Raw genomic sequence first — 230686 nt, forward strand, 5'->3', positions numbered from 1 at the left:
TAGCTGTAACTTGTCGAGGTAGTACCTGTGGTGTAGTTAATTGGACTGCACCTAAGTCATGGATTACAGGTAATGCCATGGTAATTAATGTTGATGGAAGTATTTCAGTAGATAAGAAATTTCTTTTTTATGTATTAGGTTCCTCTGATTTAAAATATTTAATTACTGGTTCAGGTCAGCCTCAGATTACTGGTGATATTAAAAATCATGTTGTCAATTTAGCGCCTATTAAAGAGCAAAAAACCATAGCTCATGTTTTAACGTTGGCGGATAACGAAATTGATGCTTTAAAGTATGAGATTGAATGTTTAAAGCAAGAGAAAAAAGCACTCATGCAACAACTTTTGACAGGTAAAAAACGTGTCAAGGTGGCTGCCTAATGATGCAAATGATGCCTAGCTATTACCGCATTATGGCGGGTGCGAAGTCTGTATTTGCTCAAGAGTTTCTAGAGGGCGGCTTTATTGCCGCCAACTGGAACATTGACCAAGACTTAACGCATGATTTACCTGATGATTGGCGTGAATTTAATCATCGCTTTATTCCTGTTTATCTTAATGCTTTGCCTGAGAAAACTAAAATTTCAGCAGGTTTGGCATGTGGCATGCTCCATACCCTTTCAAAAGGCATTAAACAAGGTGACATCATCCTTACACCTCGTGGGGATGGTCATTATTTAGTGGGTAAAGTCATATCAGACTATTACTACGTGCCTTCTGGTGAGCTAAGCCATCGCAGAAAAGTCGAATGGTTTGAACAGACTTTGCCTAGAGAAATGATGTCTCAAGAGCTAAAGAACTCATCGGGATCAGCGGGTGCAGTTTGTAATCTAACCAAGTATGCAGAAGAGCTTAAATCTCTCATTGATGGTAAAGAAACGATTGAGCATCTCGAGCCTGATGATGTGGTCGAAGACCCAACAGCTTTTGCTTTAGAAAAGCATTTAGAGCATTTCTTGGTAGAGAATTGGTCTAAAACTGAGTTGGGCGCAATATACGACATTTATACCGAAGAAGGTCAATTGGTCGGTCAGCAGTATCCATCTGATACAGGTCCTATCGATATCTTGGCAATCAGTAAGGATAAGAAGACATTGCTTGTTGTTGAGCTAAAACGTGGTCGAGCAAGTGACCGTGTTGTGGGGCAAATCCAACGCTATATGGGCTATGTCAAAGATGAATTAGCTGAGGCAGATCAGCAAGTGAAAGGTGTCATCATTGCACTAGAAGATGATTTAAGAATTCGTCGTGCTTTGAGTGTGGCTCAGAATATTGAGTTTTATCGTTATCAGTTGAGTTTTAAGCTCAATAAAAGCTAATGCAAAAGTGAAATTTGGCGCTGATTGATCATATTTGGCGTCACTAAATATTAAATGGATCTTTAGAAGCAAGGATGTTTTTAATACTTTATCAACAATTAAAATTTGAGGGCTGTAATGTCAATTTCCCAAATGTTTCAAGACTTTTTAAGCAATATCAAAGTTACAAATGAAGAACAAATCACGTTGCGTTATCAAGGGATAACAGGTGCATTAAACAAAAAATTTCGAGATACAGAATCGGAAACATTGTATCAACTGCAAGTTGGTTCCTATGGAAGATGGACTGCGATTAAAGGTATTTCAGATTTGGACATGCTGTATATCATGCCATCTTCAAAATGGGATGATTATAAAAATGGCGGTCAATCAAAGTTATTAAAAGATACGAAAGAGGCAATTCTTGCACGTTATCCCCGAACAACTGTGTTTGTAGATCGATTAGTCGTATGTGTCCAATATACGAACTTTCATGTCGAAGTTCAGCCTGTATTTAAGCAAGAGGATGGATCATATAAATATCCAGATACGAAGAGTGGTGGTAGTTGGAAAATTACTAAACCACAAGCTGAAATTGATGAGATGAAAAGCATGAATGAGGCAAAAAATAAAAACTTGCGTCGTTTATGTAAGATGGCTAGAGCTTGGAAAAATAAGCATGGAGTGGGAATAGGAGGCCTATTAATAGACACACTCGCCTACAATTTTATGAAATCGACTACGAATTATGATGACAAGAGTTATAGTTCATATGATTGTTTAAGTAGAGACTTTTTTAAGTATTTATCCGAACAACCCGATCAAGATCACTATCAAGCTTTAGGTAGTAATCAGGATGTCAAAGTTAAAAGTAAATTTCAAAGAAAAGCTAAAAAAGCATATGAGAATTCGCTTAAAGCTATTGAAAATGCAGGAAAGAGTTCTGCTAATGATTATTGGCGAAAAGTATATGGAAATTCTTTCCCTAAAGCAGCAACTACTATCGTTAAATCAATGACATTAGGTGAGTTACGCTATAGACATACTGAAGAGTTTATTGAGGATAAATACCCAATAGATATACGTTATCCGTTAAAAATAGAATGTGAAATTACTAAACATGGTGCATTCATAGATTTCTTAAGACATTTTAAAAGAAATCGTAAAAAATTAAATAGCGGAAGAAGTCTTAGATTCTATATCGATAAAAATGGGACGCCCTCCAGTTTGCCAGAGCAAAAATATTCTGTTTTATGGAAAGTTTTGAATCGTGGAGAGGCTGCAAAAAGTCGAGATTGTATTAGAGGGCAAATTGTTGCGGATCTAGGGCAGAATCAAAAAACTGAAACCGCTGATTTTAATGGTGAACATATAGTGGAATGTTACATCGTTCAAAGCGGTGTAGTTGTAGCTCGTGATCGCATTTATGTACCAATTGAGGAATAAATATGAAACGAGATGATTTACTTAAATGTATTGCTGATACGGGATACAACGTTGGATTCGGAGCAAAGAAGCATTTTGCTACTTATGATCTTGTTGAAAAATCACCAGGGTGGATTAGTTTTATATCAATTGCTTTCGGTATTTATTCTTTAGCATTCAAGGAGCTTTCCACAAGCTTTCTTTCAGCATCTTTCACTGTGCTTGGCGTGGTTGGTCTCTATGTCAGTATGTATGATGCAAAAAAAAGTGATTATGAAAAGGCAGGTGTTGAGCTGACTAAAATTTATAATCAGCTTAGAGCTTTATATTACTCAGTTCAAAGTAAAAGTGATTCTGATGATTTAACGAATTTGATTAGTGAATATCAGCAGTTAGAAAGTCAGTATTATTCAGTAGGTCTGAGTAAGCAAATATTGTTCAGTGATTGGTATGCACACTATAAATTCTTTTGGCAACATCAGATTGAATGGGTTGATGAGCAGAAAAATTTTAGTTTTTTTAGGGATAAAGTGCCGTTAAGTTTTTATATGTTCTTGGTGGTATTAATTGTTATGGCTATCTGCTTTATTTATAAAGCAAATCTTAGTGCATGTTTCGCAGTTTTATTTTAAATGTTTTGGTTTGATATGAACGGTCTCTCAATTAAGTTTCAAGAAGAATACAGTGCTAAGATACCCGCATTAACATTGTTAATGAGTTTGGGGTGGTCATTCTTATCCCCATCACAGGCACTCGCTGCCCGTGATGGTAAACAAGACCAAGTTGTCTTACGCCAAATTTTACGTAAAGAGCTCTCTAAGCGTACTTTTCCATTCGCAGGCAAAGAATATCCACTATCGCCAAAATCAGTTGATAACTTAATTGCCGAAATCTGTAGTCCTGCTTTGAATGAAGGGCTACTGACTGCCAACGAAAAAATGTATAACCACTTATTCTATGGCATTCCTGTCACCGAATTTGTGAATGGAAAAAAGGTTAGCCCTACGATTCCATTGATTGATTGGCATAACATTCATAACAACGACTTTTCATATACTGAAGAATTTGCTGTCACACGCTCAGGTGGTGTAGATACACGAAGACCCGATATCATTTGCTTTGTAAATGGTATTCCTTTAGGGGTAATTGAAGCAAAACGCCCTGATAGTCAGGCTAAGAAAGGTCCAACGATTAATGAAGGCATTTCTCAGACGCTTCGTAATCAGCGACCTGATGAAATTCCACATCTGTTTGCATATAGCCAACTACTACTTTCTATAAATGGACATGAAGGGCGTTACGGCACATGTAATACCCCTGCTAAGTTTTGGGCAGCGTGGCGAGAAGAAGATATTTCTGATGCAGAGATGTATGCGCTTAAAAATAATAAATTAACTGCTTCACAAAAACAGAGCCTATTTTCTTATCGTCCAGTCGATGACTTAAATTGGTATGAAAACCTAATTGCAGGTGGAGACTTAGCTGTTACAGGTCAAGATCAACTGCTGATTAGTCTATTAAAGCCTGAACGACTACTCGAAATGGTTCGCCTATATACGCTTTTCGATAAGAAAGCAGGAAAAATTGTTGCCCGTTATCAGCAAATCTTTGGTATCAAACGCCTCATTGAGCGTATTAGTACGAAGAACAGCAAAGGTGGACGCGAAGGTGGTGTCATTTGGCATACAACGGGCTCAGGTAAATCTTTTACCATGGTCTTTCTTAGTAAAGCTTTGATCTTGCATGAGGCTTTAAAACAATGCCGTATCTTGGTTGTTACTGACCGTGTTGATTTAGAAGATCAACTCAGTAAAACCTTTGTTTCTGGTGGCGAACTGACAGGGAAAAGAGACAAGCAAAATGCCATGGCGACTTCAGGTAAACGCTTGGCTGAACAAATTGGCAAAGGCACAGAGCGAATCATGTTTTCTTTGATTCAGAAATTTAACTCAGCAACCAAACTTCCTGAATGTGTTAATACAAGTTCAGACTTTATTGTCCTGATTGATGAAGGGCATCGAAGTCAAGGTGGTGAAAACCATGTGCGTATGAAACTAGCACTTCCAAATGCTGCATTCGTGGCATTCACTGGTACGCCATTGCTTAAAGATGAAAAGACCGTTAACAAGTTCGGACCAATTGTTCATGCTTATACTATGCAGAGAGCGGTAGAAGATAAGACTGTAACACCTTTGCTTTATGAAGAACGAATCCCTGATTTAGACGTAAATGAACGTGCGATTGATACGTGGTTTGAACGGATTACAGAAGGTTTAAACGATCAGCAAAAAGCAGATTTAAAACGTAAATTTGCGAGAAAAGGTGAGATTTATACTGCTGATGATCGTATTCGCCTAATTGCGTTAGATATTGCCAATCACTTTGTTAAAAATATTGATGATGGTTTAAAGGGACAGCTTGCTTGCGACACTAAGGCTTCAGCGATTAAGTACAAGAAGTACTTGGATGAAGTGGGCTTATTTGAGTCTGCTGTGGTGATGAGCCCACCTGATAGCCGTGAAGGAAATACTGATGTTGATGAATCGACTACCCCCGAAGTGACTCAATGGTGGAAGGAGAATGTCGGCAATCAGGATGAGCAAGCGTATACCAAACAAGTGATTGAGCGTTTTGAAAAAGATGATTCACTTAAATTACTGATAGTGGTAGATAAGCTCTTAACAGGTTTTGATGAACCTAAAAATGCTGTTCTTTATATTGATAAAAATTTAAAACAGCACAATCTGATTCAAGCAATTGCTCGTGTAAACCGACTTCATCCAATGAAAAAGTTTGGTTTATTGATCGATTATCGAGGTATTTTAAAAGAATTGGATGCCACAATTCTTGATTACCAAGATCTCGCTGCCCGTACCCAAGGTGGCTATGATATTAATGATCTTACAGGCTTATATACGCAAATGAGTTCTGAATACAAACGTTTGCCTCGTTTGTATAAAGCACTTTGGGCAATCTTTGCTGATGTCAAAAATAAAAATGATCCAGAGCAGTTACGCCAAGTTTTAGTCCCTCGTATTGAAGAGCGTGAGGGTGAATTAGTCGATATTCACTTAAAAGTTCGTGATGATTTTTATGAAGCACTCACAGAATTCGCAAGTTGTTTAAAAGTTGCATTGCAGTCAGCAACCTTCTTTGAAGATAAAAGCTTTTCTGATGCAGATCGTCAGCACTACAAAGAAACAGTCAAACTATTTACAAGTTTGCGTCAGATTGTGAAACGAGATGCTGGAGAGACTGTTGACTACGATCAGTATGCAGAACAAGTCAAAAAACTGATTGATAAGCATGTTGTGGGCATTGAAGTTAAAGACCCTGATGGGGTTTATGAAGTCGGTAAAATGGGGAAAATAGCTCAGCCTGAAGATTGGAGTGAAGAAAAAACACGAAATGAAACGGATATCATCAAAACTCGTGTAACCAAGATGATTGAGCAGCAATTGCGTGATGATCCTTATGCTCAGGAGGCTTTCTCTAAGCTGTTACGTCAAGTCATTGAAGAAGCAGAGAAAGAATTCGATCACCCATTGAAGCAACACATGCTTTTTAGAGAGTTTGAAGAGCAAGTAGAAGCTCGTCGTTTAGATGAAATTCCTGATGTGTTCAGTGGTAATAAGCATGCTCAAGCTTATTATGGTGTATTCAAGAAACTATTACCTGAAGCATTCTCGATAACAGATCAACAGAATCAAGATAAGTGGATTCAACTCGCTTTTGAGGTTGATAGTTCTGTGATGAGCTCTGTAGCGGAAAACTCAATTAATCCACAAAATATTGAAGCGGATATTCGTAAAAAACTATTACCTCAGATGTTCCGTGAATGTAAATCTATTGGTAGTGGTATGGATCAAGCCAAAAAAATTGTGGAAATGATCGTACAAATTACTCGGGTCGGTTTGAATGGGCTCTAGGATGAATACGCTACCGGAGAGAAAGTTAAGCATTATTTATGGTGATGAAGTTATTGATTTTGAGGTGCTTGAAAGTCCTAGTCATACTCAAAAGATACTGATTAAAGTCTATGCTGATTGTCGGGTGGTTGTATCAACACCGTTAAATGCAGATGATAAAACAATTATTGATGCGGTCAAGCAGCGTAGTCGTTGGATCTATAAGCAATTAAGAGGGTTTCGTGAACAAAGCAAATTTATCACGCCTCGCCAATATAAAAGTGGTGAAAGCCACTTTTATTTGGGTAAACAGTATCAATTGAAAGTGATTCATGATGATACCAAGCCACAAGGTGTAAAACTTCTGAGGGGTAAATTAGAAGTGAATGCCTTAGATGCCAATCTTGAAAGTATTCAATCTCATTTAAAGGAATGGTATAGATCTCGAGCAAAAGTCATATTCGAAGTACGTTTGCAACGTATTCTAGAACAAGCCTTATGGGTTGGAGACAAGCCTGAAATCCGTTTAGTGACCATGCGTACACAGTGGGGAAACTGTTCTCCATCAGGTGTGCTTACGCTCAACCCTCATCTAGTTAAAGCACCTACAATTTGCATTGATTATGTTATTTTGCATGAGTTGTGCCATTTAGCTGAGCATAATCACAGTGATCGTTTTTACCAGCTTCTCACTCAAGTGATGCCTGATTGGGAGACAATAAAAGAGCGATTAGATAATATGGCTGTGAAGTTTTTTGAATAGAATTTAATGTGATCTTAGCCCAATGATCTGACCCCAAAAATTTAGTGGGCACTATCGCGGTATTAATAAGTTAGAAAAAGAGGAGGGTACAGGATGCTTATGATTTAAGCTAATGAATTATAAATTAATTTTTAAAATTAAAGAGTGATATTGGATGAGCGGTGAAGCAACCTGGTTAGAAGAGCTAGATTGACTATCAATATAAATATCAAATTGCTATCATAAAATATATAAAAATATTGCTTTTAAATTTTAGAGGTTTGTAAAAATTCAATGACTGAAGGTGCAGTGACATTTGCATATGATTCATTAGAATCTATTCGCAAAAGATTATTAGATTTAAGTTCAAGAAATGCACTATTAAATTATAAATTTCCTAGAGGTAAGTGTCTCCAATTTATTGAAACTACTCCAAATGCAGTATTTAAAGCATTAAGTGATAAAAAAACAATAGATTTAGCATCAATTCCAAAACCAACAGATGCTGAAATTAAGGCTTATTATCAGAGTGAAGGTAAAAAAGATACTAATTTAAAGGATTTGACTCCTACAGCCGAATCCTGGGCAAAGCATTTGGGCTATCAAACTAGCTTTGATTTACAGCAAAATGACTTCTGTACTTCAATACATACCGATAGTGATTGTTTGCAGAGTTTGCTCTATCCAAAAGATTTAGAAACTAGAATTAAGCATATAAAACAGCAAGCTGAATCTTCACTTAGCGAAACTGGATCTAATGTTCTATATATAGCGATTGGCTTTTTAGAGTGGGCGGAAAGCAAAGATTCGTCAATGAGAAGGTTGGCTCCATTATTTACTTTGCCAGTCAAAATAGAGAAAAAATCAAAAACTAAGAATGGAGGTTATGATAGTTTTGAGATTTCTCTGCTAGATGATGGGCTTCTCAGTAATGTTACATTGCATGAGAAATTAAAGAATGAATTCGGATTGGAATTGCCATTATTAGATGAAGATATAGCACCGGAAGAATATTTTAACTTAATCGAACAAAATATTTTAGCCCATGAAAAAGGTTGGAAAATTCAACGTAAAGCGTGCATGTGTTTGTTGAACTTTACAAAGCAAGCGATGTATCAAGACTTAGAGCCTAGCATTTGGCCAGAAAGTCATTCCATTGAACAACATCCAGTCATTCAACAATTATTCAGCAAAGTTGCAAAAGAAAAAGAGAATCATAGTTTCGATATAGAGTATGAAATTGATGAAATTGCTGATATTAATGAAAAATTTCCAATAATTTATGATGCTGATAGTTCACAACATAGTGCACTTATTGATGCTGTAAAAGGTGAAAACTTAGTTATTGAGGGTCCTCCTGGTTCAGGTAAGTCGCAAACTATTACTAACTTAATTGCTGCCGCTATTAATAATGGAAAAAAAGTACTCTTTGTTGCTGAAAAAATGGCTGCCTTAAATGTAGTAAAAGATAGATTAGATAAAGCAGATCTAGGTGGATTTTGTTTAGAATTACATAGCCATAAATCGAATAAATTAAAAATATTAAACGACTTAAGTGACCAATATAAAAAAATTGGACAGTATACAAAGCCAAATCAATTGCAAGTAACAAAAAACAAATTAGATTTATATAAGAGTAATTTAAATCAATATGTTAAGAGTGTTAATAAGGAATGGGGTGCAACCAAACTTACAGCGCATGAAATTCTAGCTAAATCAGCAAAATTGAAAATATTGTTAGATATAAATCCTGAAGAGGTGTTAATTGATAATTTAAATATAAGTGCATTAAGTCAAGATGAAATTTATAGTTATATCGACTGTGGGCGATTATTAGAAAATGCATTTATACAAACTCGTGATCAGAGTATAGATAAAAATATTTTTAAACATTACTGGTTTGGAGTTAATAAAATAAATCTAATCGATTCAGATAAGGTTGAAATTATTAATTCACTTAAGCAATGGAATACAGAATTAAAATCAATAAAGTCCTTAATTACGGAGGTCTTTTCTATTGATGATTTTAATTTAGAGTATGTTGAAAAAATTGTTGTAAATGCGAATAAATTGCCAGAATGTGATGAAGAAATATCTTATGAATTAATACATCAATTAATTTCGAAAATAGATATTTTAGAGGAATATATTAACTTATATTCTACAATAAATAAAAACTATATTGAAATTTCCTCTACATTTGATGAGAAATTCCTAGAAAATTTGGATATTCAACAGATTAATGATATTCAAGATTTGATTAATAAGAGTAATAAATTAGATAAAATTATCTCTTTCAATGAATTAGTAGAAGCAATAGATCGTTTGGAAAATATTAGAAAATCATTAATTGATTTAAGTCCTGATATTGAATTAGTTAAAAATAATATACCTTATGAACTTAAGAGTGTTTTTGGATATTCTGAGGAAAAATTCAAGGATATGGAGTTATTAGTAACTCATTTGAAATCTTTGCCATTTGAATTGCTAAAAATTAGAAATGAAATTTTTGATGAATCTAATATTGATCAATTTATATTGGAATTTGAGCCTGTATTTAATCAACTACAAAAAAATTATCCAGATTGTAAGGAAATTTATAATATAGATAATTTACCAGACCTAAATGATTTGGAAGTAAATTATAAAAATGTATGTATAGGTGGATTCTTTAAGTATTTTACTAGACGATGGTGGAAAGCAAGAAAATTCATCACAGGTATGAGTAAAAATGAAAATACTCCATTTGGTGAGATACAGAATAACTTTTCTAAATTAATTGATTTTAGAAAAAACATCAATATAGCTGATAGTTTAAATCAAAAATATAAAATTTTAGGTCATATGTATGATGGTGTTAATACACCTTTAGATGATATAAAAACTTTACGTGAATGGTATAAAGGTATTCGTCATGATTATGGTGTTGGTTTTGATGAGAGAGTAAAGATTGGTTCTGCTATCTTAAGACTAGAAAGCAATTTGATTCAATCTATCATTGAAGAATATGATCGCAAAATTGCACCAAAAATTAAAATCTCATTAAATCTATTGGAGGAAAGAGGTGGTCCCACTTGTTTGAACAACTAAAAGCTTATTTATAAGTGATATTCTGCTCTAGTTAAGCTACCTTATTTTGTTGTGGTAGCTGGTCATAGTAAAACTCATCTGGAGTCATTTTGTCCAGACTCGAATGAGGTCGTTTCAAATTATAAAATTCAAAATATGCGTTTAATTGCTTCTTCGCATCCAAAACATTGCTGTAGGCTTTGAGATAAACCTCCTCATATTTAACGCTCCGCCATAATCGTTCAATCATCACATTATCGACCCAACGACCTTTACCGTCCATGCTGATTTGGATGTCATTTGATTTTAACACTTCAATAAACGCATCACTGGTAAATTGACTGCCTTGGTCTGTATTAAAGATTTCAGGTCGACCATATTTTTCAATAGCTTCATTTAATGTTTCTATACAAAATGCAACCTCCATACTAATCGATACGCTATGGGCAAGCACCTTACGGCTGTACCAATCAATCACAGCACATAAGTAGACAAAGCCTTTTGCCATAGGGATATATGTTATATCCGTTGCCCACACTTGATTACTCCGTTGAATATTCAATCCTTTGAGCAGATATGGATATTTACGGTGAGCTTGATTGGCCTGACTTAGATTTGGTTTACGATATAACGCATTAATGCCCATTTTTTTCATTAAAGTACGTGTATGACGTCGTCCTATATGATGTCCTTGACGGTTCAATAAATCACGCATCATACGGCTACCTGCAAAAGGGTATTGCATATGTAATTCATCAATACAGCGCATCAGCTTCAGATCTGATGCACTCACAGGTTTTGGGCGATAGTAATAACAACCACGGGAGACTTTCAGTAGCTTAGCTTGCTTAGATACTGAAATCTGAAGTGAGTCGTCGATTAACTTTTGTGGTTGAAGCGGCCCAGTTTCTTCAACACACCTTCTAAAAAATCAATTTCTAATGCCTGCTCACCGATTTTTGCATGTAGTTTTTTTAGATCAATGGGTGGTTCTGCTGGAGCTTTTGATTGATCGAAGGCTTGCGAGGAAGCCGAAATCAATTGATTTTTCCAGTCAATAATTTGGTTTTGATGAACATCAAATTCAGCACTCAATTCAGCAAGTGTTTTTTCTGCTTTAATCGCAGCAAGTGCTACCTTAGCTTTAAAGTCATTTGAATGATTTCTTCTTGGTCTACGTGTCATAAAATACTCCATATATTGATGTTTATAACATCATTTGGGGAGCAAAATATCACTTATAGGTGTTGTTCAAATTTCCTGATCCACCTCTGAATTTTCTACTTTATATAACAATAAAATTAAAGGTTTAAAAAATATTCATGAGATTGTTAATGAGACAAGTGATATTTCATCTACATTGTCCGATCTTAAAGAGTTAAAGGATAATCTTCAGGCATTAATTGTTAATAAGAATAATTCACTTTTAACTATTGAAAATAAATTAAATTTGTTTAATGAAAATCTTCATAATTTAATTAGATTTGAAGAAATAAAGAGCAGTCACCCAGAAATATGCAATGAATGGGAGTTGAAAGAATTTAAAGGTAAGGCTAATCATTATGAGATGGGTAGAGCAAATAAAGCTTTGAATTTATTGAAAGTAATTTCTGATTGTGATGATGTTATTAAACATAAATTGTTAGAGATTTTAAATTCGGAAAGTTATAAGAACTTCAAAGAAGTTAATAGTAAAATTGCATTTCATTTTAATAATGAGGCTAAATTCAAAATAAAGTTTAAAGATCATTCAGATGTAGATGAATCATGGATCGAACTACATAAAACTTCTTTTGATAATTTGATCAAAAGGAATGATCTAGCCTTGGATAATCAAGATTGGATATTTACTTGGAGTAATTACCAAACAGTTAAATCTAAAGCTGAAGCTTTAGGATTGAAAAATATTATTGGAAAGTTGGAAAATGGTTCACTAGAGAGCTATTCATTAGTCGATACCGTACAGCTTTCTGTATATTGTTCTTTAGCAAAGCATATTATCAATACTGATACGTTGATTCAGAAATTTAATGGGATGGAATTATCAACAATGGTTGATGATTTTAAGAATTATGATAATGAATTAATAGCTTTGCAGAGAAAACAGATTGCTAGCAATGCAGCAACAGTTGATGTACCTCAAGGAATTGCTTATGGTCGCGTATCAGATTTAACTGAATATTCTCTCATAGCTAAAGAATCTTTAAAAAAAATGAGACATATACCTATTAGGTCTTTGCTTGAGCGGGCACCCAATGCGATCCAGGCATTGAAACCATGTTTCATGATGAGTCCTATGTCTGTAGCTCAATACTTGAAGCCTGGTCTTTTTGATTTTGATTTAGTGATCATGGATGAAGCATCTCAAATTCTACCAGAAGATGCCATTGGTGCTTTGGCTCGTGGTAAAAGTGCGATTATTGTAGGAGATCCGAAACAATTACCTCCAACAAGTTTCTTTAGTACTTCTATAAACTTGGATGATACGGACGAAGAAGATTTAGTAGGAGTTGAAGATGCAGAAAGTATTTTAGATTCAGTTTCAATGTTTAAACAGAGACGCTTACGTTGGCATTATCGTTCGCGACATCAATCTTTAATTGCATTTTCGAATAAGCATTTTTATGACTCTGACCTTATTTTATTTCCTTCAGCAATACAAAGTTCGCCTGAATTAGGCATTCGATTCAAAAAAGTCTCAGGTACATTCAATTCAGGACGTAACTATGAGGAAGCTCAAGCTGTTGTTAATGAAGTATGTGAACTGATTCTTCAAGACAGAGAAGAGTCGTTAGGTATTGTTGCAATGAATAGCCAGCAACGAGATGAAATTGAAAACCAGCTAGAGCTTAAAGTATCTGAAAACTCTTTATTACAGAGTTTATATGATAAAAAAATGAAATCTTTTGAGCCTATATTTATCAAAAATCTTGAAAATGTTCAGGGTGATGAAAGGGATGTTATTGTTATTTCGATGACTTATGGGCCTAGTCAGATTGGTGGAAAAGTATTTCAACGATTTGGTCCTATTAATCAGAGCTCTGGGTGGAGACGTTTAAACGTGCTCTTTACTCGTTCGAAGAAGAGAATGCATATTATCTCTTCAATGAATTCTACAGATATCTTGACATCTGGTACGAGTAGTAAAGGAGTATCGGCCCTAAAAGCATTTTTGAGATATTGTGAGACAGGTTTCTTACATGAAGAAAAACAGACAGGTAAGGCTCCGGATAGTGATTTTGAAATTGCTGTAATGAAGGCATTAGCAAAACATGGATATGAATGTGAACCACAATTAGGTGTTGCAGGCTACTTCTTAGATCTGGCTGTTAAAAATCCAAATAATCCCGGAGAATATTTATTAGCAGTTGAGTGTGATGGTGCAACGTATCATTCCGCAAAATCTAGTCGTGATCGTGATCGATTACGTCAACAGATTTTAGAAAGTTTAGGGTGGAGGATACACCGTATTTGGTCAACAGATTGGTTCAAAAATTCAAAAGAGCAAATGCAAATTCTGCTCGAAAAATTGAGTAATCTAAAACCATTGATTGAGAATAATACAACTGAACCAAATATTAAATTATTGAAAACATCAGTTAAAGAAAATCAATATGCACTAGCATTTGACAATGTAGCAGAGGATTTTAATGATTTTGTCGAGGTAAATGATTTAGTGAAATATGTGGATAGTAGAAATCCTGAGAAAATTGTTAGTGTGAAAATTTCTAATAACTTTAACAATTATCAGGAGGGCATTACCCACCGTAATAGCCCTTTGGGACAAGTATTACTTGGGCTTACAGTAGGGGAAACTTCAGTATTATCTTTGCCGAGTGGGGATGTAAATATTACTGTTAAAGATATTATTAAGTCTAAAGTTGATGTTTAGTCGTTATAAATTCAGGTGTTTAACCTGCGTTAGGAATATGTATGAGTATTGATTTAGAAAAAATGATGACCCCTGATGAGATACAGGCATCAGGTATTAATAAGCTATCAGAATCTGAGCAACAGGAAATATTACGGTGGGGGCTACGAATGTATGGCTTGGGTCAACATAAAGTAGGTGACATCCATGAGATTAAATATGATGGAAGAGTGGTTGTCCTTGATGATGGGCAGAGTAAAACTTGAAGTGCGACATAAACCACCTAATTAATTTAAAGGGTTTATGGAGTATATAAAATTGTCATACCATCATCTTAACTTTGAAGATCGTACTGCATTAATGCTTGAGTCAAGAAAAGAAGGCTTTTCAGCCAGAAAATTTGCTGAACTCATTAAAAGACATCCTAGTACGATCTATCGTGAGCTTAAAAGAAATAGCATCAATGACGTTTATCAAGCTCGATATGCTTCTGATAACACCTTCGCTAGACGTAGACGTGGTCACAGAAAACTCAAAATCGATTCAATCCTCTGGAAATTTATTGTTGAAGCGATCCGTTGTTTATGGTCTCCTCAGCAAATAGCAAAGCGTTTAAAGACATTTCCTGATTTGGATCAAACAATGAATGTAAGCCATACAACGATTTATTCAACGATACGCGCATTACCAAAGGGTGAGTTGAAAAAAGACTTATTATCCTGTCTGCGTCATGAAAATAAAAAGCGAAAAGCTAACGGTGAACCTAAAAAAGATTCTATATTACAGGATATTAAAACTATTCATGAGCGCCCAGCCGAAGTTCAAGAAAGAAAAATACCGGGTCATTGGGAAGCTGATTTAATTAAAGGTAAAGACAATAAAAGTTCGATAGCAACACTTATTGAACGAAATACACGGCTCTGTATCTTGGCAACATTACCTGATGCAAAGGCAGAATCAGTGCGCAAGGCTTTAACTGAAGCTCTGAAATATTTACCTGCAGAACTGCGTAAAACGTTGACCTATGACCGTGGACGCGAGATGGCAGAACATAAAATACTTGAAGAAGATTTAGGCATAGATGTATATTTCTGTGACCCACATTCACCCTGGCAAAAAGGCACATGCGAAAATATGAATGGTTTAATTAGGCAATATTTACCTAAAGGGATTGATTTAAATCAGGCAGATCAGCATTATTTAAATCAAGTTGCCATGTCACTGAATACTCGTCCTAGAAAAGCGTTAGATTGGCTTACACCATTAGAGAAATTTGCTCAGCTTGTTGATTATCATAAGACTTTTCAAACTGTCGCACCTCATGTTTGAATTCGCCAAGCTACTAATAAAAATATCTCCATCGAAAATAAAGTATAAAAATTCAAAAACCATTTAATAAAGTAGGACTTACGCATTGACGGATTCAAAAAAGTATTAAAATACTTTATAAAGTATCTGTGATCAGACGAATTAAACATGCTTCTACAGCAACTTGTACATTACCCATTTATATGGGCTTTCTCATGACAGAACCGAACTCTATTAGCTGCACACAACTTGCCGAGACTTATAATATCTCGCATGATAGTGTAAATCGCTTTCTAGAGCGTGAAGACTACACACCTCACGACCTATATCAAGAATCAATTCAACATATTGATAATAATAAACTTATAGTCAGCATTGATGATACTGTTTTAGATAAACCATATAGTCAACATATGGACTTGGTTAGCTATTTTTGGTCAGGCAAACACCATCGATCCGTCAAGGGTATTAGTCTCATTACCTTGTATGCGACAGATCAAAATGGTCAAAATATTCCAATTAATTTCCGAATTTATGACAAATCTGAAAGTAAAACCAAGAATGATTACTTTATGGATATGTTAAGTGAAGTACTCAGTTGGGGTGCAAAGATTCAATTTATTACAGGTGATAGTTGGTATTCATCGACTGGAAATCTAAAAACCATAAGAAAATATGGTATTCGATTTATGTTTGGTATCGACTGTAACCGTAAGGTTTCCCCAGAAAAAGGACAATGGTTTCAACTGCGTTTATTGCCAGATTTCCATCAGGGTCAAGTGGTCTGGCTCAAAGATTTTGGCTTTGTACAATTATTTAAGACTCAGTTAAAAGAACAGCAGAGGTTTTATATTGTGCATCAAGATGAAGATGATTTATTGTCCTTTGAGGGTTTTCATGAATTGCATTCAAGTCATTGGAAAATAGAGCAATATCACCGGGTGATTAAACAGGTTTGTCATATTGAAAAGTTTCAAGTAAGACGATCTAAACTGATTTTGAATCATATTTTTTCAGCCTTGATGGCCTACGTTGAGATACAAAAGAACCAGTTTGAGCGGATCTTTGAAAATGTATATCGTTGGCAGAAGAAATTATTTAGACCAGTTATCAAAAACTTCATTGATGACTTTATTCTCGATAAAAATCATCTGCTACCACAGAGAATCTATAAATAATAGTGCGTAAGTCCTATAAAGTATCAATAGAGTTAAAATACATATAGCTTACTTTTAATTTTAAAGAGGAATACAAGAAATAATTTCTTGTATTCCTGTTATAAGATTGGGAGAACCAAGTTGATAATTTCACCCATTTCTTTGGATCTATTAATTTAAGTTTCGACTTTACTTATTTGAGCTTAGCCATTTGGTCGAGTCACAATCGGGAAAATTGAATCTGGACGTTTAAACATTGCAAAGAATTTTCCAATTTTCAGTGGATTACCTTTGACTTTACTGTCTTTAGAAAGCAGGACTTTTACCCCTTCTATTTGACCTGTAATCATTTTTAGATATAAGGGCTTGGTTAAGGTTAATGTAGGGCAATCCAATGCCAAATCTTTACTTTCATCATAACGCTTAAACTGCATGACTGAGTTTTCAACCCATAATGAAAAATGCTCTTTGGTATCCGACAAAACCAGATTGATACACTGGTTTTCATTTTTTAAATTTTCCACATCTAAATTTGTCGCCATAGCTTCAAGAAATCTTTCAGTTGGTGTATGAATCAATAAATCACTCGGATCAGAAGTATTTTGTAGGGGTACATTATTTTGTAGCTCTTGAGCGCCCACCAAAAAGAAATTACGCCAAGTTGAAGCCTCAGCAGCATAGCCCAATTGACGATAAGTATTCGCCAATAAGTCTTTTGCTTGTTGGTTTTGAGGGTTATTCAACACAATATGTTTTAAAATCTCGGCAGCCCATCTATAGTCAGCTTGAGCGTAGGCATCCCGCGCATTTTTCAATGCATTGTTCTCCCCACCTGCTAACTCAATATATTTTTTTGCAACAGCTTTAGGGGGTAATGGATCTAAATTGGAAGGATGGGCATCGAACCATCCCATATAATATTGGTATACTGCTTTTACATTATGTTTTAGGGTTCCATAATAGCCATGAGCATATAGTTTTTGATCAAGTGCCGCTGGAAGCTTAATTTTTTCGGCAATTTCAGCGCCATTAAAACCAGAGTTCATATATCTCACCGTCTGATCATGCGTGAACTTATAAACATCTCGCTGGGTTTTAATAAAATCTTGAATATTGTCATTGCCCCAGACAGGCCAATGATGCTGTGCAATCAATACATCGGATGCTTTGGCATGCTGCATTGCTTGGTCTAGATAGCCCACCCATTTTAAGGCATCACGGACTTTAGCACCCCGAAGGGTATAAAGATTATGCATGGTATGAGATAGAATTTCTGCGCCGTTATAAAGTTTCAATGATGGGATAGAGAACGTTAATTCTGCTGGTGCTTCTGAACCCGGCACGTTATAAAACACAAAATCCAAGCCATCAACCGTCATTTTCTGTTCTGGTTGAGTGATCAGTTGTGTAGGCTCAAGGATGCCCATTTTTCCCACAGCAACAGCCTTACCTAAACCTGTATCCACCAATCCTTCCGCATTTTTAGGTAGAAAAGTTCCATACATATAAGTCGCACGACGTATCATGGCTGAACCTGCCATCACATTTTCACTGGTCGCTTCTTCCATAAAGCCTTTTGGCGCAATAATTGGAGTTTTTCTAGCGTTAATTTCTTCGCTAGAAAGAACGCCTAATGCACCACCAAAATGATCGATATGGCTATGGGTAAAGATAATGGCTGAAATTTTTTGCTCACCTAAATGCTGTCTAGCAAATTTAAGTGCTGCTTCAGCCGTTTCTTTAGAGGTTAATGTATCCACAATAATCCAGCCAGTATCACCCTGAATGATGGTCATATTTGCCAAATCAAAACCACGAATTTGCCAAACTCGATCTGTTACTTTAAATAGCCCAACATTGTTGTTTAATTTTGCTTGTCGCCATAGAGTGGGATTAACGGTATTTGGTGCTTGATCTTGTAAAAAACTAAATGCATCAAAATCCCAGATAACATTGCCTTTCTCACTTTTAATTTGACCTGTTGGCTTGGCAATAAAGCCCTTTTGAGCCTGATTAAACTCAGTCATATCCTCTAAGTTATACTTCGCCTTATATGTATTATTTGATTCAATGACCGCTTTTTCTACTACAGTATTTGCTGCAAAAACAGAAAATGGCAGAATAAGCATCAATGAAACTGTTAAAAACTTAATTTTCATCTTCTTTCCTTTTTTTAAATAGAGGTGGTCCCACATGTTTGAACAACTAAAAGCTTATTTATAAGTGATACTCTGCTCTAGTTAAGCTACCTTATTTTGTTGTGGTAGCTGGTCATAGTAAAACTCATCTGGAGTCATTTTGTCCAGACTCGAATGAGGTCGTTTCAAATTATAAAATTCAAAATATGCGTTTAATTGCTTCTTCGCATCCAAAACATTGCTGTAGGCTTTGAGATACACCTCTTCATATTTAACGCTCCGCCATAATCGTTCAACCATCACATTATCAACCCATCGACCTTTACCATCCATGCTGATTTGGATGTCATTTGATTTCAATACATGGCAGAGTAAAACTTGAAGTGCGACATAAACCACCTAATTAATTTAAAGGGTTTATGGAGTATATAAAATTGTCATACCATCATCTTAACTTTGAAGATCGTACTGCATTAATGCTTGAGTCAAGAAAAGAAGGCTTTTCAGCCAGAAAATTTGCTGAACTCATTAAAAGACATCCTAGTACGATCTATCGTGAGCTTAAAAGAAATAGCATCAATGACGTTTATCAAGCTCGATATGCTTCTGATAACACCTTCGCTAGACGTAGACGTGGTCACAGAAAACTCAAAATCGATTCAATCCTCTGGAAATTTATTGTTGAAGCGATCCGTTGTTTATGGTCTCCTCAGCAAATAGCAAAGCGTTTAAAGACATTTCCTGATTTGGATCAAACAATGAATGTAAGCCATACAACGATTTATTCAACGATACGAGCATTACCAAAGGGTGAGTTGAAAAAAGACTTATTATCCTGTCTGCGTCATGAAAATAAAAAGCGAAAAGCTAACGGTGAACCTAAAAAAGATTCTATATTACAGGATATTAAAACTATTCATGAGCGCCCAGCCGAAGTTCAAGAAAGAAAAATACCGGGTCATTGGGAAGCTGATTTAATTAAAGGTAAAGACAATAAAAGTTCGATAGCAACACTTATTGAACGAAATACACGGCTCTGTATCTTGGCAACATTACCTGATGCAAAGGCAGAATCAGTGCGCAAGGCTTTAACTGAAGCTCTGAAATATTTACCTGCAGAACTGCGTAAAACGTTGACCTATGACCGTGGACGCGAGATGTCAGAACATAAAATACTCGAAGAAGATTTAGGCATAGATGTATATTTCTGTGACCCACATTCACCTTGGCAAAAAGGCACATGCGAAAATATGAATGGTTTAATTAGGCAATATTTACCTAAAGGGATTGATTTAAATCAGGCAGATCAGCATTATTTAAATCAAGTTGCCATGTCACTGAATACTCGTCCTAGAAAGGCGTTAGATTGGCTTACACCATTAGAGAAATTTGCTCAGCTTGTTGATTATCATATGGCTTTTGAAACTGTCGCACCTCATGTTTGAATTCGCCCTACTAGCTCTATTAAATAAATGCACTTAATTAGGTCGACTTAATACTCGGGTTGTCGCTTAAATGTGATTTTAGATGATTTCAAGTTTAAAATGTGTATGTAATAAAGCTGTTATGTTATATCAAATTAAGTAATCAGCTATATTTAAGATTTTATTTAATTTTATTTTTAAGCTGATCAAGAAGTTCACGTAATATAATAGGATCAATTGGAAAATTATTATTTAAAGAGTTTTCTAAAAATTTAATGTGTGAGTTGATGACATGATTGGAAGGGGTTGTAAGTATTTTTTCTTTTAATTTATCGATTTCAGAAAGCTCATCAAATGCTAAATTTATATATGTATCAAGAGATGTGATAGATCTGTGGCCAGTCCATTCAAGCATAATTTGTTTTAATCGATATGTATTTAATAGCATTTTTCGAAATTCATCACTATTCGTTAATTCATGTTCTAAAATTAGAGATTTAAATTTTTCTGTGATAAATCGATGGCGAAACATGTGAGCACAGACTTGGGAGGAAAGATTTGCCTCTTTGGACCAATTATTCATATAAGTAGTCAAAGTATCGGGTTGTAATGGATGGCCTGATGTGTGGGAAATAAAAATATAATCATGATTAATGCCCTTTTTTTGCAGTATCGGATTTCTATAGTAATGAACATAAAAGCGTAAATTGAGTAAAAAAGTTCTTGAAACAGGAATTTCCCGTGTCTTAGTTAAACGATTATTTTTTAAATTTATAATTTCTAGTAAAGGTGAGTCTGATTCACTCTTTAACGCTGATCTTAGGGATTTCATGGATAGAGAGCAGACTTCTGTTCTTCTACCACCTGTATTTTCAAGTGCCTGAATAAGACACAAGTTTCTAAGTCTTAAAGGCTCATTCACTGAGTAATTTATATGATTCAAAAGTTTATTATAATCATCGAGTGAAACAGGATAGCGTTTGCGTTGAGGTGAAGGTGGAGGGAACGAATAATGAAAATAACTCGGGGGAGACCTTAGTTTGTTATTTTCTCTAGAGACTTTTTTATTTTTACTACTTAAAGATATTTTATTATTTTTACCAATCCCAATAAAATTATTAAGATTATAAAGCTCTGCAATAAAAAAAAGAAAATTAATAGCTTGATAAGCAATACGTATAATTTGGTTATTGGATCGAACATCAGGGTCATCTTGTAAATAATCCATAAAATCGGAAAATAAATTATTGTCAAATTGTGAAAAATTTTCTATTTTCTTGCAATAAAAAGTAAATCTGATAAAGTGAGTTAAATGATTGGCAAATATTCTGTATGTGCCACCATTATATTTTTGAGAATAACCAAATTTTAATTTATAAATAAGATATGAATTTGCTTCATAGCATGGAACACCATTAGGGTATATTAAAAAAGGTAAGGCATCAATATTGAAAAATTTTATATCTTGTTTGGATGTGGAGAGGTAATTTGGTAATGATAAATTACTAACCATTGAATATAGTTTTTTATTTTTCATTATAAACCACCTCATTAGCATGGTTTAATAATTTTTCAAAATATTTTAATTTGTTGTTGGTTTCATCAATAACATATTGGTTGTTTGTGCCTAAAGCTAAATTGGAAATTGTTGACTTTAGATCATATATGATTTTGATGAGTATTAAGTTATTAATTTTTAGATTATTATTCTCTGACTTTAATTCTTCAATTTTATTTTTTTTACTAGCTGGAGTTATGGTGATTGAAGATAAAGCTTTTATTCTCAAATCATTAAATTGAGTATATGTCATATTTGAATATTTATTTACGTATAATTTATGTGTATTGAGTGATAGTGAAATAATTCCATATTCGCTATTGGAGTATTTCGCTATATTTTTTTGAGATGAAATAGCGGTTTTTATATCATTGTCATTGATATAATTATTTGGCTTATTTATTATAAGTTGAAGTAAATCAATTTCAGATTGAATTGATTTTTCAACTTCATAATTATCAAATTTTTTCATATTTCATCCTTAACTATCAATATTAGCTCAAATTCTTGAATGATATTATTGTTTTTATCTTTGGTAGTAAAAAATCTAGGTTGAAGGTCAATTATATGTTCATCAATAAGATAGTGTATTTTGCTTGATAGCTTATTTGTAAAGTTGAAATTTTTCATGCTAGTTATTTCTAAGTCATTAACATTAAAATGATTTAATAATACTGTGCGTAAGTCTTCAATATTTTTAACAATTGGGCCGGATATTCCTAAATAGGGCGAATTCAAACATGAGGTGCGACAGTTTGAAAAGTCTTATGATAATCAACAAGCTGAGCAAATTTCTCTAATGGTGTAAGCCAATCTAACGCTTTTCTAGGACGAGTATTCAGTGACATGGCAACTTGATTTAAATAATGCTGATCTGCCTGATTTAAATCAATCCCTTTAGGTAAATATTGCCTAATTAAACCATTCATATTTTCGCATGTGCCTTTTTGCCAGGGTGAATGTGGGTCACAGAAATATACATCTATGCCTAAATCTTCTTCAAGTATTTTATGTTCTGCCATCTCGCGTCCACGGTCATAGGTCAACGTTTTACGCAGTTCTGCAGGTAAATATTTCAGAGCTTCAGTTAAAGCCTTGCGCACTGATTCTGCCTTTGCATCAGGTAATGTTGCCAAGATACAGAGCCGTGTATTTCGTTCAATAAGTGTTGCTATCGAACTTTTATTGTCTTTACCTTTAATTAAATCAGCTTCCCAATGACCCGGTATTTTTCTTTCTTGAACTTCGGCTGGGCGCTCATGAATAGTTTTAATATCCTGTAATATAGAATCTTTTTTAGGTTCACCGTTAGCTTTTCGCTTTTTATTTTCATGACGCAGACAGGATAATAAGTCTTTTTTCAACTCACCCTTTGGTAATGCTCGTATCGTTGAATAAATCGTTGTATGGCTTACATTCATTGTTTGATCCAAATCAGGAAATGTCTTTAAACGCTTTGCTATTTGCTGAGGAGACCATAAACAACGGATCGCTTCAACAATAAATTTCCAGAGGATTGAATCGATTTTGAGTTTTCTGTGACCACGTCTACGTCTAGCGAAGGTGTTATCAGAAGCATATTGAGCTTGATAAACGTCATTGATGCTATTTCTTTTAAGCTCACGATAGATCGTACTAGGATGTCTTTTAATGAGTTCAGCAAATTTTCTGGCTGAAAAGCCTTCTTTTCTTGACTCAAGCATTAATGCAGTACGATCTTCAAAGTTAAGATGATGGTATGACAATTTTATATACTCCATAAACCCTTTAAATTAATTAGGTGGTTTATGTCGCACTTCAAGTTTTACTCTGCCTAGGCTTCAGTAATTGTGTGAGATTTTACGCCATTAAGAACGCTGCCTGTTAATGGTTCAGTAATATAATGATATAAATGTTCAATATCAGTATGACCGAGGAAGTGACGTAATGTATCTAAGCCATCAAAGCTTTTTGACCAGAAAAATATCATTGCAAAAAAACGTCTTAATTGATGTTGGCGTATATAATATCTCCTATATTCATTTGGTGAGTATTCTATTTTTTTTGTTTGAAAATAATCACAAAATAAATTTAATAAGTTGCTATAGTTTCCAGTCGATAACTTTTTCCATGTATTTCTACTATAAGAATAGTTATTTATCAAATTAATATCTGAAAGTGTAGAAAAATTATTTTCTAATATGATTTCATTAAAATTTTTAAGTTTATAAATGATTTTTGCTATGATGCTTGGTATAGGTCTTGACATCTTTTCACGATGAAAATTAATGCCACCAACACCACTTTTTCGATTATCAAATATAACTTCAAATTCTTTGAATTCTGTTATTAATGGATCAAAATTCTGAGGTAATAAACAATCTAATGGGTGTAAATCAATAATTTCTGAGTTGCGTCTAGCAGTGATCGCTCCTAATGCAACTAATATAGATGCTAATTAATGTGGTTCCGTTAATTAGACCACTCAATCTAGTTTTATAAGTGATAAATCCGCTCTAAATATTTAAATTATGCTGCCATTACTTTTAGTAAATGTTGATCATAAAATTCATTTGGTGTTGCCTTATTCAAACTTGAATGAGGACGTATCATGTTATAAAAATCCAAATATTCAGCAATTGATAGTTTCGCTTGTTTAACCGTATCGTAAGCCTTCAAATAGACTTCCTCATGCTTCACGCTGCGCCATAAACGCTCAATCATTACATTATCCATCCATCGTCCTTTCCCATCCATACTGATACGGATATTTCGCAATTTTAACTCATTCAAAAATGCCTCGCTTGTGAATTGACTGCCTTGGTCTGTATTAAACACCTCTGGACAACCATATTTCACAATTGCTTCTTGCAACGCATCTATGCAAAAGTCTGTTTCCATACTGATCGATACTCGATGAGCCAGTACTTTACGACTATGCCAATCTATAATTGCACACAGATAGACAAAGCCTTTAGCCATAGGAATGTACGTGATATCTGTACACCAGACTTGATTAGAGTGATCGATGACCATGTTTTTCAACAGATATGGGAAAATACGGTGTGCAAGATTAGGCTTACTGGTATTGGGTTTTGGATACAAGGCATGTATTCCCATCAAGCGCATTAAACGTCGGACTTTACGCCGACCTATTTGATGTCCTTGACGCTGTAGCATATCTCGTATCATTCGACTGCCCATAAATGGGTAGTCGAGATGAATTTCATCGATCAGACGCATCAAACTCAAATCAGTTGATGAAATCTCTTTGGGCTTGTAATACAACGTACTGCGATTGATTTGAATCAATTGCGATTGTTGTCGTACCGAAAGTTGATGGGTCTTATCGATCATTTTTTGCCGCTCAGCTGCCCTATTTTTCTGAGCGCACCTTCTAAAAAATCAATTTGCAATGCCTGATGTCCTATCTTGGCATGTAGAGCTTTGAGGTCAATCTCTGGTTCTTGTTGTGCTGTTGGTCGTGAAAAAATATTGACTGATTGCTCAAGCAGTTGATTTTTCCAATCAATTATTTGGTTTTGATGTAAGTCGAATTGAGTAGAAAGTTCAGCGAGTGTGTGGTCGCCTTTAATTGCTGCGAGAGCAACTTTAACTTTAAACTCTGCTGAATGATTACGACGTTTTCTTCGTGTCATGGTTGACTCCAAAAACAAGCATTTCCCATGCTTATTGGGGAGTAGATTATCACTTATAGGCGTGGTCTAAAATCCTATACCCACATCAAATAGAATATTGTAAAAATCAATAAATCCATGATTGCTACGTAAATTTATAAAATAATTTTCATCTTTAGGTATTTTTAACTCTTTAATACCTATTTTCTTTAATGTGCTTGGAAAATTTGAACTGTTATAAAAATCATTAAAATTGCCTTTTTTATTTTTGATGAATAAAGAATATTTAAAAATTGTATCAAGCAAGATATCTAAATATTTATGAATAAATTCAAAAGAATCACGTATAGCTTTAAAAGTTACATCAGCAGGCAGTGTTGCAAATCTCCCCAAATCTTTTAAAGGGGTTATTTTATTTATTCTTTTCACTCCGATAGTATTAAAGTTAGAAATATTGATTTGAGCACAATCATTTTGAGAGTGGACAAATACAATTTTTTTTAAGTTCTTTATTTGAGATTGAAGGTCTTGGTATGAATAGTATTCTTCATCACTAGTCGTGTAAGGAAGACTTAAGTATTCTGTTTTAGCTGTGTCTTCGATTAAGTTTAATTGCTGTAAAGTAAAAGGTTGTTGGTTAAATACGATGATGCGATCCTCAAGAGATTTAATGAAAAAATTTTTTTTTACTTTATTGGGATTATATGTAGAGTAACCTTCATTACAATAAAGCCAGTATTTTGATTTTCTTAGCTCTTCTAATGTTAGGTCAAGTTCATCATTATGGTTATTATTGATGAAGAAAGGATATTTCTCTTCAAATTTAATTACATCATTTATATCTATTTCTTTAATTTTTTCTTTTAAAAAATCTGTTACAAATATATTGTAATTAATTGATGCATTGATTTTTCCATTGTTTGAAATATTGACCAGATAATCGACTATGTAGTCTTCATTAATCTTATTTAAACCATATTTGCTTAATTCTAAAATATTAGAATTAATCAAAATAGAATTTATAAAGTAAATTATATTTGTTAAATTAATGCTGATGGTTTGAGTTTTTAATAAAAATCCTTCATTGTAAATAGGATGGCTTTGAATGCAAAGCCAGTATTTGAAGGTGTTTAGTATGTTTGGTCTTTCTGTTAGTAAAATATTATTATCAATTTTGATTTTATTGAAGTTGACTGTTATTATTGCTTTATTTAATTTAATCATCCATATATTTGATTCAAATTTTGTATTATCATAAAACCAAACAGGATTTCTTACATCTGATAGCTTTAAATTGTGTATGGTGGATGTTTTTTCAAAAGATTTTTCAATTAATCCATAATTATTGGGGTTGCGTATTATCTCATTCTTTAATAAAGTGAGTTCTTTCTTTGACATGGTTTCTATATTTTTATTAGGGTCAGATAAAATATCTTTTAATTTATTATTTACTATCATTTATAAATATTCCTTCGATTATATTATATTTGACTGGATTTTTTCTTGCTATTTCATACATCTCTATAATGTCTTTAGTTAAATATAAGCATTGTTGTAAATTTTTTTGAAATGCTTCAATCTGTGATATTACATAATTTGCACTTGTGTACCACCATTTTAAATGTTTTTTTATGTCTTTTTGGTTGTAAGATGTCTCTTCAAAAAAGTATTTAATTGCAAGAAAAATTTGTAGAAGAGGAACTGTTATTAAATAAATACCTATATAACTATTTTTATCTTCATTATTTTTTTTCTCAATATTTATTTCATGAAATCCTTTTTCAATATGATGAGGTATATCTTTGAATGCATGATTATTTATGAATTTATCAAGTTCTTCTTTGGTGAAATCTACAGATTCAAATAAGTAAATTGAGTCTTTCATTGATTCGTAAATAAGAGCATTTTGAAATATTCGTAACCATCTGTTCGTATAAAATTTCCATAGAGTATCTGGTAGATATGAATCAATCAATGCAGGGCAGAGTAAAACTTGAAGTGCGACATAAACCACCTAATTAATTTAAAGAGTTTATGGAGTATATAAAATTGTCATACCATCATCTTAACTTTGAAGATCGTACTGCATTAATGCTTGAGTCAAGAAAAGAAGGCTTTTCAGCCAGAAAATTTGCTGAACTCATTAAAAGACATCCTAGTACGATCTATCGTGAGCTTAAAAGAAATAGCATCAATGACGTTTATCAAGCTCGATATGCTTCTGATAACACCTTCGCTAGACGTAGACGTGGTCACAGAAAACTCAAAATCGATTCAATCCTCTGGAAATTTATTGTTGAAGCGATCCGTTGTTTATGGTCTCCTCAGCAAATAGCAAAGCGTTTAAAGACATTTCCTGATTTGGATCAAACAATGAATGTAAGCCATACAACGATTTATTCAACGATACGAGCATTACCAAAGGGTGAGTTGAAAAAAGACTTATTATCCTGTCTGCGTCATGAAAATAAAAAGCGAAAAGCTAACGGTGAACCTAAAAAAGATTCTATATTACAGGATATTAAAACTATTCATGAGCGCCCAGCCGAAGTTCAAGAAAGAAAAATACCGGGTCATTGGGAAGCTGATTTAATTAAAGGTAAAGACAATAAAAGTTCGATAGCAACACTTATTGAACGAAATACACGGCTCTGTATCTTGGCAACATTACCTGATGCAAAGGCAGAATCAGTGCGCAAGGCTTTAACTGAAGCTCTGAAATATTTACCTGCAGAACTGCGTAAAACGTTGACCTATGACCGTGGACGCGAGATGTCAGAACATAAAATACTCGAAGAAGATTTAGGCATAGATGTATATTTCTGTGACCCACATTCACCTTGGCAAAAAGGCACATGCGAAAATATGAATGGTTTAATTAGGCAATATTTACCTAAAGGGATTGATTTAAATCAGGCAGATCAGCATTATTTAAATCAAGTTGCCATGTCACTGAATACTCGTCCTAGAAAGGCGTTAGATTGGCTTACACCATTAGAGAAATTTGCTCAGCTTGTTGATTATCATATGGCTTTTGAAACTGTCGCACCTCATGTTTGAATTCGCCCAGGGTTATATTCCTTATGGCCTAGCGCTAGACTCATTTTATTTACAGACATAGTTTCATAGTAAACACGCACACCACAACTTGCTCTAAATCTTGTTAATGTTAAATTTTGAAAAATATGGCTACTTTCATTATCGTTAAGTAATATATCACCATTTTTATAACTTGTTATTTCATATGATTTTTTTAGACCATTAATGACGGTAGTACAGGTGCCATTCTCAATTTTTTTTACTCTTTGTGGTTCTGTGAATGCAGTTCTTGAAGCTAATAGCATGTATTCATAATCTTGATTATTTGCTGATTTCAAATAATTTCTTGCAATACTAGTAATTTTTATGATGTCTTCAATTATTTTTACTGATTGGGGGTTTAATTTAATTAATTGTTCAGCATAATTTACTCCTCTTCTCTTTTTAAAAGACTTGCTATACCAAGATTCTCCAATTTTAAAAAGACCTACATTGTTTTTATTATCATACAGTTTCCAATTTATTAACCAGGATTCAGTAATTGCGGGATGTTGATTAATTAATAATATGAGGAAAGGGTATAAAGTATTGTAGCTTGAATAAAAAATTTCATCTTTAATGATATTCTTTTCCTTGCTTGAACCTGATATACCTAAAAAAACAGAATAACTCTTAAGGGTTTTATGTTTAAAAGGGAATTCATAATAAGTTCGAAATGTATTGTTTTTATTTAAAATTCCTACTTGTACATTATTTTTTGAAGTGTTGTTTTGGCTAACTTTAACTATTCCTTTTTTAACGCATTCAATAAAAAAATTATATTTTTCATTTGTTTTTTTTGTGAGTAATTCTGAACAGTAAATTATATGGTCAATTTCATTAGTTATTCTAATAAAAATGAGTTCCTTAGCTTCACTATCTGTATAACTTATTGGGATTTGTGTTACTAATTTATTATGTATTAACTGTTCTTTTTCATCTTTTACCAAGTTTGTTGTAGTGTTTTTATGTGTACATTTTTTATATATTGGTCTGAGTATTTCTGTGATAGGTTCTTGCCATATTCCATAGTTAACTAATACATTGTACATATCAACTATAGAACCCCATCTCGTGTGAAAATGACCAATATTATAGTTTTTTATTTTTGCATCTATTAAGCATAAATTATAAACAATAAGCATGCTTTCAAATGCATATTCGGAAGACATTGCCCTTTGCATGTCTTTAATATTTGGATATGCTACAACTAAAACTCTAAATAAACTAATAAGATACCCAATTTTTTTTGACAAGGTGGTTGATATGATTTTTTTTCCATAAGTGATCATTATATGATGCAGTTTATTTGTGAATTCTTTTCCATATGTGTCGTAAATAATACTGATATTGAGATTTAGGATTTTATTATCATTACTGCAGATATTCCAACCTCGATAATATTCAATTTTTTCTATATTTTTTTTCATGTTTTTATATAGAAATATACAATTTTCCACATTCTCATTTATTGTATTAAGTGAAAGGAGAATTGTAGTTTTACTTGTATTTTGCAATAAGGCTAGATTATTGAATACCGATTGAACCTCATAGCTATAATGGTATTTATTGTAATTAGTTGTATCCAATTCAGTATAGATAAATCCTATAAAGCATTGTAGATGGCTCTCTAGTGATTCAGACGATTTCAAATCGAATATTGAGTGTTGAGTTGATGTCTGTTTCAAACATTCGATATACGTGCAATACAGTGCTACCAGTGATGTAAGTTTATTAAGTTTCTTTTCTTCTTGTTTTAGCCAGTCATAGCTATCTGCATCTAATGTTTTTGAGTGTTCATAATCCTTAAGATATCTAACTTTCATAGGATGATGCATCCATGACAATTGTCAAATAATTAGAGATCAAAAAATGCACTATGTCAATGAAAAATATATAAAGAAACTTTTTGATAACTTTATTCAATTAGGAAAAGGGTACGATCATCCAGTTCGACAATCGCCACTACATTATATTCACGATCAAGTACCACGAAGTCTGTGACTTTGCGATTAAATTGATTGCGCATTTTCATCTGATCGTGCGTGATCAAAGCGCTAAACGCGACTTGTGCCAGAATGTGATGATGAGGAAAGGCATCTTTCAGACGTGTAAACATCCTGCTTTCAAAAGCAGTAATGACGCGCTTCGGATAGAATTTCTTTTGACGGGTGAAGAGATGTGGGAAGAGCAGGCAAACTAATGCAAAAGTTGCCAGGCAGCCAATCACAAAAAATATAAACTGACTCAAATTAAACACAGATCACAAAAGGGGAGAATAAAAAAACCCACTTCGCAATGAGTGGGTTTCTTCAGAATCTTGGCTCTCCCACCTGGGCTCGAACCAGGGACCTGCGGATTAACAGTCCGTCGCTCTACCGACTGAGCTATGGGAGAATAGATTGGCTCTCCAACCTGGGCTCGAACCAGGGACCTGCGGATTAACAGTCCGTCGCTCTACCGACTGAGCTATTGGAGAATCTGACAGCGATTATAGAGAGATTTGAAAAGGGGTCAAGGCACTTTTAGAAAAAAGCTGAAGAAATTGAATCAAGTGTTTTAAAAATAGTCGAAAAGGTTTGTAGTTTAAACTGTTATGTTTATGTAAACCGGTCCTAACAGCAAAATCGCGATCAGCCTGAATTTTGATAAGTGATCTGGATCATAAGAAATGAGCGGTTGATCGCGCATATAAATCAATATGATCTCAATTTAAAAAATACAGCTATAAAAAAACCCACTTCGCAATGAGTGGGTTTCTTCAGAATCTTGGCTCTTCCACCTGGGCTCGAACCAGGGACCTGCGGATTAACAGTCCGTCGCTCTACCGACTGAGCTATGGAAGAATATATGGCTCTCCAACCTGGGCTCGAACCAGGGACCTGCGGATTAACAGTCCGTCGCTCTACCGACTGAGCTATTGGAGAATCTGATCGGCATTTTAGGGATGAATAACCAGGTCGTCAATCAATTAATGTAAAGAAATGAATTGTTTGCTTCATAAATATTCATTTAGAGCCTAAAAATAAAAAAATCACCCGAAGTGGGTGATTTTTTTAGCAAAGAAATAAAAAATTATTTCTCAACACCTGCAGGCTGACCTGCATATTTCGCATTTGCATAATCCCAGTTTACTAGGCTTTCTAGGAAAGTAGAGATGTACTTAGGACGAGCATTACGGAAATCGATGTAGTAAGCGTGTTCCCAAACGTCAATCGTCAACACTGCAATTTTACCGTGCGCCATTGGCGTATCAGCATTTGAAGTTTTCATGATAGAAAGCTGACCGTTTACTTCGTCAGCCACTAACCAAGCCCAACCTGAACCAAACTGAGTAGTTGCAGCAGCAGCAAATTCTTCAGCAAATTTTTCATAAGAACCGAAAGCTTCGTCAATTTTTGCAGCCAAAGTACCAGTTGCTTTACCGCCACCGTTTTTAGCCATACAGTTCCAGTAGAACGTGTGGTTCCAAACTTGAGCCGCGTTATTGAAAACACCTGCTTTAGAAGCATCACCAGCAGTTGCTGTAATAATTTCTTCTAGAGTTTTGCCTTCAAGCTCAGTACCAGCGATCAGGTTATTCAGGTTAACCACATACGTATTGTGGTGTTTGTCGTGATGGTATTCTAAAGTTTCCTTGCTGATGTGTGGAGCAAGATCTTCGTAGCCGTAAGGTAATGCTGGTAAAGTAATGGTTGTCATGTTCTCAATTCCTTGCATTTTGCTGGGTTTTAACAATAAGTGGCTTTATTGTAATAGATAATCGGGCAGAAATGGGCATCGTGTATAAATAACAATACAGAATAAAGCCTGAAAATATATGAATAAAGCCACTGATCATAACCGTCAGTCGAATTAAATCGGATTGTTTAATTCGAAATAATCATACTCAATATTAAACTGTTCTGAAATAGCCTTGCCAAGGCGTTGCACACCGTATTTTTCAGTCGCATGATGGCCACAAGCATAATAATGCACATTCAGTTCCTGAGCTTCATAAAAGGTGCGTTCGCTCACTTCACCTGAAATATAGGCATCACAATCTTGTAGTGCCGCTTTTTGAATATAATCCTGCGCACCACCGGTACAGAAACCGACTTTATGGATTTGAGTTTTTTCAGCAGGAAGATGAATCGCATCAAAGCCCAGCTTTTCTGAAACATAATTTTTAAAATCTTCCGGACTCATTGGCTGTTTTAAATAGCCAATATTGCCAATTGGACGTTTCTCACTCGGATCAAGCTGTTCGATATTTTCGAGTTCTAATAAATCCGCAATGGCGGCATTATTTCCCAGTGTTGGATGACTGTCTAAAGGCAGATGATAGCCAACCAGTGAGATATCATGTTGAATCAGGGTTTTAATGCGTTTACCACGCATTCCCGTAATCGGATAGGCTTCTCCTTTCCAGAAATAGCCATGATGAACCAGCAATAAATCTGCGCCTTGCTCAATTGCAGCTTCAATTGCACTCTGGGAGGCGGTCACGGCACAGAGGATTTTATTCACTTCGGATTTGCCTTCAATCTGCAAGCCATTCGGTGCATAGTCCTTAAATTCACGTGCTGCCAAAGTCTGGTCACACCATTGAATAATATCGTTCAAATTCGCCATAAAATTCCTGTAAGTTTAAAAACTTGCCCATATTTATCTATAGGTCTAATTGTAACTAAAGCTGCACAAATCTCTGTGGAATTTTTTGTGTTTAGTTATGTATTTAGCATTACAATAGGACACAAATTACTTAGTCATCAACGAATTAAAATATTTTAGAGGATAGCAACGTGCGCCGCACCTTTACATGGTTACCCTGGGTGTTACTGATTTTAGTCATTATCGGTTTTTTGGGGTGGCAACAACTACAAAAACCAAAGGCACCAGTTGCGCCAGATGGCGTCAAAATGCCTGCTGAAAAAGTAGAGCCGTTGATTGATACGTCGCGCTCAGGAGGCGTGGTCTCCTACAGTGCTGCTGTAAAAGTGGCAGCCCCGGCTGTCGTGAATATTTTTACTACCCAAAAAGTCAAGCAACAGGCGCATCCTTTACTGACCGATCCGGTATTTCGTGAATTCTTTGGCGATCAGTTGCCTGACCAGTATGGACAAAGCCCGAATGAAAACAGTTTAGGTTCGGGTGTAATTGTACGTCCAGACGGTTATATCCTGACCAATAACCACGTGATTGCGCAGGCCGATCAGATTGTAGTGGCTTTGCAGGATGGACGTCGTGCCGAAGCTAAAGTGGTCGGAACTGACCCGGATACCGATCTGGCCGTGATCAAGATTGAACTGACGCAATTGCCAGTTTTGCCATTTAAACTCAGTGGCAATGAAGTCGGTGATGTGGTTCTGGCCATTGGTAATCCTTTTGGTGTTGGGCAAACCGTGACGCAGGGGATTATCTCGGCAACGGGCCGTTCAGATTTGGGTATCAATACCTATGAAGACTTTGTACAGACCGATGCTGCAATTAACCCGGGTAACTCGGGCGGTGCACTTATTGATGTCGCCGGTAATTTAATTGGTGTGAATACTGCAATTTTCTCGCAGTCTGGTGGTTCGCTGGGGATTGGTTTTGCCATTCCGGCCAAAATTTGTCAGCAGGTGATGAATGCCATTTTGAAAGATGGCCGTGTGGTTCGTGGCTGGTTAGGGATCAGCTTATTACCTGCAGAGCGTGATGATGTCCTGCAACCCAAAGAAAAAGGTGTGACGGTCGCAGAAGTGCTACCGAATGGACCTGCTGCCAAGGCTGGAATCCAGCGTGGCGATAAGATTATGAAAGTAAATGAGGAAGAGATTAGTTCTGCCTCACATCTGATTAATTTTGTGGCCTTGCAAAAGCCAAACAGTACCATTCAGATTGAAATTGAGCGGGCAGGAAAAACCATGATCCTAGAGGTTGTGGTGACTGAACGTAAGGCACAAGACAGTGCTTCACAATATATTCCTCTGCCAGGCCAATAAGTTTGATTAAAAAAAATCCCTCATGATGAGGGATTTTTTTTATACTTTCTTTCAGCATGTTCTGATACAAAAGTGAAATATTAAGCGTTTTATAAATCATTTAGCTTAGTGAAATAACATTAAAAGAGAAAATAAAAATGAATTTTATGACGGCAGATCAGGCCAAAATTTTATCTAATGTTGCTAACCTGAATATTGAAATGTATAAGCCACGTCTGGCGCAACAGAGGTGGTCCCACTTGTTTGAACAACTAAAAGCTTATTTATAAGTGATATTCTGCTCTAGTTAAGCTACCTTATTTTGTTGTGGTAGCTGGTCATAGTAAAACTCATCTGGAGTCATTTTGTCCAGACTCGAATGAGGTCGTTTCAAATTATAAAATTCAAAATATGCGTTTAATTGCTTCTTCGCATCCAAAACATTGCTGTAGGCTTTGAGATAAACCTCCTCATATTTAACGCTCCGCCATAATCGTTCAATCATCACATTATCGACCCAACGACCTTTACCGTCCATGCTGATTTGGATGTCATTTGATTTTAACACTTCAATAAACGCATCACTGGTAAATTGACTGCCTTGGTCTGTATTAAAGATTTCAGGTCGACCATATTTTTCAATAGCTTCATTTAATGTTTCTATACAAAATGCAACCTCCATACTAATCGATACGCTATGGGCAAGCACCTTACGGCTGTACCAATCAATCACAGCACATAAGTAGACAAAGCCTTTTGCCATAGGGATATACGTTATATCCGTTGCCCACACTTGATTACTCCGTTGAATATTCAATCCTTTGAGCAGATATGGATATTTACGGTGAGCTTGATTGGCCTGACTTAGATTTGGTTTACGATATAACGCATTAATGCCCATTTTTTTCATTAAAGTACGTGTATGACGTCGTCCTATATGATGTCCTTGACGGTTCAATAAATCACGCATCATACGGCTACCTGCAAAAGGGTATTGCATATGTAATTCATCAATACAGCGCATCAGCTTCAGATCTGATGCACTCACAGGTTTTGGGCGATAGTAATAACAACCACGGGAGACTTTCAGTAGCTTAGCTTGCTTAGATACTGAAATCTGAAGTGAGTCGTCGATTAACTTTTGTGGTTGAAGCGGCCCAGTTTCTTCAACACACCTTCTAAAAAATCAATTTCTAATGCCTGCTCACCGATTTTTGCATGTAGTTTTTTTAGATCAATGGGTGGTTCTGCTGGAGCTTTTGATTGATCGAAGGCTTGCGAGGAAGCCGAAATCAATTGATTTTTCCAGTCAATAATTTGGTTTTGATGAACATCAAATTCAGCACTCAATTCAGCAAGTGTTTTTTCTGCTTTAATCGCAGCAAGTGCTACCTTAGCTTTAAAATCATTTGAATGATTTCTTCTTGGTCTACGTGTCATAAAATACTCCATATATTGATGTTTATAACATCATTTGGGGAGCAAAATATCACTTATAGGTGTTGTTCAAATTTCCTGATCCACCTCTCAACTGATTGAAGATAATGCCCGGCAAGGCAATACAGCGGTACTGACAGTTTTTCCCAAACATCTGCCTTTGGAAGATATCCGTGCCTTGTCTGCCGAGTTAACAGATCTGGGTTATAACGTACGTTTTGAAGTACAAGAATTTTATTACAGCTTTAATGTCTACTGGCTGTAATTTTAACAGTTGTTCAAAAAAGGTCCTGTTTAGGCATATATTTTGCTGCGTTCATCTCATATTTAAACTATGAGAAATTTATGTCTTTATTTATTCATCATGCAGCACAGGCAGATGCACCTTATGTGGTGCTTTCGTCCGGACTGGGCGGACATGCCAGTTTCTGGAATCCTCAAATTAGAGTTTTACAGCAGCATTTTCATGTGGTTACTTATGACCAGGAAGGCTGTCATTCAGATTCTGAACTCTTGCCCACGCCTTATTCGATCGACCATATGGCCGGCCAGATTCTGGATTTATTGATCAATGATGGCATTCGAGAGTTTCATTTTATCGGGCATGCGTTGGGCGGACATATCGGCATGCAACTGGCGACCTATCAGGCTGAAAGAAAGTTTAAGCTGCTCAGTTTGACCATGTTAAATGCTTGGGGAGAGCTGGATGCTCATACTCAGAAGTGTTTCGAAGCCCGGACTTCGTTATTGCTCAATAGCAAGGCAGAGGCATATGTGAGAGCACAGGCTTTATTTCTTTATCCGCCGCAGTGGATTTCAACCCATATTGATCAGTTAACCGAAGCAGAAAATAAGCAGCTCCTTGACTTTCCACCGATCAAAAATGTTCTGGCACGCCTACAAGCCGTGCAGACTTTTAAACTAAACACAGAACATCAACAGGCACTCAAAGATATTCCTATACATCTGCTTGCCAATCAGAATGATTTCCTGGTGCCTTATCAACGGTCACAGCAATTACAGCAATGCTTGCCGCATAGTCAGCTAAGTTTGCTTGCTACAGGTGCACATGCATCTACTGTGACCGAGACAGATCAGGTGAATCAACTGATCCTTTCATTCCTGATTTCCCCTTAGTTTGAAGATTTTTTTAAAGCCAGACCTCGTGTCTGGTTTTTTATTTTTTCTAATCAATCATTTTTGTAGCATCAGCATGGTTTTTACTTCGAATTGATGCATGAACTGCAAATGCAAAAATTGCTACGAGTGCACTTGAATGAAACAATATGTTCAAAATTGACTCATAGGTAAAAATGGTTATTTTACTAAAAATTCAAAAAATAAAATATTAAGTAATTGATAATTATAAATTAAATATAGTTGGCACACGCTTTGCAATGTTTATCTTGTAAATAAAATTCCCGAAGTGGAATCAGAATTTTGAATAAGTGTTAAAAATAATGAGGTGTGAAAATGAAAATAGGTGTCTTCTGTCCAATTGGAAATAACGGCTGGTTAATCTCTGAAAATGCACCACAGTACATGCCGACTTTTGAGTTAAACAAACAAATCGTACAACGTGCTGAACACTATGGTTTCGATTTCGCACTCTCCATGATCAAGCTGCGTGGCTTTGGTGGCAAGACCGAATTCTGGGAACATAACCTGGAAACTTTCACCCTGATGGCGGGTCTCGCAGCCGTGACCAGCAAAATTCAAATTTATGCAACGGCAGCCACTTTGGTCATGCCACCGGCAATTGTGGCACGTATGGCGTCTACCATTGATTCTATTTCTAATGGCCGTTTTGGTCTAAATGTGGTGACTGGCTGGCAACCACCTGAATATACCCAAATGGGTATGTGGCCAGGTAATGACTATTTTGGTAAACGCTATGAATATCTGTCTGAATATGTACAAATTCTGCGTGAACTTTGGGCGACTGGTAAGTCAGACTTTAAGGGCGAACATTTCCAGATGGAAGATTGCCGTGTCAGCCCACGTCCACAAGCGGATATGAAAATTATCTGCGCAGGTCAGTCTGATGCAGGTTTAGAGTTTTCTGCACAATATGCCGATTATAACTTCGTGTTTGGTAAAGGCTTGAATACTCCAACAGCTTATGCAGAAATTAATGACCGCCTAAAAGAAAAAACAGATGTAACTGGCCGTGATGTACAGACTTATGTGCTGTTTATGGTGATTGCTGCAGAAACTGATGAAGAAGCTCAAGCCAAATGGCAGCACTATAACGATGGTGCCGACATGGAAGCGATTAACTGGCTGATGAATCAAGGCGGTAAAGATACGACTTCTGGTACAGATACCAATATCCGTCAAATGGCTTCGAGTGTATCTCCAGTGAATATCAATATGGGTACGCTGGTGGGTTCCTATGGAAATGTGGCACGAATGTTGGATGAAATTGGCGAGATCAAGGGTACCGAAGGTGTGCTACTGACTTTTGATGATTTTATTCAAGGCGTTGAAAATTTCGGTCAGAAAATCCAGCCACTGATGAAATGTCGTGATCATATTGTCATTGAAGATGCAGCACCGGTTATGGAGAAAAGCGCATGAGTGAATCAGTCGTAACAGCCGGTTTTACTGAAAAACTCGGCACAGGAAAAACCCTTAAAGCTGAACCCGAAGCGATTTGTCTTGCACCAGAACAAACAGCTTTGATCGTCATTGATATGCAGAATGCTTATACCTCGCAAGGCGGCTATCTGGATCTGGCGGGCTTTGATGTCTCAAAGACCAAGCCAGTAGTGGAAAATATTAAAAAGGCTGTTGATGCTGCACATGCAGCTGGTATTCAGGTGATTTATTTCAAAAATGGCTGGGATGCGGAATATAAGGAAGCGGGTGGTAAGGACTCTCCAAATTTCCATAAATCCAATGCCTTAAAGACCATGCGTAAACATCCTGAATTACAGGGACAGTTATTGGCCAAAGGTAGTTGGGATTTTGAACTGATTGATGAGTTAAAGCCATTGCCACAAGACTTGGTGATCGAAAAGCCACGTTATAGCGGTTTCTTTAATACCGCGTTGGACAGCATGTTGCGTGTGCGAGGAATCCGTAATCTGGTCTTTGTCGGAATTGCCACCAACGTTTGTGTGGAATCGACGCTACGTGATGGCTTCTTCCTGGAGTATTTCGGTGTCGCACTTGCTGATGCCTGCTATCAGGCAGGTCCAGCCGAAGCTCATGAAGCCAGTCTGTATAACATCAAGACCTTCTTTGGTTGGGTGTCAGATACTGCAAATTTTGTCGAGACCTTTCAAAAAGAAAGTGAGTAACTAAAAGAAACTAAATCAGCTGTAAGCGCATAAAGAATTAAAGATCAGAATTAAGGAAAAAATAGTATGCCTAAAGAAATCATTATTCCAGCAGGAACATCGAAACCATTAGCACCTTATGTACCGGCAACCAAGGCAGACAATATTGTGTATGTATCCGGTACATTAGCTTTTGATGAAAATAATAATGTGGTGCATGTCGGTGATGCCGCAGCACAGACCCGTCATATTCTGGAAACTATCAAGCGTGTGATTGAAGAAGCCGGTGGCAGCATGGATGACGTAACGTTTAACCATGTCTTTGTCAAAGACTGGGCAGATTATGCTGCGATTAATACAGTTTATGCTGAGTATTTCCCGGGAGATAAACCGGCACGTTATTGCGTACAGACAGGTTTGGCCAAACCTGATGCGCTGGTCGAAATTGCTTCGATTGCCCATGTATAAGCCGATCCACCTGATTCAATCTCATTACTAGATGCCCCAGGTCTGAAACTGAATATTGACTTGGGGGAGGGAGAACAGCATGAATGCCAAACTATCTAAAATCATCACAGAAACAGTTGTAGAAAATAACGCATTAAATAAGGTTTTGGCGACTAACGCATCAGATGACATCTTTACCCAGGTCGATCAGCAGATTTTCCGTCAGGGCATGTCTAATCTAGGTGCTGCAGTGAATGTCATTACCACGCAAGGCGATGCAGGAATGGCTGGATTTACCGCTTCGGCCGTATGTAGCGTGACGGATACACCACCAACGTTACTGGTGTGCCTGAACCGTTCTGCGTCAGTCTATGAAACCTTTAAAAAGAATCAGGTGTTGTGTGTGAATACCCTGGCATCACATCAACAAAATCTTTCCAATCTGTTTGGTGGAAAAACACCAATGGCAGAGCGTTTCAGTCAGGGGAACTGGAAAACTTTGGTGACCCAATCGCCTGTACTTGAAGATGCCTTAGTCAGTTTTGACTGCGAGGTGGTCCAATGTTTATCCGTAGGCAGTCATGACGTGCTGTTCTGTGAGGTGAAAGCCATGTGCCAGAGTCAAGGCAATGCGCTGATGTACTTTAACCGTTCTTACTGTGAGCCACACAAAATGTGCTAAATCAATTCAGTCCTAATCAAGGAGGGGAAGCCGATGCAAGAAAAAGAAACGTGGTTTCCAAAATTTAAGCCTTACCAAGGCAATCTCGATACCACACCCGTGCAAACAGATGAATATCTGCCTGCTGGGAAAAGTATTATTCTCGGGTTACAGCATGTGTTTGCGATGTTTGGGGCAACCGTGCTGGCGCCACTTTTAATGGGGTTTGATCCCAATCTCACGATTTTTATTACCGGGATTGGCACCATTTTATTTTTCCTGATCACTGGCGGTCGATTGCCAAGTTATCTGGGGTCTAGTTTTGCCTTTATTGGCGCCGTGGTGGCGGTCACAGGCTACTCCGGAGCAGGGGCGAATCCCAATATCGGGCTGGCGCTTGGCGGTACCATTGCTTGCGGTATTGTCTATGCCTTGATTGGTCTGCTGGTCATGAAAACCGGTACCAACTGGATTGAAAAACTGATGCCGCCAGTAGTGACAGGCGTGATTGTGATGATCATTGGTTTGAACCTGGCGCCAGTCGCAATTAAGAGTGTTTCAGCGAACCAGTTTGATTCCTGGATGGCATTAATCACCATTATCTGTATCAGTGTGATTGCTGTGTTTACCCGAGGAATGGTACGCCGTCTGTTGCTGTTATTGGGCTTATTGTCTTCCTATCTGATTTACTTCCTTTTCACAAACGTCATGGGCTTCGGATCTGCGATTGATTTTACCAAAGTCAGTGAAGCAGCATGGTTTGGTTTGCCGAATTTCCAGAGTCCGGTCTTTGAAATGAATGCCATGCTGATGATTGCACCAGTGGCCATTATTCTGGTTGCAGAAAATCTTGGGCACTTTAAAGCGGTATCCGCAATGACTGGTAAAAATCTGTCGCCGTATATAGGACGCGGTTTCTTTGCAGATGGGGTTTGTACTTCATTATCCGCTTCTGTCGGCGGTACCGGGATGACCACTTATGCTGAAAATATCGGTGTGATGGCAGTGACCAAAGTGTACGCCACCACCGTATTTATTTTTGCCGGGATCTTCGCTATTTTGCTGGGACTTTCACCTAAATTTGGTGCGGTGATCAGTACCATTCCAGTAGCTTTATTGGGTGGCGCATCGATTGTGGTCTTCGGGTTGATTACTGTGGCGGGTGCCAAAATCTGGGTGGATAACCATGTTGATTTTACCAAGAACAGTACCCTGATTATTGGTGCGGTGTGTCTGATTATGGGGACAGGTAATTATAGCTTGCAGATTGGTGGTTTCGATTTGGGTGGTATCGGTACTGCGACTTTGGCTGCGATTTTGTTGAACCTGTTCCTAAATCGTGGTGAAGATAAAGAATTGCCAGCATCTGAACCAGCTGAAACCGTAACTGAGGTTGAGGCTAAGCCAGTCGCTTAATATGAGGAGCATTTTTTGAGTCATTCAATTGCATTTTTAGGACTCGGGGCAATGGGCTGGCATATGGCCTCCCATTTGCCAAAACTCGGGCATCAGGTTTGGGTCTGGAATCGAACTGAACAGAAAGCTGTAACGCATGCTGAAATTTTTGCAACTCAAGCAGTGAGTATTAAGCAGGCGGTTCAGGCAGATTTTATCTTTTCCTGTTTGCCGACCAGTCAGGATGTGGAAGCATTGATTGCAGCCCATCCACCCAAACAAGGTGCAATCTGGATTGACTGTACCAGCGGTGTACCGGAATCTGCCCAAAAACTGGCGAAGCTCTTGGAGCAACAAGGCAGTTTTTATCTGGATGCTCCAGTATCCGGTCAGACTGTTGGGGCAGAAAAAGGCACTTTAACTGTGATGGTGGGTGGCAATGAACAAGCCTTTGAACGAGCCAAACCGATCATTGATGCCTTTGCTGGCCTGATTGAATATGTGGGAGAAAGCGGTTCTGGCTTTGCGGTAAAAGCTGTGAATAATACCTTAATGGCGACTCACTTATGGGCATTGGCTGAAGGGCTGACTGTGCTGAAAGGGCAGGGTGTTGATTTAAGCAGTGCACTAAACTGTATTAATCATTCCAGTGGTAAAAGCAGCATGTCGGAAAATATCATGGCACAGCGTGTACTAAGCCGTGAATTTAATAAGACCTTTGCACTGGATCTATTACAGAAAGATATTGGCATTGCCTTGGAGTTGGTACAGCAACAGCAACTGGATTTATCAGTAATGTCTTTGGTTCAGCAAGAGTTTCAGCAGATTGCCAAACCACAGGCCAGTCAGCTGGATTTCTCCGCTGCGGTGCAAGGACTGGAACAGCGGACTCAAATTAAATTAAGAGGATAATCTTTTCAAACAATATTAAAGACAGTGTTAAAGACGTTATAGCTATAGATATATCAGTTTAAAATTTAAAAAGCCGGGAATTTTAATTCCCGGCTTTATTATTGATAAGCCAGTTAAATAGCCTAGGCAGTTCTTAATTCTGTTGATTTGTCTGATATTCCTGAATCACTTCAAGCGCTGCACGGAAGGCTTCCTGAGTAGCTGGGGCACCGCAGTAAGGCAGGCTATGCAGTAGTACTTCCTGAATTTCTTCAACTGTTGCACCATTATTCAAAGCGCCACGAACATGGCCTTTCAATTCAGTTGGGCTTTTTTGCGCGGTAAGAAAAGCAATAGTAATTAAAGAACGATATTTACGTGGTAAAACCCCTTCACGTTGCCAGGTCGAACCCCAGGCATGTTCATTAATCCAGTCCTGCAAAGGCTGAGTAAAAGGAACCGTATTGTCCTGAGCGCGCTTTACAAAGCTTGAACCCATCACTTCAGTACGGACTTTCAAGCCATTTTCATAATCTTGTTGTGACATCATTGACCCTCAATTTTATTATGAGTCTAGCTTAACGTTTTATCTCTTAAATACCATCGTGCAATAGTCGTAAAAAAGTGGCTTAATAGCCACTTGAGATATCCAAAGTGAAATCAGGAAATAACTTCACTTTGTAATCAAGGTCTGATTTAGATAAAAGTTCTATCTAAGGACTGGTTGAATGTGAAGGTGCACTTTGAACTGAAGTATCAGTACCTGTTGCATCTGCTTTCGAAATATGAGGATTTTCCAGCTCCAATACTTCCTGTAAATGCAAATCGAAGACATCAGTCAACATGCTGTCATAGCGACGCGCATTATAGTGCAGTAACTTATTGGCTTCTTCTTCATTAATAAAGCCTTGTTCATGCGCATCAGCCACATGATCAGCAAAACTGAGTCCCTTGAATTGACCTTTGTTTTCAGCTTTTTTAAAGCGATCCCAAAGCTGCTCAATTTCCAATAACATGGTGAAGGTTGATTCCATACGACCATTTACATCATCTTCCGCTGTGCTATAGAAAACATGCTTTTTCAGTACTTTCCGGAAAGCATTGTCTTCCATCATACTGTTGGCTACCTGCTGTTTTAGCTGGTCTGACGGTTTTTTCAATGGGCGGCCAAGTGGGAAACATAACAGTTTGACCATACCTGCTGCTGCACCTGATGGAAAGTTGGCAAACAGATCGAAAAAAGCTTCTTGCGCTGTATACAGAGACTTTTCTACCGCAAGCTGTGCATGTAAACGCTCATCTTCAGTCTTTTTGCTATGCTCAAAATATTTCAGAATTGAGGAAGCAATAAACAGATGTGCATGAATATCGGCCAGACGACCCGAAAGCATTTCCTTACGTTTGATATCCCCTGCGAGTAAACCTAGGCACATATCCGCAGTTAAAGCAAAGTTGGCACTCAGCCGATTAATGATCTTATAATAAGGCTGGGTGAAATCAACCGCACTTTGCGGCGCAGCACTTGAGCCACCTGTAAAGGCATAGGCAAAGGAGCGAGCAGTCCGGTTAAAGGTGTAACCCAAATGCTTAAACAGCAAGTTATCAAAAGGATTTAGAGCCGCTGCCGAGTCTTCTGCCTGTAAGAGCTGTAATTCTTCATATAGATAAGGATGGCAGCGCATTGAACCCTGTCCAAAAATCATCAAGGAACGACTGAGAATATTGGCGCCTTCGACGGTAATGGAGACTGGAATTGCCTGATAGTAAGGTGCCAGAAAGTTACGCGGCCCCATCTGAATGGCACGACCACCGACCACATCCATGCCGTGATTGACCACTTTACGCATGCCTTCAGTTGCATAGTATTTGGCAATCGCCGTCATTACGGCAGGCTTGCCACCCTGATTCAGACCACAGGTGACCAGATAACGGAAGGCTTCCAGCATATAGGTGTCACTGGCGATTTCACTATTGGCTTCCTGAACACCCTCAAACTTGCCAACTGAAATCTTGAATTGCTGACGAATACGAGAGAAAGCACCCACATTTAAATAAGTCATTTCTGAAGTAGAAGTAGACAGCGCTGGTAGGGAAATGCCACGACCGACTGCCAAACATTCCATCAGCATGCGCCATCCTTTACCGGCATTTTTTACGCCACCAATAATCCAGTCCAGTGGAATAAAGACATCTTTACCTTCCACTGTTCCATTCATGAATGGCGGTCCCGGGTTATGCCGTGGTCCCACTATTACGCCTTCATGACTGGCAGGAAGCAGGGCACAGGTAATGCCATATTCAGTCTGTTCACCCAAAAGATGATCCGGATCATACATTTTAAAGGCCAGACCCACCACTGTCGCAATTGGTGCCAAAGTAATCCAGCGTTTGGAAAAATTCATTCTCAGACCGAGTACTTCCTGACCTTCAAACTGGCCATAGCAGACTACACCGGTATCAGGAATCGCACCAGCATCGGAACCGGCCTCCGGACTGGTCAAACCGAAACAGGGAATTTCTTCGCCTCGCGCCAGACCCGGCAGATAACGGTCTTTCTGTTCTTCGGTACCATAATGCAGTAACAGCTCGCCTGGTCCGAGTGAGTTCGGTACCATACAACTCACGGCTGTGGTCAGAGATCGCGAAGCAATCTTGCTCATCACCCGACTTTGGGCAAAGGAGCTAAAGGCACGACCGCCGTATTCTTTGGGAATAATCAGGCCTAAGAAACCATGTTCCTTAATATATTGCCAGACATGATCAGGCAGCGCTTTCTGCTCATGGATTTCCCATTCATCCAGCATGCTGCACAAGGTCTCAACCTCATTGTCCAGAAAAGCTTGTTCTTCTAGCGATAATTTGGGATAGGGATAACTGTTAAAGGTTTCCCAGTTCGGTGCACCCATAAACAGTTCTTTTTCCCACCAGCTGGTTCCGGAGTCCAGTGCTTCACGTTCTGTCGGGCTGATACTCGGCATGGCATTGGCCAGTGCTTTATAGGCCGGTTTAGAAATGAACGACATACGTAAAGGGTCGATCATCACCACAAGGCTAATCAGGATCAGCGGAATGCCGAGAATAAGTGACCATGGGCTAATAAAGGCACAGACTACTGACATGACAATTAGTGCAATTGCACCCGCGCTACGGGAGAGCTGAAAATAGAAAACCGCCCATAAACTAAGTAATAGCAGTAGTACAGCAAATATAAATAGCATTGTTATAGTTCTCCAGATTTATACAACGCTGCCTGTGCCGAGATCTCATAGAATTTTTGTCACAGTTCATTCATTTTTTTTGTCGCTTGAGGATCGGACAGGTTCAGCATTGCACGTGTGAGAATGATCGTTTTCAAGTCTTGCAACGATATTTTTAAATCTTTCATCTATTTTTGAGATTGTTTGAAAAATGCTCAGTCTTCAAGTGAGAACGCGCAAAGAAATGTGAAGATAAGTAATGACTTAATCTTATCTAAAATAAAAAATGGCGTTTAACGCTGAGTAGAATTTCAATTATGGATATTAAAAAGCCCTCTACAAGAGAGGGCTTTTATTTCATTTGTTTAAACAGGACTAAGCTTCAATGGCCTGGACTGCAATTTTTTTTGCAGGATCCACTTTACGACGCACTGCTGGTACAGGTTCGCCGTAGTATTGGCGGTCGGCAAAGTAGCTTGAACGAACCATTGGTGCTGCCCAGATATTGCGGAAGCCGAGTTTTTGACCATGTTCGGTATAACGCTCGAATTCTTCAGGTGTCACAAAGCGGTCAATCGCTGCATGTTCTTTTGAAGGCTGCAAATACTGACCAATCGTCACATAATCTACGCCATGCGCATATAAATCATCAAGCAGGGCAAGCACTTCTTCTTCAGTTTCACCAATACCGACCATCAGACCACATTTGGTTGGTACGTCCGGGCAGTATTCTTTAAACATTTTCAGCAGGTTTAAAGAGTGTTGATAGTCAGAACCTGGACGCATGGCTTTATATAAACGCGGTACAGTTTCGATATTGTGGTTAAACACATCTGGTGGGCATTCAGTCATGATGCGCAGCGCGATATCCATACGACCACGGAAATCTGGCACCAGAATTTCCAGCAGGGTATTCGGGCTTAGAGCACGCGCTTCTTTAATACAATCTACAAAATGCTGTGCACCGCCATCCAGTAAATCATCACGGTCTACCGAAGTGATCACTGCATATTTCAAACCCAGATTGGCAATAGTTTCTGCCATATGACGCGGTTCATCTGCATCGAGTGCATTTGGACGGCCATGAGCCACATCACAGAACGGACAACGACGGGTACAGATATCGCCCATAATCATGAAAGTCGCAGTACCGCCACCAAAACATTCAGGCAGGTTTGGACAGGCGGCTTCTTCGCACACCGTATGTAATTTTTGCTGACGTAGTGTGGTTTTAATACGTTGAACTTCTTCAGGTGCCGCCATTTTCACCCGGATCCAGTCCGGCTTGCGTGGCGTTTCAACCGTAGGAACAACTTTTACAGGAATGCGGGCAACTTTTTCCGCACCGCGAAGTTTGACGCCCTGTTCAGGTTTACGGTTTTCAGACATATTCAACTTTTCCACTGTTTTTGAAGGGGGAGATACTCAAAGATAGCGCAGTTATTATAACGGACTTCGTTCTAAATAGGGCAAAAAGGGGTATTCATTTAAAAAATGTTCTTATCAAGCAATATATGTGAGTTAAATACACCAAATCAACAGGATTTACGTCATAATAAGAGTGTAGATTAAAGTGAATTTTTTAATTTTGAGGAGCGTTGAATGCCACGTAAAAAAGAGGTCGTTAGTGGGACTTTCGTTAAATATGATGCGGTAGTTCTAGGTTCGGGCCCTGCGGGCGAAGGCGCGGCAATGAAACTTGCCAAATCTGGTAAGCGTGTTGCAATCGTTGAGATGCGTGAACAGCTGGGTGGTAACTGTACCCATGTCGGTACGATTCCAAGTAAAGCATTGCGTCAAACAGTATCCAGTATTATCCGTTATCAACGTGATCCACTGTTTCAAAAAGTCGGGGACTGGAAGCAGTTCACCATGAAGCAAGTGTTGCGTCATGCACATAAAGTTATTCAACAACAAGTAGATACACATTCACGTTTCTACGACCGCAATAAAATTGATATTTATCATGGTCGTGCCTATATTCAGGATCAAAATACCATTTTTGTATTTAACCCAGATGGCATTAAAGAAACGCTGATGTTCAAGCAACTGGTCATTGCCAGCGGCTCGCGTCCATATCGTCCAGACATTCTTGATTTTAATCATCCACGTGTATTTGATTCAGACAAAATTCTGGATCTGGACTATTCCATCCAGAAAATCATTATTTATGGTGCAGGTGTAATCGGTTGTGAATATGCCTCGATCTTTATTGGTCTAGGACATAAAGTCGACTTGATCAACACCCAACACAAACTTTTAAGCTATCTGGATGATGAAATTTCTGATGCACTGTCTTATCACTTGCGTGAACAGGGTGTATTGATTCGTCATAATGAACAGATCGACTTTTTAGAAACATTTGACGACCATGTGGTGATGCACACGCAAAGCGGCAAGAAAATTAAAGCCGACGCGATTTTGTGGTGTAATGGCCGTTCAGGCAATACCGATGGTCTAGGCCTTGAAAATGTCGGCCTGAAACCGAACAGCCGTGGTCAATTGACTGTGAATGATCAATATCAGACTGAAGTAGAAAATATCTACGCTGCCGGTGATGTAATCGGTTGGCCTTCGCTAGCCTCTGCTGCCTATGACCAAGGTCGTTGCGCAGGTGCCAATATGAGCGGCGAGAAAGACGTTGCGCCGGTGACTGATATTCCAACCGGGATTTATACCATTCCTGAAATTTCTTCGATTGGTAAGACTGAACAGCAGCTGACTGAAGAAAAAATTCCGTATGAAGTCGGTCAGGCATCATTCCGTCATTTGGCACGTGCACAGATTACCGGTGATACTATGGGTGAATTAAAGATTCTGTTCCATCGCGAAACATTGGAAGTTTTGGGTGTACATTGCTTCGGTAATAATGCCTCTGAAATTATCCATATTGGTCAGGCAGTCATGAACAGCCCGAACAATACCATCAAGTACTTCGTAGAAACCACGTTTAACTATCCGACTATGGCGGAAGCGTATCGTGTAGCCACACTGAATGGTATGAACCGTTTATTCTAAGTGAGATATTTGACTTAGACAGAAAAACCGCAAGTCTTCACTTGCGGTTTTTTTATTGGAAGTGATTAAGTCAGTCAAGTTGATCAAATCGAATTTTTAAGCCGCCATTTTTCGGCATTCTTCAGCACAGCGGCGGCATGCTTCGGCACATTGCTGACAATGTTCATCTTCATGATGACCACATTCTTCTACACAGTAGTCACAGGCTTTCGCACAAAGTTCACATATTTCATGCATGAATGGAGATTGCTTTTGTTCCATACGGGCGCAAAGCTGACAGATATCTGCACAGTCCAGACAGCGCTGGATACACTCCCGCATTGAACCGTACCGGGTTTGTCGGAGACTTTTTTATTTAAGTTAAGCCACCTGACCTAACGGGTTAATCTTATCATAGTACATTGCTTCAAACTCAAAAGGCGACACATAACCCAGTGCACTGTGTACACGCTTTTTATTGAACCAATCTACCCAGTTTAGTGTCGCAAGTTGTACATCTGCTAAACCTTGCCAATCTGCTTTTAAATATTCAATCACCTCTGTTTTGTATAAGCCATTCACCGTTTCAGCCAAAGCATTATCGTATGAATCACCAGTTGTACCGACTGATGCTCGTAAATTTGCTGCTTCTAAACGATTGGTATAGCGAATCGAAAGATATTGCACACCCCTGTCGGAATGATGAATCACATTCTTTGGCATGCCTCGATCGTGCAATGCTTGCTCAAGTGCATCGAGCACCATATCTGTATTCATTCGTGTAGATACTTTCCATCCAACAATTGCTCGTGAGAACACATCAATAATAAAGGCGGTATAGACCCAGCCTGAATGAGTTTGAATATACGTAAAGTCACTGACCCATAATTGGTCAGGTCGATCAGCACTAAAATTACGTTTCACTAAATCATCTGCTCGTTTTTGATCATCTCGGTTGCGGGTAGTTTGTTTGTTCTTACCACGCCAAACACCTTGTATATCTAGCTTCTGCATCAATCGAGCAACTGTACAACGTGCAATAACATAGCCTTCACGTTTCAATTTTTGCCAAACTTTACGTACACCATATCGACCTGAACTTTCCTTCCAAATTCGTTTAATTTGTTCAGCATGATGCTTATCATGTAGATCTCGTTTCGCTCGATGTTCTGGATTGTCAGCGAGATCTAAAGTTCGGTAATAGGTTGAAGCTGCGATCGGTAAAATCCTACAAATCGCATCAACACCATATAAGTCTTTATTGTTATGGATAAAATCCACCATTATTTGTGTGGGCGGTCGAGCTCCGCCTGGGCGAAAAAAGCGGCTGCTTTACGTAGAATTTCATTGGCACGCTTTAATTCTTTAATTTCACGTTCCATTTGCTTCATTTTTTCTTGATCAGATATCTGTTGTACTTTAATAGGATTTTGCTGATCTAAATGCTTTTGATGCCAGGCACGAAGTGTTTCAGGAGTACAACCAATCTTAGGCGCAATTGCTGTGATTGCAGCCCAAGTAGAAGGATAATCTTTTTCAGATTCAATTAGTAATTGAACCGCTCTTTCTCTAATTTCGGGGGTATAGGTTGGTTTTTTCATCGGAATAGTCTCTCAGAATATTGAGTCTCCGACAAACCCGGTACGGTTCACATCATCTCCAGATCTTCTTCTTTAAGACAGGCACTGGCACAGTTGGCACATGCCAGGGAACAGTTCATACAGGTTTGCACACAATCTGAAAATTGAAGCTGATTCATTATCGTTTCCTCTTTCCATAGGTTTATTGCTGATTTTCTAATACGCTAAGCAGAAAAAGGAAAATACACTAGGCAGATTAGGTGAGGAAAAGTAAACAGGCGCTTTGTTTTGTTAAGGAATTTACTATCTATACTTATATTCAGAGTTAGATAGTTTTATTATTCGAGAAAATAAAAAACCATTGGGCCGGTCAAAGTCTCAATGGTAGAGGATTTACATGTGAGTCATTATTATCGAAGGTTGTAATGACCTTTCTTGTTATTCTGATTTTCTCATTTCTAAAACGGACGGCTACCCGCCAGACTGATGCGTTTTAATAAACGGCGCTGATCAGCCGGGAATGGACGGCGTGAGTGCAAAGTCACCTGATTATCCCAGAACACGATATCGCCAATTTCCCAGTGATGTTCATAAGCGAACTCAGGTTTTGAAATATGCTCACGTAATTTTGCGATCAGTTGACTGCCAGCCTGATCATCATAATTGACCAGTTCGACTTCGGTATGCGTATTCAGCCAAAGTGCTTTACGACCGGATTCAGGATGAGTGCGCACCAGTGGATGTGGATAGGCATGACTTAATATGGGCTGATCTTTAAAGCGATACAGCGGGCTATTGCCATAACCTTGATCATCAGCCTGATCTCTGGTTTTTTGACGGCGCACGAAAGGGTTATAAGTAATCAGTTGCAGCTGATCAATCTGTGCTTTGGTTTCTTTATTGAGTGCATCATAGGCTTTAATGGTATTGATCCAGCTGGTCTGTCCACCGTTCTGAGGCAGTTCAATCGCATACAATAAGGAAGCAAAAGAGGGTAAAGGTGTCCATTGATGATCGGTATGTGGAGTCAGTTCACCATGCCCGGTATAGTCTCCCTGACCGACGGCATTGGAAACCGGCACGACATCGGGTGGAACACCGCTATCGGACTGCGCAGCCAATACCGGGGTATCTGCACCTGGGCGGAAAATGGAACCGAAATAAGTTGAAAATGCCAAGTATTGTAAATCATCCAGACTTTGCTGCTTAAAGATCAAAATCAGATGCTCGGCCAGAGCCTGTTTTAACTGTAAAATGGTTTCAGATGACTGGGCTTTACGGGCATCCAGACCAAAGACCACTGCGCCTAAGGCCTGATCTGTTTGCGGTACAATCTTGATTTCAGCCGGATGTTGAAATTGATCTTGCTGATGCCAGCGTGGAGCATCATGAATGGCTTGTGAAAGTTGGGTTAAGCTGGTCATTATAAAGTCTCAGAATTTTCTTGTTGATGAGAATCTAAGAAAATTCCGGACTGAAATAAAATCAAAAGAAATGATAAGTTTATGAATAATCTGATATTTTTAATATTTAGTTGATTTTGAAACATTTAACTTATTGTGCGATGGATTGCGCATTTTCTGCTGAGGATATTTCAGCAGTTTAGTGTGCGCAAAAAGCCTGATTAAAATATTCAAATAACTGAGGTGTTTGAAACCACAGTCCAATCGACAAAGCCAGTAAAAGCAGGATTGCCACAGCAATCAAGAGTTTGAGTTTCAATAGAGAATCAGTCATGGACGATTTGCTCCTCATTGACCCAGAAATGCACCAGTACGCCAAAAATGCTGAGGACAATGGATAGCATCCACACCGCATTATAATTGCCACTCAAATCATGGTTAACTCCACCGAGCCAGCCACCAAAAAATGAGCCAACCTGATGGGTAAAGAACACGATGCCACTGAGCATGGTCAGATATTTCACCCCGAACATATTCGCCACAATGCCATTGGTCAGCGGAACGGTCGATAACCAGAGTAACCCCATAATGACACCAAAGCTATAGACTGTCCATGTGCTGAGAGGCAGCATGAGAAAGGCAATAATCGCAATTCCACGCAATGCATATAATCCCATCAGTAGATGCGGTTTGAAGTATTTGCCACCCAGCCAGCCGGCCGTATAGGTGCCTACCACATTAAACAGACCCACTAAGGCTAAGAAGATCGTACCGGTTGTGGCATTAAACCCATGATCAATCAGATAGCCAGGCAGGTGAATGCCAATAAAAACTACCTGAAAACCACAAACAAAAAAGCCCATAGCCAGAAACCAGAAGGGTTTATGATTTTTCACCACCACCAGAATCTGTTTAAAATTGAGTGAGACTTTATTGGGGGTAGCGGCCGCGTTGGGATGAACATACATCGGTGCTTTCAGCATCCAGGCCAATGGCACAATCAATGCAATTAAAATGGCACTGACCACCAGCGCCGCTGACCAGCCGACATTCTGTAATAGCAACAGGGTTGAAGGCAGCATGATAAACTGACCAAAAGATCCGGCCGCACTAGCAATTCCCATCGCCAAACTGCGCTTTTCTGGTGGGGCAGCACGTCCAACTGCAGACAATAACACCGGAAATGACGTAGCTGACAGGGCGAGACCCAGAATCAGGCCGACACTCAGATTAAGCAATAATCCGGTCGAGCTAACTGCCATCAAGAGTAGACCAATTGCATATAAGGCTCCGCCTACAGCTACCACAATCTTGCTGCCATATTTATCGGCAAATGCCCCGGTAATCGGCTGAACTGCACCCCAGATCAGGTTTTGCATGGCAATAGCCAGGCTAAAAACATTATGACCCCAACCGAATTCTTCGCTCATCGGTACCAGATACAGGCCAAAGGCATGACGTACACCCAGTGACAGTGCCAAAATGATGGCGGAGCCAATCAGCATAAAAATAAGAGCTTTGGAAAATTGACTGTCAGCCATACGTCATTCATGCCTATAAATTTGATATGTATAGTATTCGATTCAAGCAATAGAGGCGATTAAATAAATATTGATCAAAAGATAAATTTTTTTTATTAATAGATCTCTTGCGAAAGTCGTTATTGCAAGTTCATCCGGTTTACCAGTGCAGCGATTAAGTTAATGCGTAAACCGAATCTTTTCCGTCTATTTCGATAGCGTTCACTTAGTATTCTAAATCTTTTCAATTGACTGTTAATATGTTCGATTACAACTCGTATTTTTCCAATCATTTTATTGTAATTTTTCTCAGCATCAAATAAGGGTAAATTCTTCTTTTTCTTTATTGGCATCAATAATTTAAAGCCATCTTGCTCTAACCCATAGTACCCTAAATCGGTCATAACATAGTCACAATGTTTGAATTTCTTAACTGTTTTTCTTGCCAATTTAATATCATGCTGACTGCCAGACGATATATCTACTCCTATGATTTGTTTGCTCTTCGGATGATAGATCACTTGGGCTTTTAACGTATGTTTCTTCTTTTTACCACTGTAGAACTTACTCTGATTTTTTTTTCGGGCGTTCTATTAAACATTCTGTCGCATCAATAATTACCCAGTTAAATTGTTCGTCTGCTGTGGTAATGCTTCGTTTTGGCAGGGTAAAACGTCTTGATTTCATTAATGCATCTTCAACCTTTTTAATAGTTCGATTCACATTACTTTCAGCGATATGGTAATTTGCCGCCAATTCCAATTGGGTGTTGTAGCTCCGTAAGTAATTGATTGTTAATAATAATTGATCCTCTATAGCTAAAGTATGAGGACGCCCTAATTTCTTTTTAAGTGATTCTGCTTCTTTTAAAACTTCGACCATTTCACTAAAAACTGCTCGAGGTACACCAACCAAGCGCTGGAATTCAGAATCTGAAAAACGATTTAATTTCTGATATTTCATGAAATCTATATTGAGGCAGTTTTTACTTTCGCAAGAGGTCTAATATATTAAGCCTAAAAAAACGGCCGAAGCCGTTTTAATTAAAAATCGGATATTGAGCTTAGAAACGCATACCGATCCCGGCATAGGCCAGAATCGGATTGACTTCAATATCGGCTTTAGAGCGAATCAGTTCACCTAAATTTGCATCTGTCACCGTAATTGTCGTGTCATTTTTTAGATGTGCATAAGATACTGAACCGACTGCAAACCAAGTGTCATTAAAGTCATAGCTAAAGCCGACCGTGGCCACAGGCGCGAAAGCATCGGATGCTTCAAGCTTTACTTTTGGATCGGCTTCACTTAGCTTGCCTTCAAGGGAAGCACCAGCATTGCCTTGTTTAATATTGGCAATCATATGTCCTGCAGCAATCAGGTCCTGCTCGGTACGTGAGTTAATTTCCAGTTCATTGAAATAGGCATACATCACACCTAAGCCGACATAAGGCCGGAATTTATTCACTCCGGTTTTACCAAAGTGATACTGGAATTCAAAGGCAGGTGTCCAGGCGCGGGCAGAGGCAGCCGGACCATAGGCTTCCAGATCAGTAATCTCGATATCTTTCTTCAGTATAATATCGATAGGAAGTTCAATATTGCCCAGAGTAGGGGTTGCTGTTCCCGAGAACGGTGCATAGATTTTACCTTTACCTTGCAGATCAACCTTGGGTGGAATGCCGGCTTTCATTTCAAAAGAAATATTATCGGTAAAATAGTAATTGGTCATAATGCCTAAAGTGGTGACATCATCCGCTGTCAGACCGGTACCTGGATTATCCCATTCAGACAGACCATTGATTTGAGTGGTTCCACTGATATTCGCTGGTAATGTACCTCCAGTGAAGAAACCAATCCCTTCTAATAATCCTTTCACTGTTATCTGATCGACAGAAGGATCAAGATTATTGACGACCGTATCAACATTGATAGCGCCGTTTCTATAACTTTTACCGTTTTCGACAGCAGTATTCACTTTAAATGGTTGGGCCTTGCCTTGCGGCATCACATGCAATGCACCGACTGATACCGAAAAGCGCTTAAAGCCATCTCCATCTTGCAAGCTAAAATAAGGGGAATCTGCATGTGCGACCATAGGTAAAGTGGCTAGGCCTGCCATACATGCCAGCAATGTTTTCATTGATTTGGAACTCCATGTCCAGTTTGTTTATTCGTTTTTCTAGTTCATTAATTATGTGAATTACATTAAAAAATTCAGTTATAGAACAACAGGTCAAAAGTTAATCGATGGTTGATATTGGTAAATTCTATATATTTTTTGTTTATATCTCTTGAATTTTAAGAAATGTATAGCGTGTAAATATAATTACTTTTACCTTAATAGCTTAAGTATAAAAGTGAAGGAAATTTGCTCTTGATAGCATTAAAATTTCAATCCTATGAATTTTTATCGTAGAAGATATAGAGGAGAGTTTAGGTAAATTTTAGGCTGCATTGATTCAAGCATTTATCATCATGGGATGATTTTTTATTTTTCCAAAACAAGAGCATATGAATTTATCCAAGATCCTGCTACCCAGTCGACTGAGTTTTTTTGTACAATAGCTGCATATATTATTGAGTGAATCACATGAGCACCCAAACTCCTCCCAAAAAAAAGCCCCTGGTTAATTTACCTTTCCCGATCAAGCAAGCAGAGCAAAATGCTGCAGAAGAAGTTCTGGAAGATTTAAGACCAAGACCACAGCGTTATGCTGACCGTACCTGGATGCCACCACGTGGTACGCGCCGTTCAATGGGCAAGCGCTAATTGATCAGACTCAAAAAGCTATGATAAATCATGGCTTTTTTTGTGGAAATTTTTAGGGAGTTGATGAGTAATATTTGATTCATCTTTCGCGCAAAGAGAAAATGGTGCTCTAATTTATCCAAATCTCTTTCAATTTTATTCTTAATAAAGCAAACGAAATATTTAAGCTCTCTAAATGCCGACCAAAATAAAATCCACACCTGGTTGATTTCATATTCGACATTTTAGCCGCCCAGAAAAAAAAGCCAATTCAAACATTGGCTTTTTTTGAAAGATATTTTGATAGCACTAACGAATGCTTTTACGCGCTTTATTTTCCGGCTTCGGTGGCGCGATTTCTCTCTCGCCTTGCCAGACATCGATAAAATCTTTCTCGTTAATATTATAAAGTTCCAGTAGCGCTAAAATCACGCCTCCAAACAGCATGGCACCTTCTGAATGGCTTTGAAAATCGACCAGCTTGGTATTCAGATTATGCAGGATATCTTCAATTTCAAAGACACGTTCCCGTCCATTGCTGTCGGTCGGATAGATCTGGGTATTTAAAATAATTCTTGCCAGGCTTTTTTCATTTTCGCTCAAAGGCAGTTCTTCAATCAACTCATCGCTGGCCGGAGTTAAAATCACGGAATCGCGGAATATGGTATGTAAGAAATTTGCGCTTAATTTTGGCAGCGGCTTTTCGACAAAAGGACGGAAAGATTGCGGGAAAATGACATTGCGTGAGATGCCTTTAAACATCGGTGCAATTTCCTCGACCTTATAACCTGCGATCCCACAACCCAAGGAAGTAATAAAATATTTATTTTTAGGATGATTTTTGGTGTAAATCTTAAAGTCATCAATATAGTGCTGGATTTGTGAGAGCGGCATTTGTTGCAAATGCTCGTTCATGGTGGGAATGGCATAGCTCTGACCCGCCCAGCCACGACCCACGCCCATGACTGCACCAAAATGCTCAAGTGCCGTTCTGGCTGCTCCACCACCGTGTTGTCCAGCCAAGTTGCTGCCAAAAACAAAAACCGTATTTTCCGGAAGGGATTTAACAATACTTTCATCGTGATAGTGGTAAGTCATAATTGTCGATTCTAGGCCATCCTGATCTTCATGTTGCCCGTGAAATGAAAAGGGGTCAAGGCAAAATTGTGCCGGACTAGCCAAACAGATAGAGTATTTCACCCATAAGCCAAAACAGGATACCGAGTACGCCCAAATAAAGCTGCTGGCTGAAAATGATTAGTTTGTTCTGTATTTATTCCCTTTGTAACTGTATATTTTATTGATGATTTTTCAAACTAGAGAATGAGTCAAGCGCTAACAAATAATGAATACTAATATTGTTTTATTTTACCAAACAGAAACCTAAGCAGGGATTGAGTAATTCCAATTTACCCTCATAATAAATCAAATCTATATCCGCAGCGAAGTCAGCGAAAGCTATGAGTGATAAAAAACCCTTTGAATTAGTGACCAGTTATCAACCAGCAGGCGATCAGCCACAGGCCATTGAAAAACTTGTCAAAGGCATTGAACAGGGTTTTCATGATCAGCTTTTACTGGGGGTTACTGGGTCTGGTAAAACCTATACTATGGCCAATGTCATTGCACAGACACAGCGTCCGACCATTGTCATGGCACATAACAAAACTTTGGCTGCGCAGCTCTACGGCGAATTTAAAGCATTTTTCCCCAATAATGCCGTCGAATATTTTGTCAGTTATTATGATTATTATCAGCCGGAAGCCTATGTGCCATCTTCAGATACTTTTATCGAGAAAGATGCTGCAATTAATGACCATATTGACCAGATGCGCCTTTCTGCAACCCGTTCATTATTAGAACGTCGTGATACGATTATTGTCGCGTCGGTGTCTGCCATTTATGGTTTGGGTGATCCAAATGCCTATATGAGCATGTTGCTGCATGTGGTGGAAGGCGATCGCATTGGCCGTGATGATATTATTCGCCGTCTGGTCGAGATGCAGTATTCACGTAACGAACTGGAATTCCTGCGCGGTACTTATCGTATTCGTGGTGAAATTATTGATATTTTTCCGGCTGAATCCGATCAGGATGCGATCCGGATTGAACTGTTTGATGATGAAGTTGACTCTATCCGCTGGTTTGATCCCCTGACAGGGAAAATGGTTCGTAAAGTACCTCGTGTGACCATTTATCCTAAAAGCCACTATGTTACGCCGAAAGACAATTTATCCCGTGCGATTGAAACCATCCGAGACGAACTTAAAGAGCGACTGGTGTTCTTCCGTGAAAATGACAAACTGCTGGAAGCCCAGCGTATCGAGCAGCGCACACGCTATGATCTGGAAATGATGCAGCAATTGGGTTATACCAACGGCATTGAAAACTATTCTCGGCATTTGTCGGGCCGTTCTGCGGGTGAAGCGCCGCCGACCTTGTTCGATTATATTCCGGATGATGCCTTGCTGATTATTGATGAGTCGCATGTGACGGTGCCGCAGATTGGTGCCATGTATAAAGGTGACCGTTCGCGTAAGGAAAATCTGGTGAATTACGGATTCCGTTTGCCGAGCGCGCTGGATAACCGTCCAATGAAATTTGAGGAATGGGAACGTATTGTGCCGACGACTGTTTATGTCAGCGCAACGCCCGCACGTTATGAGCTGGAAAAATCCCAGCAGATTGTCGAACAGGTGGTACGTCCGACTGGTCTGATCGATCCGGAAATTGAAATTCGTCCAGTTTTGACGCAGGTCGATGATGTGCTTTCCGAAATTAATTTGCGTAAAGATATTAATGAGCGGGTACTGGTCACAACCTTGACCAAGCGCATGGCCGAAGATTTAACTTCTTATTTGAAAGAATACGGGATTAAGGTCGCTTATTTACACTCCGATATCGATACCGTCGAGCGGGTCAAAATCATTCATGAACTGCGTACCGGGGTGCATGATGTACTGGTCGGGATTAACCTGCTGCGTGAAGGGCTGGATATGCCGGAAGTGTCACTGGTTGCCATTCTGGATGCAGATAAAGAGGGATTTCTGCGTTCTGAGCGCTCTCTCATTCAGACCATTGGCCGCGCTGCGCGTAACCTGAAAGGTAAGGCGATTTTGTATGCTGATCGCATTACTGATTCGATGCAGAAAGCCATTGAGGAGACGGATCGTCGTCGTGCCAAGCAGATTCAGTTTAATGAAGAACATGGCATTACGCCGCGCAGTGCAGTGCGTCAGGTGATCAAGGAAATTGATACTGGTGAAGTATTGGATGATGATTCAATTGAATTGAAAGTCTCGGATCAGGCACGTGCGATCAGTGCCGATGAGCGGCATATCATGGCAGATCCGAAAATGTTTGCGAAACACATTAACAAGCTTGAAAAGGAAATGCTGAAAGCGTCAAAAGAGCTTCAGTTTGAGCAGGCTGCGCGTATGCGTGATGAAATTGTGCGTTTAAAAGCCCAGATGTTTGATTGATTTTTGTTGCATTAAATCTTATTTAAATGACGTAAAATCAATCACAAACCAAACATAATGTAACAAATTTAGGAATTGGATAAAGCTATTGTATGAACAGAAATTTTTAAATAAATATTTTGTGAACATGCAATAGGTATCTTTATGACAACTCAAAAATTTTCACGTACTGGATTAAAGCTGGCAAAAATTGCGGTGGGTAGTGCGGTTCTTCTTGGTTTGGGCGCCGCTACCATGGCTTATGCGAAAGACGAGCCATTACCGACCATTGAGAAAGTTGAGCTGGACCGTTATCTGGGAACATGGTACGAAGTAGCACGCAAACCTTTGTATTTTCAAAACAAGTGTGATCGCGATGTCACAGCGACCTATACTTTAAATGAAAATGGCAATATCGTGGTGGATAACCGCTGCATTAAAAAAGATGGTGGACAAACCCAGTCATTGGGCGAGGCATTTGTGCAAAATCCACCGCAGAATACCAAGTTAAAAGTCAGTTTCTTACCAGACTTTATTCGTTGGATTCCGGTCGCTCGTGGCGATTATTGGGTCTTAAAACTGGATGAAAATTATCAAACTGTTCTGGTCGGTGAGCCAAAACGTAAATATATGTGGATACTCTCACGTGATCCGCAATTGGATAAAAATGTGGTGAATGAATATTTACAATATGCACAGTCGGTGGGCTATGACCTGAGTGATGTAATTCATACCAAACAAACTCAAAGATAAAAATATCGTCTTAATGGAAACCATGCTATGGCATGGTTTTTTATTTTATGTGTCAAAAGACAATCTAAAATCGAGAGATAGCTACATTTTAAATGGATGAAGCATCAAGCTTTCTATTGTACTAATCGTTATAATGCCGGCGAATGAAATTAGAGTTTAACTATGTATAAAGGCATCGCGTTATCTGTCTTGGCCTCTGTGGTTTTTGGAGTGCTGTATGTATTTACGCCTTTTTTACAGCCTTTAGATAGTGAACAGACCTTTGCATGGCGCATGCTGGCGACCTTACCATTCCTCACAGCCTTCATGTGGTGGTCGGGTGATCTGAAACATATCAGCAGTATTTTTAAGCGGGTATTACGACAGCCTTCATTTTTGATCTGGTTGCTGATTAGTTCGCTGTTATGTACTACACAATTGTGGTTGTTTTTATGGGGCCCTATCAATGGGCGTGGCCTCGAAGTCTCACTCGGTTATTTTCTCCTGCCTCTGGTGATGGTGCTGGTCGGCTGTGTGCTTTATAAAGAAAAATTATCATCCTTCCAGATGGTTGCTGTTGCTCTGGCAATGTTGGGGGTAGGACATGAAATCTGGCGGATCGGTTCAATCGCATGGGAAACGGTCTATGTCGCTTTAGCTTATCCACTTTATTTCTTTATGCGGCGTAAATTCGCGACCGATCATCTTGGTGGATTCTGGTGGGATCTATTTCTGATTTTGCCTGTGGCATTTTATTTGGGCTTTATTTACAGTGATTCCATGCCGCTCATGTTGAATCATTCTCACTTGATCTTGGCAGTTCTTGGATTAGGCTTTTTAAGTGCGCTCGGTTTAGGTAGCTATATTTTGGCTAGCCGATATTTACCTTTTGTCATCTTTGGGCTGTTGAGTTATCTGGAGCCGGTACTGCTCGCTTTTGCCTCGATGGCACTGGGTGAGCGTGTGGAATCAGGTGAATGGCTGACCTATATTCCAATCTGGCTAGCTGTTTTACTGCTGGTTGTGGAAGGAATATTGCATTTGCTGAAGCAGCGTAAACAGCAATTAGCCCTTAAGAAAAATCTGGAAAACTATCAGGACCGGCTCAACTCTTAAAATTAAAAAGAGATTGAATGAATAAACAACATTTAACAAATTTGTGCCAGGTACTGAAAAATAGTGGTCTTTAGCATTTTCGAATGCAAAATCATTCAGCTAATTACAACTATTTTTGAAATTTATAGTGAATATACGTTAAAAACTACCCGTCTCAACGAGCTTTTGATTCAAACTTGCGGCCAATTCCATTACAATTGTCGGGTTTAGAAATTTATGCTTAGATTTACAATTAATTAGAGGACGTATCTGTGAGCAAAGACACTATTGTTGCCCTCCATGCAGAACACCAAGGTCGCTGGAAAAACCGTGAAGAACTTGCGGAACGTATGATTGCCCTTGTTGGCCAGTTATATCGTGAAAAAAATATTGTAGCTACAGTTTATGGTCGCTCTTTAATTAACCGTTCTGTGATTCAGATTTTGAAAGCACACCGCCGTACTCGCGTACTGGACGTTGAACTTTCTGTAGTTGATACTTTCCCAATTCTTGAAGCATTGGTGAAAGTAGAAAACATCGGTTCTGCTGAAGTTGATCTGGGTAAACTTGCTGTTGAATTTAAAGAAAAAGGCGGCGACATCGATGCATTTGTTGCAGACGCTGTTAAATCGATCGAAGGCAATGCTGCTGCTGTAGAACATAAAGATGTGGTTCTTTATGGTTTCGGTCGTATCGGTCGTATCCTGGCACGTTTGATGATTGGTCAATCAGGTCTGGGTCGTGGTCTTAGCCTGAAAGCAATCGTGGTTCGTAAATCATCGGATGGTGATTTGGAAAAACGTGCTTCTTTACTTCGTCGTGACTCTATTCATGGTCCATTTGCAGGCACAATTTCTGTAGATGAAGAAAACGAAGCAATCATTGCCAACGGTAACTTCATCAAAGTGATTTATGCATCGAATCCTTCTGAAGTGGATTACACTGCATACGGTATCAACAATGCACTTGTGATCGACAATACAGGTAAATGGCGTGATGCTGAAGGTCTTGCTCAACACCTTAAATGTCCGGGCGCTGCTCGTGTGATTCTAACTGCACCTGGTAAAGGTGACATGAAGAACGTGGTTTACGGTGTAAACCAGGCGGACATCCTTGATGAAGATACCATCATCTCTGCTGCAAGCTGTACGACTAACGCAATTACACCTACACTGAAAGTATTGCATGATAAATACACAGTGTTGAATGGTCATGTTGAAACAGTTCACTCGTTCACAAACGACCAGAACTTGATCGACAACTACCATAAAGCTGACCGTCGTGGCCGTGCTGCAACATTGAATATGGTCATTACTGAAACTGGTGCAGCGAAAGCAGTAGCGAAAGCGCTTCCAGCTCTTCAAGGTAAATTGACAGGTAACTCTGTACGTGTACCTACACCAAACGTATCGCTTGCAATTCTTAACCTGACTTTAGGTCAAGACGTTGATCGTGATGAAGTGAACGAATACATTCGTCAGATTTCAATCGGTTCTAGCCTGCAAGGTCAAATCGGTTATACCAACTCGACTGAAGTAGTATCTTCTGACTTTATTGGTTCACGCACTGCAGGTGTATTCGACGCGCAAGCAACGATCACTTCAGGCAACCGTTTAACTGCTTATGTTTGGTACGATAATGAAGTGGGTTATAGCTGCCAGGTATTGCGTATTGCTGAACAAATGGGCGGCGTAAGCTATCCAAAAGTTCCTGCTGAAACTAATGCATAATTAGTATTTAGCTAAAAAAAAGAGCCTCAATTGAGGCTCTTTTTTTATGATTTTTTTATTTAAAGTGAACTTTCTTAATCTAATAAGAATCAACAAATTTACTTGCTGGCGAAATATGAATTTGATAACTTACAAAGAGTAAGTATATTAAAATGAGTAAGTAATAAAAATATGGTGAGAATAGTATGACAAATTATGCAATCAGCCCGTTACTGGGGCAGGTTTTATCAACTGAATGTCCATCACGTGAGATATTGGAACACCTTGCCAATAAATGGTCGGTCTTGGTTTTGCGTTGCTTAAGTGAAGGGGTGCATCGTTTTAGTGAACTGAAACAACGCATTGAAGGGGTAAGTGAAAAAATGCTCTCCCAGACTTTAAAAATGCTGGAACAGGATGGTTTTATTTTGAGAACGGTTTATCCGGTGGTACCGCCAAAAGTGGAATATCAATTGACGATTACCGGTTCGCAAGCGGCTGAAAAAATCATGTATTTAATTGGCTGGATTGAAAAAAGTCTGCCAGATATTTTAGAACATAAACAAAATGTTATTAAATAGTTTTCATTAAATGGCAGGAATGCAGTGTTTGTGAAAATACAAAATTTGGACTTATCTTGGTTTATATAAAATACTGATTTTAAAAGGTGTCTGCATCAGAATATCTTCTTGTAAATACGGTTTTTGAAAATTTACTTCTCTATAAATTATTTTAAAATCATCAAGAAATTCACAAAAAGAATTTCCAGAATAGGGGATAGTACTAGGGCAAAAGCGCTTGATTTCCTACCACTTCTTTTCCATCTTTAAAGCATTCTTTCTCCAAATCTATGCCTTAGATAGATCAAATAGGCTCGGTGAAAAAATGACTGAGTAAGATTTATGGGATTGCTGCATAATTCTATTCGAGAAATTCTTTAAAATATGGCAGAATATGGGGTTTTAAAGTTTTTAGAGGATTGGCAATATGCGCTTTGTTGATGAAGCAGTCATTACCGTAGAGGCTGGCGACGGTGGCAATGGCGTAGCCAGTTTTCGCCGTGAAAAATTCGTGCCATTTGGTGGTCCAGATGGTGGTGATGGTGGTCGTGGCGGCAGCATTTATATTCAGGCTGACGACGACACCAGTACGCTAGTTGATTATCGTTATACACGTAAATATCGTGCAGAACGAGCAAAAAATGGCCGTGGGGCGAACTGTGCTGGTCGTGGCGGTGAAGATACCGTATTAAAAGTTCCGGTAGGAACAACAATTGTAGATGTTGAGTCTGGTGACATTATTGGCGACTTGATCGAAGACGGTCAACGCGTGAAAGTTGCAGCAGGCGGTGATGGTGGTTTAGGTAATACCCACTTTAAATCATCGACCAACCGTTCACCACGTAAGTGTACGCATGGTCAAAAAGGTGAATTCCGTGAAATCCGTCTAGAGCTTAAAGTTCTGGCAGATGTCGGCTTGCTGGGTATGCCAAATGCGGGTAAATCGACCTTCATTCGTGCTGTGTCAGCGGCAAAACCAAAAGTTGCAGATTATCCATTTACCACCATGGTGCCAAACCTGGGTGTGGTCGATGCTGACAGTCACCGTTCATTCGTGATGGCGGATATTCCAGGTCTGATCGAAGGCGCATCTGAAGGTGCAGGTCTTGGGATTCGCTTCCTGAAGCACTTGGCGCGTACCCGTATCTTGTTGCACATCGTTGACGTACAACCGATTGATGGCTCAGATCCGGCACACAATGCCAAAGCAATTATGAAAGAGTTAGAAAATTTCTCCCCAACGCTTTCAAAACTGCCGATCGTATTGGTGCTGAACAAAGTCGATCAGTTGGCTGAAGAAACACGTGAAGAATGGTGCACCCATATTCTTGAAGAATTACAGTGGGAAGGCCCAGTTTTTGAAACTTCTGGCTTAACGGCTGAAGGCACCAAAGACGTAGTTTACTACCTGATGGATCAGATCGAAGAGCAACGTGAACGCGAAGCTGAAGATCCAGAATATGCAGCAGAAATGAAAGCATTCCGTGATCAGCTTGAAGCTGAAACACGAGAACAAACCATCGCTGCAAAAGAAGCGTATCGTGAGATGCGTCGTCAGCAACGTCTTGCCGGTATTCTGGGCGATGATGAAGATGATGAAGATGGCGATGATGATAGTGATGTGGAAGTGTACTACGTACGCTAATCTCTGAGAGAAGAGTCTGAGGACAAGATGATAGAAGTGGTAGATGGGCAGCGTCAGCTCAAGGGTTGTAAACGAATCGTTGTTAAAATCGGATCATCTTTACTCACAGCAAATGGACAAGGTTTAGATTTAGATGCCATCTCGCATTGGGCGGGACAAATCGCAGATCTACACAATGCAGGACACGAGATTATTCTGGTGTCTTCCGGTGCTGTGGCTGAAGGTATGGTGCGAATGAAACTTGAGAATCGACCCACCGATCTACCCAGTCTTCAGGCTTGTGCTGCCATCGGTCAGATGGGTCTGATCCATACTTGGTCAAGCGTACTAGAGAAACACCAGATTCGAACTGCGCAAGTATTGTTAACCCATGATGATCTGGCAGATCGTCGTCGTTATCTCAATTCATGTGATGCTTTGCAGAACCTGATTGACTGGCGTGTGATTCCGGTGATCAATGAAAATGATACTGTTTCGACTGACGAAATTCGCTTTGGTGACAACGACACACTTGCTGCGATGGTTGCGGGTCAGGTGCATGCAGACCTTCTGATTATCTTAACGGATCAGGAAGGGATGTTTGACTCAGACCCGCGGTCTAATCCAGATGCCAAACTGTTCCATACCGTACGTGCGATGGATGAAAGTCTGTTTGATATGGCCGGTGGAGGCGGTAAATTTGGTCGTGGTGGCATGCTGACCAAAGTTCGTGCTGCACGTCTGGCTGCAAAGTCGGGCTGTCCGACCTTAATTGCAAGTGGTGATAGTGATGGTGTTCTATCACGTCTAATGTCTGGCGAATTGTTAGGCACCTTATTTGTCACTGACAAAGACCGGATGACAGCGCATCAGCAATGGTTGGCGGCTCACTTGCAAACCGCAGGTCGTTTGGTGATTGATGATGGTGCAGTAAAAGCCATTAAAGACAATCATCGTAGCTTGTTGCCTGTAGGCGTCAAAGCTGTTGAAGGTCACTTCGAACGTGGTGATGTGGTGGAATGTGTTGATACACAAGGTCACCGGATTGCTGTAGGGCGTGTCAATTTCAGTTCGCGTTCAGCAGATATCGTTCGTGGTCTGGCATCGGATAAAGTACATCAGGTGTTAGGTGAAGCACGTTCACTAGAAATGATTCATCGCAATCATATGGCGATTTATTGAGTTATTCAGATTCAAGTTTAGAGATTCAAAAAGTCCCGCTTTCGAGCGGGATTTTTTATGACATTTTAATTATATTTATTTAATCCAGCCCATTCGAATTAAAGGCGAAAATAACCAATAATGAATACCCAAAATAAAGTTCATGATTTGATTCTCATATTTCCACCACAATGGTAATCCAGCTAAATTTACTGTTATTGCCATCAGAAACGCACCCAGCATATCAATCGGAAAATGCACACCGACATAAACACGCGACCACGCTACCAGCCAAGCTGTCCAGATTAGAATTCTTCCCAAGTCTCGCTGCGGTGAAAAATAATAGGCGAAGGCAATCCCACTAAAAATACTCATATGGTTGCTGGGAAAAGAACCAGTCGGTGCATGTTCAATCAGGGTGCGACCAACATCCATCACAAACGGGCGTGGGGTATTGAGTACCGCAGACAATACTTCACTCATCAATAATGTAATAGCTGTAAAGATGAAGGCTTTAATAATCCCTGTTTTTACTTCGTAACTACCACGGAACCAAGCAATAGCAAAAATCAGCAAAAAGAGATAAACCAGGTCATGCGCAATCAGGGAGGCATAGTTGATCATCCAGATTGAGGCTTGGTCGGGTACATTTAAGATATGAAACAGGTAAAGATTCAGTTGGTCAAGGGACATGAGCAGAGAGGACTGGAACAAATGTCCGTTACTCTAAACCGGTCAAACCTCAATTCCTACCTGAGTTTGTATGAATTTGTAGCCTCGCTTTTTAAAGAATATTCACATGATAAAAAACCACTCAAAAGAGTGGTTCTTAAAAGTCTGAATAATATAATGAGGTCTTATTTAAACTGAATCGCTCCATTCGCGCTGACGGCCATTTGCGATTCGCCTGCTGCAACTTCCTGCTCAGGAACCGCCATATCAGCCGATGCAGATTTCATCATGGCCATACGCGGTACTGGCTGTGGTGAATAATTGTTAGTATTCAGGTTTAAGTTCACCAGTTGATAACTCGGTTTGTTCCAGGTCTGGGTGAGTGCCTGTGCGCGTTGCTGGAAGTTTTTGGTGGCTTCAATCATCAGCTCGCTTTCAACTTTTTTACGCTTTTCGTCAGATACCTTGAAATTAATCGACTGGGTCTGGAAGTGCTGTTGTAATTCAGCAATCAATTGAGATGTCGCTTTAAAATCTTTTGATTCCAGACGAATCTGGGCACGACCACGCCATTCTTTTAATTTGCGGTTGTCATTGTCATAAATAGGGTAAGTACTTTGTGCCCCAGTCTCGATTTTCACAGTTGGATATTTGCGTGCTGTGGCAATTGCTTGATTCATCAGCTGGTTAATTTGAGTGGCCAGTTCAGCTGGTTGTTTGTTGGATTTTTCAATATAAAGCACAGCATGCATTTCATCATTTGAGATTTCACGGCTGGCCTCTGCTGAAAGATTAACAACATTATAATTCAGAGATTCAGCAGGAGCTGCAAATGCGCCTGTGGCGAGGGTGCTGGCAAGGATCAAACTGGTAAGTGCTAAGAGACGCATGAAATTGTCCTGTTTTTCTTAAAATTGGCCATCTAAGCCGTTGTTAAAATATTAAATCTCAATTGTGATCTTTTTACGAAATATTTGTCGTAAGAGTGTTAAATTTTCTTTAATTTTATCTCATTATTTAATTTATATTTATTATTAATAATTAAATACTTAATGAATAATTTTGAGATTGATTACCTGAATGTCGCCTACGCTACAAAAAAGCATAAAAGAACACGCTTTTCTTTCTGCTGTCACACTGTAAGATGATGATTTAGGGGATGGATTAGCATGATGTTTTTTTTCGATAAAGATTAGGACAAAATGTGACTGAAAGTTGTTTATTTTCCTGAAAAATTCGGTATCATCCGCCTCCTAGTTATTCGAATACAAAACTGCTAGCTAGAACCTTTATAAAGCGCCGAGTCAAAGGACCAAACGTCACCAGACTTATTTCTTTCACCCATATCAGAGATGGTAATTCGATATGAGCGTTACTTCTGTAAACCCTGCCACCAATTCCACAAACGAATACTACTTGACTCGCCAAAGTCAGATGGAATCGAATGTGCGTAGTTATCCACGTAAATTACCGTTAGCGATAGCGAAAGCACAAGGTTGCTGGGTTACCGATGTTGAAGGTACTGAGTACCTTGATTGTTTAGCTGGGGCAGGGACGTTGGCATTAGGCCATAATCATCCTGCGGTCATTCAAAGTATCCAGGATACGATTGCAAGCGGTTTACCATTGCATACCCTGGATCTTACTACTCCTTTAAAAGATGCTTTTACTGAAGCACTTCTTTCTTATCTTCCAGGTGGCCAAGAAGAATACTGCTTGCAGTTCTGTGGTCCATCCGGTGCAGATGCAACCGAAGCCGCGATTAAACTGGCGAAAACCTTTACCGGTCGTAGCTCAGTGATCAGCTTCTCTGGCGGTTATCACGGTATGACTCACGGTGCATTGGCAATGACAGGTAACCTGTCTGCGAAAAATGCAGTGAACGGCTTGATGCCGGGTGTACAGTTCATGCCATACCCGCATGAATACCGTTGCCCATTGGGTCTTGGTGGTGAAGCCGGTGTTGATGCCCTGACTTACTACTTTGAAAACTTCATTGAAGATGTAGAAAGTGGTGTGACCAAACCTGCAGCTGTAATTCTTGAAGCGATTCAAGGTGAAGGCGGTGTGGTAACGGCGCCAGTAAAATGGTTGCAAAAAATCCGGGAAGTGACTGAAAAACACAACATCGTATTGATTCTTGATGAAGTTCAGGCTGGTTTTGCACGTTCAGGCAAAATGTTTGCATTCGAACACGCAGGGATTGAACCTGATGTTGTAGTGATGTCTAAAGCCGTAGGTGGTAGCTTGCCGCTTGCCGTACTGGGTATTAAACGTAAGTTTGATGCTTGGCAACCTGCTGGTCATACCGGTACTTTCCGTGGTAACCAATTGGCGATGGGTACAGGTCTTGCAACGATCAATACCATTAAAGAACAGAACCTGGCTCAAAATGCACAAGAGCGTGGTGATTTCCTGCAAGCTGAACTTAAAAAACTGGCTACTGAATTCCCGTGTATCGGTAACGTGCGTGGCCGTGGTCTGATGATCGGCGTTGAAATCGTAGATGAGCGCAAAGATGCGGATCATATGGGTTCTTTACCTGCTGATGGTCAGTTGGCTGCAGCGATCCAAACCGCTTGTTTCAACAATAAATTATTGCTTGAGAAAGGTGGTCGTAACGGTACAGTGATTCGTTTACTTTGCCCGTTGATCATTACTCAAGACGAATGTGTTGAAGTGATTGCTCGTTTCAAAAAATCGGTTGCTGAAGCACTAGTTGCAGTTCGAGGCGCATAATTCATGGTAGATTTCGCAGAACATCGTAAAGCGTTACTCTGCAATGATGCTGCATCCATTGCTGACTATCAGGCTGGCATGGACCAAGCGACCAAAGCGGTTGCGGCATGGTTGCAAAACGACAAAATGTACACTGGCGGCAGCATTAACGAGCTACGCAGTGCGATTGCATTTAATCCTTCAAAAGAAGGTTTGGGTGTAGAAAAATCTCTTGAGCGTATGGTTGAGCTATTCCTCAACAAGAGCTTAAAAGTACATCATCCACATTCACTTGCGCATCTTCACTGTCCAACAATGGTGACCAGTCAGATCGCGGAAGTGCTGATTAACGCAACCAACCAGTCAATGGACTCATGGGATCAAAGCCCGGCCGGTTCGTTGATGGAAGTTCAGCTGATTGACTGGTTACGTCAAAAAGTGGGCTATGGTGCAGGTCAGGCCGGTGTATTCACTTCTGGTGGGACACAGTCTAACTTGATGGGCGTATTGCTGGCGCGTGATGCTTGCATTGCGAAAAACTGGAAAGACGAAAACGGTAATCCGTGGTCGGTTCAGCGCGATGGTATTCCTGCGGATGCGATGCGTAATGTCAAAGTCATCTGTTCTGAAAATGCACATTTCTCTGTGCAAAAGAACATGGCGATGATGGGCATGGGCTTCCAGTCAGTGGTCACTGTTCCTGTGAATGAAAATGCACAGATGGACGTAGATGCACTGGAAAAAACCATGGCGCATCTTCAGTCTGAAGGCAAGATCGTGGCATGTGTGGTGGCAACAGCGGGTACAACGGATGCTGGTGCGATTGATCCATTGAAAGCAATTCGTGAAATCACCAATAAATATGGCGCGTGGATGCACATCGATGCGGCATGGGGTGGTGCACTGATTCTATCCAATGACTATCGTTCTATGCTGGACGGGATTGAGCTGTCGGATTCGATCACGCTTGATTTCCATAAGCATTATTTTCAAACCATTTCTTGTGGCGCGTTCCTGCTGAAAGATGAAGCGAATTACCGTTTCATGCATTATGAAGCAGAGTATCTGAACTCCGCTTATGATGAAGAGCATGGCGTTCCTAACCTGGTATCGAAGTCACTACAAACGACGCGTCGTTTTGATGCATTGAAATTGTGGATGACAGTTGAAGCACTGGGCGAAGAGCTTTATGGTTCGATGATCGATCATGGCGTGAAATTAACCCGTGATGTGGCAGACTACATTAAAGCGACTGATGGTCTGGAGCTTCTGCTTGAGCCTCAATTCGCGTCTGTCTTGTTCCGTGTGGTTCCAGCGGGATATCCGGTTGAATTACTCGATACGCTCAATCAAAACGTAGCAGACGAACTGTTTGCACGTGGTGAAGCGAACATTGGTGTGACGAAAGTTGGTCAGGTTCAGTCTCTGAAAATGACTACTTTAAGCCCGGTTGCAACGCTTGATAATGTGAAGAACCTGTTGGCGCTAGTGCTTGCAGAAGCGGATCGTATCAAGGATTCAATCGCTGATGGTACCTACACGCCACCAATTGCATAAGTGATTGTGGTGTGAAAAAAGGAGATCGAAATGATCTCCTTTTTTTGTAGGCTTAAAAAATAAAAAGGTCATTTCCCAGATCGAAATTCCCCACAAAAACACGGAAGATCTGAATCCCGTTTAGCCTGTTATTTATTTGTCATAGGCTTATGTAAAACTGGGGAGCAGGATTTATCCTGAGTTCAGTTTTATAAAAATTGTTACATGTCATTGGTCTAAAATTTTTTATTGAAGTGAATGACATAAAGAACTTAATCATTGAAATCCATAAAAATTTAATCAAGAAAAAGCCGCTAGATTAAAAATCACTAAATCGTAATAAAGCTGTAACTTATCTGTCATATTCTAAAATCAAAATGCAGGTATCGAAAGAAGTACAAAACTGAATAAAAAGTGGTGTACTCCAAATTTGCATAAATGAGAGAGATACTAGAATGCGCTTTACAAATATAGCTTTAGCATTAGCAGTAACCGGGGCAACTGCTGTAACGACTGCACACGCAGCACGTGACACCATTCAAATTGCAGGTTCTTCAACTGTACTTCCATATGCCAGTATCGTGGCAGAAGAATTCGGTAATACTTTTCCACAGTTTAAAACACCAGTTGTCGGTTCTGGCGGTTCTTCAGGTGGTTTAAAGCAGTTCTGTAATGGCGTGGGTGATAACACGATTGATATCGCAAACTCTTCTCGTCAAATCAAGAGTACAGAGCTGGCAGAATGTAAAAAGAATGGCGTTAACCAAGTCCTAGAAATCAAAATTGGTTATGACGGTATTGTGTTTGCATCGAATGCAAACAAAGCGGCTTATAAACTGCGTCCACAACATGTCTTCGCTGCACTTGCTGCACAACTTCCATCAAATGGAAAAATGGTCGCTAACCCGTACACGCGTTGGAACCAAATTGACAAAGCACTTCCGAATGAACCGATCACCCTGGTAATTCCTGCGTCGAATCATGGTACGCGCGAAGTCTTCCAGGAGAAAATGGTGGATGCAGGTTGTGAAACGTATGCTGCAATTAAGTCTCTAGACAAAGATGCTAAGAAAAAAGCTTGTACAACATTCCGTAAAGATGGCCGTGTGGTTGAGATTGCCGGTGACTATACCGAAACATTGGCACGTTTAAAAACTTCTCCAAGTGCGGTAGGTGTGTTTGGCCTAGGTTTCTATGACCAGAACCGTGACCGTCTACGTGTTGCTACGGTGAACAATGTAGCGCCTTCTGAAAAGACCATCTTGAATGGTGCTTATCCGGTATCACGTCCATTGTTCTTCTATGTGAAAGGCGAGCACTTGAAATCGATCAAAGGCTTACCGCAGTTCACAGAATACTTCCTGAACAAGAAAGTATCTGGCAAAGGCTCTAAGCTGGAAAAAGCAGGTCTGATTTCAATGTCTGATAAAGAACGTGCGGCAGTCCTGGCAAATTTCAAGGCTGGTAAAGCGGTTGTTGTGAAGTAATAAATGATTTTGAAAACGCTGGTGGTAGGGTCAACCTACCATCGGCTTTTTGCGATAAACAAGTTTTTTCAAACCATGAAAATTGAAAAAACAGTGGAGAATACATGAATCTGCTACTTATAGGTGTGTTATTGGCCATCATGGCCATAGCCTATCAAATCGGATTAAGTAAAAGCCGTAGCTTAGCAGGTAAGGGAAGCAATTCTGCAAACTTACACTCGCGTCCCGGATATTATGGTGCCCTGGTTGCACTATGGTGTGGTATCCCTGCGTTTTTAATTTTGATTGTTTGGAATATGGTGGAACCCACTTTTCTGAAGCAGGTGGTACTCAACCATTTGCCAGAAAATGTTTCGGCCAGTCTGGATCCGGCAAGTTTGAGCGTTGTGATTGATCGCGTTCAGGCACTTGCCTCAGGTTTTGGAGTGAGTGATACACCGGCAGCCTATGAAGTCGCAGCTGCGGAACAGCTGGCTAAATTCTCGACCATTGGTACCTTTGCCAAATTGGCAGTCGTGATTTCAGCTGCACTGGCTGGTCTGGTCTGGGCAAAGAAACATATTAGCCAGGAATTCCGTGCACGTAACCAAGTCGAAAAAATGATTAATATCGGCCTGGCATTGTGTTCGGGTGTGGCGATTCTGACCACTCTCGGGATTGTAATGTCGATGTTTGGCGAGGCGATGCGTTTCTTCAGTTTCGTCAGCCCACTGGATTTCTTCTTTGGTACCCAATGGAACCCAGGGTTTAGCACCTCTGGCAGTGCTGAAGGCAGTTATGGTTTATTGCCACTGCTCTGGGGCACGCTCATGGTCAGCGGGATCGCACTTTTAGTTGCAGTTCCGGTTGGTCTGATGATTGCGATCTATCTGGCAGAATATGCTTCACCGCGATTCCGCTCTTGGGCAAAACCTATGATTGAAGTGTTGGCGGGTATTCCTACGATTGTCTATGGTGTCTTTGCCTTGATGATCATCGGTCCATTCCTTAAAAGCATGGGTGCTCTGGTCGGACTCGAAATTAATGCCACCAGTGCGCTGACCGCCGGTCTGGTCATGGGCATCATGATCATTCCATTTGTATCTTCTTTGTCAGACGACATCATCACTCAGGTGCCGCGTGCCTTACGTGATGGTTCTTTGGGCTTGGGGGCGACCAAATCTGAAACGATTCGTCAGGTGGTTTTACCCGCAGCCCTACCGGGTATTATCGGTGCGTTCCTGTTGGCAGCGTCACGTGCAATTGGTGAAACCATGATCGTGGTTCTTGCAGCCGGGAACAGTCCGCAGTTGCATGCCAATCCGCTTGAAGCCGTATCTACGGTCACGATTACCATCGTGAATCAGTTAACTGGCGATACTGATTTTGCTAGTCCACAAGCACTGGTAGCCTTTGCACTAGGATTGACGCTATTCGTCATTACCTTGGGTTTGAACATTGTTGCACTGATCATCGTGCGTAAATATCGTGAGCAATACGACTAATGAGTACTTCAAATACAACGCCTGTGGATCAGCGTATTGATCCATCCATCGCCGCCGAGCTGCGTGAAAAGCGTAAGAAGACCATTCAAAGCTCTTTGGCACGACGTCATCGTAAAGAAAAAACCTTCCGTTTATTTGGTTTCTCTGCGGTACTGGCAGGTCTGTTCTTTGTGGTATTGCTGTTCGGGAGTATTTTATCCAAAGGTTTGCCTGCATTCTGGCAAAGCAGCATGAGTTTGCCGATTCATTTCGATCCAGCCATTGTGGATATTGGTCCAAAACCAAAGCCAGCTGCAGGAGAATCTCCAGCACAGTTTGAAGATCGCTTTATCGCATGGCAGACTGAAGTCGGAATGGTGGATTGGGATGCACTAATTATCAACGGCATGATCGCCAAAGACAGCAAGCTGGAAAGCCAGCGTGATGAACTGGGTTCTTTATATACCAGTTCTGAGGCGTATCGCTTGCGTGACATGGTCATGAATGACCCGAGTCTGGTCGGTCAAAGTAAGGAAGTGAAAATTCTGGCGGATGCCAATGTCGATGTCTGGTTGGCGGGAAATATTGACCGTGATCTTCCCGATGAACAGCAGCAGCTCAGTCCTGAAGTACGTCAGGTGGCGGACGAGATGAAAGCCTCTGGTGTGATTGAAAATAGTTTCAATACCAATATTTTCACCAGTCCTGACTCACGCAGCTCACCGGCAACTTCAGGCTTGGCAGGCGCCTTCATGGGCTCACTGTTCATGATGATGATCGTGATCTTTATCTCGATTCCAATCGGGGTGGCCTCTGCGATTTATCTGGAAGAGTTTGCACCGAAAAACTGGATTACCGATGTGGTCGAAGTCAATATCAACAACCTGGCAGCCGTACCATCGATTGTCTTCGGTCTATTGGGTGCAGCGATCTTCATTGGCTGGATGCATTTGCCACTGTCAGCCCCATTGGTGGGTGGTCTGGTACTGAGTCTGATGACCTTACCGACTGTGATCATCACCACACGCGCATCACTTAAAGCGGTTCCACCTTCGATTCGTCAGGCAGCTTTGGGCCTCGGTGCTTCCCGCATCCAGACAGTATTTCATCACGTCTTGCCTTTGGCTTTGCCGGGTATTTTGACGGGCGCAATCATTGGGGTCGCACAGGCTTTGGGTGAAACTGCACCATTGTTATTAATCGGGATGAGTGCTTTTGTTGCCAGCGTTCCAGCCACACCATTTGATCAGTCAACGGCTTTACCGGTGCAGATTTTCTTATGGCAAGGCAATGAATTACGTAACTTCTTTGAAGGGCGTACCGCAGCAGCAATTATTGTACTTCTGGCCATGATGATCAGCTTGAACAGTCTGGCCATCTGGTTACGTAAGAAATTTGAAGTCCGTTGGTAATAGGGGCAGAATCATGAACACAACTGTTATTCAAAATTCCTTAAAAAAGGATCAAATCGTGAATCCACAACAGACACAATTCACCTCGGATGAGGCGACTCAAAAGCCGGCAACTCCGTTTGTTTCCCAGTTCGATACGCAAAGCAGCAGCAAAAAAGATGCGAAGTCGACGAATGTGAAACTTAGTACTTCTGATGTGCATGTGTACTATGGTGAAGCGGAAGCGATTAAAGGCATTGACCTGAACATTTATGAAAATGAAGTGATTGCTTTTATTGGGCCATCAGGCTGTGGTAAATCGACCTTTCTGCGTACCTTAAACCGCATGAACGATACGATTGATAGCTGCCGTGTGACCGGTAAAGTCATGCTGGACAATCAGGATATTTATGATCCAAACCTAGATGTGGTCTTGCTACGTGCACAGGTTGGTATGGTTTTCCAGAAGCCGAACCCATTCCCGAAATCAATCTTCGATAATGTCTCCTATGGTCCAAAACTGCATGGTTTGGCGCGTGACAAGTACGATCTTGAAGAAATTGTAGAAGGCAGTTTGCGTAAAGCTGGTTTGTGGGAAGAAGTGAAAGATCGTTTAAACCAGCCGGGAACAGGTTTATCGGGTGGTCAGCAGCAACGTCTGTGTATCGCGCGTACCATTGCAGTCAGCCCGGAAGTGATCCTGATGGATGAACCATGTTCAGCACTTGATCCCATTGCAACCGCTAAAGTAGAAGAGCTGATTTCTGAGCTTTCTACGCAATATACCATCGCGATTGTAACGCACTCTATGCAACAGGCAGCGCGTGTATCTGATCGTACTGCATATTTCCATTTGGGTGATCTGATTGAAGTCAACTCGACCGAAAAAGTCTTTACCCAGCCAGATCATCAGTTGACTGAAGCCTATATTACCGGGCGTTTCGGTTAATCCGATCTCTAGAATAAGAGCCGTAAGGCTCTTTTTTTATAGGTGAAATAGATGGTGATAATCGTAATAATTCTCGAAATAAAGTTGAAAAAAACCGAAATTGACCTAATCTAAAGGAATAAATCCGAATTAAATAGAGAATAGATTTTTTATGTTATTTCATACTCCGAAACTGTCCGCTGAAATCCGTATTAGTCATCTCAATGCGCGTATCAATGAACAACGAAAAAAAATAGCGCAAACTACTGGCTCTAAACTGGAACTTTTACAGTTATCGCAACAACTGTCAAAAGAAGCGCGTGCACGTAAGAAAACCAATCAAAAAATCTATGTGCTCGATTTTAAAGGTGATATGGCTGCTTCTGCGGTAGAAGGCTTACGTGAAGAAATCACTCTGATTCTGGCCACAGCCAAAGCAGGTCGTGACCGCGTTGTAGTGCGTCTGGAAAGTCCGGGCGGCATGGTCCATGGTTATGGACTTGCAGCAGCTCAACTGGTACGTTTACGCGAGGCAGGTTTTCATCTGACCATCTGTGTCGATAAAGTAGCCGCTAGTGGCGGTTATATGATGGCGTGTATTGCCAATGAGATTATTTCTGCACCATTCGCGATTGTCGGTTCAATTGGTGTGGTTGCTCAAGTCCCCAACTTTAACCGCCTACTGAAAGACAATAAAATCGACTTTGAACTCTATACCGCTGGACAGTACAAACGTACCGTGACTATGTTTGGTGAAAATACCGAAGAGGGTAAGGCTAAGTTTGAAGAAGAACTACAGCAAACCCATGCTTTATTCAAACATTTCGTTGAGAAGTATCGCCCGCAGCTGAATATTGAAAAAGTGGCCACTGGTGAGCATTGGTATGGTCGGGATGCGCTGGATCTAAATCTGGTGGATAAACTGCAAACCTCAGATGAATACCTGCTCAACTTGTTGACCCAACATGATATCTATTCCATCCAGACCCGCAAGAAACCAACTTTGGGTGAAAAACTCGGCCTGCAAGCAGCGCAAATTGCTGATTCACTGATACCCACTGTCATGAATAACGTTATGGAAAGCTTAAGTAAAGCAAACGCAAATCTGGTGCAAATACGTGATCCAAAACTTTAATCCAATTGATCTTGAATGAATTTTAAAGCTCACTTCGGTGGGCTTTTTTATTTTTTGAAATCATATTGTTGTGATATAAGTGGAGTACTCTGATTGAGTCTAGGCTCATATGCTCACGTTTATTTTGTTGCTTGGGTTTTTTAGTATCGTATTTATTCCGATGTTATGTATGCTTTATTCTGAAGCAAAATTAACTCAGGATAATTCTAAGAAGGTTTTGTTTTGGCTGAGTTTTCTACCCGGCGTTTGTATCTTTCTGCTGTATAGCTTTCTAAAGCCCAATGATCCACCTGTTATTCCATCGAAAGAATGTGGCGTTGTGCAGTTTTATCAGATGCATAAAGTTCGAGGTGGTAACGAATTTGAACGTGTGAGTATTCGCTTTGATGGCGCTCAATATAGTCGGCATTTATTCTTCGATAAGCATCTGGATAAAATCCCTCAAGGCCAAAAGGCCTGCTTTGAATATCTAGATAAGTTCAAATATCCACATTTGTCAGAATCTAAGTTTGTTCAATGGATTGAACCGAATGAAATGTAAACCATCACTGAAACTAATCAGATAAAATAAAGCATATTTTATTGTTAGAGCAGAAACATGGCTATAGCTGAAGCATTTCTTGCGACGCAAAATTGTTATTTTAATTATGAATTTGAAGAACTTTATTTAGAGAATGATTTTCCTGAGGAGTTATCTGTGTCACTGCGTGGCATAATGTTCCTTCATGAGATTCAATATCCTGATGCAACCTATTTCATTTATTACAGTGAGATGTTGACGGGGAATGAACTGCAAAAAATGAAGGATGATTGGATGCGATATTGCCCATATTCTTAATTGAAGAATATGAACGTAATTAAATGCGTCATCCAAAACTTTAATTCAGTTGATCTTGAATGAATTTCAAAGCTCACTTCGGTGAGCTTTTTTGATTTTTCGGTATCAATTGCAGCCCGCCTGTTATCGCTGCACCAATCGTAGCAAGCAAGATGTCTTTGTGCGCATCCCAGATATCACCTTGTTGTCCATTATAGTTTTCAGCTTCCTCAGGAGATAAACCAATGGCGATCAACCATTCCAGCCACTCATAGATCATGCTGCTGGCCACCACAAACTGAATCACCAGCAGGGAAATGACCACAGGTTTTTGCTGCGGCAACCAGACCTGAAACAGCCGGTAAAAAACTGGATAAAGTAATAATCCGTAGGCCAGATGGACAAAACGGTCGAACATATTGCGTGACCAGTGCATGGTTTCATTCAGATTAAAGCCAAAAATCTGTTCGATCCACTGGTTATAGGGCACATAAGAATACAGATAGTGCGCAGCAATCACATGAACAATCAGAAAAAGAATATATAAATTAAAACTTAAAAAATTCAGGCCAATTTTATACAAGCAGATGAGCAGCATGATGATCATGAAAACTGTACCTGCCTGATGCAAGAGATAAGCTTCCAGTTCTAAAGGACGAATACTGGCAAACAAAATCGCCAGAATTAAAATGCCCAGGCTCGTGTAATGTTTGGCGGAAAGTCGATGATCAATCATGTCGTTATTATGAAATATCTTTTTAGAATAAAATACATTATAAATAAAAAGGCGAAGCCTGAGCTTCGCCTTTTCGTCTTATTGCAAATTAGATTTTTGCAATCAGCTCAGCTACCTGTTTAGCTTGATCAGCAGCATTACCTGTATATGATGCAGGTGTCATTTCCGCTAAACGCGCACGGTCAGCAGCAGGAACAGCTTCTAACTCGTTACCGTTTACGAAATCTACCATCATGTCGCGAGTCATGGCTTGACCACGAGTCAGGGCTTTCAGTTTTTCGTACGGTTTTTCAACGTTGTAACGACGCATTACAGTTTGAATAGGCTCAGCCAATACTTCTTGGGCATTATCCAAATCTTCATTGATACGCGCAGCATTCAACTCAAGTTTACCAATACCTTTAGAGCAAGCTTCAAAAGCAATTAAGCTTTGCGCAAAACCAACACCCATGTTACGAAGCACAGTAGAGTCAGTCAGGTCACGCTGCCAACGAGAAATTGGCAGTTTTTCACCAAGGTGTGCAAGTACAGCATTTGCAATACCCAAGTTGCCTTCAGAGTTTTCGAAGTCAATCGGGTTAACTTTGTGCGGCATGGTTGAAGAACCGACTTCGCCTTCTTTCAGTTTTTGCTTGAAGAAACCAAGAGAGATATAGCCCCAAACATCACGGTTAAAATCGATCAGAATAGTGTTGAAACGACGCAGCGCATCAAACAATTCAGCCATATAATCGTGTGGCTCGATTTGAGTGGTGTACGGGTTGAAGTCTAGACCCAGAGACTCTACAAATGCTCGTGAATGCGCAGGCCAGTTGATGTCTGGGTAAGCAGAGTAGTGCGCATTGTAGTTACCGACTGCACCATTGATTTTGCCCAGTAGCTCAACATTTTTAAACTGTTTGATTTGACGTGCAAGACGGTAAGCCACGTTTGCCATTTCTTTACCCAAAGTCGTCGGGCTTGCAGTTTGACCATGAGTACGAGACAACATTGGCTGGTCTGCATGCTTTTCAGAAAGCGCAACGATTGAATCAATGATTTGCTGCATAGATGCAACCAGTACATCACGACCGCTCTTCAACATGAGGGCATGTGACAGGTTGTTGATATCTTCAGATGTACATGCAAAGTGAATGAATTCACCGGCATTTTTAAGTTCTTCAATACCAGCGATTTTTTCTTTCAGGAAATACTCAACCGCTTTAACGTCGTGGTTAGTGGTGCGTTCGATCTCTTTGATGCGATTGGCGTCATCTTCAGAAAAATCGCTCACAATCGCATCAAGCGCTGCATTAGTTTCGCATGAAAACGCCGGTATTTCAGTAATTTCCGGGTGGTTTGCAAGCGCTTGTAACCAACGCACTTCAACAGTCACACGAGCATGGATTAAACCAAACTCAGAAAGAAAAGGACGTAGAGCATCACATTTGCTCGCGTAACGTCCATCTAATGGAGAAAGTGCAGTTAAAGCGTTCATATCGATTCCTTAGATTTTGGAATTAAACGTAAAACGAAACACGTGCAGCATCAGTTAAACCACCTGAAACTGTAAACGCGCTAGATTCTGAATATCTTGTAGCAACTTGCGTTTGCCAAATACCATGCCCCAAGAGCTGCCACCGAGCTGACGCCACAGGTGTGCCATTTGCAAACCGGTAAATAAAGACGCACGAATGCGGTTGGTGTGTCCGGCATCCTTAAAGGCTTCGGCATTGCCACGTACCATAATGCGCGGATTAATCTGTCCGGCAGTATCGACATAGGTTTGAGCTAGATTGGCAATGATGCTGGGGTGCAGGTAATTATTATCAAAGAAAGAAAGCTGTCTGAGAATTTTCTGTTGGGACTGTTCAATAATTTCAACAAATTTGGGATTGCTATAGACCTTCTTTTCTAACTGAAGAAGTGCCATTGCATAGCTCATGGGAAGTTTGGTGCTGGAAAGTTTTGGAATTCTGGATTTTGGAGAAGTATTGAAGGGTTGAATGATGCTGCTTTCTAATATTTTTAAACCTAAGGAAATATCAGCCAGTTGATTAAAAAAGTCGAGCGTCTGGGCATTCTGATTGCTGCCGGGACGGATATTAAGACTGGCTCTAATCAACTGTTCAAAATAAAAGTTACCACTTTCACCAATGCTTTGCTGACCCGTCAATGCTGTCATATGGGTCAGCTGGGTGGCCTGAAACACACCCGCTAATGCCAAAGCACGATTTTGACGAGTATTCAACGTTGTGGCTGGTTGAAATGGTAACTCCGTCATGCCGAATTCATCCTTTTATAAAATCAGGTTTAGGTGCATTGGTATGATGAATCACACCACCCCCTAAACAAACTTCACCTGAATAGAACACCACGCTTTGACCCGGGGTCACTGCACGTTGAGGTTCATCAAACTCAACACGAACACCATTCGGTGATTCTGAATCTTGATACACAGTACATGCTTGATCAGTCTGACGGTAACGGGTTTTGGCCGTACAGCGGAAGCCTGTTTCAGGAATATCCTGCTCACCTGCGACCCAGTCAATCGCTTCACTCCAAAGTGTAGTACTTTGCATGAGTGGGTGTTCATGGCCTTGACCGACCACCAGACGATTGCCTTCGATATCTTTATGCAATACGAACCAGGCACCTTCAGCAACGCCTTTCATACCGCCAATACCAATACCACCGCGTTGACCGAGCGTATAGTACATTAAGCCGTGATGATCACCAACCTCTTTACCATCTTCCAGCACGATTTTTCCGGGTTGAGCAGGTAAATATTGCTTTAAAAAGTCATTAAAACGACGTTCACCAATAAAACAGATCCCAGTCGAGTCTTTTTTCTTGGCCGTAACCAGATCTAATTCTTCTGCAATTTTACGGACTTGTGGCTTTTCAATTTCACCAACAGGGAACAGGGTCTTATTAATTTCACGACCATGAACCGCATGCAGGAAATAAGTCTGGTCTTTGTTATTGTCCACACCACGCAATAAAGGTGCATATTCTTCACCACGTGAGTTGGTCATGGTTTCACCACGACGGCAATAATGACCCGTCGCAATAAAATCTGCACCCAGATTTACTGCGTGATCGAGAAAGGCACGAAATTTAATTTCTTTATTACATAAAATGTCTGGGTTTGGCGTACGGCCAGCTGCATATTCCGCCAGGAAATGTTCGAATACGCGATCCCAATATTCCATGGCAAAGTTTGCGGTATGCAGTTTAATGCCGATTTTGTCGCAAACGGCTTGTGCATCGGCAAGATCCTCCATCGCCGTGCAATATTCTGTGCCGTCATCTTCTTCCCAGTTTTTCATGAAAAGACCTTCAACCTGATAACCTTGTTGAAGTAAAAGGGCAGCAGAAACAGATGAATCTACACCACCTGACATACCGACGATGACACGTTGTTGCATAGGATTAGGCATCCAAATTTGAAATTAAGGGAGAATTTTGGTGCTCGTAAATGAGCGATAAAGGGTACTTTTGACCTGAAAGCGCATCTTGTACGGCTTTAATCACCAGTGGGCTACGCGCACGAGCAGATTCAAGCAATTCATCTAGCGTCATCCAGACTGCACCGATAATGTCAGCATCTAAAGCGGCATTTGGGTCGTAGTCAATGGATTTGGCTAAAAAGCAGAAACGAAAATAAGTACGATCCGGGAACATCGGTGGGGTATAGGTATAAATACCTAGCAGTGATTCAATACTCACTGTATGTCCGGTTTCTTCCATGGTTTCGCGAATGGCAGCTTCAATAATAGTTTCGCCACATTCGATATGACCCGCAGGCTGATTAAATACCGTGTGTGTCACACCTTCTGTATGTTCTTCTACAAACAGGAATTTTCCGTCTTTTTCAACGACAGTTGCGACAGTGACATGAGCAGTCCAAGCAGTCATAAAGCAGCACCATGGAAAAGGATGCACTATTGTATAAAATTTTAGGGTGTGTGGCTATGATGAAATTTTCCGAAAACTATAGTTTTAAACTTTCCTTCAAATTCATTGTTATGATTATATAGAAAGTCAATTTGACTTTCAGGAATTGGATGTTGGCATATTTCTAGACATGTGAACCGTACCGGGTTTGTCGGAGACTCAATATTCTGAGAGACTATTCCGATGAAAAAACCAACCTATACCCCCGAAATTAGAGAAAGAGCGGTTCAATTACTAATTGAATCTGAAAAAGATTATCCTTCTACTTGGGCTGCAATCACAGCAATTGCGCCTAAGATTGGTTGTACTCCTGAAACACTTCGTGCCTGGCATCAAAAGCATTTAGATCAGCAAAATCCTATTAAAGTACAACAGATATCTGATCAAGAAAAAATGAAGCAAATGGAACGTGAAATTAAAGAATTAAAGCGTGCCAATGAAATTCTACGTAAAGCAGCCGCTTTTTTCGCCCAGGCGGAGCTCGACCGCCCACACAAATAATGGTGGATTTTATCCATAACAATAAAGACTTATATGGTGTTGATGCGATTTGTAGGATTTTACCGATCGCAGCTTCAACCTATTACCGAACTTTAGATCTCGCTGACAATCCAGAACATCGAGCGAAACGAGATCTACATGATAAGCATCATGCTGAACAAATTAAACGAATTTGGAAGGAAAGTTCAGGTCGATATGGTGTACGTAAAGTTTGGCAAAAATTGAAACGTGAAGGCTATGTTATTGCACGTTGTACAGTTGCTCGATTGATGCAGAAGCTAGATATACAAGGTGTTTGGCGTGGTAAGAACAAACAAACTACCCGCAACCGAGATGATCAAAAACGAGCAGATGATTTAGTGAAACGTAATTTTAGTGCTGATCGACCTGACCAATTATGGGTCAGTGACTTTACGTATATTCAAACTCATTCAGGCTGGGTCTATACCGCCTTTATTATTGATGTGTTCTCACGAGCAATTGTTGGATGGAAAGTATCTACACGAATGAATACAGATATGGTGCTCGATGCACTTGAGCAAGCATTGCACGATCGAGGCATGCCAAAGAATGTGATTCATCATTCCGACAGGGGTGTGCAATATCTTTCGATTCGCTATACCAATCGTTTAGAAGCAGCAAATTTACGAGCATCAGTCGGTACAACTGGTGATTCATACGATAATGCTTTGGCTGAAACGGTGAATGGCTTATACAAAACAGAGGTGATTGAATATTTAAAAGCAGATTGGCAAGGTTTAGCAGATGTACAACTTGCGACACTAAACTGGGTAGATTGGTTCAATAAAAAGCGTGTACACAGTGCACTGGGTTATGTGTCGCCTTTTGAGTTTGAAGCAATGTACTATGATAAGATTAACCCGTTAGGTCAGGTGGCTTAACTTAAATAAAAAAGTCTCCGACAAACCCGGTACGGTTCACATGAGTAATATTTGATTGTATTCTTCAGGGAAAGTTCACGTCTTTTTTGTCTAATTTCAACTTTATTTTCATCATAATGTGAAATAAGTGTTTCGAAGTTTTTTACGGGTACTTCTTGTATTTGTACATATAAGTTATTTAAATGTACTTCAAAATAATTTATATTTTCCTTGAGTATGACGGCAGCCTCTAAAGCATTTCTGAGATCATTTTTTTCGAGTTGAATGTTATATTGTACCTTCCAAGAAATAAAACCAATGATGGCAACTATAGGTGTTATTACATAAGCAGTGGTTGTAATAATTGTGTTAATTCCAGTCATACTGAAGCTACAAGATAAAGATTGTCCTTGACACACTGCTATGTACTGAAAAAATCCACATATGAATAAAATTATTATGTAGGTGAGTAGATAAAATCCCACATATTTTTCAATTTCTTTAAACATAAATATTCATATAGAGATAGATTTAATTTATTGTATCTAACGATCAAAAAATTTGGCAATTAAAACAGTTATTTATAATTCCCAGAAACTTTTACATAATTATGTGCAGAATACGGCAAGAACGCCATTTCTTTTTCAGTGAGCGGACGTGCTTTTTTTGCCGGGCTACCAACATAGAGCCAGCCACTTTCCAAAACTTTACCCGGTGGAACTAGCGTACCTGCACCAATCATCACATCATTCGGAATGATGACATCATCCAGAATAATGCTGTTAATCCCAATTAGTACACGATTACCAATCGTACAACCATGCAATGTCACATGATGGCCAATCGTGACATCTTCACCAATGATCAAAGGCGAACCATTCGGTTTATCGGCTTTTTTATGACTGACATGCAACATGGCATGATCCTGAACATTCGAATTTTTACCAATCCGGATTGAATTAACATCACCACGAATCACGGCAAAAGGCCAGACAGAAACATTTTCAGCCAAGACCACATCGCCGACCACGATTCCCATCGGATCGATATAACACGATTCATCAATTTGTGGAGTCGTGTCTAAATAAGAACGAATGTTTTGGCTCATGGTGATCTGCTCATTAAAAGTTTAAGGATCATGTGCATAGTATAAAATAAAAAGCACCCATCTGAATGAGTGCTTTGGTCTTAGTGCTAGACTAAAACAGTCTATTTAAACTTAGAACAAGTTTGAGAAGAATTGTTTAATGTGGTCGAGCATACGTGCGAAGAAACCAGCTTCTTCAACCGCGTTTAAAGCCACCAACGGTTTTTCTGAAATTACTTTACCATCCAGAGTCGCTACGTATTTACCTACGACCTGACCAGGCTGTAAAGGTGCAGTCAGTTTAGGCTGAACCACCAGCTGGGTTTTAATCGCATTAGCCTGACCTTTTGGCATGGTCACGTTAAAGTTTTCCGCAAGACCGATCTGAACTTCATCTTCCTTACCAAACCAAACTTTGGCTTTGGCAAGTACCTGTTTGGCAGGTTGAACATTTTTGGTTTCGAAGTTTGCATAACCCCAAGCCAGCAATTCACGTGTTTGTGTCGCACGTTCCTGCATGGTTGGTGCACCAAAAATCACTGAAATCAAACGTGTAGGTCCACGTTTTGAAGAGGTGGTCAAACAATAACCAGCTTCATCAGTATGGCCAGTTTTTAAACCATCTACACTCGGGTCAGTATATAGCAGGGCATTACGGTTACCTTGCTTGATGCCATTAAAGGTAAATTCTTTTTCCGCATAAATCGGATAATATTTAGAACTGTCTTTAATGATGTGTTGTGCCAGCGTTGCCATATCTTTGGCAGTTGAATAATGACCTTCAGCCGGCATACCGGTTGAGTTCACGAAGCTGGTATTGGTCATGCCAATACGTTTAGCTTCCTGGTTCATCATATGTGCAAAGGTACCCTCGTTCCCTGCAATATGTTCAGCCATGGCTTTCGATGCATCATTCCCTGATTGAATAATAATCCCGCGAAGCATTTCAAGTGCAGTTGCCGTACCATTTAAAGGTACATACATACATGATTCCGCGCTACTGCCGCGACACCATGCTGACTCGTTCATGCGCACTTGTTCATCTTCAGTGAGTTCACCGCTCAATAGTTTTTGTTCGATGATGTAACTGGTCATCATCTTGGTCATTGAAGCAGGGGCTAATTTTTCATTTTCATTTTTTGAAGCGAGAAGTTGCCCTGTCTCGTAGTCCATTAGCACGTAGGATTTATTATTCAATTCTGGTGGTGCAGATAGGACAGTTGCTGCAAAGCTAAAACTAGGAACTAATAATAATGCAGCAAGGGCAGTTTTTTGGGTCATTTCTAGTGGGTTCCTATATCTTGATGTAAGCACGAAGAGCCTAGCATTTTAGGACAAAGCTAGGCTGACTTCTATGGGAAACCCGGTCTTATTTCAAAAGTATTGTAAGTTATCGGCAGAAAAGCAGCTTAATTGTTATAGGTGGTTAATTCATTACAAATCACCTGATTTTTTTTCTTGCCGGCTTTCTTGGCATCCGATTGTGCTTCGGCCAGAATATTGCGGAAATCGTTCTGTTTTGCCATCTGGTTTAAGCTTTCAACCGGATTACGCTGGCTCGGCATATACTCAGTCACCAGCTTGGTATAACCCTGATTAAACTGTGACTTGTCTTTGACCATGCTTGGACAGATTTCTGAAAGAACATAAATGGCTGCCAGTTCCTGTTTGGTCACTTGCTGAGTTGGGGTAACATTAATGTTTTCATCGGCTGCAAATGCAGAAGTTCCCAAAAGAGTGGCGGCAGAAATTGCGCAGAATGTTAAAGCTTGGAATATTGGATTTTTCATTGAAAACTCAAAAAATGGATTTAGAACAATAATTTGCCTAGCTTAAACTTATTTTTGAAATTGAAAAGTGGGAAAATGTAGCGAAGCTGTAGAATTATGAATAAATCTGTAAGAGAAAATAAGACGATGTTTACACCGTCTTATTTGAAAATTTAGCTGGCTTAGCCTTGGTAGTTTAGCATTTCTTCACAGACAGTTTTCTGCTCGTCTGAGCTGGTTTGCTTTGCACCCTGACGTGCTTCTTCAAGTAAAGATTTATATTCACTGTCTGCCTGTAGCTTTTGATAGCTCATGCCTTTATCTGAGTAGTCTGCAAGATAAGACTGGATCAATTGTTCAACGGTGCTGTTAAATTTTGGATTTTGACCAATGATTGCCGGGCAAACTTCAGCCATAACCTGTGCTGATGCAATATCTTCTTTTACAATGGTATTGTTTTCTTCAACAGTCAGATCGTTTGCCATAACTGAAGGGGAAATAAATGCTGCCAAGCTTAAAGTGAGAGCGCTAAATAAAGAGAATTTTTTAATCATCTTGAGCCACATATTATAAAGATGGATGTCGAGCAATAAATATATATAATTCCTGCACTAATACAATGAAATGTCCTAGTCAGTCATTTTTTAGCGTAACGAGATTTTTTAGTGAATATTTTAGTTTCAAATGATGATGGGGTGTTTGCACCCGGTATTCAGGCTTTGGCGCAAGCGCTAAAGCCTTTGGGGCGAGTGGTGATTGTGGCACCGGAAAGTGAACGCAGTGGCTTTTCTAGTGCCTTAACTTTGGACCGCCCTTTACGCCCAATCCAGATTTCTCCTGATGTCTGGGCGGTTAATGGGACGCCGGCAGATTGCGTTTACTTGGCTATGAACGGGCTATTTGATTTTGAATTTGACCTGGTGATTAGCGGGATAAATAGCGGCGCAAATCTGGGAGATGATATCTTGTATTCCGGTACAGTCGGGGCGGCCTTTGAAGGTCGTTTAACTAAACATCCTGCGATTGCCGTATCACTGAGTGGGCCGAATGTACGTGGCTATCAGCAGCCTCAGGATTATCAGTTGGCCGCCGAATGGGTGCATGATTTTATTGCTCGTGGTTTGCCTGTTCTGCCTGAGCGACATATTTTTAATATCAATATTCCAGATGTAACTGAATTGCAGGGTGAAAAAGTGACATATCAAAGTCGCCGCCGTCAGTCTAAACCGGTGACGAGTCATATAGATCCGCGTGGTCGTCAGGTATTCTGGATTGGACTCTCAGGAGAAGCAGTCGCAGACCCTAAGCCAGGATTTAACGAAATTGATTCGGACTTCTCTGCGGTCGCCAATGGCTATGTCAGTATTACCCCGATTCAGATGGATGCCACCAATTATGAGAGTTTGCGGAATTTGCAAACACAATTGGCAGAAAATGCGTCCTTAGTGTTATAACTTTGTGAAAAACTCGCGATTGCAAGTATATTGCCGTAAAACTTTGCTAATCTTAACGGAATTTTGCAACCGTATAGCATTAGAGAGGAAGATAATGTTCTTGGTGTTACCGAAATGTGTCGTAGCTTCGCCTGCAACCCTGATTAAAACCCTCGTTTTATCGACCGTTGTTATTTCTACAGGAGTAATTACCGGTTGTGCCACCAAACCCCAGGTGAATAATGCAACGCGTTATGCAACAGCTCCTGATTTCTATACGGTGCGTTCAGGAGATACATTGAGTGGGATTGCAGCACGTTATGGACTGAACTATATCAGTGTCGCAGAGATGAATGATATCAGTGCGCCGTACCGGATTTATGTCGGACAATCGATCCGCCTGAAAACCCATACTACGCGCCGTAGCACCAGCACCCAAGCAGTGACTCAGGCAGCGCCAATCCAGCGTCAAACAATTGCAGTGCCTACACCGGCACCGGTGACACCAGCAACGACAGTACAAACCACACCACGCGTCAGTACATCTGCACCTGTAACGCCAGTATCTACTGCAGCAGGTCTACGTTGGGTAAAACCATCGAATGGCGCGATTCTTCAGCAATACAATTTAGCTTCTAATATCAAGGGCACCCGCTATAGTGGCAATGTCGGTGATCCGGTATTTGCAGCAGCAGACGGGCAGGTGGTGTATGCCGCTGATGGCCTGAAAGAATATGGCAATCTGGTGTTGGTAAAGCATATCAATGGCTATATCACCGCTTATGCACATAACAGTAAATTGAATGTGAAAAGTGGCCAAAATGTAACGGCTGGTCAAAAAATTGCAGAAATGGGATCAACTGGTACAAACCGTACCATGCTTGAGTTTCAGGTGCGCTTAGACGGCAAACCTATTAATCCTACTGCAGTTTTACCAAACAATTAAATAAATAATGCAAAGTGTAAATTTCGCCGTATAATACAATAAGTTGCTTTTATCAAATGATGAAGCACCTCATAAGTTTAGAGGGAAATTTATGTTAGATCAACTTCGAGCAATGGGTGTCTTTGCTTGCGTTGTGGAGAAGAACTCGTTTAGCGGTGCTGCCCGTGAATTAGGGATTACGACCAGCGCCGTCAGTCAACAAATTCGCTCGTTAGAACACGATATGGAAGTCGTACTTCTAAATCGTTCGACGAGAAAATTAAGTCTGACCGAAGCGGGACAAGCTTTTTTCCATAGCTGTCAAGAAATGTTATCTGCTGCTGAGCGCGGTAAAGTCCGGATCAATGAGTTACGTGATGATCTCGTGGGTGAGCTGCGTATCGTTTCTTTGCCAGAATTATGCGCGAATCATGTGATTCCTGCACTTTCTCATTGGATAGCTGCACATCGCGGCTTGGCAGTACATTTAGAAACAAACAATCATGAGGTTGATTTGTTGGATGGGCGGGTTGATATCGCCCTAAGATTTGAACAGAAAAATGATGAGCATAATCTTCAGGTTGTGCCATTGATGCAGATTGAGCAAATTCTGGTGGCGACACCGAGTTATATTAATCAAAGCACCATTATTTCGAAACCTGATGATCTTAAAAATCATGAGGTCTTGCCTTTAACGCATCTTAAAAACCATCAGTATTATCATTTCCAACATGTGAATACTGCAGAAAAAGCCGAGTTTGAACTGAAATCCCGTTTCAGTACCAATAACGGTTTGGTTGCAAAATCGATGTGCTTGCAGGGTAATGGGATTGCCAAGGTTTTATATCTTGATGCTAAAAAGGATTTGCTTAACGGTACTTTAGTTGAAGTTCTGCCTGAATGGAGACTGCCATCGATTACACTGTATGCGGTTATTCCGAAACGTGAACAACAACCGACAAAAATTCTTCGTTGTCTTGATACCCTGAAACAATATTTTAGCCAGATCTCTGGCGGACGTATGTTACAAAACGCATCATAGAGTACAGAATAATAAAAAAGCCGCTTTAGAGCGGCTTTTTTAATTTTTAGGCTAGGGCTTTATGCCAAATAAGCTTTGATCATTTTTACCAGACGTTCGATCAACTGGTCTGCCTGCTCCTGGGTAATATTCAGGGTAGGCAACAGACGAACGACATTGCCTGCAGTGACATTGATAATCATCTTGTATTCATTGCGTGCAATCGCAACCAGATCACCACATTCTTTTGGTAATTCAATCCCGATCATCAGACCGAAACCACGTACGATGACATTTTGATCTGCCAGTTTGTTGCGTAGCTGGTCAACGATATAAGCACCTTTTTCAGCCGCATTCGCGACGATATTTTCTTTTCGCATAATATCGAGAATGGTATAGACCACACGCGAACCCAGTGCTGTACCGCTATAGGTAGAACCGTGATTTCCAGCAGTTAATACACCGACGCCACGACCTTGGGTCATGACTGCACCAATCGGGAAGCCATTTCCTAAGCCTTTGGCTGTGGTCAGTACATCCGGAATAATATTGGTGTGCTGATAAGCAAAGTATTTACCGGTACGGCCATTACCAGTTTGCACTTCGTCCAGCATCATCAGCCAGTTATGCTGGTTGCAGATTTGGCGAATTTCTTCTAAATAGCTGAAACCTTGAGGTGCGGTATTGACACCGCCTTCACCCTGAATAGGCTCAACCAAAATCGCTACGATATCCGGGTGATTGATTGCCGCTTCTTCAATCGCTTCGATATCACCAAAAGGTACACGGACAAAACCTTCAACCAGTGGGCCAAAGCCTTCCTGCACTTTTTTATTGCCTGTAGCAGATAAGGTGGCCATGGTACGACCATGGAAAGACTGGTCGGCAACAATGATTTTAGGCGATGCAATGCCTTGCATATGACCAAATTTACGTGCAATTTTGATTGCACCTTCATTTGATTCTGCGCCACTGTTGGAGAAAAATACTTCTTCCATACCTGCAACTTCAGCCAGTTTCTGTGCGGCAGCGGTTTGCCAAGGCACTTCAAACAGGTTGCTGGTATGAATCAGGGTCGCTGCCTGTTCAGCAATCGCTTCGGCAATGACTGGATGCGCATGGCCCAAACCGCATACCGCAATTCCGGTTAATGCATCTAAATACTCTGTACCATCTTCGGTATAAAGATATGCACCTCGTCCTCGGACAAAGCTGATCGGTTGACGGCCAAAAACAGGCATCAAATGAGACGGTTGATCAGTTTGTACCGGTGCGAGGGTAATATTATTCATGACTAACTCTTAACTGTTAGGTGGAAAGAAAAACTTATATAAGCAAAAACCCGCTCAGATTTAAAGGGTAATTGTAAATAAAATTGGAATTATTGCTTTAGACATACTGTTTTGCCTGGATTTGGGTATAATGCGAGACAGATGAGTTGAGGATTTATCAATGACTGAACAAGCACGCGATACCGAAGCGTTAATTCGTGACCAAATTGCAAAACACGCAGTACTTCTTTACATGAAAGGCACACCGCAATTTCCACAATGTGGTTTTTCTGCACGTGCAGTAGAAGCACTCAGTCAAATTGGTCGTCCGTTTGCTTATGTAAACATTCTGGAAAACCAGGACATTCGCGCGATGTTACCACAAATCGCCAACTGGCCGACATTTCCACAGCTTTGGATCAATGGTGAGTTGATCGGTGGTAGTGATATCATGCTCGACATGTTCCAAAAAGGTGAATTAAAGCCTTTAGTTGAACAGTACAGCCCGGCAGCTGATGCTTAATTTTGTATTAAATTAAGTTCAGATGTGAAAAAGCGCTTCATTGAGAAGCGCTTTTTTTATCTCTATTTTATCTGGAGCAAGGTCAGAGTTAATCCTCTGTCGCTGCATCCGGCTTTTCAACTGTCGAAGCATCAGCTTCAACTTCAGTTTGTGGCTCGACGATTTGCTTCTTGTCTTTTTTTTTCTTCTTCTTTTTCTTTTTCTTCGGCACTTCGACCAGTTCGGCACCATCTTCAATCGCTTGCCAATAATCCAGCTGTGCCATTACTGCGGCATAGATTGAATTTTTGCTATAGCGACCTTTTTTATCCAAGGTGCCGACAGGACGTGCCATCAGGATTTCCAGCGCCTGATCAATGGTATCAATCGCGTGAATATGGAACTGACCTTCTTCCACAGCAATGGTGACATCTTTACGCAGCATCAGATGTTGCATATTTTGACGTGGGATAATTACACCTTGTTTTCCTGTCAGACCTTGTAACTTGCAAGCATCAAAAAAACCTTCAATTTTGGCATTCACACCACCTACCGGTTGTACTTGTCCCAGCTGGTTCATGGAACCGGTAATGGCCCAGGACTGATCAATCGGTAACTGGCTGATAGCAGATAACAGGGCAGAAAGCTCCGCGACTGTGGCACTGTCACCATCGACCTGACCATAACTTTGTTCAAAGGCCAGTGCAGCAGAGAAGTGCAAGGTCTGTTCACGGCCGAAATGTGCTTTCAGGAAAGACGACATCAGCAACACGCCCTTGGCATGTAAGGAGCCACCGAGTTCGACACTGCGTTCGATATCCAGAATATCACCGCCACCTTGGTAAACCGAAGCAGTCAGACGTGAAGGCAGACCAAACTCAACATCAGCATAGTGAATGACGGACAGGGCATTGATTTGGCCCAGACGATGGCCGCGGGTTTCGATCAGTTGAGTACCACGAGTCAGATCTTGCCAATACAGTTCACGTAAATAGCCGAGACGATATTTACGGTGATCCAATGCGGTGTTGATATGTTTTTCTGAAACCATCTTGTCACCGGCCTGGAAGGCATGATGATGTGCTTCACGGATCAGATCGCCCAGCGTAAGAGCATGTAATGACAATGAACTTTGATCTTCGGCTTGACGGCTGGAATCTGTGAGCAAGGCGGCTAAAGCAGAACGGTCAAAAGGCAATAATTTATCCGATTGCACATAGTCGGCAATCAGCTGCATATAAGCCTGCTCGTTATTGTCATTACGTTGTAATGTATCGGTAAAATCGGCACGGATTTTAAAGATGCTGCCTAGCTCTGGTTCAAGCTCTAAAATTTCATAATAGATTTCAGGCTCAGCCAGCAAGATGACCTTGATATTCAGGGGAATTGAGGCAGGTTCAATCGAAATACTGCCGGTCAGCGTGATCATATGCTCAAGTGAAGACAGTTTTAAATGCCCCGATTTAAGCGCGCGCTTCAACCCTTGCCATGCATACGGCTGTTCCAGCAATTGTTCCGCTTCCAGCATCAGGAAGCCGCCATTAGCTTTATGCAAGGTACCTGGACGAATCAAAGTAAAGTCCGTGGTAATCGTACCATTTTGAGTCAGTTGTTCCACATGACCCAAAAGGTTGTAATGCGTTGGAAAATCTTCAAAGATCACCGGTGCGCCACTGTTCGGCTTATGGGTAATAATCACATTGGCCTGATAACGTGCGGGAACGCGACTGAACAGTGCCGGAGTGAAGTCATCTTCTTCCTGTTCCAGCACAATTTCGACATTGTTGATAATGTCTTCGGCATAGTATTTCAGGTAATGTTCCAGACCTTCGACATGTTTGAATTTCGCCAGAATCTGTTCGACTCGCGGCAAGACTACCTGCTTGGCGATATCGCGGTTCAGGATCTGTACGCGATCGCGTGCATCATCTTCCAGATCACCCAGATGCAAACCCAGACGTTCCAGTTTCTTGTCCATATAACGCATGTTGGACGCTAATTCGGCACGATCTTTGTTGCTTAAGGCATTCAGATCTTCCTGAGACATTTCCTGTAATTTGTCATCAATCAGATGCACAGGGACAAAACAGTGCTCATCATGTCGTGAGATTAGCTTCAGATCCAGTTCTGCGCCTTCTTTGGTCAGTTCGATGAGCGCCTGCTGCTGCTCATCCCCAGTTTCCTGACGAATCATTTCAATGCGGTTGTGATAGGTCTCTGCAGTAAAACGGCGCTCAAGCTGCTTTAGAATCGTTTGCCAGCTTTGATTTAACATGGCTTGGAATTTTGGACCTTGACCTGAGGGCAGTTCTAGCGCAATCGGCTGACGCTGGTTCTGAAAGTTATTGACGTACACCCAGTCATTCGGGGTTTCCATAGTTTTGGCGTGCTGTTGCAGCAAACGCTTCACCATGGTGCGTTTTCCGAGTCCTGCTGTACCGACAGCAAAAATGTTATAGCCGGAATAAGGCAGGGCAATCCCGGCCTCAACTGAGGCGCGTGCGCGATCTTGGCCCAAAAAGTTATTCAGGGGCTTGATCCGTTTGGTTGACGCAGGAATTTTTTCTAAGTTTGGAATGTGCGTCAGCTGGGTGGATGTTAACCGGGTATGGTCCAGAGTATTTTTAATTTCGCTTTGTTCAAATGCAGAGATAAGTAAATCTGAGCGGATTTTTTGTGGAGTTGTGCTGGTGTTGCTGGCAATAGAAGAATTAATTTGATCGAGTCTCTGGGTCACTGTTGAAAATCCAAAACGAAATATTACGTTGATGAGAGTTAAGGTATACAGATTTACTTGAAAAATTCAAGCCAACATGTCGCTTTTGCCAGAAAATAAAAAACCGGAAATGTGATAAATATATAAATCTTGTTGAAAGATACGCTATTACAGGATTGAATAGCAGCAATTGGTTTTTCTGCGGAAAATAATAAAGCAATGACAACACAAACGACGGGTTGGAAATCCGCATTTACAGCATTTTTAGATCGACGTGCATTGATCATGCTGTTCTTGGGATTTTCGGCTGGTGTGCCGATTCTTCTGATTTTTTCCAGTCTGTCTTTATGGTTAGGTGAGGCCGGAATCAGCAAAAGTGCAGTAACTTTCTTTAGCTGGGCCGCATTGGGCTATTCGTTTAAATTCGTCTGGGCACCGCTCATTGATGAACTGCCAGTCCCATTTCTGACCAAGGCTCTGGGGCATCGTCGTGCCTGGTTGCTGATTGCGCAGATTCTGATTGTCTGTGCCATTTCAATTATGGCCTTTTCTGATCCGGCTTTGGGTGCAACACATTTACAGCAAATGGCGCTCGGTGCAGTCCTGCTTGGTTTCTCCGCAGCAACACAGGATATTGTGATTGATGCCTACCGGATTGAACTGGCGGAAACCCAGATGCAGACCGTATTGGCCGCCACCTATAATGCCGGTTACCGGATCGGGATGATCGTGGCCGGTGCTGGTGCCTTGTTTCTGGCAGCCTATTTGGGAACTGCGAAAGGCAACTATATCTATGATGCCTGGAAATGGACTTATCTGGCCATGGCTGCCGTCATGCTGGTCGGTATTATCACCACACTGTCCATTCGGGAGCCGCAGGTTAACCGGGTACGCAAACACTATGTGCGCAGTGATTATTTCCGTTTAGTTGCGGTGTTTTTTGTGGCGGTGATCAGTTTTGTTCTGAGCTATATCTATTCGGGCAATCTGGTGGCCAGCATCACCGAACAATTCGCCATTCAAGATACCTTTGCCTTGTTCTGTTTTGAAGCTTTGCGCTTTGTTGGCTCGGGTGCAGTGGCCTTTGCGATTGGTGCAGGCTTGGTAAAAATGGGTGCGGTTAACAAGCAGATGGCCTATGAAACCTGGGTCAATCCGGTTGCAGATTTCTTTAAGCGTTATGGCTTGAAACTTGCATTGGTGCTGTTATTGTTGATCGGTTTTTATCGGGTTTCCGATATTATTGCCGGCGTCATTTCCAATGTGTTCTATCAGGACCTGAATTTCAGTAAAGAACAGATTGCCGAGGCCGTTAAAGTCTATGGGGTGATTTTCTCTTTAGTCGGTGGTTTCCTTGGCGGGCTCTTGGCCCAGAAGATGAACATCATGAAACTGATGTTTGTCGGCGCCGTACTGGCCTGTTCCACCAACCTGATTTTTATCGGACTGGTCAAGTCTGGTGAAAAACTGGCAGCTGTCGAAGTTAAAGCCGGTAATCAGGTTTATCAGGCAGAGACCGATGAAGTAGGTTACTGGAAGCTGGATATCCCAAGTGCAGTGCTGGCGCAGAGCAAACAGCTGCAAGTCTCAGCCGCTTATCTCAATACAGATAATACTAATCAAGCGCCTGTGCAGGTCAATATGCCATATTTGACTGCACAACAGGGCAGCACTCAGTTACAGATCCTGCCGATCACCAGTGACAATACTCTCACCGCAGCTGAGCAGGACAAGACCATTGTGGTGCGCGGCCAGTATGTCGGTGAAGCACTGCAAGAAAATCAAAAGATTGTTTTGCAAATCAATGATCAGAATATTGAGGCAAAACTGGAAAGTGAAGGCGTATTTACTGCCGCGATTCCTGCACAGCAACTGATTCAGTCACCTGCACATATTATCAGTGCAGTCTTGATGCAAGATGATCAGGCACTTCAGCAAACCACGCATGTTTATCAGGTCAATGATCAGTTGGCTAGTACCCAGAATCTGGATGTCGATATTCAGCCCTTGGCAGTGGTGGATGGCAACAGTTCAGATACAGTCGAAGTCAGTGGTAAGGTAATTAAACCTTATAGCGACAAGTGGCTTTATTTTGCTATTATTGTCGACAATCTGGCTGCTGGGCTGGCTGGTGCTGCGTTTATTGCATTCTTGTCGAGCTTGACCAGTGTGTCTTTTACCGCTGTTCAATATGCGATTTTTAGCTCACTCATGACTTTGACCCCTAAGATTTTAGGCGGATATTCGGGTACTATAGTCACCAATATCGGTTATCCGAATTTCTTCCTGATGACTACTCTAATCGGGATTCCGATCCTGATTCTGGTGGTTTGGGTCGCAAAACTGCTCGGTGAACACCAACAACAATCTGTACAGAAGGATGATTAATATGCGCATGCTGCATACCATGTTACGTGTAGGCAATTTAGAACAATCTCTCAAGTTCTATACTGAAGTACTTGGCATGACTTTGCTTCGTAAGCGTGATTACGAAGAAGGCCGTTTTACCCTGGCTTTTGTCGGTTATGGCGATGAAGAGAATCACACCGTACTGGAATTGACCCATAACTGGGATACAGACAGCTATGAACTGGGCAATGCTTATGGTCATATCGCGATTGCAGTTGATGATGCTTACAAGGCTTGCGAAGAGATTAAAGCGCGTGGCGGTAATGTGGTGCGTGAAGCCGGTCCGATGAAAGGTGGCGTGACTGTAATTGCATTTGTAGAAGATCCAGATGGCTACAAGATCGAGCTGATCCAGCAAGACAACAATGCACGTAATAACTAAGTGTGATGTAGCGAGATATATGAAATGCATTCATGTATAGATGAAAATATTACATCAATCTGAGTGCATAGCATGGGCCCGGCATCTGTTAAGATAGCCGGGCATTTTTATATCAAACAATAAAATCTGAGGGATTATAGAGATATGCTTAAGTTCTTGGCATTGGATCGGTTTACGATACTGTTGTTTGTGATGGTTTTGCTGGCCAGTGTGTTGCCAGTTTCGGGGAAGGCGGCTGAAGTCTTTGGCTGGGTGACGACAGGAGCGATCGCCATCCTGTTTTTCCTGCACGGCGCCAAACTGTCTCGTGAAGCTGTGGTGCAAGGCATTATGCACTGGAAATTGCATACTTTAGTTTTTGCGCTAACTTTTGCCCTGTTTCCGATTCTCGGGCTTTTGGCCAAGCCGATTTTATTACCCATGCTCGGACAGGAACTATATTGGGGTTTCCTGTTTATGTGTTTCCTGCCATCCACCGTGCAGTCCTCGATCGCCTTTACTTCAGTGGCTCATGGCAATGTCGCCGGGGCGGTATGTAGTGCCTCTTTTTCCAATCTGATCGGTATGTTTATTACCCCATTATTGGTGGCATTTTTTATTCTCGGTCAATCTGATCATGGTTTTGATCCGACTTCTTCGATTATCCAGATTACACTGCTGCTCTTGGTACCGTTTATTTTAGGACAGATTCTGCGTCCATGGATCTATCCGCAAATGATGAAAATGCCAAAAATCGTCAAGGTCTTCGATCAAGGCTCGATTTTACTGGTGGTGTATGGCGCTTTTAGTAGCGCCGTAGTGGCTGGTCTGTGGAATGAAGTGAGCCTGAGTACCTTGTTGCTGCTATTGCTGGCTTGCTCGGTGTTACTCACCATTGTGATGTTATTATCACTTTATATTCCACGCTGGCTGGGCTTCAGCCGCGCTGACCAGAAAACGGCATTCTTTTGTGGTTCTAAAAAAACCCTGGCCAGTGGAGTACCGATGGCGCAAATTTTATTTATTGGCCAGCCGCTGGGCATGATTGTCCTGCCGATCATGATTTTCCATCAGATTCAGTTGATGGTCTGCGGGATTATTGCCAATCTGTGGGCCAAAGAGGCTGGATCAGAAGCTGAAGAATAATTCGCATATTGAATTCGTTTCACGTATAATGACGCCCACTTGTTGTGCTTAGCTCTGACGGTATCCGTCTCGGTGGGCCAAAAGAATGGTCTGTTGTGGTGTTGATCTGCATGAACGATGTTCCTGCTTCCTCATTTGAGAGTGATCAATAGCGATGACAGCTAAACCTTCTTGAATCTAATGGAGTAATCGACGATGCGCGCCGATATTCACCCAAAATATGAAACTTTAGTTGCTACTTGTTCATGTGGTAACGTAATCGAAACTCGTTCAGCTCTTGGTAAAGAAACTCTTTATCTAGACGTATGTTCAGCTTGCCACCCATTCTACACTGGTAAGCAAAAGAACGTTGACACTGGCGGTCGTATCGACAAGTTCAAACAACGTTTTGCTGGTATGTCACGTTCTGTTAAACGTTAATACCCAAAATGAAAAAACGGGCTTTAAGCCCGTTTTTTTTGTGCCTGCAATTTAAAAAATTATCATTCGATTTCCTAAATGCGCAGGCTTGTACAAGATCTTAGTGATCTTGTACATCAATCAAATGATCGAGTTTTTTCTGGAAATAATTCCCCTGAATAAAGCGGGCATCCACGTTCCAGGCATTCGCGAACAGTGTCATATCATTTAATTCACGAATCAGAATGTTGAGTGGCTTGATTTCATTATAGCTGGTAATTTTTTCCTGTAGTTGCTCAATCTCGGTATCTTTATTGAGCATATTGGTTAAGTTTGAATGTAAGCTGACACCATCCAGTTCAAGTTCGCGCAGTAAATTTTGACTGTACATGGATTGACCAAAATCACGCAGTGCAATCAGTGCGCCATGTTCATACAGCACGCGTAGATATTTTTGTGCATCTTGTTGATTCAGTAAAATATCTTCTTCTGAGAATTGCAAGATTAGCGGATGCTTCACTTTACTGCGAATAATCGTAATCAGCTTGGAAATAAATTCCGGGAAGGTGCGGTCTTTAAATAGTACGGCACGGTTCAAATTGACAATTAAGCTTGCATCAGGATACTGGGTAATAAAGTTGTGTAGCTGTTTACTGGCTTCAACCAGAATCCAGCGATCCAGTTTAATGGACAGTTCATCATCTTCATGAAGTTCTAAAAGGCTAGAAATATCCTGCCATTTATTCTCAAAAATAAAGCCACTGGTCACTTCATAGGTATATAAACGCGTATCTTCTTTATCATAGAGTTGTTGATATTTTAAATGGATCTCCCCACGTTCCAGACATTCACTTAAGGCTTTCAAAATAGAAGGTGTAGCGCTAGGAATAGACGTGACTGCTGGACTGACGGCTGCCAATGTTGGGCTGGCAACTGGTGTTTCAGCAACACTGAAATCTATACTTGGCATTTCTACCGCAACCGGACTGCTCAGTGACGCAGGAATATCAAGTTTAAATTCAGGTACAGCTTCTGCTTGAGGTAAAGATGTCGAGAATGCTTGTCCAATCAGCGTATTGCATTGCATTTCATCTTGCAAACCCTGTTCAAGCATGACATAGCCCAAGCGCAAATTTAGAGGGAATGACTTTGGTCCCACTGTAATGAGTTGCGGTTTGCCTAAGGCATTTAAACTGATCAGTTTGGATTCAAGAATTGCTTTAGAGTCTGCCTGAAACAGACCGACAACGACATCATATTCCAGTTTAAACAGGGGAATATGGGTCTGTTCCTTGAGGAATTCTTTGACTGCATCAAAGTACCCATTAAAAGTGGCCCAGTCAGATTGTAGAACTTCCGGGTCATATGCACTTAAAGAGAAAGTGACTAAGGCATTCACCGGTGCAGACTGCTTGTTCAGTTCACGTTTAAGTGACTGAAAAACACTTGGTTTTCCAGGAGTTTTCTCGGAAAAAACCGTTTGAGATTGAGTATCAATGCTAATTTGTACCGCATCTTCTTCAGCCGTTGAAGGCAAGAATTCCAGTTTTAATGGATTAGATGCGGACACATGCGGATTCAGAGACTGGATCTCGACCCGACCTAAATCAAATTGACCCTGAGAAATCTTTTTGAAACGCGTTTTAAAATCATTCAAATCTGAAGGCTGGAGCAGATCCAGAAGCGGTAGGCCAATAATCTCATCTTCATTTTGCAAGCCAAACAGTTTCAGGTAGTCCGCATTGGCCTGAATATGAATCCCTTCCTGAATGGTGGCAACAGCACGGTTGCTGTCGTCTACTAAAGATTGTGCCTGAATTTGTGCTGTTTCCAGCTCAGTCATTAAATGTTGCTGAGACTGTGACAAACGGCTAAATGACAATGCTCGGACCAGTCCCACATAAAAGCGTTCCAGGTAGTCAAAATTGAGAATGTCATATACCCCTTTACGGATATATTGCGCATATTGTTCAGCCTGGTAATCATCCGGTTTAAGCAAAATCATCGGCAGATTAGGTTGCTGCGAAAGGCGCACCAAACTTAAGGCCTGTTCATATTTCAGGTCGTAGGCACGTCCAAAAATAATCAGATCCCAGTTGAAATTTAATTGTTTTTCAAAAGATTGCAGATCATCCAGCAGGACAGCATCCACCTGATAATCATGACTGGTCAGCAGATCACGGATTTGGTTATATCTAATTTGATTATCATCAATAATCAGTAAACGTGTTTCAGTACGTTTTAACTTTTTAGACAATAATGGATTTCTCACTTCAATGCTTCCCATAAATCATGATTTCTGCTTTCATTCATGTGCTGATCGATAAAGTTTTCGATCATCTCTTCTTCCTGATCATTGAGTAATTCATAATCAAAACGGATGAAACTCTGCGTAATCAGTTGTGCTTTGGTCAGATAGATTTTGATTTCTTCCTGACCGAGACGTAAATGAATGGTTTGTTTTTCCCTAAACATCTGTGAACCAGAGACAATCAAGCTGGTCGAGACCTGATCCAGTTGCGTCATTTTCACCAACAGGGCAGGCTGATAGTTGACATGATGACGTTCGGTACGGGTATAAGCTGCACAAGGAAAGAGCTCTTGTGCCAAAATTTCCAGCCCGATTTCCAGGCTCTTATCCGTTGACTGCTTGATCCAGCGAATCACACCGCCACGCCACTGACTCTGGGTTTTTTCCTGAACCAGAATGAATTCACCGGTTTTCAGGTTAGCCGGGGTAATACCAGTCCATTTAATCCGGTAACCATTGACACTGATATCCAGAACTTCAGCGCTATGGATCTGTTTGGTTTCTCGATCGAGCGCCTTGATGCTGCTAAAACTACTTGGAATGGCGTTTTCCATCGAGCTGACAAAACTGCTTTCGCTCTGGAAATTATAATTGGCCTCGAGTTCCAGAGTTTCGTTGAAGTTTTTACCTTTAGACAGGTAAAAATGCGCCACGCTTAAGCCAAAGCAGATATTGATCTGTGCTGAATATTCATAACGTTCATGACGACGCTCGACATTGTTCGAGAGCAGATTGTAGATATGAAAATGCAGTGCAGGGGTCAGGAACAGTTTTTCATTCCGCGACAGATACTGGGCATTTTTACTTTGAGTACCCGTTAAATGATCCATCAGATTCTGTGTGGAAATATAGAAGCTCGGCTGAAACTGTGGCTCTTGATGGGAATTAAAGATCGGCGGATGATCTTTGCTGGCATCGACCACATAACGGGACAGCGTGGTTTCCTTCGGCAGGATCTGTACCAGTTTGGCCCAGTCAAAACTGCATAGATACAGGCCCTGAATTTCTGCAGGCCGGATCTGATGAGTATTGAAGATATCCAGTAAAATCAGCTGTGCATAGGCATGTGCAATGTTCTGGATCTCATGCTGGGTACCTAATACCTGATTGATATTGCTTTGATAGAAATTATTGTCTATTGCACATTCAAGCAGTTGATGGGCAGCCAGCCATTGTCCCAGACCTGGCGTGCTATACAGCATATGCTGTTGATATAAAAGAAGTGTGAGTTGTTGCAGGGCATAATAAATCGATACCATCCGGGCAGTTTGAATGCTCTTCTTTTTGCCTAGAGAAAATAGCGAAAACTTCTGATGGGTCAGCTGATGATTACAGCGTTTGACGATATCGATATAAATTTTGGCAAAATGACTGCGCAGCAGCATAGCCAGCTCAATAATCTGGTCATTCCGGTCGGAAGTGATCAGGCCCTGATTGACGAAATGCTTTTCCAGACTGGTCAGGACATTTTCAAGGGTGGGATGCAAGACCTGAATCAGGTCAAAGCGCAGGGTTTCTGTACATTTCAGCTCAGAAACTTCCAATAAGGCATTAAACAGGGATTTGGATGAATTCCCTAGTTGTAGAATCGAAATCCCCGCAACCCATTCCTGCAAAGCCTTGGCAGTGGTTGGACAAAAGCTCAACTGCTCTCGTTTAAGTTCCGTCGGTGTCTGAAAAATGTCTGAAGTATGCGTGCTCATCTTTATTATTTAACTCAAAAATGTTGAAACCCCAAAAAGCGGTGTCTTATTCTTCTCGCCCGCTATTTCTCGAACCAGTTTAGGAACCAAATACCCCGGCAGGTTCGCTAAAACTTCTGTATAAATCTCATTAATATGGTCAGGCGCTAAATCAAAATGATGCGCACCTTTTACTTTATCAAGTACATGTAAATAATAAGGCATGACCCCGGCATCAAACAAGCGATAGCTTAAATCTACTAAAACCTGAGCAGAATCATTCACCCCGTTTAATAAAACCGCCTGATTCAGAACGGTGATCTGCTGTTGAACCAGTTGGTTTAAACGCTTGCAAGTGAAGTCATCCAGCTCCGATGCATGGTTTGAGTGTACCACCAGAATAATACGTAGCCTACTGTTTTTTAACATGCTAAGTAGCTCTTCGTCGACTCGGTTGGGGATCACAATAGGAACTCGTGAATGTATTCTTAAGAATTTGAGATGTGGTACTGATTCTAATCGTTCAATCCAGGTTTTTAATTTCCGGTTCGATAAGGTTAGTGGATCACCGCCACTCAGAATCACTTCATTAATATCAGGCTGGCTTTCCAGATATTGCTTGATATTTATCCAGTCTTCATTTTTAGGCAGATTTTCCTGATAGGGGAAATGCCGGCGGAAACAATAACGGCAATGTACAGCACAGGCACCAGTCAGTGTCAGCAAGAAACGGGATTTATATTTGTGCAGTACGCCGGGTTGCTGATTGGCCTGTTCTTCGCCCAAGGGGTCGGTAACAAATCCTGGATGTTCTTCCAGTTCCAAGTGATGGGGTAGCACTTGTAAAAGCAATGGGTCTAAAGGGTTTCCGACCTGCATTTTGCCGACAAAAGCACGCGGCACACGCAACTTAAACTGTTCAGAAGCTAAAATGGCACCTGAGAGCAGTTGCTCTGGTGCAAGTTGCAGTACTTCAAGCAGTTCGCGGGGATCAGTGAGCAGGTCGCTGAGCTGTGATTGCCAGTTTTGTTCTTGATATAAATAGTTCGTCATGCCGGAAGATTAACAATAATAAGTGAGAGGACAAAGCCTGATGGGCGCAGTTTAACAGTTTGTGCCGAAGCGCAATAATCCACTGCGCTGTAAAATAAAGAGCGATTCAGCTATGCTGATCTTGGTGCTCGCCTGATGGTATTTTAACGTTGAGCAAGACATGAATAAACAAAGGATTTTCATGTCTGATTGTAACTTAAACAGCCTGAGTGGGTGAAAGCGGATTTTTTCATTGCGGCAAAGTGTATTGCTCATTTAGAATACGCAACATCAAATGAATGTGCATGTGGCAACTCAATGTTCGTGTCAGACTTGCTAAATGACATCGCAACAGCCCATAGCATCAATAGATTAAAGTTAGTAAGTTTGGAGTGCGCCAGTCATGGCCTATTATTCTACGAATGATTTCAAGTCAGGCCTTAAGGTTATGCTTGATGGCAACCCATGTTCAATCATGGAAAACGAATACGTAAAACCAGGTAAAGGCCAAGCTTTTAACCGCGTAAAATTACGTAACCTTAAATCAGGTAAAGTTCTGGAAAAAACTTTCAAATCAGGCGAGAACCTAGAAGCGGCTGATATCGTTGAAGTAGAAATGGAATACTTGTACAACGATGGCGAAATGTGGAACTTCATGGATCCTGTTACCTTTGAACAGATCGCAGCTGATAAAACAGCAATGAGCGATGCTGCAAAATGGTTAAAAGACGATTCAAATGAAAAATGTACCATCATGTTGTTCAATGGCGTGCCTTTAAACGTGACTCCACCGAACTTCGTCGTACTTAAAATCGTTGAAACTGATCCAGGTGTTCGTGGTGATACTTCTGGCGGTGGCGGTAAGCCAGCGAAACTTGAAACAGGTGCTGTAGTACGTGTTCCATTATTCGTACAGCAAGAAGAAAGCGTTCGTGTAGATACCCGTACTGGTGACTATTTAGAACGTGCATAATGGTTTGAAAATAGACTATTATCGAGAGGGATGATTTAAATCATCCCTTTTTTTATGCCAAAGTCGTAGAGGAAAAGCAAAAGAACAGGCGTAAAGTCGCAAGGGAAAACAGCAGTACCTCGAACAACAACAATCACGCTGATTTGTATGCATCACAATATGAGGGATTGAATGGAAACTTTACAAAAGAAGTCGACGCTGACTTCGAAAATGATTTGGCTTTTGGTAGCCATTGTGGGTGCAGTCTCTTTCGGAGTTCTGGCACTGAGTCGGGGTGAGCATGTCAATGCAGTCTGGCTGGTACTTGCCGCCGCCTGTGTCTATAGCATTGCTTACCGTTTCTACAGTTTATTTATTGCCACCAAAGTATTTGAGCTGAATGAACGCCGTTTAACGCCTGCGCATCGTCTGGCCGATGGTCTGGACTATGTGCCGACCAATAAAAGCGTTCTATTTGGCCATCACTTTGCAGCGATTGCCGGTGCAGGTCCTTTAGTCGGTCCGATCCTGGCAGCGCAGATGGGCTATTTACCTGGGACGATCTGGCTACTGGTCGGTGTGGTGCTGGCAGGTGCGGTACAAGACTTCCTGGTACTGTTTATTTCCACCCGTCGTGACGGTCGATCACTTGGTGAGATGGCTAAGCAGGAACTCGGAACCTTTGCCGGTATTATCGTGATGCTCGGTGCCTTGGGCGTGATGATCATCATTCTGGCAGTATTGGCGCTAGTCGTTGTTAAAGCACTGACTAACAGTCCATGGGGTGTATTCAGTATTGCAGCCACCATTCCGATTGCGATCTTTATGGGCATCTACATGCGTTTTATCCGCCCGGGTAAAATTGCTGAAGTCTCGATTATTGGTTTTGTCTTGATGATGCTGGGCATTATCTACGGTGAAAACATCGCACAACATCCATATTGGGGGCCATTCTTTACACTTTCTGGCACTGAACTGACTTGGGCGCTGATCATTTATGGCTTCATTGCGTCGGTATTGCCAGTCTGGCTATTGCTTGCTCCACGTGATTATCTGTCGACCTTCCTGAAAATTGGCGTGATTGCAGGTTTGGCCGTGGGTATCCTGTTTGCCATGCCTGAAATGAAACTGCCAGCGATTACCAAATTCATTGATGGGACTGGTCCTGTATTCGCAGGTTCTATGTTCCCATTCCTGTTCATTACTATTGCGTGTGGTGCGATTTCCGGTTTCCATGCCTTGGTATCTTCGGGGACGACACCGAAACTGGTCAACAATGAACGCGATATCCGCATGATCGGTTACGGCGGTATGTTGATGGAATCTTTTGTGGCGATCATGGCCTTGATCTGTGCTGCAATTCTGGATCCAGGAATTTACTTTGCCATTAACTCACCAGCCGCATTACTCGGTACTACAGCCGAAAGTGCAGCAGAAGCAGTACGAACCCTTGGTTTTGTGGTAACGCCTGAAGCCTTGACCTTACTGGCACAAGAAGTCGGTGAAAACTCGATTTTGTCACGTACTGGTGGTGCGCCTACCTTTGCAATTGGTATGGCACATATCATCACTGAAATTTTCAACAGTCGTGAAATGATGGCATTCTGGTATCACTTTGCGATTCTGTTTGAAGCATTGTTTATCCTGACTGCTGTAGATGCTGGTACCCGTGCCTGTCGTTTCATGGTGCAGGATACCGTGGGTATCGTGATTCCTGCGGTGAAACAGTCGCATAACTTCTTCGGAAACCTATTGGGTACTGCGGTTGCAGTGGCAGGCTGGGGCTTCTTTGTGTATCAGGGCGTAGTCGATCCACTGGGCGGGATTAACAGCTTATGGCCACTGTTTGGTATTGGTAACCAGATTCTGGCTGCGATGGCACTCATTCTTGGTACCGTCATTCTGTTCAAGATGAAAAAACAGAAATATGTCTGGGTAACAATTATCCCAACAGTATTCCTGTTCATTACTTCCATGACAGCAGGCTGGCAGAAGATTTTCCATGAAAATCCAAAGATTGGTTTCCTTGCTCAAGCTGACCGTTTCAACACGGCAATTGCCAATAATGAAATCCTGGCGCCAGCGAAAACTATGGCTGAAATGCAGACGGTAGCGATGTCGAACCAGATCAATGCTGCACTTTGTGCTTTCTTCATGATTGTGGCTTTTGTGATGTTGTTCGCTGCGATTGGTGTGATTCGCCGTGCCTTGGCAAGTCCGGTACCGACCGTGCATGAGGCAGAAGCGATTTATCGTGATCCAGAAGAGATTCAGCCAGCGAAAGGTCATTAAGGAGAATATTATGAATCTGAAGTTTGCCAAAAGCGGGAAAACGATGATTTATAAAATCATCAAAATGACCGTGATGTCGCAGAAGGATTTGATCCTGAACCCGAAAAACTGGTCACGGATTGCAACCCTGTGGCAACGTTTGCAGCAAAGTTTCCGTTTGATGGTCGGTGTGCCAGATTATCAGACCTATGTGGAGCATATGCGCAAGCATCACCCGGATCTGGAACCCATGGATCCTAAGACTTTCTATCGCCATTGTGTAGATTCGCGTTATCCATCCGCGGGTAGTGGTATGAAGAAATGTCCATGTTAATGGTTAAGTAACAGCAAGCGCCTTTCGGGGGCGCTTTTTTTCTCTAAAAGAATAGGCCATCTAATAACCCTGATTGCATGAGTTGAGCTATTTCCAAAAAAAATTATAAAAATCGAAAAAATGATCTGGGTTTATATACCTTTTAAGTATGAATTTTTATTTATAAGTCTTTTCAAGAGACGGCAAAGTCCTATAAGTATTTTGATATTTGATTCAAAAACATCTTTTTCTGTAGCGGTCATTTTTATTTTCTAGATCTCATTTCTGTGTGTTCTATCTATTCCGGTATTTTCTAGTGAGTGTATTTATTCAGTTACACAGACAGATGATTGATCTTTTGGGAAAATTTAAATTTCAGTGTATGTTAATCTTAGGCCATGTTTTATTAAGGAAATTATTGTGATCTGGGGCATGAAACAAAAGGAAAATAACGACATTGCACACATCAATACTGTGCTTGAACAAAAAATTGCAAGTTATGCACCCAAGATCCAGCGTTTTTTTGAAGAAGTTAATGCCATTGTGTTGGATAAGCAGGCCCAGACCACACTGGCACTCTGTTGTTTGATTGCAGGCGGACATGTCTTATTTGAAGATTTACCCGGATTGGGTAAAACTACATTAGCCAGCAGTCTGGCACATCTGGCTGGGTTAAAGTTCCAGCGGATCCAATTTACCAATGACATGCTGGCCAGTGATGTCATCGGTATTAACATGTTTAACCAGAAAGAACATCAGTTCGAGTTTAAACAAGGCCCGATTTTTACTCAGATTTTACTGGCAGATGAAATCAACCGTTGTAGTCCCAAAACCCAAAGTGCCTTACTCGAAGCCATGGAAGAAGGCTATGCCACCATTGATGGCGTACGCTATGCCTTACCGAAACCTTTCTGGGTGATTGCGACACAAAACCCGCTATTCCAAAGTGGTACTTACGCTTTGCCGGAATCCCAGCTAGACCGTTTCCTGATGCGTTTATCTTTGGGGTATCCATCACGCCATGCAGAAAAACTGTTATTACAGCAGGAATCCCGTTTTGCCCTGATTGCAAGTCTGGCGCATATTTTTACCGAAGATGAAATTCTGGATCTGCAAAGTCTGACGCATCAGATATTTATCAGTGAAGCGATTCAGGAATATTTGCTTGATCTGGCAGAAGAAACCCGTAAAAACCGTCATGGACTTTCTACGCGTGGCCTTCTGGCCTTGAAGCGCGCAGCACAAGCGTATGCTTTGATTCAGCAACGTGCTTTTGTCACGCCGGATGATGTGCAGGCTGTATTTGTCGCGGTGACTTCGCATCGTCTGGGGTTGAGTGAAGCTGAAACTTTTAATGTCATACAACAGGTTGCGGTCAGCTAAAGGAGTCCTCTCTTGGATAAAACCTGGCAAAAATGGCTGGCCAAACGCTTTCAATTTTCACAGCAGAAACAGCTCTCGCAGAAAGATGTCTTGGTATTTATTTATCAACAGGGCTATCTGTATCTGGTCTTGATCTTCATCACCTTTGTGGCTGGGGTGAACTATGCCAATAACCTGATTTTAGGTTTCTGCTTTTTAATCAGTGCGGTGCTGTGTATCAGTTTTTATCTGACTTTTAAGCAATTGCATGACCTGAAAATTGAGTTGATCGCAGATGATGTGGGGCAGGTCGGTCATAGCCTGAATCTGCATCTTTATTTTCAACAACAGCAACTTCGCCCCCGTTATTTGTATATCAAAGCAGGGAATCAGCTAGCGAAAGTTTATCTGAATGCAGCAAAGCAGCAATTTATTCTGCCATTTTATGCAGAGCAACGTGGCAAGTTTGATTACCCGGTGATTCAGATTTATTCGGTTTATCCCTTTGGTTTAGTTCGAGCCTGGACCTATCTTTATCATCAGCATTCGGCTTGGATCGCGCCTAAAGCTGAGGTTTTTAGCACAGAAAATAAATATCATTTCAACCGTTTTGAACCGGATATGGATGAGTTTCGTGAATTGCGCAATTACCAGTCAGGCGATTCCTTGCAGGCGGTGTCCTGGAAGCAGTTTGCGCGTGGACAAGGCTTGTATATCAAAGTCTTTGAGCAATATCAGGATGAACACAGTATCGAGATTCATTATGCACATATGCCGAGTCAGTCACATGAAGAAAAACTTGAATTTGTGATGGGTCTGGTCGAGCAATGCGAACAGCAGCAATGTGCGTATAGTCTGCATTTGCCACAGGCCGAATTGCCTCAGGGCGCAGGTGAAGAACAACTGCGGAAAGCCAAACAATTGTTGGCGCAGGCCTAAGGCGGGTAAATTCATGATCAATGCAAAAATCCGGACCTCGATTGTGCTGACTTTGGGCCTGATTCTCATCGCTCAGATGGCATTTATTCCAGTTCTACTCAGTATTATTTTTGCGATTAGTATTGTGTGTATCTGGATTTTTCTGAAACGTCAGCAGCCATTTCCAAAAACGGGCACTTTTCTGCTGACGGCGTTGGCACTCGGCAGTATTTATTTGAGCCATCATAGTTTTATCGGTGTTGAGGCTGGGGTAGCAGTTTTATCTACTTTTTTATTTGCTAAATCACTGGAAAGTAAAAATAAACGTGACCTGATTATTCTGTTTAATTTTGCCCTGTTTGTTGCTGCCAGCTCATTCCTATATAGCCAATCTTTTGGGATGGCGATCGTGATTGTGCTGTGTTTAATCAGCTGTCTGATTGGCCTGTACCGGATTCAAACCAGTGAGTTTGAACAGGAGCAGATCACTCAGCGCGCAGCATTGCAACAGGATGCCAAGCATGTGGGCAAGTTTATCTTGTACGCCGTTCCATTTTTCATTTTGCTATTTATTTTCTTTCCGCGCTTGCCGCCACTTTGGCATATTCCCATTCCTGAAAATAAAGGCGTGACCGGCATTGGCGACAGTATGTCACCTGGGGATATTGCCGAATTATCCCAATCTAGTTCACTGGCTTTCCGGATTATTGGTGATGTCAGCAAGCTTCCGCCGCGCTCAGAACTCTATTGGCGAGCCTTGGTGCTAGATGAATATGACGGGCAACGCTGGACCAGCAGTTTCGTCAATCAGCAGCCTTTAATGCGACAACCGATGGATACCTCACCCGTACCTACAGGCTGGAACTACCAATATCTGGCTGCGGATCCTTCGGTGTTCTGGATCATGGGGTTGGAAAAATCGATACCTGTGGAACGCCGTTATTATAACCGTCAGGATTGGAGCATTGTACCGAGACGGCTCACGCAACGTGTTGAACCGATTCCGTTACAGTGGGTCGGGACAGCATATGATCCTCAGGCTTTGCCAACGCAATATATCGAGCGAACGAATACTCAGGTGCAGCGCCGACTTGACCCGCGAGCGCAACAATTAGCACAACGTCTCTATACGCAAAGTGCAGAAGATCCTCGGCGTTATGTACAGAAAGTCTTGAACTGGTATCAGCAGAATAATTTTGTTTATACCTTAAAGCCGGGCCAATTAGGACAAAACCGGATTGATGAGTTCCTGTTTAATTCCCGGCAAGGCTTTTGTGAACACTATGCCTCGAGTTTCGTGATGTTGATGCGTTATGTCGGGATTCCTGCACGGGTGGTCACCGGCTATCAGGGGGGGGAGTTGGCACCAGATCGCATGAGCTGGGAAGTCCGGCAGCTCGATGCGCACGCCTGGACAGAAGTCTGGATTGACCAGAAATGGCAACGCTTTGATCCAACCGCAATGATCACTCCACAGCGTATAGATGATGGTATGCAAAATCTGCTTTCTCAGGATGCATGGGTATCGGCAAATCAGTCGATCTGGAACTCGCAGCATAATCTATGGATCACCAAACTACGTGTTTGGAGCGATTATGCCAGCTACCAATGGCAAAGTAAGGTGGTGGGTTATAATGCAGAATCACAACAGAGCTGGTTATCAAAATTAGGACTCGGTTCAGTTTATTCGAGTGTCATAATTTTACTGGGCAGTATTGCACTATTGATTTTGGCCTATATCTTCAGAATTTATCTAAAAGCCCGACAGGCGCAATCTCCATTTGATCGTGCGATTCAACAGCTGAATCAATCTCTAACTGATCATCTCAAAAAACAGCCTGCAGAAACTTTTCATCACTGGATGCAGCGTTTATCTCAACAGGTTCAGATTGAAAACCAGACTGCCTTTATTCAAGCTATACAGGTTTTTGAAAAAAATCTTTATTCGGGAACCCCAATAACTGAACAAGAATTGAAAAAATTCAAGGATTTGCTTAAAACTTGCGCGGACGTTTTAAAAACTAAATGAAAAGGCTTGTTTTCGGTCGGAAAAATTTATAATATGCCAAGCATTCTAGGTGTATAGCTCAGTTGGTTAGAGCGCTACGTTGACATCGTAGAGGTCAGCAGTTCGAGTCTGCTTATACCTACCAAGATTCTAAACGTTATGTTATAAGGGTTTTAAGCGAAAACAGTAGCTTAAAGCCCCTTTTTAATGCCTTGAGTAAAGTGAGCCGTTATCCGCACTATCTGCAAAACCCGTATTTTATGCAGTTATTGCCGTTAAATTTACGTCAAGTTTACGTCAAGAATTTTGGAAATTACGTCATGAAATTACCCAAGCCCAGAAAGCGCGGTTCGGCCTACTACATTGAACTAATGATCAATGGAAAACGTTCTTCAGCAACTCGTGATACCGCAAAAGAATGTGAGCAAGGGGTAGCTCAAAAGATGCTTGAAGCGAAGGTCAATCAGATGGCGGAAGACTTGAGCATAAAACAGTACTATCCCTTCAAAACACTTTTTCATAAATACTATGATGAGCATGGCCGTAAACTTCGCGGATCCAAATACGTCAAAGAACAATTAGCGCCGTTTGATGAAAAGTTTGGTGTACTGGCAGATATGTCTATTCATGACATTTAGCTTAAATATTTCAGCTCAAAGTGCCGCAAATTAATAAATTGATTGAAGTGCTGCACTTGCGTTGTATTCGGCTGGAATAGGCTGATCAGCCACAGGCAGATTCGCAGTGTAGGTTCAGTCAATTTTTTATCACGCACAGCGCTTGCTTCATGCTAGATGACATCTTCTAGGGTTTGCGCATCGTAAGATGTTGCTGATGCTGATATGCCTTAAAGAAGAAAGGTAAGAGCAGATAGATCTGTATAAATGTTTGGGCCTGCAGCATTTCGGCTTGTATGACTTTTTTACGTTGGTCACTACGGCGCTCGCTGGCGAACTTAAGGTTTTTTGGCATGGACTTTTATTATTTTTATAATCAGTCTTCATGATAAAAGTAAATTGTTGATCCTAACCGTTTGATCAAAAACCTGGGAATAAACTGCAGGATTTTTGTTGGAAAAGTCGCAATTTTGATAGGGCTAAGTGCAGAATTAAAACGGATTAAAGCTCTTAATGATATGAAAAATAATAGTTTTTATTTCAAAAAAATCTCTAGGGTTTTCGGTTATATTGAATTATTTCAATAGTACATCTTCAGATTGTAGATAAGGCCTTACCAGATACAAAGACTGCATCGGGTAAGTAGTTTAATTAATGGTTACTCGATTTGACCATAACTTTATTCTGATACATCTTTGCATCTGCTTCTTTGATAGCTTCAGCTAACCCAAAGGTTGGATTACGCATTGCAAAGCCAATTGCAGCACTAATTCCAACTTTTGTAAAAGTATTTTGAATTCTTGATGCAAGCTTCTTCGCATGCTCTAAGTTAGTTTCAATGGTCATCACAGCAAACTCATCACCCCCTAAGCGAGCGATAATATCATTACTACGTACCGTGTTTTTGAGAGCTAAAGCCATTCTTTGAATGAGCTCATCACCTGCAGCATGACCCAGAGTATCATTTGTGATCTTAAGATCATTAAGGTCTATCATAAGAATAGCAGTAGGGTGACCATAACGCTTACAGCGCTCTTCCTCTTTGATAATAAGCTCATCCCAAGCACGACGATTGAAAAGTCCAGTCATTGGGTCGGACATTGCTTCTATTTCAAAACGCTCAGCTTTACGTATGTACTCAGCAGCTTTCATATCAGCTTGAATCGTATAACTGAGTACCTTTGCTATCAACTCGAATAATGGAGCATCTTCAACAAGAATTTTAGGTTGAGGTTCGGGATCAATTGCACATAGAGTGCCAAAAAGAGAGCCATCTTCTTTATACAGAGGTTGGCCGATATAGGCTTTAATTGAGACTAGGTGATTTATAGGTGCATCTGCGTAAACTTGAATATCAGGTGAATAGGGAGCAATACGAGGCATATTACTTTGTACCATGTGTGAGCAGAATGAGTCTGCCCAATGAAATACTTGTCCAGGCTTAACGTTATAGCCATTATCTTCACTCAATAATACAATCCAGTGGCTTTGTTGCACAAAGATTTGAAATACAAAGCGCCCCTAATTGAGCCAAATTTAAGGCGTAACTTGGGTAAGTGGTCGACCTAATTCCGTAAATCTGTTGAGGACTGCTACACGTGCATGAATTTCATTCACCTGACTAGGAAAGCTTCTTGCCATTAATTTATCGCCTAATAATTTGATGCAATGCATCTTGGTTTCCACCAAACTGCGGCGATGATAGCCTGACCATTTTTTCCATAATGTCCTGCCTAAACGTTTAACTGTTCGAAGTAATTCATTTCGCTCTAGCGAGCTACTCTTTGTATCTTTCCATGGTTTCGCATTTTTTCTAGGTGGAATCACCGCATGTGCTTGCCGATCTGCAATGACCTGACGGCATTGCTTGGTGTCATAAGCTCCATCGGTATAAACAGAGTCAATCTGCTCATCTTGTGGAATCTGATTAAGTAAATCACCAAGCACCTGTGAATCACTGACATTATTGGTTGTGAGCTGAATAGCGCGTATTTGTAGGGTTTTGGCATCTATACCAATATGTAGTTTACGCCATTGGCGACGATATTCAGCTCCATGTTTCTTGCGTTTCCATTCGCCCTCACCTAGAAACTTCATGCCTGTAGAGTCTACGAGTAGATGCAGCCCATCGCTACTTTTTTGGTAGCTGATTGCAATATCAATATGCTGTTGTCGTCTACAAATTGTAGTGTAGTCTGGCGCTATCCAATTTAATCCGCAAAGTTTAATCAGACTTTGCACAAAGCCAGTGACCATACGTAAAGACAGACGGAATAAGGATTTAATCATTAAGCAGCATTGGATGGCTGCGTCGGAGTAGGTTTGATTTCGCCCTTGTTTGCCTTTTGATGGCGCATACCATTGCGTAGCAGGATCAAACCAAATGGCAATATTTCCGCGACTCATGAGTGCTCGGTTATATGCGGGCCAATTGGTTGTGCGGTAGATTTTGTGTGTAGGCTTCTTCATTTGAAAATTATATCGCTGAAAAAGCCTTTACAGATAGGTTTGTGCAACAAAGCCCATAAATCCCCACGCTAGGGGGACTCGATTCTAGTCTTAAAAAACTTCGTAATTACATACTTCTATTCTTGAAATAAAATCGAGAGGCATTGTCAGTCTCTCAGCTGTAATAGTTTCAAAATGAACCCAGATAGCAGCATCTCTATTCTCAAAACTAATACTTACAAGTTTAACTAAGTCGTAAGGTTCAACATTATGGGTCAAGATAATATTATAGAGGTGATCTGAGCGTACGTACGAAATAAGCATTTGATGGATAGCTAATTGCTCTTTACTGCTTAACTCACTGTAATTACTTAGTTCTGGTAAATCATTTTGAATATTCACTTCAATCCTTAACAATCTTAAATTTTCTGTAGAAAACGGCGATTTTATCAATTTAGACAACGCTGAATATATTGGCTTTTGTTAATTCTTTCTAAATCTTGTTCTCGCTCGATAAACATAGCGTATACAGTTAACTACCTGACCTACAAATATACATTGGTTGTTTAACTCAATAATATTTGGCTTGAACTCTGGACTTAGAGCCTGAAGATATCTTTTTCCATTTGTCTCAATAACTAATTTTTGAAAGTAGCATCATCACCGTAACGAACCATAATAATGTCATCAGATTGCATGTCTCCGTAATAAGCATCCGGATCAACTGGACTGCTCCCAGTATCCTAGACATAAGACAGCCTCATTTTGAAACTGTTTCCAATGGTTTTAGAGTCCTCATCTCAGATTTTATTCATAAAGCACATATATTTTATATTGCGAATATGCGTATATTCATATATAAAACTATGATTCATTGATAAGAGGGAAGCTCATGAATCAAATGCCAAAAGTCCAAATTTATCATAACCCGGCCTGTGGCACCTCACGCAATACGCTGGCGTTAATTCGCAATGCGGGAATTGAGCCGGAAGTGATCGAATATCTGCTTACGCCACCCTCGAAAGATCAGCTGGTCAACATGATTCGGGATGCCGGTTTGACGGTTCGTGAAGTGCTCCGTAAAAATGTCGATCCCTACACCGAGCTGAATCTGGATGATGCCGGCTGGAGCGATGAGAAACTGCTGGATACCATGCTGCAACATCCGATCCTGATCAATCGCCCGTTGGTGGTTACCGAGTTTGGAACCCGATTATGCCGTCCATCGGAAGTGGTACTGGATATTCTGCGTTTGCCACAATTAAAAGCCTTTGCCAAAGAAGACGGTGAAATCATCGTGGATGAACAGGGCAATCGGGTAAAATAAAGTGTCCCCCCATGCGAAAAAGCTTCAACTTGATTGGAGCTTTTTTATCTGAAAAACACATTGACGATGACCTATATCGGAAAAAGCGGGAAATTGTTCAAGCGAGCGCTTTCTGGTAGGCATATTCTGATCTGGATATCATTTTTGACAGGTCATCTTTACCATATATATGGATATGTGTATATTTGCATAAAAAATGGGAGCAATTATGGACCACGTTCAGTTTTTTAAATGTTTATCTGATGAAACACGTCTCAGTATTGTCCTGCTAATTGCACAAAACAAAGAGCAATGCGTCTGTGATCTGACCGATAAACTGCAGTTAAGCCAGCCGAAAATTTCACGTCATCTGGCCTTGTTACGTTCTTGTGGTTTACTCAACGATCGCCGGCAAAGCCAGTGGGTGTACTACAGCATTAATCAGCAATTGCCGGCCTGGTGTTTTGAAATTCTGGACGTGCTAAAAGCTAGTGAGGTTCCGGTTTTATTTGATTCTTCCGCTCTATCGATTCAGAGCCATTGCGAGTAAGTTTTCATGAAATTTTTGTTTTTATGTACGGGGAACAGTTGCCGCAGCATTCTCTCTCAAGTGTTGTTCAATAGCCGTGCGCCAGAAGGCTGGGTCGCTTACAGTGCCGGCAGCAAACCTTCCGGTCAGGTGCATCCCTTGACGCTTGAAACCCTGCACAATCTGGGCTTGTCGACTGAAGGCTTATCCAGCAAAAGCATTGATGCCTGTGAACAGTATCAGCCAGACGTGGTGATTACCGTCTGTGATGCGGCTGCACAGGAAGCGTGTCCTCTTTATCTTGGCGGAGCGATCAAGGCGCACTGGGGCCTGTCTGATCCGTCCCATTTAGAGGTGGATAAAGAAGAAAAAATGAAAGCCTTTATGAGCACTGTTGAACATATCAATCGTCGCTTGGATGCTTTGTTTAAACTTAACGTAAATGAGCTTTCTCGCTCGCAATTGATTGCAGCGATTAATCAAATTTCGAATGTTGAGTAAGTCACATGTCTGAAAAACGCATGTCCTTTTTAGATCGCAACCTGACGCTCTGGATTTTTATTGCCATGGCGTTAGGCATCGCCATAGGAAACTTTTTTCCTCAAGCATCGGTTGCTCTGGATCAATTCAGTATTAATTCAGTCAATATTCCAATCGCGATTGGTCTGATTCTGATGATGTATCCACCCCTGGCAAAAGTGGATTATGCGACCTTGCCGCAAGTGTTTAAGGATAAGAAAACCCTGACGCTATCTTTAATTCAAAACTGGTTGATTGCTCCGGTACTGATGTTTGCGTTGGCTGTGATTTTTTTGCATAGCTATCCAGAGTATATGACAGGCGTGATCCTGATTGGTTTAGCTCGATGTATCGCCATGGTACTGGTGTGGAATGGTCTGGCCTGTGGTGATAACCAATATGTTGCAGCATTGGTGGCGTTTAACAGTATTTTCCAGATTTTATTCTTCAGTACCTATGCCTGGTTATTCCTGACCTTCCTTCCGCCATATTTTGGTATTGAAGCTCAAGTGATCAATCTTAGCTTCTGGACCATTACCCATGCTGTTCTGGTTTATCTTGGAATTCCGTTCTTATTGGGTTTCTTAACGCGCTTAATTTTGGTGAAACAAAAAGGCGTAGAATGGTATCAAAACAAGTTCATTCCAAAAATCAGCCCGCTGAGTTTGATGGCTTTGCTGTTTACGATTTTGGCGATGTTTAGCTTAAAAGGGGGTGATGTCGTAAGTCTTCCACTGGAAGTTTTACGCATCGCGATTCCTTTAATCATTTACTTTGTGGCCATGTTCTTTATTAGCTTCTTTATGAGTAAATGGATGGGCAATGATTATCCAAAAACTGCTGCAATCTCATTTACTGCGGCTGGAAATAATTTTGAATTATCACTTGCAGTCGCTATTGCAACTTTTGGTATCGCTTCGCCAGTTGCTTTTACCACGATTATTGGGCCATTGGTTGAAGTACCTGTGTTAATTGCTTTAGTGAGTGTTTCACTGTGGCTAAGAAAGAAATATTTTAAAGAGGCTTGATCCGATGAACCTGCCTAACGTAGATCCAAATCTTATTGAACAACCCACCTTTGAAAAAGTCCAAGCCAAAGAACTAGCTCATCCTCCTCGGATTTTACTGCTCTATGGGTCTAATCGGGAACGTTCTTACAGTCGCCTTGCAGTTCTTGAAGCTGGTCGAATCCTTGAATATTTTGGGGCAGAAGTAAAAATCTTCCATCCGAAAGGGCTACCTTTACCGGAAGATGCTGATACTGAACATCCAAAAGTAAAAGAACTGTATGAGCTTCTGGCATGGGCTGAAGGTATGGTGTGGTGTTCACCGGAACGCCATGGTTCTATGAGTTCCATCTTTAAATCGCAGATTGACTGGATTCCTCTGGCAGGGGGTGCAATTCGTGCCACTCAGGGAAAAACCCTTGCCTTGATGCAAGTCAGTGGGGGATCACAGTCCTTTAATAGTCTGAACCAGATGCGTGTTTTGGGGCGTTGGATGCGGATGATCACGATTCCAAATCAGTCTTCAATTCCAAAAGCATTCCTGGAATTTGAAGAAGATGGACGAATGAAGCCATCAGCATTCTATGACCGGATTGTCGATGTGATGGAAGAACTGTATAAGTTTACTTTACTAACCCGTGGGCAAAGTGCTTATTTGACCAACCGTTATTCGGAACGCAAGGAATCGGCTGAAGAGCTTTCCAAACGGGTAAATCAGCGTAGTTTATAAATTCTAGGTGATCAGAGAGACTGAAAAGTATCTTGAGCAATCGAAGGCTAATTTAAACGCTTGAAAATTTTATGAAATACGCCCAGTCTGATAAGCAGGCTGGGTTTTTATTTGATGACAATAAAGAAGGGGGGAAATATTTTGGCTCAATTACAAGCTGAAGTTGATGTGATCATCATCGGTGGTGGACAGGCCGGTTTGTCCACGGCTTATTTCTTAAAGCGTAAGAACATTCCGTTTATCATCCTAGATGATCAGCCTCAGCCTGGAGGTGCCTGGCAGCATGCCTGGGAGTCCTTGCGCCTTTTCTCCCCGAATAGCTGGAGTTCGCTGTCAGGCTGGATGATGCCGGCGACCGAACAGACCTATCCGACCCGCAATGAGGTGATCGATTATTTGACCGCCTATGAGCAGCGCTATCACTTTCCTGTAGTTCGTCCGGTGCGTGTGGAACGCGTGGAAAGTAAGGGCCAGTATTTAGAGGTTTATGCCGGGGAACAATCCTGGAAAGCCAAAGCGGTGGTAAGCGCTACAGGGACATGGAGCCAACCATTTATTCCCGAGTATGCCGGCCGTGAGCATTTTCAGGGCGTACAACTGCATTCCGCAGATTATAAAAATGCTGAGTTATTTAAAACCAAGAAAGTCATGGTGGTGGGTGGCGGTAACTCTGGTGCACAAATCTTGGCAGAAGTATCTCAGGTGGCCGAAACGCTTTGGATCACCCAGACACCGCCGCAGTTTCTGGCAGATGATGTCGATGGCCGTGTCCTGTTCTTAAGGGCGACTGAGCGCCTGAAAGCCCAGCAGGAAGGTAGAAAGATTGAGCAGCCCATTGGGGGGTTGGGTGATATTGTCATGATTGATTCAGTTAAAGATGCACGTGAGCGAGGCATTTTGCAGAGCAGGCGTCCATTTTCAGCTTTTACAGAACATGGCGTGATTTGGGAAGATGGCAGCACAGCGCATGTGGATGTGGTGATCTGGTGTACAGGATTTAAGGCGGCGCTGAATCACCTCAGCAGCCTCGGAATCATCCAGCCGGACCAGACCATTGCGGTTCAGAATGGCCGCTCTGTTCAGGTACCAAATTTATGGCTGGTGGGCTATGGAGAATGGACCGGTGCTGCTTCGGCCACGCTGGTCGGGGTTTCCCGGACAGCTCGGGCAGTAGCGGAAGACATCGCTGCATTTTTGGCCTGAGAGGATTTGATCCTGATTCAGTCGAGTGGATTGAGTGAATAGTATCTGTCTGCAACGAGCGTCATACCCGATGGTCTGATGCTCGTGATGATACGCTTGCATTGACGTTCGAATTTAATCAGGTAACTTATGCCCACAATGTGGACAGAAGAAATATTTGTTTTTTTCCTGCTCGAGTTGTTCTTTCTTACGCTCACGAATAAGTTCTAACAGGATATCCTGCATTTGTTCTTTGCTCAGTCCGACTTCTTTACGTAAAATTTCAATTTTTTCTTGATCTTCAATTAAGTCAATTTCTGCATCATCGAGCAGTTCACGAAATCTTAATTCCAGTTTGTGCTTGCGCTGTCTCAGCTCATTGGCCAGACCATTTGCCAGAATACCCGCAGGAAGCGCTGCCAGACCCACCCCTAAAATAGTAATTAAAGCCCCTAGAAAGCGGCCTAAGGGGGTGATTGGTGTCACATCGCCATAGCCGACCGTGGTCAGTGTCACCACTGCCCACCACATGGATGCAGGGATGGAGCTAAAGACTTCTGGTTGAGCCTTATTTTCAACCACATATACTCCAGCCGCCGCGATGATGATCATGATCAGCAGGATAAAAATAACCGCCTGAAATGAGCCCTTTTCGCGCTTGATCACCCGCAATAAAATCTGCAGGGAGACGAAATAACGGGTTAATTTGAGTAATCTGAATAATCGAAGGATTCGCAGGAAGCGTAAATCGAGATGCACAAAGAAGTTAATATAGGCCGGGAGAATCGCCAACAGGTCAATGATGGCACCGCCACTACGGATCCATAACCATCGGTTTTTCCATGCACCTTCAAAGGGGTCTTTTTCCGCAATGGCCCAAAATCTTAATAAATATTCCAGGGTAAAAATAAAAATCGAGAATAATTCAAAGGCATCAAACAGCAGCTGATAGGATTGATAGAGGTCATTGATCGATTCAAGTAAAACGGCAGCAGTATTCCCAATAATCAATATAATCAGAAATATATTGATGACGCGACTTAAGATGCTTTCGTGTTCTTCATTATGCAAATTGTCATAAATAAATCTGCGAAGCTGATACCAGGCCTTGAATTCCATAACAGTGCATTACGGTGCGATAAGATGCTTTGAGTTTAGCGCAAGCCTGGGCATCGAAAGGAAATTTTTAAAAAATTAATCAGAACCGTGGGGCGGTGATTATCCGGGATTTTTAGGACTGAAGCGAGTGTGCACGATTCTAAAATCCCCAAAGCGTTCTGCTAAATCTCGCCATGGAATACCTGAACGATACCGATACAATACTGCTTCAACAAATAGCCTGCTGTCTTTGGAAGTCTCCAACAGTACTTGCTCGTCCGGGCAACAGATCCTTAATCAGTTCCCACTGATCATCTGTTAATGCATAGCGTTTAGTCATGAAAAAATAATGAGGACAGATTAGATTTTCTTAAGCTAATTGATGACAGGTCCCAGTTGCATCAAGTGATCTTTACCTCTGGCGTTTTTGTTTTCATAGAGGGGTCTTATTATTTTTATACCTGTCCCTATGCTAAAAATTAAAAGTGCGTTGTGATCGCCTGATCAGAACATTGGGAATACATCGAGGGTTTTTGTTGGAAAAAGTGTGTTTTTAAAAAATAAGAAAGAATGATTTAAAATAGTAAGTGTTAGATAGTTTCTTGAAAATTCTATATTTTTATCAATAGAAATCTCTTTGGTTTTTAGCCATATTGTATTTTTTTATGTCCAAGCTTGCAGGTCACGCTTAGACACATCGCACTTGATTTTAATGCGAAGCCCATAAGGCTGTCGGGCATTGAAAGAGAGCTGATAGCCATACTGTTTTAATAGGTTAGCGGTCAATGCCAGTCCCAGACCATGGCCGTGCTGCTGAGCAGATTTGCGCCAGAAGCGTTGTCCTAAATGTTGAATATCTTCTGTTGTAAGTTGTTGTCCATCATCTTCAATCACCAGGCCATCAGACTGCATGGAAATCCAGATATAGGCAGCCTGTGCATGCAGCAATGCATTTTCAAGCAGATTTTTCAGTACCGTATACAGCACAAATTCAGGCAGCTGAATTTCGCCCAAGTTGTCCCAGTTCACCTGTATTTTTTCATTCATTTCTGGATAGTGTGTACCTAAGTCTGCAAGTACTTTCTCAAGTGTGGGGCGAAGCCAGATGGTCTCAGTCATTTCCTGGAGACTGTTTTCTGATTGGGTCAGTAATAAAAGCTGTTCGAGTAACAGCGTATAACGCCGGATGCTCTCATTGGCCTGCTGCAAATTGTGCTGAATGGTGTTAGGCAGGTTCTGCTGCTGACTGATCAGCTGGGCCAGTTGTACATGGGTTTTAATTGCGGTCAGGGGACTGCGTAATTCATGTGCAGCATAGGCACTAAAGGCTTTCTCCTGTTGCAGACTGTCATTAATTTTCTGAATCAACTGCGTGGAATTGTTGACAAAAGGCTGTACTTCCTGGGGAATGCTTGCAGGCTTGAGCTGCATTAAAAAATCTGCCGCCTCTGAATAGTTAAGGTTTTTCTGGTTCAGGTATTGACTGAGCTGATCCAAAGACCGGAACTGTCTGCGGATAATAAAGATGATCAGGGCAATACAGATCAGCAGTGAGAAGACCAAGGGAACCAGTACCGACTGCAGAATCTGCTGTAGTAGCGTATCCCTCAAGAACATACGTTCTGCCGCCACTACCTGAATATCACCACGACGCAGAACATAACTGCGCCATTCTGTATTATCCTGCTGCCAGGTGCTGAATCCTTGTGGTCGCTGGCTTAAATTTGGGGGGGCACCGCGTGTTTTGGCAATCACCTGATTGCCTAACGAGATGTCAGAGCTAAAAAGAGAGACTTCACAGGCAATTAACTGGTTTGCATCATCATTCTTGGCTAATTTGGATAATGTTGCATCCCCCAGACTATCCAGTGGTAACTGCTGAATCAGCCGGGCAACCATTTGTGCAGATGCCGATAAGCGTTGATCCAGTGTGTCTTGTAAGCGTTGTTTCAGGTCAATATACAGCCATGAAAATACTGCACTCCACAGCACAATAAACATGGCCAAAAGGCTCATGACCAAACGCCATTTCAAGCTGTGACTAAACATGACGCTGCTCAAACGGTTTGAAAATATATCCCACACCACGAATGGTCTGAATTAAATCTGGATGCAGTTTTTGTCTCAGGTGATAAATGTGTACATTCAGGGCATTGCTCTCTATAGAGTCCTGAAAACCATAGAGCTTGTCAATAAGCTGTTCATTTTTCAGGATCTGGTTGGGGTGGCTCATCAGGGTTTCCAGCAGGCTGAATTCACGGCGAGATAAATTCACGGTCTGGTCTTGATAGATCACAGTCTGGGTATCCCGATTTAGAACCAGTTCATCAAATTGCAGGGTATTGGAGGCAAAGCCGCGGTGGCGACGGGTGAGGGCATGAATCCGGGCAATCAGTTCCTCCAGTTCAAAGGGTTTGGTCAGATAGTCATCGGCACCGGCATTCAGGGCCTGAACACACTGATCGGTCCGCAGCCGCGCCGTCAATACCAGTACCGGGAGATCAATCTGGTCGCGCCGCCAGCTGTGCAGCAAGTCCAGGCCATCCTGATCCGGCAGGCCTAAATCCAGTAAACACAAATCGACTGCACTATGCCGGATAAAATAATCTGCAGCACGTGCGTTACTGACATGCTCCACTGAAATATTCAGATAGTTCAGAGCAGCACAAATGCTCTGTGCGATATAGGGATCATCCTCAACCAATACAATAAACATAGAACATCCTGATCAAACTGCCATTATTTTATAAATGATTTGGGCTGTTAATGTTGCCTTAATTTTAGTTTTTCAATAATGCAGTCCTAACAGGAGGAGATCAGCTGGATGTTGACGTGGATATTGGGTGCCGTGATCGGCGGTGGAATCATGACGGGAACTGCACATGCAGACTTTTTACCACCAGATCAGGCATTTCAGTTTCAGGTGGTTTCTACAAGCCAGGATCAGGCAGAGCTTAGCTGGAAAATCGCAGATGGCTATTACTTGTATCATGACCAGCTTAAAGTGTCTCATCAGCAGACCCCAGTCAAGTTGGCACTGCCCAAACCCGAAGACAAAGATGACCCCAATTTCGGTTTGACCCAGGTCCATTATGGGCAAGTCAAAACCAATATGAAGGTTCAGCCCAACCAGAAGTTTGTGGTGCAGTGGCAGGGCTGTGCAGAAAGCGGTTTATGTTATCCGGTACAACGCACCACAGTAAAAACTGATGCAGATGGTTTATTTCCAGCGCAAAACTTGAGCAAAACCCCAAAACTGCTGACCAGCACTGTACCGCCAGAAGCAAACGAAAAAATTCTGACTGCTCAGAAAGATGAGCTCCAAGCTATAGAGCAAACTCCAAGTACAGATAAAGCATTGACCGAAGAAAAGGTAGAGGAAATACAAGTCGCTGCAGTTTCTGAACCTGTGGTGCAGCCTGAGGTGGAATTAACAGAGAAAAATGACCAGCTCATTGCAGACCCTAAAAATCAAACTTCGTCAGCAGGCATGAATAGCCAGTGGAACAATGACCAGTATTTTTTAAGTCTGCTGTCAGAACAAGGTCTGTTAATTAATGCCCTGATTTTTCTCGGGCTTGGCATTCTGCTGGCATTTTTACCATGTTCTTTACCTTTAATTCCAATTTTAACGGGAATTCTGGTTCAGCAGCACCGGGGCTACCGTGCGGCACTGATTGCACTGGTTTTCGTTTTGGGTATGGCACTGGTCTATGCGGTCATGGGACTTGCTGTGGCACAGCTCGGTTACAGTTTTCAGCGCTGGTTTCAAAGTCCGGTATTCATCAGTATTTTCAGCATTCTGTTTGTTTTGTTCGCACTTAATCTGTTCGGAGCATTTCAGCTGTCCTTACCCCAAGGCATGTTGCAGCGTCTGGATCAATGGCAGCAAAAGCAGAAGGGTGGCACGCTGATTGGTGCCGGTCTTATGGGCATGATCGCGGCACTGATTGTCGGGCCATGTATGAGTGCACCGTTGGCCGGTGCCTTAATCTATGTGTCTCAGCTTAATCAACCAATGCTGGGAGCCAGTTATCTGTTCGTCTTAGGCCTTGGGCTGGGCTTGCCACTATTTATTGCTGCCGTATTTGGGTCCCATCTTTTACCCAAGCCTGGTATCTGGATGGATCGCCTGAAGTTTAGTTTTGGCTTTGTCATGCTGGCGCTGGCCTTGTATTTCGCCCGTCCACTATTGCCCGGCATTTTATACCTGAGCCTTTTGGGTGTGGTACTGATCACCTGTTCAGGCTACTTCTTGTTCAAGATGCTGCCTCATGTGCATCGGTCTGTAGCGAAAATAGGCCTGATGCTGCTCAGTGGTTTACTGGTCTATGCAGGAGGCATGCAGCTCTACCATGTCTGGAGTCAGGTACAGGTGGCCCATGTAGAATCACGGCTTGAATGGCAGAAGGTCAGTACCGCCGCACAATTGCGACAGGTTTTAGTTAAACATCCTGCACACCCGGTGGTGATTGATGTCTATGCAGACTGGTGTGTGGCCTGTCAACCGATTGAAAAGGATGTGATTCCACGTAGTGATGTCCAGACGGCTTTACAAAATGTGGTTCGTATCAAATTAGACCTGACCCACTATCATCCAAGTCAGGATGAGCTGCTAAAAGAATGGCAAATCCTCGGACCACCCACCTTCATATTTCTAAATGCAGCGCATCAGGAACAGCGAGACTTGCGTTTAACCGGAAGCTTTAGCGCGACACATTTACTAGGCACATTGCAGCAACTGCAAGGAGAGCAACCATGATGATTTCCAGTGATGCACTGCATCTGGGACCTTTGATGTTGCCCTGGGCACTTATTATTGTTGCCACTGGCTTGATGCTGTTATCTGCCATCCTGTTTGGATTAGCCAGAAAGTATTCATGGTCTAAACAGCAGCTTGGGAAAAGTCAGGATTTGCTCTGGAGCAGTTTTTTGCTGGGGATGCTGGGTGCGCGTCTTATTTTCGTTCTGCTCAATGCCGAGCTGTATTTTGCAGCACCCATCGACATACTGAAAATCCAGGACAAAGGTTTCCATTTATGGGGAGGGGTGCTGCTTGGTGCTTTGTGGTATGTCATTCGAAACAGACAGCTGCAGACCAGATTTAAAGCCATCTTGTTGATCATATTGGTACTCTGGATCGGGCTTGGGCTCGCGTTCAAATCCAGTCTAAAAACTGAAGCAGCGTTTCCTGATCTCGCCTTTGCTGGACTAGAACAGGAGCGTCTGGGTACAGACAAGGTTTCACTCAGCCAATTCATTGGCCAGCCCACGGTAATTAATTTGTGGGCGAGCTGGTGTCCGCCGTGTCACCGTGAAATGCCGGTGTTGGCTAAAGCAGCCAAGCAGCATCCTCAAATGAATTTTGTCATGCTCAATCAGGGTGAGGAGGTAGCCATCGTAAATGCCTATTTAAGAAAACATCAGTTTCAATTTAAACATGTCCTGCTGGACCCATATGGTGAACTACCCCAGCAGCTGAATAGTTTCGGCCTGCCAACGACGCTGTTTTTTAATGCTCAAGGTCAGCTGGTCGAGCGGCATATGGGGGAACTCAGTCCGGCCATGTTGCAGCAATATTTAAACAGGATTTCAGATCAACCTTAAAAAACGGAAGGACGTAGTATGAATAAAATTAACCAGGTGCTTGGTGCAGGCATGTTTCTGATCATGAGCATGCACACGCAGGCAAATATTAAACAGAATATTGAAAAACAGGGCTTTGTGTTTGTAAAACAGATTCCGGCACCACAAGGAATGACCGGCTGGGTGGGGCATGAAGACCAGTACTCCAATACGGTATTTATCTCCAATGATGATAAATACTATATCAAGGGCGAACTGTTTGATGCACAAGGGAAAAGCCTTTCCAATGAGCAGATTGAAAAGCATATGAAAAAAGCGGTATTGGACGATGTATGGAAAACCCTGGAAAAATCGACCTGGATCCAGGATGGCAAGCCAGATGCACCACGGGTGGTTTATGTCTTTTCCGATCCGAATTGCCCATATTGCTATAAATTCTGGCAGGCGGCCCGACCTTGGGTAGAATCAGGGAAGGTACAGCTGCGTCATATTCAGGTCGGTGTGATCCGTGAAGAAAGCCGTGGCCAGGTGGCAACACTATTGAATTCGAAAGATCCAGCGGCAGTTTTTAATGATATAAACAAGAATAAAGGCAAAAAGCAGCTCAAGAAAATGGAAAAGATTCCTGTCGAAATTGCTGCAAAAATTGATGCCAACCAGGCCCTAATGGGGAAATACGGCTTTTTCTCCACACCGTCGATGGTCTGGAAAAACAATCAGGGTGAATTTAAATCTGCTCAAGGCCTGGCGATGGATGTCAAGGAAATTTTTGAACAATAATATTTTAACTACATGATAGAAAAGTAATTTTTACTTAAAACATCTATACATGATAGGGAGGCAGATTTACATTGGAGGATAGGCTAAGCATGAAGAGCAGATAAGATATGTCAAATTTGGATGATCCACGGGTACTGCTTGCTTTGGAACGAACCGCTCTGGCGTGGAACCGGAGTGGTTTGGCATTAATTGCTTTTGGTTTTGTGATTGAAAAATCCAACCTGCTAGTGCAACTGGTGGACCCAGACACTTATGCACAGAAAATAGCTTATTCACAATGGTTGGGAATTGCGGTGATTGTATTTGGTATGTTGGTGAATTTCGCCTCAATCCTGCAATATCGACGGGGTTTGACATCACTGCGACCGCCGGAATTTATTGAAGGTTATTACACCCAGTATCCCGTATGGCTAAATCTGTTTACTGCTTTTAGCGGACTGCTTCTGATCATTTCTTTTTGGCTGCACTAAGAAGAGGGCTGGGCGCAATACAGCTCGTACAGCTTTTGCATCAGGCTCAAGACCTTGGGGTCACTCAGACGATAGAAAATCTGTTTGCCCTCACGTCGGGTGCCAACCATGTCGGCCTTACGCAGTACAGTCAGCTGTTGTGAAAGTGTAGGTTGATGAATATCGGTAGATTCTTCAATTTCCTGAACATTCATTTCCCCGTCAACCAGGACACATAAGATTTTCAGACGATCAGGATTGGCTAAAACTTTTAGGCATTGGCTGACGAAATCGACCTGTGAAAAATCAATTTTGGCATTTGCAGCAATCATATCCATAGATGTCCTTGAAACCTTTGATGTAACCCATGCAGTTTACACAATTTACCACAAAACTGCTTGATTATTATTTTTTATTATATAATATAAAAAAGTATATTGTATAGAGATTGATTCACCATGCATGACTTCCTCATCGCATTTATTGGCGGTTTAATGCTCGGACTTTCTGTAGTTGGCTATCTTTACGTCAATGGCCGTATTGCAGGGATCAGTGGCTTGATTGGGCAGGTATTAAACTCAAAAACCGTATTTAAAACGCCTGCGATCTGGTTTTTATCAGGTTTGATCCTCACACCGTTTATTTATGGTCTGTTTGTACAACCAGAAATCGAATTGAACGCCAGCCCACTGATGATGATTGTGGCAGGTCTGCTGGTAGGTTTTGGAACACGCTTGGGTTCGGGCTGTACCAGTGGTCACGGAATTTGTGGTATCAGTCGCCTGTCTAAGCGTTCTATTGTCGCGACCATGACTTTTATGTTTGCAGGTTTTGTCGCTGTTTACCTTATCCGTCATATCACAGGAGCATTCTAAAATGAAAAATGTGTTTGCCTTTTTATTTGGTGCGCTGTTCTCTGTGGGATTGATGGTATCGGGCATGTCCAATCCGGAAAAAGTACTCGATTTCCTGGATCTGTTTGGCGATTGGGATGCCAGTCTGGCCTTTGTGATGATGGGCGCGATTACTGTGGCCTTTATTCCCTACCAGAAAGCATTACGTACGGCGCAACCGAAAACAGTATTTAATGAACCTATTGATTTACCTAAAAATAATCAGATAGATAAGAAGCTGATCACGGGTGCGGTTTTATTTGGTGCAGGTTGGGGCATTGCCGGCATCTGTCCGGCGCCAAGTTTCACTTTGATCGGTTTGGGCCACTATCAAGTGCTCTATTTTATTGTAGCAATGCTGGTGGGTGTATGGATTCACCGTAAATGGTCAGGAGCTTAACGATGTCAAATTTACCTATAGTAAAAGATTTTTTTCACGAAGATACCAATACCTTCAGTTATGTTGTACGTGATCCGGCGACCAAAGCCTGCGCCATTATTGATAGCGTTCTGGATTATGATCCGGCATCAGCAAGTACATCCACTATTCATGCCGATAAAATTATTGCCTATATTAAAGAGCAGGGTTTAACGGTCGAGTGGATTCTCGAAACCCATGTCCATGCTGATCATTTAACTGCAGCGCAATATCTCAAAGAAGAACTGGGTGGCAAAATTGCCATGAGCCAGAAAATTGGTATTGTTCAGGAAACTTTTGGCGCGATTTATCATCTAGATATTAAACAATGGAATGCCCAGCAGCTCTTTGATTATTTATTTGAAGATCATGAGTCGTTCCAAATTGGAACATTGAAAGCCTATAACATTCCAACACCGGGACATACGCCTGCTTGCCTGAGTTATGTGATTGGCGATGCGGTTTTTGTGGGTGATACGTTGTTCATGCCAGATTATGGTACAGCACGTTGTGATTTTCCGCGAGGCAGCGCAGAACAGCTTTATGATTCGGTGCAAAGCCTGTTTCAGTTGCCAGAAGATACCCGGGTCTTTTTATGTCATGACTATCTGCCTGAAACACGTGAATCGTATGTGTGTGAATCTGATATACAGACGCAGAAAAAACAGAATATCCATATTCATCAGGGAATCAGTAAAGCTGAATTTGCTCAGATGCGAAATCAGCGGGATTCAGGACTGAGTATGCCTAAGCTGATTCTACCGGCGATTCAGATCAATATGAAAGCAGGACAATTTCCTGAGCCAGAACAAAACGGTGTTTCTTACCTCAAGCTTCCTATTAACTACTTCAAATAAGCTTGTGTCGTGATTCAACAAAAAGTTCAACTTTTATTGAATCATTTTTGTGGATAAGGGAGAGGGCGATGTGGGCATTAATACTTGAAGGGCTAGTTATCGGAGTGCTATTGGGTTTGATCGGTGCCGGTGGCGGTATTCTGGCTGTACCTGCACTGATGACGACCCAGGGTTGGACGGTGGCCCAGGCTGCGCCGGTGGGATTGCTTGCGGTCACGCTGTCGGCCTTGGTCGGAACGTTCGAGGATTTGTTCAAGCGTATTGTACGTTATCGCGCTGCCCTCTGGATTGCTCTCATTAGTATTCCTACAGCGCGTTATGGCGTGCATCTGGCCGATATCGTTTCTCCGGTCTGGCTGACGCTGGCTTTCAGTCTGGTCATGCTGATCGTGGCTTACCGGATCTTTTTTAATAAAGTGACCGATCATGGCAATGCACCGTGCAAGGTCAATCAATCGACCGGTCGTCTGATCTGGAATGTCAAAACTGCTTCGTTCCTAGCAGGTATTGGTGTTGTGGCAGGTTTATTAACCGGTCTGTTGGGGGTGGTTTTGTAATTGTTCCAGCCCTGCGTAAATTCACCGACCTTGATATGCGCAGTATCGTTGCGACTTCCCTGATGGTTATTTTCCTGATTGGTGGGGTCAGTATTTCTGCACACGTGCTGGATGGCTTTCAATATCCTGTTTCGGTTACGCTGACCTTTGTCCTGGCCTGTATTGTCGGGATGTTAATTGGACGCAGTCTGATGCAGCGGATTGACAGTAACAAGGTACAGAAAATATTTGCCACTACCGTGGTTGGGGTGGCGATGTATTTAATCTATTCAGCGCTCATGGGCTAAATAGCCAGTTGTAAATTTAAACTCAAACGCTTTCAATCTACCTGAGCATCGTTTATACAAAATATAATTTTAATGGCCGAGGAAGAATGAAAATGATGAAAACTGCAGAGCAATTGATCCAGAATGCAAAAAGCCGGATTCAGGAAGTCAGCGTAAATGAACTGTTTGAAGCGATGCAAAACCATCAACCAATTGCTCAACCATTTTTATGTCAGCAACATGTCCATTCGATAAAGCAGAACAACTAATTTCACCAAATTGGTTCATCACGATATGTAATTTACAGCCATAAAACCAACCCATAGAACTTTTGCCACGTGATGCGATTTGGGCTAATGATTTATGGCATTGAATACGTTGATTTTTACAAACAGGTAGCGTTGTTGAATCAATCTATAAGTATTGTTTATCTTTGCCTTTCATCAAAGCTACATACAGGGCATGTAGTGCTAATTCATGCCTATTGATCAAGTGAATCATGCGTTGGCAGCAAGGCAAGTGCTTAAATAAAAAGCTTTTATCCAGCTTTAGCCATGTAAAAAAGGCTTTGAAATTATTGAAATGAGAACATTTGTACCAAATGGTGATAAAGCAGATTTCTGAAATTGTGAGCTGAGCATTTCTGATTCTTAGAGAATGATGACTTTGTTTGAGGAACTTCCAATAAGTTGCTTCAAATTTAAGAAAGAAATCATCAATTAAGCAGAATCGGTACTATTGAACATCAGGACTAGAGTTGTGAGTTTGGTTTGGTAACTCAACTGATGGCTCTAGTCCTCTTATTTTTCAAGTCAATTTCTTATCCGTGATTCGGGTTAAATTATTTAAATGATGATTCATTCTGTATTCAGATCTTCATAAATTTAAAGGATACTTATTAGGGATATATTCTGTTTTAGACTTAATTCAGGATGCATAAATGAAGTACTCATTTATACAGCAGGCTTTCACTGGTCCCGTGGATATCGTGGGGGATATTCATGGTGAGATTGCCGCGCTGGAACAACTGATCCAGGTATTAGGTTATGACCGGAATGGTCATCATCCAGAACAGCGCAAACTAATTTTTGTCGGTGATCTATGTGACCGGGGGCAAGACAGTGTTGCGGTGATCAAATGCGTCAAACAGCTGGTAGATGAAGGCTATGCACAATGTGTGATGGGTAATCATGAATTGAACCTATTGACCGATACTTTGCGGGAAGGCAATGGCTGGTTTTTTGGTTCACCGCATCAGGATGATCTGAAACCTTTTGATTCGATCCAAGCCTCAATCAAAGATCGACAATGGATTCTGGATTTTTTAAATAGCTTACCGTTGGCCTTGGAGTCGGAGCAGCTGCGTGTTGTACATGCCTGTTGGCATCAAGGATCAATTGATCAATTACGCAATTCTGGTTTTACTTCGCTTGGCGAAGCCTATGCTGATTTCGTTCAACATACAGCGCTGGATCTGCAAGCCTTAGGTATTAATGAATTCATCCAGATAGAGCAGCAACGCTACCAACACCAGTTCAAAGACCCGGCTGCAACTTTACCTTTATTGCAACATCTCGCAGAAAAAGAGCTACGTGAGCAAATGCACAATCCGATTCGGGTCATTACTTCTGGTGCGGAAAAAATCGCCTTAGAACCGATTTATGCCGGTGGAAGGTGGCGGATGATCGACCGCGTGCCATGGTGGGACAGCTATACCGACCAAATTCCAGTCATTACTGGACATTATTGGCGGAACTTTAAATCTACTGAAGAAAAAACCGGTTTACTCAAATCGATCGATGCACTGCAATGGTATGGACAGCAACAAAACGTATTTTGTGTGGATTATTCAGTGGGTAAACGCTATCTCGATCGTCAACAGGGTGTCGCGTTCAGACATCGACTCGGCGCCTTAAGATTTCCAGAAAATATCTTGAGCTTTGAAGATGGCAATCAGTATTCAGTTCAGCGGTTCTGAGAAAAGGCAATTTTCTGATACAAAAAAAGCAGCTTTTCCAGCCGCTTTTTTTACAGAATCTAGATTTTATTCTGCTTCGATTATTTCATAATCATGGGTGATTTCAACACCGCCATCAGACAGCATTTTGCTGGCAGAGCAATATTTTTCAGCAGAAAGTTCTACGGCTTTTGCGACCTGTTTCTCTTTAATCGCTTTGCCGGTCACTACAAAATGCAAGTGAATTTTCGTGAATACTGCCGGAATTGTATCTGCACGTTCAGCCTTTAATTCGCAGCGTACATCGGTAATATCCTGACGAGCCTTCTTTAAAATGGTAACAATATCAAAAGACGCACAACCGCCCAGACCCGTTAAAAGCAGTTCCATAGGACGGGGACCACGGTTTTCACCACCGTATTCAGCTGAACCATCCATGATAAGGCTATGACCACTTTGAGTTTTTGCTTCAAAAGCAACATTCTCTAACCAATGAACGCTTGTTTGCATTGCAACTACCTAAAAAAAGCTATAAATTTGTCAAGTAACTGTACACTAACATAAATTGGGTTGATACGGAATTTCAATCCCACTGTGTGACAAGTTCACATTAGGTCTTGTGCGATCTATAAATTATCCATAATCGGAACTGTTAGCATGACTTCAAACTTTTCACAATTAAGCACTGATGCGCTTTCTCCGGGGCAATTACCAGAATCCGTGAAAGCACTGTTAAAACGTGCATATATTAATCGTTATCCAAAACGTACCACGATCATTGATGCAGGATCAGAATCTAAATCTTTATATTTAATTCTGAAGGGGTCTGTATCTATCATTCTTCGTGAAGATGATGATCGTGAAATTGTCGTGGCATATTTAAATGCGGGTGACTTCTTTGGGGAAATGGGTCTATTCGAGGTTAATCCACAACGTACTGCGGAAGTTCGTACCCGTGATGTGTGTGAAATTGCCGAAATTACCTATGAAAACTTTCACGAAATTAGCAAGCAATATCCTGATCTGAGCTATGCAGTATTTGCTCAATTAGTACGCCGCTTGAAAAATACCACACGTAAAGTCACTGATCTGGCATTTATTGATGTTTCAGGCCGGATTGCACGTTGTCTGATCGACCTGTCTTCACAGCCAGAAGCGATGATTTTGCCGAATGGCCGTCAGATTCGTATTACCCGTCAGGAAATTGGTCGCATTGTTGGCTGTTCCCGCGAAATGGTCGGACGTGTACTAAAAACCCTGGAAGAGCAGGGCATGATCGAAACCGATGGTAAAGCCATCCTGATCTTTGATGCTTCATTAGAAGAAGCATCTGAAGCAGTGGCAGATGGTGCCATAGACGAATAATCCAGATATTAAAAAGCAAATCTTCGGATTTGCTTTTTTTATGCGTCATTACTCAATACATAAAAATTTAGAACAAGCTTCTCAGAAAAGATGATTTAAGTCTCCCTTATAATTCCGATAGGCTATAGCCCACTTGATCTCAATTCACTGAATAAAATTCACAGGATGTTTTTATGCAATTCAGACCATTGGCGGATACCGGCATTTTTTTGCCAGAAATTTGTTTGGGCACCATGACCTTTGGTGAGCAGAACACACAAGAACAGGCTTTTCAGCAACTGGATTATGCTTTAGATCAGGGAGTGTATTTCTGGGATACTGCGGAAATGTACCCGGTACCGCCAAAACCTGAAACGCAGGGTGCTACCGAGCGTATTATCGGGAACTGGATCGCTGCCCGTGGTGGCCGTGACAAACTTTTTTTAGCCTCAAAAATTGCCGGACCCTCGCAAGGTGGTAGCCATATCCGGGATGGTAAAACTCGTTTCGTTGCCGATGAAATTTCAGCAGCAATTGACCAGTCATTGTCACGCCTGCAAACGGATTATATTGACCTGTATCAGCTGCACTGGCCGCAACGCCCCACCAATTTCTTTGGCAAGCTGGGTTATGGCAATGCTGAAGCGGCAGAAGACCGTACCGGGACAGATCTCGAAGAAACCCTGACCGCCTTGCAGGATGAAATTAAAAAAGGCCGTATCCGTTATATTGGTCTTTCCAATGAAACCCCGTGGGGCACGATGAAATTTCTGCACCTCGCAGAGAAATTAGGTTTGTCCAAATTTGTCAGTGTACAAAACCCATATAACCTGCTGAACCGTACTTATGAAATCGGCATGTCAGAAATTGCCCATTATGAAGGTGTGGGCTTGTTGGCGTATTCACCTTTGGCATTTGGTTATCTGACCGGTAAATTCCGGCATGGTGCACGTCCTGCCAATGCGCGTGTAACACTGTTCTCCCGCTTTAGCCGTTATAGCAATCCGCAAAGTGAATGGGCAACCGAGCAATATGCCCAGCTGGCAGAACAGCATGGCTTAAGTCTTACCCAATTGGCTTTGGCCTTTATCAAGCAGCAGTTCTTTGTGACCAGTACCATTATCGGTGCGACCAATCTGGATCAGCTGAAAGAAAATATTCAGGCATTTGAAATCGATCTATCAGAAGAAATTCTTAAAGCTATTGAAGATATTCACCGTCAGCAGCCGAACCCTGCACCTTAACTTTGTGCTGATTGAAATGCACCCTCCTATGAGGGTGTTTTTATTTTAAGAATTAACAAAGTTGAGTCCACACAACCTAGATGTCAGAAATTAAAAACGGCATAATCAAATGAACATAAGAAGATGAGCTTTAAAAAATGAATCCAGAAGCCACGACATTACCAACTACAGTATTAGTGAAAGCCACGAGTCGAATAGCCGAGCAATTACAGCTTACGCAATCGGAACTTGCTGCCATTCTCGGCGTCCCGGAGCAAGAGGTATTATCGCTTGTGCAAATGGATGATTTAGCTCCGCATACGAGTGAAGGAAAACAGGCACTCGCTTTATTATCAGCAATTGTTTAAGCTTGCTGGTGGCGATTTTGAAGTAATGCGCCTTTTTATCAATTCACCCAATCGCTCTCTAGATGATCAGTTACCACGTAGGCTGATCCAAACGCCGCAAGGATTCAGCCAAGTAATCGATGTTCTGGAACGGATGCGACACATTTAAGTCGTCTTCATTGATCAGAAAGGAAATTCAATACAGGTCATCTGAACAAGCAGATAAAAATTCTATTTGGCGCTCTTGAAATCTGCTTTATATATACCAATATTATTACTGATATTTGTCTTCTAATATAAATTAAGTTTTTGAAAAATATATAAAAATGATTTGAAATTTTATCAAGTGCACCCATATATCCATCAAGTAGAAAATTTGTTGTGAGGAATAACAAGAATGCGTTTTGAAAAATTTACCAATCGCCTGCAGCAAACCCTTTCCGATGCACAATCGCTGGCCATGAGTAAGGATCATACCTCCATTGATGGGATCCATATCTTGGCCACCTTGATGGATGAAGCATCCAATGTCAGCCTGCTGCAACAGGCCGGTGCTAATCTGCGTGAGCTACAAACCAAGCTGCAAACAGCATTGAGCAATGCGGCAACCCTGACCAATCCATCAGCAGATATCAACCTCAGTCCTGAAGCGGCAAAAGTATTGCATCTGGCAGACAGCTTTGCGCAAAAAGCCGGAGATGAGTTTTTATCTACGGATTGGGTGCTGTTGGCGCTGGCAGAAACCGGAAATACCAAAACCTTATTAAATAGTATTGGCGTAAAGGCAGAGACTTTAGGCCAAGTGATTAATCAATTTCGAGGCGATGAAAAAGTCATGAGCAATAATCATGAAGATCAGCGTGATTCACTGAATAAGTACACCATTGATTTAACTGAACGTGCGTTGGCAGGCAAGCTTGATCCTGTGATTGGCCGTGATGATGAAATCCGCCGTACCATTCAGGTCTTATCACGCCGTACCAAAAATAACCCGGTACTCATCGGTGAGCCAGGGGTCGGTAAAACTGCAATCGTCGAAGGTCTGGCGCAGCGTATTATCAATGGTGAAGTGCCTGAAGGACTCAAAGGTAAACGTGTTTTATCACTTGATCTGGGTTCTTTGCTGGCCGGTGCCAAATACCGTGGTGAGTTTGAAGAACGCTTAAAAGCCGTTCTGAAAGATATTGCCAAACATGAAGGCGAAATCATCCTGTTTATCGACGAGTTGCATACCTTGGTGGGTGCCGGTAAAGGTGATGGCGCGATGGATGCCGGTAACATGCTGAAACCTGCGCTGGCCCGTGGCGAGCTGCGCTGCGTCGGTGCGACCACACTGGATGAATATCGTCAGTATATTGAAAAAGATGCAGCGCTGGAACGTCGTTTCCAGAAAGTACTGGTCGATGAGCCAAGCGTGGAAGATACCATTGCGATTCTGCGTGGTCTGAAAGATCGCTATGCAACCCATCACGGGGTACAGATTCTGGATTCCGCGATTATTGCGGCGGCGAAAATGTCACATCGTTATATTACCGACCGTCAGTTGCCGGATAAAGCCATTGACCTGATTGATGAAGCAGCATCGCGCATCAAAATGGAACTCGATTCTAAACCAGAAGCACTGGATAAACTGGAACGCCGTCTGATTCAGTTAAAAATGCAGCTGGAAGCGGTGAAAAAAGATGAAGACTCAGGTGCCAAAGCTGAGATTCAATACTTGTCCGATCAGATCGCCACAGTTGAAAAAGAGTATCATGACCTAGAAGAAGTCTGGCGCGCAGATAAAGCGCTGGTCGAAGGCAATAAAGACGTACAGATCAAACTGGATCAGGCGCGTACAGCACTTGAAAAAGCGCAACGTGAAGGTGATCTGGGCGAGGCAGCACGTTTGCAATATGGCGTGATTCCAGAGTTGCAAAAGCAGCTTGAGCTGGCTGAAAAAGCCGATGAAAGTGCAACGCCAAAATTGCTGCGTAACAAAGTCACCGACAATGAAATCGCAGAAGTGGTCAGTGCAGCCACAGGAATTCCTGTGGCGAAAATGCTGCAAGGCGAGCGTGACAAACTTCTACATATGGAAGAATTTCTGCATAACCGTGTGGTAGGGCAAGATGAAGCCGTAGTTGCGGTGTCTAATGCGGTGCGCCGTTCACGTGCCGGTCTGTCAGATCCGAACCGTCCAAGTGGATCATTCCTGTTCCTGGGGCCAACGGGTGTGGGTAAAACAGAATTGACCAAAGCCTTAGCGAACTTCCTGTTTGACAGCGACGATGCCATGGTGCGTATCGATATGTCAGAATTTATGGAAAAACATTCGGTCAGCCGTTTGGTTGGTGCGCCTCCGGGCTATGTCGGTTATGAAGAAGGTGGGGTGCTTACTGAAGCCGTACGTCGTAAACCGTATAGTGTGATCTTGTTTGATGAAGTCGAAAAAGCGCATTCGGACGTATTTAATATCTTGCTACAGGTACTGGATGATGGCCGTTTAACTGACTCGCAAGGCCGGGTAGTGGACTTTAAAAACTCTGTGATCGTCATGACTTCGAACCTGGGTTCGCAGGATGTACGTGAATTGGGCGGTAATGCCACTAAAGAAGAAGTCCGTACGGTGGTGATGAATGCGGTATCGGAACATTTCCGTCCGGAATTTATCAACCGTATTGATGAACTGGTAGTGTTCCATGCGCTGGAAAAAGACCAGATTCGCGGTATTGCCGATATCCAGTTGAACCGTTTACGTCAACGTCTGGCAGAACGCGATATGCGCTTGTCGGTAGACGATACTGCCTTCGATCAGTTAATCGATGCTGGCTTTGATCCATTGTATGGAGCACGTCCACTGAAACGTGCAATCCAGCAGCGGATTGAAAATGGTCTGGCGCAGAAAATCCTGGGCGGAGAATTCCAGCCGGGCGATACCATTCTGGTAAAAGCTGAAGCAGGTGAGTTAATCTTTGAAAAAATGAAACTTAACTAAACCGCTTCTCCTTGCAACAAAAAACCCAGCCTAGGCTGGGTTTTTTTTAATCTTATTTTTAACTTCGAGCATTGCAACACTTTTGTATTCTTGTTGCGGCGAGCTTTAAAGCATGGCTTAAAACTCAGCTCAGGGAAAATAAAGAAGATATCAATCGTGATAAAGACAGTTAATTCATCATCAAATTACACTTGCGGATGACGGATTTTCCAGGCACGGTGAATCTTTTGATTCCGCTTGAAGTCAGGTCCAATGGTTTCCTGGGTAATTTCTTCAACATCAAAGAAGGCCAGAATTTCTTCATCCATCTCAAAACCACGATAGTTATTTGAGAAATACAAGGTACCATCAGTGGTTAAGCGGTTCATCGCACGTTTTAACAGGGACAAATGGTCGCGCTGTACGTCAAAGGTCCCGTAGAATTTCTTCGAGTTTGAGAAGGTTGGTGGGTCGATAAAGATCAGCTCATATTGCTCATGACCTTCTTTTAGCCATTCGAAACAGTCAGAGGCAAAGAACTGATGCTGTTCATCCGCATGATCCACGGTTAAGCCGTTCAGAACAAAATTTTCTTTAGACCAGTTCAAATAAGTATTCGACAGATCGACGCTGGTTGTACTTGCAGCACCACCCAAAGCAGCATGTAAACTTGCCGTTGAGGTATAGCTGTACAGGTTCAGGAAGTGTTTGCCTTTTGCTTCACGTGCAATACGTAAACGCATTTGACGGTGATCCAGAAACAGACCGGTATCCAGATAATCGGTCAGGTTGACCAGAATCTTGGCTTGACCTTCCTGAACGATAAAACGCTTGGATGCTGTACTTTGTTTGGTGTACTGGTTTTTACCTTCCTGACGTGCACGGGTCTTGATAAAGATCGCATCACGGCCCAAACCGGTCACGGCACGAATTGCCTGTAAGGCCAGGTTGAAACGTTTTTTGGCTTTTTCCGGATCAATAGTTTTAGGTGGCGCATATTCTTGTACATGCAAACGCTCGCCATACAGATCTACTGCGACGTTAAAATCAGGTAAATCTGCATCATAGAGACGTAAACAATGGATCTGTTCCTTGACTGCCCATTTTTTTAGAGCTTGCATATTTTTGGTCAGACGGTTGGCAAATTCCATCGCACCTTCAATCGGTTCAAACTGCTGAGGCTGCCAGCTTTCTAGGAATGGACGTACCACTGCGGCCGGTTTAACCGTACCGAAGCGGATATAGATCGGCAATTTACCATTCATCAAACGCAGGATTTGCGGATCATTGAACGCTAGCACATCGGCCTGTTCCACTTGGGAGGCAATCACAGCCGCTTTTTGATTCGGGAAATTCTTTTGCAATAAAGCCGATAAACCCAGGTATAAAGAACGGTTTTGCGCTTTATCGCCGAGACGTTCGCCATATGGCGGGTTGGTCACGAAGAATACTTTCTTGCCTTCTGCATGGAAATCAGGCCAGTCATTTAAAGTCCGTTCTTCGATCATGATATTGTCGAGAGCAGCTTCAAAACCCGCCGCGATAATATTTTGTCTGGTGGCTTTAACCGCTTCCCAGTCCGCATCGAAGGCATAGAATTGTGGTAATGGATTTTCCATTGCCGCTTGATGACGTTCAGCAGCTTCGGCCTTGATGCTCATCCACAGTTCATGGTCATGGCCATTCCAGCCATTAAAACCGAAACGACGGACCAGACCCGGTGCACGGTCGGTCAAAATCATTAGGGATTCAATAATAAAGGTACCTGAACCACACATTGGATCGACAATGATGTCCGGATTTAACGCTTTTAAACCACCTTTTTGCAGAATCGCAGCGGCCAGGTTTTCCTTGATTGGGGCGTCAGTCATAAAGCGGCGATAACCGCGTTTATGCAAAGAGTCGCCAGACAGGTCCAGGCAGTAAGTATGTTCTTTCTTGCCTGCCAGAATATACATGGTAATTTCAGGCTGTTTGGTATCAATGCTTGGACGTTTGCCTACGGCTTCCATAAAGGAATCTACGACACCATCTTTGGCACGTAAAGTCGCAAACTGGGTATTGACCTTGATATCACGTTCGACATGCAAACGAATCGCAAAGGTACTTTGTGGTGCAAAAATCAGCGACCAGTCAAAGCTGAGAGCCCCTTCATAGAGTTCTTCTGCCACATCACGCGCATCATGAGAAAATTCAATTTCATGCGTGTGGATCGGCATCAAGACACGTGAAGCCAGACGTGACCACATGCAGATACGATAAGCATTTTCCAGTGTACCTTTAAAGGTTAAACGGCCTGGAAAACGCTCAATATTCTGAACACCTAAGCCTTGTATTTCTTCTTCTAATAAGGTTTCCAGACCATCGGCACAGGTGACCCAATAATTGCTTAAACGTGGAGAGGTATTCATATAATAGAGAGACCAAAAAAGATAAATAAAAAACTGCGCTAAGTTTACCGTATTTTTATATTGAAAGCTTTTGAAATTCTCTGAAAGGCCGTGGCATGTGATAGAGAAAAATAATATTCACACTATAAATTGAGGAACTGGTATGCATTTTGCTCTATACATGGCAAATCAGGCGGTCAGTCGATGGGGAGCGATGGCTGCCTGATTTTTCAATTTTATAATGGGGGTTAAGATGTTAGAGAATCAGTTACGCAACCATGACGCTTTTTCAGTGGCCACTTTAATTTATGCACGTTTACGACGGGTTTCCGGTCGGGTAATTGATGCAATTTATCTGGCAGAGAACCTGGATTATGCCCGGCATGTGATTCAACTGGCAGAGCAAACCCAGGATCCAGATTTGAATCATCTGATCCAGCGCCTCAAAATGGTACTGGAGATTTCTGAAACAGCACAAGACTCACAAACAGAATCTGCACATCCGATCCAGCAGGAAGGGCTGATCTCGGTCGAACCGGATGAAGACGATATCTATCGTGCACAGGTGTCACATCGGTATATTGGTGCACTGCGTTAAACCTGAGATGGGTGTGAATGCTCCAGACTGAAGCGCCCGTTGGTTTTGTACTTAAAATCAGCAAGATGCAAATCGGGTTAAATTATGTTATTGAAAAAATACAAAGGAATCTGATTTTTTGTTTTTATTGTTCAGATGCTTTTTGTACAAGTAGCAGCATGGCCAACTATAAAAATTCGCCAATCTCTGTATAATATGTTGACTTAACGCATAAGGAATCTCTCATGCACTTGGCGGCATTGCATACACCGAGCCAGATTCAACTCAATAAAGAAGGTAATCTAAAACACTTCTTGACCATCGAAGGTCTTTCTAAAGAAACCCTGACAAAAATATTGGACACTGCACAGTCCTTTTTTAATGACCAAAATCAGCTGATCACCAATAATTTGCTCGAAGGCAAAACGGTGATGAACCTGTTCTTCGAAAATTCAACCCGTACCCGCACCACCTTTGAAGCCGCTGCCAAGCGCCTTTCTGCCAACGTTCTCAATATCGATATTGCCCGTTCGAGTACTTCCAAAGGTGAAACCCTGCGTGACACCTTATGGAATCTGGAAGCCATGGCGGCCGATATTTTCGTGGTGCGTCATTCATCTTCAGGGGCAGCGCATTTTATTGCCAAGGATGTCTGTCCAACAGTGGCAATTATTAATGCCGGTGATGGCCGTCATGCGCATCCGACTCAAGCGATGCTGGACATGCTGACCATTCGCCGCGAAACCAATAAAAAATTCGAAGAAATGTCGATTGCCATTATTGGCGATATCAAGCATTCACGTGTCGCGCGTTCAGATGTGGCTGCCTTGCAAACTTTAGGTTGCCAGGATATCCGGGTGATTGCACCGAATACCTTGCTGCCATTGGGTTTTGAAGAATATGGCGATGGTGTTCGTCTATTTAACAATATGGAAGACGGCATCAAAGACTGCGACGTGATCATTACCTTACGTATTCAAAACGAGCGTATTGATTCTCCGGCACTGGCCTCGCAAGCAGAGTTCTACAAAATGTATGGCTTGAATAAAGAACGTCTTGCCATGGCCAAACCGGATTGTATCGTGATGCATCCGGGACCAATGAACCGCGGCGTTGAAATCGACTCAAGTATTGCGGATGGTCCGCAATCTGTGATTTTGAAGCAGGTGACCAATGGTATTGCCGTGCGTATGGCGGTGTTGGCTTTATCGATGCAAGGCCAGTTACAAGAACAAGGTTTGATTGAAGCGATTGCGGGTTAAGGAATAAGTCATGACTATTGTAAAAATTGAAAATGTCCGTGTTCTTGATCCGATCCAAAACACTAATTCTATCCAGACCGTGTATCTGGAAAATGGTAAATTCGTTGCAGAAACAGCAGACGTCTTTGAAACGATTGATGGTCAAGGCAAATGGTTAATGCCAACCATGGTCGATTTGTGTGCGCGTTTACGTGAACCGGGTCAACAGCAACACGGTACGCTTAAGTCTGAAGGAAAAGCGGCACGTGAAAATGGCATTTTGCACGTATTTACGCCACCCGATTCAAAGCCAATCGTACAAGATAATGGTGCGCTGATTCATGGTCTGGTCGAAAAAGCCATGCTGGATGGTGGGATCTATCTTCAAGTGATTGGTGCGCAAACCCAAGGCTTAAATGGTCAACAACCGGCAAATATGGCGGGCTTGAAAAAGGGCGGTTGTACTGCGGTTTCCAATGCCAGTGCGCCGTTTGCCAATGATGATGTGGTATTACGTACACTTGAATATGCTGCAGGTTTAGACTTGACGGTGGTGTTCTATGCAGAAGAACCACAAATTGCCAAAGACGGCTGTGTGCATGAAGGCTTTATTGCTTCACGTCAGGGCTTGCCGATGATTCCGGCACTGGCTGAAACCGTGGCGATTGCCAAATATCTGTTGATGATTGAAGCAACCCATGTACGTGCACACTTCGGTCTGTTGTCTTGTGGTGCATCAGTCGAATTGATCCGTATTGCCAAGGAAAAAGGCTTACCGGTGACCTGTGATGTAGCGATGCATCAGTTACATTTGACCGATCATTTGATTGATGGATTTAACTCTCTTGCACATGTACGTCCGCCACTCCGTTCTGAGCAGGATAAAGAATTACTGCGTCAGGGTGTAAAATCAGGTGTGATTGATGCGATTTGTACTCATCATGAACCGCTGAGCAGCTCTGCGAAAATGGCGCCGTTTGCTGAAACGCAGCCAGGTTTCACTGCTTTTGATACCTATGTGCCTTTTGGTCTGCAACTGATTCGTGAGGGTTTGTTGACCCCACTGGAATGGGTGGAAAAAGTAACCTTAGCTCCGGCACGTGTTGCACAAATGGCAGATCGATGGATAAATGAATCAGGCTGGGTGCTGCTAGATCCGGAACTGGAATGGACCCTGAATAAAGAAAGCATCGTGTCACAAGGTAAAAATACCCCGCTAATTAATCAAAAAGTGCTGGGTAAAGTTGTTCAAACTTTTACTGCTTAAGTGATCCCAATTTTATAAAAGTCAGCTTCGGCTGGCTTTTTTTATTTTTAAATTCTGTATCAGTAAAATGAGTGCTCAATAAAAATAGTGAAACTTTATGATATTCATACAATTATTTACATTTTAAAAAAATGGGGATCGTTACACTGATTAAATATTAAACATTATTAGAAAAATCAAAAGAATGGTGACGATTATGAATATAGACTTTATAGAACGCTTAAAAAGCGATGTTACGGCGATTGTGCTTCAAGGTGAAACCGAGCATTTATTTGCCAAAGATCAGGCACTGACTCAATTCTATCCTATATTTTTAAATATATTGCGTGCACGTCCAGCCTGGATTGAGAATCTTGGTCAGCAACTCAATCCAAAAATCCATGAATTATTCAATGCAAACCCGGCACTCAAGCAGCAATTTCTCGATCAAGTGGATCAGAGCGCGCCGCAAGATGAAATAGAGCATACCTTGAACCGGTCAATTGTACCGACCATGAATTTTTTACAGACTGAAGCAGGTGCTTCGAGTCCGGAAGCGATTAGCCATTTGCTGGAAACCCACGCCGATTCGATTCAGCGCGCATTACCCCTTTGGGCTGGCCCTATTCTGGCAGCGCTTGGAGTTTCACCCTTGGCAGGGCAGAATTTAAATCAGGAACCTGTATTGGCGGAGCAGACCATCATTGTTCAGGAAGAAAGAAAAACCGGCTTTTTATGGCCGTTTATTATTTTTCTGATCCTGGCGGGTTTGATCCTGTTTTTGGTTCGTAGCTGCATGCAGGATGATGTTGAAGATTCAAATACCCAAGCGACCAGTGAAGTTGCTGCAGCTCAGCCTGCATCCTTGCGATTAAGTACAGGCAGTAATGGCGAAATTGTCAGTTGTCAATTACAGCTGAATAATCCGCAGTATATGGAAATTTTGCAAAACGAGATCAAACAGATCTTTAATTATAATATTGGTTGTGGGGCGCTGAGCAGTGAGGTTTATCATTCAGAATTTATTGATCAGGATACTATTCCGACTGTGTTGAGAACAATGCAGGGAATGCCAAATGTGTCACTTGACTGGATTGGCAATCAGGTTTCAGTGCGTGCAGCAACCAATGCAGAGGCCGAGCGTCTGGCAGCACAAATTCGTAGTCTGGCCAAAAATGTCACAGTGGTGACCCAGCAGCCGCTCAATAGAAGTGACGTGATTAATACCGCCAATAGTGAGGCAGAACAAGCCTTGGCCAGTATCAAGACCGATAATGTTAAAGCGCTGGATGTGGCGACTGCACTGAATTTACAGATCATTAATTTTGATACGGCATCGACTGAAGTTCCCGAGGTCAATAAATTGGTGCTGGATCAGGCTGCTGCATTATTGCAACGAGCACCGCATGTCATTCTGAAGGTTACAGGACATGCCGATGCTCAGGGTAGTGAAGCAGAAAATAAGGTGCTGTCTGTGCAACGAGCTCAAGCGATTACCAGTTATCTCGTTGGAAAAGGGGTCAATCCTGCACAGTTACAGGCAGTTGGCATGGGAGAGGATCAGCCGGTTGAACCCAATGCCACACCTGCCGGACAGTTTCAGAATCGTCGCGTGACCTTTGAGGTCGTGAATACCGAAACGGGAATTGTACGTGAAGTAGATGATGAAGGTGTAGTTGAGAAGACAGGAAATTAAGAGAGCGGCCTAAATAAAAAAGGACGAATTTTCGTCCTTTTTTATTATCTTAAATTAAGAAAATACCGGCGGGCTATAAGTCAATGTCCGACCAAGGAACCATAGCAGGAACAGTACCAAAGGCAGATGGAAAATCAACTGGGTCACCGTAAATCCAATCACATCTTTGGCTTTTAATTTCAGGATACCCAACATCGGAAGCATAAAGAATGGATTAATCAGATTCGGCAAGGCTTCTGCCGCATTATAAATCTGTACCGACCAGCCCAGATGCACTTTCAGGTCATGCGCAGCCTGCATCACATAGGGCGCTTCGATAATCCATTTCCCTCCGCCAGAAGGAATAAAGAAACCCAGAATCGCCGAGTATAAGCCCATCACAATGGCAAAGGTTTCCTGCGAGGCAATGGAAACAAAGAACTCGGCAATGTAATGTGACAATGACAGATCGGCCGGGTTTAGCGCATTGGTCATCATAAAGGCAATACTGCCATACAGCGGAAACTGGATCAGTACCCCAGAAATGGCGGGTACGGCTTTGGATACCGCATTCAGGAAATTTCGCGGTGTACCGTGTAAGGCCACGCCCAAAATCAGGAAGATAAAGTTATAGGTATTTAAGCTGGAAATGGCCAGAATCGGATTGCTTTTGGAAAATTCGTTAAACATCCAGACTGCGCCCAGAATCACAATCAGAATGCTTAAAATGGGTGAATTTTCCAGCCAATCCCCCGGTCTTTTTTCGGCAGATACTTCCGGTTTTTCTTCTTCAATCTGAATCGGGAAGTGCTCAATGGTTTTAATGTCAGACCCTTTAGGTGCTGACCAGTAAGCAATCGCAATTGAAGCTACAATCAGTACCGCCGTCATGATCATGGATTGCGGCAGGAAAATGGTTTCGGTAAATGGAATCACGCCCGTCAGATTATAAATCGGTTCAGGCAGACTGCTTTTATTGGCCTGTAACTGTGCAGCTGAAGAACTGATGCCCAGTGCCCAGGTCGCACCCATCCCGATAATCGCGGCAGCCGCAGCAGCGCGGTAATCCATGTTAAGCTCTTTACGCTGTGCCAGTGCAATCACTAGGAGTGCAGTCAGTACAGTACTCATGGCCCAATTAATCAGAGAAATTAACAGGCTGACCGTGGCGACCAGGACAATCGCACCACGACCGGAATGTGGCAGGCGCGCCATTTTCTGGATCAGAAGCTGGACAGGCTTGGACACCGAAACCACATAACCGACCACGATCAGCATGCACATCTGCAAGGTAAAGGGAATCAGGCTCCAGAAGCCGTCACCAAAGGAAATCGCGACATCCTGTGCCGGTGCACCAATTCCGATAGCGGCAATCGCCACAATGATGACGCCGAGCAGGGCAAAAATATAAGAATCCGGAAACCATTTTTCAGACCAGTCGCTGACGCGCAAGGCGAAGCGCTGCAAAATATTTTGTTGAGTTTGCATGATTAAAATCCATTTATTCTGCGATTATTATTTTGAAATGAAACGGCTATATATAAAAAAGCCCTTAAGATGCTTCATTCTTAAGGGCTGGCTGGATCAGGCAGCATTACGTAATAGCGCTACCCCAGTGACTTTTTGAATCTCCTCAAAACTGACCTCTGGTGCCAGTTCAACCAGTCGAATTCCATCAGGACTAACATCCAGTACACCGAGGTCGGTAATAATCCGGTTGACCACAGCTTGACCAGTCAGCGGCAAGCTACATTGCGGTACAATCTTCGGTGTACCATCTTTGGCGCAGTGTTCCATTAAGACCACGACTTTTTGTACACCCGCGACCAGATCCATGGCACCGCCCATGCCTTTGACCTTTTTACCCGGAATCATCCAGTTGGCCAGATCACCAGTTTCAGACACTTCCATGGCTCCCAAAATGGCAATATTGACATGACCACCACGGATCATGGCAAAGGAGTCGGCACTTGAGAAAAATGAAGCACCTTTTCGCGCGGTAACCGTCTGTTTACCGGCATTGATCAGGTCGGCATCGACAGTTTCCTCGGTTGGAAATTCACCAATCCCCAGCAAACCATTTTCCGATTGCAGCCAGACATTGATATTTTCCGGAATATAATTTGCGACTAGCGTCGGCAGGCCAATCCCTAAATTGACATAGAAACCATCTTCAAGCTCTTGTGCCGCGCGCTGCGCCATTTCATTACGTGTCCAAGCCATGATCAAGCCTCCGCCTTTAAGGTCATCTGTTCAATACGTTTTTCCGGTTGAGCATTCACGACTATCCGGTTCACATAAATTCCCGGAAGATGGATTTCATCTGGATCCAGCACGCCAATTTCGACAATCTCTTCGACTTCAGCAATGGTAATTTTGCCGGCCATGGCACAGACCGGATTAAAGTTCTGGGCGGTTTTACGGAAAATCAGGTTGCCGGCTTTATCGGCCTTATAGGCTTTAACCAGAGCAACATCAGCTGTTAAAGATTCTTCCAGAATGTAAGACTTGCCATTAAATTCACGGACATCCTTACCTTCAGCGATCACGGTTCCGACACCCGTCGCCGTATAAAAAGCCGGAATACCGGCACCGCCAGCACGTAATTTTTCTGCCAGTGTACCCTGTGGGGTCAGCTCAACTTCCAGTTCGCCATTTAAATATTGACGTTCAAACTCTTTATTCTCACCCACATAAGAGGAGATCATTTTTTTAATTTGTTTGGTTTCCAGCAGAAGTCCGAGACCGAAGCCGTCTACGCCGGCATTGTTGGAAATACAGGTGAGTTGCTTAGCACCTGTTTCTTTTAGTGCTGTAATCAGGGCTTCTGGAATACCACATAGGCCGAAACCACCAACGGCCAGAGTATGACCATCTTGCACCACATCCTTTAAGGCGGATTGATCGCTGTCATAAACCTTGTTTGACATCTTGTCACCTCTATTATTGTTGTAGCAGACTTCAATCTGCTGCTTATATCCTTATGGCTTGCTTGAAAGCATTTTGCTCAAGCAAGTTTATTTTCAAGCACAGGCTTTTTGCCAATAGGCATTGGCATAATTGGATGGATTATTGCGCTGCAAGACTTCACTGATATTACGGCTGGCCTGCATCAGGGCATCCAGCTGAATACCGGTTTGAAAGCCCATATTCGAGAGCAGGTAATACAGGTCTTCAGTTGAGACATTGCCGGAAGCGCCTTTGGCATAAGGGCAACCACCTAGGCCGGCAATGGATGAATCAAAGACCCGAATGCCTTGCAGTAAAGACTGGTAAATATTGGCAATGGCCATGCCGTAAGTATTATGAAAATGGCCTGCCAAAACTTTAGTATCAAGTTCAGCCAGACAGGCCTCCCAGACATTTTTCACCCGATCCGGTGTTGCTGTACCAATGGTTTCACCCAATGACACTTCATAGCAGCCCATCTCCAGCAAACGCTGGGTGACTTTGACCACCTGCTTCGGATCAATGGCACCTTCATAAGGACAGTCCGCCATGCAGGAAACATAGCCACGTACCTTAATATCATTGGCTTTGGCTGCTGCCATGACATCGGCAAACTTCTCGAAGCTTTCATCAATCGAGCAGTTGATGTTTTTGCGGGTAAAGCTTTCAGAAGCTGCAGTAAATACCGCCACTTCCTTGCAACCCACAGCCAGTGCCGATTCAAAACCTTTCATGTTTGGGGTTAATAAACTGAACTGAATATTCGGATCTTGGGGTAGGCTGGCAAAGAGCACATCACTGTCTGCCATTCGCGGTACCCATTTGGCTGAAACGCAGGAGCCGACTTCGATGGACTGCAGACCGGTTTTCATTAGGTCCAGAATCAGGTTTTTCCGGTCATCCAATGTCAAAGGTATTTTTTCATTTTGCAGGCCATCGCGTGGCCCGACCTCTACGATTTTGACAAAATCCGTCATGCCACTTCCTCCGCCAGAGGCTGGAACTCGACCAGTTCATCACCGGCTTTAACCTGATCACCCTTCTGAAAATATGAGCTTGCGATGATGCCGTCATGCGGTGCGCGAATCGAGTATTCGATCTTCATGGCTTCCAGCGTCATCAGCACATCATCTTTTTTGACTTTGTCATTGGCTGCCACGAGCACCTGGGTAATGACACCTGGCATTGGTGCGATCAGGTTATTTTCCGTGCCTTGTTCATCCTGATTATTAAAATCAGACTTCAAGTAATTAAACTTATAGCTTTGACCATTCTGGAACAGGGTAATGCCTTGCTCACTCTGGCTAAAAGCCAGTTTTTGCTGTTTACCCGCCAGTTGCAAGGCTAAAGTATGGGCATCGACGAGTTGACCCTGAATCTGAATTTGCTGACCGTTATAGCTGGCAACAAAGCCTTGATCTTGGGTGCTGAACTGAATTTTCAGGTTAATGCCATTGCGTTGTAATTGCACTGTATGACTATTCTGTTGGTTTAAGCGCCAGAATGCTTGCTGCTGCCATACCGGGTTGCTTGGAACGGGATTCTGTGCCTGATGTGACAGAAGTTCAATCAGTGCGGCACTAACTACCAGTTCGGCACGGATATCCGCAGAAGGTTTGAGCAGAAATTCTTCTTCACGCTGAATCAGGCCAGTATCTAAATGTGCATTTTTAAACGAGTCACACAGCACCAGGCGATCTAGAAAAGCAATATTGTTACCCAGACCATCGACATGGAACTGACCCAGCGCATGGTGCATCTGGGTTAGGGCTGCTTCACGATTTTTACCCCAGACAATCAGTTTGGCAATCATCGGATCATAATAAGTGCTGATCTCGTCGCCTTCGACAATACCGCTATCGACACGTACACAGTCACTTTGCTCCGGATAATGCAGGTAGCTGATCTGACCGATCGCCGGGATAAAACCTTTTTCCGGCTCTTCAGCATAGACACGGGCTTCAAGCGCATGACCGTGAATCTGCAATTCATGCTGCTGCTTCGGTAAAGGTTCACCAAAAGCTACGCGCAGTTGCCATTCTACCAGATCCTGTCCGGTAATCATTTCAGTCACCGGATGTTCAACCTGTAGGCGGGTGTTCATTTCCATGAAATAGGCCGTACCGTCTTGCTCGACAATAAACTCTACCGTACCGGCGCCAACGTAATTCACTGCACGAGCGGCATCAATCGCAGCCTGACGCATCGCTTCCAGTTTATCTTCTGGCATTTTTGGTGCAGGCGCTTCTTCTAGCACTTTCTGGTGGCGACGTTGTACCGAACAATCACGCTCAAACAGATGTACATAGTTGCCATGTGTATCGCCAAAAACTTGCACTTCAATATGACGTGGCTGAATCACATAACGTTCAATCAGAACGTCTTCATTGCCAAAACTTGAACGTGCTTCACTCTTACATGAAGCAAGCGAGCTAAGAAAATCTTCGCTGCGTTCCACCAGACGCATGCCTTTACCGCCACCACCGGCACTGGCCTTGATCAGTACCGGATAGCCAATATTGTCTGCCTGCTGTTTCAGGAAGTCGGCATCCTGATTGGTCCCATGATAGCCGGGGGTTAGAGGCACACCGGCTTTTTCCATCAGCGCTTTAGAGGTGGCCTTTAGACCCATTGCCAGAATGGCATCGACTGGCGGGCCAATAAAGACAATATTGTTGTCCTGACAGGCCAAGGCAAACTGGTCATTTTCGGACAGGAAACCATAACCGGGGTGAATCGCCTGGGCACCAGTGTTTTTGGCTGCCTGAATAATGCGATCAATTTGCAAATAACTTTGAGCTGCTGGCGATTCACCAATATAGATCGCTTCATCGGCCAGTTTCACATGTTGTGCCTGCGCATCAGCATCGGAATAGACGGCAACGGTGGCAATTCCTAATTTCTTCGCTGTACGAATCACACGGCAGGCAATTTCACCACGGTTGGCAATTAAAATCTTCTCAAACATTGTAGGATCCTTCTCGTTGTTATGCCGTGGTCTTGATCCAAGCCGGGCTTTGTTTGTTCAAAAATGCATTCAGTCCATTTTTCGCCTCATCTCCCTGGCGAATATGGGCAATATGCTGTGCTGTTTTAAGCAGTAAATCTTCGGTCAATACCTGTTGGTCAACCAGTTGAATCAACTGTTTCGATGCGCTCTGTGCGGCAGGACCACCAAGTAAAAGTGCTTCCACAATTTCATCAATTTTGCTGTCGAGCTGTTCTGGTGGAGTGACTTCATGCGCAAGACCAATGCTTTTGGCCTGTTCAGCAGTAATCCGCTCGGCAGTCAGGAAATAACGTGAAGCTTGACGTGTACCAATTGCACGAATTACATACGGGCTGATGGTCGAAGGTGCCAGACCTAAGCGAACCTCGGAAGTGGCAAACTTGGCATCTGTACTGGCCACACAAATATCACAGGCTGAGGCCAGCCCCATGCCGCCACCAAAGGCAATGCCGTGTACCCGGGCAATGGTTGGCTGTTTTAAGGTCGCCAGACTTTGCAGCATTTTTGCCAGTTTGAGCGCATCCGCCTCATTGTCTGCCTGTGATGCCTGACCGGCCTGTTTCATCCAGTTCAGATCCGCACCCGCAGAGAAGCTTTTGCCACGACCCGCCAGAATCACCACGCGTACATCATCACGGTTATTTAAAGACTGGAAGCAAGCATGCAGTTCTTCAATGACTTGAGTATTAAAGGCATTGTGCAGTTCAGCACGGTTAATCCAAACCGTTGCCACCTGATTCTGCTGTTCGAGCTGTAAAAATTGATATGTCATTTTGTCACCTCTTACATGCGGAACACGCCGAATTTGGTTGGCTGGATGGGCGCATTCAGGGCTGCAGCTAGACTTAAAGCCAGAACCTCACGTGATTGCGCCGGATCAATCACACCGTCATCCCATAAACGCGAAGACGCATAATAAGGATGGCCTTGGCGTTCGTATTGATCACGAATTGGTTGTTTAAACTGGTCTTCTTCTTCAGCTGACCAGCTGCCGCCTTTCTGTTCAATCTGGTCACGTTTTAAGGTCGACAAAACGCTAGAGGCCTGTTCACCGCCCATCACTGAAATACGCGAGTTTGGCCAGGTCCACATAAAGCGCGGCGAGTAGGCGCGGCCACACATACCGTAGTTGCCAGCACCAAAAGAACCGCCAATCACTAGAGTCAACTTAGGCACATTGGCGTTGGCGACGGCCATCACCAGCTTGGCACCATTTTTGGCAATGCCTTCATTTTCATACTGGCGACCGACCATAAAGCCGGTAATGTTTTGCAGGAAAATCAGCGGAATATTGCGCTGGGTACACAGTTCAATAAAATGTGCGCCTTTTTGGGCAGACTCGGAAAATAGAATGCCATTATTGGCAATAATCCCGATTGGCATGCCATAGAGCTTGGCAAAACCGGTCACCAGGGTAGTGCCGAAACGTGCCTTGAACTCGTCAAAACGTGAGCCATCGACAATACGCGCTATCACTTCACGGATATCAAAAGGCTTGCGCGCGTCACTCGGCACAATGCCGTACAGTTCCGAACTGTCAAACAGCGGCGCTTCGATTTCATCTGCGGTCTTGTTTGGCTTTTTGTTCAGGTTGGCCACGATGTTGCGGGCAATCGCAAGTGCATGTTCATCGTTTTCAGCCAGATGATCAGCCACGCCAGACAAACGGGTATGCACATCACCACCACCGAGATCCTCACTGGACACCACTTCACCAGTAGCTGCCTTAACTAGAGGAGGGCCGCCTAGGAAAATGGTGCCCTGATTGCGGACAATAATGGTTTCATCTGACATGGCAGGCACATAAGCACCGCCTGCAGTACAGCTGCCCATCACCACTGCAATTTGGGCGATACCTTGGCTCGACATACGTGCCTGATTGTAGAAAATACGGCCGAAGTGATCGCGGTCTGGAAATACTTCATCCTGTAAAGGCAAATATGCACCGCCTGAATCCACCAGATAAATACAAGTCAGATGGTTCTGTTCGGCAATTTCCTGGGCACGTAAATGCTTTTTCACTGTTAATGGATAATAAGTACCGCCTTTCACCGTAGCATCATTGGCGATGATCATGCAGGTCACACCGTTGACCTGACCAACACCAGCGACCACACCTGCGGCAGGAACATCATCCTGATACACCTGATAGGCAGCCAGCTGACCAATTTCCAGAAAAGCGGTTCCTGGATCGATCAGGTGATTAATCCGTTCACGGGGGAGTAATTTGCCACGGTCCAGATGTTTTTGACGGGCAGTTTCGCCACCACCCAAAGCAATTTTTTCAATTTTCTGTTTTAGGTCATCCACCAGTTGCAGCATGGCAGTCTGGTTGGTTTTAAACTCTTCACTACGTATATTGATTTTGCTCGATAACTGATTCATGACCAACATCCTTGTTTTATTCTAAGTGTTAAGGTTTAGGCTGTTTCGTTGAAAAGTTCACGGCCAATCAGCATGCGGCGGATTTCTGAAGTACCGGCGCCAATTTCATACAGTTTGGCATCACGCCATAAACGGCCGGCAGCAAATTCGTTGATATAACCGTTACCACCTAAAGTCTGAATGGTTTCTCCTGCCATCCAGGTCGCTTTTTCAGCAGCATATAAAATGGCACTGGCAGCATCTTTACGCAGGCTACGGCTATGCTCAGCTTTGTCACATTCAGCACCGACCGCATAAACCAGTGCCTTACAGGCTAGCCAGGTCGAATACATGTCGGCAATTTTGCCTTGCATTAACTGGAATTCGCCCAGCGCCTGACCAAACTGTTTACGGTCATGAATATATGGAATCACGGTATCCATACAGGCATCCATAATCCCCAGTGGGCCAGCACTCAATACAGCACGCTCATAGTCCAGACCACTCATCAAGACCTTGGTGCCATTACCGACGCCGCCCATGACGTTTTCTTTGGGTACTTCGACATTGTCAAAAAACAGCGGATAAGTGTTTGAACCGCGCATACCCAGTTTGTCCAAATGTGTGCCATGACTGAAACCTGGCATATTTTTTTCAACCAGAAAGGCGGTCATGCCTTTGGCGCCGGCCTGCAAATCGGTTTTTGCATAGACCACCAGGACATCGGCATCGCCACCATTGGTGATCCACATTTTTGAACCATTCAACAGGTAGTGATCGCCTTTGTCTTCTGCTTTCAGTTTCATGCTCACCACATCCGAGCCTGCATTCGGTTCAGACATTGCCAAGGCACCGACATATTCACCTGAAATCAGTTTAGGCAGATAACGCTGTTTCTGTTCTTCAGTACCATTTCGCTTAATTTGGTTTACACATAGGTTAGAATGTGCGCCATAGGACAGCCCAATGGATGCAGAAGCACGGGAAATTTCCTGCATGGCAATGATGTGCGCCAGATAACCAAAATTTGAACCGCCATATTCCTCACTGACTGTCAGCCCGAGCAGGCCCATCTCGCCAAACTTTTTCCAAAGGTGGGCAGGGAACTTGTTGTCACGGTCAACCTGTTGAGCAATCGGGGTAATTTCTTTGGCGCAAAAAGCGGCCACTGAATCACGAAGCGCTATTAGAGTTTCATCCAAACCGAAATCCAAGCTTTGTAAATTCATTCTTCATCCATCCTGAGGTTATATTTGTTGTGTCCAAAAAAGCATTTTTGTTGTGCTTGTGGTTTTAACATACAATGAAAAAATAAAAAAGTGAATCTATATTCACAAAATGATTTACAATTCATTTTATCTTGTTGAGAATAATTTTATGAGTTATAAAAGATCATCATTGATGCAGGAACGAATGGAACAAAATCGCCTGTCGATTTTGGAATCTGCTCGTGAACTGATTATTCAAGGGGGCTTGAAGGAGGCATCGATTCAGGCGATTGCAGAGCGCGCAGGCGTTTCTACAGGGCTGGTCTATCGATATTTCGAAAGCAAAAGCCAGATTTTGATCGAGGTTTTGTCGGCCGCGATTCAGCATGAAGTCGGGATCCTGAACCATATTGCCGAGTCAGATTTGTCGCCAAAACTGAAATTGCAAAAATCTGTTACAACTTTTGTCAAGCGTGCCATGAATAGCCCCCAACTGGCGTATTCACTGATGTTCGAACCGGTTGATCCGGAAATGGAACATGAGCGTTTTCGCAGTAAGCAGCTGCTCAAGCAGAGCATTAAGGAAATTCTGGCCGAAGGAAAGGTCAATGGAGAATTCGAATTTGAAGATTTGAATACGGCAGCGTTGGGCGTAGTTGGTGCCATGACCTTTGTCGTGATTGAACCTTTAAATCCGTCCCGAAATGTCATGTTTGATCAGAAGTATAAGGATCACTTTGTCAAACAGATTGCCGATTTTTGTGTCAACGCAGTACGTGGACAGGAGGAAAATTTACAAGCATAAACACACAAAAAACCGGTACACAGACAAGGTCGTCGTGGTCATAAAACAATTAGTAAAGTTGAAAATCAGAATTACAAAGAATCAAGGAGATCGATTCAATGACACAAGTACGGTTAAGCTATGCCTATGGAACCAGCAGCCAGCCTTTATTGGGCATGACGATTGGTGAAAAATTTGATCAGGCTTGCGAGCGGTATGCAGAACGTGATGCGGTAGTGAGTTTGCATCAGAACATACGCCTCAGTTACCGGCAGCTACAGGAACAAGTCAATGCCTTTGCCTGTCAGCTGCTGAAAATGGGTATGCAAAAAGGTGATCGTCTGGCGATCTGGTCGCCGAACTGTGTGGAATGGACCATTACCCAGTTTGCAGCCTTCAAGGCAGGCATTATTCTGGTGAATTTAAATCCAGCTTATAAAAGCAACGAGCTTGAATATGTGCTAAACAAGGTCTCCTGTAAGGGACTGGTGATTGCAGCGCAGTTTAAGACGACGGACTATCAGGAAATTCTGACTAAAATTGCACCGGAATTGCAGGAAACCGAAGGTAAATTCCTTAATGCAGAGCGACTGCCACATTTAAAGCATGTGATTAAAATTGATGATCAGCAGCATACCGGCATCCACCGTTTTCAGGATTTACTAAGCTCGCCTAGTGCGCAAGAGTTGGAACAACTGCAACAGATCTCCAGTGAATTGCAGTTTGATGAAACGATTAATATCCAGTTTACCTCGGGCACTACGGGCAATCCGAAAGGCACCATGTTGACCCATAATAATATTTTAAATAATGGTTATTTTGTCGGTGAAGCCATTCATTTAGGGCCAGAAGACCGTGTCTGTATTTCAGTGCCTTTATTCCACTGTTTTGGTATGGTCATGGGCAATCTGGCCTGTATTACGCATGGCTCTGCCATGATCTATCCGTCTGCCGTGTTTAATCCGCTGGAAACCTTAAAAGCCATCCAGCAGGAAAGATGTACCGCGGCTTATGGTGTGCCGACTATGTTTATTGCGGTGCTGGAACATGAACAGTTTGACGAGTTTGATCTGTCCAGTCTGCGTACCGGGATTATGGCGGGTAGTCCATGTCCGCAGGAAATTATGCAGCGCGTGATTGAACGGATGCATATGTCTGAAATCACGATTTGTTATGGCATGACTGAAACCGCACCCGTCAGTGCACAAAGCTCAACGGCAGACAGTGTCGAGCAACGTGTCAGTACGGTTGGCCGGGTACATCCGCATCTGGAAGTTAAAATTGTCGATGAAAATGGCAAGGTGGTTCCACGCGGCCAATTGGGTGAGCTGTGTGTACGTGGTTATTCAGTGATGCTCGGTTATTGGGAAGATCAGGATAAAACCCAGGAAGTGATTGATGCGGCGCGCTGGATGCATACCGGTGATATCGCTGAAATGGATGATGAAGGCTTTGTCAAAATCAAGGGCCGAATCAAGGACGTGGTGATTCGTGGAGGGGAAAACCTGTTCCCGAAAGAAATTGAAGATTTCCTTTATACCCATCCGGCTGTTTCAGATGTACAGGTGATTGGGGTGCCAGACCATAAATATGGTGAGGAACTTTGTGCCTGCATCATCCTGCATGAAAATGATCCTTGTACTGAAGAAACCATCCGTCAGTATTGTAAGGAGCATATTTCTCACAATAAAGTGCCGCGCTATGTGCGTTTCTTCCAGGAATTTCCAATGACGGCTTCAGGGAAGGCGCAGAAGTTCAAATTGCGTGAATTTATGCGTGAAGAGCTGAACTTGAAAGAGATTGCTTAAACTTTATTTTTTACGTTAGAACTAATCCTAAAGCTAACAATTAATAGCAACTCATCAGAGAGCCCGGCGACATGGATGTCGCCGTTTCACTGTATGGCAGGGATGCCATATCAGTGAAACAAAAGGGTTTGGTTACTTTGCCCCGTCAAAGTAACGAAAAACCTGCGCAATGGACGTTCAATATATCTAGCAGTTTGAGGTTGTACATTTAGCAAGATTCTAAAATGTCTGTAAATGAATTTACTGATCACGACGGTCTGGTAATAGAAATACATGAATGTACTGAACATCTAAAATCAGAGTAAAATATGGCAAAAAACTTTCACAGTGAAGTCGTGGTCGCCAGTTATGACGATCATATCCGTAAACTGATTCCCGGTTATGAACTGGTGCATCAGCAGATTGAAGCAATTCTCAGCACTGAACTCCCAGAAACCGCACATATATTAATAGTGGGTTGCGGAACAGGTTATGAATTGTCGTATTTATTAGAGCAACATCCAGACTGGACCTTTACTGCAATTGATCCATCAGCAGCTATGCTGGAACAGGTTAGTAAAAATCTGAATTCCATAGATCAACAAAGGGTACAACTTATCCAAAGCACAATCCAAGATTTGAATCAGCCGGATACGTTTGATGCTGCGTTGGCCATTCTAGTGGCACATTTCATTCCAAATTCCGAAAAAAACGGATTTTTTCAGGCTATTTATCAGTGTCTTAAAACCAATGGTCTTGCATTGACCTATGATCTGATGCAACCTGAAGATCAGCAAGACATTAAAACTATGCAGAAGATGGCACAACAGACAGGGTTGAGTGTAACGCAAAGTACCAAGATGATTGAACGCTTGGAGCAGGATTTTTACTTGTTATCTGCGCATAATTTTAAAGCGCTTTTAACCAAAGTCGGATTTAAACAGTGCAAAATTTATTGTCAAATCATGGATTATCATGGCTTTTTGCTCAGAAAATAAAGATAAAAGCACTTTTTGTAAACTCTAAAGTTTAAGTGAATATTCAGGGAAGTATTAAAACAATGTCGGCATATTACAGTTTTATTCAGCGCGAACAGCATGCAGATGGCAGTACTACGGCTTATTACCGTTCTAATATTCATGCACAAGGTGCGTGGAATCCGCATGAGCAGCACATGGCGCCAGCCACCGGTATTCTATGCGTCGAACTGGAACAGTTTCAGCCACGTGCTGACATGCGTATTGGTCGGGTCGGGCTGGATATTTTTGGCCTGATAGCCTTTGGTGAATTTTCGATTACCACACGCATGATCCGTCCGGGTAAAACCATTGAACTGGTTGAAGCTGAAATGTGTGCCAATGGTAAAACCTGTATCGTGGCACGCGCGTGGAGAATGCTAACTTCAAATACCACGGCCATTGCTGGAGTGGAAGATTTTCCGATCGAAAGTCCAGAATATTTACCGGTTTGGGAGGGTATGCGCTGCTGGCCGGGCGGTTATATCCAGAGTATTGAAACCCGGGCACATGCTGACCATCGTGCAGGCAAGGGCATTGTCTGGCTAAGAAATTCGCTGGACATGGTAGAAGGTCAACCGACGACAGACTTTAGTCGTTTGCTCGGTATGGTCGATACGGCCAATGGCATTGTGCCACGTCAGGACCCGAATTCCGGTTGGGGATTTCCGAATCTGGACCTGCAGATTCATATGCACCGTCTGCCGCAGGGTAAATGGCTGGGACTGGAAGTGGTGCAGCAATATGGTGAAGATGGTATTGGTCTGACCAGCGGGATTCTGCATGATGTTCATGGACCTTTTGGTCGAAGTGAACAGATTCTGACCCTGCGAAAGTTCTAAAGTCTATTCGAAACATCAAGGCCAATTGCCTCAATCTTTATTTATTGGCATGCTGTGCGTAATTTATCAGGAAGAACAGCAGATGCGGATCAGTATGATTGGGGCAGGGCGAGTGGCATATCATCTTGCCCTTGTATTGTCAGCACACCATGAGATCGTACAGATCTACAGTCGAACCCTAGAAAAAGCACAATATCTGGCTGAGCAATTCAACGCTCAGGCCATCGCTCAGCCTCAACAGCTGGATCATGAGGTGGATCTGGTCATTATCGCGGTCAGTGATCAGTCGATTGCCAACGTCATTGAACAGATTCATCCGTATCTACAGCAGAATCTGATCGTACATACCTCTGGCAGCACCCATCTCAATTTACTGAAAAATGTGCATGCGCGTGCAGGCGTATTTTATCCTTTACAGACCTTTAGTCTCGAACGCCAGATTGATTGGCAGCAGACGCCACTGTTGATTGAAGCGGTGAATGAACAGGACCAAATCCTGTTATTAGAACTGGCAAATAGCCTAAGCAATCGTGTTTATACTTATAGTTCCAGTCAACGTCTCAGTTTGCATCTTGCAGCGGTATTTGCCTGTAATTTTGCCAATTACTGTTATGACATGGCCAAGCAGGTGGTTGATGTACAACAGGTCGATTTCAGTTTGTTGTATCCCTTAATGCTGGAAACTGCCAATAAAGCCACTCAGAATGATCCCAAACAAATGCAGACCGGCCCAGCGATGCGTGGTGATCAGAATATCTTGAATATGCATCAGCAGATGTTAGCCAATATGCAGCGAGAAGATTTACAAAATGTCTATCAGTTGTTGAGCCAGCAGATTCTCACGCGTCATCAGAAATGAAGAAGCTGATAATTTATCTACGAAGCAGGGTTCAAAGCCAAATTTTTCCCATAAAAAAGCGCTGAATAATCAGCGCTTTTTTTGAGTCTTAGATTAAGAAATTTTCTTAAAGATAAAATCATTAATCTTGTGACCTGCTTCAATCCCGCGACGTTCAAACTTGGTTTGTGGACGCCATTCCGGACGAGGATAGCTATTGCCTTTGCCCGCCAGATTTTCCAGACGTGGACGTTCTTCCAATACTTCTATCATCCATTCCGCATACGGTTCCCAGTCCGTTGCAGCATGGAAAGTTCCGCCAAGCTCCAGCTTTTGCTCCACCAGCGGCATACGGTCATGCGAAACAAAGCGGCGTTTAAAATGACGTTTTTTCTGCCATGGATCAGGGAAGTATAACTGAACTGCATTAATACTATTGTCTGGCATTTCACGTAATACCTGAATTGCATCAGCATCCAGCACACGTAAGTTCGTTAGGCCTTCAATACCTGCTTCATACACGCACTGCGCAATTCCAGGTACATGGACTTCAATTCCGACAAAGTTACGTTCAGGATTAGCTTTGGCCATCAATACCAGTGAACGGCCCATACCAAAACCAATTTCTACAGTCAAAGGACGTTCAGGATGTTCAAAGTGCTGACGCAAATCACCGACTGGATATTCCAAAATTAAGTGACCATATTGTTCAAGCGCAGTACGTTGAGAGGTATTCAGCGGCATTGAGCGGCGCATAAACGTCACGATTTCACGGTGCTCGCTTAAGTTTTCCAGCTCCACGACTTGCTGGTCTAATTGATCGTTCGACATAACTTTGGCAAATCTAAAAATTCAGAATGCGGTATTTTAAGTCCTGAGCCGAGCAAGTCAAACTTTTCTCGGTATTTCTCCATAAAAATCGGCAAGATCTTCCAGATAAAATAAAAGAGCCAATTGAGGCTCTTTTATTAATCATCGTTCATCAGCTACTAAACCGGTCGATCAATGTACTGCTGGCTTCATTCAAACCAATCACCCTTACATCTATCCCTTGGGCTTTAAACTTCTGAATCACGTTATTCAGCATATTGACCGAAGTCACGTCCCAAATATGCGCATGGGTCAGATCCAGTTCGACATGCTCAAGCTTCTCTTTAAAATCAAAGAACTGATAGAACTTCTCTGAACTGCTAAAGAATATCTGTCCAGAAATAAAGTAGCTGCGTGAATGAGCCGAATTCAAATGCGTATAGACATGTACGGTTCTTTCCAGTTTATTAATAAAGAACAGGGCAGAGAGCAATACGCCGACAAATACACCAAGCGCCAGATTATGAGTGGCAAGCACGACAATAATCACGGCAATCATCACGGTATTAAATTCTAGCGGATGTTTGCTGAATTGCTTGATTGCTCCCCATTGAAAGGTGGTAAATGCCACCATAATCATGATCGCAACCAGCGCTGCCATTGGGATATAAGCCAGCCAGTCTTTCAAAAAAACCACGAGACACAGCAGAAACACGCCAGCGACCAGAGTCGATAAACGGGTACGTGCCCCTGAAGACACATTGATAATTGACTGGCCGATCATGGCACAACCGGCCATCCCGCCCATAAAGCCGCTGACAATATTGGCCATACCCTGACCACGACATTCCTGATGACGGTCACCTTCAGTTCCGGTCACTTCATCAATGACCGTAGTGGTCATCATGCTTTCCAGCAAACCGACAGTCGCCAAGGTAAAGGAATAAGGCAGGATAATTTGCAAGGTTTCCAGATTGAGTGGAATTTCTGGAATCAGGAATACTGGCAAAGTATCCGGGAATTGTCCAAGATCGCTCACGGTACGCATATCTGCACTTAACAACAGCGCCAACCCGCTTAATACGATAATACAGATTAAAGGTGAGGGAATGGCTTTGCCAATTTTCGGGATATACGGAAACAGATAAATAATTGCCAGACCAATCGCAATAAACAGATAACCGGTGCTATCCATCCGGTTAATTTCCGGGATTTGTGCCACAAATATCAGGATCGCCAAGGCATTCAAAAATCCGTATACCACCGCCTGCGATACAAAGCGCATTAATTTAGCGACTTTAAAATAACCCGCAATGACCTGAATGATGCCGGTCAGAATTGTGGCAGCCAACAGATATTGCAAACCATGTTCTTTTACCAAGGTAATCATCAAAAGTGCCATTGCGCCTGTAGCCGCAGAGATCATGGCAGGACGGCCACCAAAAAAGGCAATGGATACTGCAATGCAGAAAGAGGCATATAAACCGACTTGCGGATCGACACCGGCAATGGCAGAGAAGGCAATTGATTCAGGAATCAGGGCAAGTCCCACCACCAGACCTGCCAATACATCTGTGCGGATATTGGAAAACCATTCTTCTTTTTTCAGGCTAATCACGAAATATCATCTAAATTTGGAAAACCTGTGTATGTTAAACAGATAGAGATAAAAATCTACACAAGATTGACTTGCAAAAGCCCGGAATATCCTGAATATTGAATGAGTAACTGCCCTGAGGTGACAGTTACGCTTTTTTGCAATTTACAGGTTTGATCACTTGAAAGTTTGTCAGAAGCGATTTAAAACATTGAGAAGTGTATAACAAGGATCAGAAATGAAGCTTTACTATTCACCAGGTGCCTGCTCACTGGCAGCACATATTATTTTAAATGAAATTAATGTCGATTTTGATTTGGAACGTGTTGATTTAAAAACACATAAAACAGAAAAAGGTACGGATTATTACGAAGTTAATCCTAAAGGCTATGTACCAGCGTTAGAAATTAACCCTGGTCTGATCCTGACAGAAAATGTTGCAATTCTACCGTTTCTTGCTCAACACGATCCAAAACAAGATCTAATTCCACCATCGGGCATGGGACGTGCCAAAGTGCTGGAATGGTTAGGTTATCTGAACTCTGAACTACATGATGCCTATGCGGTGTTCTTCGGTGGCAAGTTATCCGAAGATGAAAAGAAAAAAGCCTATGCAGAGATTGATCGACTATTGAGTTATATCGATAAAGCGATTGGTGAATCGGACAATGATTATCTGGTGGATGATAACTTTGGGCCTGCGGATGCCTATCTATTTGTCTTGACCAACTGGTCGAACCAGATTGAGCATGATTTGAGTCCATATAAAAATATTATTCATATCCGTAATAAAGTGGCAGAACGTCAGTCTGTACAGATTGCTATGCGTGATGAAGGTCTGATTCCTTAACTAAAAACAAAAATAAAGGACTCAATTGAGTCCTTTATTTTTGTTCATGAAAATTTATTTAAAGAAATAGCCGGTTTCCGGTGAGCTGGCATTGGCCATACGCTTGCGCGGCATACGGCCTGCAAGAAAAGCTTCTCGGCCTGCTTCAACGGCTTTTTTCATCGCAGATGCCATTAATACCGGATTTTGTGCAGCTGCAATCGCTGTATTCATGAGTACACCATCACAACCCAGTTCCATCGCAATCGCGGCATCACTCGCTGTACCGACACCGGCATCGACTAGGACAGGAACTTTGGCATTTTCCTTGATGATTGACAGGGTATGTGGATTCAGAATGCCCAGACCAGAACCAATCAGGCTACCCAATGGCATAATCGCAACACAGCCCATGCTTTCCAGCTCTTGCGCCACGATCGGATCATCCGAGGTATAAACCATGACCTCAAAGCCATCGTCAATCAAGGTGCGCGCAGCTTTCAGTGTTTCGGTTACGTTTGGATAAAGTGTCTTTTCATCACCCAAAACTTCAAGTTTGACCAGATTGTGGCCATCGAGCAACTCACGCGCCAGCATACAGGTGCGGACGGCACTATTGGCATCGAAGCAACCTGCGGTATTCGGCAAAATGGTATATTTTTCCGGAGGAATGACTGACAGCAGGTTCGGCTGGTCAGGATCTTGGCCAATATTGACACGGCGAATAGCGACAGTGACAATCTCTGCACCACTGGTTTCAATGGCCTGCTGAGTTTCATTTAAATCTTTGTATTTGCCCGTGCCTACCAAAAGGCGTGACTGGAATTGGCGTGAACCAATCTGTAATAAATCTTGCATAATTGTCCCGAGTATTAGCCGCCACCGACCGCGTGAATAATTTCTATTTTGTCTGTATCGCAAATTGGCGTATCGCCCAATCTGCTTTTAGGAATAATCATTTCATTGACTTCAACTGCAAAACGCTTACCCTCAAGCGCCATACTCTGAATCAGTTCCAGCAGATTCTTGCAGTGAGTTTCCTGTTGTTCGCCATTGATGTAAATCATCATTCTAGCAACCCTCCATGATTAAGTGTTGTTCAAACTTATCTGGCGTATTTTAAAGCATTCCAGGCCAGAATTAACCATCCGGCAATCATTAAAGCCCCGCCGATGGGCGTAATAGCACCTAAACCGCGGGGTAATCCTAAGGCCATGATATACAGTGAGCCAGAAAACAGTAAAATGCCGACCTGAATCAGACCGAAGCTCCATTGAATGGGCAATGCAGGGATGACTTTCGCCAGTAAAGAAAGAATCAGTAGTCCTAAGGCATGATAGAAAAAATAATCCGTTGCCGTTTGCCACCAGCCGAGCTGTGCTTCAGTCGCCCGCGCTTTTAAACCATGTGCACCAAAAGCACCGAGCATGACTGCAAGTGCCAAATTAAGTGCTGAAATCGCAATCCACATTTGAATTGATCTTCCTGATAAAGTTTGCGCTCAACCTTAGCATAAATTCAAAATGCGGACATAAAAAAGCCTTCATCAAAGAAGGCTTTTTCGAGGTAAATCAGTAACAGAATTTGGTGTTAATTGGATGACATCGCCACTTTAATTTTTTCCATGGCATTTTTTTCCAGCTGACGAATACGTTCCGCAGAAACATTATATTCCGCTGCAAGCTCATGCAGGGTCGATTTCTCGTCATCTAGCCAGCGACGCTGCAAGATATTACGTGAACGATCATCTAGCTGATCCATGGCTTCATGCAGGGCAGAGGTGCTTTGCTCCTCATAGTCTTCATTTTCAATCAGACGAGCCGGGTCATAACGATTATCTTCAAGATATAACGCTGGTGCCACATGGGTGGAACCTTCATCATCGTCATCGCTTGATGCATCAAAAGCCGCATCATACGCCGTCAGACGGCCTTCCATTTCCAGTACTTGTTCTGGTGTGACATTTAAATCATTGGCAATAGACTGTGCTTCTGCGAGCGTCAACTTTTTCGATGATTTCTTCAGGCTTCGCAGATTAAAGAACAGTTTACGTTGCGCTTTAGTGGTGGCGATTTTCACAATACGCCAGTTACGGATCACATATTCGTGAATTTCCGCCTTGATCCAGTGCACGGCAAATGACACCAGACGTACGCCCATATTCGGGTCAAAACGTTTTACAGCTTTCATCAGGCCCAGGTTGCCTTCCTGAATCAGGTCGCCTTGTGGCAAACCATAACCTGCATAACTACGCGCAATATGTACTACAAAACGCAAATGCGACATGACCAGCATTTTCGCTGCATCTAAATCTTGGTCATAATAATAGCGTTCAGCCAACTCTTTTTCTTGTTCGGCCGTTAAAATCGGAATCTGATTGACAGTGCTGATATAAGCACCGAGGTTGACACCTGGCGCCGATAATGACAGGGGCATTAACTGATTGCGGCTGTCACTCATGTGTTCTCCTTGAAGTGCGGGATAACCCTAAACTAGGTTTTATCTTAATCCAATCTCTCCGCAAATAATGGATATTTGGGTAGAGAAATGTAAAAAAGTATACGAAAGTGAAGATCAACAGTTTAATTGAAAATTTTTAAGATTCAATTAAGTAGTGAAACTCTGTATCAGAAATTTTTTTAAATTCAAGCTTGAGCTGATGCAGCTGACAATAGCGGCTGACATCTGTCTGGCTATGCGGATCAGATGATTTCAGCAGGAATGTTTTCTGATTTCCGGCCTTTAGTGCGCGCTTTAACATTAATAGCGGCATCGGGCACGGTTTTCCCATAGCGTCTATAAGGCTGAATTGCGCTGGATATTCGGACATTGCGGTTTTATTTAGATGGCAGAAAAGGCTATAAATAGTAGCAAATATGATGCCAGAACCAAACTGGTTTCAGAAAAAGAAGATCTAAATGACTTTATAAAGTCTTTTGACAATTTTCATGAAAAAAATAACTAAATCAAACAGAACATGCTAAAAAAAATCTATTAATTGTGATAAACCCATGTTAAGCTCGTTGCGTATTTGGGACTTTGAATAAACAAAGTGATTGTTTTTCACCCTATTACATAAATGGATGTAACCGGGATTTTGTTGATAGTTTTACAGAATGATTACAAGCTTAAAAATAATATTTTCAAACTTGTTTGCTCTGCTGTTTGCAACACCGGGTGGTCCTTCTTTTAGTTTCAATGAGGATTAACTTATGACAGCTGCTCGCGAACAAGGCGTAGTTAAGTGGTTTAACGATACTAAAGGCTTCGGCTTTATTCAACGTAACGGCGGTGATGACGTATTTGTTCATTTCCGTGCTATCCAAGGTGACGGTCACCGTTCACTTCGTGACGGCCAACGTGTTGAATTCAGTGTTGTTAAAGGCCAAAAAGGCTTTCAAGCTGAAGAAGTTCAACCATTAGACTAATCTTCGGATTAAGCTAAAAAGAAAACGCTCCAATATAACTTGGGGCGTTTTTTGTTTATACTATCCCTATCTTAGTGATTACCCAATTAGAGCACCGCTTTATGTCATCTGGTTTTGAAACCTTAAATTTACATCCCAATCTAAAAAAAGCGATTGATGCTTTAGGCTTTACCACCATGACGCCTATCCAGCAGAAGGTTTTGAAATTCACGCTGGCAGGACATGATGCCATTGGCCGTGCACAGACAGGTACAGGCAAAACTGCTGCCTTTTTAATTAGTATCATGAATGATCTCTTAAATAATCCGATTCAGGAACAACGCTATCGTGGTGAGCCACGTGCGCTGATTTTGGCACCGACCCGTGAACTGGCGTTACAGATCGAAAGCGATGCACAGGATCTGGCGAAATATGCTGGTCTCAATGTGGTGACCTTGCTGGGTGGTGTGGATTTTGACAAGCAAAAGAACCAGCTTAATAAAGCGCCTGTCGATATTATGGTGGCTACACCGGGTCGTTTGATCGATTTTGTAGAACAAAAAGAAGTCTGGCTGGATCAGATTGAATTTTTGGTCATTGATGAAGCCGACCGCTTACTAGATATGGGCTTTATTCCTTCAGTAAAGCGCATTGTGCGTTTCTCGCCGCGTAAAGAACAACGTCAGACTTTAATGTTCTCTGCAACTTTCAGCTACGATGTGCTGAATCTTGCACAACAATGGTTATTTGAACCGGTCACAGTTGAAATTGAACCGGAAAAGAAAACCAATGCCGATGTCGAGCAACGGGTTTATATGGTCGCCAAGGCGGACAAATATAAATTGTTGCAAGAAATCTTGCGTGATGAGCCGATTGAAAAAGTCATGATTTTTGCCAACCGTCGTGATCAGGTGCGCAAACTTTATGACCATTTAAAACGTGATGGCTATAAAGTAGTGATGCTGTCTGGCGAGATTGCTCAGGACAAACGCCTTAAAATGCTGGATCAGTTCAAAAATGGTAAACATAACATCATGATTGCAACGGATGTGGCAGGTCGTGGCATCCATGTTGATGGTGTATCGCATGTGGTGAACTTCACCTTGCCGGAACAGTCGGATGATTATGTGCATCGTATTGGTCGTACCGGTCGTGCGGGAACCAGTGGTGTGAGTATCAGTTTCCTTGCAGAAGATGATGCGTTCTATCTGCCAGAAATTGAAAAAGCCATTGGTCAAAAATTGCCTTTGACCCGTCTGGAAGGTTATTGTTAATCCAGACCATCGAAAAACCGCTCTTGAAGAGCGGTTTTTTATTGCGCTATGGTTTATTAGCTTATTTGGCCTGACAGCGGAATGTAAGAACCGTCTGATAATCATCATTTTGGTTTAAACCGGTATTGGTACCTGCGATATTCCCGAGAACGGTAGCTGCTGCCTGGATCATCTGACCTGTTTGTTCATCGACCACGCCTTTTAAAGCGCCGTTATAAGCTGTCTTTTCATCCACAATAATTGGGGTTGATCGAGAGCCACAGGCTTTATTGGCCGCAGTAATCGCATTGTTTTTCGAGGTCAGTTGATTTTTACCTAATCCGGTCACCTCATACTGGTTATTTTCCTTTTGAACGGCCAAAGCAGTCGGGTTTGAGGCACAGGCAGTAAGCAGTAATGCGGAAATAGCCAATCCGCTGAAAGTGATTGTTTTTTTCATCATGAAATCTCAAGTAAATACGATGCTGAATATTTCAACACAGCAAGCAGCGCAGATTTTGTAGCTGTTGTATAGGTTTGGCAATTTTTGGTATAGCTCTATGTGACTTAGGTGAAAAATAGAGCAGTACGGGATTGAAAAACCAAGCAAGTTTATTTTTAAGTGGTGATGAGCTGGCTGAATCGCTATGAAGTTTCTAGCGTATTTTTCTTTGAATATGCTAATCTTGAGTATAGTTTTTAAGTGTAGATATACAAGGCAATGACGGAATCTGCGATTGACATCGTTCATCAAAATATTCACCAACGACAATCGATTGGTCATCTGCTGGCACCGGCACCGAATGCAGAACAACTGGAAAAAGCCTTTCAGGCGGCATTAACTGCACCCGATCATCATCGGCTCAAGCCGACCACATTTGTGGTGGTTCCAGATAATCAGCGTGAAGCTTTTGGAGAGTTGCTGTCGCAGGCGCTCGTCGATTTGGGTGAAACTGAAACAGCGCAGATTGAGCGTGTTAAAAATCATCCATTTCGTGCGCCTTTATTGGTACTTGCCTTAACGCGTTTGCAGGATCATCCTAAAGTTCCTCATTTTGAGCAAATCCTTAGTTCAGGCGCAGCGATTCAGAATTTTCTGCTGTCACTTCAGGTTCAGGGTTTCTCAACCATGTGGCGTAGCGGTGCTGTAGTCGAGTCTGGCCTGTTTAAGCAGGCATTGGGAATTTCAAAAGACGATCTGGTCTCGGGTATTATTTATATTGGCACTGCCGCAAAAGCAATTCCAGCACGCACAGAGATTCGAACCGGTGATTTTGTCAGTTACTGGAACCAGAACAGCTAGTTTGCACGGTATAACAGGATATTAAAAAATAAGATGTCAGAATTAAATTTCTCAAAACTGGTAGAACCGGTTGCAGTTGATCATAAGACAGCTTTAAGAGTAACGGTATTGGGTGGGGGCAGCTTTGGTACTGCAATGGCCAATACTGCAGTGCGTAATGGTTGCAATACCATGATCTGGATTCGTGATGAAGCAGTTGCGGCAGATATTAATGCCACCCATATCAATAAACGCTATTTGCCAGATTTTAAGTTAGAAGAAAATCTGCTGGCGGTGTCAGACCTGGAACAGGCTGTGCGTGATCGCGATATTATTTTAGTCGCAATTCCGAGCCATTCTTTCCGGGATGTTTTGCAGCAAATCAAACCTTTTATTACATCGCAAGCCGTGATCTCGCTGACCAAGGGTATTGAAGCCAAAACCTTTAGTTTCATGAGCGATATTATTCGTGAAGTGTTGCCTGAAGTGCCTTATGGTGTGTTATCAGGACCGAATCTGGCCAAGGAAATTGTGGCAGGACAGCCGGCAGGAACCGTGATTGCCAGCCAGTCCGAGCTGGTGCGTTATGCCGTACAACAAGCCCTACATAGTGCCTTGTTCCGCGTATTTGCTAGTGATGATGTGCATGGGGTAGAACTCGGGGGCGCATTAAAAAATATCTATGCTGTCGCGATGGGCATGGCTGCTGCGTATAACGTGGGTGAAAATACCAAGAGTATGATCCTGACCCGTGCTTTGGCCGAAATGAGCCGTTTTGCAGTAAAACTCGGTGCTAATCCGCTGACTTTCCTTGGGCTTTCAGGTGTGGGTGATTTGTTCGCTACCTGTAGCAGCCCTCTTAGCCGTAATTATCAGGTGGGTTATGCGCTTGGTAAAGGTAAAACCTTGGAGCAGGCAACGACTGAGTTGGGGCAAACGGCAGAAGGGATTAATACCATTGTACAGGTCAAGGCACGTTCGGAAGAGCTCGATGTGTATATGCCGATTACCTCGGCCTTGTATGATGTGATTTTTGAAGGTGCGCCGCCACTCAATATTGCATTGTCATTGATGAAAAACGGTCATCGCAGTGATGTTGAATTTGTCTTGCCACATCATCAAGTCTGATCTATAACACAGGGACTGTCTGCGAATTGTCATATTCGCTGCTTATCATGCAGGCAAAAGAATATAAGGAAATCAAATGCAACTGACTTTAGTTCGACATGGCGAGGCCGCGCCACCGGTCAATGGTAATGACACCAAGCGACCTTTAACGGAGCGTGGTCATCAACAGGCTGAGCAAACTGCACAGTTCTTAAAGGATCTGATTAAGCCTGAAGTCTTTGTGGTCAGTCCGTTATTGCGTGCGCAGGAAACTCTGGCACATTTGCAGCAGTATTTTAAAGATGTGCCGGTGGTGATCTGTAATACCATCAAACCGGATGATGATGCCAAAGTTGCAGTAGAATGGTTGTCGCAACTGCCTTATGAGTCGATTGCAGTGGTGTGTCATATGAATGTGGTGGCACATATGTCTTCCATTCTGCTGGCTGAATCTTTTCATCCCTATGCATTGGCAGAGACACGTATTTATGATCAGGCGGTGATTGCCCCGGGTTTATCCACACAGATAAAAAGCTTTATTCCTACACTATAAAAAATTAATTAAAACGGCAGAACACAATCAATGTTGTATTTATGGATGCCAGAAGCCAATGGGGTTTGGCAATGGTCAACTGGGGAGTTCTGGAACACTGCGCACACACTTGAGCAGCTGATTCAGGATATACAAGCTCATCATGGCGAAGAGGCAGTGGTATTTTTCCCGAGCCGTCATGTGCAAATTTTGCAGCAGACCTTGCCCAAGAGCCAATATAAGAAAATGGGCAATGATGGCATTAAATATTTGCTCGAAGAATATGTGGTGCTGCCGGTAGATGCCATGAAAGTGCTGCATCATTTTCAACAGCCGGATCAGATCAGCATTATAGGAATTGCGAATTCTACGCTTGAGACCTTGCAACATGCTTTAAGCCTGATCCCGGTCAAGCTAGCAGCTTTGTTGCCGGACTTTTTGGTGCTGCCGATTCCTGAGGCCAACCAGCGTGTGATTGCTCAAATTGGTGGGCGTTTGCTGGTGCGCGAGTCGGAATATATCGGTCAGTCGCTAGATGATCTGAGCCTTTATCTGGATTATCAGCCCAAGGACCTCAGCTATAAGGTGAGCAACCTGAATCAGGAGCAGTTGCGTAGTCTTGAAGCACTGGTCACTCAGGAGCAACTGGAGTCTTTCCAATATGGAATTCCTGTACTGAAAAAACCGAAACAGCATCCGTTTAATGTCTTGCCTAAAGCAAAATCCGATGGTGCTATTTCCGGCTACTGGAAAGCCTGCGCGGCAGTTTTTCTGGGTATTTTGGTGTTGCAGTTTAGTTATGATGCTATGCGCTGGTATCAATATAAGAAAGTGGCGAATCAGACTGCTGCGCAAGCCATTGACCAGTTTAAATACTGGTTTGGACAAAATTATCCGGTCACTGAGCAGAATATCAAAAGTCAGTTTGAAGGGCAGTTGCGTCAAAGCCAGATTGCAGATACGCATGCATTACAGCTGATTAGTCGGGTGGGGCCTGTCTTGATGCAAAATCAGATTGTGGCACAACGGGTGAATTATGATGCTTCTGTGCTAAGTATGGAACTTAAAGCCAATTCATCAGAAACGTTAAATGCACTGACCACACAATTAAGCCAGCAAGGCTTTAAGGTGGAGCTGGGGAATATTCAGGCCAGCGGAACAGCTGCGATCGGACTGGTGAGGATTCAATAATGAAAGGCATTGAAGCGCTACAAAATCGTATGGATCAGTCTTTTGAAAAACTGAGTGATTATCTGGACAGCTTGTCGGTACGTGAACGGGTAATGGTGATTTTTACCACTGTTTTTGTGATTGTGGCGGCAGTCGGTTCTGCACTCTGGTATATGCATCAGGCGGCAGATACCCAGCAAAAACGCTTAAATCAGCTGAAAGATACCATTGTTTGGATGCAAAGTAATGCAGTAACCATGAAACCGGCTGGGGACACCCAACTGGATGCAGCGGAGAAAGTACAGCGAGTCGCACAGCAGCAAGGATTGTCGGTGGCTTCCCAGCAAATGGAAGGAAAAATTCAATTGGCGGTCATGCATGAAAATTATGCAGTACTGGCAAATTTCCTGACTCAGCTGGCACAAATGGGGCTAAGTATCGAGAAAATGGAACTAAATAATGAGGCAGGACAGATTAAATTAACGGCGACCATACAATAAACGGTAAAAATAAAGATTTGCAAAGCATGGTTTTTTTGTCAGCCTATGCCTATAATATGCCGACTTAAAAAGCAGTAGACTTTTCTGGATATGTTGTATTCTCTAGCCCGCCCTTTGTTGTTTTCTTTAGCACCAGAGCGTGCACATGAGCTGACATTATCACTATTGAAATCATCCCATAAAATGGGCTTGATGCGTCAAAACGTTGCTGCGAAACCTGTGACCTGTATGGGAATCGAATTTCCCAATCCGGTAGGTCTTGCGGCAGGTTTGGACAAAAATGGTGCCTATATTGACGCCCTTGCCGGTCAAGGTTTTGGTTTTATTGAAATTGGTACCATTACCCCGCGACCGCAAGCCGGCAATCCTCATCCGCGTTTATTCCGTTTGCCACAGGCCAAAGCCATTATTAACCGTATGGGCTTTAATAATGATGGCGTGGATCAGCTGGTTGAAAATGTCAAAGCGGCCAAATTTAAAGGTATTCTCGGTATTAATATCGGTAAAAACGCTGATACTCCGGTAGAAAAAGCAGTAGATGATTACCTCATCTGTTTAGAAAAAGTCTATAATTATGCTTCTTATATTACCGTCAATATTTCTTCTCCCAATACCAAAAACCTGCGCAGCCTGCAAAGTGGTGATGCACTCACCGAACTGCTGGAAACATTGAAGAAGCGTCAGCTTGAATTGGCTCAGGAATACCAGCATTATGTACCTTTGGTACTCAAAGTGGCGCCTGATCTGGATAACAGCGATATTGCCTTTATTGCCAAACAGTTATTGCAATTCAAGATCGATGGTCTGATCGTGACCAATACCACACTGTCACGTGAAGGGGTAGAGGGTCTGGAGCATGCAGAGGAAGCGGGCGGTTTGTCTGGCGCGCCAGTATTTGAGAAAAGTACCGCATGTCTGGCTGCATTTGCTGCGGTATTAAAAGGACAAATTCCATTGATTGGTGTGGGTGGTATTCTTTCAGGTGCAGATGCTGTTTCCAAGAAACAGGCAGGCGCCAGCCTTGTACAGGTTTATAGTGGCCTCATCTATACTGGACCTAAACTTGTAAAAGATTGTGTAGACGCACTTTAAATCCTATGAATGCCATTGATATCTTTCTACTGATTATCTTGCTCATTGGAGGGCTCAACGGTTTGCGTCAAGGATTTATTAAAGCCTTTGCGAACTTAGTGGGATGGATCTTTGCCCTGATTGTTGCGGCAAAATATTCAACGCTACTTGCGCCGTCTATGGTTGCTCTGAGTACAGATCCAGTTGTACAAAAGATTGCGGCCTTCGCCTTTATCGTCCTGCTGATTGTAGTTCTGACCTGGATCGTTACTGCACTGTTGAACCGTATTTTAAAGAGTCTTAAACTGGGTCCTCTCAACCGTCTGGCTGGTGGTGTCTTTGGTAGCCTGAAAGGTTTGCTCATTGTCCTGATTACCATGCAGGGGATTGGTCCGTGGGTAGAAAGCTCGCCGCACTGGAAACAGTCCAAGTTTATTCAAGCCTTATTGCCTTATGCGCCTTGGGCGACTCAAATGTCGAAAGAAGCCGCGAATGGCGCACTACAACATATCAAGCCTGAAGGGGCATCGAAACCTTCAGCTTCATCATCTGAAACATCGTCCAAATCTGGAGTTGCAGATGAGTCTACAAATAATCCTTTTTATTAATCCTAGCTTGTCTGCGAGGTTGCTATGTGTGGAGTAGTTGGTATAGCTGGTAAATCACCCGTTAACCAAATGTTGTTTGATGCATTAACGATGTTACAACATCGTGGACAAGATGCAGCTGGGATCGTGACATGTGATGAAGGACGTTTATTCCTGCGCAAAGACAATGGTATGGTACGTGATGTATTCCATACCCGTCATATGCGTGCTTTGAAAGGAAATTACGGTATTGGTCATGTGCGTTATCCAACAGCCGGTTCATCGAGCAGTGCTGAAGCACAGCCGTTTTATGTGAACTCGCCGTACGGGATTACCTTGGCACATAATGGTAACCTGACCAATGCCGAAGAAATTCATGATGACCTGTTCAAAACTGACTTGCGTCATATGAACACTGATTCTGATTCGGAAGTCCTGCTAAACGTGTTGGCGCATGAATTGCAAAAACATGGCAAATTGGTACCAACGTCAGAAGATATTTTCCATGCGGTAACACGTGTGCATGAGCGTTGTAAAGGTGCTTATGGCGTAGTGGCGATGATTACCGGTCAAGGGCTGGTGGGCTTCCGTGATCCAAATGGTATTCGTCCACTGATCTACGGTTCACGTGAAACTGAACAGGGTATGGAATATATCATTGCTTCTGAGTCGGTTGCGATTACTGCACTGGGCTTTAAAGTTGAGCGTGATATTTTGCCTGGTGAAGCGGTATTTATTGATTTAGAAGGTAATTTTTTTACCAAGCAATGTGCGGCGAATGCTGAATACCGTCCTTGTATTTTTGAATATGTTTATTTTGCCCGTCCAGATGCCATCATTGATGGAATCTCGGTGTATAAAGCACGTTTGAAAATGGGTGAGAAGCTGGCGCAAAAAATTCTGCGTGAGTGGGGTGAAGAGCATGATATTGATGTGGTGATTCCGATTCCGGATACTTCACGTACTTCAGCGCTAGAACTTGCCAATATGTTGGGCGTGAAATTCCGTGAAGGTTTCATGAAAAACCGTTATATCGGCCGGACCTTCATTATGCCTGGTCAGCAGCTGCGTAAAAAATCGGTACGTCAAAAACTGAACCCGGTTGAGCTTGAGTTTAAAGGTAAAAACGTACTGTTGGTGGATGACTCGATTGTCCGTGGTACGACCTGTAATGAAATTATCCAGATGGCTCGTGATTCTGGTGCGAAAAAAGTATTCTTCGCTTCTGCAGCACCGATGGTGAAATATCCAAACGTTTACGGTATTGATATGCCGGCGAAATCTGAGCTGATTGCATCGGAACGTAGCGTGGAAGAAATCCGTGAAATTATTGGTGCTGACCGTCTGATTTTCCAGGATCTGGAAGATTTGAAAGATGCGGTAAGAACCACCAAAGTACCGGATGTCAAAGACTTTGATTGTTCAGTCTTTGATGGCATCTATGTTTCGGGCGGTATTGATGCGCAATATCTGGATGATCTTCAGCAAAAACGTAGTGACAGTGCCATGAAAGAAAGCAATTATATTGATGTCAATATTGATGCAGCTTCAGTGGATTTGACTGGCGTACGCGAAGTCTAAGTAGTTAAAATCATCATGAAAAAGCGGGAATTTCCCGCTTTTTTGTTTTATGATGAGCCCATTGAAAATCATCATTTTAGGATTCTGCATTGCGAAACGTAGGATACGATTTTATAAAAAACAAAAATATAGTACTGCCTGTAAGTTTTTGCCTGATTGCAATTCTGTTGACTATTTTTATTATTAATACCGTTGTTGGTCTCTTTGTTTTTTATACTGATCCTAGCCAGTCAATCTTCTGGCATGCGCTGAGTCCTTACCTGATTGCTTTGTTGTTATGTGCCATGATGATCTCGGTCATCTACGAGTTTTATATTTTTCGGAATGGTGGTTATTCACTGGCGAAGCAGTTGGGTGCGCGTCGGTTGAGTCCGATGGACAGTATTCCAGAAGAAAGTGCTGCACTGCACATTAACCAGCAGCTGGCAGAGACTTTTCTGATTGATGTTCCGGCGGTATATGTGCTGCCCGATGAAGTTGGTGTCAATGCATTGACGGCAGGTTTTAGTCCGCGGGATACCGCAATTATCCTGACTTGGGGTGCGATACAAACACTGGATAAAGTCGAGCTGTATGGCTTGCTCAGCCATGAATTCAATAAAATTCTCTCTGGTGAAGCTGCGGAAAATACCCGCCTGAAAATCCTGTATAGCAGTTTAACCACGTTTAGTCAGTGTGGCAGTAAGATTGCCAAGTCCGGTTTTTATCGAGCGGGTAGTCCGCGTGAAAACAAGTTTGAAACTTTCTATGTTGCAGTCGGTGCGGTGATCTGGCTGATTGGTAGTTTGGGTGTTTTGATTTCCCGTTTTATTAAATATATTTCACTGGGTGGTCGGACCTATAAAAATGATCGAAAGACCCGACGCCTAATTCAAAATGATGCCAATATTCAGACTTTACTCAGAATCCATGTGCATCATTCTGGCTCCCAGATTTATAGTGAATATGCTGAATCCATTTCACATATGTGCTTTGCCAATTCCTTGAGCCCACAAAACTGGCTGAATATTCATCCCCATATCAATCAGCGGATTTATGAATTAAATCCTGCCTTGATTCAGGACTTACAGCTTGAGAATCTGAAAAAACTCAAAAATCAGCCTTTGTTTAGTTTGTTCCGTTCTTTAGAAGAAGTGGTGCCTGAAACTGCAATGAGCTGGAGCTCGCCACAACCTTTGCCATTATTGCGGCTGTCTCCGATCAGTTTTGCGATTAAAGATGCGATCAAACCACTGAATCCGGAACTTCGGCTCAAGATGCCACGTCCGGAACTGATTGAGCGTGCATTACAAACGGCAACCGGTTCTCGTGAAGTGATGGTCGCCATTTTAATGATTCGTCAATATCGTGAATTTATTCCGACTGAGGCTGAAGTCAGCCGTGCCATTGTAGATTCATTGCTCAATCTGGACGGGCGGGTGCATATTTCGATTTTTCAGCAAGCCTGCAAGAATATTGGTGGCATGCCGACAACTGTCGCACGGCAGTTTTTGATGAAGCTGGCACGGATCATTCAGGAAGATGGCGAAATTGGCCTGTTGGATGCATTATTACTGGAATGTGTGAAATATGAGTTAAATCTGCTTCCTGCACATACGCCTACAGCACTCGATGAGGTCAAGCCACAGATTGTGCGTTTGATCGACGCCTTGCTGCATGTACAGCAGATTAATAGCGGCAACCAGCTTGAGGTGCGGGAGCGGATTTTAAACCGGATTCTGACCGCTCAGGAACTGGACTTATATAATGAAATTTCTGATGAGCCGATTGATCTAGCAGAAATCCTGAATGATATTGCGGGGCTATTATTGCGTGATCGCCTCAGTATTTTAGGTATTGCAGAGGCCTGTTTGTGGAGTGATCGTATCGTGACACAGGATGAGTTGGACGTGATGGAGCTGTTGTATTGGCGCTTGGGTTTTGAGGCAGAACAGGTCGTTCAGCAAATGTTAAAGAAGAACAGTTTAACCATTCTGTAGAAAATAAATGACAACGCGCAGCTTTAGCCGGAATCTGTTATAACAGCAGGAATGGTTTAATTGTGTATTAAAAGCACGGTTTTTAGCAGACAGCTAAACTTTGTACTAGAATCCATCAGGATAAAAAAGAAAAGCTGAAAAAGTTCGGCAAAGCACAGGCAATCCGGCTAAAATGTTCAGCCTGAAATTGGTGATGATGAAAAGATGATTGGGCATCAGCGTGACATACTGGCAACATTAGGAATCGATCTCTGGATTCCTAGGGACAGCGCATGTCAGCCGCACCAGGTTTCGATCTGGCGTGATCAGGCTGCACCTGAATTTCACACCGATATCGTCTTACCACAGCCTGCTTCCGTAGAGGCGTTGGCTGATCTACCGATTCCTGAGCCAGAGCCAATTGTTACGCTTAAGGTTGATACACCACCTGCGGCACCGACTCACATTGCACCTGTTCAGGAACAGCGTGAAATCGTACAAATCCCGCCATTCAGTTTGCAGGCTTTAAGTCTGGCACATTGCAGTATCGTGATTGATGCAACTGCAATGACCGAAGACACCCAGAATTTATGGGGCAATATCCAGCGTGCAGTCCCAGGTGAGTTTCATGAGCTGAACTGGCCATTTCCCTGGGCCAATGTTCAGGATGGACATGGTGTAGAATCCTATATTCAGGGTTTTCTGGATGGAATGAGTGCAGAGAAAAATATTATTTTCCTCGGGCCTGTAGCGCATATATCAAATACGAAAATGATCCAGTTGGCATCTTTACAAGAAATGCTGGATCAGCCGATTCTAAAAAAACGTTTATGGCAGTTTATGCAAAATAGGACTGCCAGTCTGGGATAATCTTGCTGTGGAATAAAAATAGATGAAACAAAAAGTGGTTGTATTTAGTCAAATTGATACTGATATTCAAAACAAGCTGGAACAAAATTATCAGGTTAGTTATATACAACCGAAGCTAGGCGATGTGAATCAACAGCTTTTGCAGCAGGTTCAGGATGCTGATGGCATGATTGGCGCAGGGCGCTTGTTGAATCGCGATAATCTGGCCAGTGTCACCCGGTTAAAAATTATCTCCAGTGTCAGTGTCGGTTATGACAACTATGAACTGGATTATTTAAATGAAAAGAAAATTTATCTCAGTCATACGTCGCATGTACTGACTGAAACCACTGCTGACCTGGCTTTCACTTTACTGATGTCAGCAGCACGCAAAGTGGCTTACTTGGATCAATGGACCAAGCAGGGACAATGGCAGCGTACCGTGGGCGAAGCACAATTTGGTATGGATATTTTTGGAAAAACCCTCGGAATTATTGGTCTCGGTCATATTGGAGCTGCAATCGCACGTCGTGGTTTTTACGGTTTTAATATGAATATTCTGTATCATAATCGTCGGGAAAAACCAGAACTTGCTCAAGGGTTGAATGCGAAATATTGCCAGCTTGAGGAACTGTTACAGCGTTCTGACTTTGTGGTCGTTGCAGTAGATTTGAATGCGGATTCTAAGGCGCTGATTGCGACAGCGGAATTGGCTAAAATGCAATCCCATGCAGTATTGGTCAATATTTCACGTGGCTCGGTCATTGATGAACAGGCATTAATTTCAGCTTTAAAAGCCAAGCAGGTTTTTGCTGCCGGTCTGGATGTGTATCAGAAAGAGCCGTTAAAGGAATCGGAATTATTCCAGTTGGATAATGTGGTTACATTGCCACATGTGGGTTCGGCCACTGCAGCCACCCGTAAAAAAATGGCAGAACTGGCTTATCAGAATCTTGTTGATGCCTTGGAAGGACGAGTGCCCCGTTATGTGGTCAATCCGGAATTTTAAAATGCATCTGATTCGTCGTTTAAATGGTATTAAAAAATAACATTTTCTTGCGTCTCTGCTCATTGTTCAATGCTATATTCAAGATAAATTAGATCGGCAGGATTAGAGATTTTTCATTGAAACGATTGGCGCTGGCGTGTGGCTTAAGTCTGTATATGGTAGCAGGGCACGGCTCTAACCATGATTTTAATCAAGTAAATGTACAATTTTCTGTGCCTGATATTGGTACAGGCGTCGGCTTACTCGATCAACAAAAAGAAAAAATGATCGGTGAAAAAGTCTATCGTGAAGTGCATAAACAAATGCCAGTCATGCAGAATCCATGGCTTGAAGATCAACTGCTTTCGGTATTTTCTCATATACTGAGTCAAACTCAGTTACAACAGCCGATCGGTTTGCTGGTGATTAATGATCCGCAAATTAATGCTTTCGCCGTACCGGGTGGCCTCTTTGCACTTAATGCTGGTCTGATTAATTCAGCCCGAAACATGGATGAAGTGGCAGGAGTGATGGCGCATGAAATTGCACATGTCACACAACGTCATTACAGTCGTTCTCAGGATGCATTTAAAGGCCAAGGTTTACTGGCGCTAGCCGGAATTCTCGTCGGTGCTTTGGTCGCTTCTCAGGCAGATGGTGATGTCGGCACAGCGGTCATGATGGGTTCACAGGCAGTACTTCTAGATAAACAGCTCACCTATAGTCGTAATCAGGAGCGCGAAGCAGACCGGATCGGGATGCAGTATATGTACCGTTCTGGCTATAACCCGCATAGCATGGCAGACTTCTTTGAGGTCATGCATCGCTCGACCAGCCGATTGAGCTTTCTGCCAGATTTCTGGTTCACTCATCCACTCACCACAGAGCGTATGAGTGAAGCGCGTTTACGTGCCAACCAGCTTCCTGCGGTGAAACGCAATCTCAATGATCAAGACTTTGAAATTATCAAGTGGTATAGCAGGGTATTGTCTGGTCAGACCAATGCAGAGCAGCTTATCCTGATGGACCGGCAAAATAATTTTGCAGGCCAGCTTGCCTTAACTGCCTATCAAATACAGCAAAGTGATTTCCAGGCCGCGCAGGCCACTTTAGATCGAGCAAAAAAGCATAACCAGATGCATCCTTTACAGGTTTTATTCCAGACTGATATTTATTTAGCTCAGAACCAGCTTGATGCAGCTTTGGAAAGTGTAGCGTCAGCAGCGCGGATCATGCCGGAAAATCGAGCGCTCAATTATAAATATGCAGAAGTGCTGATTCGCGCCAAGCAACCCGATAAAGCAAAAGTTTTAGTGCAGCGATTTCTAAATGCCAATTCACGAGATGTCAGTGGCTGGCGACTAATGCAACTGGCTGCCAATGCAGAGCCAGATTCGCCGATTAAGGCTGCTAATGTGCTGCGCTATCGTGCAGAAGTAGAATACTGGTCAGGATATGAAGAAACTGCCATCAAATCATTATTACATGCACAGCGTAGCGTAAAGAATAATCAATCTTTATCGTCCACCATTCGCCAGCGTCTGAAGCAGATGCAGCAGGCACATCAATATAAGATTTAAAGCTGAACTGGGTTTTAAGTTTTTGTATCAGGATGATATAGCAAGAATATATTCAATCAGGCTACAATATTTTTGAAAGATCAGCGTGAATCAAATTGAAGCATAATATGAAAAAAATACTATTGGGCGTGTGTCTACTGGGGTGGAGTTATGGGGTTTTTGCTGCGAGTGCAGTTGAATATGTGGAAACGATAGAACGAATTAATGCGGATTATAAAAAGGAATCGCGTCAGTTTTTAAGTGGTTTAAATCCGCAGCAACAGGGATTTAGTCCTGAGCAGAATGCAAAATTTTGTGGAATTGTAGGACGCTATGTTGATCGTTTATATCAAGCCGCTGACCAGAATCGTGCTTATCTAGATCGTCAGTTTCAAAATATGAGTAAACAGGATGTAATTGTAGAAGTGAAATCGTCTAAAGAGATGCAATTACTTAAGCGTTATCAGGTCGATTGTAATTTGCAATGAGAATACGTCAGGAACTGTCTTTGATTAAAGGCAGTTCAACGTTAAAGAGGAAATGCTAGAGAGTATGGATTAAGCAAGTTGCGCTTTGATTTTGGCGGAAACTTGTGCAGGATCGGCGCGCCCGGCTATGAGCGGACGCAGAGAATTCATCACCTTACCCATATCTTTCATGCTAGTAGCTTGTTGCGCTGCAATAGCTTGCGCAATCATGGAATCAAGTTCTTCCTCAGTCATAGCTTCTGGTAGAAACTGAGACAAAATCTCAATTTCGGCTTGTTCCTTACTAGCTAAATCATCTCGGCCAGCGCCTGCAAAGGCTTTAACCGATTCTTTACGTTGTTTAATTTGTTTTTCAATGACCGCAAGAACCTGAGCGTCGTCAAGTTCTTTGCGCTCATCGACTTCGATTTGCTTAATTGCTGCCTGTAGACTACGAATGACCGTCAGCTTGGACATTTCTTTGGCACGCATTGTTGCTTTCAAAACATCCGTGATTTGGTCTTTTAAAGTCGTCATTATTTATTCCAGGCAATCAATCACAAATTAATCTTAGTAAAGGCGAGTTGTACGTACTGATTCACGCGCCAATTTCTTTTGGTAGCGTTTAACAGCAGCAGCTTTTTTGCGCTTACGTTCTTGAGTTGGTTTCTCGTAGAATTCACGCTTACGTACGTCAGCAAGAACACCCGCTTTTTCGCATGAACGTTTGAAACGACGGATAGCTACGTCTACTGGTTCGCCTTCTTTCAATTTAACTTGTGGCATGAAGAATCCTCATATCAGTTAGGGTAAGATCTCGGGCTGAATTGCCCTCAATCACAAGTGAAGGTCAGCATTTTACTCATTTACATCTCATACCACAAGTCTATAATAGTTGCTGCAATAGAATTGATACAGGTTATAGGCAGTTTAATGATCGTTTTAGGCTTGGAAACGTCGTGTGATGAAACAGGACTTGCGCTGTATGACAGCGAGTTGGGTTTGCGCGGACAGGTGCTTTATAGCCAGATTAAACTGCATGCAGAATATGGCGGTGTAGTTCCAGAGCTGGCGTCACGTGATCATGTGCGTAAACTGATTCCACTTATCAATGAGCTGCTTGAACAGAGCGGCGTGAAAAAATCAGAAATTGATGCAGTCGCATATACCCGTGGCCCGGGTCTGATGGGCGCACTCATGACCGGTGCATTGTTTGGTCGTACTTTGGCCTTTGCGCTGAATAAACCCGCAATTGGTGTGCATCATATGGAAGGTCATATGCTGGCACCTTTATTGTCAGAAACTCCGCCTGAGTTTCCATTTGTCGCATTGTTGGTATCGGGTGGACATTCTCAGCTCATGGCTGCTTATGGCATTGGCCAGTATGAACTCTTGGGTGAATCCATTGATGATGCGGCAGGCGAAGCATTTGATAAAGTCGCGAAGATGATGGGTCTGCCGTATCCGGGTGGCCCGAATATTTCCAAACTGGCAGAGCAGGGCGATCCAAATGCATTTGCATTCCCGCGACCAATGCTGCATCAAGGTTTAGAATTTTCATTCAGTGGTCTAAAAACCGCAGTTTCTGTACAAATGAAAAAACTCGGTGATGAAAACCGCGATGCCGATATCGCTGCCAGTTTTCAGGAAGCCATTGTCGATACTCTGGTGAAAAAGTCGGTGAAAGCACTGAAGCAAACGGGGCTTAAACGCCTGGTGATTGCGGGCGGTGTTAGTGCCAACAAGCGTTTACGTGAGCGTTTAGAAGCAGATTTAGCCAAGATTCGTGCATCTGTTTATTATGCTGAACCTGCACTCTGTACAGACAATGGTGCCATGATTGCTTTTGCGGGCTATCAGCGTCTCAAAGCAGGACAGCATGATGGCTTGGCTGTGACGACAACTCCACGTTGGCCAATGACGGAACTGACTAATCCGACTGAGGCATAGATTTCAGGCTTGAAGAAAAGAGGCTTAGGCCTCTTTTTTATTGTGAATTTTTAAATGAAAACTTATAGCAACGGTATGTTGTAAATATATAGTTTTATAGCTGTATTTAGAACTCTTATATTCTATTGAAACTGGAAAAATAGTTTAATAGCTTAAGTTGATATCATGCATATTTTTACAGGTTTGCAGCAGAGGCAATCTCGAATGGAAAATATAAATTTCAAAAGTTTTCAGGATGCTGGAGAGGCGGTGTTAAAGTTTTTGCATCAGCATTTTGGCTTTAATTTATGGATGATCACCCGGGTAGAAGGCCAAGACTGGATTGTGCTGCAAAGTGAAGATCATGGTTATGATATACGACCCGGTCAAGTGTTTCAGTGGGCTGATTCTTTTTGTTCTCATATGGTCGCAGGTAAGGCCCCGAGAATTGCCCCCCGCTCTGAAGAAATTCCTTTATACGCCACAGCGCCGATTAATCAGCAGGTCTGTATAAAATCTTATATTGGTCAGCCACTCCTTAAAGAAGATGGCAGTTTGTTTGGAACACTCTGTGCGATTGATCCAGAAACCAAATCGGAAGCTATTGTGCAAGATATGCAACTGGTCGAGTTGTTGGGACAATTGCTCAGTTCGATCTTGCAGGCAGAATTACGTCAGAGTGAGCAGATAAGACAGCATGAATTATTGCAGGAAGAAGCCAGTAAAGATGAATTGACCGGGCTCTATAATCGCCGGGCCTGGGAAAAACTGCTGCGAGCTGAAGAAGAGCGTTGCAAGCAATATGGTCATCCCGCCGCTGTATTATTTATTGACCTGAATGACCTAAAAAAGGTGAATGATAGTTTGGGTCATGATGAAGGTGACAGGCTGATTCAAAATGCGGCTCAAGTATTACGAGATAATGTACGGATCAACGATATTGTTGCCCGTTTGGGTGGTGATGAGTTTGTGATTCTTAGCGTAGAAAATGATGAAACGGGTACTGAAAGTTTAGTGGATCGTTTAATTAATGCCTTTGCAGCAGCAAACATTGGCGCAGCGATTGGTATGGCGATGCGTCATCCGAGTCAGGGTTTATTTGCAGCGCTCGCACAAGCGGATCAGAACATGTTTGAATATAAACGTCGGAAAAAATCCAGTGAATCCGTGAGCAATCTCAAATAATTTCTGCTTAAAATTTTCTGTAAATGATTAAGTATCTCATATCATAAAAATGATCATTTTCTATGCTCTAAAGTCATCCTATCTTTCAATATTCTCTTTCATAATCATGAATGAAAAGTTGAACATGATTCTCCATAAAAAGAAAATTCAATCCATCTTTAACTTAACAATTACAAATTTTATAAGCTTTGTTGCAAAGTAAATTGATTTAATTAAATGCGCTTTAATTGTATTGAAAAGTGACACTGGTAAGGAACAAGATTCACATAAGCACTTCATTTCTTATGATAATTGTTGTTTGAAATATACATTAAAATTACAGAACCAAAAATTTCTTTGTTTAAAGATAAAGCGATATCGAAGGATAAAGCTGGCTGCCAAGAAAAAATATCACCGGCAGAAATAGCATTTGAGCTGTTCAGTTTCGAGAAGGCCAATCTTTAGTGATCACCAAATAAAAATGCAAAGAAATTTTAGGGAATAAATTTTATGAAAAAGCAGATTTCTATCTTTGGACTTGCTCTTGTTTCGGGTTTAATGAGTGCCTGTGGCGGTGGTGGGGGAAGTAGCTCAGACAGTCCTACTGTCACTACACCTCCAAATGTTCCTACGGAAAGTATTTCCCCTGAGCTTTCAGAGGAGTTTGTCCCGTTTGAAGATCAGGATATTGTAAAGAAAATTCGCGATAAAATTTCCGGAAATACCAGTAATGATACCGACTATAATGTTGCTCTAGGTCACATGATTGGAGAAGTATTCGCAGATTATCCTTATGGGCGTACTGCACGTATTATCAAAATTTATAATTTGGGCATCAATAGTATTAAATATCCAAATCTGATCTGTTCGGAAGTCAATACCACTGGTTCGGTCAAAACCCTGAAATTAAAAACAGATAAAGATAACTGTATTATTCTGGATAAAACTTACCGTAAAGGCTCAAACATTACTCAGACGGTGAATGGTGACACGACGACTTTAAGCTTTAGCAATGTCCGTTATGGTTCAAATGTAGATTTTAATCTCAAGGACGACTACCTGATTTCTGGCACAATTGCGCATCGTAAAACCAAAAATAACATGGGGCAATCCGAATCTTATCAAATCGATCAGTTGGAATTCCAGCGTATCGCCGAGACCGGTCAGGCAGGTACTTCTGGAATCGCATTTGATACAAAGAGCAAAGAATATCTGCAGGTGCGTAATTATAATTACAGCTTGGTTGATGATTATGGTAGTGGCAGTAATGGGATTCGTACCTTAACCAGTCGTGGTATGATTATCGGTCAGCCTGATCTGGCAGATTATCGTTACAGTTTTGATTTTAATACCACGACACCATTTAAAATGGATGAAACCGTATTAAATAACTATAAGCATTTGCCAAAAGAGGGCGTGCTTAGAATTAAGGACAGCGATGATCAGGTGATTGAAGTCAAACAGAACCAGCCTGAATCATTGAAGGCTACTGTTTATTTCAATGGCAGTGAAATTGATGACCTGCTATGGTCTACCATTATCGGTGATAAACAATAATTCGAGATGTCAAAAAAGCCCTGTATTTCCAGGGCTTTTTTTGTTATTGATTGGGGAGAAGTCTTTATTACAAAACTATTTTGAATAGCCGTGCTAATAAATCAGGTAACTGTAGCATCCAATAACAATTCGGCGGGATAAACCGCTTGCCATGAAGTTTTAAACTGTTTATGCACTTGGTCAATTGGGAAAGTACTGAGTTTTGCAATATTTTGCGCTTTTTGAATATTGTCGGCGCGCATATATGCAATCAAATAGTCCTGACCATGAAGTTGCAGATAAAACCAGGACTCGACATGAACCTGTTCAGCCTTAAGCGTTTCAATTACTTCGTCTTGACGTGCTTTCAAAGTACGCTGCCAGTCATGAACTTGCTGCATGTGTAAGGGCTTAAGTTGAATGAGAACTGCGCCGACATCCATAATTTTAATTTTCTTTTGAATATCATCATTATATAAATGATTTATATGAAAAAAGCGACCTGAACCGGTCGCTTTTAAGTTGTTAAGAGGCATTTAGTTGGGTTGAACCAATCCAGTGTTTGGAAAACTGATAGGCAGCACGTCCTGAACGTTGACCGCGTGCCTGACACCAGCGTAGGGCTTCAGCACGGGTTTCTGGCGTGAGTTCCATGCCTGCCTTTTTGAGGTAATGTTCGACAATTTCCAAATACAGGTTCTGATCCATTGGATAGAAAGACAGCCATAAACCAAAGCGGTCAGACAGTGAAATTTTTTCTTCAATCGCTTCCTGAGGATGTAATTCAGTATATTGCGGCACATCAACTCGGGTAACGGGCGTATTTTCATGCATGAATTCGGGTAATAAATGACGACGGTTACTGGTCGCATAAATCACAAAATTGCTGGAACCGGACTGTAAAGAACCATCCAGAACACTCTTTAAACTGCGATAATTTTCATCTTCGGCATTAAAGGCCAGATCATCACAGTAGACAATAAACTTCTCTGGACGCTCTGCAATGAGTTGCTGAATTTGAGGCAGATCGGATAAATCATCCCGTTCGATTTCAATTAATCGTAACCCTTGATCTGCATACTCGGTGAGTAGGGCACGAACAATGGAGGATTTACCCGTACCGCGTGAACCGGTCAGTAAGACATCATTGGCAGGTAAGCCGTTTAAAAACTGCAACGTGTTCTGGATGACTTTTTCTTTTTGTCGCTCAATCCCTTTTAAATCGGCCAGTTCCATCTGTCTAAGCTGATGAATAGGTTTGAGTTCACCATGTTGCCATTTATAGGCATGAGCAGAAAAATCAGGAATTTGTTTTAGTTCGGGCAGACTTTGCTGAAGTTGCTGCAGAACAGTCGAAAGGGCATTTAAAATATGGTCAGGTAACTCAATTTTCGCCATGATTTAACATTACAGATTTAAAATTATGGCTAAGATAGTACCATTGCAAAATTCACAGTCAAAGCCAGAAAAGTATGATAATTTGCTTAAAGTAGAGAATTTTCGTTATTGTAGAGGATAGAAAATTTGTACACATTTTCTGGCTCTGGGTACGAGCTGTATCAAGAATAAATATAGGGAAAAGGCAGATGCTGTTTAAAGATTTTACTCAGGATATTAATCCACATCAGGCCTATCGTATTAAAAAGCTCAAGCAGCAGCTGCAACAGGCTGAGTCCTATGAGGAATGGAAATATATTGCCCTGAAAATAGATGAAGAATCAGGTGCACAGGAATGGAAATTTGATAACAGTTCACCCTACTTTGATGCAGAAGTGATCGCACATCGTCTGGGTAAATTACGACGCTATCGACAACAAAAGCGCACCCGTGACCTGATGTATATTTTGCGCGAAGGCCTGAGCTACGATATTGCCAACATTGCCCATCCTCTACTGTTTACCGAAGCCTATGTGGGCACTAAAAGAATTATTGAAGATTATGTCGAAGAAGTCAGCCAAGGCTTAGCCTATATTGCTTCAATAGACTGTACCTGTCTCAGTATGGAAGAAAAAATCGAATATTTTCAGCATTGTCAGCGCGCCTATGGCCAGCCAGCCCTGATGTTTTCCGGTGGTTCGACGCTGGGTCTGTTTCATACTGGTGTATGCAAAGCCTTAATGGAGCAGGACTTGTTGCCGAAGGTAATGTCCGGTTCAAGTGCGGGTGCCATCATGACCGCCATGTTAGGTGTATCCAAACCTTCGCAATATATTGATATTTTGAAAGGCCATAATTTCTTTCATGAGGCTTTTCATTTCCGCACCATGAGTGAATTGATGAAAGGTAATGGTGGTCTGGCGGATGTAAAATATCTAAAAAAATTTCTGGTCGAAAATCTGGGTGATCTGACCTTCGAAGAAGCACTCAAAACCTCAGGTCTGCATATCAATATTGCGGTTGCACCTTATGATGCTGGACAGGATGCACGCATTTTAAATGCCTATACTTCTCCGGATTTGCTGGTCTGGAGTGCGGTACTGGCGTCTTGTGCGGTGCCGGTTATGTTTCCACCGGTTCGTTTGACCAGTAAGCGCTATGATGGTCAATATACGCCTTATATGGGTTCAACCCGCTGGGTGGATGGCAGCGTGCGCAGTGATTTTCCGCAGGAGAAAATGGCACGCCTGTATAATATTAATTATACCATTGCCAGTCAGACCAACCCGCATATCGTGCCATTCATGCAGGATGATATTTCACGTTTCCGTAAAGGTACCTTGACCTGGCCGCAACGGATTGTTCGCCGTCAGGGCGCGGTGATTACCAAAGGCATGATGGATTTTGCCAGAGAGCATGCCGGAAGCTTACCTCCTGTACGCCGTCTGCTGGATCATGGCTATGGTGTAGTTGACCAGCGTTATTATGGTGATGTGAATATTGTCGGTAAATATAGCCTGCGCCACTATAGCTATATGTTGCAGAATCCACGGCCGTATCTGTTTAAAATTTTACAGCGTGAAGGCGAGCGTGCCACATGGCCGAAAATTTCCCTCATTGAGACTCAGGAACGGGTCGGGAAAACTATTCAGCATTGTCTGGAGCTGCTAAATTATCAGCATACACTTAATCCAATACCTGAATACATTGCCACGACTTAATTTAGATCATCTCGATATTTCTGATTTTGAACTACGAACCAAAGCCCGTAGTCTGGGTTTTGGTCGGCGTCTTTATTATGCCAAGGGAAATGCGCTCTGGCTAAAAACCCAGATATCGCATAGATCTGATAGTTTAATATCATCTCCACATGCTGAACTAGGCTGGCAACATGAGCTGGATTTTTATCAGGCTCATGCCAGCTCAAGTGATCTAAATTTTTTCCTTCCACATCAAATTATTCAACAGCCTTTCAAGATCAATCATGAACAATTTGAGCAGGCCTTAATTCTGGTCGATGCGCCGGCGCATTTTCAGATCATGCCGCATCAGCAATCCATCACGCAAATTCGGCAACATTTGCTGCAAGCTGTGGAGCCTTTAATCTGCCTGCAAGAATTGGGTTATTTGCATGCCGATTTAAAGCAAGAACATTTTGTAAATAATCAGGGCAGGGTCTGCCTGCTTGATTTTGAGCATGTCCAAATACTCCATCAGAATGACCTGCATGAACTGAATGCGACACCGCGTTATATGGCACCTGAACTGTTTCAAGGCCAAGCTAAAAGCTTACAAAGTGAAGTTTATGCTTTGGGTGTTATTTTTTATGAGTGGTTGAGTGGTCAGCGTTTACAGGCGACAGATTATCTGGATTGGGCCTTTTTGCATTGTCAGCGTCTGAAAGTTGAGTTACCGCAGCACTTACAGGCTTTTCAAGGCTTATTAGAAGAAATGTTAAGTAAGCAGAAGCAGCATAGATTGGCCGATTTTCAAGCGGTTAAAGACTACTTAATGACTGAAATTGAATGAGAAAAATACAATAAAACTCGGATTGTTTCTTATTTAATCAAACGAGTGTTTTTTTATGATAAACGGCTTGTCAGCTGGAAATGATCTCTATAATATACACAGCCATTGGGGACGTGGCGAAATTGGTAGACGCACTGGATTTAGGTTCCAGCGCCGCGAGGTGTGAGAGTTCGAGTCTCTCCGTCCCCACCAATCGATATTTGGGTAACTGGATATTGGGTGGAAGTAGAGGATTGGTGTAATGGTAGCATGACGGTCTCCAAAACCGTTCGTCAAGGTTCGAATCCTTGATCCTCTGCCAAAGTTTGAAAGAAATCCAACGCTAAGTTGGTACCCTGATGGGGACGTGGCGAAATTGGTAGACGCACTGGATTTAGGTTCCAGCGCCGCGAGGTGTGAGAGTTCGAGTCTCTCCGTCCCCACCATCATATTAAAGCAAGGCTAATGCCTTGCTTTTTTATTGCCTGAAATTTGAGGGCGGTTTTTTTAGTACCAGATTTTTGCTGTCAAGATTGATGAACATCAATGCGTTCTGGGCTTAAATTATCTAGCGAATGATTGCAAGGGCAGGGCTTTAGTAAATTTCATTGTATTGCTGCAATAATTCATGCGATCTGTATATTCAATAATTTAAATGTTATATGGATCAGTCCCATGGTGTCTAACAATTTTATATATTGGTCTAAATAGAGCAGTATTTGCTCAATAGGGAATTAACTGATTAATTTTTGATATAAAAGTATTTAGCTTTTTATAGAACTACTTGTGAATCAGGTCTGATCGCTATAATATACACAGCCATGGGGATATGGCGGAATTGGTAGACGCACTGTGTTCAGGTCGCAGCGCCTTCTGGGCGTGAGAGTTCGAGTCTCTCTATCCCCACCATCATATTAAAGCAAGGCGAGTGCCTTGCTTTTTTATTGCCTGAAATTTGGCAAAGCCGTTGTATTTATGCTGTGTTGTATTCTGATTCCATGCACTGCTTCAAAAATAATTTATGAATAATAGTTTCAGTATTTTGAATGCTCATGTTGATCAAGATTAGAAATTTATTTGAGTTTTAATTTGAAATGTTGGAATTGAATCGAAATGATTAAAAATAACGAATGGGCAGTCATATCTTCAAATCAATCAAATTTTCGACATAAATTTTATAAAAAATTAAACTAACTGTTTATTTTATAGCGGAATAGATTGTGATTGCTTGTAAAATCGCTTGTCAATGCCGGTCTATCTCTATAATATACACAGCCATTGGGGACGTGGCGAAATTGGTAGACGCACTGGATTTAGGTTCCAGCGCCGCGAGGTGTGAGAGTTCGAGTCTCTCCGTCCCCACCAATCGATATTTGGGTAACTGGATATTGGGTGGAAGTAGAGGATTGGTGTAATGGTAGCATGACGGTCTCCAAAACCGTTCGTCAAGGTTCGAATCCTTGATCCTCTGCCAAAGTTTGAAAGAAATCCAACGCTAAGTTGGTACCCTGATGGGGACGTGGCGAAATTGGTAGACGCACTGGATTTAGGTTCCAGCGCCGCGAGGTGTGAGAGTTCGAGTCTCTCCGTCCCCACCATCATATTAAAGCAAGGCAAATGCCTTGCTTTTTTATTGCCTCAAATTTACTAAACAAAGAAAAGCCCATCGAAATGGGCTGAATAACTGGAGAATAGCGCTGTTGAATCAGTGGAAAGATTAATTTATTTTTCTTCTCTTAAATAGAAGCAATCAGGCTTTTAAATGATCTTCAAATTCCTCGCCTAACTGTAGTGCCAGAGCATTACCTGCCAGATCACAGGTCACCAGGCCATATTCTTTCTTGAAGCTGAAACTGAAACCACGATCATCCGCCAGGGTGCGTACCGAATATCCTAATTTTTCTAACCATAGTCGAAATGCAATCAAATTTTTCGCTTTAACCACTTTTTTCACGAGATCACTCCTTCATCATTGTTAAATCTTAAATAAGGGTGAAAAATTATCTTTTAAAGGGCAAATGCCTTTATTTAAATTAATTTAAATGAATTTGTGTATATAGTGAACATCGGTTGATTAAGAAAAAATCAATTTAAACGTTAAGTAAATGATTTTTATCATATTGAATAGGTTGTAACTAAATATTAAGCTTTTATAAGCTATAAATTTGGATAATTAATTTTCTAATTCAATAGCTTATTAGTGAAACAGGTTATTTCCTAATTTTATCAATCGTATGAAATAGAAAATTTCAGATCTAGAATGAGGAAATTAAAATCCAATCGACTTATTTATTAAAAGAATACCGGCTGCTGGTTTTCTGATCTTCAGCTCGATTTGCATGCTTTATACTGTCTGAAATGTAATTCTCAAACTGAATACCCGCACCATGACTGAATTAACCATTGAAGACTATGTGAATTAGCAAATTGAATTAATGCAGCAGCAGGGACTTGATCCGGTTGCTGTGATGTTGGGACATGAAGACTGGTTGAGCTTTAGTATTCAGTCGAAAGTGGCCTATACGCCTTTCGGCAGTGCCCGTCGTTATCAGCCTGCTTTAGGTGGCTTGCTACTGGTACGTATTGATGAAATGCAGGCGGTGCGTGTCGTGACTCAAGGTGAACTGGATACTTATGCACAAAGTAACCAGATTCTTTAACATTGCTTCATGCGATACATACGTTGTCAGTTTTAGTGAATAGAATCCAAGAAACTAGTTACTGCTATCCTACATATCATCATTCGGGATCGACATGGCCAATGTCACTTTTAAAGTTGAACGACAGAACTAATGTCATGCTCTGAAAGCAGACATTTTATTTCTATTTTGGTTTACAGTTTAATTTTGAATAATGCCCATTATATTAAATGGGTGCAAATGAGAGAGGGTATCTAAATCTCACTTGTTAAAAATAGACAGTATAGACAGTGAATCGTTCATGAAGTACATGGTTAAATATCCCAATATTACAAGCCATATCAGGATAATAATTCCTGCTGCCCAACGGTTTATAGGCCTTTCAACTAAGGTTTCTCCAAGAATTCTACAATCATCTACAATGTTTTGTGGGGTAAGCTTGATAACTAATAAAATACCTAAAGGTACAATAATAATATCGTCTAAATACCCAAGTACGGGAATAAAATCTGGAATTAAATCAATTGGTGAGAAGGCATAAGCAGCAATAATTAAAGCTAAAAACTTTACAGAATTGGGCGTTCGCTTGTCTTTTGCAATAAGCCAAACAACCAAGATGTCTTTTTTAATTGATTTAGCCCATTGCTTGATTCTTTGATACATAGCAAATATTAAAAGAACTATAGAGATTTAATCATAAGAGAGTTCTCTTAAAACAATATAGATTTTTATTATCCTATTACGATTTTCTAAAATTAACATAATACGCGTTATACGAAATGCTATTTTTTATTTTATACAAATTATATGTTTAGCGTATAAGTGAAAGCCCAATTCAAGTAAATTGGGCTTTTTTATTCACTTGTTAGGTTCCATGCTGATTATTTAAGCAATGTTCCACGAATTTCTCTAATTTAAATCAATATCATCCTGTTATTTATAAGTCATTATTTCATGTGTTGGAACTGAAATTGGTTTCTAAAAAAATAGAGGACTTGATTAATTATAAGAAAGCAAAAAATGGCACAGAAAGACATTTTTTAGATGGAGATTCAACTTATTCCAATTTGTGCAAAATTTGTACGTGCCTTTCAATAACATTCTATGCATCGCAAATGACAAATAAGTAAGTCGGCTGAAGCATTGATCTTCAGCTTTGAATCCGGTTTAAAACTGATCTTTCAGGGTTCTTAAACGCTGGAATTCTTCCACGCTTTCTGCGCGCAGAAAAGGATTGGTTTGCAATTCATCTTCAATACTACTTGGCAGCGTGCACTGGCCTAGTATACGCAAACGCTCAATATGTTCGAAGCGTTCCAGAATTGCCGAATTGTCCGGTTCAACGTGTTTGGCAAACTGTGCATTCGATAATGTGTATTCATGGGTGCAATAGACTTGGGTGCGCGGTGGCAAGGCAGCCAGACGGGACAGTGAATGATACATCTGTGAATAGGTGCCTTCAAAAACCCGGCCACAACCCATGGCAAATAAGGTATCGCCGCAGAACAGCACATCAATCGCATCAATAAAATAAACAATATGGCCGAGTGTATGCCCGGGTACAGCAATCACCTGGATATCTATTCCATGAAAATTAAACTGTTCTTCATGCTCAAGAGGATGGGTGATAAACGGAATTTTGCTTAGTTCTGCCCGTGGGCCATACACAGGCAGATTTTGTCCTTGGATCAGTTCCGGCACACCGCCAATATGATCTTTATGCCAGTGAGTCAGCCAGATTTGACTTACAGTTAAACCGTGTTCGGCACAATAGTCTTGTACCAATTCTGCTTCGGTTGGATCAATCACAGCCACCTGATGCGACGCGGTATGTTCAAGCAACCAGATATAATTTTGCAGTGAATTCTGGACATCAATACAGTGAATTTTAAAGGGTGTCATAGCACATCACATCAAATGAAGATTATAGATAAAGTAGCATAATTTCGGATACTCTGGTGCTGGTTGATATCGTCTGATCATCCGCGATTACTTTCATTTATTCCAAATTTGAAAAATTTATAATTCCGGATCATCAATGCTCACCGCATTGCCGATGGTGTAAAAATGCCCGCCGGCTACATGATGAATACTTTTCCACTCTTCATCCACTTCATGATAATGCCAGTGGCCGTCGCGGAAGACCCGATCATCGGCATAGGCTGCAATCACCTTGCCTATAAACAGGTCATGCATTTGCTGGTTATGCGGCTCAGGAATCATCTCGCAGAGTATCCAGGCCGCACAGCCTTGTACTACAGGAATATCAGCATCAGGAAAATGAAATAGTTCTACTCCGGATTGTGCCAGTTTGTCAGGCACATCATGCAGGCTCTGCGTACCCAGACGATAGACCATATTCAGTTGTTTCAATGTTGGAATTTGCAGCGCGAAATAACCTGATTTTTCAATAATATTTCGGGTTTTGGTACTTTTGTCCAGAACCACGGTCACTTTGGCAGGACTGAATTCCAGTGCGCATGCCCAGGCCGCTGCCATGACATCTGTATCCTGCTGGTCTTGAGCAGATACCAGCACAGTAGGTCCATGGGTAATCAGACGATAAGCTTTTTCTAAGGGAACACTTTGAAGATGGGAGTTTGTCATGCAGCACCATTTGCTCTATTTATTTAATAGGCTAGATTAATGAGATCATTAACATATTCAAGTTCCTTCTTGCAAAAAAGCTTTTAAACTGGAGATCGTTATATTCAGGAATTCAAAAAATGAAAATGTACCAGGTCGATGCGTTTACCACAGAACTGTTTAAAGGCAATCCCGCAGCCGTGATTGTGCTGGATGAATGGCTCGAAGATGGTCTGATGCAAAATATCGCCTTGGAAAATAATCTGTCTGAAACGGCTTTTGTTAAAGTTATCGATAGCGATAATTATGCCATCCGCTGGTTTACGCCAACCAAGGAAGTAGATTTTTGTGGTCATGCGACATTGGCCAGCAGCTTTGTACTATTCAATCAATTTGATACGGGGAAAACGATTCATTTTCATGTAAAAGACTTAGGCATTTTTGTAGTCAATCAGGATGCAGATGGCAAGATCAGAATGAACTTTCCAGTTCGTCGTGCAGAGCCAGTTGCTGAATATCCTGAAGCTTTAAGACAGGCCTTGAGCAAACCGTTTAAACAGGTTTATCTGAACGCGCAGGGCTATATTGTTGAATATGAATCGGTACAGGATGTGCTGGATGAAACGCCTGATTTTGAATTGTTGAAACAGTTGAATGGCAAACGTACTGCGATTACTGCTCAAAATACCTATTTAGATGTTGCAATTACTTCACAAGATACCCAATACGACTGTATTTCACGTTATTTTGCACCGAGTAATGGAATCAATGAAGATCCGGTAACCGGTTCAATTCACACTGGAATTGCGCCGCTCTGGGCCGAGAAACTTGGTAAAAATGAACTGGTTGCCTATCAGGCCTCGGCGCGTGGTGGGGTGCTATATTGTGCCTTGCAAGATCAGAATCGAATTGAAATTTCCGGTTACGGCAAGCTATATATGCAGGCTGAGATTTATCTTTAATTTTTTAATTACATAGAACTACATGTCGTCAGGTGAGACGGCATGTTATTTTGATGGTCCGGCTTGGAATAGATTATTCAGAAAAAGAATCATTCTCTAAGAAGGGCGCGAATAAAAATTTATATTTATAATTTGGATGAAGAATGTTGCTACGTTATAAAAATTTAAGTCTGGCGATTGTATTGTCTGGCTGTAGTGCACTGAGTTTTGCACAACCTGTTTTGGTGAAAACGGAACAAAATGTTGAAGAATACCGACTGGATAATGGACTGCGCATTATCCTGGCACCGAATGATAAAGAAAATAAAGTTTTTATGAATACGGTCTATCTGACCGGCTCCCTGAATGATCCTCAAGGCAAGGGCGGTCTGGCGCATCTGCTGGAACATTTGGCCTTTAAAGGCACAGAAAATGTCAAAGGGGATGAATTCCAGCGTCGACTGGATCAATATACCTTGATGACCAATGCCAGTACCGACTATTACTCAACCAAATATACTAATGTGATCCGTCCTGAAAAAACTGCGCTGAGTGAAGTCATTTTTCTCGAAGCCGAACGCATGGACAAGCTGGTGCTTCAGGAAAAATATGTACCGACTGAAATTGATATTGTAAAACGCGAGCGTGAAATTCGTCTGGATCAGCCATTTTCAGTATTGATCGATCAGGTGTTTAAATCTGCTTATGGCAATCAGTATTTAGGCCGTTTGCCGATTGGTGACCTAAATGAGCTGCAATCAATCAATATGCAGGAACTAAACCATTTTTACCGTCAATGGTATGCACCGAATAATGCCTTTGTGGTCATTTCGGGCAAATTTGATAAGGCCGAAGTCTTAAAACAGCTGGATACGCATTTCAGTCCGATTCAATCCCGAAATGTACCAGCGCAAGTGAAAGTCCCAGCGCTTAAACCAGAGCAAATCAAACAGCGTGAATTTACAGTAAAGAAAGGCAGTGATCTGGCCAAGTTTAATCTTTATTTGAATCAATCCGAAGAAAGCATTAAAACGGCTTTGGCTGTTTCGCCAACGCTCTATACTTTGCAGCCAAGTGGACATCTCTATCAGAATATGGTGGAAACTGGGAAGTCAACAGCGGTGCAATCCAGTACCTGGCTGGATAAAGACTTTAATCTGGTGTTTATGGGAGCAATCTATGCTCCGAATCATCAGGCACAAGCGATAGAGCAGGGACTGATTCAAGGCGTAGAACAGAGTCAGCCATTTACCGAAGCAGAATTAAACCGGGCTAAAAATCTGACCCGAAATCAGGCCGACAATATTAAAAACAGTGCGACTGCTTTGGGTTCACGTTTAAGCGATTATGCAGTGGCGTATTCAGGTGACTGGAGCCAGTATTTTAAAGATCTGAATTCAATTCAAAGCCTGAGTGTGAATCAGGTCAATCAGGTCTATAAGAGTTTTTTAAAACCTGAATACCGTATTTCTGGCAATATTTTACCTACCCCGGAAGATCAGAAGAAAGCGCAGGAACTGGCACAGACAGAAGCACCGGCAAAAACTCTGGATCAGCAGGCCGAAACAGAAGAGCCTCTGAAAGATGTCAGTGTCTATCAGGCTGAAGTAAAACAATATATACAGCAGTCCAAACAGTATTTGCATAGTAAAGACAAACAGATTCAGCGTGGCAAGTTGAAAAATGGCATTAAATACGCGCTGTTTCCGACGACTACACGCGATGATAAAGTCTATGCCACAATTTCACTGGATTTTGGTAGCGCTCAAAGTCTGATGAATAAAGGCGAGATTCTTGATCTGACCGCTTATTTAATGTTGCGCTCATCGAAAACCCAAAGCTTGCAGCAGATTGCCGATAAAATTATTGAAGTAGGCGGTTCGGCGACTGCCAGTGCATCCGGCAATGGCCTGACCTTGCAGATCAGCGCCAAAAAAGAAAAGTTTGAAGAGTTTTTCCAGTATGTGGTTGATGTACTGAAAACGCCGGCATTTGAGCAAAGCCAGTTTGACTTGATCAAGAGTCAAACTTTATCCAGTCTGGATCGTCCTTACACTGAACCAGATACCGTGTCGAGCTTGACGATAGCGCGAACTCTCGAGATCTATCAGCCTGGCGATCTGCGTTTCCATTTCGAGCCTGAACTGGCCAAAAAACAGTATCAGAAAGCGACTCGCGAACAGGTTATGGCACTGTATCAGCAGTTTTTAAAAACCCAGCATGCACAAATCGCGGTCACAGGTGAGTTTAATCCAAAATCGATGCAAAAAACGCTGAAAAACAGTTTCTCAGACTGGAAAGCTACACAGCCTTATGAGCGTCTGAAATCGGAATATCGAAGCTATCCAGCCCAGAAAATTCATGCGTTGTCTGAGCAGCGTGAATTCGGGAGTTATGAGGCATTCATGAGCATGCCGGTCGGCGCAGATCATGCCGATGCACCTGCATTACAGGTATTTCGATATATTCTGGGTGATTCACAGTTATCGTCACGACTGGCACAAGAGCTACGCGAGAAAAATGCCCTAGTCTATGGTTTTAGTGCAGATGTGCAACTCGATGAATGGGCAGATGTGGGCGCCATGATGATTAGTGCCAATTATACGGCTGGAAAATCCGCACAGGTTTCTCAGGCAGTGCATAAGGTACTCAATGAACTGCTGACACGTGGCGTGACTGAACAGGAAGTCGAAGCGGCAAAAGCCAGTATCTTGAAACAGCGTTTAACTGCACTCGAAGATGATCGCCGTATTCACACTATGTTGATTCCACAGCTGGAAAAAGACCGTAATCTGGTTTACCGGGAAAAACGTGATCAGGCGATTGCTCAACTGAGCAAAGCCGATATTGATGCCATGATCAAAAAATACATCAAGCCGGACCAGCTGGTGGAAGTGATGGCTGATCAGTACGGTAAGCAAGTTAAAACATCATAGTGTTGATAAAAAATCCCCTCAAGTGAGGGGATTTTTTTATTTTAGTTTTATGCTTTAGGTTGCTCTATGGCTAAAAACAATCCCTCCAGTTAAGCTTGCAAGGATAGATAGGAGCAGACTCCAAACAGATACAATAAGAAGGAAAATCAATATTCCACAGCCAAGCAAAGTTGAAACGAAAGCAATATCTTGATCAAAAGGATGATGGATCGCCACTTGATAATAATAAGACGTTATCCAGCTTGAAATAATAGTGAGTAAAATACAAAGTCCTTTGCCTGAAGGCGTATTTAGACTGGAATCTGTTATCCAACTTAGCATGTCCTCATCTACTCAAAGTCGATAAAAACGTTTAGCATTTTCATAAAAAATCGGCTTTAAGGCATTTTCATTGTAGTCCTGCACAATATCGCTAAAGGCATCAATAATGTTGGTGAGTGAGCTACTGACACTGTCCATTGGAAAGTTGGATGCAAACATCACGCGCCCAGAACCAAAACAGTCTAAAGTATGCTGGATCACGGGTGCGGCACGTTCCACTAATTCCTGTTTACTTGCCAGCCGTTTCTGCGTGTGAAAATCATGTCCCAAGACTGGCATAAACAGACCAGACATTTTGGTCGATACATTTTTGCATTCGGCCAGTTCTGCCAACTGATCTTTCCAGTCTGCAAATATCTGGGTGCGATCTTGTTCGGTCTTGCCTGTAGCTTTGCTCACTTTGCCAAATAAACCTGCGGGCGTACCCAGATGATCCAGCACAATAGGGGTGTTTGGAAAGGCTTTGGCCAGCGCAGTAACATCCGCAATCTGGGTAGAGTACACCCAGGCATCAAAGCTTAAATCTTGCCTGGCCAGTTCGTCAAAGCCCTTCAGGAAATCTGTGTTGCGATAGAGATGCGGTTCATCGGTCTAGGCATGAATCCCTTTATCTGGATGTACTGCAGCCATTTTACGGATGCCCCGAAACTTGGGAGAAGCTTTGCGATGCAATTGAATCAACTGTTTAAAATTTTTCTGCCGCGGATCCGCCGTGGCGACAATTCCACCCAATTGGATAGTGTGCTGATCAAAAGGAAGCCCAGCGATAAAACGGGTTTCATTTACCACACCCGTACCTTTATGGTCATGCCAGCTGGCTTCAACATGCACAATCTGCTCTATTTCATAATGTCCTGCATCTTTCTTGTAATTTGCAGGCAGATAAGGTGCAGTCAGGTGCTGTGTCAGGCCAATGGTCTCAATGACGTCTCTGGGTTTCAACAGTCGAACCATTCTGTCTAGTAATTTGGGATGATTGCCGAACAGCTTTACCGCTAGCGCTGCCGCATGTGGGGTATTGTACGGATCCCATTGGTGGATATGAGGGTCAATGATCGGGAAGGGAAGTTGCTGCATGCTATGCCTTGTTTTCGTTTATTTATTATTCAATTTATATAGTGCTTAAATCACTTTAAAGTCAATATGATAAATGACAGCAAATAAAAAAAGCCCCGCGGGGCTTTTCGTATTTTAATCAATGATCATGCTTGTGATCATGGTTATGCTTGTTGGCATGAAACTCTTCATTGTGACGGAAACGTAAATAGTTTTCGAACTGTTCACAGTATTCATCATAGTTATCTTCCAGCATCATTTGAAATTGCTGCAAGATATAAGACATGACCTGATCTTTGGCATCGCGCATTTCATTCCCATCTTTAAAGTTATTCGCTGCCACCCAGGTATTGAAACGGGCAGTACCAAATAACATCGCCGCACTGACTTGACCGCGCTTATCGCTCGGTTTTTCCTGTGAGCCTTTTTCTACGCGACAAAACTCGTTGGCTTGTTGAATAAATTCATCAGCACGTTCAAAGAATGCCGCATTTAACGCTTCTTCTTCGGTTACATCGGTTGCTTCAATCTTTTGAACCATGAATTTGTTCCTAACACTAAAATCTCAATCGTTAATTATAGGCAAAGCCTTGCAGAAACTAAACCTTTGCCTTAATCTAAAAAATAGCCTAAGCATATAAAAGTGAATGCCATGCAGGATGCGATTGCAGTACAAAGCCTAAAAAGTGATATTGCCTTATTGCGCCAGAATATTTGGCCACCGGCAAATCTAGCCAATGTTGAAGGCTTGCCGATTTATTATGGCAGCCAGTCACAGGTAGATGAATACTATAGCCAGTGGCTCGGGCTGATTGAAAGGGCACAGGATCTGTTTCAGCCTTTTATGGAAGATGAAATCTTGGATGCGATCCATCTGCCGAGTCATTTAAACTTGCCGCTGTTTTATTTTCATGTTGACCGGATTCGCATTAATAAAACCCGCGCCAAGGAATCCAAAACTTTTCGTGGGGTCGCCAGCCTGATCGAAAAATGCGGCCAGTTCGAACCCGAGCAGATTGCAGCCATGCGGCAGTGGCTTGATAGTGACGATACTGCAGCTTTGGTGGCACACCGTGAATTTGTGGATTTACGCACTTATGTGTTTCAGCATGGCCAGAGCGAATATACACGCACCCGTTTTTATGTGAATGGGATCGTGCTGAGTGTCGAACCACATTTTGAGCTGGTCGATGCACGCGATAAGCCACGCAAGCAACGCAGCGACAGTTATAACGATCCTCTGGCAGATAATAATACCTGGAAAGTGTTTGGCAAATATCGCTAGCACAGTTTGACCAAGCCCGGTCTTACCAGAAGCGCTTGGTATTTTCTGCAAACTGCTGTAAACGTTCTGCTGCTTCACTCGACAAACGCTGCTGTTCCGCACTTATCCAGCCCAGCACAAACCAAGCCTTGGCCTGTTGTTTGACATAAGGTCTAAATAATTCGTCTGCTACAAACAGGTCATTATAATGCCCAAGGCTTTCCTGCAAGGGTTTTAAGGCTTTTAAATAAGCTTTAACCTCTTTTTCAGGAAATAAGCTTTGCAAGAATTCTACGTTATAGCGTAAGCGTTTGACCCGTTTGCGTGTGCGATGTCGGGATTCAATATCCAGTTCTTGATAGTTCTCGGTATCCTGATAGATTTGCTGATGCAGCTTGCTCAGGCCTTTACACAAAATTTTATGCGAAGACTTAGCTTTACCCTCTGTATTTTCTTGGCTAAAGCTGAATAGTTGCAGCATTAATTCTACTGTGGCAGGACTTCTAAACAGCGCACTGATATTTGGCTGTTTTTGACGGTGTGGCGGTAATTTCAGTAAGGGGGAACCTGCTTTTTCCAGTTGTGGAATCAGGCTTTCTGCCAAGGCATCGCGATCTCGGGTAGAACCCAATTGCTGAAAAATATCCCGTAGCTGTTCCGGCCATTCTGGCTGTACATGTTCAGTCACGGACTGGAAAATTTTAAAAGCACTGCGCAAACGTCGAATCGCAACACGTGCCTGATGCACATGATCACTATTATAATTTTCGGCAGCAATCGCCGTCGCATTTGGGAAAAGATGAGCCAAACAATTGACGACAATCTTTTGCAAAATCGTACTGATCTGATCTTTCTGCTCAAGCACTAAGGGAAGCTGATGCTGAACCGGTAGACTCTCTTCACCATGTAATAAGGCAAAACCGCGTTCCGATTTGCTCCGTGTATCCAGCCACAAAGCATAACGCTGAACCCAGGGCTGAATGAAATCAATCAATTCACTCAGCTGGCCGGATTTAAGCTCAAATTCGACCTCATAAATATCGATGGCTTGATCATTGTGCCGAATTTCTCCGACATCAAAAGCAATCTCAATCTGGCTGTCCAGATGACTTTCTGTGAGTACATACCGTACGACATCTGTTTCAAATTGCAGAATAAGTGGTGTCTCCAGATCACCGATCGCCTGTTTCAGAATTTTTTTTGCCGGTTTATGTTTGCGATATAACTGAAAATCACAATGTTCCGGAGGACTTTTTAATTCATGCTCAAGTTCAAAACGTTCAAATTGTTGTTCGGTCGCTGCTTTCAGGGTTTGAATCCATTGCTGGTCTTCCAGACGTTGCCGCAGGGCAATCTGATGTTGTTGTAATTGCTGTGCTTCAGTATCAAAATAGCGTGCACACAGGCGATGCCGAGTCGGCTGAAGTTTCTGAATGTCCTGTTCAAATTGCACACGAGACTGTGGCGGAATCTGAAATTTGAGTTCTATTTCTGCCATCGGGTCATTCCTCCGCGATGTTGGTTTTACAGATTAATATAGCCCAAAGATCGGCAGGGGTGTGATGTGCTTCTGCAACAAAAAGCACGCCATAGAAGGCGTGCTTTGAGTTTTTCTTGTGATATTTATTTCAATATTTTTATTTCAATATGTTTATTTCAGGAATTTACGACTGACCAGGAACTGTTCGGTCGCTTCAAGCAGTTTTTGCGCATAGACTTCCTGCTTGGCGGTCAGCCAACCCAGCACAAACCAGTCACTTGCTTCCAGCTCGGTCTGCTGAATATAAACTGCAGAAGAGGCCAAAGTTTGATATTCACTGGCTGCCAGTTGAGCATCGTTCAGCGCTTTGCTGTATTTCTGCAAATTTTTGACATCATAGATCGTGGTTAAAATCGGAAAGCTGAATTTCAGTTCCTGAATCCGGCCCGACAATTGATCCAGACTTTCAAAATCAGTGATATCCGTCTGATTCATTTGTTCCTGCAAGGCTTTATATTGCTGTTGCAAGGTAGTTTGCGCAGCGGTTTTCAGATCCAGGGAAGCATGCTCATTTTCATTTAAGCTGAACATCAGTAATTCCAGATAATGATGCACATTCTGGGTAGACTTGACCAGATTGCCGAGTTTCTCCTGCGCATACAGAATATCTTTGCTCAGATTTTCTGCCGTGGTTGGATTTTGCAGGAAGCCGGCCAAGCTGTTTTGCATGTGTTGCAAATGTTGCAGATGTTCAAATTGCTGCTTAAAGGCCGCCAGTTGATGTGCCCATTTGTCCGAAAGCTGAGGATGCCAGTCTTTGAACAGCAGCAAGGTCAGATATAAGTGGTCTAGTGCCAGTCGTGCCTGATCAATATGTTCCTGCTCTGCGACCTGTGCTGCAATCGCCGCGATATTCGGCAATAAATGCTGCATCTGCTGCGCAATCAGACTGCACATGGTTTTACTGGCGCTGTCTTTTTTGCTGATCTGAAATTCTTTGCTGAGAGTCGCAGGGCTAACGCGCTGTGAAGTGGCCAATAAATTGCCTATTTCTGCCTTGCTGCGTACATCGAGCCAGAGCTGGTATTTCTTGACCCATTCAAAACTAAAGGCCAGCAGATGTTGAATTGAACCATTTTTTAGTTCGAACTCGACTTCATGTACTTCTTGCTCGGCATGCTGAGTACGGATCTGTCCAATATCCAGGCTGACTTCGATCTGGGTATCTTCATAGTCAATTACCCTTAACGTGCGGGAAATATCGGTTTCAAACTGGAGTTGTAGCTGGTCGAACTGATTACCGAGCGCATTGCTGAGAATTGTCCCGGCTTCTGGAAATTCCTTATAAATATCTAAATCCAGTTCAGGAGATGCAGTTAATTTCCCTAGATCATGATTATGTTCAAAGCGTTCGATATGGCTTTTTCCGGCCGCTTTTAGGGTTTGAACCCAACGTGTACCTTCCAGACGCTGACGTAGTGCCACCCCATGCCGGGCCAGTTGGCGGTCGGCAGTATCATAATATTTGGCTTGAAGCTGGATCTGTTGAGACTTTTTCGGATCAAGTGCCTTGAGCAGCGCAGTGCGTCTTGCCGCAGGAATCTGGAACTTGAGTTCAACTTCAACCATGATGATCATCCTATCTGTTCAGTGCAATTAAGCACTGAATCTTCACTTGAATAAGGTTTTGAAATGAGGCGGACAGCAGCCGCAATTATATTTTTAGATTTGTGCGCAGCAGATTGTAACCAAAATCAAAATGCATGTAAGACTTGACTGAGCATAAAAAGCTTAAACAGAAGTTTGAAACTTAGATTTCATCGGTTCATTTTAGGCTAAAACGATCGGATTTAGGCGTTCACGGGGATGTGCAAGATACATTGAAGCGCGAATCAAAAGGCTGTTATTTGGCCAAAATATACGCTAAGGTAAAACAAAAACGTCAGGATGATGACAGATGAATGTACAAGTACAACCAGAAAGTAAGAATGAGGTGGTGGTTCAGACCCAGATGCCGATTAAGAATTATCATGAATTTTATCGCTTCTATTTGACCGAACATCGGCATATCATCAGCCGCCGTCTGCACGTGGCCGGCAGTAGCATCGGTTTATACTGTTTTGCTAAAGCCATTCGTCAAGGCAAGCCGCGATATTTTGCCTATGGTTTACTCTCGGGCTATGCTTGTGCCTGGGTCGGTCATTTTATCTTTGAGCGCAATAAACCAGCCAGCTTCAAACAGCCTGTATATAGCTTTATCTCGGACTGGCGCATGTTTGCCGATGTCCTGCGTGGTAATATCAGTCTGATCGACCTTAAATACGATAAAATTTCCCGTTAAGCCAGAATGACTTTTATCGGAATGTGCCCACTTAAAGCATGAAATTTCGATAAAAGCCTTGCAAGTCTAGAATTATTATTCTAATAATTATGGTATTGCAGATTAGGTTTTTTGATCAACTATTATATTTTAATTAATACATCAGTTTTCCAAGCCTGGAGCGACCTTCTCCGGGCTTTTTTTATGCCTGTTTGCTACCAATAAATGTTCAAGATTTTGCTCATGCTATTGTGTAAATATTCATAGAAGAATTCATGTGGATTTGTGCTGAAAGTAAAAGATCCTTTCTGGCTTTGAAACGTTTTCCCACAAACGAATGACTCAAAACCAGAAAGGATCGGGTATTACAAACACAGGTATTTATTTTTCTGTTTATTTTCTGTGTCTAAGGCTATTTAAGACGCTTCGCGCCGATTGGGCTATCCCTGAAAATGGGTATTTTTAATATTAATTAATTTGAGTACGCTTGAGCCAGGCGAAAAAAAGACAAAAAAATCGCTCTTAGAATTTTGCAACTTCTCCACCAAGTTATCTGCAAAATCCTAAAAGCGTTTGTCGGAGGGCGTAAGCATTAACACGTTATAATTATTGTTATAAGGCGATTAAAACGCAGATTTGAAAGTCCGTATATCCCTGAAAATGGTGATATTTGAGATTTAATTGACAAATTGCGCTAAAAAACTGCAAATCTGTTGCTGCCCAGTCTTAGAAACAGCAAGATGGCGGCAATTAAACCGAGTTATGCCTATAATAGAGCCATCCTAGCAAGTGGCGAGCAAGATGCGCGGTTTATATTTAATTACCAATGATGATCCATTAGAGCTTTTATTAGCGAAGTTGGAAGGTGCAATGGCCAATGGTGGTGTTGCGGTCTTGCAATATCGCCGTAAAAAAGTGGCGAAAGAAGATCAAATTTACGAAATCGAGTACATGAAAGCCATGTGTGCTGAATATGGCGTACCTTTCGTGATTAACGATGATCTGGAAATGGCGGTTAAATACGGCGTGGGTGTGCATTTAGGCCAGGATGATGGTTCGATTGTCGACGCTGTTGCGCGTTTGCCTAAAGGCGTGTTGATTGGCCGTAGCTGTAATAACTCACTTGAGCTGGCTAAACAGGCCATTGCCGATGGTGCGAATTATGTGGCATTTGGAGCAATTTATGCGACTGATAGTAAACCTGAAGCGGGTAATATTGGTCTTGAAACCTTAAAACTGGCCAAAGAAAAATTGAACGTGCCTCTCTGTGCCATTGGTGGTTTAACGGTTGAAAATTCAAAGGATGTCATTGAGTCAGGTGCGGATTATTGCGCGGTGATTAGTGATATATTGGGACTTCCTATGAATGCCATTCCTGAACGTTTAGATGAATGGTCTGCGCTTTTTCAAGCTACAGCATAAAATTTTTTGATTGATTTAATTTTGAGTCGAGTGCCTTCATGAGCTTATCTCCAAAGCAAGAACAATTGTTCAAACAAGCCAATAAACATATCCCGGGTGGCGTCAATTCACCTGTACGCGCATTTAATAGTGTCGGTGGGACGCCGGTCTTTATCGAAAAAGCCCAAGGTGCGTATCTGTATGATGTCGATGGCAAACGTTATGTGGACTATGTAGGTTCATGGGGGCCGATGATTTTGGGTCATGCGCATCCAGCGATTATTAAAGCGGTTCAGGATGCCGCAGTAGACGGTTTGAGCTTTGGTGCGCCCACAGTTCATGAAACCACACTGGCAGACATTATCTGCGAGATCATGCCATCGATTGAGCTGGTTCGTATGACCAACTCAGGTACAGAAGCGACCATGACCGCGATTCGTTTAGCGCGTGGTTATACTGGCCGTGACAAGATTGTAAAATTTGAAGGCTGTTATCACGGTCATTCGGATTCATTATTGGTAAAAGCCGGTTCAGGTTTATTGACCAGTGGTGAAGGGGAAGCGACGTCGGCAGGCGTGCCAGCGGATTTTGCAAAACATACGCTGACACTTCCATATAACGACATCGCGACTTTAAAAGAATGCTTTGCCAAATTTGGTTCGGAAATTGCCGGCGTGATTGTTGAGCCAGTCGCAGGCAACATGAACTTGGTGAAACCAATTGACGGTTTCCTGCAAGCGATTCGTGATGTCTGTGATGAACATGGTTCAGTGTTTATCATTGATGAAGTAATGACCGGTTTCCGTGTCGGTTTGGGTGGTGCGCAAGCACATTATGGCGTTACTCCGGATTTAACCACTTTAGGTAAAATCATTGGTGCAGGTCTGCCAGTGGGCGCTTTTGGTGGTAAGCGTGAAGTGATGGAATGTATTGCACCACTGGGTAAGGTATACCAAGCAGGTACATTGTCGGGTAATCCACTGGCAATGCGTGCCGGTATCGAGATGTTCAAGCATTTACGTACCGAAGGTTTTTATGAAAAATTAACCGCACAACTCGAAAAATTGCTCGCCGGTTTACAAACTGCTGCTGATGAAGCAGGCATTCCATTCAAGACCCAACAAGTGGGCGGTATGTTTGGTCTTTACTTTACCGATCAGGAAGATATTACTAGCTTCGACTCTATGCTGAAATGCGATGTCGATGCGTTCCGTAAATTCTTCCATGGCATGTTAAATCGTGGCGTAAACCTTGCACCATCTGCTTTTGAAGCAGGATTTATTTCTGCTGCGCATAGTGATGAAGATATTGCTTACACGATTCAAGCGGCTAAAGAAACTTTTGCTGAGATGAAAGCGTAATACCTCTCCCAAACCCTCTCCTTAAAGGCATAGGTATCTACACATCTATGAGATACCTAATGCCATTGTGGCTATCTCATTGAGTTCATCTATTGAATATTCCGAGAGCAGTTGAAGAGTGTTCAGTAAAATCGAAAGCCCTGCCAATAAGGCAGGTGCACTTTCCAACCTACCTCTTTTCTGCTGCCGACCTGAAAGACGGGTGAGAAATACACGAATTTTCTGATGGTGTTCATCTTCAGAACGCTGGATTCGCCAAGTTAAAACACAAGCCATACAGCTAATCAGTAACCGCCTTAAAATGGCTTCAGGTCTGGTCTGAAGCCATGCTTCAATATCATGACCTGCCTGCTTGAGCAGCTTGAAATAGCATTCAATTGTCCAGCGCCAGTAATACCAGGTCGTCATCTCTACCGTAGTAATCTCTGATGGAACATTGCTGATTAGTGACCATCTTGCGACGGTCTTATCCTGATCATCTTTCACTACGGCAACAATTAATCTGGCTTCAATCGCACTCCCTGGCTGGGGAGCAACCCGTTGGCCTGAATCGTCATTTCTCTTCGGTTTTGCTGCACGTGTTATCCGGATAGCAGTTTCTCCCACATGCAACATATGCCGGTTTCCTTTATAGGCAATCGGCTGGACCTGCTGCGTTTCTACTCGTTCTGCGGCTTCTGCAACTTTGCATGTTTTGCCCTGATGCTCAATTCGATGGCCTTCTTTCGCCCGAATCAGCCATTTAAAACCCTGGCTGCTCATTTCCCTTAGGTGGGCAATGGAGTCACCTTCACGATCAATGATATGAACACATGTTTTCTCAATGGGATATTGTTCAATCACTTTGATTTGTTCGGTAAGTGAATCTAGATGAGATTTGCGCCCAGCAGAGTGTTGACTGAATGTGGAATAGCAGCCTGAGGCATCTGATAGTGTCTGCGCCAGTGGCGCAATAGGTAGTCCCGAGGCTGCATCAACCAGCAGACTGCTTTGCAATTCATAGCCTGAATCATATTGATGGGTTCTTTGCAGGCGCTGAATTTTATGATGGTGTTTCACATACTGTAGCTGAGACCAGTCATGAACAATCAATGCATATTGATGCGGTGATGCCTTGATCTGTTCACATGCAAGATGTTCAATTGGCTGGTTTAACTGACTAAAAGAGATTTTGTCATTATTCAGGAATCGCCAGACCGCTTGTGTGGTTGCGAAACTCGACTTTTGGGCAGAAGCCAGGTCTTTGATTGCCGGAGCAAGTGAAGCAAGAGGGTTCATATTGAGCTTTACAAGGCTGTTATAGCGCTTGACAAGACGCTGGTCCAGGCCAGAGATGTTAAATTGAAGAGCATGCTCTTCAATTTAACGCAAAGTTCAGGAATTGTGTAGATACCTATGCCTTAAAGGAGAGGGCTTTCATCTATCGAATAGAAATGAAAATTTAAAGACTTCCTCCAGTATTCTTGCGCTATATATGGCTCAGGCTTAGGGGGAATTACATTTAAAATTAGAGATCATTTTCATGCAAACCAAACATTATTTGACTTTAAGCGATGCGGAATTTTTATTAGATCAAGCCCATCAATATGCCATTCAGAACAGTTTTAATGTCAGTATTGCAGTCGTAGATGAAACGGGTAATTTGCTTGCGATGAAGCGTATGGATGGTGCAGCACCGATGACTGCAAATCTGGCCGTCGAAAAGGCTAAATGTTCAGCTATGAGTCGCCATCCCTCCAAACTGTTTGAGGATATTATCAAAGGCGGACAGATGGGTTTTCTGACCATGGAAACTTTCTCAGGAATGTTGGAAGGTGGTGAACCGATTCTGTATCAAGGCCAGCTCGTCGGTGCGATGGGTGTGTCGGGTGTGAAGTCGTTTGAAGATGCGGAGATTGCACAGGTAGCCATTGAGAAATTTTTGGCTAAGCAAAGCTAATCCAAAATAGAAATTGATCAGCTTAATTTAATAAAATCATTCAAAGTTGTACCAAAATGAAGCGTGGAACGTGAAATATCAACTAAAAAGCCCAATCGCTAATGAGTGGGCTTGTCTATATACAATAAAGTTATAATTTAAAAAGGAAATCAAAAGAATTTCGTATAACGTGTATTATGTTAATTTTAGAAATAATTAAAAGTTTGGAAATACTAGTGAAATGCAACTTATAGAAATAGAGCCTTATTTTTGGGAACTATATGAGGATAGCGAAAATATATACCTCAATGTTTGTATAAATATGAGTGCAGTTTCTTGGGCGAAAACTATCTGCCTAGATAAACAAACGATTCAGCAATATCAGACTCAAGGAAAAGGTTTTATTGATGACTTAGCTAAAAGAATTGAAAGCAGCCAATTTAGAAAAGATTATGAAAGATTTTATTCATTTCCAGATGCCTCCGCAGAACAAAAAGAGGGAATGCTTCTAGCATTTAATGAATATAGGGCTAAGCAAAATTAAAGCCATTTAATATAATGGCGATGATACGAAATTAGAACAATAAACCTCTGTGAAATCAAAGTGTTTTTCAAATCGATGCTAAACTAAAATAGCATGAATCATCATGCTATTTTGTATTTATAAGAGCCTCCCATGCTGTACCCCATCCCTAAAAAAATCCAACTTGCTCCATCCCAAGCCAAATGGCAGCTTGCATCAAATGAATCTGTTTTGGTTTTAGTGGGATTACAAAATTTAAGGATGATGGTAGGCATACAAGAAAGCGACCTAATGAGTCATCTGATCCAGATCAGCAATAAAGCCAAAGCACTCGATATTCCGATTGTTGACTTATATGGTGATGACCTGATGCAAGGCATGCAGCAATTGGGAGAATATGCCTCAACGCATCCGCAACTAATTTTTGCCGGTCAGGTCACGCCAATGCTGAAACAGATTTTGCCGCATCTGATGAGTGTGACGGATCAAATCGGTGTGGTCGATGACGCCATTTTAGTGGCGAATCAAGATCAGCATATTCAATGGATCGAAAATATTTCGGCACAGGGCATACATCACTTAAATACTTATAGCCTGACTCGCTTATGGGATTTAAGCGCGCCGTCAGAATATGTATTGTCGACCAAAGGCATTATGTTGGCTGTCGCAGAACAGCTGGATATGGATGCCTTGGAAATTGATCCCTATGTCGATTTAAAAAATTATGGTCTGGATTCGGTAGCGGTGGTGAGTCTAGTCGGTATATGGCGTGCGCATGGTGCCAATATCCGTTATGAAGATGTGCTAAAGCATCCGTCTTTGCATGAATTGGCAGGCTTCATTTTACAATCCTCAGCTTGATGCGCTGAGATTGAGCATTTTTATGCGCTAAATCGGAAATTTCATCGTCATTTACATAAATGCGCATTGTAATTATTGGCTAAGCTTTCTATCATTGCCGCCTTGTTTTTCGCGATCAGCCTGGGATTGAACTTTGAGTAATTTTCTAACCGAACATCTGATACATCGTGATGACGATTTCATGGTCATCCACAAACCTGCAGGTTTACTCACAGTTCCCGGTAAAACAGAAGACTTACAAGATTGCCTGATCAACCGTCTGGTCAAATTAGAACCCAAAACTTTACTGATTCATCGACTGGATCGCGATACATCCGGTATTTTGGCCTTTGGTCTGACTAAATGGGGACAAAAAACCATTTCCCGCCAGTTTCAGGAACGCCAGACTGATAAAACCTATCAGGCTGTGGTTGCAGGTACACTCGAAGGTGAAGGCACTATTGAAGTGCCAGTGGTGTATGATCCAAGCCGTCCGCCCTTACATATCGCAGATCCCGCACATCATAAGCCGGCCATCACGCATTGGCAGGCGATTGAACATTTTAATATTCAGGGACAGCCTGTGACCCGGGTGAAACTGACCCCAATTACCGGCCGTTCACATCAGCTACGGGTGCATATGCAATATCTCGGACATCCGATTATTGGCGATACCTTATATGCGACACCCGAACAGCAACAGCTCAGTTCACGTCTATGTTTACATGCGGAACGTTTGAGTTTTTATCATCCTCAAACAGAGCAGCTGGTCGAATTTTATTGTCCGGCGCCGTTCTAGGAAATACTTCTTTAATCGGCGTGAATTATGCTCACTTTTTAGTGAGCTTTATGTCAAAATACATTGCTTGAAGGTATGGAATTTTGCTCCAATGACGTTTCGTGATTGAGCCTAATATTCATAATCTTGTACTTAAGATAAAGGTGGAAAAATTGCAGCAATTTGCTATTGGTCAACGTTGGTTATCAGATACTGAAACAGAACTCGGTTTAGGCGTTCTTATTGATGTTGATGAGCGGTCGGTTAGCATTTTATTCCCGAAAAGCGATGAAACTCGCGTCTATGCACGTAGCAATGCACCCTTATCTCGTATCGTATTTAATGTGAAAGATGAATTACAGGATCAGGAAGGGACCAAATGGATTGTAGAATCCGTGGAAGACCGCAATGGCGTGGTGCGTTATCACGTCATTCGTACCCTGGAAGATGGGACTGAAGAACGTAAATCGCTGAATGAAACCCGCATTGGTGCCACCATCCAGTTGTCCAAGCCTCTAGACCGTTTATTGGCCAGTCAGGTCGATTATAAAGAATGGTATGACCTGCGTATTGAAGCGCTGCTGATGCAGGCCAATATGCAAAGCAGTCCACTGCGTGGTCTGGTCGGTTCACGTGTCGGCCTGATTCCACACCAGTTGTATATTGCGCATGAAGTCGGTCAGCGTTTTGCTCCGCGTGTATTACTGGCCGATGAAGTCGGTCTGGGTAAAACTATCGAAGCCGGTTTGATCATCCATCAACAGCTGAAAACTGGCCGTTCTGAACGCATCCTGATTTTAGTACCAGATTCGCTGCAATATCAGTGGATGATTGAGATGCGCCGTCGTTTCAATCTTGAGTTCTCGTTATTTGATTTGACCCGTACTGCATCAATCAAAGAGCATGATCCTGAACAAAACCCATTCCTGACCGAACAAAAAATTATTGCCTCTGTCGATTTGATGGTCGACCATGAAGATCTGCGTGAACAGGCGCTCGAAGCCGGTTTCGACTTGCTGGTGGTCGATGAAGCACATCATTTGATGTGGAGCGAAGAAGATGGCGGTAATGACCGTTATGATCTGGTCGAAGAACTGGCTGAACATACGCCGGGCGTATTGTTATTGACGGCAACACCGGAACAGCTCGGGGTAGAAAGTCACTTTGCACGCCTGCGTTTACTCGATCCGCAGCGCTTTAACTCGCTGGATCGTTTCCTGGATGAAGAAGCGCAATATCAGCACACCGCTAAAATTGCAGAAGTGTTGATGTCAAATCTGCCACTTGAAGCAGAACATTTGACTGCGATTGAGGCCTTGTTGGGTCATTCAATTGAAGATCATCCTGAGCAGCGTTTCCGTGCCATTCACGAACTTTTAGACCGTCATGGTACCGGTCGTATCCTGTTTCGTAATACGCGTGAAGCCATTCAGGGCTTCCCGGGTCGTGACTGTCAGCCGGCACCATTACCAGCACCGGAACACTGGTCGAAAGATGGTAAGTTGCGTGAGCAAATGTGGCCTGAAGAAGCTCAGCTAGACGGCTCGTGGATGGAAGCCGATCCACGCGTGATGTGGCTGATGGAGCGTTTGCGTACCGATTTAAAACACAAGAAAGTCTTACTGATTGCACGTAGTGGGCCAGTAGTTGAAGCGCTGGAAAATGTACTGCGTCTACATGCCGGTATCCGTACCGCAATGTTCCATGAAGGTATGAGCCTGCTGGAACGTGACCAGGCTGCGGCGTATTTTGCTGAAGATTCGTATGGCGCGCAGATTTTACTCTGCTCGGAAATTGGTTCGGAAGGTCGTAACTTCCAGTTTGCCTCTGACCTGATTTTATTCGATCTTCCAGCCAATCCAGACGTGTTAGAACAGCGTATTGGTCGTCTGGATCGTATCGGTCAAGAAAACCGGATTCAGATTCATGTGCCTTATCTGGTGGGAACTGCGCAAGAACGCATGTTCCGCTGGTATAACGAAGCCTTGAATATTTTCAGTAATATTTCCCCAACTGCACAAACCTTGCAGGAAAATTTTATTGTCCGTTTGAAAGACTGTCTACTTGCAGACAAAGGTCAAGCATTTGAAGACCTGCTGGAAGAAGTCAGTGTGCAACGTGAAGCTTTGGAAGCTGAATTGCAGGAAGGTCGTGACCGTCTGCTGGAATACAACTCTTGCCGTCCAGTGGTCGCACAGGAAATTGTCAACGCGCTTGAAGATTATGATGATAATACCACTTTGCCGATTTTCATGAAACGCTTTATGGCGTCTACGAATATTGACTTTGACGAGCAAAGTAACGGTACCGTGATCATCAAGCCAACAGATCAAATGCAGGTTCAAGGTTTGACGCTGGATGAAGAAGGCATCACTGCCACTTTTTATCGTGATCAGGCACAGATCCGTGAAGATGCACAATACCTGACCCTTGAACATCCATTCACTGAAAGCGTGATGGAAATGATCAATACGCAAGGCTTTGGTAGCACCAACGTTGCGGTATTAAAATCGGCAGCATTGCCACAAGGTTCGGTATTATTAGAAGTCTGGTTCAAGGTCGATGTGGTGGCACCGAAAGCATTGAATTTGCCGTCTAGCTTGCCGCAACAGTTGATTCGTGTCTTGCTTAGTGAAAAAGGTCAGGATCTCTCCCAGAAGATTGCACCAGAAATCCTGAAACCGTACTTGCATCATTTAGATGGCAATAGCTGCCGTCAGGTGGTGAAAGCACGTCGTGATGTGATTGAAGCTCGTTATCAGCAAGCGCTTGAACTGGCACGCAGTGCATTGCCGGGCTTCAAGCAGCAAGCCAAAGAAGTGTATGGCAACAAATGGCAATATGAAATTGATCGCCTGACCTATCTGAAACAGTTCAACCCAAGTATCCGTGAAGATGAAATTGCGCGTTTACAGAAGTTGCAGAAAGAAGGTCTAAGCCTACTGGATGGTCTATCGGTAACGCCTGAAGCGATTCAGGTGATGGTCGTGGTCAAGCCTTAAGTTTTACACAATTAAAAAATGCAGCTTTCGGCTGCTTTTTTTATGGGCAAAATCCAGGTTTATTATTTTTTTGTCGGAGAATGCTGGCCTGTCATTTTTCTCCTGTTTAAAATTAGCCTACTGAATAATAAGAATGACAAATGTATGTCAAAAGCATTGATTACCCTTGGCACAAAGACCAGTCATGGCGGCATGGTGACTGAATGTGAACCCTCTTTTTTGATCAATGGTATAGCCGTGCATCTAAATGGGATGAAGCATTATTGTCCAAAATGCCAGACCATGGTCGCAGCAATTGCTAGCGACTTATCAGTTACAGTCAAAGGAAGAGCGGTAGTCATTGCGGGAGATAAGGCCAGTTGCGGAGCGACTTTTCTACCGATGCAACATTTGACTGTATCACAGAAATAGTCTTTTATTTTTTAGAAATAGCGAGAAATGACTTTGAGGTCATGCTTTGAGCATTTGTGCGCTGCCGAATAAATCTTTAAAGCGGTAAGCTCATCTTACGATTTCAGGATGAATACGCGCTGCGTTTAAAAATAATGAAGCAAGCCCTACATTTTACTCATGCCAATGGTATCCCTTCCGCAACTTATCAAAAGTTTCTGGACTGTTTTCAGCAAGACTATGAGGTCAAAGCGATTCCCTTTATTGGCATGAACCCGCAATATCCAATTACGCGAGACTGGCGTTATCTGGTCGATGAAGTCATTGCAGATATCGAGCAGCAATTTCCTCAGCAGCCGGTGATTGGCTTAGGACATTCCTTTGGTGGTCTGGTGACCCTGATGGCGGCGTATCGACGTCCCGAACTATTTTCCAAACTAGTCATTATGGATCCACCATTTGTGATTGGAAAAAACAGCGCCATATTTGAACTGGTCAAAAAGCTGAATTTGAAAAGTATTGATCGTTATACACCTGCAGGAATAACGCTGAAACGCAAAGATTATTGGCCATCGAAACAGGTCGCGATTGAAGCTTTGAGATCTAACCGCCTATTTAAAAATTTCGATGAGCAGTGTTTTGCTGATTATATCGAGAGCGGTATTCAGCCAGAACCTGAACGCGGTGGGGTGACGTTAACCATTCCAAAACAGGTAGAAGCGGAAATCTTCCGGACAGTACCCGCGTGGTGGTGGAGAACACCACGCCGACCGCCTGAAGTACCGATTCATTTGATGACTGCAGAGCAGAGCCAGTTTTATCAGCAGGGTTTACCCCAAGGCATGCACAAGATTTATCAAATTAATTATTCAGTGGTCGAGGGCGGGCATATGTTCCCGCTTGAGTATCCGGAAGCCACTGCAACGGTGGTTAAAGCCCAACTCGCACTTTTGTAATCCTCATAAAAAAGAGACGTTGATTACGTCTCTTTTATACAGCTTCATGCAAATCGGAAAATTAGCGCAGTTGAGAATCTTCCAGATGGCGCGCACCTTCCAGAATCATCCGGATCATGATCATGGTCTGTTCGGCAATTTCTTTGCGGTCTTCGGCAGGCATATCAATCACATTGGCGCCCATGTTGAAGACCAGTTGGGTAATGGCTTTGGCGGCAATATCCGGATGAAATAACTTCTTGTTGTTTAGGCGTTCTAGACGAATCAAATCATCCTGAAGTTCTTGCTGAAAATAATTTAACTGGCGTTCTACCGCCTGTTTATAAGACTTGGAGCCAGTATAGCCTTCACGTAATAACAGGCTCAGATTGCCTTCATCGGCATCCAGCTGGGCAATAAAAACTTCCACAGAACTGCGGATGATGCTGTTCTGGCGAGAAGCTTGCAGACGTGCTTCATGCAAAATCTGACGCAATACAATTCCGGCACGATCAATCAGCTCAATGGCCAGTTCATCAATATCTTTAAAATGACGATAGAAGCTGTTCGGTGCAATACCAGCTTCACGCGCGACTTCACGTAGACTTAAAGAGGAAATACTTTTTTGTGGCCCAATCAGATTCAACGCAGCCTGAAACAGTTCTTCCTTGGTAATGGTGGCCTTGCGACCGACACTCCGTACGATAATCGGCTCATCAATGCTTTTCGATTGTAATAAAGATGCGTCACTGCTTATTTTCATTGAAGGCTCGTTCATCGATAGGTTCATGCATGAATCATTTTATTATAACCGAGCCAGTCAAGCTTGTGAAATGATTAGAAACAATACAGTTGTATATACAAATATATATACATGTGTATAATAATTAAAAACCCAAGGTGATGTCGCAAACGATGCATGTACTCCAAAAACTTAAAACGCCGTTGAATGCACTGTCTGACAGTGTAATCGATCAGCATGCGATTAATTTCTGGATTCAGAAACTCAATCCTGTATGGTCGTTGAATCAGCCATTAGGCAAGATCGTGCACAAAGAAAATGCAGCACAGGATATGCTGAGTCTGAAAATTCAGGTGAATCGCTTATTTAAGTTTGGTGAAGCAGGGCAGCATCATCCGGTCTATGTGGTAGTGAATGGCATTCGTTATGAACGTAGCTATAGCTTGACCCGTGTCGATTCTCAGCATGTATTGCTGAGCGTGAAAAAAGTCGATGCTGGTAAAGTCAGCACATGGTTTGCAGAACAGGCACAAGTGGGTGATGTGATCGAATTTGGTCACCCTTATGGTGATATGACCTTGCCTGCGCAGACGAGTCCATTGATTTTGCTTGCAGCAGGGAGTGGTATTACCCCAATGCTCAGTATGCTGGAAAGCTTGAGCAAAAAAGGTGAACTATCTGCACCGGTCACTCTCTGGTACTGGGTTAAAAAAGATCAGGATGCCGCATTTAAAGCACGGTTTGAAGAACTTGCTCAAAAACATGCAAATTTCTCATTTCATGTGTATGCCACTCAAGAACAGCCAGCTGCTGCACGTCTTGATGAAACCTATCTGACCGATCTGCAAAATCTGGAAAATAGCATCGTATATTGCTGTGGCCCTTCAGGTTTTGTATCTAAAGCAGAACAGCTTTTTGCTCAGGCAAAACAGTTTAAAGGTGAAGCATTTAGCATGAGCTTGGCGGATCAATCGGATACCGGCTTTATTAATGTCACCCTGACCCAGTCGAAAAAAATTGTCAGCATTCCAAAAGGCCAGTCCATTCTGGTGAGTCTGGAACAGCAAAATATTAAACCGACCCATGGTTGCCGTATGGGCATTTGTAATAAATGTGCCTGCAATAAAGTAGAAGGTTCGACCAAGAATTTGGTCAACGGTGCGCAAAATACCGAACCCGGTAACCTGCTCAAAATTTGTATTAACTCAGCGCAGACTGACCTTGTCATCGACTTATAAGCGAGTTTTATCCTATGAATATGCCAGTAAAATTACAGTATTTTAAAAATCCTAAAAACCGTGAATTAACCCAGTTTGAACTTGATGAACTTGCACGTGAACTCGATGCGATTAAGCAAGAAGTGCTAGATGATCTAGGTGAGAAAGACGCCAAATATATCCGTCGTGTCTATTCAACCATTCGTTATTCATCGATTGCCGGTCGTGCTTTGCTGTTTGCAGGCTGGTTCCCGCCAGCCTGGTTATTGGGTACAGGCCTGTTGGGCTTTGCCAAAATTATGGAAAATATGGAACTGGGTCATAACGTTATGCACGGTCAATATGATTGGATGAATGATCCTAAACTCAATGGTCAGACCTATGAATGGGATATCGTAGGGACTTCAGACAACTGGCGTCAAACTCATAACTTTAAGCATCATACCTATACCAATATTAAAGGTATGGATGATGATATCGGTTATGGCCTATTACGCCTGTTCCCGGAACAGCGCTGGAAACCGGGTTATTTACTACAACCAATTTATGCAGTGCCATTCTGTTTATTGTTCCAGTGGGGTGTTGCGATTCAGAATCTTGAATTGGGTAAATACTTCAAAGGCCGTAAAAGCAAAGAGCAGACCAAAGAAGAATGGCGTCCAATGCAGAGCAAAATCGGTAAACAGCTGTTTAAAGATTATGTATTCTTCCCACTCATCGCAGGTCCTGCGGCTTTACCTGTTTTGACCGGCAATATGGTGGCCAATGGTCTGCGTAATATCTGGACCTTTAGTATTATTTTCTGTGGCCACTTTACCAAAGATGTAGAAGTATTCCCGAAATCGGTACTGCAAAATGAAAGTCGTGGTCACTGGTATATGCGTCAGATCCGTGGTTCATCCAACCTGACCGGTTCTGAAGCATTCCATATCTTGACGGGTCATTTAAGTCACCAGATTGAACATCATCTGTATCCTGATGTGCCTGCCCGTCGTTACCGCCAAATGGCGCCAAAAGTTCAGGCGGTGTGTGAAAAATATGGTTTGAACTACAACAATGCCAGTCTGGTAAAACAGTATGGCAGCGTAATCAAACGTATTGTGAAATATGCATTTCCGTTTAAGAAATAATATTTCTTAAAGCTAAAAACCACCTTATTTGAGGTGTTTTTTTTATGGATGAAGCTTATATTTAAACAAAAAAGTCTGGATGATTCAGTCATCAGATCTGCCTTAAAAGTATCATTGAGCGACAACTCATCTGTCATTTAAGTGCTTGTTAAAGATTATTATGGCGTATCAATAAAGCGGAAATTTTAAAGCCCTAATATGTCATTGAATCGGATGGTAGATTAATTTTTGGCAATTGCTGATCTTGTCCTTCCAGATAGCGTTGATGTGCCAAACTCAGCATTTCCTGATCTTCTTCGCTGTTACCATAGGCATAAATTTCAGCATAATCTTCCAGACGATATTTTTCTAAAATTCTCAGTTTCTTCTGCGCATTACTACAATCTGGAGTCTGATAAAATCCTGTTATTTTTCCAGCTTTGATTTCAACTTCGCTACACAGTAAATCGATATTTAAATAGGTACAGACCGGTTTCAAGTATAAATCCAGTGATGCTGAAACCAGCGCGATCTCATGACCCAGTTGCTGATGTTGCCTAAGCTGTTCTAATAGTTTGGGGTTTAATTTAAGTATCAGTTTTTGCGCATAGTCCTGAGTCAATTGCAGAATTTCCTCGGCATCACTGTCTTTAAACATGCTGGCATACAATTTGGGTCGCATGCGGTGTGCCGGATAGAAATTTAAATAATAGGCCTGTATCCATGGCAAAATTTGCATGCCGCGTTTCACAATATGCCGTTTTCTTAAGGCATGGAAAATGAACCCGGTAAAGCTATCATGTAGATACAGGGTTCCATCAAAATCAAATAAGGCTAGAGTTTTAGATTTTTGATTTTGCGCATGCATGTTTGATATCGACCATCGACGCGGGTAGCAAACCAGTTAGTATTATAATCACGACTTAATTTTGGTCCGGAAATGACCACTTCAGGCATAATGGCATAGATAGGATCTTTACCCGTTTTTTCCTGATAAAGCTTGCTGACACCACGATAAGTCATCGTATCTTCAAAGTCTTTATCTTTTTCTTTCTTTAAATCAGCTCGGATTTGACGTTCAGTGATAATAAAATTATTTTTGGCAAAAACACTGATTAACTCACGCTCAGATTGACTCTTCTGCGAACGGATCGCGCCATCTTTAGTATAGAGCAATAAGTCGCCATCCAGATCAAGTTCGGCTTCAGTTAAATCATTTAACATGCTCTGAAAAGCGGCATTTCGACTGGAATACATGCCCGAGTTATAGTCCGCAAAACGATAAATTGGCTTGTCATAATCCGCCGGATACATCATCAGGCGATGAATCCCATAATACAGACCGCCATATTGACTGTAGAGATCGGTACGTAACTCTGCGATATTGCCGCCTTGGCGTTTATGTTCTTTCGCATAGCTGATATGTACCTGCATTGAACCCAAGGTGGTAATTGGATTCATTTTCTCGCCAATATTCTGGCCGACCAGTTTGGCAGCACCAGTCAGGGCGCTAACATGATAATGCTTTGACATATAATCAAATATTTCACGATATAATTCGTCGAGTTCACGTTCGGTTTTGACCCGGCGCATCTGGCTTAAGTAGTTGTCTTCAGGACTCGGATGGTTCTTGAGAACTTCCTGGAAATATCCTGCAACTGTGCCACCAATTGCTTGACCAAGCTTATCTTTGAATTTTTCATCAAGGCGACCTTGGACTTCCTTAACCGCCTTTTCACCCAAACCCGGAACAGTAGGATCTGCAACAAAGTTAGATTCCTGATCAACCACTGCCACAATCGTACAAACATTTTCCTTGGTCTGAGGAATGCCGAGCTGTTCGGTAATGTCATAAATATCTTGTGCCCAAGACTCACGTTGGTTGACACGGTTTGGAATAGCTTTGCGAATATGTTCAACTTCAAGTGTCGGTTCATCATCTTTTGACCACCATGAACCATTGCCACAACCGGCAAGGCCCAGAGAAAGTACAAGTACAGACAATGACCTAAAAGAAAAACAAGAAGCGAAAGTTTTATTCATGGTGTCGTAAATTAATTGAAAAGATGAGCGAATAAGGCAGATGCAGTATACTATGCCCATCAAAAAAGTGATGAATTTATATGTATATTGGTCCATATCAACTGTCAAACAATTTGATTGTCGCTCCCATGGCAGGTGTGACCGATCGTCCGTTTAGAACCTTGTGCAAATACTTTGGTGCAGGCCATGCGGTCAGTGAAATGATGACATCTGACAAAACTTTGCGCATGAGTAAAAAGAGCTTATATCGTGCCAATTTTGATGGAGAGCTGGCACCGATTTCAGCGCAGATTGCTGGTTCAGATCCCCATGATCTGGCTGAAGCGGCACGTTATCAGGTGGCCAATGGTGCGCAAATTGTTGATATTAATATGGGCTGCCCAGCCAAAAAGGTCTGTAACCGACTCGCCGGTTCTGCTTTATTGCAGGATGAAGATCTAGTTGCGCGTATTCTGGATGCAGTTGTGGCTGCAGTTGATGTGCCAGTGACCTTAAAAACCCGTCTTGGTTATTTGAACGGCCAGGAAAATATTATACGGGTCGCCAAACGTGCTGAACAAGCCGGAATTGCGGCACTGGCTTTACATGGCCGTACCCGTGAAGATATGTACCTGAATACCGCGCGTTATTCTTTAATCAAAGACGTAAAGGAAATGTTGAAGATTCCCGTGATTGCTAACGGTGATATCGACAGTCCGGAAAAAGCCAAATATGTGCTGGATTATACTGGTGCAGACGCAATTATGATTGGTCGTGCAGCACAAGGTCGGCCCTGGATTTTTCGTGAAATTGCCCATTATTTGAAAACCGGTCAACATCTTGATGCACCGAGTATTACAGAAGTGAAAGATGTTCTATTGGGACATTTGACAGAATTATACGAGTTCTATGGCGAGTATTCCGGCTGCCGGATTTCCCGTAAACATATTGCCTGGTACACCAAAGGACTGCGTTCTAGTAATGAATTTCGTCAAAGCATGTATCAGGTAGAAAATACTGCTGACCAGTATCGGGTAGTAGAGGATTATTTTAATGCACTGCTAGAACATGGTTTAACCATGAATGATGTACAAGTCGAGCAGGTGAATTTACTGGAAACCAAGTAATGGCGGGCAAAATTCAGCGAATCATGTAATATTTTTTGCATGAAATCCCTACCTTTTTTATCTTGAGCAGGCTGATTTTTGCATTCTGTTTACACTTCAGCCTGTCTAATACATAGCAGTACAGTTTGTTCACTTAAACTGGACAGGACTTGGACATTGCTTACTCAAGCTTCCTCTATGATGAACCTATCCAGATATAAACCAGATGTGATCCATCTTGTTTATCGTCATCATTGAGGGAGATCTGTAATGACAAATACCAATCGTCCAGTCACAGAGTTTAGCCATAAAACGTCAACGGAATTGCCACAAGAACGCAGTGAAGGCCTGAATATAAATCCGACTGATACTAATGCGCGTCCAGATTTGAATACACCCGTGAAAGATAATCCTCGTGTTCCAGACATGAATGAAGGTGAGGATAATCTGGCTGCGACCAGTGCCGGTACTTTGGGCGGAGCTGCGGTAGGTGCAGTTGCAGGTCTGGTAGGTGGCCCTCCAGGTGCAGTGGTGGGTGGTATTATCGGTGGTGTCGTTGGTGGAATTGCAGGTAATGACATTGCGACACCTGATCATGGGAAACAGGCAGATAATTATCAGCATCCAGAGAACTTGCCTGAGGCAGATAATTATCGACATCCAGATCATTTGAGTGCAGAAGATAATTACTGGAGAGATGAGTATCATAATCGCCCGTATTTCAATGAAACGCGTAGTACATATGGCGATCTAGATTACGATCGTGATTATCGCGGCGCTTATCGGGTCGGTTATGAAAACCGTCCAATGTATGAACATGATACGGATTTTGATCGTGCCGAACCTGAACTGCGTACCAAGTGGGAACAGTTAAAAGGTGAATCACGCCTCAACTGGGAAGAAGCGAAATTTGCAGTTAAAGATGCCTGGCATCGTGTCACACGCTAATTCTAGATAAATTAAAAACCTCTCCATGTGAGAGGTTTTTTTATGATTCAATGATTAAAGATGCTTCATTTCCAGTACGAGCTGGTTAATCAAATCGGAAGCTTCCATTTCACGAATCTGCGCCACATTTGAACCTGCCCAGAATGCGCCATACCCTTGATCCCCATGTTTGGCGGCAGCAGCATGCAATTGTTTGGCCAGATCATAAGTATATGGATAAGCCGGAACATCCAGCCGATCGGGTGTATCGACTTCAATATGCCAGTGGTTAATAATGCCACGTGCAGGACGACCGGAAATACTGGCACTCACCTGAGTGAGTGGCTTGGAAAATAAGGCTTTACGATAGGCATCATTGGCATTAGAAGATTTACACTGCACAAATGCAGTCCCAAGTTGCACGGCATCTGCACCGAAATCCATCATTTGACGCGCTTGCTCACCCGTCATAATCCCGCCTGCCGCTACAATCGGCAAGGAAGAATGCTGTTTGATCAGCTTCACCAGATTGGAGGTTTTGACTGAAGCATCAAACTTGGTGCTAAAAATCCCGCGATGGCCACCAGCCTCAATACCCTGCGCAATAATGATATCAATTCCGGCTGCTTCAATAGCTTTAGCTTCGGCAAAATTGGTGGCAGACACCATGGTCAGAATCCCGGCCTGTTTTAAGGCTTGAATCTGATGCGGATGCGGAATCCCAAAATGAAAGCTGACTGCTCGCGGTTTGGTTTCTAATACCAGATTCAGGAAGTTATCATTGTCTTTAAAACTCGGATAAATGCATTCCAAATGATCCGGTGCCTGAGCGCCATATTCGGCAAATTTATCTTTAAATTGTGCAATCCATGCCTGCGCTACAGCCTCATCTACAGGTACACTCTCATGACAGAAAAAATTAACCTGAAAAGGGCAATCTGTCAGTTCCTGGGTCTTTAAAATCTGTTCTCGTGCAGCCTCGATACTGCTGGCCCCCAGACCCAGTGAACCCAAGCCGCCCTGATTGGACACTTCGGCAGCAAGCTCGGGCGTAGAGACACCTGCCATCGGTGCCAAGAAAATAGGATGTTTAATTCCGAGATTTTCTAATAAAGACATAGATTTGCTCCTTGTTATGCTTTTACTTTGCCTTTGAGCACAAAATTAAGCAAATCATATTGGTTATTTTATTTTGAAATACTGCAGCATGGGTTACGTATTATTTACATTTCTTGCGACACGCTACGTCGCCAAAAAGATAGAACTTTTATTAGCCTAGAATTGAACACCTTATAATAGCCTTTTGGTCACATATTCTCTGAGCTCATGTCTGATCGTATCCGTGAAAAACTGCAAATTTTAGCCGATGCTGCCAAGTATGATGTGTCTTGTTCATCTAGTGGTAGCAACCGTAAAAATAAAGACAAGGGTGTGGGCAATACCGGGAATGGCATCTGTCATAGTTATACCGAAGATGGCCGCTGTGTGTCCTTATTGAAAATTCTGTTCTCTAATGTCTGTATTTTTGACTGTTCCTATTGTGTTTCGCGCCGTTCCAATGACGTCCAGCGTGCTGCATTTACCGTGCAGGAAGTCGTGGATCTGACCATGAATTTTTATCGGCGTAATTATATTGAGGGTCTGTTTCTCAGTTCGGGGATTTTTAAATCGGCCGATCACACCATGGAACGGATGCTGCAGGTGGTCAAAAAACTTAGACTCGAAGAAAACTTTAATGGCTATATCCATCTGAAAACTATTCCGGGTGCATCACAGGAGATCATTACCGAAGCTGGACTGTATGTCGACCGTATGAGTATTAATCTGGAAATGCCGACGGAAGCGGGACTGCAAAAATTTGCGCCTGAAAAAACCCATGCTGAAGTACAAAAAGACTTAGGCATTGTGCGTGACCGGTTGATCCAGCTCAAAGATGAACGCAAGCTGATCAAGTCAGTCCCCAAGTTTGTACCTGCCGGACAAACTACACAGATGGTGGTGGGCGCGCATAGTGAAACCGATCAGGACATTATTTTGATGGCTGACCAGCATTACAAGGAATTCAAATTGAAAAGGGTGTATTTCTCTGGTTATATTCCGATTAACCCTGAAGAGAAAGCCTTACCCGCCATCGGCTCAGCACCACCATTATTAAGAGAAAATCGTCTGTATCAATCCGACTGGCTAATGCGTTTTTATGGCTTTGCTGCTGATGAAATTGTCGATGAGCAGCATCCGAATCTGGAGCTGGATATTGATCCCAAACTCAGTTGGGCCTTGCGTCATCCTGAAGCCTTTCCAGTCGATATTAACCGTGCCGACTATAAAATGATTCTACGGGTACCCGGTATAGGTGTACGTTCTGCCCAGAAAATTGTACAGGCCCGCCGTTTTGGACAGATTCATATTGACCAGCTAAAACGCATGGGCGTGGCTTATAACCGGGCGCAGCATTTTATCCGCTGTGCAGATACACCGAAATTTAAGAAAGATCAGCAGTCCCATCAGATTCGCCAGCAAATTTTGATGTCAGGACAATCCAAATATCAGCAGCAACTTTCACCTCAATTAGGATTGGGTTTCTAGTGGCAAGTTACTGTTTTGATGGCAGCATGACTGGTCTGCTCAGTTGTGTATTTCGTGCTTTCGAGTTTAAAGAATTTAACGTGATAGTGACGGCCAATCCTCAAGCACAAACAGGTTTATTTGATGAATTTATCCATGTGGCCTCTAATGATCAGCATGGGCAGCGGGTGTGGCAGGGATTAAAGCAGAAAGTATCTTCCAGCAGTTTGCGTGCTTTTTACTATACGTTTTTGTCAGAGCAGGAAGCAGCGTTCCAGACTCTTTTTGATTTTGCAGTCTATGTCTTTCAAAACCAGCGTCCAGTCGATAAAGATTATGGTCATACTGCGGTGATCGGCATGTCGCAATGGGCCAAGCAAGTGGGGCGGGAAAAGCATCGTATGGAGGCTTTTGTACGCTTTAAAAAAGCCAAAGATGGTTTGTTTCTGAGTCTGGTCAGACCGGATTTTAATGTCTTGCCGATTATTTCCCGACATTTTCAGGAGCGTTATCAGGATCAAAGCTGGCTGATTTATGACGAGCAGCGTAATTACGGTATTTATTATGATTTAAGGCAGATGCATCAGGTCGAGATGAACGCTGAAATAATCGATCCACAAATCCGGATTGGTCATAGTCAATCATTCAGTATTGAACTGGATGATCAAGAGCTGCTATATGATCAGCTCTGGAAAGACTATTTTAACAGTGTGAATATTCAGGCGCGTAAGAACATGAAATTGCATATTCAATATGTGCCAAAGCGCTACTGGCGTTATATGAATGAGAAATTACTTTAAACAGTACATCAAGCTGCTTTCAGGCATAATAAGCATTGGTATATTTAAATTGAGTGTATAAACATGAAGGTATGGCTAACGTCATTAGCGCTGCTCACTGGATTAACTGCATGTTCGGAACAACCACAAAAACCGGTCGTAGATCCAGCCAAATATCAGGTTCAGACCGCACAGGAACTGCAGCAACGTTTTGATGCACTCAATGTCCAGTTAGCCCAAGACTTTCAGGAATTTAAGAAAGTCGAAAGCATTGCTTTCGCGCACCAGTTTCCTTTAGATGTCAATAATCTGCAAAGCTTAAACCAACATCTCGTTAGCAGTACGGCATTAAAACCCAGTAAAATTGCCTATTGCGATATGATGAATAGTTATTTTGCCGATATGTACCGCTTGGGACATTACAATCTGGAACTGGTCGATGATATTAAATTGCCTAATGCCAAGAATGAAAATTTAAAAGCCAATTTCTCCGATGCTGATCGTTTTTATACCTTTATTCTGGATCGTTATACGACTTATCGTCAGGTTCAGCAGACCATGGGTTATGGCTGTAATTTAAAGGCTGCGCTGTAAATCCTAAAGACAGAAAAAAGCCCATCAAAATTGATGGGCTTTTTTGATTTTAAGCATTAGCAACCGGTCAGTTTTTCAGGCTGCGGTTTTTCATCCGGGAAGAAGATTGGACGAAGTTTTACCCCAATGCCATTGCCAATAAATGCAAACACCAGCCACAACCAGCCATGCAGACTACCAGACGCGATCCCACTGAAATAAGCACCAATATTACATCCGTAGGCCAAGCGTGCGCCGTAGCCCAGCATTAAGCCACCTACAACAGCAGCAATCAGTGAGCGCTTTGGAATATTAAAATTCGGCGCAAATTTACCTGCCAAGCTAGCTGCCAATAAAGCACCCAGCATGATACCGAAGTTCATCATTGAGGTAATGTCATACCAGAGTGAGTTGGCTAGCGCTTTTGCATTACCCGCCTGTTGCCAATAATCCCAAGAAGCTACATCAACACCCACAAGCATAGCACCTTTGGCACCCCAAACTGCCAGCGCAGAGGTCACGCCCCAAGGACGACCCGCCAATGCCAAAGTGGCAAAGTTGAGTAAGGTCAGAATAATCCCGCCCCAAATCAAAGGCCATGGACCACGGATAAAGCGCTTCCAGCCCTGATGTTCACTGCTTGGCTCAATTTCCAAGCTGCCATGACGTTTCTTTTCGAAATAGACAGTTGCCGCAGCAATGATGGCAAAAATGATAAAGCTCAACAGCAATCCAGGGAGGACGCCTAAACTTTCTACCAGTGAAATAGGCTCCAGATGAGGCAGGGCAAACCACCAGTCAAGATGCGAGGTCGCAATCATTGAACCCACACAGAAAAACAGCAGCGTTATCAACATACGTGCACTACCGCCACCCACGGTATATAGCGTACCTGATGCACAACCGCCACCGAGCTGCATACCAATACCGAAAATAAAGGCACCAATCATGACTGACATGGAAACGGGGTTAACATTGCCTTTGACTGGGTTGCCGAACAATTCACCTGCACCTAAAGCCGGGAAAAACAGCAGGACGGCCAGAGCAAGCATAATCATTTGTGCGCATAAACCACGACCGCGACGTTCCTTGATAAAGACACGCCAGCTCGAAGTAAAACCAAATGAAGCATGGTACAGGGTCATGCCCAGTGCACCACCAACCAAAAATAATAGGGCTTGATTTAAGCCTACGATTTGATAGGCACCGATTGTACCTAGGATAAGCAAGATAAAAGCTGCCCAGACCGAAATATTCGACCGTTGGGAAGCAGCAACAATGACTGACATGGGAGATTAAATTTTAAAAATAAAGGCTGGTATTCTACTTAATTTCAGTTTAAATGCAGCCCGTTTTGCCGATTCAA

Annotated in this window: 207 protein-coding genes, 12 tRNA genes, 10 pseudogenes and 2 other annotated features (1 of these 231 only partly in view); of the genes and pseudogenes, 135 read left to right on the forward strand and 94 right to left on the reverse strand. The window is 42.2% G+C overall.

Annotated features, from left to right (window positions below):
- The 7 genes from I6L24_RS09180 to I6L24_RS09210 form a co-directional block, all read left to right on the forward strand.
- Positions 1 to 380 carry the end of a restriction endonuclease subunit S gene (locus I6L24_RS09180; protein ID WP_216985937.1) on the forward strand. Its footprint begins 790 nt before the window's first position, so only the last 380 of its 1170 coding nucleotides appear in the window; the start codon falls outside the window, past its left edge; it ends in the stop codon at positions 378 to 380.
- Entirely contained in the window at positions 380 to 1318 is a 939-nt protein-coding gene (locus I6L24_RS09185) for an endonuclease NucS domain-containing protein (RefSeq protein WP_216985938.1), read from the forward strand. The genes I6L24_RS09180 and I6L24_RS09185 overlap by 1 nt, the downstream gene beginning before the upstream one ends.
- A 117-nt stretch (positions 1319 to 1435) precedes the next feature.
- A complete protein-coding gene (locus I6L24_RS09190) occupies positions 1436 to 2743 on the forward strand; it encodes an SMODS domain-containing nucleotidyltransferase (RefSeq protein ID WP_216985939.1) in 1308 nt (435 codons plus the stop codon).
- A 2-nt stretch (positions 2744 to 2745) separates the two neighbouring features.
- The gene (locus tag I6L24_RS09195) at positions 2746 to 3354 is read left to right on the forward strand and encodes an SLATT domain-containing protein (RefSeq protein WP_216985940.1); all 609 of its coding nucleotides are present in this window, start codon (positions 2746 to 2748) and stop codon (positions 3352 to 3354) included.
- 15 nt (positions 3355 to 3369) lie between these two features.
- Complete coding sequence (locus I6L24_RS09200; RefSeq protein ID WP_216985941.1) at positions 3370 to 6651, forward strand: type I restriction endonuclease subunit R; 3282 nt, start codon at positions 3370 to 3372, stop codon at positions 6649 to 6651.
- 1 nt (position 6652) lies between these two features.
- Positions 6653 to 7393, forward strand: coding sequence for a M48 family metallopeptidase (locus I6L24_RS09205; RefSeq protein ID WP_216985942.1), 741 nt, complete (start codon positions 6653 to 6655; stop codon positions 7391 to 7393).
- A 273-nt stretch (positions 7394 to 7666) separates the two neighbouring features.
- Positions 7667 to 10462, forward strand: coding sequence for a DUF4011 domain-containing protein (locus tag I6L24_RS09210; RefSeq protein ID WP_216985943.1), 2796 nt, complete (start codon positions 7667 to 7669; stop codon positions 10460 to 10462).
- 31 nt (positions 10463 to 10493) lie between these two features.
- On the opposite strand, the gene I6L24_RS09215 is transcribed toward I6L24_RS09210, so the two are convergent.
- Positions 10494 to 11626 (reverse strand): IS3 family transposase gene (locus I6L24_RS09215; RefSeq protein ID WP_227548722.1). Its coding sequence is split into 2 segments (ribosomal slippage): positions 10494 to 11374 and positions 11374 to 11626, totalling 1134 coding nucleotides; the frame shifts between segments, so codons are not numbered across the junction.
- 175 nt (positions 11627 to 11801) lie between these two features.
- Here I6L24_RS09215 and I6L24_RS09220 point away from each other — a divergent pair.
- The 4 genes from I6L24_RS09220 (at position 11802) to I6L24_RS09235 (ending at position 16798) form a co-directional block, all read left to right on the forward strand.
- The gene (locus tag I6L24_RS09220) at positions 11802 to 14333 is read left to right on the forward strand and encodes an AAA domain-containing protein (RefSeq protein WP_216985944.1); all 2532 of its coding nucleotides are present in this window, start codon (positions 11802 to 11804) and stop codon (positions 14331 to 14333) included.
- Positions 14334 to 14374: 41 nt separating this feature from the next.
- Positions 14375 to 14578 (forward strand): hypothetical protein, encoded by a 204-nt coding sequence (locus tag I6L24_RS09225; protein ID WP_216985945.1) that lies wholly within the window; start codon positions 14375 to 14377, stop codon positions 14576 to 14578.
- 37 nt (positions 14579 to 14615) lie between these two features.
- Positions 14616 to 15641 (forward strand): IS30-like element ISAba125 family transposase, encoded by a 1026-nt coding sequence (locus I6L24_RS09230; protein WP_010326927.1) that lies wholly within the window; start codon positions 14616 to 14618, stop codon positions 15639 to 15641.
- A 128-nt stretch (positions 15642 to 15769) separates the two neighbouring features.
- The gene (locus I6L24_RS09235; RefSeq protein ID WP_168730846.1) at positions 15770 to 16798 is read left to right on the forward strand and encodes an IS701 family transposase; all 1029 of its coding nucleotides are present in this window, start codon (positions 15770 to 15772) and stop codon (positions 16796 to 16798) included.
- 182 nt (positions 16799 to 16980) lie between these two features.
- Here the strand turns inward: I6L24_RS09235 and I6L24_RS09240 are convergent, their stop codons facing one another.
- Entirely contained in the window at positions 16981 to 18936 is a 1956-nt protein-coding gene (locus tag I6L24_RS09240; RefSeq protein WP_000693745.1) for an alkyl/aryl-sulfatase, read from the reverse strand.
- A gap of 81 nt (positions 18937 to 19017) precedes the next feature.
- A pseudogene (locus I6L24_RS09245) lies at positions 19018 to 19278 on the reverse strand (integrase core domain-containing protein); the annotation flags it as partial.
- Between the two features lie 56 nt (positions 19279 to 19334).
- Here I6L24_RS09245 and I6L24_RS09250 point away from each other — a divergent pair.
- On the forward strand, positions 19335 to 20360 hold the full coding sequence (locus tag I6L24_RS09250) for an IS30-like element ISAba125 family transposase (protein ID WP_004994718.1): 1026 nt from the start codon (positions 19335 to 19337) through the stop codon (positions 20358 to 20360).
- Positions 20361 to 20520: 160 nt separating this feature from the next.
- Here I6L24_RS09250 and I6L24_RS09255 read toward each other — a convergent pair whose 3' ends face one another.
- From I6L24_RS09255 to I6L24_RS09285, 7 genes are all read right to left on the reverse strand, one after another.
- Complete coding sequence (locus I6L24_RS09255) at positions 20521 to 21876, reverse strand: tyrosine-type recombinase/integrase (protein WP_216985946.1); 1356 nt, start codon at positions 21874 to 21876, stop codon at positions 20521 to 20523.
- Positions 21866 to 22369 carry a hypothetical protein gene (locus tag I6L24_RS09260; RefSeq protein ID WP_216985947.1) on the reverse strand — a complete coding sequence of 168 codons (504 nt, stop codon included), beginning with the start codon at positions 22367 to 22369 and terminating at the stop codon, positions 21866 to 21868. Before I6L24_RS09260 ends, I6L24_RS09255 begins: the two co-directional genes overlap by 11 nt.
- Positions 22370 to 22631: 262 nt before the next feature.
- Positions 22632 to 23657 (reverse strand): IS30-like element ISAba125 family transposase, encoded by a 1026-nt coding sequence (locus I6L24_RS09265; RefSeq protein WP_005100823.1) that lies wholly within the window; start codon positions 23655 to 23657, stop codon positions 22632 to 22634.
- 53 nt (positions 23658 to 23710) lie between these two features.
- Entirely contained in the window at positions 23711 to 24145 is a 435-nt protein-coding gene (locus I6L24_RS09270) for a hypothetical protein (RefSeq protein ID WP_228733310.1), read from the reverse strand.
- Between the two features lie 260 nt (positions 24146 to 24405).
- Positions 24406 to 25535, reverse strand: a protein-coding gene (locus I6L24_RS09275; protein WP_216985948.1) for an IS3-like element ISAcsp5 family transposase whose coding sequence is annotated in 2 segments (ribosomal slippage) — positions 24406 to 25283 and positions 25283 to 25535 — 1131 coding nt in all. Because the reading frame shifts where the segments join, the coding sequence is not laid out codon by codon here.
- A 66-nt stretch (positions 25536 to 25601) separates the two neighbouring features.
- Entirely contained in the window at positions 25602 to 26972 is a 1371-nt protein-coding gene (locus I6L24_RS09280; protein ID WP_228733311.1) for a hypothetical protein, read from the reverse strand.
- Entirely contained in the window at positions 26959 to 27399 is a 441-nt protein-coding gene (locus tag I6L24_RS09285; RefSeq protein WP_228733312.1) for a hypothetical protein, read from the reverse strand. The genes I6L24_RS09280 and I6L24_RS09285 overlap by 14 nt, the downstream gene beginning before the upstream one ends.
- Before the next feature lie 149 nt (positions 27400 to 27548).
- Here I6L24_RS09285 and I6L24_RS09290 point away from each other — a divergent pair, with 149 nt between their 5' ends.
- Positions 27549 to 28574, forward strand: a complete 1026-nt coding sequence (locus tag I6L24_RS09290) for an IS30-like element ISAba125 family transposase (protein WP_004994718.1) — start codon at positions 27549 to 27551, stop codon at positions 28572 to 28574.
- Here I6L24_RS09290 and I6L24_RS09295 read toward each other — a convergent pair.
- The 8 genes and pseudogenes from I6L24_RS09295 to I6L24_RS09330 all read right to left on the reverse strand — a co-directional run bounded on the left by I6L24_RS09295 (position 28565) and on the right by I6L24_RS09330 (position 33206).
- Positions 28565 to 30418 (reverse strand): hypothetical protein, encoded by a 1854-nt coding sequence (locus I6L24_RS09295; protein WP_228733313.1) that lies wholly within the window; start codon positions 30416 to 30418, stop codon positions 28565 to 28567. The two genes, I6L24_RS09290 and I6L24_RS09295, sit on opposite strands and share 10 nt — an antisense overlap.
- A 110-nt stretch (positions 30419 to 30528) precedes the next feature.
- Positions 30529 to 30852, reverse strand: a pseudogene (locus I6L24_RS09300) (DUF2726 domain-containing protein); the annotation flags it as partial.
- 61 nt (positions 30853 to 30913) lie between these two features.
- Positions 30914 to 30989 (reverse strand) — tRNA-Asn (locus I6L24_RS09305).
- Positions 30990 to 30995: 6 nt separating this feature from the next.
- Positions 30996 to 31071: transfer RNA gene (locus tag I6L24_RS09310), tRNA-Asn, on the reverse strand.
- Positions 31072 to 31362: 291 nt separating this feature from the next.
- Positions 31363 to 31438, reverse strand: a tRNA-Asn gene (locus tag I6L24_RS09315).
- A gap of 5 nt (positions 31439 to 31443) precedes the next feature.
- Positions 31444 to 31519 (reverse strand) — tRNA-Asn (locus tag I6L24_RS09320).
- Positions 31520 to 31667: 148 nt separating this feature from the next.
- The gene (locus tag I6L24_RS09325) at positions 31668 to 32294 is read right to left on the reverse strand and encodes a superoxide dismutase (RefSeq protein WP_004646486.1); all 627 of its coding nucleotides are present in this window, start codon (positions 32292 to 32294) and stop codon (positions 31668 to 31670) included.
- A 153-nt stretch (positions 32295 to 32447) separates the two neighbouring features.
- Positions 32448 to 33206 (reverse strand): Nif3-like dinuclear metal center hexameric protein, encoded by a 759-nt coding sequence (locus I6L24_RS09330; protein ID WP_004279653.1) that lies wholly within the window; start codon positions 33204 to 33206, stop codon positions 32448 to 32450.
- Positions 33207 to 33376: 170 nt separating this feature from the next.
- On the opposite strand from I6L24_RS09330, the gene I6L24_RS09335 reads away from it, so the two are divergent.
- Entirely contained in the window at positions 33377 to 34558 is a 1182-nt protein-coding gene (locus tag I6L24_RS09335) for a S1C family serine protease (RefSeq protein ID WP_004279655.1), read from the forward strand.
- Positions 34559 to 34695: 137 nt separating this feature from the next.
- Positions 34696 to 34827 carry a hypothetical protein gene (locus I6L24_RS16740; protein WP_267460048.1) on the forward strand — a complete coding sequence of 44 codons (132 nt, stop codon included), beginning with the start codon at positions 34696 to 34698 and terminating at the stop codon, positions 34825 to 34827.
- Positions 34828 to 34844: 17 nt separating this feature from the next.
- Here the strand turns inward: I6L24_RS16740 and I6L24_RS09340 are convergent.
- Positions 34845 to 35977 (reverse strand): IS3 family transposase gene (locus I6L24_RS09340; protein WP_227548722.1). Its coding sequence is split into 2 segments (ribosomal slippage): positions 34845 to 35725 and positions 35725 to 35977, totalling 1134 coding nucleotides; the frame shifts between segments, so codons are not numbered across the junction.
- A 342-nt stretch (positions 35978 to 36319) separates the two neighbouring features.
- On the opposite strand from I6L24_RS09340, the gene rutD reads away from it, so the two are divergent.
- From rutD to I6L24_RS09375, 7 genes are all read left to right on the forward strand, one after another.
- Entirely contained in the window at positions 36320 to 37111 is a 792-nt protein-coding gene (gene rutD, locus I6L24_RS09345) for a pyrimidine utilization protein D (protein WP_004279657.1), read from the forward strand.
- Between the two features lie 336 nt (positions 37112 to 37447).
- Positions 37448 to 38554, forward strand: a complete 1107-nt coding sequence (gene rutA / locus I6L24_RS09350) for a pyrimidine utilization protein A (protein WP_004279658.1) — start codon at positions 37448 to 37450, stop codon at positions 38552 to 38554.
- Positions 38551 to 39279, forward strand: a complete 729-nt coding sequence (gene rutB, locus I6L24_RS09355; protein WP_004279659.1) for a pyrimidine utilization protein B — start codon at positions 38551 to 38553, stop codon at positions 39277 to 39279. Before rutA ends, rutB begins: the two co-directional genes overlap by 4 nt.
- Before the next feature lie 66 nt (positions 39280 to 39345).
- Positions 39346 to 39726: a pyrimidine utilization protein C gene (rutC, locus tag I6L24_RS09360; protein ID WP_004279660.1), complete on the forward strand. Its 381-nt coding sequence runs from the start codon at positions 39346 to 39348 to the stop codon at positions 39724 to 39726.
- Positions 39727 to 39871: 145 nt separating this feature from the next.
- Positions 39872 to 40387, forward strand: coding sequence for an NADH-dependent FMN reductase RutF (gene rutF / locus I6L24_RS09365; protein ID WP_004279661.1), 516 nt, complete (start codon positions 39872 to 39874; stop codon positions 40385 to 40387).
- A 33-nt stretch (positions 40388 to 40420) separates the two neighbouring features.
- Positions 40421 to 41782 (forward strand): pyrimidine utilization transport protein G, encoded by a 1362-nt coding sequence (rutG, locus tag I6L24_RS09370; protein WP_005104604.1) that lies wholly within the window; start codon positions 40421 to 40423, stop codon positions 41780 to 41782.
- Between the two features lie 51 nt (positions 41783 to 41833).
- Positions 41834 to 42673 (forward strand): NAD(P)-dependent oxidoreductase, encoded by an 840-nt coding sequence (locus tag I6L24_RS09375; protein WP_005104603.1) that lies wholly within the window; start codon positions 41834 to 41836, stop codon positions 42671 to 42673.
- A 133-nt stretch (positions 42674 to 42806) separates the two neighbouring features.
- Here I6L24_RS09375 and I6L24_RS09380 read toward each other — a convergent pair whose 3' ends face one another.
- The 3 genes from I6L24_RS09380 to lipA all read right to left on the reverse strand — a co-directional run bounded on the left by I6L24_RS09380 (position 42807) and on the right by lipA (position 47238).
- Positions 42807 to 43199: a carboxymuconolactone decarboxylase family protein gene (locus I6L24_RS09380; RefSeq protein ID WP_004279664.1), complete on the reverse strand. Its 393-nt coding sequence runs from the start codon at positions 43197 to 43199 to the stop codon at positions 42807 to 42809.
- 166 nt (positions 43200 to 43365) lie between these two features.
- On the reverse strand, positions 43366 to 45870 hold the full coding sequence (locus I6L24_RS09385; RefSeq protein WP_004279665.1) for an acyl-CoA dehydrogenase: 2505 nt from the start codon (positions 45868 to 45870) through the stop codon (positions 43366 to 43368).
- Positions 45871 to 46224: 354 nt separating this feature from the next.
- The gene (gene lipA / locus I6L24_RS09390) at positions 46225 to 47238 is read right to left on the reverse strand and encodes a lipoyl synthase (RefSeq protein WP_004279666.1); all 1014 of its coding nucleotides are present in this window, start codon (positions 47236 to 47238) and stop codon (positions 46225 to 46227) included.
- Between the two features lie 213 nt (positions 47239 to 47451).
- On the opposite strand from lipA, the gene sthA reads away from it, so the two are divergent.
- Positions 47452 to 48867: a Si-specific NAD(P)(+) transhydrogenase gene (gene sthA, locus I6L24_RS09395; protein WP_004646501.1), complete on the forward strand. Its 1416-nt coding sequence runs from the start codon at positions 47452 to 47454 to the stop codon at positions 48865 to 48867.
- Between the two features lie 96 nt (positions 48868 to 48963).
- Here sthA and I6L24_RS09400 read toward each other — a convergent pair.
- From I6L24_RS09400 to I6L24_RS09430, 8 genes and pseudogenes are all read right to left on the reverse strand, one after another.
- Positions 48964 to 49191, reverse strand: a pseudogene (locus tag I6L24_RS09400) (four-helix bundle copper-binding protein); the annotation flags it as partial.
- 36 nt (positions 49192 to 49227) lie between these two features.
- Positions 49228 to 50447, reverse strand: a protein-coding gene (locus I6L24_RS09405; RefSeq protein ID WP_216985949.1) for an IS3 family transposase whose coding sequence is annotated in 2 segments (ribosomal slippage) — positions 49228 to 50171 and positions 50171 to 50447 — 1221 coding nt in all. Because the reading frame shifts where the segments join, the coding sequence is not laid out codon by codon here.
- Positions 50056 to 50172: a sequence feature (AL1L pseudoknot), on the reverse strand. Its footprint overlaps the gene before it by 117 nt.
- A gap of 50 nt (positions 50448 to 50497) precedes the next feature.
- Positions 50498 to 50605: pseudogene (locus tag I6L24_RS09410) on the reverse strand (four-helix bundle copper-binding protein); the annotation flags it as partial.
- 279 nt (positions 50606 to 50884) lie between these two features.
- On the reverse strand, positions 50885 to 51850 hold the full coding sequence (locus I6L24_RS09415) for a TauD/TfdA dioxygenase family protein (RefSeq protein WP_004279669.1): 966 nt from the start codon (positions 51848 to 51850) through the stop codon (positions 50885 to 50887).
- Between the two features lie 178 nt (positions 51851 to 52028).
- A complete protein-coding gene (locus tag I6L24_RS16745; protein ID WP_005104601.1) occupies positions 52029 to 52163 on the reverse strand; it encodes a hypothetical protein in 135 nt (44 codons plus the stop codon).
- The gene (locus tag I6L24_RS09420) at positions 52156 to 53370 is read right to left on the reverse strand and encodes an MFS transporter (RefSeq protein WP_005104600.1); all 1215 of its coding nucleotides are present in this window, start codon (positions 53368 to 53370) and stop codon (positions 52156 to 52158) included. Before I6L24_RS09420 ends, I6L24_RS16745 begins: the two co-directional genes overlap by 8 nt.
- Before the next feature lie 119 nt (positions 53371 to 53489).
- Positions 53490 to 54312 (reverse strand): IS5 family transposase gene (locus tag I6L24_RS09425; protein ID WP_153567219.1). Its coding sequence is split into 2 segments (ribosomal slippage): positions 53490 to 53930 and positions 53932 to 54312, totalling 822 coding nucleotides; the frame shifts between segments, so codons are not numbered across the junction.
- 100 nt (positions 54313 to 54412) lie between these two features.
- Entirely contained in the window at positions 54413 to 55489 is a 1077-nt protein-coding gene (locus I6L24_RS09430) for an OmpW/AlkL family protein (RefSeq protein WP_005251313.1), read from the reverse strand.
- A gap of 450 nt (positions 55490 to 55939) precedes the next feature.
- Here I6L24_RS09430 and I6L24_RS09435 point away from each other — a divergent pair, with 450 nt between their 5' ends.
- Positions 55940 to 56119: a hypothetical protein gene (locus I6L24_RS09435; RefSeq protein ID WP_004646507.1), complete on the forward strand. Its 180-nt coding sequence runs from the start codon at positions 55940 to 55942 to the stop codon at positions 56117 to 56119.
- A 288-nt stretch (positions 56120 to 56407) separates the two neighbouring features.
- Here I6L24_RS09435 and I6L24_RS09440 read toward each other — a convergent pair whose 3' ends face one another.
- On the reverse strand, positions 56408 to 57196 hold the full coding sequence (locus tag I6L24_RS09440) for an A1S_2505 family phage non-structural protein (protein ID WP_004279675.1): 789 nt from the start codon (positions 57194 to 57196) through the stop codon (positions 56408 to 56410).
- Positions 57197 to 57558: 362 nt separating this feature from the next.
- Here I6L24_RS09440 and uvrB point away from each other — a divergent pair, with 362 nt between their 5' ends.
- The 7 genes from uvrB (at position 57559) to proB (ending at position 66461) form a co-directional block, all read left to right on the forward strand.
- The gene (uvrB, locus tag I6L24_RS09445) at positions 57559 to 59580 is read left to right on the forward strand and encodes an excinuclease ABC subunit UvrB (protein WP_004279676.1); all 2022 of its coding nucleotides are present in this window, start codon (positions 57559 to 57561) and stop codon (positions 59578 to 59580) included.
- 144 nt (positions 59581 to 59724) lie between these two features.
- Positions 59725 to 60312, forward strand: coding sequence for a lipocalin family protein (locus I6L24_RS09450; protein ID WP_004279677.1), 588 nt, complete (start codon positions 59725 to 59727; stop codon positions 60310 to 60312).
- A 162-nt stretch (positions 60313 to 60474) separates the two neighbouring features.
- Positions 60475 to 61407, forward strand: a complete 933-nt coding sequence (gene rarD, locus I6L24_RS09455; protein ID WP_004279678.1) for an EamA family transporter RarD — start codon at positions 60475 to 60477, stop codon at positions 61405 to 61407.
- 251 nt (positions 61408 to 61658) lie between these two features.
- The gene (locus I6L24_RS09460) at positions 61659 to 63116 is read left to right on the forward strand and encodes a glyceraldehyde-3-phosphate dehydrogenase (RefSeq protein WP_004279679.1); all 1458 of its coding nucleotides are present in this window, start codon (positions 61659 to 61661) and stop codon (positions 63114 to 63116) included.
- A 185-nt stretch (positions 63117 to 63301) separates the two neighbouring features.
- Positions 63302 to 63676 carry a winged helix-turn-helix transcriptional regulator gene (locus tag I6L24_RS09465; protein ID WP_004279680.1) on the forward strand — a complete coding sequence of 125 codons (375 nt, stop codon included), beginning with the start codon at positions 63302 to 63304 and terminating at the stop codon, positions 63674 to 63676.
- A gap of 406 nt (positions 63677 to 64082) precedes the next feature.
- Entirely contained in the window at positions 64083 to 65300 is a 1218-nt protein-coding gene (cgtA, locus tag I6L24_RS09470; RefSeq protein WP_004279681.1) for an Obg family GTPase CgtA, read from the forward strand.
- 27 nt (positions 65301 to 65327) lie between these two features.
- On the forward strand, positions 65328 to 66461 hold the full coding sequence (gene proB, locus I6L24_RS09475) for a glutamate 5-kinase (RefSeq protein WP_004279682.1): 1134 nt from the start codon (positions 65328 to 65330) through the stop codon (positions 66459 to 66461).
- 75 nt (positions 66462 to 66536) lie between these two features.
- Here proB and I6L24_RS09480 read toward each other — a convergent pair whose 3' ends face one another.
- Positions 66537 to 67133, reverse strand: coding sequence for a phosphatase PAP2 family protein (locus tag I6L24_RS09480; RefSeq protein ID WP_004279704.1), 597 nt, complete (start codon positions 67131 to 67133; stop codon positions 66537 to 66539).
- A gap of 164 nt (positions 67134 to 67297) precedes the next feature.
- Complete coding sequence (locus I6L24_RS09485) at positions 67298 to 68002, reverse strand: SIMPL domain-containing protein (RefSeq protein WP_004279706.1); 705 nt, start codon at positions 68000 to 68002, stop codon at positions 67298 to 67300.
- Between the two features lie 475 nt (positions 68003 to 68477).
- Between I6L24_RS09485 and I6L24_RS09490 the strand changes: the two genes are divergently transcribed.
- From I6L24_RS09490 to I6L24_RS09530, 9 genes are all read left to right on the forward strand, one after another.
- On the forward strand, positions 68478 to 69851 hold the full coding sequence (locus tag I6L24_RS09490) for a diaminobutyrate--2-oxoglutarate transaminase (protein WP_004279708.1): 1374 nt from the start codon (positions 68478 to 68480) through the stop codon (positions 69849 to 69851).
- Between the two features lie 3 nt (positions 69852 to 69854).
- Positions 69855 to 71387 (forward strand): pyridoxal phosphate-dependent decarboxylase family protein, encoded by a 1533-nt coding sequence (locus I6L24_RS09495; RefSeq protein WP_004279709.1) that lies wholly within the window; start codon positions 69855 to 69857, stop codon positions 71385 to 71387.
- 434 nt (positions 71388 to 71821) lie between these two features.
- Positions 71822 to 72853, forward strand: a complete 1032-nt coding sequence (locus I6L24_RS09500) for a substrate-binding domain-containing protein (RefSeq protein ID WP_004279710.1) — start codon at positions 71822 to 71824, stop codon at positions 72851 to 72853.
- Between the two features lie 104 nt (positions 72854 to 72957).
- The gene (pstC, locus tag I6L24_RS09505; RefSeq protein ID WP_004279712.1) at positions 72958 to 74337 is read left to right on the forward strand and encodes a phosphate ABC transporter permease subunit PstC; all 1380 of its coding nucleotides are present in this window, start codon (positions 72958 to 72960) and stop codon (positions 74335 to 74337) included.
- A complete protein-coding gene (pstA, locus tag I6L24_RS09510; protein ID WP_004279713.1) occupies positions 74337 to 75728 on the forward strand; it encodes a phosphate ABC transporter permease PstA in 1392 nt (463 codons plus the stop codon). The genes pstC and pstA overlap by 1 nt, the downstream gene beginning before the upstream one ends.
- Positions 75729 to 75741: 13 nt before the next feature.
- On the forward strand, positions 75742 to 76656 hold the full coding sequence (gene pstB, locus I6L24_RS09515; RefSeq protein WP_004279716.1) for a phosphate ABC transporter ATP-binding protein PstB: 915 nt from the start codon (positions 75742 to 75744) through the stop codon (positions 76654 to 76656).
- Positions 76657 to 76807: 151 nt separating this feature from the next.
- On the forward strand, positions 76808 to 77770 hold the full coding sequence (gene sohB, locus I6L24_RS09520) for a protease SohB (protein ID WP_004279717.1): 963 nt from the start codon (positions 76808 to 76810) through the stop codon (positions 77768 to 77770).
- Positions 77771 to 77879: 109 nt separating this feature from the next.
- The gene (locus I6L24_RS09525; RefSeq protein ID WP_004279718.1) at positions 77880 to 78311 is read left to right on the forward strand and encodes a hypothetical protein; all 432 of its coding nucleotides are present in this window, start codon (positions 77880 to 77882) and stop codon (positions 78309 to 78311) included.
- 57 nt (positions 78312 to 78368) lie between these two features.
- A complete protein-coding gene (locus I6L24_RS09530; protein ID WP_004279719.1) occupies positions 78369 to 78608 on the forward strand; it encodes a hypothetical protein in 240 nt (79 codons plus the stop codon).
- A 73-nt stretch (positions 78609 to 78681) separates the two neighbouring features.
- On the opposite strand, the gene I6L24_RS09535 is transcribed toward I6L24_RS09530, so the two are convergent.
- The 5 genes from I6L24_RS09535 to I6L24_RS09555 form a co-directional block, all read right to left on the reverse strand.
- A complete protein-coding gene (locus tag I6L24_RS09535; RefSeq protein WP_004279720.1) occupies positions 78682 to 79323 on the reverse strand; it encodes a DUF2238 domain-containing protein in 642 nt (213 codons plus the stop codon).
- A gap of 88 nt (positions 79324 to 79411) precedes the next feature.
- Positions 79412 to 80800 (reverse strand): adenylosuccinate lyase, encoded by a 1389-nt coding sequence (gene purB, locus I6L24_RS09540; RefSeq protein WP_005104591.1) that lies wholly within the window; start codon positions 80798 to 80800, stop codon positions 79412 to 79414.
- 54 nt (positions 80801 to 80854) lie between these two features.
- Positions 80855 to 81586, reverse strand: coding sequence for a high frequency lysogenization protein HflD (gene hflD / locus I6L24_RS09545; protein WP_004279723.1), 732 nt, complete (start codon positions 81584 to 81586; stop codon positions 80855 to 80857).
- Between the two features lie 7 nt (positions 81587 to 81593).
- Positions 81594 to 82733 (reverse strand): tRNA 2-thiouridine(34) synthase MnmA, encoded by a 1140-nt coding sequence (gene mnmA, locus I6L24_RS09550; RefSeq protein ID WP_004279725.1) that lies wholly within the window; start codon positions 82731 to 82733, stop codon positions 81594 to 81596.
- Between the two features lie 4 nt (positions 82734 to 82737).
- On the reverse strand, positions 82738 to 83223 hold the full coding sequence (locus I6L24_RS09555; RefSeq protein ID WP_004279727.1) for an NUDIX hydrolase: 486 nt from the start codon (positions 83221 to 83223) through the stop codon (positions 82738 to 82740).
- Positions 83224 to 83445: 222 nt separating this feature from the next.
- Between I6L24_RS09555 and I6L24_RS09560 the strand changes: the two genes are divergently transcribed.
- Positions 83446 to 84665, forward strand: a protein-coding gene (locus tag I6L24_RS09560) for an IS3 family transposase (protein WP_216985949.1) whose coding sequence is annotated in 2 segments (ribosomal slippage) — positions 83446 to 83722 and positions 83722 to 84665 — 1221 coding nt in all. Because the reading frame shifts where the segments join, the coding sequence is not laid out codon by codon here.
- Positions 83721 to 83837 (forward strand) — a sequence feature (AL1L pseudoknot). (Overlaps the previous gene by 117 nt.)
- On the opposite strand, the gene I6L24_RS09565 is transcribed toward I6L24_RS09560, so the two are convergent.
- From I6L24_RS09565 to I6L24_RS09585, 5 genes are all read right to left on the reverse strand, one after another.
- Positions 84662 to 85153 (reverse strand): hypothetical protein, encoded by a 492-nt coding sequence (locus I6L24_RS09565; protein ID WP_228733314.1) that lies wholly within the window; start codon positions 85151 to 85153, stop codon positions 84662 to 84664. The genes I6L24_RS09560 and I6L24_RS09565 overlap by 4 nt on opposite strands.
- 68 nt (positions 85154 to 85221) lie before the next feature.
- A complete protein-coding gene (locus I6L24_RS09570) occupies positions 85222 to 85752 on the reverse strand; it encodes a gamma carbonic anhydrase family protein (protein ID WP_004279730.1) in 531 nt (176 codons plus the stop codon).
- Between the two features lie 111 nt (positions 85753 to 85863).
- On the reverse strand, positions 85864 to 87012 hold the full coding sequence (dacC, locus tag I6L24_RS09575; RefSeq protein WP_004279731.1) for a D-alanyl-D-alanine carboxypeptidase PBP5/6: 1149 nt from the start codon (positions 87010 to 87012) through the stop codon (positions 85864 to 85866).
- A 128-nt stretch (positions 87013 to 87140) separates the two neighbouring features.
- Complete coding sequence (locus I6L24_RS09580) at positions 87141 to 87521, reverse strand: MCR_0457 family protein (RefSeq protein WP_004279732.1); 381 nt, start codon at positions 87519 to 87521, stop codon at positions 87141 to 87143.
- Between the two features lie 161 nt (positions 87522 to 87682).
- Positions 87683 to 88054: an MCR_0457 family protein gene (locus tag I6L24_RS09585; RefSeq protein ID WP_004279733.1), complete on the reverse strand. Its 372-nt coding sequence runs from the start codon at positions 88052 to 88054 to the stop codon at positions 87683 to 87685.
- A gap of 111 nt (positions 88055 to 88165) precedes the next feature.
- Here I6L24_RS09585 and surE point away from each other — a divergent pair, with 111 nt between their 5' ends.
- From surE to I6L24_RS09600, 3 genes are all read left to right on the forward strand, one after another.
- Positions 88166 to 88954: a 5'/3'-nucleotidase SurE gene (gene surE / locus I6L24_RS09590; protein ID WP_216985950.1), complete on the forward strand. Its 789-nt coding sequence runs from the start codon at positions 88166 to 88168 to the stop codon at positions 88952 to 88954.
- A 94-nt stretch (positions 88955 to 89048) separates the two neighbouring features.
- The gene (locus tag I6L24_RS09595; protein ID WP_004279735.1) at positions 89049 to 89879 is read left to right on the forward strand and encodes a peptidoglycan DD-metalloendopeptidase family protein; all 831 of its coding nucleotides are present in this window, start codon (positions 89049 to 89051) and stop codon (positions 89877 to 89879) included.
- 91 nt (positions 89880 to 89970) lie between these two features.
- A complete protein-coding gene (locus I6L24_RS09600; protein ID WP_004279736.1) occupies positions 89971 to 90900 on the forward strand; it encodes a LysR family transcriptional regulator in 930 nt (309 codons plus the stop codon).
- Positions 90901 to 90959: 59 nt separating this feature from the next.
- Here the strand turns inward: I6L24_RS09600 and I6L24_RS09605 are convergent, their stop codons facing one another.
- The gene (locus tag I6L24_RS09605; RefSeq protein WP_004646541.1) at positions 90960 to 92171 is read right to left on the reverse strand and encodes an aspartate aminotransferase family protein; all 1212 of its coding nucleotides are present in this window, start codon (positions 92169 to 92171) and stop codon (positions 90960 to 90962) included.
- Positions 92172 to 92331: 160 nt separating this feature from the next.
- Here I6L24_RS09605 and grxD point away from each other — a divergent pair, with 160 nt between their 5' ends.
- Positions 92332 to 92673 carry a Grx4 family monothiol glutaredoxin gene (gene grxD / locus I6L24_RS09610; protein ID WP_004279738.1) on the forward strand — a complete coding sequence of 114 codons (342 nt, stop codon included), beginning with the start codon at positions 92332 to 92334 and terminating at the stop codon, positions 92671 to 92673.
- Positions 92674 to 92761: 88 nt separating this feature from the next.
- Here grxD and I6L24_RS09615 read toward each other — a convergent pair whose 3' ends face one another.
- Entirely contained in the window at positions 92762 to 95389 is a 2628-nt protein-coding gene (locus I6L24_RS09615; protein ID WP_005266939.1) for a Lon protease family protein, read from the reverse strand.
- Between the two features lie 198 nt (positions 95390 to 95587).
- Between I6L24_RS09615 and I6L24_RS09620 the strand changes: the two genes are divergently transcribed.
- The 4 genes from I6L24_RS09620 to rpmE all read left to right on the forward strand — a co-directional run bounded on the left by I6L24_RS09620 (position 95588) and on the right by rpmE (position 99704).
- A complete protein-coding gene (locus I6L24_RS09620) occupies positions 95588 to 97756 on the forward strand; it encodes an AmpG family muropeptide MFS transporter (RefSeq protein WP_005266937.1) in 2169 nt (722 codons plus the stop codon).
- 1 nt (position 97757) lies between these two features.
- Positions 97758 to 98159, forward strand: a complete 402-nt coding sequence (gene gloA, locus I6L24_RS09625) for a lactoylglutathione lyase (RefSeq protein ID WP_004279741.1) — start codon at positions 97758 to 97760, stop codon at positions 98157 to 98159.
- A 144-nt stretch (positions 98160 to 98303) separates the two neighbouring features.
- Positions 98304 to 99284 (forward strand): bile acid:sodium symporter family protein, encoded by a 981-nt coding sequence (locus I6L24_RS09630; RefSeq protein ID WP_004646546.1) that lies wholly within the window; start codon positions 98304 to 98306, stop codon positions 99282 to 99284.
- Between the two features lie 195 nt (positions 99285 to 99479).
- Complete coding sequence (gene rpmE, locus I6L24_RS09635) at positions 99480 to 99704, forward strand: 50S ribosomal protein L31 (RefSeq protein ID WP_004279743.1); 225 nt, start codon at positions 99480 to 99482, stop codon at positions 99702 to 99704.
- 100 nt (positions 99705 to 99804) lie between these two features.
- Here rpmE and I6L24_RS09640 read toward each other — a convergent pair whose 3' ends face one another.
- Genes I6L24_RS09640 through epmB form a run of 3 tightly spaced genes read right to left on the reverse strand, consistent with a single transcriptional unit; the run spans position 99805 to position 104729 of the window.
- Positions 99805 to 101970 carry an EAL domain-containing protein gene (locus tag I6L24_RS09640; RefSeq protein ID WP_216985951.1) on the reverse strand — a complete coding sequence of 722 codons (2166 nt, stop codon included), beginning with the start codon at positions 101968 to 101970 and terminating at the stop codon, positions 99805 to 99807.
- The gene (locus tag I6L24_RS09645) at positions 101952 to 103697 is read right to left on the reverse strand and encodes a hypothetical protein (RefSeq protein ID WP_005266934.1); all 1746 of its coding nucleotides are present in this window, start codon (positions 103695 to 103697) and stop codon (positions 101952 to 101954) included. Before I6L24_RS09645 ends, I6L24_RS09640 begins: the two co-directional genes overlap by 19 nt.
- 9 nt (positions 103698 to 103706) lie before the next feature.
- Positions 103707 to 104729, reverse strand: coding sequence for an EF-P beta-lysylation protein EpmB (gene epmB / locus I6L24_RS09650; RefSeq protein ID WP_005266932.1), 1023 nt, complete (start codon positions 104727 to 104729; stop codon positions 103707 to 103709).
- A gap of 382 nt (positions 104730 to 105111) precedes the next feature.
- Between epmB and efp the strand changes: the two genes are divergently transcribed.
- The 8 genes from efp (at position 105112) to I6L24_RS09690 (ending at position 113170) form a co-directional block, all read left to right on the forward strand.
- Positions 105112 to 105681: an elongation factor P gene (gene efp / locus I6L24_RS09655; RefSeq protein ID WP_004279747.1), complete on the forward strand. Its 570-nt coding sequence runs from the start codon at positions 105112 to 105114 to the stop codon at positions 105679 to 105681.
- Positions 105682 to 105852: 171 nt separating this feature from the next.
- Positions 105853 to 107952: a carbon starvation CstA family protein gene (locus tag I6L24_RS09660; protein ID WP_004646549.1), complete on the forward strand. Its 2100-nt coding sequence runs from the start codon at positions 105853 to 105855 to the stop codon at positions 107950 to 107952.
- A 7-nt stretch (positions 107953 to 107959) separates the two neighbouring features.
- Positions 107960 to 108265, forward strand: coding sequence for a YbdD/YjiX family protein (locus I6L24_RS09665; RefSeq protein WP_171057013.1), 306 nt, complete (start codon positions 107960 to 107962; stop codon positions 108263 to 108265).
- A 399-nt stretch (positions 108266 to 108664) separates the two neighbouring features.
- A complete protein-coding gene (locus tag I6L24_RS09670) occupies positions 108665 to 109627 on the forward strand; it encodes an AAA family ATPase (RefSeq protein WP_005266930.1) in 963 nt (320 codons plus the stop codon).
- 12 nt (positions 109628 to 109639) lie between these two features.
- Complete coding sequence (locus I6L24_RS09675; protein ID WP_005262120.1) at positions 109640 to 110545, forward strand: DUF58 domain-containing protein; 906 nt, start codon at positions 109640 to 109642, stop codon at positions 110543 to 110545.
- 13 nt (positions 110546 to 110558) lie between these two features.
- Positions 110559 to 112553: a transglutaminase family protein gene (locus tag I6L24_RS09680; RefSeq protein WP_005266928.1), complete on the forward strand. Its 1995-nt coding sequence runs from the start codon at positions 110559 to 110561 to the stop codon at positions 112551 to 112553.
- 47 nt (positions 112554 to 112600) lie between these two features.
- Positions 112601 to 112677, forward strand: a tRNA-Val gene (locus I6L24_RS09685).
- Positions 112678 to 112753: 76 nt separating this feature from the next.
- Positions 112754 to 113170 carry a hypothetical protein gene (locus I6L24_RS09690; protein WP_228127368.1) on the forward strand — a complete coding sequence of 139 codons (417 nt, stop codon included), beginning with the start codon at positions 112754 to 112756 and terminating at the stop codon, positions 113168 to 113170.
- A gap of 630 nt (positions 113171 to 113800) precedes the next feature.
- On the opposite strand, the pseudogene I6L24_RS09695 reads toward I6L24_RS09690, so the two are convergent.
- The 4 genes and pseudogenes from I6L24_RS09695 to I6L24_RS16565 form a co-directional block, all read right to left on the reverse strand.
- Positions 113801 to 114634, reverse strand: a pseudogene (locus I6L24_RS09695) (sensor domain-containing diguanylate cyclase); the annotation flags it as partial.
- 51 nt (positions 114635 to 114685) lie between these two features.
- The gene (locus I6L24_RS09700; RefSeq protein ID WP_080631276.1) at positions 114686 to 115618 is read right to left on the reverse strand and encodes an IS5-like element IS17 family transposase; all 933 of its coding nucleotides are present in this window, start codon (positions 115616 to 115618) and stop codon (positions 114686 to 114688) included.
- A gap of 90 nt (positions 115619 to 115708) precedes the next feature.
- On the reverse strand, positions 115709 to 115999 hold the full coding sequence (locus I6L24_RS09705) for a hypothetical protein (RefSeq protein ID WP_005266812.1): 291 nt from the start codon (positions 115997 to 115999) through the stop codon (positions 115709 to 115711).
- An 81-nt stretch (positions 116000 to 116080) separates the two neighbouring features.
- Positions 116081 to 116322, reverse strand: a pseudogene (locus I6L24_RS16565) (S24 family peptidase); the annotation flags it as partial.
- Between the two features lie 167 nt (positions 116323 to 116489).
- Here I6L24_RS16565 and arsC point away from each other — a divergent pair.
- The 6 genes from arsC (at position 116490) to I6L24_RS09735 (ending at position 120891) form a co-directional block, all read left to right on the forward strand.
- Positions 116490 to 116924 carry an arsenate reductase (glutaredoxin) gene (gene arsC / locus I6L24_RS09710; RefSeq protein ID WP_004280168.1) on the forward strand — a complete coding sequence of 145 codons (435 nt, stop codon included), beginning with the start codon at positions 116490 to 116492 and terminating at the stop codon, positions 116922 to 116924.
- A 208-nt stretch (positions 116925 to 117132) separates the two neighbouring features.
- Entirely contained in the window at positions 117133 to 117453 is a 321-nt protein-coding gene (locus tag I6L24_RS09715; protein ID WP_004646559.1) for a metalloregulator ArsR/SmtB family transcription factor, read from the forward strand.
- A gap of 6 nt (positions 117454 to 117459) precedes the next feature.
- Entirely contained in the window at positions 117460 to 117933 is a 474-nt protein-coding gene (locus tag I6L24_RS09720) for an arsenate reductase ArsC (protein WP_005266809.1), read from the forward strand.
- A gap of 5 nt (positions 117934 to 117938) precedes the next feature.
- A complete protein-coding gene (arsB, locus tag I6L24_RS09725; RefSeq protein WP_004280164.1) occupies positions 117939 to 118979 on the forward strand; it encodes an ACR3 family arsenite efflux transporter in 1041 nt (346 codons plus the stop codon).
- A 4-nt stretch (positions 118980 to 118983) separates the two neighbouring features.
- The gene (gene arsH, locus I6L24_RS09730) at positions 118984 to 119688 is read left to right on the forward strand and encodes an arsenical resistance protein ArsH (RefSeq protein ID WP_005266807.1); all 705 of its coding nucleotides are present in this window, start codon (positions 118984 to 118986) and stop codon (positions 119686 to 119688) included.
- Between the two features lie 141 nt (positions 119689 to 119829).
- Complete coding sequence (locus I6L24_RS09735) at positions 119830 to 120891, forward strand: ArsO family NAD(P)H-dependent flavin-containing monooxygenase (protein ID WP_004646562.1); 1062 nt, start codon at positions 119830 to 119832, stop codon at positions 120889 to 120891.
- Positions 120892 to 121005: 114 nt separating this feature from the next.
- Here the strand turns inward: I6L24_RS09735 and I6L24_RS09740 are convergent, their stop codons facing one another.
- The 4 genes and pseudogenes from I6L24_RS09740 to I6L24_RS09755 all read right to left on the reverse strand — a co-directional run bounded on the left by I6L24_RS09740 (position 121006) and on the right by I6L24_RS09755 (position 124684).
- Positions 121006 to 121989 (reverse strand): potassium channel family protein, encoded by a 984-nt coding sequence (locus tag I6L24_RS09740; protein WP_005266805.1) that lies wholly within the window; start codon positions 121987 to 121989, stop codon positions 121006 to 121008.
- A 120-nt stretch (positions 121990 to 122109) separates the two neighbouring features.
- Positions 122110 to 122308 (reverse strand): annotated as a pseudogene (locus tag I6L24_RS09745) (transposase); the annotation flags it as partial.
- 323 nt (positions 122309 to 122631) lie between these two features.
- A complete protein-coding gene (locus tag I6L24_RS09750; RefSeq protein WP_005266803.1) occupies positions 122632 to 124017 on the reverse strand; it encodes an ATP-binding protein in 1386 nt (461 codons plus the stop codon).
- Positions 124010 to 124684: a response regulator gene (locus I6L24_RS09755; RefSeq protein WP_004646564.1), complete on the reverse strand. Its 675-nt coding sequence runs from the start codon at positions 124682 to 124684 to the stop codon at positions 124010 to 124012. The genes I6L24_RS09750 and I6L24_RS09755 overlap by 8 nt, the downstream gene beginning before the upstream one ends.
- A 108-nt stretch (positions 124685 to 124792) precedes the next feature.
- On the opposite strand from I6L24_RS09755, the gene dsbD reads away from it, so the two are divergent.
- From dsbD to I6L24_RS09775, 4 genes are all read left to right on the forward strand, one after another.
- Positions 124793 to 126730, forward strand: coding sequence for a protein-disulfide reductase DsbD (gene dsbD, locus I6L24_RS09760; RefSeq protein ID WP_005266801.1), 1938 nt, complete (start codon positions 124793 to 124795; stop codon positions 126728 to 126730).
- Positions 126727 to 127575: a TlpA disulfide reductase family protein gene (locus I6L24_RS09765; RefSeq protein ID WP_216985952.1), complete on the forward strand. Its 849-nt coding sequence runs from the start codon at positions 126727 to 126729 to the stop codon at positions 127573 to 127575. The genes dsbD and I6L24_RS09765 overlap by 4 nt, the downstream gene beginning before the upstream one ends.
- 18 nt (positions 127576 to 127593) lie before the next feature.
- Positions 127594 to 128334, forward strand: a complete 741-nt coding sequence (gene dsbG / locus I6L24_RS09770) for a thiol:disulfide interchange protein DsbG (RefSeq protein ID WP_004646569.1) — start codon at positions 127594 to 127596, stop codon at positions 128332 to 128334.
- Positions 128335 to 128441: 107 nt separating this feature from the next.
- Entirely contained in the window at positions 128442 to 128804 is a 363-nt protein-coding gene (locus tag I6L24_RS09775; RefSeq protein WP_004646570.1) for a YidH family protein, read from the forward strand.
- Here the strand turns inward: I6L24_RS09775 and I6L24_RS09780 are convergent.
- A complete protein-coding gene (locus tag I6L24_RS09780) occupies positions 128801 to 129121 on the reverse strand; it encodes an ArsR/SmtB family transcription factor (RefSeq protein ID WP_004280150.1) in 321 nt (106 codons plus the stop codon). The genes I6L24_RS09775 and I6L24_RS09780 overlap by 4 nt on opposite strands.
- Before the next feature lie 120 nt (positions 129122 to 129241).
- Here I6L24_RS09780 and I6L24_RS09785 point away from each other — a divergent pair, with 120 nt between their 5' ends.
- From I6L24_RS09785 to I6L24_RS09800, 4 genes and pseudogenes are all read left to right on the forward strand, one after another.
- Positions 129242 to 129658 (forward strand): YeeE/YedE family protein, encoded by a 417-nt coding sequence (locus I6L24_RS09785; protein WP_004646571.1) that lies wholly within the window; start codon positions 129242 to 129244, stop codon positions 129656 to 129658.
- A 1-nt stretch (position 129659) separates the two neighbouring features.
- Positions 129660 to 130076 (forward strand): DUF6691 family protein, encoded by a 417-nt coding sequence (locus I6L24_RS09790; protein WP_216985953.1) that lies wholly within the window; start codon positions 129660 to 129662, stop codon positions 130074 to 130076.
- Positions 130077 to 130078: 2 nt separating this feature from the next.
- On the forward strand, positions 130079 to 130951 hold the full coding sequence (locus tag I6L24_RS09795; protein WP_004646573.1) for an MBL fold metallo-hydrolase: 873 nt from the start codon (positions 130079 to 130081) through the stop codon (positions 130949 to 130951).
- Between the two features lie 68 nt (positions 130952 to 131019).
- Positions 131020 to 131795, forward strand: a pseudogene (locus tag I6L24_RS09800) (sulfite exporter TauE/SafE family protein).
- A gap of 168 nt (positions 131796 to 131963) precedes the next feature.
- Here the strand turns inward: I6L24_RS09800 and I6L24_RS09810 are convergent.
- Positions 131964 to 132494, reverse strand: a pseudogene (locus I6L24_RS09810) (transposase); the annotation flags it as partial.
- Between the two features lie 220 nt (positions 132495 to 132714).
- Between I6L24_RS09810 and I6L24_RS09815 the strand changes: the two are divergent.
- Complete coding sequence (locus tag I6L24_RS09815) at positions 132715 to 133752, forward strand: metallophosphoesterase (RefSeq protein ID WP_004646578.1); 1038 nt, start codon at positions 132715 to 132717, stop codon at positions 133750 to 133752.
- Between the two features lie 66 nt (positions 133753 to 133818).
- On the opposite strand, the gene I6L24_RS09820 is transcribed toward I6L24_RS09815, so the two are convergent.
- Complete coding sequence (locus tag I6L24_RS09820) at positions 133819 to 134241, reverse strand: OsmC family protein (RefSeq protein WP_004280142.1); 423 nt, start codon at positions 134239 to 134241, stop codon at positions 133819 to 133821.
- Between the two features lie 147 nt (positions 134242 to 134388).
- On the opposite strand from I6L24_RS09820, the gene crp reads away from it, so the two are divergent.
- The 5 genes from crp to clpB all read left to right on the forward strand — a co-directional run bounded on the left by crp (position 134389) and on the right by clpB (position 139622).
- Positions 134389 to 135096 (forward strand): cAMP-activated global transcriptional regulator CRP, encoded by a 708-nt coding sequence (gene crp / locus I6L24_RS09825; protein ID WP_004280141.1) that lies wholly within the window; start codon positions 134389 to 134391, stop codon positions 135094 to 135096.
- A gap of 173 nt (positions 135097 to 135269) precedes the next feature.
- Positions 135270 to 136319 carry an NADP(H)-dependent aldo-keto reductase gene (locus I6L24_RS09830; protein WP_005266792.1) on the forward strand — a complete coding sequence of 350 codons (1050 nt, stop codon included), beginning with the start codon at positions 135270 to 135272 and terminating at the stop codon, positions 136317 to 136319.
- 137 nt (positions 136320 to 136456) lie between these two features.
- Positions 136457 to 136666, forward strand: coding sequence for an antitoxin Xre-like helix-turn-helix domain-containing protein (locus I6L24_RS16570; protein ID WP_005107328.1), 210 nt, complete (start codon positions 136457 to 136459; stop codon positions 136664 to 136666).
- Between the two features lie 25 nt (positions 136667 to 136691).
- Entirely contained in the window at positions 136692 to 136814 is a 123-nt protein-coding gene (locus I6L24_RS16750; RefSeq protein WP_243474838.1) for an MbcA/ParS/Xre antitoxin family protein, read from the forward strand.
- Positions 136815 to 137042: 228 nt separating this feature from the next.
- Positions 137043 to 139622 (forward strand): ATP-dependent chaperone ClpB, encoded by a 2580-nt coding sequence (gene clpB / locus I6L24_RS09840; protein WP_005251422.1) that lies wholly within the window; start codon positions 137043 to 137045, stop codon positions 139620 to 139622.
- Between the two features lie 185 nt (positions 139623 to 139807).
- On the opposite strand, the gene rlmKL is transcribed toward clpB, so the two are convergent.
- A complete protein-coding gene (gene rlmKL / locus I6L24_RS09845; protein WP_004280136.1) occupies positions 139808 to 142012 on the reverse strand; it encodes a bifunctional 23S rRNA (guanine(2069)-N(7))-methyltransferase RlmK/23S rRNA (guanine(2445)-N(2))-methyltransferase RlmL in 2205 nt (734 codons plus the stop codon).
- A 232-nt stretch (positions 142013 to 142244) separates the two neighbouring features.
- Between rlmKL and I6L24_RS09850 the strand changes: the two genes are divergently transcribed.
- From I6L24_RS09850 to I6L24_RS09865, 4 genes are all read left to right on the forward strand, one after another.
- Complete coding sequence (locus tag I6L24_RS09850) at positions 142245 to 142589, forward strand: hypothetical protein (protein ID WP_005251424.1); 345 nt, start codon at positions 142245 to 142247, stop codon at positions 142587 to 142589.
- 224 nt (positions 142590 to 142813) lie between these two features.
- Entirely contained in the window at positions 142814 to 143830 is a 1017-nt protein-coding gene (locus I6L24_RS09855) for an aspartate carbamoyltransferase catalytic subunit (protein WP_004280134.1), read from the forward strand.
- A 10-nt stretch (positions 143831 to 143840) separates the two neighbouring features.
- Positions 143841 to 145076: a dihydroorotase gene (locus I6L24_RS09860; protein ID WP_005266789.1), complete on the forward strand. Its 1236-nt coding sequence runs from the start codon at positions 143841 to 143843 to the stop codon at positions 145074 to 145076.
- A gap of 184 nt (positions 145077 to 145260) precedes the next feature.
- On the forward strand, positions 145261 to 146751 hold the full coding sequence (locus I6L24_RS09865) for an OmpA family protein (protein WP_121979738.1): 1491 nt from the start codon (positions 145261 to 145263) through the stop codon (positions 146749 to 146751).
- 54 nt (positions 146752 to 146805) lie between these two features.
- Here I6L24_RS09865 and I6L24_RS09870 read toward each other — a convergent pair whose 3' ends face one another.
- The 8 genes from I6L24_RS09870 to I6L24_RS09905 all read right to left on the reverse strand — a co-directional run bounded on the left by I6L24_RS09870 (position 146806) and on the right by I6L24_RS09905 (position 156282).
- A complete protein-coding gene (locus I6L24_RS09870; RefSeq protein ID WP_004646585.1) occupies positions 146806 to 148218 on the reverse strand; it encodes a short-chain fatty acid transporter in 1413 nt (470 codons plus the stop codon).
- Between the two features lie 96 nt (positions 148219 to 148314).
- Positions 148315 to 148953 carry a CoA transferase subunit B gene (locus tag I6L24_RS09875; protein ID WP_005104503.1) on the reverse strand — a complete coding sequence of 213 codons (639 nt, stop codon included), beginning with the start codon at positions 148951 to 148953 and terminating at the stop codon, positions 148315 to 148317.
- A gap of 2 nt (positions 148954 to 148955) precedes the next feature.
- Entirely contained in the window at positions 148956 to 149660 is a 705-nt protein-coding gene (locus I6L24_RS09880) for a CoA transferase subunit A (RefSeq protein WP_216985954.1), read from the reverse strand.
- 93 nt (positions 149661 to 149753) lie between these two features.
- Positions 149754 to 150656, reverse strand: coding sequence for a hydroxymethylglutaryl-CoA lyase (locus I6L24_RS09885; protein ID WP_005251439.1), 903 nt, complete (start codon positions 150654 to 150656; stop codon positions 149754 to 149756).
- Positions 150653 to 152647 carry an acetyl/propionyl/methylcrotonyl-CoA carboxylase subunit alpha gene (locus tag I6L24_RS09890; protein ID WP_004280124.1) on the reverse strand — a complete coding sequence of 665 codons (1995 nt, stop codon included), beginning with the start codon at positions 152645 to 152647 and terminating at the stop codon, positions 150653 to 150655. The genes I6L24_RS09885 and I6L24_RS09890 overlap by 4 nt, the downstream gene beginning before the upstream one ends.
- 19 nt (positions 152648 to 152666) lie before the next feature.
- Positions 152667 to 153461 (reverse strand): enoyl-CoA hydratase/isomerase family protein, encoded by a 795-nt coding sequence (locus tag I6L24_RS09895; protein ID WP_004280123.1) that lies wholly within the window; start codon positions 153459 to 153461, stop codon positions 152667 to 152669.
- Between the two features lie 11 nt (positions 153462 to 153472).
- Positions 153473 to 155074 carry a carboxyl transferase domain-containing protein gene (locus I6L24_RS09900; protein ID WP_216985955.1) on the reverse strand — a complete coding sequence of 534 codons (1602 nt, stop codon included), beginning with the start codon at positions 155072 to 155074 and terminating at the stop codon, positions 153473 to 153475.
- A 35-nt stretch (positions 155075 to 155109) separates the two neighbouring features.
- Positions 155110 to 156282 (reverse strand): isovaleryl-CoA dehydrogenase, encoded by a 1173-nt coding sequence (locus I6L24_RS09905; protein WP_004280119.1) that lies wholly within the window; start codon positions 156280 to 156282, stop codon positions 155110 to 155112.
- 148 nt (positions 156283 to 156430) lie between these two features.
- Here I6L24_RS09905 and I6L24_RS09910 point away from each other — a divergent pair, with 148 nt between their 5' ends.
- From I6L24_RS09910 to I6L24_RS09930, 5 genes are all read left to right on the forward strand, one after another.
- Positions 156431 to 157066, forward strand: a complete 636-nt coding sequence (locus tag I6L24_RS09910) for a TetR/AcrR family transcriptional regulator (RefSeq protein ID WP_005251442.1) — start codon at positions 156431 to 156433, stop codon at positions 157064 to 157066.
- Positions 157067 to 157164: 98 nt separating this feature from the next.
- Positions 157165 to 158853, forward strand: a complete 1689-nt coding sequence (locus I6L24_RS09915; protein WP_004280116.1) for an AMP-binding protein — start codon at positions 157165 to 157167, stop codon at positions 158851 to 158853.
- A gap of 308 nt (positions 158854 to 159161) precedes the next feature.
- Entirely contained in the window at positions 159162 to 159830 is a 669-nt protein-coding gene (locus tag I6L24_RS09920; RefSeq protein WP_004280114.1) for a class I SAM-dependent methyltransferase, read from the forward strand.
- Between the two features lie 62 nt (positions 159831 to 159892).
- Positions 159893 to 160690, forward strand: a complete 798-nt coding sequence (locus I6L24_RS09925) for a thioesterase family protein (protein ID WP_004280113.1) — start codon at positions 159893 to 159895, stop codon at positions 160688 to 160690.
- Positions 160691 to 160772: 82 nt separating this feature from the next.
- Positions 160773 to 161549: a Rossmann-like and DUF2520 domain-containing protein gene (locus tag I6L24_RS09930; protein ID WP_004280112.1), complete on the forward strand. Its 777-nt coding sequence runs from the start codon at positions 160773 to 160775 to the stop codon at positions 161547 to 161549.
- Between the two features lie 93 nt (positions 161550 to 161642).
- On the opposite strand, the gene trmB is transcribed toward I6L24_RS09930, so the two are convergent.
- Positions 161643 to 162359: a tRNA (guanosine(46)-N7)-methyltransferase TrmB gene (gene trmB, locus I6L24_RS09935; RefSeq protein WP_004280110.1), complete on the reverse strand. Its 717-nt coding sequence runs from the start codon at positions 162357 to 162359 to the stop codon at positions 161643 to 161645.
- Between the two features lie 151 nt (positions 162360 to 162510).
- Positions 162511 to 163956 carry a SulP family inorganic anion transporter gene (locus I6L24_RS09940; protein WP_004280109.1) on the reverse strand — a complete coding sequence of 482 codons (1446 nt, stop codon included), beginning with the start codon at positions 163954 to 163956 and terminating at the stop codon, positions 162511 to 162513.
- Positions 163957 to 164173: 217 nt separating this feature from the next.
- Here I6L24_RS09940 and I6L24_RS09945 point away from each other — a divergent pair, with 217 nt between their 5' ends.
- Positions 164174 to 164785 carry a glutathione binding-like protein gene (locus I6L24_RS09945; protein WP_004280108.1) on the forward strand — a complete coding sequence of 204 codons (612 nt, stop codon included), beginning with the start codon at positions 164174 to 164176 and terminating at the stop codon, positions 164783 to 164785.
- A 54-nt stretch (positions 164786 to 164839) separates the two neighbouring features.
- On the opposite strand, the gene I6L24_RS09950 is transcribed toward I6L24_RS09945, so the two are convergent.
- From I6L24_RS09950 to I6L24_RS09970, 5 genes are all read right to left on the reverse strand, one after another.
- Positions 164840 to 165622, reverse strand: a complete 783-nt coding sequence (locus I6L24_RS09950) for a thiazole synthase (RefSeq protein WP_004280106.1) — start codon at positions 165620 to 165622, stop codon at positions 164840 to 164842.
- A gap of 14 nt (positions 165623 to 165636) precedes the next feature.
- Complete coding sequence (thiS, locus tag I6L24_RS09955) at positions 165637 to 165834, reverse strand: sulfur carrier protein ThiS (RefSeq protein WP_004280105.1); 198 nt, start codon at positions 165832 to 165834, stop codon at positions 165637 to 165639.
- Positions 165835 to 165869: 35 nt separating this feature from the next.
- Positions 165870 to 166235 (reverse strand): DUF423 domain-containing protein, encoded by a 366-nt coding sequence (locus I6L24_RS09960; RefSeq protein ID WP_004280103.1) that lies wholly within the window; start codon positions 166233 to 166235, stop codon positions 165870 to 165872.
- A 119-nt stretch (positions 166236 to 166354) separates the two neighbouring features.
- A complete protein-coding gene (gene rpoH, locus I6L24_RS09965; RefSeq protein ID WP_004280101.1) occupies positions 166355 to 167224 on the reverse strand; it encodes an RNA polymerase sigma factor RpoH in 870 nt (289 codons plus the stop codon).
- Between the two features lie 136 nt (positions 167225 to 167360).
- Positions 167361 to 167594 (reverse strand): sulfurtransferase TusA family protein, encoded by a 234-nt coding sequence (locus I6L24_RS09970; RefSeq protein WP_004280100.1) that lies wholly within the window; start codon positions 167592 to 167594, stop codon positions 167361 to 167363.
- A gap of 382 nt (positions 167595 to 167976) precedes the next feature.
- On the opposite strand from I6L24_RS09970, the gene I6L24_RS09975 reads away from it, so the two are divergent.
- A complete protein-coding gene (locus I6L24_RS09975) occupies positions 167977 to 168192 on the forward strand; it encodes a cold-shock protein (protein WP_004280099.1) in 216 nt (71 codons plus the stop codon).
- A gap of 101 nt (positions 168193 to 168293) precedes the next feature.
- Entirely contained in the window at positions 168294 to 169445 is a 1152-nt protein-coding gene (gene rhlB / locus I6L24_RS09980) for an ATP-dependent RNA helicase RhlB (protein ID WP_004280098.1), read from the forward strand.
- Between the two features lie 61 nt (positions 169446 to 169506).
- On the opposite strand, the gene I6L24_RS09985 is transcribed toward rhlB, so the two are convergent.
- A complete protein-coding gene (locus I6L24_RS09985) occupies positions 169507 to 169887 on the reverse strand; it encodes a hypothetical protein (protein ID WP_005246748.1) in 381 nt (126 codons plus the stop codon).
- Positions 169888 to 170145: 258 nt separating this feature from the next.
- Between I6L24_RS09985 and I6L24_RS09990 the strand changes: the two genes are divergently transcribed.
- The 13 genes from I6L24_RS09990 (at position 170146) to I6L24_RS10050 (ending at position 183096) form a co-directional block, all read left to right on the forward strand.
- Positions 170146 to 170727, forward strand: a complete 582-nt coding sequence (locus I6L24_RS09990; protein ID WP_004280095.1) for a nitroreductase family protein — start codon at positions 170146 to 170148, stop codon at positions 170725 to 170727.
- A gap of 33 nt (positions 170728 to 170760) precedes the next feature.
- Complete coding sequence (locus tag I6L24_RS09995) at positions 170761 to 171834, forward strand: NAD(P)H-dependent glycerol-3-phosphate dehydrogenase (protein WP_004280094.1); 1074 nt, start codon at positions 170761 to 170763, stop codon at positions 171832 to 171834.
- Positions 171835 to 171910: 76 nt separating this feature from the next.
- Complete coding sequence (locus I6L24_RS10000; protein ID WP_004280092.1) at positions 171911 to 172366, forward strand: phosphoglycerate mutase family protein; 456 nt, start codon at positions 171911 to 171913, stop codon at positions 172364 to 172366.
- A gap of 30 nt (positions 172367 to 172396) precedes the next feature.
- Complete coding sequence (gene gspL / locus I6L24_RS10005) at positions 172397 to 173536, forward strand: type II secretion system protein GspL (protein WP_004280090.1); 1140 nt, start codon at positions 172397 to 172399, stop codon at positions 173534 to 173536.
- Positions 173536 to 174015, forward strand: coding sequence for a type II secretion system protein GspM (gene gspM / locus I6L24_RS10010; RefSeq protein ID WP_004280088.1), 480 nt, complete (start codon positions 173536 to 173538; stop codon positions 174013 to 174015). Before gspL ends, gspM begins: the two co-directional genes overlap by 1 nt.
- A 90-nt stretch (positions 174016 to 174105) precedes the next feature.
- Positions 174106 to 175107: a quinone-dependent dihydroorotate dehydrogenase gene (locus I6L24_RS10015; RefSeq protein ID WP_004280086.1), complete on the forward strand. Its 1002-nt coding sequence runs from the start codon at positions 174106 to 174108 to the stop codon at positions 175105 to 175107.
- A 5-nt stretch (positions 175108 to 175112) separates the two neighbouring features.
- On the forward strand, positions 175113 to 175694 hold the full coding sequence (locus I6L24_RS10020) for a CvpA family protein (RefSeq protein WP_004280084.1): 582 nt from the start codon (positions 175113 to 175115) through the stop codon (positions 175692 to 175694).
- Between the two features lie 24 nt (positions 175695 to 175718).
- Positions 175719 to 177254, forward strand: a complete 1536-nt coding sequence (gene purF / locus I6L24_RS10025) for an amidophosphoribosyltransferase (protein WP_004280083.1) — start codon at positions 175719 to 175721, stop codon at positions 177252 to 177254.
- Between the two features lie 89 nt (positions 177255 to 177343).
- The gene (locus I6L24_RS10030; RefSeq protein ID WP_004280081.1) at positions 177344 to 179233 is read left to right on the forward strand and encodes a M48 family metalloprotease; all 1890 of its coding nucleotides are present in this window, start codon (positions 177344 to 177346) and stop codon (positions 179231 to 179233) included.
- A gap of 204 nt (positions 179234 to 179437) precedes the next feature.
- Positions 179438 to 180082: a hypothetical protein gene (locus I6L24_RS10035; protein WP_004280080.1), complete on the forward strand. Its 645-nt coding sequence runs from the start codon at positions 179438 to 179440 to the stop codon at positions 180080 to 180082.
- A gap of 22 nt (positions 180083 to 180104) precedes the next feature.
- A complete protein-coding gene (locus I6L24_RS10040; protein WP_004280079.1) occupies positions 180105 to 181070 on the forward strand; it encodes a 2-hydroxyacid dehydrogenase in 966 nt (321 codons plus the stop codon).
- 116 nt (positions 181071 to 181186) lie between these two features.
- Positions 181187 to 182629, forward strand: a complete 1443-nt coding sequence (locus tag I6L24_RS10045; RefSeq protein WP_004280078.1) for a M48 family metalloprotease — start codon at positions 181187 to 181189, stop codon at positions 182627 to 182629.
- A gap of 107 nt (positions 182630 to 182736) precedes the next feature.
- Complete coding sequence (locus I6L24_RS10050; protein ID WP_004280077.1) at positions 182737 to 183096, forward strand: hypothetical protein; 360 nt, start codon at positions 182737 to 182739, stop codon at positions 183094 to 183096.
- A 69-nt stretch (positions 183097 to 183165) separates the two neighbouring features.
- Here the strand turns inward: I6L24_RS10050 and I6L24_RS10055 are convergent, their stop codons facing one another.
- Together I6L24_RS10055 and rpsU are read right to left on the reverse strand one after the other, a co-directional pair.
- Positions 183166 to 183612 (reverse strand): GatB/YqeY domain-containing protein, encoded by a 447-nt coding sequence (locus tag I6L24_RS10055; RefSeq protein ID WP_004280076.1) that lies wholly within the window; start codon positions 183610 to 183612, stop codon positions 183166 to 183168.
- Between the two features lie 33 nt (positions 183613 to 183645).
- Positions 183646 to 183861 (reverse strand): 30S ribosomal protein S21, encoded by a 216-nt coding sequence (gene rpsU / locus I6L24_RS10060; protein WP_001136722.1) that lies wholly within the window; start codon positions 183859 to 183861, stop codon positions 183646 to 183648.
- A 147-nt stretch (positions 183862 to 184008) separates the two neighbouring features.
- Between rpsU and tsaD the strand changes: the two genes are divergently transcribed.
- The 3 genes from tsaD to I6L24_RS10075 all read left to right on the forward strand — a co-directional run bounded on the left by tsaD (position 184009) and on the right by I6L24_RS10075 (position 187725).
- Positions 184009 to 185025, forward strand: a complete 1017-nt coding sequence (gene tsaD, locus I6L24_RS10065; RefSeq protein ID WP_004280030.1) for a tRNA (adenosine(37)-N6)-threonylcarbamoyltransferase complex transferase subunit TsaD — start codon at positions 184009 to 184011, stop codon at positions 185023 to 185025.
- 204 nt (positions 185026 to 185229) lie between these two features.
- Positions 185230 to 186189: a sensor domain-containing diguanylate cyclase gene (locus tag I6L24_RS10070; protein WP_004280029.1), complete on the forward strand. Its 960-nt coding sequence runs from the start codon at positions 185230 to 185232 to the stop codon at positions 186187 to 186189.
- Positions 186190 to 186678: 489 nt separating this feature from the next.
- Positions 186679 to 187725, forward strand: a complete 1047-nt coding sequence (locus tag I6L24_RS10075; RefSeq protein ID WP_004280028.1) for a hypothetical protein — start codon at positions 186679 to 186681, stop codon at positions 187723 to 187725.
- 101 nt (positions 187726 to 187826) lie between these two features.
- Here the strand turns inward: I6L24_RS10075 and I6L24_RS10080 are convergent, their stop codons facing one another.
- Positions 187827 to 188240 carry a DUF6176 family protein gene (locus tag I6L24_RS10080; RefSeq protein WP_005251455.1) on the reverse strand — a complete coding sequence of 138 codons (414 nt, stop codon included), beginning with the start codon at positions 188238 to 188240 and terminating at the stop codon, positions 187827 to 187829.
- Positions 188230 to 189102 (reverse strand): ATP-binding protein, encoded by an 873-nt coding sequence (locus I6L24_RS10085; protein WP_004280026.1) that lies wholly within the window; start codon positions 189100 to 189102, stop codon positions 188230 to 188232. Before I6L24_RS10085 ends, I6L24_RS10080 begins: the two co-directional genes overlap by 11 nt.
- Positions 189103 to 189290: 188 nt before the next feature.
- Between I6L24_RS10085 and I6L24_RS10090 the strand changes: the two genes are divergently transcribed.
- The 9 genes from I6L24_RS10090 to I6L24_RS10130 all read left to right on the forward strand — a co-directional run bounded on the left by I6L24_RS10090 (position 189291) and on the right by I6L24_RS10130 (position 193187).
- Complete coding sequence (locus tag I6L24_RS10090) at positions 189291 to 190802, forward strand: DUF3336 domain-containing protein (protein WP_005251456.1); 1512 nt, start codon at positions 189291 to 189293, stop codon at positions 190800 to 190802.
- A complete protein-coding gene (locus I6L24_RS10095) occupies positions 190789 to 191610 on the forward strand; it encodes a protein kinase domain-containing protein (protein ID WP_005251457.1) in 822 nt (273 codons plus the stop codon). The genes I6L24_RS10090 and I6L24_RS10095 overlap by 14 nt, the downstream gene beginning before the upstream one ends.
- A gap of 107 nt (positions 191611 to 191717) precedes the next feature.
- Positions 191718 to 191802, forward strand: a tRNA-Leu gene (locus I6L24_RS10100).
- A 35-nt stretch (positions 191803 to 191837) separates the two neighbouring features.
- A tRNA-Trp gene (locus tag I6L24_RS10105) sits at positions 191838 to 191911 on the forward strand.
- A 39-nt stretch (positions 191912 to 191950) separates the two neighbouring features.
- Positions 191951 to 192035 (forward strand) — tRNA-Leu (locus tag I6L24_RS10110).
- A gap of 377 nt (positions 192036 to 192412) precedes the next feature.
- Positions 192413 to 192498 (forward strand) — tRNA-Leu (locus tag I6L24_RS10115).
- A gap of 371 nt (positions 192499 to 192869) precedes the next feature.
- A tRNA-Leu gene (locus I6L24_RS10120) sits at positions 192870 to 192954 on the forward strand.
- A 35-nt stretch (positions 192955 to 192989) separates the two neighbouring features.
- A tRNA-Trp gene (locus tag I6L24_RS10125) sits at positions 192990 to 193063 on the forward strand.
- Between the two features lie 39 nt (positions 193064 to 193102).
- Positions 193103 to 193187, forward strand: a tRNA-Leu gene (locus I6L24_RS10130).
- A 152-nt stretch (positions 193188 to 193339) separates the two neighbouring features.
- On the opposite strand, the gene I6L24_RS10135 is transcribed toward I6L24_RS10130, so the two are convergent.
- A complete protein-coding gene (locus I6L24_RS10135) occupies positions 193340 to 193543 on the reverse strand; it encodes a hypothetical protein (RefSeq protein ID WP_004280022.1) in 204 nt (67 codons plus the stop codon).
- Between the two features lie 481 nt (positions 193544 to 194024).
- On the opposite strand from I6L24_RS10135, the gene I6L24_RS10140 reads away from it, so the two are divergent.
- Positions 194025 to 194249, forward strand: coding sequence for a hypothetical protein (locus tag I6L24_RS10140; RefSeq protein WP_004280021.1), 225 nt, complete (start codon positions 194025 to 194027; stop codon positions 194247 to 194249).
- A 240-nt stretch (positions 194250 to 194489) separates the two neighbouring features.
- On the opposite strand, the gene I6L24_RS10145 is transcribed toward I6L24_RS10140, so the two are convergent.
- The 3 genes from I6L24_RS10145 to I6L24_RS10155 all read right to left on the reverse strand — a co-directional run bounded on the left by I6L24_RS10145 (position 194490) and on the right by I6L24_RS10155 (position 196835).
- On the reverse strand, positions 194490 to 194891 hold the full coding sequence (locus I6L24_RS10145) for a YkvA family protein (protein ID WP_004280020.1): 402 nt from the start codon (positions 194889 to 194891) through the stop codon (positions 194490 to 194492).
- A 504-nt stretch (positions 194892 to 195395) separates the two neighbouring features.
- Positions 195396 to 196130 carry a hydroxyacylglutathione hydrolase gene (gene gloB / locus I6L24_RS10150; protein ID WP_004280019.1) on the reverse strand — a complete coding sequence of 245 codons (735 nt, stop codon included), beginning with the start codon at positions 196128 to 196130 and terminating at the stop codon, positions 195396 to 195398.
- Between the two features lie 117 nt (positions 196131 to 196247).
- Positions 196248 to 196835 carry a flavin reductase family protein gene (locus I6L24_RS10155; RefSeq protein ID WP_004280018.1) on the reverse strand — a complete coding sequence of 196 codons (588 nt, stop codon included), beginning with the start codon at positions 196833 to 196835 and terminating at the stop codon, positions 196248 to 196250.
- A 119-nt stretch (positions 196836 to 196954) separates the two neighbouring features.
- On the opposite strand from I6L24_RS10155, the gene I6L24_RS10160 reads away from it, so the two are divergent.
- Entirely contained in the window at positions 196955 to 197776 is an 822-nt protein-coding gene (locus tag I6L24_RS10160) for a PhzF family phenazine biosynthesis protein (protein WP_004280017.1), read from the forward strand.
- 143 nt (positions 197777 to 197919) lie between these two features.
- Entirely contained in the window at positions 197920 to 200691 is a 2772-nt protein-coding gene (locus I6L24_RS10165; protein ID WP_004280015.1) for a M16 family metallopeptidase, read from the forward strand.
- 333 nt (positions 200692 to 201024) lie between these two features.
- Here I6L24_RS10165 and I6L24_RS10170 read toward each other — a convergent pair.
- Both I6L24_RS10170 and I6L24_RS10175 read right to left on the reverse strand, forming a co-directional pair.
- Positions 201025 to 202089 (reverse strand): annotated as a pseudogene (locus tag I6L24_RS10170) (amidohydrolase family protein).
- Between the two features lie 118 nt (positions 202090 to 202207).
- Positions 202208 to 202609, reverse strand: a complete 402-nt coding sequence (locus tag I6L24_RS10175; RefSeq protein ID WP_004280011.1) for a DUF3144 domain-containing protein — start codon at positions 202607 to 202609, stop codon at positions 202208 to 202210.
- A 111-nt stretch (positions 202610 to 202720) separates the two neighbouring features.
- On the opposite strand from I6L24_RS10175, the gene I6L24_RS10180 reads away from it, so the two are divergent.
- Complete coding sequence (locus tag I6L24_RS10180; RefSeq protein ID WP_004280010.1) at positions 202721 to 203353, forward strand: hypothetical protein; 633 nt, start codon at positions 202721 to 202723, stop codon at positions 203351 to 203353.
- A 22-nt stretch (positions 203354 to 203375) separates the two neighbouring features.
- Here the strand turns inward: I6L24_RS10180 and I6L24_RS10185 are convergent, their stop codons facing one another.
- Together I6L24_RS10185 and I6L24_RS10190 are read right to left on the reverse strand one after the other, a co-directional pair.
- The gene (locus tag I6L24_RS10185) at positions 203376 to 204830 is read right to left on the reverse strand and encodes a CYTH and CHAD domain-containing protein (RefSeq protein WP_216985956.1); all 1455 of its coding nucleotides are present in this window, start codon (positions 204828 to 204830) and stop codon (positions 203376 to 203378) included.
- A 153-nt stretch (positions 204831 to 204983) separates the two neighbouring features.
- Positions 204984 to 206441, reverse strand: coding sequence for a CYTH domain-containing protein (locus I6L24_RS10190; RefSeq protein WP_004280008.1), 1458 nt, complete (start codon positions 206439 to 206441; stop codon positions 204984 to 204986).
- A gap of 328 nt (positions 206442 to 206769) precedes the next feature.
- Between I6L24_RS10190 and I6L24_RS10195 the strand changes: the two genes are divergently transcribed.
- From I6L24_RS10195 to hemL, 3 genes are all read left to right on the forward strand, one after another.
- Positions 206770 to 207153: a DUF962 domain-containing protein gene (locus I6L24_RS10195; RefSeq protein ID WP_005266760.1), complete on the forward strand. Its 384-nt coding sequence runs from the start codon at positions 206770 to 206772 to the stop codon at positions 207151 to 207153.
- Positions 207154 to 207933: 780 nt separating this feature from the next.
- On the forward strand, positions 207934 to 208554 hold the full coding sequence (gene thiE / locus I6L24_RS10200) for a thiamine phosphate synthase (protein WP_005107266.1): 621 nt from the start codon (positions 207934 to 207936) through the stop codon (positions 208552 to 208554).
- 38 nt (positions 208555 to 208592) lie between these two features.
- A complete protein-coding gene (gene hemL / locus I6L24_RS10205; RefSeq protein ID WP_004280005.1) occupies positions 208593 to 209894 on the forward strand; it encodes a glutamate-1-semialdehyde 2,1-aminomutase in 1302 nt (433 codons plus the stop codon).
- Between the two features lie 45 nt (positions 209895 to 209939).
- On the opposite strand, the gene I6L24_RS10210 is transcribed toward hemL, so the two are convergent.
- Positions 209940 to 211172 carry a transposase gene (locus I6L24_RS10210; protein WP_004730312.1) on the reverse strand — a complete coding sequence of 411 codons (1233 nt, stop codon included), beginning with the start codon at positions 211170 to 211172 and terminating at the stop codon, positions 209940 to 209942.
- Positions 211173 to 211416: 244 nt separating this feature from the next.
- On the opposite strand from I6L24_RS10210, the gene I6L24_RS10215 reads away from it, so the two are divergent.
- The 7 genes from I6L24_RS10215 (at position 211417) to I6L24_RS10245 (ending at position 218301) form a co-directional block, all read left to right on the forward strand.
- Entirely contained in the window at positions 211417 to 211833 is a 417-nt protein-coding gene (locus tag I6L24_RS10215; protein WP_004280003.1) for a GlcG/HbpS family heme-binding protein, read from the forward strand.
- A gap of 220 nt (positions 211834 to 212053) precedes the next feature.
- Positions 212054 to 212356 (forward strand): hypothetical protein, encoded by a 303-nt coding sequence (locus tag I6L24_RS10220; protein ID WP_004280001.1) that lies wholly within the window; start codon positions 212054 to 212056, stop codon positions 212354 to 212356.
- 132 nt (positions 212357 to 212488) lie between these two features.
- Positions 212489 to 213196 (forward strand): phosphopantetheine-binding protein, encoded by a 708-nt coding sequence (locus I6L24_RS10225; protein ID WP_004280000.1) that lies wholly within the window; start codon positions 212489 to 212491, stop codon positions 213194 to 213196.
- Positions 213197 to 213329: 133 nt separating this feature from the next.
- Positions 213330 to 213974, forward strand: coding sequence for an RluA family pseudouridine synthase (locus I6L24_RS10230; RefSeq protein WP_004279998.1), 645 nt, complete (start codon positions 213330 to 213332; stop codon positions 213972 to 213974).
- 143 nt (positions 213975 to 214117) lie between these two features.
- A complete protein-coding gene (rapA, locus tag I6L24_RS10235) occupies positions 214118 to 216955 on the forward strand; it encodes an RNA polymerase-associated protein RapA (protein WP_004279996.1) in 2838 nt (945 codons plus the stop codon).
- Positions 216956 to 217099: 144 nt separating this feature from the next.
- Positions 217100 to 217366 carry a PAAR domain-containing protein gene (locus I6L24_RS10240; RefSeq protein WP_026056550.1) on the forward strand — a complete coding sequence of 89 codons (267 nt, stop codon included), beginning with the start codon at positions 217100 to 217102 and terminating at the stop codon, positions 217364 to 217366.
- A 134-nt stretch (positions 217367 to 217500) separates the two neighbouring features.
- Entirely contained in the window at positions 217501 to 218301 is an 801-nt protein-coding gene (locus I6L24_RS10245; RefSeq protein WP_004279994.1) for an alpha/beta fold hydrolase, read from the forward strand.
- Positions 218302 to 218362: 61 nt separating this feature from the next.
- Here I6L24_RS10245 and fabR read toward each other — a convergent pair whose 3' ends face one another.
- A complete protein-coding gene (gene fabR / locus I6L24_RS10250; protein ID WP_004729898.1) occupies positions 218363 to 219043 on the reverse strand; it encodes an HTH-type transcriptional repressor FabR in 681 nt (226 codons plus the stop codon).
- A gap of 152 nt (positions 219044 to 219195) precedes the next feature.
- On the opposite strand from fabR, the gene I6L24_RS10255 reads away from it, so the two are divergent.
- Together I6L24_RS10255 and I6L24_RS10260 are read left to right on the forward strand one after the other, a co-directional pair.
- Positions 219196 to 220260: a flavin reductase family protein gene (locus I6L24_RS10255; protein ID WP_216985957.1), complete on the forward strand. Its 1065-nt coding sequence runs from the start codon at positions 219196 to 219198 to the stop codon at positions 220258 to 220260.
- Positions 220261 to 220274: 14 nt separating this feature from the next.
- Positions 220275 to 221369 (forward strand): fatty acid desaturase family protein, encoded by a 1095-nt coding sequence (locus I6L24_RS10260; RefSeq protein WP_004646650.1) that lies wholly within the window; start codon positions 220275 to 220277, stop codon positions 221367 to 221369.
- 193 nt (positions 221370 to 221562) lie between these two features.
- Here the strand turns inward: I6L24_RS10260 and I6L24_RS10265 are convergent, their stop codons facing one another.
- Both I6L24_RS10265 and I6L24_RS10270 read right to left on the reverse strand, forming a co-directional pair.
- Positions 221563 to 222216 (reverse strand): HAD family hydrolase, encoded by a 654-nt coding sequence (locus I6L24_RS10265; protein WP_005266753.1) that lies wholly within the window; start codon positions 222214 to 222216, stop codon positions 221563 to 221565.
- Positions 222183 to 223391, reverse strand: a complete 1209-nt coding sequence (locus I6L24_RS10270) for a DUF1615 family protein (RefSeq protein WP_005266750.1) — start codon at positions 223389 to 223391, stop codon at positions 222183 to 222185. Before I6L24_RS10270 ends, I6L24_RS10265 begins: the two co-directional genes overlap by 34 nt.
- A gap of 80 nt (positions 223392 to 223471) precedes the next feature.
- Between I6L24_RS10270 and dusB the strand changes: the two genes are divergently transcribed.
- Positions 223472 to 224497, forward strand: a complete 1026-nt coding sequence (dusB, locus tag I6L24_RS10275) for a tRNA dihydrouridine synthase DusB (protein WP_004646654.1) — start codon at positions 223472 to 223474, stop codon at positions 224495 to 224497.
- A 249-nt stretch (positions 224498 to 224746) separates the two neighbouring features.
- On the forward strand, positions 224747 to 225424 hold the full coding sequence (locus tag I6L24_RS10280) for a hypothetical protein (RefSeq protein WP_216985958.1): 678 nt from the start codon (positions 224747 to 224749) through the stop codon (positions 225422 to 225424).
- A 54-nt stretch (positions 225425 to 225478) separates the two neighbouring features.
- On the opposite strand, the gene I6L24_RS10285 is transcribed toward I6L24_RS10280, so the two are convergent.
- Positions 225479 to 226522, reverse strand: a complete 1044-nt coding sequence (locus tag I6L24_RS10285) for an NAD(P)H-dependent flavin oxidoreductase (RefSeq protein WP_005266646.1) — start codon at positions 226520 to 226522, stop codon at positions 225479 to 225481.
- Between the two features lie 207 nt (positions 226523 to 226729).
- On the opposite strand from I6L24_RS10285, the gene I6L24_RS10290 reads away from it, so the two are divergent.
- From I6L24_RS10290 to I6L24_RS10300, 3 genes are all read left to right on the forward strand, one after another.
- Complete coding sequence (locus tag I6L24_RS10290) at positions 226730 to 227989, forward strand: putative DNA modification/repair radical SAM protein (protein WP_004729891.1); 1260 nt, start codon at positions 226730 to 226732, stop codon at positions 227987 to 227989.
- Complete coding sequence (locus I6L24_RS10295) at positions 227989 to 228768, forward strand: TIGR03915 family putative DNA repair protein (protein WP_004279976.1); 780 nt, start codon at positions 227989 to 227991, stop codon at positions 228766 to 228768. The genes I6L24_RS10290 and I6L24_RS10295 overlap by 1 nt, the downstream gene beginning before the upstream one ends.
- A 63-nt stretch (positions 228769 to 228831) precedes the next feature.
- The gene (locus I6L24_RS10300) at positions 228832 to 229341 is read left to right on the forward strand and encodes a hypothetical protein (RefSeq protein ID WP_004729889.1); all 510 of its coding nucleotides are present in this window, start codon (positions 228832 to 228834) and stop codon (positions 229339 to 229341) included.
- Positions 229342 to 229397: 56 nt separating this feature from the next.
- On the opposite strand, the gene I6L24_RS10305 is transcribed toward I6L24_RS10300, so the two are convergent.
- Positions 229398 to 230609 carry a YeeE/YedE family protein gene (locus I6L24_RS10305; protein WP_216985959.1) on the reverse strand — a complete coding sequence of 404 codons (1212 nt, stop codon included), beginning with the start codon at positions 230607 to 230609 and terminating at the stop codon, positions 229398 to 229400.
- Positions 230610 to 230686 lie beyond the last annotated feature (77 nt).

This window comes from Acinetobacter lwoffii (assembly GCF_019048525.1).
GTDB classification, from domain to species: domain Bacteria; phylum Pseudomonadota; class Gammaproteobacteria; order Pseudomonadales; family Moraxellaceae; genus Acinetobacter; species Acinetobacter lwoffii_K.

Bases quoted from the DNA above. Each gene is read 5' to 3' on its own strand.
- I6L24_RS09185 (WP_216985938.1), top strand. From the start codon at position 380: ATGATGCAAATGATGCCTAGCTATTACCGCATTATGGCGGGTGCGAAG.
- I6L24_RS09190 (WP_216985939.1), top strand. From the start codon at position 1,436: ATGTCAATTTCCCAAATGTTTCAAGACTTTTTAAGCAATATCAAAGTT.
- I6L24_RS09195 (WP_216985940.1), top strand. From the start codon at position 2,746: ATGAAACGAGATGATTTACTTAAATGTATTGCTGATACGGGATACAAC.
- I6L24_RS09200 (WP_216985941.1), top strand. From the start codon at position 3,370: ATGAACGGTCTCTCAATTAAGTTTCAAGAAGAATACAGTGCTAAGATA.
- I6L24_RS09205 (WP_216985942.1), top strand. From the start codon at position 6,653: ATGAATACGCTACCGGAGAGAAAGTTAAGCATTATTTATGGTGATGAA.
- I6L24_RS09210 (WP_216985943.1), top strand. From the start codon at position 7,667: ATGACTGAAGGTGCAGTGACATTTGCATATGATTCATTAGAATCTATT.
- I6L24_RS09225 (WP_216985945.1), top strand. From the start codon at position 14,375: ATGAGTATTGATTTAGAAAAAATGATGACCCCTGATGAGATACAGGCA.
- I6L24_RS09230 (WP_010326927.1), top strand. From the start codon at position 14,616: ATGGAGTATATAAAATTGTCATACCATCATCTTAACTTTGAAGATCGT.
- I6L24_RS09240 (WP_000693745.1), bottom strand. From the start codon at position 18,936: ATGAAAATTAAGTTTTTAACAGTTTCATTGATGCTTATTCTGCCATTT.
- I6L24_RS09250 (WP_004994718.1), top strand. From the start codon at position 19,335: ATGGAGTATATAAAATTGTCATACCATCATCTTAACTTTGAAGATCGT.
- I6L24_RS09255 (WP_216985946.1), bottom strand. From the start codon at position 21,876: ATGAAAAATAAAAAACTATATTCAATGGTTAGTAATTTATCATTACCA.
- I6L24_RS09260 (WP_216985947.1), bottom strand. From the start codon at position 22,369: ATGAAAAAATTTGATAATTATGAAGTTGAAAAATCAATTCAATCTGAA.
- I6L24_RS09265 (WP_005100823.1), bottom strand. From the start codon at position 23,657: ATGGAGTATATAAAATTGTCATACCATCATCTTAACTTTGAAGATCGT.
- I6L24_RS09270 (WP_228733310.1), bottom strand. From the start codon at position 24,145: ATGTCAAGACCTATACCAAGCATCATAGCAAAAATCATTTATAAACTT.
- I6L24_RS09280 (WP_228733311.1), bottom strand. From the start codon at position 26,972: ATGATAGTAAATAATAAATTAAAAGATATTTTATCTGACCCTAATAAA.
- I6L24_RS09285 (WP_228733312.1), bottom strand. From the start codon at position 27,399: ATGAAAGACTCAATTTACTTATTTGAATCTGTAGATTTCACCAAAGAA.
- I6L24_RS09290 (WP_004994718.1), top strand. From the start codon at position 27,549: ATGGAGTATATAAAATTGTCATACCATCATCTTAACTTTGAAGATCGT.
- I6L24_RS09295 (WP_228733313.1), bottom strand. From the start codon at position 30,418: ATGAAAGTTAGATATCTTAAGGATTATGAACACTCAAAAACATTAGAT.
- I6L24_RS09325 (WP_004646486.1), bottom strand. From the start codon at position 32,294: ATGACAACCATTACTTTACCAGCATTACCTTACGGCTACGAAGATCTT.
- I6L24_RS09330 (WP_004279653.1), bottom strand. From the start codon at position 33,206: ATGGCGAATTTGAACGATATTATTCAATGGTGTGACCAGACTTTGGCA.
- I6L24_RS16740 (WP_267460048.1), top strand. From the start codon at position 34,696: ATGAATTTTATGACGGCAGATCAGGCCAAAATTTTATCTAATGTTGCT.
- rutD (WP_004279657.1), top strand. From the start codon at position 36,320: ATGTCTTTATTTATTCATCATGCAGCACAGGCAGATGCACCTTATGTG.
- rutA (WP_004279658.1), top strand. From the start codon at position 37,448: ATGAAAATAGGTGTCTTCTGTCCAATTGGAAATAACGGCTGGTTAATC.
- rutB (WP_004279659.1), top strand. From the start codon at position 38,551: ATGAGTGAATCAGTCGTAACAGCCGGTTTTACTGAAAAACTCGGCACA.
- rutC (WP_004279660.1), top strand. From the start codon at position 39,346: ATGCCTAAAGAAATCATTATTCCAGCAGGAACATCGAAACCATTAGCA.
- rutG (WP_005104604.1), top strand. From the start codon at position 40,421: ATGCAAGAAAAAGAAACGTGGTTTCCAAAATTTAAGCCTTACCAAGGC.
- I6L24_RS09375 (WP_005104603.1), top strand. From the start codon at position 41,834: ATGGGCTGGCATATGGCCTCCCATTTGCCAAAACTCGGGCATCAGGTT.
- I6L24_RS09380 (WP_004279664.1), bottom strand. From the start codon at position 43,199: ATGTCACAACAAGATTATGAAAATGGCTTGAAAGTCCGTACTGAAGTG.
- I6L24_RS09385 (WP_004279665.1), bottom strand. From the start codon at position 45,870: ATGCTATTTATATTTGCTGTACTACTGCTATTACTTAGTTTATGGGCG.
- lipA (WP_004279666.1), bottom strand. From the start codon at position 47,238: ATGTCTGAAAACCGTAAACCTGAACAGGGCGTCAAACTTCGCGGTGCG.
- sthA (WP_004646501.1), top strand. From the start codon at position 47,452: ATGCCACGTAAAAAAGAGGTCGTTAGTGGGACTTTCGTTAAATATGAT.
- I6L24_RS09415 (WP_004279669.1), bottom strand. From the start codon at position 51,850: ATGACCAGCTTAACCCAACTTTCACAAGCCATTCATGATGCTCCACGC.
- I6L24_RS16745 (WP_005104601.1), bottom strand. From the start codon at position 52,163: ATGACTGATTCTCTATTGAAACTCAAACTCTTGATTGCTGTGGCAATC.
- I6L24_RS09420 (WP_005104600.1), bottom strand. From the start codon at position 53,370: ATGGCTGACAGTCAATTTTCCAAAGCTCTTATTTTTATGCTGATTGGC.
- I6L24_RS09430 (WP_005251313.1), bottom strand. From the start codon at position 55,489: ATGAAAACATTGCTGGCATGTATGGCAGGCCTAGCCACTTTACCTATG.
- I6L24_RS09435 (WP_004646507.1), top strand. From the start codon at position 55,940: ATGAGCACCCAAACTCCTCCCAAAAAAAAGCCCCTGGTTAATTTACCT.
- I6L24_RS09440 (WP_004279675.1), bottom strand. From the start codon at position 57,196: ATGACTTACCACTATCACGATGAAAGTATTGTTAAATCCCTTCCGGAA.
- uvrB (WP_004279676.1), top strand. From the start codon at position 57,559: ATGAGTGATAAAAAACCCTTTGAATTAGTGACCAGTTATCAACCAGCA.
- I6L24_RS09450 (WP_004279677.1), top strand. From the start codon at position 59,725: ATGACAACTCAAAAATTTTCACGTACTGGATTAAAGCTGGCAAAAATT.
- rarD (WP_004279678.1), top strand. From the start codon at position 60,475: ATGTATAAAGGCATCGCGTTATCTGTCTTGGCCTCTGTGGTTTTTGGA.
- I6L24_RS09465 (WP_004279680.1), top strand. From the start codon at position 63,302: ATGACAAATTATGCAATCAGCCCGTTACTGGGGCAGGTTTTATCAACT.
- cgtA (WP_004279681.1), top strand. From the start codon at position 64,083: ATGCGCTTTGTTGATGAAGCAGTCATTACCGTAGAGGCTGGCGACGGT.
- proB (WP_004279682.1), top strand. From the start codon at position 65,328: ATGATAGAAGTGGTAGATGGGCAGCGTCAGCTCAAGGGTTGTAAACGA.
- I6L24_RS09480 (WP_004279704.1), bottom strand. From the start codon at position 67,133: ATGTCCCTTGACCAACTGAATCTTTACCTGTTTCATATCTTAAATGTA.
- I6L24_RS09485 (WP_004279706.1), bottom strand. From the start codon at position 68,002: ATGCGTCTCTTAGCACTTACCAGTTTGATCCTTGCCAGCACCCTCGCC.
- I6L24_RS09490 (WP_004279708.1), top strand. From the start codon at position 68,478: ATGAGCGTTACTTCTGTAAACCCTGCCACCAATTCCACAAACGAATAC.
- I6L24_RS09495 (WP_004279709.1), top strand. From the start codon at position 69,855: ATGGTAGATTTCGCAGAACATCGTAAAGCGTTACTCTGCAATGATGCT.
- I6L24_RS09500 (WP_004279710.1), top strand. From the start codon at position 71,822: ATGCGCTTTACAAATATAGCTTTAGCATTAGCAGTAACCGGGGCAACT.
- pstC (WP_004279712.1), top strand. From the start codon at position 72,958: ATGAATCTGCTACTTATAGGTGTGTTATTGGCCATCATGGCCATAGCC.
- pstA (WP_004279713.1), top strand. From the start codon at position 74,337: ATGAGTACTTCAAATACAACGCCTGTGGATCAGCGTATTGATCCATCC.
- pstB (WP_004279716.1), top strand. From the start codon at position 75,742: ATGAACACAACTGTTATTCAAAATTCCTTAAAAAAGGATCAAATCGTG.
- sohB (WP_004279717.1), top strand. From the start codon at position 76,808: ATGTTATTTCATACTCCGAAACTGTCCGCTGAAATCCGTATTAGTCAT.
- I6L24_RS09525 (WP_004279718.1), top strand. From the start codon at position 77,880: ATGCTCACGTTTATTTTGTTGCTTGGGTTTTTTAGTATCGTATTTATT.
- I6L24_RS09530 (WP_004279719.1), top strand. From the start codon at position 78,369: ATGGCTATAGCTGAAGCATTTCTTGCGACGCAAAATTGTTATTTTAAT.
- I6L24_RS09535 (WP_004279720.1), bottom strand. From the start codon at position 79,323: ATGATTGATCATCGACTTTCCGCCAAACATTACACGAGCCTGGGCATT.
- purB (WP_005104591.1), bottom strand. From the start codon at position 80,800: ATGAACGCTTTAACTGCACTTTCTCCATTAGATGGACGTTACGCGAGC.
- hflD (WP_004279723.1), bottom strand. From the start codon at position 81,586: ATGACGGAGTTACCATTTCAACCAGCCACAACGTTGAATACTCGTCAA.
- mnmA (WP_004279725.1), bottom strand. From the start codon at position 82,733: ATGCAACAACGTGTCATCGTCGGTATGTCAGGTGGTGTAGATTCATCT.
- I6L24_RS09555 (WP_004279727.1), bottom strand. From the start codon at position 83,223: ATGACTGCTTGGACTGCTCATGTCACTGTCGCAACTGTCGTTGAAAAA.
- I6L24_RS09565 (WP_228733314.1), bottom strand. From the start codon at position 85,153: ATGTTTAAAGAAATTGAAAAATATGTGGGATTTTATCTACTCACCTAC.
- I6L24_RS09570 (WP_004279730.1), bottom strand. From the start codon at position 85,752: ATGAGCCAAAACATTCGTTCTTATTTAGACACGACTCCACAAATTGAT.
- dacC (WP_004279731.1), bottom strand. From the start codon at position 87,012: ATGACCCAAAAAACTGCCCTTGCTGCATTATTATTAGTTCCTAGTTTT.
- I6L24_RS09580 (WP_004279732.1), bottom strand. From the start codon at position 87,521: ATGAAAAATCCAATATTCCAAGCTTTAACATTCTGCGCAATTTCTGCC.
- I6L24_RS09585 (WP_004279733.1), bottom strand. From the start codon at position 88,054: ATGATTAAAAAATTCTCTTTATTTAGCGCTCTCACTTTAAGCTTGGCA.
- I6L24_RS09595 (WP_004279735.1), top strand. From the start codon at position 89,049: ATGTTCTTGGTGTTACCGAAATGTGTCGTAGCTTCGCCTGCAACCCTG.
- I6L24_RS09600 (WP_004279736.1), top strand. From the start codon at position 89,971: ATGTTAGATCAACTTCGAGCAATGGGTGTCTTTGCTTGCGTTGTGGAG.
- I6L24_RS09605 (WP_004646541.1), bottom strand. From the start codon at position 92,171: ATGAATAATATTACCCTCGCACCGGTACAAACTGATCAACCGTCTCAT.
- grxD (WP_004279738.1), top strand. From the start codon at position 92,332: ATGACTGAACAAGCACGCGATACCGAAGCGTTAATTCGTGACCAAATT.
- I6L24_RS09620 (WP_005266937.1), top strand. From the start codon at position 95,588: ATGACAACACAAACGACGGGTTGGAAATCCGCATTTACAGCATTTTTA.
- gloA (WP_004279741.1), top strand. From the start codon at position 97,758: ATGCGCATGCTGCATACCATGTTACGTGTAGGCAATTTAGAACAATCT.
- I6L24_RS09630 (WP_004646546.1), top strand. From the start codon at position 98,304: ATGCTTAAGTTCTTGGCATTGGATCGGTTTACGATACTGTTGTTTGTG.
- rpmE (WP_004279743.1), top strand. From the start codon at position 99,480: ATGCGCGCCGATATTCACCCAAAATATGAAACTTTAGTTGCTACTTGT.
- I6L24_RS09640 (WP_216985951.1), bottom strand. From the start codon at position 101,970: ATGGGAAGCATTGAAGTGAGAAATCCATTATTGTCTAAAAAGTTAAAA.
- I6L24_RS09645 (WP_005266934.1), bottom strand. From the start codon at position 103,697: ATGAGCACGCATACTTCAGACATTTTTCAGACACCGACGGAACTTAAA.
- epmB (WP_005266932.1), bottom strand. From the start codon at position 104,729: ATGACGAACTATTTATATCAAGAACAAAACTGGCAATCACAGCTCAGC.
- efp (WP_004279747.1), top strand. From the start codon at position 105,112: ATGGCCTATTATTCTACGAATGATTTCAAGTCAGGCCTTAAGGTTATG.
- I6L24_RS09660 (WP_004646549.1), top strand. From the start codon at position 105,853: ATGGAAACTTTACAAAAGAAGTCGACGCTGACTTCGAAAATGATTTGG.
- I6L24_RS09680 (WP_005266928.1), top strand. From the start codon at position 110,559: ATGATCAATGCAAAAATCCGGACCTCGATTGTGCTGACTTTGGGCCTG.
- I6L24_RS09700 (WP_080631276.1), bottom strand. From the start codon at position 115,618: ATGAAGAAGCCTACACACAAAATCTACCGCACAACCAATTGGCCCGCA.
- arsC (WP_004280168.1), top strand. From the start codon at position 116,490: ATGAATCAAATGCCAAAAGTCCAAATTTATCATAACCCGGCCTGTGGC.
- I6L24_RS09715 (WP_004646559.1), top strand. From the start codon at position 117,133: ATGGACCACGTTCAGTTTTTTAAATGTTTATCTGATGAAACACGTCTC.
- I6L24_RS09720 (WP_005266809.1), top strand. From the start codon at position 117,460: ATGAAATTTTTGTTTTTATGTACGGGGAACAGTTGCCGCAGCATTCTC.
- arsB (WP_004280164.1), top strand. From the start codon at position 117,939: ATGTCTGAAAAACGCATGTCCTTTTTAGATCGCAACCTGACGCTCTGG.
- arsH (WP_005266807.1), top strand. From the start codon at position 118,984: ATGAACCTGCCTAACGTAGATCCAAATCTTATTGAACAACCCACCTTT.
- I6L24_RS09740 (WP_005266805.1), bottom strand. From the start codon at position 121,989: ATGGAATTCAAGGCCTGGTATCAGCTTCGCAGATTTATTTATGACAAT.
- I6L24_RS09750 (WP_005266803.1), bottom strand. From the start codon at position 124,017: ATGTTTAGTCACAGCTTGAAATGGCGTTTGGTCATGAGCCTTTTGGCC.
- I6L24_RS09755 (WP_004646564.1), bottom strand. From the start codon at position 124,684: ATGTTTATTGTATTGGTTGAGGATGATCCCTATATCGCACAGAGCATT.
- dsbD (WP_005266801.1), top strand. From the start codon at position 124,793: ATGTTGACGTGGATATTGGGTGCCGTGATCGGCGGTGGAATCATGACG.
- I6L24_RS09765 (WP_216985952.1), top strand. From the start codon at position 126,727: ATGATGATTTCCAGTGATGCACTGCATCTGGGACCTTTGATGTTGCCC.
- dsbG (WP_004646569.1), top strand. From the start codon at position 127,594: ATGAATAAAATTAACCAGGTGCTTGGTGCAGGCATGTTTCTGATCATG.
- I6L24_RS09775 (WP_004646570.1), top strand. From the start codon at position 128,442: ATGTCAAATTTGGATGATCCACGGGTACTGCTTGCTTTGGAACGAACC.
- I6L24_RS09780 (WP_004280150.1), bottom strand. From the start codon at position 129,121: ATGGATATGATTGCTGCAAATGCCAAAATTGATTTTTCACAGGTCGAT.
- I6L24_RS09785 (WP_004646571.1), top strand. From the start codon at position 129,242: ATGCATGACTTCCTCATCGCATTTATTGGCGGTTTAATGCTCGGACTT.
- I6L24_RS09790 (WP_216985953.1), top strand. From the start codon at position 129,660: ATGAAAAATGTGTTTGCCTTTTTATTTGGTGCGCTGTTCTCTGTGGGA.
- I6L24_RS09795 (WP_004646573.1), top strand. From the start codon at position 130,079: ATGTCAAATTTACCTATAGTAAAAGATTTTTTTCACGAAGATACCAAT.
- I6L24_RS09815 (WP_004646578.1), top strand. From the start codon at position 132,715: ATGAAGTACTCATTTATACAGCAGGCTTTCACTGGTCCCGTGGATATC.
- I6L24_RS09820 (WP_004280142.1), bottom strand. From the start codon at position 134,241: ATGCAAACAAGCGTTCATTGGTTAGAGAATGTTGCTTTTGAAGCAAAA.
- crp (WP_004280141.1), top strand. From the start codon at position 134,389: ATGACTTCAAACTTTTCACAATTAAGCACTGATGCGCTTTCTCCGGGG.
- I6L24_RS09830 (WP_005266792.1), top strand. From the start codon at position 135,270: ATGCAATTCAGACCATTGGCGGATACCGGCATTTTTTTGCCAGAAATT.
- I6L24_RS16570 (WP_005107328.1), top strand. From the start codon at position 136,457: ATGAATCCAGAAGCCACGACATTACCAACTACAGTATTAGTGAAAGCC.
- I6L24_RS16750 (WP_243474838.1), top strand. From the start codon at position 136,692: ATGCGCCTTTTTATCAATTCACCCAATCGCTCTCTAGATGATCAGTTA.
- clpB (WP_005251422.1), top strand. From the start codon at position 137,043: ATGCGTTTTGAAAAATTTACCAATCGCCTGCAGCAAACCCTTTCCGAT.
- rlmKL (WP_004280136.1), bottom strand. From the start codon at position 142,012: ATGAATACCTCTCCACGTTTAAGCAATTATTGGGTCACCTGTGCCGAT.
- I6L24_RS09850 (WP_005251424.1), top strand. From the start codon at position 142,245: ATGTTAGAGAATCAGTTACGCAACCATGACGCTTTTTCAGTGGCCACT.
- I6L24_RS09855 (WP_004280134.1), top strand. From the start codon at position 142,814: ATGCACTTGGCGGCATTGCATACACCGAGCCAGATTCAACTCAATAAA.
- I6L24_RS09860 (WP_005266789.1), top strand. From the start codon at position 143,841: ATGACTATTGTAAAAATTGAAAATGTCCGTGTTCTTGATCCGATCCAA.
- I6L24_RS09865 (WP_121979738.1), top strand. From the start codon at position 145,261: ATGGTGACGATTATGAATATAGACTTTATAGAACGCTTAAAAAGCGAT.
- I6L24_RS09870 (WP_004646585.1), bottom strand. From the start codon at position 148,218: ATGCAAACTCAACAAAATATTTTGCAGCGCTTCGCCTTGCGCGTCAGC.
- I6L24_RS09875 (WP_005104503.1), bottom strand. From the start codon at position 148,953: ATGGCTTGGACACGTAATGAAATGGCGCAGCGCGCGGCACAAGAGCTT.
- I6L24_RS09880 (WP_216985954.1), bottom strand. From the start codon at position 149,660: ATGTCAAACAAGGTTTATGACAGCGATCAATCCGCCTTAAAGGATGTG.
- I6L24_RS09885 (WP_005251439.1), bottom strand. From the start codon at position 150,656: ATGACGGATTTTGTCAAAATCGTAGAGGTCGGGCCACGCGATGGCCTG.
- I6L24_RS09890 (WP_004280124.1), bottom strand. From the start codon at position 152,647: ATGTTTGAGAAGATTTTAATTGCCAACCGTGGTGAAATTGCCTGCCGT.
- I6L24_RS09895 (WP_004280123.1), bottom strand. From the start codon at position 153,461: ATGACATATCAATTTTTACAGCTCGAACAGCAGAATCAGGTGGCAACG.
- I6L24_RS09900 (WP_216985955.1), bottom strand. From the start codon at position 155,074: ATGAATCAGTTATCGAGCAAAATCAATATACGTAGTGAAGAGTTTAAA.
- I6L24_RS09905 (WP_004280119.1), bottom strand. From the start codon at position 156,282: ATGAATTTACAAAGCTTGGATTTCGGTTTGGATGAAACTCTAATAGCG.
- I6L24_RS09910 (WP_005251442.1), top strand. From the start codon at position 156,431: ATGAGTTATAAAAGATCATCATTGATGCAGGAACGAATGGAACAAAAT.
- I6L24_RS09915 (WP_004280116.1), top strand. From the start codon at position 157,165: ATGACACAAGTACGGTTAAGCTATGCCTATGGAACCAGCAGCCAGCCT.
- I6L24_RS09920 (WP_004280114.1), top strand. From the start codon at position 159,162: ATGGCAAAAAACTTTCACAGTGAAGTCGTGGTCGCCAGTTATGACGAT.
- I6L24_RS09925 (WP_004280113.1), top strand. From the start codon at position 159,893: ATGTCGGCATATTACAGTTTTATTCAGCGCGAACAGCATGCAGATGGC.
- I6L24_RS09930 (WP_004280112.1), top strand. From the start codon at position 160,773: ATGCGGATCAGTATGATTGGGGCAGGGCGAGTGGCATATCATCTTGCC.
- trmB (WP_004280110.1), bottom strand. From the start codon at position 162,359: ATGTCGAACGATCAATTAGACCAGCAAGTCGTGGAGCTGGAAAACTTA.
- I6L24_RS09945 (WP_004280108.1), top strand. From the start codon at position 164,174: ATGAAGCTTTACTATTCACCAGGTGCCTGCTCACTGGCAGCACATATT.
- I6L24_RS09950 (WP_004280106.1), bottom strand. From the start codon at position 165,622: ATGCAAGATTTATTACAGATTGGTTCACGCCAATTCCAGTCACGCCTT.
- thiS (WP_004280105.1), bottom strand. From the start codon at position 165,834: ATGATGATTTACATCAATGGCGAACAACAGGAAACTCACTGCAAGAAT.
- I6L24_RS09960 (WP_004280103.1), bottom strand. From the start codon at position 166,235: ATGTGGATTGCGATTTCAGCACTTAATTTGGCACTTGCAGTCATGCTC.
- rpoH (WP_004280101.1), bottom strand. From the start codon at position 167,224: ATGAGTGACAGCCGCAATCAGTTAATGCCCCTGTCATTATCGGCGCCA.
- I6L24_RS09970 (WP_004280100.1), bottom strand. From the start codon at position 167,594: ATGTCCGAATATCCAGCGCAATTCAGCCTTATAGACGCTATGGGAAAA.
- I6L24_RS09975 (WP_004280099.1), top strand. From the start codon at position 167,977: ATGACAGCTGCTCGCGAACAAGGCGTAGTTAAGTGGTTTAACGATACT.
- rhlB (WP_004280098.1), top strand. From the start codon at position 168,294: ATGTCATCTGGTTTTGAAACCTTAAATTTACATCCCAATCTAAAAAAA.
- I6L24_RS09985 (WP_005246748.1), bottom strand. From the start codon at position 169,887: ATGATGAAAAAAACAATCACTTTCAGCGGATTGGCTATTTCCGCATTA.
- I6L24_RS09990 (WP_004280095.1), top strand. From the start codon at position 170,146: ATGACGGAATCTGCGATTGACATCGTTCATCAAAATATTCACCAACGA.
- I6L24_RS09995 (WP_004280094.1), top strand. From the start codon at position 170,761: ATGTCAGAATTAAATTTCTCAAAACTGGTAGAACCGGTTGCAGTTGAT.
- I6L24_RS10000 (WP_004280092.1), top strand. From the start codon at position 171,911: ATGCAACTGACTTTAGTTCGACATGGCGAGGCCGCGCCACCGGTCAAT.
- gspL (WP_004280090.1), top strand. From the start codon at position 172,397: ATGTTGTATTTATGGATGCCAGAAGCCAATGGGGTTTGGCAATGGTCA.
- gspM (WP_004280088.1), top strand. From the start codon at position 173,536: ATGAAAGGCATTGAAGCGCTACAAAATCGTATGGATCAGTCTTTTGAA.
- I6L24_RS10015 (WP_004280086.1), top strand. From the start codon at position 174,106: ATGTTGTATTCTCTAGCCCGCCCTTTGTTGTTTTCTTTAGCACCAGAG.
- I6L24_RS10020 (WP_004280084.1), top strand. From the start codon at position 175,113: ATGAATGCCATTGATATCTTTCTACTGATTATCTTGCTCATTGGAGGG.
- purF (WP_004280083.1), top strand. From the start codon at position 175,719: ATGTGTGGAGTAGTTGGTATAGCTGGTAAATCACCCGTTAACCAAATG.
- I6L24_RS10035 (WP_004280080.1), top strand. From the start codon at position 179,438: ATGATTGGGCATCAGCGTGACATACTGGCAACATTAGGAATCGATCTC.
- I6L24_RS10040 (WP_004280079.1), top strand. From the start codon at position 180,105: ATGAAACAAAAAGTGGTTGTATTTAGTCAAATTGATACTGATATTCAA.
- I6L24_RS10050 (WP_004280077.1), top strand. From the start codon at position 182,737: ATGAAAAAAATACTATTGGGCGTGTGTCTACTGGGGTGGAGTTATGGG.
- I6L24_RS10055 (WP_004280076.1), bottom strand. From the start codon at position 183,612: ATGACGACTTTAAAAGACCAAATCACGGATGTTTTGAAAGCAACAATG.
- rpsU (WP_001136722.1), bottom strand. From the start codon at position 183,861: ATGCCACAAGTTAAATTGAAAGAAGGCGAACCAGTAGACGTAGCTATC.
- tsaD (WP_004280030.1), top strand. From the start codon at position 184,009: ATGATCGTTTTAGGCTTGGAAACGTCGTGTGATGAAACAGGACTTGCG.
- I6L24_RS10070 (WP_004280029.1), top strand. From the start codon at position 185,230: ATGGAAAATATAAATTTCAAAAGTTTTCAGGATGCTGGAGAGGCGGTG.
- I6L24_RS10075 (WP_004280028.1), top strand. From the start codon at position 186,679: ATGAAAAAGCAGATTTCTATCTTTGGACTTGCTCTTGTTTCGGGTTTA.
- I6L24_RS10080 (WP_005251455.1), bottom strand. From the start codon at position 188,240: ATGCCTCTTAACAACTTAAAAGCGACCGGTTCAGGTCGCTTTTTTCAT.
- I6L24_RS10085 (WP_004280026.1), bottom strand. From the start codon at position 189,102: ATGGCGAAAATTGAGTTACCTGACCATATTTTAAATGCCCTTTCGACT.
- I6L24_RS10090 (WP_005251456.1), top strand. From the start codon at position 189,291: ATGCTGTTTAAAGATTTTACTCAGGATATTAATCCACATCAGGCCTAT.
- I6L24_RS10140 (WP_004280021.1), top strand. From the start codon at position 194,025: ATGCAGCAGCAGGGACTTGATCCGGTTGCTGTGATGTTGGGACATGAA.
- I6L24_RS10145 (WP_004280020.1), bottom strand. From the start codon at position 194,891: ATGTATCAAAGAATCAAGCAATGGGCTAAATCAATTAAAAAAGACATC.
- gloB (WP_004280019.1), bottom strand. From the start codon at position 196,130: ATGACACCCTTTAAAATTCACTGTATTGATGTCCAGAATTCACTGCAA.
- I6L24_RS10155 (WP_004280018.1), bottom strand. From the start codon at position 196,835: ATGACAAACTCCCATCTTCAAAGTGTTCCCTTAGAAAAAGCTTATCGT.
- I6L24_RS10160 (WP_004280017.1), top strand. From the start codon at position 196,955: ATGAAAATGTACCAGGTCGATGCGTTTACCACAGAACTGTTTAAAGGC.
- I6L24_RS10165 (WP_004280015.1), top strand. From the start codon at position 197,920: ATGTTGCTACGTTATAAAAATTTAAGTCTGGCGATTGTATTGTCTGGC.
- I6L24_RS10175 (WP_004280011.1), bottom strand. From the start codon at position 202,609: ATGGTTCAAAAGATTGAAGCAACCGATGTAACCGAAGAAGAAGCGTTA.
- I6L24_RS10180 (WP_004280010.1), top strand. From the start codon at position 202,721: ATGCAGGATGCGATTGCAGTACAAAGCCTAAAAAGTGATATTGCCTTA.
- I6L24_RS10185 (WP_216985956.1), bottom strand. From the start codon at position 204,830: ATGGCAGAAATAGAACTCAAATTTCAGATTCCGCCACAGTCTCGTGTG.
- I6L24_RS10190 (WP_004280008.1), bottom strand. From the start codon at position 206,441: ATGGTTGAAGTTGAACTCAAGTTCCAGATTCCTGCGGCAAGACGCACT.
- I6L24_RS10195 (WP_005266760.1), top strand. From the start codon at position 206,770: ATGAATGTACAAGTACAACCAGAAAGTAAGAATGAGGTGGTGGTTCAG.
- thiE (WP_005107266.1), top strand. From the start codon at position 207,934: ATGCGCGGTTTATATTTAATTACCAATGATGATCCATTAGAGCTTTTA.
- hemL (WP_004280005.1), top strand. From the start codon at position 208,593: ATGAGCTTATCTCCAAAGCAAGAACAATTGTTCAAACAAGCCAATAAA.
- I6L24_RS10210 (WP_004730312.1), bottom strand. From the start codon at position 211,172: ATGAACCCTCTTGCTTCACTTGCTCCGGCAATCAAAGACCTGGCTTCT.
- I6L24_RS10215 (WP_004280003.1), top strand. From the start codon at position 211,417: ATGCAAACCAAACATTATTTGACTTTAAGCGATGCGGAATTTTTATTA.
- I6L24_RS10220 (WP_004280001.1), top strand. From the start codon at position 212,054: ATGCAACTTATAGAAATAGAGCCTTATTTTTGGGAACTATATGAGGAT.
- I6L24_RS10225 (WP_004280000.1), top strand. From the start codon at position 212,489: ATGCTGTACCCCATCCCTAAAAAAATCCAACTTGCTCCATCCCAAGCC.
- I6L24_RS10240 (WP_026056550.1), top strand. From the start codon at position 217,100: ATGTCAAAAGCATTGATTACCCTTGGCACAAAGACCAGTCATGGCGGC.
- I6L24_RS10245 (WP_004279994.1), top strand. From the start codon at position 217,501: ATGAAGCAAGCCCTACATTTTACTCATGCCAATGGTATCCCTTCCGCA.
- fabR (WP_004729898.1), bottom strand. From the start codon at position 219,043: ATGAAAATAAGCAGTGACGCATCTTTATTACAATCGAAAAGCATTGAT.
- I6L24_RS10255 (WP_216985957.1), top strand. From the start codon at position 219,196: ATGCATGTACTCCAAAAACTTAAAACGCCGTTGAATGCACTGTCTGAC.
- I6L24_RS10260 (WP_004646650.1), top strand. From the start codon at position 220,275: ATGAATATGCCAGTAAAATTACAGTATTTTAAAAATCCTAAAAACCGT.
- I6L24_RS10265 (WP_005266753.1), bottom strand. From the start codon at position 222,216: ATGCATGCGCAAAATCAAAAATCTAAAACTCTAGCCTTATTTGATTTT.
- I6L24_RS10270 (WP_005266750.1), bottom strand. From the start codon at position 223,391: ATGAATAAAACTTTCGCTTCTTGTTTTTCTTTTAGGTCATTGTCTGTA.
- dusB (WP_004646654.1), top strand. From the start codon at position 223,472: ATGTATATTGGTCCATATCAACTGTCAAACAATTTGATTGTCGCTCCC.
- I6L24_RS10280 (WP_216985958.1), top strand. From the start codon at position 224,747: ATGACAAATACCAATCGTCCAGTCACAGAGTTTAGCCATAAAACGTCA.
- I6L24_RS10285 (WP_005266646.1), bottom strand. From the start codon at position 226,522: ATGTCTTTATTAGAAAATCTCGGAATTAAACATCCTATTTTCTTGGCA.
- I6L24_RS10290 (WP_004729891.1), top strand. From the start codon at position 226,730: ATGTCTGATCGTATCCGTGAAAAACTGCAAATTTTAGCCGATGCTGCC.
- I6L24_RS10300 (WP_004729889.1), top strand. From the start codon at position 228,832: ATGAAGGTATGGCTAACGTCATTAGCGCTGCTCACTGGATTAACTGCA.
- I6L24_RS10305 (WP_216985959.1), bottom strand. From the start codon at position 230,609: ATGTCAGTCATTGTTGCTGCTTCCCAACGGTCGAATATTTCGGTCTGG.